This is a genomic window from Ammoniphilus resinae (assembly GCF_017873965.1).
In the GTDB taxonomy this organism is placed as follows: Bacteria; Bacillota; Bacilli; order Aneurinibacillales; family RAOX-1; genus Ammoniphilus_A; species Ammoniphilus_A resinae.
In genome coordinates this window covers 576,131-795,644 of sequence record NZ_JAGGKT010000001.1, presented here as the reverse complement: position 1 = coordinate 795,644, position 219,514 = coordinate 576,131, and the positions used below count along the sequence as shown (strand labels likewise).

General features: G+C 42.6%; 228 protein-coding genes. 37 read left to right on the top strand and 191 right to left on the bottom strand.

Going from position 1 to position 219,514, the window contains the following annotated elements:
* Positions 1-120: 120 nt before the first annotated feature.
* The 30 genes from J2Z37_RS03920 to J2Z37_RS03775 all read right to left on the bottom strand — a co-directional run bounded on the left by J2Z37_RS03920 (position 121) and on the right by J2Z37_RS03775 (position 27,600).
* Positions 121-897 (bottom strand): FliA/WhiG family RNA polymerase sigma factor, encoded by a 777-nt coding sequence (locus tag J2Z37_RS03920; protein ID WP_342453775.1) that lies wholly within the window; start codon positions 895-897, stop codon positions 121-123.
* A 28-nt stretch (positions 898-925) separates the two neighbouring features.
* The gene (locus tag J2Z37_RS03915) at positions 926-1,246 is read right to left on the bottom strand and encodes a hypothetical protein (RefSeq protein WP_209808870.1); all 321 of its coding nucleotides are present in this window, start codon (positions 1,244-1,246) and stop codon (positions 926-928) included.
* A gap of 18 nt (positions 1,247-1,264) precedes the next feature.
* Complete coding sequence (locus J2Z37_RS03910) at positions 1,265-2,128, bottom strand: MinD/ParA family protein (protein WP_209808869.1); 864 nt, start codon at positions 2,126-2,128, stop codon at positions 1,265-1,267.
* A complete protein-coding gene (gene flhF, locus J2Z37_RS03905; RefSeq protein ID WP_209808868.1) occupies positions 2,115-3,260 on the bottom strand; it encodes a flagellar biosynthesis GTPase FlhF in 1,146 nt (381 codons plus the stop codon). Before flhF ends, J2Z37_RS03910 begins: the two co-directional genes overlap by 14 nt.
* Positions 3,257-5,290, bottom strand: a complete 2,034-nt coding sequence (flhA, locus tag J2Z37_RS03900) for a flagellar biosynthesis protein FlhA (RefSeq protein ID WP_209808867.1) — start codon at positions 5,288-5,290, stop codon at positions 3,257-3,259. The genes flhF and flhA overlap by 4 nt, the downstream gene beginning before the upstream one ends.
* A 19-nt stretch (positions 5,291-5,309) precedes the next feature.
* On the bottom strand, positions 5,310-6,398 hold the full coding sequence (flhB, locus tag J2Z37_RS03895) for a flagellar biosynthesis protein FlhB (protein WP_209808866.1): 1,089 nt from the start codon (positions 6,396-6,398) through the stop codon (positions 5,310-5,312).
* Positions 6,399-6,405: 7 nt separating this feature from the next.
* Entirely contained in the window at positions 6,406-7,179 is a 774-nt protein-coding gene (gene fliR / locus J2Z37_RS03890; RefSeq protein WP_209808865.1) for a flagellar biosynthetic protein FliR, read from the bottom strand.
* Positions 7,180-7,183: 4 nt separating this feature from the next.
* On the bottom strand, positions 7,184-7,453 hold the full coding sequence (gene fliQ / locus J2Z37_RS03885) for a flagellar biosynthesis protein FliQ (protein ID WP_209808864.1): 270 nt from the start codon (positions 7,451-7,453) through the stop codon (positions 7,184-7,186).
* A 16-nt stretch (positions 7,454-7,469) separates the two neighbouring features.
* Positions 7,470-8,222, bottom strand: coding sequence for a flagellar type III secretion system pore protein FliP (gene fliP, locus J2Z37_RS03880; protein WP_209808863.1), 753 nt, complete (start codon positions 8,220-8,222; stop codon positions 7,470-7,472).
* Entirely contained in the window at positions 8,215-8,850 is a 636-nt protein-coding gene (locus J2Z37_RS03875) for a flagellar biosynthetic protein FliO (RefSeq protein ID WP_209808862.1), read from the bottom strand. The genes fliP and J2Z37_RS03875 overlap by 8 nt, the downstream gene beginning before the upstream one ends.
* A 21-nt stretch (positions 8,851-8,871) precedes the next feature.
* On the bottom strand, positions 8,872-9,207 hold the full coding sequence (gene fliN / locus J2Z37_RS03870; RefSeq protein ID WP_245203506.1) for a flagellar motor switch protein FliN: 336 nt from the start codon (positions 9,205-9,207) through the stop codon (positions 8,872-8,874).
* On the bottom strand, positions 9,200-9,424 hold the full coding sequence (locus J2Z37_RS03865) for a flagellar FlbD family protein (RefSeq protein WP_209808860.1): 225 nt from the start codon (positions 9,422-9,424) through the stop codon (positions 9,200-9,202). Before J2Z37_RS03865 ends, fliN begins: the two co-directional genes overlap by 8 nt.
* 11 nt (positions 9,425-9,435) lie before the next feature.
* The gene (locus tag J2Z37_RS03860) at positions 9,436-10,047 is read right to left on the bottom strand and encodes a MotE family protein (protein WP_209808859.1); all 612 of its coding nucleotides are present in this window, start codon (positions 10,045-10,047) and stop codon (positions 9,436-9,438) included.
* Between the two features lie 15 nt (positions 10,048-10,062).
* Entirely contained in the window at positions 10,063-10,506 is a 444-nt protein-coding gene (fliJ, locus tag J2Z37_RS03855; protein ID WP_209808858.1) for a flagellar export protein FliJ, read from the bottom strand.
* Positions 10,503-11,828 carry a flagellar protein export ATPase FliI gene (fliI, locus tag J2Z37_RS03850; RefSeq protein ID WP_209808857.1) on the bottom strand — a complete coding sequence of 442 codons (1,326 nt, stop codon included), beginning with the start codon at positions 11,826-11,828 and terminating at the stop codon, positions 10,503-10,505. The genes fliJ and fliI overlap by 4 nt, the downstream gene beginning before the upstream one ends.
* 2 nt (positions 11,829-11,830) lie before the next feature.
* A complete protein-coding gene (locus tag J2Z37_RS03845; protein ID WP_209808856.1) occupies positions 11,831-12,628 on the bottom strand; it encodes a FliH/SctL family protein in 798 nt (265 codons plus the stop codon).
* Positions 12,621-13,613 carry a flagellar motor switch protein FliG gene (gene fliG, locus J2Z37_RS03840; protein ID WP_209808927.1) on the bottom strand — a complete coding sequence of 331 codons (993 nt, stop codon included), beginning with the start codon at positions 13,611-13,613 and terminating at the stop codon, positions 12,621-12,623. Before fliG ends, J2Z37_RS03845 begins: the two co-directional genes overlap by 8 nt.
* 13 nt (positions 13,614-13,626) lie before the next feature.
* Positions 13,627-15,225, bottom strand: coding sequence for a flagellar basal-body MS-ring/collar protein FliF (fliF, locus tag J2Z37_RS03835; RefSeq protein ID WP_209808855.1), 1,599 nt, complete (start codon positions 15,223-15,225; stop codon positions 13,627-13,629).
* A 39-nt stretch (positions 15,226-15,264) separates the two neighbouring features.
* Positions 15,265-15,567, bottom strand: coding sequence for a flagellar hook-basal body complex protein FliE (gene fliE / locus J2Z37_RS03830; protein WP_209808854.1), 303 nt, complete (start codon positions 15,565-15,567; stop codon positions 15,265-15,267).
* 15 nt (positions 15,568-15,582) lie between these two features.
* A complete protein-coding gene (flgC, locus tag J2Z37_RS03825) occupies positions 15,583-16,032 on the bottom strand; it encodes a flagellar basal body rod protein FlgC (protein ID WP_209808853.1) in 450 nt (149 codons plus the stop codon).
* A 6-nt stretch (positions 16,033-16,038) separates the two neighbouring features.
* Complete coding sequence (flgB, locus tag J2Z37_RS03820; protein WP_209808852.1) at positions 16,039-16,437, bottom strand: flagellar basal body rod protein FlgB; 399 nt, start codon at positions 16,435-16,437, stop codon at positions 16,039-16,041.
* Positions 16,438-16,648: 211 nt separating this feature from the next.
* On the bottom strand, positions 16,649-17,428 hold the full coding sequence (gene codY, locus J2Z37_RS03815) for a GTP-sensing pleiotropic transcriptional regulator CodY (RefSeq protein WP_209808851.1): 780 nt from the start codon (positions 17,426-17,428) through the stop codon (positions 16,649-16,651).
* A gap of 33 nt (positions 17,429-17,461) precedes the next feature.
* Positions 17,462-18,874 (bottom strand): ATP-dependent protease ATPase subunit HslU, encoded by a 1,413-nt coding sequence (hslU, locus tag J2Z37_RS03810; protein WP_209808850.1) that lies wholly within the window; start codon positions 18,872-18,874, stop codon positions 17,462-17,464.
* Positions 18,875-18,889: 15 nt separating this feature from the next.
* Positions 18,890-19,432: an ATP-dependent protease subunit HslV gene (gene hslV, locus J2Z37_RS03805; protein WP_209808926.1), complete on the bottom strand. Its 543-nt coding sequence runs from the start codon at positions 19,430-19,432 to the stop codon at positions 18,890-18,892.
* A 149-nt stretch (positions 19,433-19,581) separates the two neighbouring features.
* A complete protein-coding gene (gene trmFO / locus J2Z37_RS03800) occupies positions 19,582-20,892 on the bottom strand; it encodes an FADH(2)-oxidizing methylenetetrahydrofolate--tRNA-(uracil(54)-C(5))-methyltransferase TrmFO (protein WP_209808849.1) in 1,311 nt (436 codons plus the stop codon).
* The gene (gene topA, locus J2Z37_RS03795) at positions 20,893-22,968 is read right to left on the bottom strand and encodes a type I DNA topoisomerase (protein WP_209808848.1); all 2,076 of its coding nucleotides are present in this window, start codon (positions 22,966-22,968) and stop codon (positions 20,893-20,895) included. It lies immediately after the preceding gene.
* A gap of 57 nt (positions 22,969-23,025) precedes the next feature.
* Entirely contained in the window at positions 23,026-24,168 is a 1,143-nt protein-coding gene (gene dprA / locus J2Z37_RS03790) for a DNA-processing protein DprA (protein ID WP_209808847.1), read from the bottom strand.
* Between the two features lie 61 nt (positions 24,169-24,229).
* A complete protein-coding gene (gene sucD / locus J2Z37_RS03785; RefSeq protein WP_209808846.1) occupies positions 24,230-25,135 on the bottom strand; it encodes a succinate--CoA ligase subunit alpha in 906 nt (301 codons plus the stop codon).
* A 16-nt stretch (positions 25,136-25,151) separates the two neighbouring features.
* A complete protein-coding gene (gene sucC / locus J2Z37_RS03780; RefSeq protein ID WP_209808845.1) occupies positions 25,152-26,312 on the bottom strand; it encodes an ADP-forming succinate--CoA ligase subunit beta in 1,161 nt (386 codons plus the stop codon).
* 166 nt (positions 26,313-26,478) lie between these two features.
* Positions 26,479-27,600 (bottom strand): hypothetical protein, encoded by a 1,122-nt coding sequence (locus tag J2Z37_RS03775; RefSeq protein ID WP_209808844.1) that lies wholly within the window; start codon positions 27,598-27,600, stop codon positions 26,479-26,481.
* Between the two features lie 260 nt (positions 27,601-27,860).
* Here J2Z37_RS03775 and J2Z37_RS03770 point away from each other — a divergent pair, with 260 nt between their 5' ends.
* Together J2Z37_RS03770 and sda are read left to right on the top strand one after the other, a co-directional pair.
* The gene (locus J2Z37_RS03770; protein ID WP_209808843.1) at positions 27,861-29,378 is read left to right on the top strand and encodes a YifB family Mg chelatase-like AAA ATPase; all 1,518 of its coding nucleotides are present in this window, start codon (positions 27,861-27,863) and stop codon (positions 29,376-29,378) included.
* 174 nt (positions 29,379-29,552) lie between these two features.
* Positions 29,553-29,684 (top strand): sporulation histidine kinase inhibitor Sda, encoded by a 132-nt coding sequence (gene sda, locus J2Z37_RS03765; protein WP_209808842.1) that lies wholly within the window; start codon positions 29,553-29,555, stop codon positions 29,682-29,684.
* Positions 29,685-30,638: 954 nt separating this feature from the next.
* On the opposite strand, the gene J2Z37_RS03760 is transcribed toward sda, so the two are convergent.
* The 27 genes from J2Z37_RS03760 to J2Z37_RS03630 all read right to left on the bottom strand — a co-directional run bounded on the left by J2Z37_RS03760 (position 30,639) and on the right by J2Z37_RS03630 (position 53,172).
* Positions 30,639-30,989, bottom strand: coding sequence for a YraN family protein (locus J2Z37_RS03760; RefSeq protein WP_209808841.1), 351 nt, complete (start codon positions 30,987-30,989; stop codon positions 30,639-30,641).
* A gap of 14 nt (positions 30,990-31,003) precedes the next feature.
* Complete coding sequence (locus tag J2Z37_RS03755) at positions 31,004-31,282, bottom strand: EscU/YscU/HrcU family type III secretion system export apparatus switch protein (RefSeq protein ID WP_209808840.1); 279 nt, start codon at positions 31,280-31,282, stop codon at positions 31,004-31,006.
* The gene (locus tag J2Z37_RS03750) at positions 31,279-32,526 is read right to left on the bottom strand and encodes a DotU family type IV/VI secretion system protein (protein WP_209808839.1); all 1,248 of its coding nucleotides are present in this window, start codon (positions 32,524-32,526) and stop codon (positions 31,279-31,281) included. Before J2Z37_RS03750 ends, J2Z37_RS03755 begins: the two co-directional genes overlap by 4 nt.
* Positions 32,527-32,547: 21 nt before the next feature.
* The gene (locus tag J2Z37_RS03745; protein ID WP_209808838.1) at positions 32,548-33,327 is read right to left on the bottom strand and encodes a ribonuclease HII; all 780 of its coding nucleotides are present in this window, start codon (positions 33,325-33,327) and stop codon (positions 32,548-32,550) included.
* Positions 33,328-33,406: 79 nt separating this feature from the next.
* The gene (ylqF, locus tag J2Z37_RS03740; RefSeq protein ID WP_209808837.1) at positions 33,407-34,294 is read right to left on the bottom strand and encodes a ribosome biogenesis GTPase YlqF; all 888 of its coding nucleotides are present in this window, start codon (positions 34,292-34,294) and stop codon (positions 33,407-33,409) included.
* Between the two features lie 14 nt (positions 34,295-34,308).
* On the bottom strand, positions 34,309-34,899 hold the full coding sequence (gene lepB / locus J2Z37_RS03735) for a signal peptidase I (RefSeq protein ID WP_209808836.1): 591 nt from the start codon (positions 34,897-34,899) through the stop codon (positions 34,309-34,311).
* 135 nt (positions 34,900-35,034) lie between these two features.
* Positions 35,035-35,382 (bottom strand): 50S ribosomal protein L19, encoded by a 348-nt coding sequence (gene rplS / locus J2Z37_RS03730; protein ID WP_209808925.1) that lies wholly within the window; start codon positions 35,380-35,382, stop codon positions 35,035-35,037.
* Between the two features lie 161 nt (positions 35,383-35,543).
* Complete coding sequence (gene trmD, locus J2Z37_RS03725; RefSeq protein WP_209808835.1) at positions 35,544-36,296, bottom strand: tRNA (guanosine(37)-N1)-methyltransferase TrmD; 753 nt, start codon at positions 36,294-36,296, stop codon at positions 35,544-35,546.
* The gene (gene rimM, locus J2Z37_RS03720) at positions 36,293-36,808 is read right to left on the bottom strand and encodes a ribosome maturation factor RimM (protein ID WP_209808834.1); all 516 of its coding nucleotides are present in this window, start codon (positions 36,806-36,808) and stop codon (positions 36,293-36,295) included. Before rimM ends, trmD begins: the two co-directional genes overlap by 4 nt.
* Positions 36,805-37,224, bottom strand: coding sequence for a YlqD family protein (locus J2Z37_RS03715; RefSeq protein WP_209808833.1), 420 nt, complete (start codon positions 37,222-37,224; stop codon positions 36,805-36,807). Before J2Z37_RS03715 ends, rimM begins: the two co-directional genes overlap by 4 nt.
* A gap of 56 nt (positions 37,225-37,280) precedes the next feature.
* The gene (locus J2Z37_RS03710) at positions 37,281-37,511 is read right to left on the bottom strand and encodes a KH domain-containing protein (protein ID WP_209808832.1); all 231 of its coding nucleotides are present in this window, start codon (positions 37,509-37,511) and stop codon (positions 37,281-37,283) included.
* A gap of 37 nt (positions 37,512-37,548) precedes the next feature.
* Positions 37,549-37,821 carry a 30S ribosomal protein S16 gene (gene rpsP, locus J2Z37_RS03705; RefSeq protein WP_209808831.1) on the bottom strand — a complete coding sequence of 91 codons (273 nt, stop codon included), beginning with the start codon at positions 37,819-37,821 and terminating at the stop codon, positions 37,549-37,551.
* Positions 37,822-37,941: 120 nt separating this feature from the next.
* Entirely contained in the window at positions 37,942-39,303 is a 1,362-nt protein-coding gene (gene ffh, locus J2Z37_RS03700; RefSeq protein ID WP_209808830.1) for a signal recognition particle protein, read from the bottom strand.
* A 12-nt stretch (positions 39,304-39,315) separates the two neighbouring features.
* Positions 39,316-39,663, bottom strand: a complete 348-nt coding sequence (locus J2Z37_RS03695; RefSeq protein ID WP_209808829.1) for a putative DNA-binding protein — start codon at positions 39,661-39,663, stop codon at positions 39,316-39,318.
* 85 nt (positions 39,664-39,748) lie between these two features.
* Positions 39,749-40,756, bottom strand: a complete 1,008-nt coding sequence (gene ftsY, locus J2Z37_RS03690; protein WP_209808828.1) for a signal recognition particle-docking protein FtsY — start codon at positions 40,754-40,756, stop codon at positions 39,749-39,751.
* A gap of 35 nt (positions 40,757-40,791) precedes the next feature.
* Positions 40,792-44,361 carry a chromosome segregation protein SMC gene (smc, locus tag J2Z37_RS03685; protein WP_209808827.1) on the bottom strand — a complete coding sequence of 1,190 codons (3,570 nt, stop codon included), beginning with the start codon at positions 44,359-44,361 and terminating at the stop codon, positions 40,792-40,794.
* A 67-nt stretch (positions 44,362-44,428) separates the two neighbouring features.
* A complete protein-coding gene (locus tag J2Z37_RS03680) occupies positions 44,429-45,502 on the bottom strand; it encodes an elongator complex protein 3 (RefSeq protein WP_209808826.1) in 1,074 nt (357 codons plus the stop codon).
* A 5-nt stretch (positions 45,503-45,507) separates the two neighbouring features.
* Positions 45,508-46,200 (bottom strand): ribonuclease III, encoded by a 693-nt coding sequence (gene rnc, locus J2Z37_RS03675; protein ID WP_209808825.1) that lies wholly within the window; start codon positions 46,198-46,200, stop codon positions 45,508-45,510.
* 31 nt (positions 46,201-46,231) lie between these two features.
* Positions 46,232-47,473 carry a beta-ketoacyl-ACP synthase II gene (gene fabF / locus J2Z37_RS03670; protein ID WP_209808824.1) on the bottom strand — a complete coding sequence of 414 codons (1,242 nt, stop codon included), beginning with the start codon at positions 47,471-47,473 and terminating at the stop codon, positions 46,232-46,234.
* 125 nt (positions 47,474-47,598) lie between these two features.
* Positions 47,599-47,835, bottom strand: coding sequence for an acyl carrier protein (acpP, locus tag J2Z37_RS03665; protein WP_209808823.1), 237 nt, complete (start codon positions 47,833-47,835; stop codon positions 47,599-47,601).
* Positions 47,836-47,920: 85 nt separating this feature from the next.
* Complete coding sequence (gene fabG / locus J2Z37_RS03660; RefSeq protein WP_209808822.1) at positions 47,921-48,664, bottom strand: 3-oxoacyl-[acyl-carrier-protein] reductase; 744 nt, start codon at positions 48,662-48,664, stop codon at positions 47,921-47,923.
* 12 nt (positions 48,665-48,676) lie between these two features.
* Complete coding sequence (gene fabD, locus J2Z37_RS03655) at positions 48,677-49,615, bottom strand: ACP S-malonyltransferase (RefSeq protein ID WP_209808821.1); 939 nt, start codon at positions 49,613-49,615, stop codon at positions 48,677-48,679.
* Complete coding sequence (locus J2Z37_RS03650) at positions 49,608-50,621, bottom strand: beta-ketoacyl-ACP synthase III (protein ID WP_209808820.1); 1,014 nt, start codon at positions 50,619-50,621, stop codon at positions 49,608-49,610. Before J2Z37_RS03650 ends, fabD begins: the two co-directional genes overlap by 8 nt.
* Positions 50,614-51,627 (bottom strand): phosphate acyltransferase PlsX, encoded by a 1,014-nt coding sequence (gene plsX, locus J2Z37_RS03645; protein ID WP_209808819.1) that lies wholly within the window; start codon positions 51,625-51,627, stop codon positions 50,614-50,616. The genes J2Z37_RS03650 and plsX overlap by 8 nt, the downstream gene beginning before the upstream one ends.
* Positions 51,624-52,211, bottom strand: coding sequence for a transcription factor FapR (gene fapR, locus J2Z37_RS03640; protein WP_245203505.1), 588 nt, complete (start codon positions 52,209-52,211; stop codon positions 51,624-51,626). Before fapR ends, plsX begins: the two co-directional genes overlap by 4 nt.
* A 139-nt stretch (positions 52,212-52,350) precedes the next feature.
* A complete protein-coding gene (gene rpmF, locus J2Z37_RS03635) occupies positions 52,351-52,524 on the bottom strand; it encodes a 50S ribosomal protein L32 (protein ID WP_209808817.1) in 174 nt (57 codons plus the stop codon).
* A 135-nt stretch (positions 52,525-52,659) separates the two neighbouring features.
* On the bottom strand, positions 52,660-53,172 hold the full coding sequence (locus J2Z37_RS03630; protein ID WP_209808816.1) for a YceD family protein: 513 nt from the start codon (positions 53,170-53,172) through the stop codon (positions 52,660-52,662).
* 118 nt (positions 53,173-53,290) lie between these two features.
* Here J2Z37_RS03630 and J2Z37_RS03625 point away from each other — a divergent pair, with 118 nt between their 5' ends.
* Positions 53,291-54,493 carry a nucleotidyltransferase gene (locus J2Z37_RS03625; RefSeq protein ID WP_209808815.1) on the top strand — a complete coding sequence of 401 codons (1,203 nt, stop codon included), beginning with the start codon at positions 53,291-53,293 and terminating at the stop codon, positions 54,491-54,493.
* A gap of 138 nt (positions 54,494-54,631) precedes the next feature.
* Here the strand turns inward: J2Z37_RS03625 and J2Z37_RS03620 are convergent, their stop codons facing one another.
* Positions 54,632-55,675 carry a SepM family pheromone-processing serine protease gene (locus J2Z37_RS03620; RefSeq protein ID WP_209808814.1) on the bottom strand — a complete coding sequence of 348 codons (1,044 nt, stop codon included), beginning with the start codon at positions 55,673-55,675 and terminating at the stop codon, positions 54,632-54,634.
* Complete coding sequence (locus tag J2Z37_RS03615) at positions 55,665-56,459, bottom strand: patatin-like phospholipase family protein (protein WP_209808813.1); 795 nt, start codon at positions 56,457-56,459, stop codon at positions 55,665-55,667. The genes J2Z37_RS03620 and J2Z37_RS03615 overlap by 11 nt, the downstream gene beginning before the upstream one ends.
* Positions 56,460-56,690: 231 nt before the next feature.
* On the opposite strand from J2Z37_RS03615, the gene ylbJ reads away from it, so the two are divergent.
* The gene (ylbJ, locus tag J2Z37_RS03610) at positions 56,691-57,926 is read left to right on the top strand and encodes a sporulation integral membrane protein YlbJ (protein WP_209808812.1); all 1,236 of its coding nucleotides are present in this window, start codon (positions 56,691-56,693) and stop codon (positions 57,924-57,926) included.
* Between the two features lie 39 nt (positions 57,927-57,965).
* Here ylbJ and coaD read toward each other — a convergent pair whose 3' ends face one another.
* Both coaD and rsmD read right to left on the bottom strand, forming a co-directional pair.
* Entirely contained in the window at positions 57,966-58,451 is a 486-nt protein-coding gene (coaD, locus tag J2Z37_RS03605) for a pantetheine-phosphate adenylyltransferase (protein WP_209808924.1), read from the bottom strand.
* Positions 58,445-59,026 (bottom strand): 16S rRNA (guanine(966)-N(2))-methyltransferase RsmD, encoded by a 582-nt coding sequence (gene rsmD, locus J2Z37_RS03600; protein WP_209808811.1) that lies wholly within the window; start codon positions 59,024-59,026, stop codon positions 58,445-58,447. The genes coaD and rsmD overlap by 7 nt, the downstream gene beginning before the upstream one ends.
* A gap of 462 nt (positions 59,027-59,488) precedes the next feature.
* On the opposite strand from rsmD, the gene pdhA reads away from it, so the two are divergent.
* The 4 genes from pdhA to lpdA are packed head-to-tail and all read left to right on the top strand — an operon-like array spanning position 59,489 to position 64,312.
* A complete protein-coding gene (pdhA, locus tag J2Z37_RS03595; RefSeq protein ID WP_425340301.1) occupies positions 59,489-60,571 on the top strand; it encodes a pyruvate dehydrogenase (acetyl-transferring) E1 component subunit alpha in 1,083 nt (360 codons plus the stop codon).
* A gap of 1 nt (position 60,572) precedes the next feature.
* Positions 60,573-61,553, top strand: a complete 981-nt coding sequence (locus J2Z37_RS03590; protein WP_209808810.1) for an alpha-ketoacid dehydrogenase subunit beta — start codon at positions 60,573-60,575, stop codon at positions 61,551-61,553.
* A 19-nt stretch (positions 61,554-61,572) separates the two neighbouring features.
* The gene (locus J2Z37_RS03585) at positions 61,573-62,895 is read left to right on the top strand and encodes a dihydrolipoamide acetyltransferase family protein (protein ID WP_209808809.1); all 1,323 of its coding nucleotides are present in this window, start codon (positions 61,573-61,575) and stop codon (positions 62,893-62,895) included.
* Positions 62,896-62,899: 4 nt separating this feature from the next.
* Positions 62,900-64,312: a dihydrolipoyl dehydrogenase gene (gene lpdA / locus J2Z37_RS03580; RefSeq protein WP_209808808.1), complete on the top strand. Its 1,413-nt coding sequence runs from the start codon at positions 62,900-62,902 to the stop codon at positions 64,310-64,312.
* A gap of 94 nt (positions 64,313-64,406) precedes the next feature.
* Here lpdA and recG read toward each other — a convergent pair whose 3' ends face one another.
* Genes recG through J2Z37_RS03560 form a run of 4 tightly spaced genes read right to left on the bottom strand, consistent with a single transcriptional unit; the run spans position 64,407 to position 69,415 of the window.
* Positions 64,407-66,470: an ATP-dependent DNA helicase RecG gene (gene recG, locus J2Z37_RS03575; protein WP_209808807.1), complete on the bottom strand. Its 2,064-nt coding sequence runs from the start codon at positions 66,468-66,470 to the stop codon at positions 64,407-64,409.
* 59 nt (positions 66,471-66,529) lie between these two features.
* The gene (locus J2Z37_RS03570) at positions 66,530-67,390 is read right to left on the bottom strand and encodes a DegV family protein (protein ID WP_245203570.1); all 861 of its coding nucleotides are present in this window, start codon (positions 67,388-67,390) and stop codon (positions 66,530-66,532) included.
* A gap of 10 nt (positions 67,391-67,400) precedes the next feature.
* Positions 67,401-69,035, bottom strand: coding sequence for a DAK2 domain-containing protein (locus J2Z37_RS03565; protein WP_342453774.1), 1,635 nt, complete (start codon positions 69,033-69,035; stop codon positions 67,401-67,403).
* A 17-nt stretch (positions 69,036-69,052) separates the two neighbouring features.
* Positions 69,053-69,415: an Asp23/Gls24 family envelope stress response protein gene (locus J2Z37_RS03560; RefSeq protein ID WP_209808806.1), complete on the bottom strand. Its 363-nt coding sequence runs from the start codon at positions 69,413-69,415 to the stop codon at positions 69,053-69,055.
* 237 nt (positions 69,416-69,652) lie between these two features.
* Here J2Z37_RS03560 and rpmB point away from each other — a divergent pair, with 237 nt between their 5' ends.
* A complete protein-coding gene (gene rpmB / locus J2Z37_RS03555; protein ID WP_209808805.1) occupies positions 69,653-69,841 on the top strand; it encodes a 50S ribosomal protein L28 in 189 nt (62 codons plus the stop codon).
* 227 nt (positions 69,842-70,068) lie between these two features.
* Here rpmB and spoVM read toward each other — a convergent pair whose 3' ends face one another.
* Positions 70,069-70,149: a stage V sporulation protein SpoVM gene (gene spoVM, locus J2Z37_RS03550; protein WP_209808920.1), complete on the bottom strand. Its 81-nt coding sequence runs from the start codon at positions 70,147-70,149 to the stop codon at positions 70,069-70,071.
* 266 nt (positions 70,150-70,415) lie between these two features.
* On the opposite strand from spoVM, the gene J2Z37_RS03545 reads away from it, so the two are divergent.
* Positions 70,416-70,841, top strand: a complete 426-nt coding sequence (locus J2Z37_RS03545; protein ID WP_209808804.1) for a hypothetical protein — start codon at positions 70,416-70,418, stop codon at positions 70,839-70,841.
* A gap of 87 nt (positions 70,842-70,928) precedes the next feature.
* Here the strand turns inward: J2Z37_RS03545 and rpe are convergent, their stop codons facing one another.
* The 15 genes from rpe to J2Z37_RS03470 all read right to left on the bottom strand — a co-directional run bounded on the left by rpe (position 70,929) and on the right by J2Z37_RS03470 (position 87,882).
* Entirely contained in the window at positions 70,929-71,591 is a 663-nt protein-coding gene (gene rpe, locus J2Z37_RS03540; RefSeq protein ID WP_209808803.1) for a ribulose-phosphate 3-epimerase, read from the bottom strand.
* 4 nt (positions 71,592-71,595) lie between these two features.
* Entirely contained in the window at positions 71,596-72,468 is an 873-nt protein-coding gene (rsgA, locus tag J2Z37_RS03535; RefSeq protein ID WP_209808802.1) for a ribosome small subunit-dependent GTPase A, read from the bottom strand.
* A gap of 31 nt (positions 72,469-72,499) precedes the next feature.
* Complete coding sequence (gene pknB / locus J2Z37_RS03530; protein WP_209808801.1) at positions 72,500-74,422, bottom strand: Stk1 family PASTA domain-containing Ser/Thr kinase; 1,923 nt, start codon at positions 74,420-74,422, stop codon at positions 72,500-72,502.
* Complete coding sequence (locus J2Z37_RS03525; RefSeq protein WP_209808800.1) at positions 74,419-75,186, bottom strand: Stp1/IreP family PP2C-type Ser/Thr phosphatase; 768 nt, start codon at positions 75,184-75,186, stop codon at positions 74,419-74,421. The genes pknB and J2Z37_RS03525 overlap by 4 nt, the downstream gene beginning before the upstream one ends.
* A 7-nt stretch (positions 75,187-75,193) precedes the next feature.
* Positions 75,194-76,252, bottom strand: coding sequence for a dual-specificity RNA methyltransferase RlmN (gene rlmN, locus J2Z37_RS03520; RefSeq protein ID WP_209808799.1), 1,059 nt, complete (start codon positions 76,250-76,252; stop codon positions 75,194-75,196).
* A gap of 12 nt (positions 76,253-76,264) precedes the next feature.
* Positions 76,265-77,632 (bottom strand): 16S rRNA (cytosine(967)-C(5))-methyltransferase RsmB, encoded by a 1,368-nt coding sequence (rsmB, locus tag J2Z37_RS03515; RefSeq protein WP_209808798.1) that lies wholly within the window; start codon positions 77,630-77,632, stop codon positions 76,265-76,267.
* Positions 77,633-77,656: 24 nt separating this feature from the next.
* Positions 77,657-78,598, bottom strand: coding sequence for a methionyl-tRNA formyltransferase (fmt, locus tag J2Z37_RS03510; RefSeq protein ID WP_209808797.1), 942 nt, complete (start codon positions 78,596-78,598; stop codon positions 77,657-77,659).
* 281 nt (positions 78,599-78,879) lie between these two features.
* A complete protein-coding gene (gene def / locus J2Z37_RS03505; protein ID WP_209808796.1) occupies positions 78,880-79,353 on the bottom strand; it encodes a peptide deformylase in 474 nt (157 codons plus the stop codon).
* Positions 79,354-79,369: 16 nt separating this feature from the next.
* Positions 79,370-81,820: a primosomal protein N' gene (priA, locus tag J2Z37_RS03500; RefSeq protein ID WP_209808795.1), complete on the bottom strand. Its 2,451-nt coding sequence runs from the start codon at positions 81,818-81,820 to the stop codon at positions 79,370-79,372.
* Positions 81,787-83,007 carry a bifunctional phosphopantothenoylcysteine decarboxylase/phosphopantothenate--cysteine ligase CoaBC gene (gene coaBC, locus J2Z37_RS03495; protein WP_209808794.1) on the bottom strand — a complete coding sequence of 407 codons (1,221 nt, stop codon included), beginning with the start codon at positions 83,005-83,007 and terminating at the stop codon, positions 81,787-81,789. Before coaBC ends, priA begins: the two co-directional genes overlap by 34 nt.
* Positions 83,008-83,067: 60 nt before the next feature.
* Positions 83,068-83,280: a DNA-directed RNA polymerase subunit omega gene (gene rpoZ / locus J2Z37_RS03490; RefSeq protein ID WP_209808793.1), complete on the bottom strand. Its 213-nt coding sequence runs from the start codon at positions 83,278-83,280 to the stop codon at positions 83,068-83,070.
* A 2-nt stretch (positions 83,281-83,282) separates the two neighbouring features.
* On the bottom strand, positions 83,283-83,900 hold the full coding sequence (gene gmk, locus J2Z37_RS03485) for a guanylate kinase (RefSeq protein WP_209808792.1): 618 nt from the start codon (positions 83,898-83,900) through the stop codon (positions 83,283-83,285).
* An 8-nt stretch (positions 83,901-83,908) separates the two neighbouring features.
* Positions 83,909-84,169 (bottom strand): extracellular matrix/biofilm regulator RemA, encoded by a 261-nt coding sequence (gene remA / locus J2Z37_RS03480; RefSeq protein WP_209808791.1) that lies wholly within the window; start codon positions 84,167-84,169, stop codon positions 83,909-83,911.
* 14 nt (positions 84,170-84,183) lie between these two features.
* The gene (locus J2Z37_RS03475; protein WP_209808790.1) at positions 84,184-85,059 is read right to left on the bottom strand and encodes a YicC/YloC family endoribonuclease; all 876 of its coding nucleotides are present in this window, start codon (positions 85,057-85,059) and stop codon (positions 84,184-84,186) included.
* Between the two features lie 93 nt (positions 85,060-85,152).
* Positions 85,153-87,882, bottom strand: a complete 2,730-nt coding sequence (locus J2Z37_RS03470) for a calcium-translocating P-type ATPase, SERCA-type (RefSeq protein ID WP_209808789.1) — start codon at positions 87,880-87,882, stop codon at positions 85,153-85,155.
* Between the two features lie 267 nt (positions 87,883-88,149).
* Between J2Z37_RS03470 and J2Z37_RS03465 the strand changes: the two genes are divergently transcribed.
* Positions 88,150-89,862 carry an Rqc2 family fibronectin-binding protein gene (locus J2Z37_RS03465; RefSeq protein WP_209808788.1) on the top strand — a complete coding sequence of 571 codons (1,713 nt, stop codon included), beginning with the start codon at positions 88,150-88,152 and terminating at the stop codon, positions 89,860-89,862.
* A 557-nt stretch (positions 89,863-90,419) separates the two neighbouring features.
* Here the strand turns inward: J2Z37_RS03465 and J2Z37_RS03460 are convergent.
* A complete protein-coding gene (locus J2Z37_RS03460) occupies positions 90,420-90,920 on the bottom strand; it encodes a DinB family protein (RefSeq protein WP_209808787.1) in 501 nt (166 codons plus the stop codon).
* Positions 90,921-91,174: 254 nt separating this feature from the next.
* Here J2Z37_RS03460 and J2Z37_RS03455 point away from each other — a divergent pair, with 254 nt between their 5' ends.
* Together J2Z37_RS03455 and J2Z37_RS03450 are read left to right on the top strand one after the other, a co-directional pair.
* The gene (locus tag J2Z37_RS03455; RefSeq protein ID WP_209808786.1) at positions 91,175-92,221 is read left to right on the top strand and encodes an NAD(P)-dependent oxidoreductase; all 1,047 of its coding nucleotides are present in this window, start codon (positions 91,175-91,177) and stop codon (positions 92,219-92,221) included.
* Positions 92,221-92,988: an HpcH/HpaI aldolase family protein gene (locus tag J2Z37_RS03450; RefSeq protein WP_209808785.1), complete on the top strand. Its 768-nt coding sequence runs from the start codon at positions 92,221-92,223 to the stop codon at positions 92,986-92,988. Before J2Z37_RS03455 ends, J2Z37_RS03450 begins: the two co-directional genes overlap by 1 nt.
* A 35-nt stretch (positions 92,989-93,023) precedes the next feature.
* On the opposite strand, the gene J2Z37_RS03445 is transcribed toward J2Z37_RS03450, so the two are convergent.
* Genes J2Z37_RS03445 through J2Z37_RS03435 form a run of 3 tightly spaced genes read right to left on the bottom strand, consistent with a single transcriptional unit; the run spans position 93,024 to position 95,749 of the window.
* Complete coding sequence (locus J2Z37_RS03445; protein WP_209808784.1) at positions 93,024-94,004, bottom strand: ABC transporter permease; 981 nt, start codon at positions 94,002-94,004, stop codon at positions 93,024-93,026.
* Complete coding sequence (locus J2Z37_RS03440) at positions 93,997-94,911, bottom strand: ABC transporter ATP-binding protein (protein WP_209808783.1); 915 nt, start codon at positions 94,909-94,911, stop codon at positions 93,997-93,999. The genes J2Z37_RS03445 and J2Z37_RS03440 overlap by 8 nt, the downstream gene beginning before the upstream one ends.
* 16 nt (positions 94,912-94,927) lie before the next feature.
* Positions 94,928-95,749, bottom strand: coding sequence for an SGNH/GDSL hydrolase family protein (locus tag J2Z37_RS03435; protein ID WP_209808782.1), 822 nt, complete (start codon positions 95,747-95,749; stop codon positions 94,928-94,930).
* A 79-nt stretch (positions 95,750-95,828) separates the two neighbouring features.
* Between J2Z37_RS03435 and J2Z37_RS03430 the strand changes: the two genes are divergently transcribed.
* Both J2Z37_RS03430 and J2Z37_RS03425 read left to right on the top strand, forming a co-directional pair.
* A complete protein-coding gene (locus tag J2Z37_RS03430; RefSeq protein WP_209808781.1) occupies positions 95,829-96,494 on the top strand; it encodes a TVP38/TMEM64 family protein in 666 nt (221 codons plus the stop codon).
* A 24-nt stretch (positions 96,495-96,518) separates the two neighbouring features.
* The gene (locus tag J2Z37_RS03425) at positions 96,519-97,895 is read left to right on the top strand and encodes a dipeptidase (protein WP_209808780.1); all 1,377 of its coding nucleotides are present in this window, start codon (positions 96,519-96,521) and stop codon (positions 97,893-97,895) included.
* A 38-nt stretch (positions 97,896-97,933) separates the two neighbouring features.
* On the opposite strand, the gene J2Z37_RS03420 is transcribed toward J2Z37_RS03425, so the two are convergent.
* The 61 genes from J2Z37_RS03420 to J2Z37_RS03120 all read right to left on the bottom strand — a co-directional run bounded on the left by J2Z37_RS03420 (position 97,934) and on the right by J2Z37_RS03120 (position 164,701).
* Positions 97,934-99,052 carry a mandelate racemase/muconate lactonizing enzyme family protein gene (locus J2Z37_RS03420; protein ID WP_209808779.1) on the bottom strand — a complete coding sequence of 373 codons (1,119 nt, stop codon included), beginning with the start codon at positions 99,050-99,052 and terminating at the stop codon, positions 97,934-97,936.
* Positions 99,053-99,312: 260 nt separating this feature from the next.
* Positions 99,313-99,852, bottom strand: a complete 540-nt coding sequence (locus J2Z37_RS03415; protein ID WP_209808778.1) for an NADPH-dependent FMN reductase — start codon at positions 99,850-99,852, stop codon at positions 99,313-99,315.
* Between the two features lie 142 nt (positions 99,853-99,994).
* A complete protein-coding gene (locus J2Z37_RS03410) occupies positions 99,995-100,141 on the bottom strand; it encodes a hypothetical protein (RefSeq protein WP_209808777.1) in 147 nt (48 codons plus the stop codon).
* Between the two features lie 65 nt (positions 100,142-100,206).
* Positions 100,207-100,911, bottom strand: coding sequence for a pilus assembly protein TadG-related protein (locus J2Z37_RS03405; protein ID WP_209808776.1), 705 nt, complete (start codon positions 100,909-100,911; stop codon positions 100,207-100,209).
* Positions 100,912-100,926: 15 nt separating this feature from the next.
* Positions 100,927-102,309: an S-layer homology domain-containing protein gene (locus tag J2Z37_RS03400; protein ID WP_209808775.1), complete on the bottom strand. Its 1,383-nt coding sequence runs from the start codon at positions 102,307-102,309 to the stop codon at positions 100,927-100,929.
* A 13-nt stretch (positions 102,310-102,322) separates the two neighbouring features.
* Positions 102,323-102,589 carry a hypothetical protein gene (locus J2Z37_RS03395; RefSeq protein ID WP_209808774.1) on the bottom strand — a complete coding sequence of 89 codons (267 nt, stop codon included), beginning with the start codon at positions 102,587-102,589 and terminating at the stop codon, positions 102,323-102,325.
* Positions 102,590-102,613: 24 nt separating this feature from the next.
* A complete protein-coding gene (locus tag J2Z37_RS03390; protein ID WP_209808773.1) occupies positions 102,614-104,350 on the bottom strand; it encodes a hypothetical protein in 1,737 nt (578 codons plus the stop codon).
* Positions 104,351-104,578: 228 nt separating this feature from the next.
* On the bottom strand, positions 104,579-104,938 hold the full coding sequence (locus J2Z37_RS03385) for a TadE/TadG family type IV pilus assembly protein (RefSeq protein WP_209808772.1): 360 nt from the start codon (positions 104,936-104,938) through the stop codon (positions 104,579-104,581).
* Positions 104,939-104,941: 3 nt separating this feature from the next.
* A complete protein-coding gene (locus tag J2Z37_RS03380; RefSeq protein WP_209808771.1) occupies positions 104,942-105,127 on the bottom strand; it encodes a hypothetical protein in 186 nt (61 codons plus the stop codon).
* Positions 105,128-105,161: 34 nt separating this feature from the next.
* Positions 105,162-106,082 (bottom strand): type II secretion system F family protein, encoded by a 921-nt coding sequence (locus J2Z37_RS03375; RefSeq protein ID WP_209808770.1) that lies wholly within the window; start codon positions 106,080-106,082, stop codon positions 105,162-105,164.
* A 4-nt stretch (positions 106,083-106,086) separates the two neighbouring features.
* Entirely contained in the window at positions 106,087-107,031 is a 945-nt protein-coding gene (locus tag J2Z37_RS03370) for a type II secretion system F family protein (RefSeq protein WP_209808769.1), read from the bottom strand.
* Complete coding sequence (locus tag J2Z37_RS03365; RefSeq protein WP_209808768.1) at positions 107,028-108,362, bottom strand: TadA family conjugal transfer-associated ATPase; 1,335 nt, start codon at positions 108,360-108,362, stop codon at positions 107,028-107,030. Before J2Z37_RS03365 ends, J2Z37_RS03370 begins: the two co-directional genes overlap by 4 nt.
* A 1-nt stretch (position 108,363) precedes the next feature.
* On the bottom strand, positions 108,364-109,527 hold the full coding sequence (locus J2Z37_RS03360; RefSeq protein WP_209808767.1) for a CpaE/TadZ family protein: 1,164 nt from the start codon (positions 109,525-109,527) through the stop codon (positions 108,364-108,366).
* A complete protein-coding gene (gene cpaB / locus J2Z37_RS03355) occupies positions 109,524-110,183 on the bottom strand; it encodes a Flp pilus assembly protein CpaB (RefSeq protein ID WP_209808766.1) in 660 nt (219 codons plus the stop codon). Before cpaB ends, J2Z37_RS03360 begins: the two co-directional genes overlap by 4 nt.
* Positions 110,184-110,549: 366 nt before the next feature.
* The gene (gene pyrE / locus J2Z37_RS03350; RefSeq protein ID WP_209808765.1) at positions 110,550-111,203 is read right to left on the bottom strand and encodes an orotate phosphoribosyltransferase; all 654 of its coding nucleotides are present in this window, start codon (positions 111,201-111,203) and stop codon (positions 110,550-110,552) included.
* A complete protein-coding gene (gene pyrF, locus J2Z37_RS03345; protein WP_209808764.1) occupies positions 111,196-111,912 on the bottom strand; it encodes an orotidine-5'-phosphate decarboxylase in 717 nt (238 codons plus the stop codon). Before pyrF ends, pyrE begins: the two co-directional genes overlap by 8 nt.
* Complete coding sequence (locus J2Z37_RS03340) at positions 111,909-112,832, bottom strand: dihydroorotate dehydrogenase (protein WP_209808763.1); 924 nt, start codon at positions 112,830-112,832, stop codon at positions 111,909-111,911. The genes pyrF and J2Z37_RS03340 overlap by 4 nt, the downstream gene beginning before the upstream one ends.
* The gene (locus J2Z37_RS03335) at positions 112,832-113,623 is read right to left on the bottom strand and encodes a dihydroorotate dehydrogenase electron transfer subunit (RefSeq protein ID WP_209808762.1); all 792 of its coding nucleotides are present in this window, start codon (positions 113,621-113,623) and stop codon (positions 112,832-112,834) included. Before J2Z37_RS03335 ends, J2Z37_RS03340 begins: the two co-directional genes overlap by 1 nt.
* Positions 113,616-116,834 (bottom strand): carbamoyl-phosphate synthase large subunit, encoded by a 3,219-nt coding sequence (carB, locus tag J2Z37_RS03330; RefSeq protein WP_209808761.1) that lies wholly within the window; start codon positions 116,832-116,834, stop codon positions 113,616-113,618. The genes J2Z37_RS03335 and carB overlap by 8 nt, the downstream gene beginning before the upstream one ends.
* On the bottom strand, positions 116,818-117,918 hold the full coding sequence (locus J2Z37_RS03325) for a carbamoyl phosphate synthase small subunit (protein ID WP_209808760.1): 1,101 nt from the start codon (positions 117,916-117,918) through the stop codon (positions 116,818-116,820). The genes carB and J2Z37_RS03325 overlap by 17 nt, the downstream gene beginning before the upstream one ends.
* A 258-nt stretch (positions 117,919-118,176) precedes the next feature.
* Positions 118,177-119,112 (bottom strand): RluA family pseudouridine synthase, encoded by a 936-nt coding sequence (locus J2Z37_RS03320; protein ID WP_209808759.1) that lies wholly within the window; start codon positions 119,110-119,112, stop codon positions 118,177-118,179.
* 1 nt (position 119,113) lies between these two features.
* Complete coding sequence (gene lspA / locus J2Z37_RS03315) at positions 119,114-119,569, bottom strand: signal peptidase II (protein ID WP_209808758.1); 456 nt, start codon at positions 119,567-119,569, stop codon at positions 119,114-119,116.
* Between the two features lie 393 nt (positions 119,570-119,962).
* A complete protein-coding gene (locus J2Z37_RS03310) occupies positions 119,963-121,933 on the bottom strand; it encodes a glycoside hydrolase family 15 protein (RefSeq protein ID WP_209808757.1) in 1,971 nt (656 codons plus the stop codon).
* Between the two features lie 11 nt (positions 121,934-121,944).
* Positions 121,945-124,365: a sugar phosphate nucleotidyltransferase gene (locus J2Z37_RS03305; protein ID WP_209808756.1), complete on the bottom strand. Its 2,421-nt coding sequence runs from the start codon at positions 124,363-124,365 to the stop codon at positions 121,945-121,947.
* Positions 124,366-124,379: 14 nt separating this feature from the next.
* A complete protein-coding gene (locus tag J2Z37_RS03300; RefSeq protein ID WP_342453773.1) occupies positions 124,380-127,232 on the bottom strand; it encodes a 1,4-alpha-glucan branching protein domain-containing protein in 2,853 nt (950 codons plus the stop codon).
* A 2-nt stretch (positions 127,233-127,234) separates the two neighbouring features.
* Positions 127,235-127,906, bottom strand: coding sequence for a DUF4912 domain-containing protein (locus tag J2Z37_RS03295; RefSeq protein WP_209808755.1), 672 nt, complete (start codon positions 127,904-127,906; stop codon positions 127,235-127,237).
* Between the two features lie 332 nt (positions 127,907-128,238).
* Positions 128,239-130,989, bottom strand: a complete 2,751-nt coding sequence (gene ileS / locus J2Z37_RS03290; protein ID WP_209808754.1) for an isoleucine--tRNA ligase — start codon at positions 130,987-130,989, stop codon at positions 128,239-128,241.
* A gap of 148 nt (positions 130,990-131,137) precedes the next feature.
* Positions 131,138-131,626 carry a DivIVA domain-containing protein gene (locus tag J2Z37_RS03285; protein ID WP_209808753.1) on the bottom strand — a complete coding sequence of 163 codons (489 nt, stop codon included), beginning with the start codon at positions 131,624-131,626 and terminating at the stop codon, positions 131,138-131,140.
* A 31-nt stretch (positions 131,627-131,657) separates the two neighbouring features.
* Positions 131,658-132,437, bottom strand: coding sequence for a YlmH family RNA-binding protein (locus J2Z37_RS03280; RefSeq protein ID WP_209808752.1), 780 nt, complete (start codon positions 132,435-132,437; stop codon positions 131,658-131,660).
* 9 nt (positions 132,438-132,446) lie between these two features.
* Complete coding sequence (locus J2Z37_RS03275; protein ID WP_209808751.1) at positions 132,447-132,713, bottom strand: YggT family protein; 267 nt, start codon at positions 132,711-132,713, stop codon at positions 132,447-132,449.
* Positions 132,714-132,732: 19 nt separating this feature from the next.
* Positions 132,733-133,167 carry a cell division protein SepF gene (locus J2Z37_RS03270; protein ID WP_342453772.1) on the bottom strand — a complete coding sequence of 145 codons (435 nt, stop codon included), beginning with the start codon at positions 133,165-133,167 and terminating at the stop codon, positions 132,733-132,735.
* A gap of 96 nt (positions 133,168-133,263) precedes the next feature.
* Positions 133,264-133,968: a YggS family pyridoxal phosphate-dependent enzyme gene (locus J2Z37_RS03265; RefSeq protein WP_209808750.1), complete on the bottom strand. Its 705-nt coding sequence runs from the start codon at positions 133,966-133,968 to the stop codon at positions 133,264-133,266.
* Positions 133,969-133,991: 23 nt separating this feature from the next.
* Positions 133,992-134,819 carry a peptidoglycan editing factor PgeF gene (gene pgeF / locus J2Z37_RS03260; protein ID WP_209808749.1) on the bottom strand — a complete coding sequence of 276 codons (828 nt, stop codon included), beginning with the start codon at positions 134,817-134,819 and terminating at the stop codon, positions 133,992-133,994.
* 208 nt (positions 134,820-135,027) lie between these two features.
* A complete protein-coding gene (locus J2Z37_RS03255; RefSeq protein WP_209808748.1) occupies positions 135,028-135,318 on the bottom strand; it encodes a YlmC/YmxH family sporulation protein in 291 nt (96 codons plus the stop codon).
* Between the two features lie 240 nt (positions 135,319-135,558).
* A complete protein-coding gene (gene sigG, locus J2Z37_RS03250; RefSeq protein WP_209808747.1) occupies positions 135,559-136,335 on the bottom strand; it encodes an RNA polymerase sporulation sigma factor SigG in 777 nt (258 codons plus the stop codon).
* A gap of 90 nt (positions 136,336-136,425) precedes the next feature.
* Entirely contained in the window at positions 136,426-137,148 is a 723-nt protein-coding gene (gene sigE / locus J2Z37_RS03245; protein WP_209808746.1) for an RNA polymerase sporulation sigma factor SigE, read from the bottom strand.
* A gap of 39 nt (positions 137,149-137,187) precedes the next feature.
* Entirely contained in the window at positions 137,188-138,144 is a 957-nt protein-coding gene (gene spoIIGA, locus J2Z37_RS03240; protein WP_209808745.1) for a sigma-E processing peptidase SpoIIGA, read from the bottom strand.
* Positions 138,145-138,352: 208 nt separating this feature from the next.
* Positions 138,353-139,492, bottom strand: a complete 1,140-nt coding sequence (gene ftsZ, locus J2Z37_RS03235; protein ID WP_209808744.1) for a cell division protein FtsZ — start codon at positions 139,490-139,492, stop codon at positions 138,353-138,355.
* A 50-nt stretch (positions 139,493-139,542) separates the two neighbouring features.
* Complete coding sequence (gene ftsA / locus J2Z37_RS03230; protein ID WP_425340304.1) at positions 139,543-140,823, bottom strand: cell division protein FtsA; 1,281 nt, start codon at positions 140,821-140,823, stop codon at positions 139,543-139,545.
* A gap of 211 nt (positions 140,824-141,034) precedes the next feature.
* The gene (locus J2Z37_RS03225) at positions 141,035-141,391 is read right to left on the bottom strand and encodes a small basic family protein (protein ID WP_209808742.1); all 357 of its coding nucleotides are present in this window, start codon (positions 141,389-141,391) and stop codon (positions 141,035-141,037) included.
* A 3-nt stretch (positions 141,392-141,394) separates the two neighbouring features.
* Positions 141,395-142,105: a DUF881 domain-containing protein gene (locus J2Z37_RS03220; RefSeq protein ID WP_209808741.1), complete on the bottom strand. Its 711-nt coding sequence runs from the start codon at positions 142,103-142,105 to the stop codon at positions 141,395-141,397.
* Positions 142,106-142,837, bottom strand: coding sequence for a DUF881 domain-containing protein (locus tag J2Z37_RS03215; protein WP_209808740.1), 732 nt, complete (start codon positions 142,835-142,837; stop codon positions 142,106-142,108).
* Positions 142,824-143,603 (bottom strand): cell division protein FtsQ/DivIB, encoded by a 780-nt coding sequence (locus J2Z37_RS03210; protein ID WP_209808739.1) that lies wholly within the window; start codon positions 143,601-143,603, stop codon positions 142,824-142,826. The genes J2Z37_RS03215 and J2Z37_RS03210 overlap by 14 nt, the downstream gene beginning before the upstream one ends.
* A 121-nt stretch (positions 143,604-143,724) precedes the next feature.
* Positions 143,725-144,981 carry a UDP-N-acetylglucosamine 1-carboxyvinyltransferase gene (murA, locus tag J2Z37_RS03205; protein WP_209808738.1) on the bottom strand — a complete coding sequence of 419 codons (1,257 nt, stop codon included), beginning with the start codon at positions 144,979-144,981 and terminating at the stop codon, positions 143,725-143,727.
* Positions 144,982-144,996: 15 nt separating this feature from the next.
* Entirely contained in the window at positions 144,997-145,902 is a 906-nt protein-coding gene (gene murB, locus J2Z37_RS03200) for a UDP-N-acetylmuramate dehydrogenase (RefSeq protein ID WP_209808737.1), read from the bottom strand.
* 95 nt (positions 145,903-145,997) lie between these two features.
* Positions 145,998-147,098, bottom strand: a complete 1,101-nt coding sequence (murG, locus tag J2Z37_RS03195; RefSeq protein WP_209808736.1) for an undecaprenyldiphospho-muramoylpentapeptide beta-N-acetylglucosaminyltransferase — start codon at positions 147,096-147,098, stop codon at positions 145,998-146,000.
* Between the two features lie 26 nt (positions 147,099-147,124).
* Entirely contained in the window at positions 147,125-148,213 is a 1,089-nt protein-coding gene (spoVE, locus tag J2Z37_RS03190; RefSeq protein WP_209808735.1) for a stage V sporulation protein E, read from the bottom strand.
* A gap of 68 nt (positions 148,214-148,281) precedes the next feature.
* Entirely contained in the window at positions 148,282-149,667 is a 1,386-nt protein-coding gene (gene murD / locus J2Z37_RS03185) for a UDP-N-acetylmuramoyl-L-alanine--D-glutamate ligase (protein ID WP_209808734.1), read from the bottom strand.
* Positions 149,667-150,629, bottom strand: a complete 963-nt coding sequence (gene mraY / locus J2Z37_RS03180) for a phospho-N-acetylmuramoyl-pentapeptide-transferase (protein WP_209808733.1) — start codon at positions 150,627-150,629, stop codon at positions 149,667-149,669. Before mraY ends, murD begins: the two co-directional genes overlap by 1 nt.
* Positions 150,630-150,695: 66 nt before the next feature.
* Positions 150,696-152,171 (bottom strand): UDP-N-acetylmuramoyl-L-alanyl-D-glutamate--2,6-diaminopimelate ligase, encoded by a 1,476-nt coding sequence (locus J2Z37_RS03175; RefSeq protein WP_209808732.1) that lies wholly within the window; start codon positions 152,169-152,171, stop codon positions 150,696-150,698.
* Between the two features lie 41 nt (positions 152,172-152,212).
* Positions 152,213-154,144, bottom strand: a complete 1,932-nt coding sequence (locus tag J2Z37_RS03170; RefSeq protein ID WP_209808731.1) for a stage V sporulation protein D — start codon at positions 154,142-154,144, stop codon at positions 152,213-152,215.
* 131 nt (positions 154,145-154,275) lie between these two features.
* Entirely contained in the window at positions 154,276-156,456 is a 2,181-nt protein-coding gene (locus J2Z37_RS03165) for a PASTA domain-containing penicillin-binding protein (protein ID WP_209808730.1), read from the bottom strand.
* 26 nt (positions 156,457-156,482) lie between these two features.
* A complete protein-coding gene (ftsL, locus tag J2Z37_RS03160; RefSeq protein WP_209808729.1) occupies positions 156,483-156,857 on the bottom strand; it encodes a cell division protein FtsL in 375 nt (124 codons plus the stop codon).
* Positions 156,858-156,888: 31 nt separating this feature from the next.
* Positions 156,889-157,821, bottom strand: a complete 933-nt coding sequence (gene rsmH, locus J2Z37_RS03155; protein WP_209808728.1) for a 16S rRNA (cytosine(1402)-N(4))-methyltransferase RsmH — start codon at positions 157,819-157,821, stop codon at positions 156,889-156,891.
* Between the two features lie 47 nt (positions 157,822-157,868).
* Complete coding sequence (gene mraZ / locus J2Z37_RS03150; RefSeq protein WP_209808727.1) at positions 157,869-158,300, bottom strand: division/cell wall cluster transcriptional repressor MraZ; 432 nt, start codon at positions 158,298-158,300, stop codon at positions 157,869-157,871.
* A 272-nt stretch (positions 158,301-158,572) separates the two neighbouring features.
* Positions 158,573-159,832 (bottom strand): adenosylhomocysteinase, encoded by a 1,260-nt coding sequence (locus tag J2Z37_RS03145; protein ID WP_209808726.1) that lies wholly within the window; start codon positions 159,830-159,832, stop codon positions 158,573-158,575.
* Between the two features lie 13 nt (positions 159,833-159,845).
* Entirely contained in the window at positions 159,846-161,465 is a 1,620-nt protein-coding gene (gene bshC / locus J2Z37_RS03140) for a bacillithiol biosynthesis cysteine-adding enzyme BshC (RefSeq protein ID WP_209808725.1), read from the bottom strand.
* A 153-nt stretch (positions 161,466-161,618) separates the two neighbouring features.
* Complete coding sequence (locus J2Z37_RS03135; protein WP_209808724.1) at positions 161,619-162,176, bottom strand: helix-turn-helix domain-containing protein; 558 nt, start codon at positions 162,174-162,176, stop codon at positions 161,619-161,621.
* Between the two features lie 176 nt (positions 162,177-162,352).
* On the bottom strand, positions 162,353-162,754 hold the full coding sequence (locus J2Z37_RS03130) for a DUF3397 domain-containing protein (protein ID WP_209808723.1): 402 nt from the start codon (positions 162,752-162,754) through the stop codon (positions 162,353-162,355).
* A gap of 81 nt (positions 162,755-162,835) precedes the next feature.
* Complete coding sequence (locus J2Z37_RS03125) at positions 162,836-163,777, bottom strand: ketopantoate reductase family protein (RefSeq protein ID WP_209808722.1); 942 nt, start codon at positions 163,775-163,777, stop codon at positions 162,836-162,838.
* 258 nt (positions 163,778-164,035) lie between these two features.
* A complete protein-coding gene (locus tag J2Z37_RS03120) occupies positions 164,036-164,701 on the bottom strand; it encodes an RsfA family transcriptional regulator (protein ID WP_209808721.1) in 666 nt (221 codons plus the stop codon).
* A gap of 245 nt (positions 164,702-164,946) precedes the next feature.
* Between J2Z37_RS03120 and J2Z37_RS03115 the strand changes: the two genes are divergently transcribed.
* Complete coding sequence (locus tag J2Z37_RS03115; RefSeq protein WP_209808720.1) at positions 164,947-165,828, top strand: 5'-3' exonuclease; 882 nt, start codon at positions 164,947-164,949, stop codon at positions 165,826-165,828.
* Between the two features lie 44 nt (positions 165,829-165,872).
* Here J2Z37_RS03115 and J2Z37_RS03110 read toward each other — a convergent pair whose 3' ends face one another.
* Positions 165,873-166,229: a Spx/MgsR family RNA polymerase-binding regulatory protein gene (locus tag J2Z37_RS03110; RefSeq protein WP_209808719.1), complete on the bottom strand. Its 357-nt coding sequence runs from the start codon at positions 166,227-166,229 to the stop codon at positions 165,873-165,875.
* A gap of 238 nt (positions 166,230-166,467) precedes the next feature.
* Here J2Z37_RS03110 and J2Z37_RS03105 point away from each other — a divergent pair, with 238 nt between their 5' ends.
* Both J2Z37_RS03105 and J2Z37_RS03100 read left to right on the top strand, forming a co-directional pair.
* Entirely contained in the window at positions 166,468-167,175 is a 708-nt protein-coding gene (locus J2Z37_RS03105; protein WP_209808718.1) for a helix-turn-helix transcriptional regulator, read from the top strand.
* Between the two features lie 127 nt (positions 167,176-167,302).
* Complete coding sequence (locus J2Z37_RS03100; RefSeq protein ID WP_209808717.1) at positions 167,303-167,575, top strand: DUF2626 domain-containing protein; 273 nt, start codon at positions 167,303-167,305, stop codon at positions 167,573-167,575.
* Between the two features lie 279 nt (positions 167,576-167,854).
* On the opposite strand, the gene J2Z37_RS03095 is transcribed toward J2Z37_RS03100, so the two are convergent.
* From J2Z37_RS03095 to J2Z37_RS03085, 3 genes are all read right to left on the bottom strand, one after another.
* Positions 167,855-169,006: a class I SAM-dependent methyltransferase gene (locus tag J2Z37_RS03095; protein ID WP_209808716.1), complete on the bottom strand. Its 1,152-nt coding sequence runs from the start codon at positions 169,004-169,006 to the stop codon at positions 167,855-167,857.
* A gap of 228 nt (positions 169,007-169,234) precedes the next feature.
* Complete coding sequence (locus J2Z37_RS03090) at positions 169,235-169,870, bottom strand: MBL fold metallo-hydrolase (protein ID WP_209808715.1); 636 nt, start codon at positions 169,868-169,870, stop codon at positions 169,235-169,237.
* A gap of 341 nt (positions 169,871-170,211) precedes the next feature.
* Positions 170,212-171,546 (bottom strand): PhoH family protein, encoded by a 1,335-nt coding sequence (locus J2Z37_RS03085; RefSeq protein ID WP_209808714.1) that lies wholly within the window; start codon positions 171,544-171,546, stop codon positions 170,212-170,214.
* Between the two features lie 242 nt (positions 171,547-171,788).
* Here J2Z37_RS03085 and J2Z37_RS03080 point away from each other — a divergent pair, with 242 nt between their 5' ends.
* Positions 171,789-172,325: a YhcN/YlaJ family sporulation lipoprotein gene (locus J2Z37_RS03080; RefSeq protein ID WP_342453770.1), complete on the top strand. Its 537-nt coding sequence runs from the start codon at positions 171,789-171,791 to the stop codon at positions 172,323-172,325.
* Positions 172,326-172,358: 33 nt separating this feature from the next.
* Here the strand turns inward: J2Z37_RS03080 and J2Z37_RS03075 are convergent, their stop codons facing one another.
* From J2Z37_RS03075 to J2Z37_RS03045, 7 genes are all read right to left on the bottom strand, one after another.
* Positions 172,359-172,814 carry a pyridoxamine 5'-phosphate oxidase family protein gene (locus tag J2Z37_RS03075; RefSeq protein ID WP_209808713.1) on the bottom strand — a complete coding sequence of 152 codons (456 nt, stop codon included), beginning with the start codon at positions 172,812-172,814 and terminating at the stop codon, positions 172,359-172,361.
* A gap of 41 nt (positions 172,815-172,855) precedes the next feature.
* Positions 172,856-173,206, bottom strand: a complete 351-nt coding sequence (locus J2Z37_RS03070) for a c-type cytochrome (protein ID WP_209808712.1) — start codon at positions 173,204-173,206, stop codon at positions 172,856-172,858.
* A 69-nt stretch (positions 173,207-173,275) separates the two neighbouring features.
* Positions 173,276-173,554, bottom strand: coding sequence for a hypothetical protein (locus tag J2Z37_RS03065; protein ID WP_209808711.1), 279 nt, complete (start codon positions 173,552-173,554; stop codon positions 173,276-173,278).
* Positions 173,555-173,642: 88 nt separating this feature from the next.
* Entirely contained in the window at positions 173,643-173,897 is a 255-nt protein-coding gene (locus tag J2Z37_RS03060) for a YlaH-like family protein (RefSeq protein WP_209808710.1), read from the bottom strand.
* A 311-nt stretch (positions 173,898-174,208) separates the two neighbouring features.
* Positions 174,209-174,982 carry an HAD family hydrolase gene (locus J2Z37_RS03055; protein ID WP_209808709.1) on the bottom strand — a complete coding sequence of 258 codons (774 nt, stop codon included), beginning with the start codon at positions 174,980-174,982 and terminating at the stop codon, positions 174,209-174,211.
* Positions 174,983-175,120: 138 nt separating this feature from the next.
* A complete protein-coding gene (locus tag J2Z37_RS03050) occupies positions 175,121-175,633 on the bottom strand; it encodes a DUF4446 family protein (RefSeq protein WP_209808708.1) in 513 nt (170 codons plus the stop codon).
* Between the two features lie 107 nt (positions 175,634-175,740).
* Entirely contained in the window at positions 175,741-176,340 is a 600-nt protein-coding gene (locus tag J2Z37_RS03045; protein WP_209808707.1) for a hypothetical protein, read from the bottom strand.
* Between the two features lie 177 nt (positions 176,341-176,517).
* On the opposite strand from J2Z37_RS03045, the gene J2Z37_RS03040 reads away from it, so the two are divergent.
* Both J2Z37_RS03040 and J2Z37_RS03035 read left to right on the top strand, forming a co-directional pair.
* Entirely contained in the window at positions 176,518-177,147 is a 630-nt protein-coding gene (locus J2Z37_RS03040) for a DUF1054 domain-containing protein (protein ID WP_209808706.1), read from the top strand.
* Positions 177,148-177,287: 140 nt separating this feature from the next.
* Complete coding sequence (locus tag J2Z37_RS03035; protein WP_209808705.1) at positions 177,288-178,757, top strand: aminotransferase class I/II-fold pyridoxal phosphate-dependent enzyme; 1,470 nt, start codon at positions 177,288-177,290, stop codon at positions 178,755-178,757.
* Positions 178,758-179,265: 508 nt separating this feature from the next.
* Here the strand turns inward: J2Z37_RS03035 and J2Z37_RS03030 are convergent.
* Together J2Z37_RS03030 and J2Z37_RS03025 are read right to left on the bottom strand one after the other, a co-directional pair.
* Positions 179,266-179,388: a GapA-binding peptide SR1P gene (locus J2Z37_RS03030; protein ID WP_209808704.1), complete on the bottom strand. Its 123-nt coding sequence runs from the start codon at positions 179,386-179,388 to the stop codon at positions 179,266-179,268.
* A 151-nt stretch (positions 179,389-179,539) separates the two neighbouring features.
* Positions 179,540-180,058 (bottom strand): MarR family winged helix-turn-helix transcriptional regulator, encoded by a 519-nt coding sequence (locus J2Z37_RS03025; protein WP_209808703.1) that lies wholly within the window; start codon positions 180,056-180,058, stop codon positions 179,540-179,542.
* A gap of 192 nt (positions 180,059-180,250) precedes the next feature.
* Between J2Z37_RS03025 and J2Z37_RS03020 the strand changes: the two genes are divergently transcribed.
* On the top strand, positions 180,251-180,685 hold the full coding sequence (locus tag J2Z37_RS03020) for a DUF1885 family protein (RefSeq protein ID WP_245203500.1): 435 nt from the start codon (positions 180,251-180,253) through the stop codon (positions 180,683-180,685).
* Between the two features lie 37 nt (positions 180,686-180,722).
* On the opposite strand, the gene J2Z37_RS03015 is transcribed toward J2Z37_RS03020, so the two are convergent.
* Both J2Z37_RS03015 and J2Z37_RS03010 read right to left on the bottom strand, forming a co-directional pair.
* The gene (locus tag J2Z37_RS03015; protein WP_245203499.1) at positions 180,723-181,103 is read right to left on the bottom strand and encodes a DUF4912 domain-containing protein; all 381 of its coding nucleotides are present in this window, start codon (positions 181,101-181,103) and stop codon (positions 180,723-180,725) included.
* Between the two features lie 87 nt (positions 181,104-181,190).
* A complete protein-coding gene (locus tag J2Z37_RS03010) occupies positions 181,191-181,820 on the bottom strand; it encodes a hypothetical protein (protein WP_209808701.1) in 630 nt (209 codons plus the stop codon).
* Between the two features lie 356 nt (positions 181,821-182,176).
* Here J2Z37_RS03010 and J2Z37_RS03005 point away from each other — a divergent pair, with 356 nt between their 5' ends.
* A complete protein-coding gene (locus tag J2Z37_RS03005; protein WP_209808700.1) occupies positions 182,177-182,650 on the top strand; it encodes a hypothetical protein in 474 nt (157 codons plus the stop codon).
* A 26-nt stretch (positions 182,651-182,676) separates the two neighbouring features.
* Here the strand turns inward: J2Z37_RS03005 and J2Z37_RS03000 are convergent, their stop codons facing one another.
* Together J2Z37_RS03000 and J2Z37_RS02995 are read right to left on the bottom strand one after the other, a co-directional pair.
* Positions 182,677-183,240, bottom strand: a complete 564-nt coding sequence (locus J2Z37_RS03000) for a phosphatidylglycerophosphatase A family protein (protein WP_209808699.1) — start codon at positions 183,238-183,240, stop codon at positions 182,677-182,679.
* Positions 183,241-183,347: 107 nt separating this feature from the next.
* The gene (locus J2Z37_RS02995) at positions 183,348-184,202 is read right to left on the bottom strand and encodes a PHP domain-containing protein (RefSeq protein ID WP_209808698.1); all 855 of its coding nucleotides are present in this window, start codon (positions 184,200-184,202) and stop codon (positions 183,348-183,350) included.
* Between the two features lie 117 nt (positions 184,203-184,319).
* Here J2Z37_RS02995 and J2Z37_RS02990 point away from each other — a divergent pair, with 117 nt between their 5' ends.
* Entirely contained in the window at positions 184,320-184,661 is a 342-nt protein-coding gene (locus J2Z37_RS02990; RefSeq protein ID WP_209808697.1) for a hypothetical protein, read from the top strand.
* Between the two features lie 124 nt (positions 184,662-184,785).
* Here J2Z37_RS02990 and fabI read toward each other — a convergent pair whose 3' ends face one another.
* From fabI to J2Z37_RS02950, 8 genes are all read right to left on the bottom strand, one after another.
* Positions 184,786-185,565, bottom strand: a complete 780-nt coding sequence (fabI, locus tag J2Z37_RS02985) for an enoyl-ACP reductase FabI (RefSeq protein WP_209808696.1) — start codon at positions 185,563-185,565, stop codon at positions 184,786-184,788.
* A 97-nt stretch (positions 185,566-185,662) separates the two neighbouring features.
* On the bottom strand, positions 185,663-186,004 hold the full coding sequence (locus tag J2Z37_RS02980) for a hypothetical protein (RefSeq protein ID WP_209808695.1): 342 nt from the start codon (positions 186,002-186,004) through the stop codon (positions 185,663-185,665).
* 101 nt (positions 186,005-186,105) lie between these two features.
* The gene (locus J2Z37_RS02975; protein WP_209808694.1) at positions 186,106-186,363 is read right to left on the bottom strand and encodes a hypothetical protein; all 258 of its coding nucleotides are present in this window, start codon (positions 186,361-186,363) and stop codon (positions 186,106-186,108) included.
* A 56-nt stretch (positions 186,364-186,419) separates the two neighbouring features.
* Positions 186,420-186,947 carry a TetR/AcrR family transcriptional regulator gene (locus J2Z37_RS02970; protein WP_209808693.1) on the bottom strand — a complete coding sequence of 176 codons (528 nt, stop codon included), beginning with the start codon at positions 186,945-186,947 and terminating at the stop codon, positions 186,420-186,422.
* Between the two features lie 15 nt (positions 186,948-186,962).
* Positions 186,963-187,979, bottom strand: a complete 1,017-nt coding sequence (locus tag J2Z37_RS02965) for a hypothetical protein (RefSeq protein ID WP_209808692.1) — start codon at positions 187,977-187,979, stop codon at positions 186,963-186,965.
* Between the two features lie 151 nt (positions 187,980-188,130).
* Positions 188,131-188,565: a S1 RNA-binding domain-containing protein gene (locus J2Z37_RS02960; protein ID WP_209808691.1), complete on the bottom strand. Its 435-nt coding sequence runs from the start codon at positions 188,563-188,565 to the stop codon at positions 188,131-188,133.
* Positions 188,566-188,652: 87 nt separating this feature from the next.
* The gene (locus J2Z37_RS02955; protein ID WP_209808690.1) at positions 188,653-189,723 is read right to left on the bottom strand and encodes a hypothetical protein; all 1,071 of its coding nucleotides are present in this window, start codon (positions 189,721-189,723) and stop codon (positions 188,653-188,655) included.
* A 39-nt stretch (positions 189,724-189,762) separates the two neighbouring features.
* Positions 189,763-190,182, bottom strand: a complete 420-nt coding sequence (locus J2Z37_RS02950) for a hypothetical protein (RefSeq protein ID WP_209808689.1) — start codon at positions 190,180-190,182, stop codon at positions 189,763-189,765.
* A 130-nt stretch (positions 190,183-190,312) separates the two neighbouring features.
* Between J2Z37_RS02950 and J2Z37_RS02945 the strand changes: the two genes are divergently transcribed.
* On the top strand, positions 190,313-190,666 hold the full coding sequence (locus J2Z37_RS02945) for a heavy-metal-associated domain-containing protein (protein WP_209808688.1): 354 nt from the start codon (positions 190,313-190,315) through the stop codon (positions 190,664-190,666).
* A 171-nt stretch (positions 190,667-190,837) separates the two neighbouring features.
* Positions 190,838-191,194 carry a response regulator gene (locus J2Z37_RS02940; protein ID WP_209808687.1) on the top strand — a complete coding sequence of 119 codons (357 nt, stop codon included), beginning with the start codon at positions 190,838-190,840 and terminating at the stop codon, positions 191,192-191,194.
* Positions 191,195-191,219: 25 nt separating this feature from the next.
* Here the strand turns inward: J2Z37_RS02940 and J2Z37_RS02935 are convergent, their stop codons facing one another.
* The 3 genes from J2Z37_RS02935 to J2Z37_RS02925 are packed head-to-tail and all read right to left on the bottom strand — an operon-like array spanning position 191,220 to position 196,620.
* Positions 191,220-192,998 (bottom strand): acyl-CoA dehydrogenase family protein, encoded by a 1,779-nt coding sequence (locus J2Z37_RS02935; RefSeq protein WP_209808686.1) that lies wholly within the window; start codon positions 192,996-192,998, stop codon positions 191,220-191,222.
* A gap of 52 nt (positions 192,999-193,050) precedes the next feature.
* Entirely contained in the window at positions 193,051-194,226 is a 1,176-nt protein-coding gene (locus J2Z37_RS02930) for an acetyl-CoA C-acyltransferase (protein ID WP_209808685.1), read from the bottom strand.
* A 12-nt stretch (positions 194,227-194,238) separates the two neighbouring features.
* Positions 194,239-196,620 (bottom strand): 3-hydroxyacyl-CoA dehydrogenase/enoyl-CoA hydratase family protein, encoded by a 2,382-nt coding sequence (locus J2Z37_RS02925; RefSeq protein ID WP_209808915.1) that lies wholly within the window; start codon positions 196,618-196,620, stop codon positions 194,239-194,241.
* Between the two features lie 179 nt (positions 196,621-196,799).
* Between J2Z37_RS02925 and J2Z37_RS02920 the strand changes: the two genes are divergently transcribed.
* Complete coding sequence (locus J2Z37_RS02920) at positions 196,800-197,276, top strand: CarD family transcriptional regulator (RefSeq protein WP_209808684.1); 477 nt, start codon at positions 196,800-196,802, stop codon at positions 197,274-197,276.
* Positions 197,277-197,395: 119 nt separating this feature from the next.
* On the opposite strand, the gene rnjA is transcribed toward J2Z37_RS02920, so the two are convergent.
* On the bottom strand, positions 197,396-199,060 hold the full coding sequence (rnjA, locus tag J2Z37_RS02915; protein ID WP_280922141.1) for a ribonuclease J1: 1,665 nt from the start codon (positions 199,058-199,060) through the stop codon (positions 197,396-197,398).
* Positions 199,061-199,195: 135 nt separating this feature from the next.
* Entirely contained in the window at positions 199,196-199,807 is a 612-nt protein-coding gene (locus tag J2Z37_RS02910; protein WP_245203555.1) for a competence protein ComK, read from the bottom strand.
* 150 nt (positions 199,808-199,957) lie between these two features.
* Between J2Z37_RS02910 and J2Z37_RS02905 the strand changes: the two genes are divergently transcribed.
* Together J2Z37_RS02905 and J2Z37_RS02900 are read left to right on the top strand one after the other, a co-directional pair.
* Positions 199,958-200,743, top strand: coding sequence for an undecaprenyl-diphosphate phosphatase (locus J2Z37_RS02905; protein ID WP_209808681.1), 786 nt, complete (start codon positions 199,958-199,960; stop codon positions 200,741-200,743).
* 108 nt (positions 200,744-200,851) lie between these two features.
* A complete protein-coding gene (locus J2Z37_RS02900) occupies positions 200,852-201,373 on the top strand; it encodes a hypothetical protein (RefSeq protein ID WP_209808680.1) in 522 nt (173 codons plus the stop codon).
* A 187-nt stretch (positions 201,374-201,560) separates the two neighbouring features.
* Here J2Z37_RS02900 and J2Z37_RS02895 read toward each other — a convergent pair whose 3' ends face one another.
* From J2Z37_RS02895 to J2Z37_RS02875, 5 genes are all read right to left on the bottom strand, one after another.
* Positions 201,561-201,836 (bottom strand): hypothetical protein, encoded by a 276-nt coding sequence (locus tag J2Z37_RS02895; protein WP_209808678.1) that lies wholly within the window; start codon positions 201,834-201,836, stop codon positions 201,561-201,563.
* A 92-nt stretch (positions 201,837-201,928) separates the two neighbouring features.
* Positions 201,929-202,165 (bottom strand): group-specific protein, encoded by a 237-nt coding sequence (locus J2Z37_RS02890; protein ID WP_209808676.1) that lies wholly within the window; start codon positions 202,163-202,165, stop codon positions 201,929-201,931.
* A gap of 20 nt (positions 202,166-202,185) precedes the next feature.
* Entirely contained in the window at positions 202,186-202,677 is a 492-nt protein-coding gene (gene pssA / locus J2Z37_RS02885; RefSeq protein ID WP_209808674.1) for a CDP-diacylglycerol--serine O-phosphatidyltransferase, read from the bottom strand.
* A 19-nt stretch (positions 202,678-202,696) separates the two neighbouring features.
* On the bottom strand, positions 202,697-203,668 hold the full coding sequence (locus tag J2Z37_RS02880) for a VanW family protein (protein WP_245203498.1): 972 nt from the start codon (positions 203,666-203,668) through the stop codon (positions 202,697-202,699).
* Between the two features lie 106 nt (positions 203,669-203,774).
* Complete coding sequence (locus tag J2Z37_RS02875) at positions 203,775-204,071, bottom strand: hypothetical protein (RefSeq protein ID WP_209808672.1); 297 nt, start codon at positions 204,069-204,071, stop codon at positions 203,775-203,777.
* 170 nt (positions 204,072-204,241) lie between these two features.
* Between J2Z37_RS02875 and J2Z37_RS02870 the strand changes: the two genes are divergently transcribed.
* Together J2Z37_RS02870 and J2Z37_RS02865 are read left to right on the top strand one after the other, a co-directional pair.
* Positions 204,242-205,729: a long-chain-fatty-acid--CoA ligase gene (locus J2Z37_RS02870; protein WP_209808671.1), complete on the top strand. Its 1,488-nt coding sequence runs from the start codon at positions 204,242-204,244 to the stop codon at positions 205,727-205,729.
* A 170-nt stretch (positions 205,730-205,899) separates the two neighbouring features.
* Positions 205,900-206,964, top strand: coding sequence for an NAD(P)/FAD-dependent oxidoreductase (locus tag J2Z37_RS02865; RefSeq protein ID WP_209808670.1), 1,065 nt, complete (start codon positions 205,900-205,902; stop codon positions 206,962-206,964).
* A gap of 68 nt (positions 206,965-207,032) precedes the next feature.
* Here the strand turns inward: J2Z37_RS02865 and J2Z37_RS02860 are convergent, their stop codons facing one another.
* The 3 genes from J2Z37_RS02860 to J2Z37_RS02850 form a co-directional block, all read right to left on the bottom strand.
* Positions 207,033-207,926, bottom strand: coding sequence for a selenium metabolism-associated LysR family transcriptional regulator (locus J2Z37_RS02860; RefSeq protein ID WP_209808669.1), 894 nt, complete (start codon positions 207,924-207,926; stop codon positions 207,033-207,035).
* Positions 207,927-208,037: 111 nt separating this feature from the next.
* The gene (locus J2Z37_RS02855; protein ID WP_209808668.1) at positions 208,038-208,550 is read right to left on the bottom strand and encodes a GerMN domain-containing protein; all 513 of its coding nucleotides are present in this window, start codon (positions 208,548-208,550) and stop codon (positions 208,038-208,040) included.
* Positions 208,551-208,639: 89 nt separating this feature from the next.
* Positions 208,640-210,289 carry an N-acetylmuramoyl-L-alanine amidase family protein gene (locus J2Z37_RS02850; RefSeq protein WP_209808667.1) on the bottom strand — a complete coding sequence of 550 codons (1,650 nt, stop codon included), beginning with the start codon at positions 210,287-210,289 and terminating at the stop codon, positions 208,640-208,642.
* Positions 210,290-210,469: 180 nt separating this feature from the next.
* On the opposite strand from J2Z37_RS02850, the gene J2Z37_RS02845 reads away from it, so the two are divergent.
* The 4 genes from J2Z37_RS02845 to J2Z37_RS02830 all read left to right on the top strand — a co-directional run bounded on the left by J2Z37_RS02845 (position 210,470) and on the right by J2Z37_RS02830 (position 213,423).
* A complete protein-coding gene (locus tag J2Z37_RS02845; protein WP_209808665.1) occupies positions 210,470-210,997 on the top strand; it encodes a gamma carbonic anhydrase in 528 nt (175 codons plus the stop codon).
* 97 nt (positions 210,998-211,094) lie between these two features.
* Positions 211,095-211,292, top strand: a complete 198-nt coding sequence (locus J2Z37_RS02840; protein WP_209808663.1) for a hypothetical protein — start codon at positions 211,095-211,097, stop codon at positions 211,290-211,292.
* A 153-nt stretch (positions 211,293-211,445) separates the two neighbouring features.
* Positions 211,446-211,775, top strand: coding sequence for a protein YmzB (gene ymzB / locus J2Z37_RS02835; protein WP_209808661.1), 330 nt, complete (start codon positions 211,446-211,448; stop codon positions 211,773-211,775).
* 151 nt (positions 211,776-211,926) lie between these two features.
* The gene (locus tag J2Z37_RS02830) at positions 211,927-213,423 is read left to right on the top strand and encodes a gluconokinase (protein ID WP_209808660.1); all 1,497 of its coding nucleotides are present in this window, start codon (positions 211,927-211,929) and stop codon (positions 213,421-213,423) included.
* 14 nt (positions 213,424-213,437) lie between these two features.
* Here J2Z37_RS02830 and J2Z37_RS02825 read toward each other — a convergent pair whose 3' ends face one another.
* Both J2Z37_RS02825 and J2Z37_RS02820 read right to left on the bottom strand, forming a co-directional pair.
* Positions 213,438-213,686 (bottom strand): GIY-YIG nuclease family protein, encoded by a 249-nt coding sequence (locus tag J2Z37_RS02825; RefSeq protein ID WP_209808658.1) that lies wholly within the window; start codon positions 213,684-213,686, stop codon positions 213,438-213,440.
* 408 nt (positions 213,687-214,094) lie between these two features.
* Positions 214,095-214,601 (bottom strand): hypothetical protein, encoded by a 507-nt coding sequence (locus J2Z37_RS02820; RefSeq protein WP_209808656.1) that lies wholly within the window; start codon positions 214,599-214,601, stop codon positions 214,095-214,097.
* 216 nt (positions 214,602-214,817) lie between these two features.
* Here J2Z37_RS02820 and J2Z37_RS02815 point away from each other — a divergent pair, with 216 nt between their 5' ends.
* Positions 214,818-216,026 (top strand): MFS transporter, encoded by a 1,209-nt coding sequence (locus J2Z37_RS02815; RefSeq protein WP_209808913.1) that lies wholly within the window; start codon positions 214,818-214,820, stop codon positions 216,024-216,026.
* Positions 216,027-216,053: 27 nt separating this feature from the next.
* Here the strand turns inward: J2Z37_RS02815 and J2Z37_RS02810 are convergent, their stop codons facing one another.
* From J2Z37_RS02810 to J2Z37_RS02795, 4 genes are all read right to left on the bottom strand, one after another.
* Complete coding sequence (locus J2Z37_RS02810) at positions 216,054-216,494, bottom strand: CBS domain-containing protein (protein WP_209808654.1); 441 nt, start codon at positions 216,492-216,494, stop codon at positions 216,054-216,056.
* Positions 216,495-216,674: 180 nt separating this feature from the next.
* Entirely contained in the window at positions 216,675-216,914 is a 240-nt protein-coding gene (locus tag J2Z37_RS02805; RefSeq protein WP_209808652.1) for a hypothetical protein, read from the bottom strand.
* Between the two features lie 27 nt (positions 216,915-216,941).
* Positions 216,942-217,376 carry a glycine/sarcosine/betaine reductase selenoprotein B family protein gene (locus J2Z37_RS02800; protein ID WP_209808650.1) on the bottom strand — a complete coding sequence of 145 codons (435 nt, stop codon included), beginning with the start codon at positions 217,374-217,376 and terminating at the stop codon, positions 216,942-216,944.
* 16 nt (positions 217,377-217,392) lie between these two features.
* Positions 217,393-217,893 (bottom strand): peroxiredoxin, encoded by a 501-nt coding sequence (locus J2Z37_RS02795; RefSeq protein WP_245203496.1) that lies wholly within the window; start codon positions 217,891-217,893, stop codon positions 217,393-217,395.
* Between the two features lie 214 nt (positions 217,894-218,107).
* On the opposite strand from J2Z37_RS02795, the gene J2Z37_RS02785 reads away from it, so the two are divergent.
* Positions 218,108-218,842, top strand: coding sequence for a glycerophosphodiester phosphodiesterase (locus J2Z37_RS02785; protein WP_209808644.1), 735 nt, complete (start codon positions 218,108-218,110; stop codon positions 218,840-218,842).
* A gap of 49 nt (positions 218,843-218,891) precedes the next feature.
* Here the strand turns inward: J2Z37_RS02785 and J2Z37_RS02780 are convergent, their stop codons facing one another.
* Positions 218,892-219,338 (bottom strand): C40 family peptidase, encoded by a 447-nt coding sequence (locus J2Z37_RS02780; protein ID WP_209808641.1) that lies wholly within the window; start codon positions 219,336-219,338, stop codon positions 218,892-218,894.
* Between the last annotated feature and the right edge of the window lie 176 nt (positions 219,339-219,514).

Here is a 219,514-nt window from a genome sequence, read left to right as displayed (position 1 = left end):
TTTTTTTTTTTCGTGCAAAAAAAAGAGCGGGTTATCTATTCGATAACCTGCTCTTTACTAGATTTTTGATCTTGCATCTTAACTTAATGACATTGTCCCTTGGGAACCTCTTTTTCTCAATTAATTCAATAGACTCGCATATTGTTGACGCAAGCGACCCATCGCTTTCGAATGGAGCTGGGAAATCCGTCCCGTCGTAAGCCCCATTACTTCCGCTGTTTCCGAAAAGGTTAATTCTTCATAATAAATCATCGAAACGACTAGTTTTTCTTTCTCTGGTAATTGATCAATACATTGGGCCAAGAATCGCTTTTCTTCTTCCTCCTCGATAAGTTGCTGCTGATTTAGAGCCTGTTCATCCACTACTTTGGCCAGTAAATTTTGCTGTTCTTCATCTTGCGAAGCTGGCTGATCCAAGGATACGATCTGACTGGCGTGCAATTGAGAAGAGAATTGAACGATTTCTTTGCTGGAAAGACCTAAGTAATGGCCAATTTCCTTTTGGTTTGGCGGACGTTGCTGTTGTTGTTCTATGTCGCGGTAGGCACTCTCCCATTTTTTAATTTTCTCCCGAACAGAACGTGGAACCCAGTCCACATCACGCATCCCATCGATCATCGCGCCGCGAATCCGCGTCGTGGCATAGGTTTCAAAGGCTAAACCGCGTGCGTGCTCATACTTGTTTAGCGCATCTAATAACCCTAGTGATCCCCAACTCACCAGGTCATCCTTGTCTATCATCTGCGGAAGATTCATCTTCAAGTTCTGAGCGGTTCGATAGACCAACGGCAGATACCGTTCAACCAATTGTTCCCGAGCGTTGGGATCTTTCCATTCCTGCCAGGCCTGCCATAGAGAATCTAGTCGTATTTTCATTTCTCTTTTTTGATCGTTCACACCCATCCCCACCCTTTTTTAAGACGTTTTATGACTCGTTCGTCCATTGTCGAATGACTTGGCTCGCCTTATTGATGTCTGTAGCATTCATGGGTTGAAATTCATCCGCTGGATTTTCTTCTTCTACCCTCTTTTCTTCAATCATTGGTTCCTCTATTTCAGGTTCCTGCGGTGAACCGAACCGGGCGAACAAAAATCGTGGAAGGTATCCTAGCAGGAAAAAGAAAATAAAGGAGTAGCAGGAGCGCATAACAGAAACAAAATACGTATTGTGTTCAAGAGAAAAGAAGAAAGATAGGATGAAGGCGAGGGCCCCTAATCCGGTATTCCATTTCCAACTGCCAATCATCTTCATCACCCCTTCCCTCTACTGTTTAACCATGCGAACCAATCTCTGGATGAAGCCTTTCATCCCTTTGTCGTCGGACTGGACCGCTTCTGCACCCGATAAGTAGCTCTGCGCGATTTCCTTTATTCCTTTAGAAGCTGCACTGTTCGGATAAGCCACATAAAAAGGGGTTTGATTTTTTACTGCCTGCATCACTTGGCTGTCCTCCATTAAGTACCCCAGTGTTCCGATCTCTAATTGAAGGAATTTTTTTGATACGAGTTGGATTTTCTCGGCAACGGTTCTTCCTTCCTGATAGGATTGAACCCTGTTCACCATCAGACGAATTTGAACGGATGGATTTCTTCCATGGAGGATCTTCACCATGGAATAAGCATCTGTAATCGCGGTGGGCTCGGGTGTCGTCACCAACAACACCTCATCTGCCGCCAGGATAAATCGTAAGGACTCTTGTGAAATTCCTGCCCCTGTATCCAACAAAATAAAGTCGGCATACCCTTGCAGCCGTTCTAACTGTTGAAAAAATTGGTTCATTCCTTGTTCTTCTAGCTTCAGAACATCCTGAAAGCCTGATCCGCCTGCGATATATTCCAGACCAAAGGGACCTTTTTCAATCACATTCCAGATCGAGTAATTCCGATGAATGATATCTAGTAAGTTTGACTTAGGGGACAAGCCCATCAGAATATCAATGTTCGCCATGCCGATATCCAGGTCGATAATCACGACTTTTTGTCCCTGGGCCATCAGTGTCAACGCAAGGTTCACACTAAAATTAGATTTCCCTACTCCGCCTTTTCCACTAGTTACCGCAATCACTCGAGTTGGCTTGGGTTGTTTTTTCTGCTGCAAAAATTCTCTCAGACGCTCAGCTTGATCCATGGTTGTCTGCAACTCCTAACATCATTCTCGCTATTTTCTCAGACTCTATCTTGCTGATGTCTTCAGGCACATTTTGGCCTGTCGTTACATAAGCCAATGGATAAGGATAATGAAAGGCTAGATTTAATACCGCCCCGTAAGATAAAGTCTCATCCAGTTTGGTCAGGATTAACTTGTCGATTGGAAATGTTGCAAAATGATCAACGATGGTTTTCATGTCGCTGTATTTAGAGGTTAGGCTTAAAACCAAATAGTTTTCCTGGACAACCTGCTCGGCCAAGTATTTTCCAATCTGCTGCACATATTGCTCATCCTGATAATTCCTGCCGGTTGTATCCATAAAGATCAGATCACAATTTTGCATATTCTTCATCGCCTTATTCAATCCATCCGGTGAGAATACCGTTTCTATAGGGACATTGAGAATATTGGCATAGGTTTTTAATTGCTCGACAGCGGCAATCCGGTACGTATCCGTCGTGATCATACCGACACGACGGTCATGATGAAGCATCTGATGTGCCGCCATTTTGGCAATCGTCGTCGTTTTCCCTACTCCTGTTGGTCCCACAAAACTGACCATATTGACAGACTTCTCAATTTTAGGCTCTAGCAAGATGCCTTCCTTCATGATCTTTTCGATTTGGGTAAGCAGATTGTCACGAATCGCATCTGGTTCCGCCTGTTCAATCGATGGGAATGACCGTAATGTCTGTTCCACCAGATAGTCAATGACCTTCTGGTCAACTTCTTGCTCTTTTAATCGCTGCATCCATTTGCCTAGTGGTTTAGGAACCTTTTCTTGGCCACCACTGCCAGATGCTATCCCGATTAGCAGTTCTTTCATTCCCTGAATTTCTTTCAAGACTTCTGGTTGTGGTTCTACCCGCGACAAAACAGGAGATTTTTTCTCCGGTACAAGAGAAGGCTTCTCGGGCACTGCTTTAGGTTGAGAAGCTTGTTCCGCGGGGACCGCTGCGATCACTTCAATTTGCCTCTTGCCAAAGATCCCTAAAAATCCACTCTTCCGAATTTCCTTTGTATTCAAGATGACTGCTTGGTCCCCCAGCTCCACCCGTATTTTCTGTAAAGCGGAAGGCATGGAATCAACGACATATCTTTTTACCTTCACAGATTCACCACTCCAATGTTTTGAACTTCTACATCAGGCTCGAGTTCGTTATAGGATAAAACAGGGACATCCGGCATAATTCTTTCTACTAATTGGCGAATATGCATACGGATAGCCGGTGTCGTCAGGAGGATCGGCTGGGCGCCTAACTGCAGGCTTCGTTGAAACTGTTCACTTAGTGCTTCATGGATTCGATGCACACTTTCCGGATCCAAGGTTAAATATTGTCCCTGTTCCGTTTGTTGCAGTCCGTCAGTAATCCGTTTCTCCAAACTTGAACCTGCCGTTAACACCTGAATCGGCTCACCCGGCTTTGCATATTGCTGTGTAATCTGTCTCGATAGAGCTTGTCTCACATACTCCGTTAAAACTTGGATGTTCTTGGTATAACTTGCATAATCGGCCAAGGTTTCAAAGATCGTAATCAAATCACGGATGGAGATTTTTTCTCTTAACAAGTTCTGTAGCACGCGCTGAACGTCTCCAACGGATAACATCGATGGGATGAGTTCGTCCACCAGCGCAGGATGCGTTTCCTTCAAGTGATCGATGAGTTGTTTGGTTAATTGACGGCTTAATACCTCATGCGCATATTTTTTAATGACTTCTGTCAGATGTGTGGCAACCGCAGATGGCGGATCCACCACGGTATACCCGTATAATTCCGCTCTTTCCTTCATTTCCTCATTCACCCAGAGGGCCGGCATCCCAAAGGCGGGTTCAATGGTTTCAATCCCCACGATCTCCTCATCATCCATCCCATGGCTCATCGCCAAGTAATGATCCAAGAGAATTTCCCCTTTGGCCACTTGGTTGCCTTTCAGTTTAATGACATATTCATTTGGTTTGAGCTGGATATTGTCACGAATTCGGATGACCGGAACGAGAAAACCCATTTCCAAGGCAAATTGTCTGCGGATCATGACCACCCGGTCCAGTAGATCCCCGCCCTGCTTGGCATCTGCCAAGGGAATCAAGCCATAGCCAAATTCGAATTCAATAGGATCCACTTGCAGCAAGCTCATCACGTTTTCCGTTCGGCTTAGACCCTCTGTTTCTTCCCCTTCTGTCTCTACAACCGCTTCTTCTTGGTTCTTCTGCTGTGCCCGCTGCATCTGATATCCGCCAAAGGCAATTATCGCGGCCAAAGGCCATGAAGTAAAAATTCCAATCGGTGTAAACAATCCCAGCAAACCGATAGTTCCCGCAACGATATACAATAGTTTGGGGTAGGAGAAGATCTGGCTGGTAATGTCCTCGCCTAGATTCCCATCAGAAGCCGCTCTTGTTACGACAATACCTGTGGCAGTAGAGATTAGTAGTGCAGGTATTTGGCTGACCAACCCGTCACCGACAGATAGAAGAGTAAAGGTACTGGCGGATTCCGCAAAGCCCATATCGTGGATCGTCGTTCCAATTACGAAGCCGCCTAAAACGTTAATAATAAAGATAATAATCCCGGCAATCGCATCACCCTTGACGAATTTGCTGGCTCCGTCCATCGCTCCGTAGAAATCAGCTTCACGTTCCACATTTCTTCTGCGCTCTCTTGCCTCTTGATCACTGATCATCCCTGTATTCAAGTCCGCATCAATACTCATCTGTTTTCCTGGCATCGCATCGAGGGTGAAGCGTGCTGCAACCTCCGCTACGCGTTCAGACCCTTTGGTAATCACAACGAATTGGATGATAATAAGAATGAGGAAGACGACAAATCCAACAACATAATTCCCTCCGACCACGAATGAACCGAAGGCCTCGATGACCTTTCCTCCATCGGCACTCGAAAGAATAGATCGGGTAGTAGACACGTTCAAGGCCAAGCGAAACAAGGTCGTTAATAACAGTAAGGAAGGAAAAATGGAAAATTCCAACGGTTCCTTCGTATTCATGGCGACTAATAGAATCGTTAGGGACAATGACAGATTGATGATTAAAAGAAAATCCAACAGCATCGTCGGCAATGGGATGACCATCATGACCACGATCATAATCACGGCTGCCAAGACGGCAAAATCTTTTAACTTCATTACCTCACCCCCTCCTTCATCACACGATTCCTTTCAAGCGATAGACGTAAGCTAACACTTCCGCGACCGCTTTAAATAGGTCTTCTGGGATCTGTTCCCCCATTTCGGCATTGGCATACAATGCGCGAGCCAACGGTTTATTTTCCATCATAATAACCTGATGTTCCTTCGCTATTTCTTTAATCTTCAAGGCAACGAAATCCTTCCCTTTGGCTACCACCATGGGCGCCTGCATTTCCTCTGCCCGGTAGGCAATCGCTACGGCAAAGTGGGTCGGGTTGGTAATGACCACGTCCGCGTTTGGGATCTCACTCATCATTCGGCTCATCGCCATCTGACGCTGTTTCTCCTTAATCTTTCCCTTGATCAGCGGGTCCCCTTCCGTCTTTTTATATTCATCTTTAATGTCCTGTTTAGACATCCGAAGTTGCTTTCCATGATCATATTTCTGATACATATAGTCGAATATGGCCAACACTACTAGCAAGAGGGCAATCACCACCCCGAGTTTCATGGCCGTCGTATTGATGAACTGGGCCGCTTGACCAATTCCCTTATCATAGAGCTGAACCAATTCTCCTTTTGCCCCCCATAAAAGATAGAAAGCAACCGAAGAAGTTAATAGAATCTTTAAAATCGATTTGAACAACTCGACGAGTGAACGCATGGAAACAATCCGCTTGGCTCCTTCGATCGGGTTCAATTTTTCTAGTTTCATCTTCAGCGGCTCACCCGTGAAGAGAAACCCAATTTGCACGTAATTAGCAAGAATCCCGGCAACGAATGTAATCGCAAAGATGGGTGCGATCATCTTCACTGCTTCCCATGATAATTGTTTAAAAAGAATATCTGCCGTGTCCGCGGTCACATCCCATAGAAGATATTCCGAAAAGCTGCGCAGAAAAATTCCGCGGAAATGTGTCCCGAGATATCCTCCAAGAAGCCAAATTAAAAGGAAGACGAACAGTAAAATAAAGGCGGATGGCAGTTCAGCGCTTTTCGCTACCTGCCCTTTTTTCCTTGCATCTTGTAATTTTCGCGGGGTTGCTTTTTCCGTTTTTTCTCCGGAAAAGAACTGGAGTTGAAGTTGAACGTAATTACGCTCCATATCGATCCTAGGCTCCTAAAATGTGAATGATGGCTTGCATGGATTCCATCATGTCCTTGAATAACTTCTGCAGAATGAGAAAGAATCCGGGCAACACCAAAAGAAAGATGATGAAGTTGACCATCACTTTTAACGGCATCCCGACAACAAAAACATTCATCTGCGGGACCGTTTTAGCCACAATGCCCAGAGCAACATCCACCAAGAATAAGGCACCCGCTACGGGTATAGCCATTAGAAAGGCCACTTCAAACATGCGGCTGAACGATTCAACAAGATAGGTAGAAACCCTGCCATCGCTTAGGGCTGGAGTCCACTGATTCACCGCGATCCAATCAAAACTGTAAAAAATCCCTTTGATCAGTAAGTGGTGTCCGTTCAAAGCCAGTAAGAAAAGCGTTGCTAACACATAATTCAGCCGTCCCGTTAAAGGTGTCTGAATGCCGGTTTGTGGATCAAAAATATTCGCCATCGCAAAGCCGATTTGCGTATCGATGAAGATCCCGGCCACCTGGACAGCATAAAACAGCACGGAAGCAACAAAACCGATCACAATGCCGACGAGAGCTTCTTTGATGATCAACGTCCAATAGAAACTATCCAACACCAATTGTTCCTGGCTATTTACTTGTGGGAATACCAGAATGGTCAAGAAAAATGAAAGTCCGATTTTGTAGTGAATGGGAATACTACGGCTTATAAAAATAGGAGCCGTCATAAAAAATGAGCTAATGCGAATGAAAATCAATAAAAATAGCGGCAAATCATTCAACCAGTTCATATCACTATCCTATATACCGGTGTAATTGATTGAAATAACTGGTAGCAAAATCGATTAAATGGTTCAGCATCCAGGGACCAAAAAATAGGATTGCCAAAAACGTTGCAATGATCTTTGGGATAAAAGCCAACGTTTGTTCCTGAATTTGGGTAGTCGCCTGAAAAATACTAACCAATAACCCAACGATAAGGGCTATCGCAAGTACGGGAGTACATAGAATGAGAATCATATAAACGGTATTTTCTGCGATACGAACCACGACGTCCGGACTCATTGCTAATGTACCTCCTTTAGAAGCTTAGCAGCAAAGATTTGACTACGAGATACCATCCATCTACTAAAACAAATAATAGAATTTTGAAAGGTAATGAGATCATCACTGGGGGAAGCATCATCATCCCCATTGCCATTAAAATACTAGCTACGACCATATCAATGACCAAGAATGGAAGAAACAGAAGGAATCCCATCTGAAATCCTGTTTTTAATTCACTGATCGCATAAGCAGGAACAAGCGTTGTTAGCGGGATCTCCTGGATACTGCTGTACCTCTTCTTTTCATCATATTGGGCAAAGAGGGCAAGGTCCTTCTCCCGAGTATGTTTGGCCATAAATTCCTTGATCGGAATCGTTGCTTTGTCATAAGCTTCTTGTTGCGAAAGCTCCCCCTTCACATACGGTTGAAAAGCCGTTTCATTGATCTGTGAAATGGTGGGGCCCATAATAAACAACGTCATGAAAAAGGCTAGTCCGATTAACACCTGATTGGGCGGCATCTGCTGGGTTGCCAAGGCATTCCGTAAAAAGGAAAGAACGATAATAATTCGCGTAAAACAAGTCATCATGATCAGGATGGCTGGTGCAATCGATAAGACCGTCAGGAGCAGCAAGATGCGAATCGTCAAAGCAACATCCTGGGGTTCACCGGATGCTCCGATATTCAAATTCATCCCTGGGATGATCACCTGATCCGGTGCAGCATAAGCCGTGCTGCCAGTTAAAACGAAGACAAACAAAACGGTAAACAGGAGGACTCTATTCATGTTTCTTAGGCCCCTCTTCCGTTTGCTTTTCCCATCGCTGAAGATTGGACGCTCCACCCGAACCCATTTCCCTTAATTGGTCTTGCAAAAGATCTTCCCAGCTTTTCTGTGCTGGTTCGCCCTTGCTAAACCATCGTTTTGTATTCAACAAGGAAGGGGTTTCTGCCATTGATTCAAAACTATCCAAAATGAGATTGTATTCCTCTCCCTTTTCAATCGTACGAAGAAGTTGGACATTCTCCCCAATGCCTAAAATATAGATGGTCTGTCCAATAAGCACTGCCTGAATCGAGCGATTTGCACCGACCACACATCCCCCCAAAACATGGAAGGGTCCCCGTGATTGCATTTGCCTTGTTTTGGTTCCCCAGAATTTAAATAACAGAAAAATAAGAGCGATAATAAAAACAAGGGAAAAGACCAATTTTACAAGGAATGGGAAGAGGGATAATGATGTATCTTCCTCTGTAAGCGTTGTTTGTTCCTTCTGATTTGATGGTTGTTCTGTGATGTTCCCTTTTCCACTTTCGATGGCATCATATACTGAAGTAGGTTGTGCAGCCTCCATCGTCCCCGGAAAGCTAATCGATAAGAACAAAAACAAAGGAATTAGGATGCGTATTAACATAGCAATTCGTGACCTTCTTATCTATTTTAATTGATTTAACCGGGTCTTCTGATTCACGATATCCATAATTCGGACACCAAAATTTTCGTCAAGAACGACCACTTCCCCCATCGCCATGCGATGATTGTTGATGATCACATCTACCCGTTCCCCCGCCAGTTTATTAATTACAAAAACAGATCCCGGCTCCAAAGCTAGAATATCCTCAACCCGCATCATGGTACGGCCTAATTCCACTTTCAACTCCAACGGAATATCCAATAATAATTCTAATGGATTTTTCTTCCTTTCCGGTTGATTCCCGTCAGGAAATGGGGAGAACTGGACGGCTTGAATCTTATTTGGATTATCATTCATCACCCTGGTTTCCTTTCTGAAAAGATATCGCTGTTCGAAGGGTTGTATCCTTATAAAATTGTTTTGATTTGCCAACCACTTCATCTACCCGTTCTTTCACGGCTATTTTTTTTCCATTAGCTAAAGTAATAATTGTATCCGGGGTTTCTTCCATCTGTTCAATATGCCACGCATTGAGAATGAAGGACTTTCCGTTTAATTTCGTTAGTTTAATCATGATTGACCCCACTAAGGTGTTTTAAGCAGTTCGGATGTGATCTTTGCTGCCAAATCCGGTTCCATCTTGGCTAGAATTTCACCACGCTGATCCTGCTTCATCCCTTTCATTAAGGATGCGGCCTGTTCCAACGGCATTTCTGCGATGATTGGTGCGGCTTTCCCCGCAGACATGGAGGCATAGACTCCAGATGTTTCACGCTGCGCTTTCTGTTTCTGTTCGGTCTGTTGCTCTGTGGTCTTCTGTTGCAGCTGCGCTACTTGCTGTTGCAGTTCTTTAATTTTTTGATCTTTTTCCGCAACCTCTTCTTTCAAAGAAGCCTGTTTATTCATTTCCTCTTGCAGTTTTTGCTTCATCTCCTGCAGCTGCTTACTGGTTTCCTCAGCTTTTGCTGTTCCTGAAGATTGCTCCACCTGTTTTATCTCACTTGGAGGAGGGTCGCCCGGTATGGCCTTTTCCACATAAGGGATGGTATTTCCCCATTCGAAAAGTTTCCCCTTGAGATCATAGCCCAGAAACTGAAGAAGGATCCCCGTGAGAATGGCGGTGAAAAGAAGCGGAAGAAGAATCATGTAAAAAAACCATTCCAATCGGGTATGGTATTTTTCTTCTGTATTCTCCACAAACATTCTCCTTACCTATTGCATTTTTTGCTGTCGAAAATACCGGGTGGTCGCCAATTCATCCAGCATTTCTTGCTCTTGCTTCAGTTGCTGTTGCCGAAATTCTACAAATTGATTTTGCTTCCATTGCTGCCAGACTTTTTCATCTTTCGATTTCTCCATCAAAACCGTCTGTCTTTTCTCTACTTCCTTTGAACTAAGATGCAGCCGTCTTTGCAAACGAAGAATCTGCTGTTCAAGAAATTCCATATATCTTTGATGTTCATGCAGTTCCGCCACCTTAAATTCCTTCCGCTCTTGGTGGTTTTGTTGGACAGCTTCCCGCTTCTGCAACCAACCGTTTATTTCTAACTCAATGTCTTGCTGTTTCTTCAGGCTCAACCCTAATTCTTGCTGGGCTTGCTGCTTTTCTTTCTCCTTCAGGTCCAATACTTTTTGCAAGGGAAACCGATACGTCAATTTGCCATCACCCCAAACTGTTCAATTAATGCATCTATCGTCTCGTGAAAAGGGGCCGATTCCCGAACATCTTGCTTTAAGAACTGATCAATCACACCTTTATACTGAATCGATCGATCGATATCTTGATTGCTCCCTCTTTTGTAAGCACCTATATTAATTAAATCTTCTGCATCCTGATAGATCGCGGCCAGCCTTTTAAGTTGCTCTGCTGCCTGCTGATGTTCCCGCGGAACAATATCCTTCATCACCCGGCTGACACTGCTTAGAACATTAATCGCGGGGAAAAGTCCTTTATGAGCGATTTTTCGATCGAGCACGATATGTCCATCTAAAATCCCGCGCACCGCATCGGCAATCGGTTCATTCATGTCGTCCCCATCAACAAGTACGGTATAAAAGGCCGTGATGGACCCTCTTGGACCTGTGCCTGTTCTTTCCAAAAGCTTAGGCAGCATGGCAAAAACAGAAGGTGTATATCCTTTTGTTGTAGGTGGTTCGCCAATCGCCAACCCAATTTCCCGCTGTGCCATGGCAAACCGTGTTACAGAATCCATCATGAGATTCACATTTAATCCAGAATCACGGAAGTATTCAGCAATCGCGGTCGCAATCATTGCCCCTTTGATTCGAATCAATGCCGGTTGATCTGACGTAGCCACGATGACAACTGACTTGGCCAAACCATCCTCTCCAAGGTCCCGCTCGATGAAATCGAGCACTTCCCTTCCTCGTTCCCCAATTAAGGCAATCACATTGACATCTGCATCCGAATTGCGAGCAATCATCCCAAGCAGCGTACTCTTCCCTACACCGCTTCCTGCGAAAATTCCAATCCGCTGTCCTTTTCCAATCGTCAGCAAGCCGTCGATTGAGCGAACCCCAACCCCCATTGGTTCAGCAATTCGTGGACGGGTAAGCGGATTAGGCGGGGCATTATCCGTAGGAACTTCAATCAGTCCATAAGGAAGTTTAGTGCCATCCAATGGCTTTCCTAACCCATCCAACACCTTGCCAAGTAATTCCATTCCTGCTCGAACCATCAAAGGCTTTCGCGTGGCGATGACATCACAGCCCGGTCCAATCGCCCCTACTTCTCCCAAGGGCATGAGAAGTACGTTTTCCCCTCGGAAGCCAACGACCTCAGCCTCAATCGGTGGGCGGGAGGCGGCAGGTGAAATGAAACAAAGATCCCCAAGCTTTACATCCGGACCTCGGGATTCGATCGTTAATCCGATCATCTGTGTTACTTTCCCATTCGTTCGGATCGGATCAATCAAAGAGAGCTGATGAATATATTTCTCAACGGTGAATCTTTCCATTTCTATTCATCCCCCGTTAAGCGAATCAGCGCCTCGCGAATCTCAGAAAGTTGCGTTTCGATACGTGCATCAAGGCTTCCCTGGGAAGTTCGAATAATGCATCCGCTTGTGGTCACTGTTGGATCCGGCACAATTTTCAATTCTGCTCGTTCATCAACAATGGCGCGTAATTGCTGACGCTGATCCTGTACATAGGCAAACTGTTCAGGATTCACATGCACCGAAATCTGTTCTCTTTCCTTTGTCCGGGTAATCATTTGCCTTACCATTTCGACAATGGTCTCGGGGTGTGTTTGCAGTTCCTGGCCAATGACTTTCCGTGCAATTTCCATGCTCAACCGCAGTAAAAAGGGCTCCGCTTCCTCGATAATTTGCTCTTTTTGTTCAAACGCCTGTTCTAGCAATCCTGTGATTTGCGTAAGCTTTCCTTGATATTCCTGTTCAGCAGCGGTATATCCCTCTTGCTTGCCTTCTTCAAATCCTATTTTGTATCCTTGTCTTTGCGCTTCATCCTCGATTTTCTGAACTTCTTGCTGTTTTTCATTCCACCATCGGGCGATTTCTTCTTCTGCCTTTTTCTTTTCAAAATGTGTCTCAGCTTTCGCTTTTTCAATCAGGTCTCGGGCGATCTCCTCTGCGTCAGAAATAATACGATCCGCCAGACCTCTTACCTGCTGCAATTCATCTACCGCAGTTTCAACTGGATCATCCGTCCCAAGGGAATCCGATAAATGAGGAATTTGGTAAACCCTTAACTCGCTTATGGGTGGAACCGCTCCCGATTTATATACCCTAGACAATGATGTCATCTCCTCCACTGCGTGAAATAATAATCTCGCCATTCTCCTCTAATCGACGAATCGTCGCGACGATGCGGCCTTGTGCTTCTTCCACATCACGCAAACGCACAGGTCCCATATATTCCATTTCCTCCCGGAAGGTTTCCGCCATCCGATTGGACATATTGCGGAAGATAGCCGCTTTTACATCTTCGCTTGATGCCTTCAAGGCTAACTGCAAATCCTGATTTTCCACATCGCGGATCACGCGCTGAATCGAACGATTGTCAAGGCCAACGATGTCTTCAAAGACAAACATTCGTTTCTTAATCTCTTCAGCCAATTCTGCATCTTGAATTTCTAATGTATCGAGGATCGTTTTTTCTGTTCCACGGTCCACACCATTCAAAATTTTTACAATTGATTCTACTCCACCCGTCGAAGTGTAATCATCGGTGACAGTGCTTGATAACTTCTGCTCCAACACTCGTTCTACTTGGGTAATCACTTCCGGCGAAGTCTGATCCATCAAGGCGATTCTTCTTGCCACATCCGTTTGCCGCTCAGCAGGAAGTGAGGATAGAATTAATGAAGCCTTGTCGGGATCTAAATAAGATAGAACAAGGGCGATCATCTGCGAATTTTCATTTTGGATAAAGTTAAGAATTTGACTTGGATCTGCCTTACGCGCGAAATCAAATGGACGTAGATGTAAGGTAGATGTTAAACGTCCGATCACATCTGCTGCCTTTTGTTTTCCTAAAGCTTTTTCCAACACTTCCCTAGCATAGAGGAGTCCGCCTTGACTGATATAATCATTCGCCAAAGCCATTTGATGAAACTCCTCCATCACTATTTCCTTATCCTCAGGACTAACTCTCCTTACCCGGGCTAATTCAAGCGTCAACTTTTCCACTTCATCTTCACGAAGATGTTTAAATACCTGGGCTGATACCTCAGGCCCCAGGGCAATCAGGAGCATGGCCGCTTTTTGCTTTCCCGTCATTCCCACTTGCTTCTCACTCCCGTTCCTCGATCATCCACGTCCGAAGTAATTGAACAAATTCTTCAGGTTTTTGTTTCGCCATATTTTCCAAATTTTTCCGGAGGATGTCCTCTTGCGATGGTTCCATCTGCACTGGTGGCGGAACAAAGTCCTGAGCTTCGATTCTCATCTCTTCTGCCCGTTTTTTCTCTTTTCGCGAACGAAGGACAATAAACAATACCGCTGCGACGCCTAACAAGATCGCTCCGGCAATCGCCCCATAGATCCATAGCGGGGTCGGTTCCGAAGGTTCAGCAACGGGTTCTTTGCCAGCGAAGGCACGCGGGAATACGGAAATTCGATTATTGATATCCTGGTCTGTTAGCCCTGGTCGATTACCCAATGCTGTTCGCACTACGTTCGTCAAGATGTTTTTAATATTGTTCTGTGTTTCTGGTGTCAATGAAGCAGGATCGTTCGCATTTGGCGGCTCCACGCCGACATTAATGGTAAGGTCCTCAATTTTATAGGGACTTTGGGTTATATCTCGGGAAATCCGATTGACTTCATAATTGACACGGTTTTGTAGTTCTTCATATTCGCTTTGTCCATCGGTCGTCGCAACGTTTTGAACAACATCCGCTTCGCCTGTTCCATCAATCCCCCCGGGGCCTTTCCCATCCCCTTTAAACGTCTTGGAAATCTTCTCCACACTAATCGCGATTCCGTCCTCGTTTTCCGGATTGACCGGTTCAACCAGATTTTCCTGTGATTTGATCTGGTCAAAATTCAGCGAAACGAATGTATGCACAAGAACCTTATCCTGTCCCATAATCGTGCCTAGCAACTGCTGCAGTTGACGTTGAATATCTCGTTCAACATTCTGCTTAATCTTTCGCTGTTGCTCAAATTCCGCCAATTGTTGGGTCCCATTATTGGTATCCCCCAGTTCAAGCAGTTCACTATATTGATCCATGATCACGATATTTTCAATGGGCAGGTTTGGCACACTGCGTGAAACAAGATAATAAAGAGCACGAATCTGCTGCTGATTCAGATCTTGTCCAGGTTCTGTCTCGACAACGATCGAAGCGGTCGCTGCTTCTTTATCCCCTTCTTGTATGAAGATGCTCTCTTGGGGAAGGGTGATCATCACTTCTGCATTCTTAATCCCCGACACTCGTTTGATCAATCCCGCCAGTTCATTTTGCATCGCGTCCCGCTCGATTACATCTAACTGACGGTCTGTTGCCCCGAAGGTCATATTTTGACTAAATACCTCATAGCTGATCGACCCATTCTTCGGTAAGCCCTGGGAAGCTAAAAAAACCAACATGTCCGGCGCATCCTTTTGGGGAACCAGAAGTTGGGTGCCCGTGGGTGACAACTTGTAATCGGTATACCCTTTCCCATCTAACGCAGCCTTGATATCCCCGACTTCTCTCTGACTTAATTCACTAGAGTAAAGAGGGATATAATGTGGCCTGGAAACAAAAAAGATAAAGACTGATAAGGTTATAAGTACAAAAAGAAAAGTACCAATGATAATCCATTTATTTTTGCGGCCTAACTCCCGCCAGTAATTAATGAATTTATCTTTTGTTTCCTGCAAATTTAATAATATCTGGTTCATCCTCTACCCCGTCACTTTCCTGTCTCATGATGTTGAAGACTAAACCTGCATCCGCATAATCTCTTGATATGCTTCAAGCGCCTTATCTCTCACTTGAACAGTTAACTGCAAAGCTATCGAGGCCTTCTGAGCAGCAATCGTCACTTCATGAAGATTGTTGACTTCTCCCGTTGCCAGTTTGGCAGTAAGATTTTCCGATTCTAGCATTTGCTTATTGGCATCGTTTAAATATTGACTTAATACTTCCGAGAACGATTCTTTCGTTTGCGGAGTTGGAGTTTTATGTATAGCACTGCCCGAATTCGTGATCGGAAACTCAAGTCCAATTCGATTCAAATTCATTTAAAAACCCACCTCTTACCTTCCTATTTCCAATGCTTTTAAATCCATATTTTTTCCTGCGTTAAACGCCGTAACATTTGCCTCATAGGCTCTTGTGGTGCTTAATAGATCTACCATTTCTTTCGTCATGTCGACGTTCGGCAGCATAACGTACCCATCTTGATTCGCATCCGGGTGTTCCGGATCATAGACCTGCTTAAAAGGGGTTTGATCCTCGACAATTCGCGTAACTCGGACACCTCGGCTTTCATTTCCCTGCTGCATAGCAGTCTGCAGGAAGTTCGCGAATGGACCGCCTCTTGGTTCAACTTCTACCATTTTTCGACGGTAGGGAACCCATTCTCCGTTCACCATCTGGCCTCTCGTCGTTGTGGCATTGGCAATATTGGAGGAAATAATGTCCATCTTTAGTCGCTGTGTAGTTAACGCTGATCCACTAATGTTTAGCTGTTGAAACAAAGACATCTTTGATTATCCCCTTCCCTTAATCGCCGTTTTCAAAAGATTGAATTCGTGGTTTATCTGTTGGGCCATGGCGTTATACCATAAGGAATTTTTCGAAAGAGAAGCCATTTCATAATCGACATCTACGCCATTACCGTCATTGTTCATTACAATATCCTCAGTTTTTAGAGTCGGTGTCGGTAGCACGGACGATTTCCCAATCGGGATATGTCGTGTATCTGTACGGCGTCCAACAAAATCTGAAGAGTTTTGATCAAGTGCCATCTTAAGTTGCTCTTCAAAGGCCACTCTCTGCGGTTGATAGTCAGGTGTTCCGGAATTTGCAAGATTATTAGAAATCGCCCTTTGACGCATTGAAGAGGCATCCAACGATCGTTCCAAAATATTTAGCAAAGGTATACTCATTCTGTTCCCACTCACTCCTTGATCCCATAAATGTCATTTAACACATAGATGTTCCATAATGGATTATAACAGAGAAATGACATTTATCGACAGTTTATTGCAAAATTTACGTAAAAAAATCCATTTATAGAACTTTAGTAATAAATTGTACCAAAAGTATAACAAAGGTCCTACCCGAGTGGATAGGACCTTGTTTTTCCATCTATTCAACTTAAGATGACTTCAATTTTGCAAGCTCTGGCAAAAGCTTATCATTTAATACTTTAATGTAGGTACCTTTCATCCCTAGTGAACGGGATTCGATTACACCGGCACTTTCCAATTTCCGCAGAGCATTAACAATTACAGAACGGGTAATTCCTACACGATCGGCAATCTTGCTGGCAACCAACAATCCTTCCTTGCCGTCCAATTCCTCAAAAATATGTTCTACTGCTTCTAGTTCACTATAGGATAGGGAACCAACAGCCATTTGTACAACAGCCTTGCTTCTAGCTTCCTGCTCAATTTCCTCAGCACGTTCGCGGAGAATTTCCATCCCTACAACCGTTGCTCCAACTTCTGCAAGAATTAAATCATCATCATTGAAGGTACCATTGACACGTGCCAATACAAGGGTTCCAAGGCGATCCCCACCACCGATAACTGGAACAAGTGTAGTTAAACCATTGCTGAACATATCTTTCATTTCTACTGGAAAAGCTGTGTATGGACTATTGATATCCAAGTTTGCAGAAGTTTCTTCTACCTTAAGCAATTGATTGCTGTAGTCACCAGGAAATCTTCTTTCTTGAAGCATTTCTTCCAGGCGGTCATTATGAATCTCTTGAACATTGGCGTAGCCCAAGATTTTCCCTTTTCTGCTTAATACAAAAATGTTTGCTTCGATCACTGTGCTTAATACCTCTGCCATTTCCATAAAATTAACAGGGTGTCCAGCCGTTTTCTGAAGCAACCGGTTGATTCTGCGAATTTTTGCTAATAAATCCATTTCATTTCCTCCTAATTCATTTCTTTTTTCATTTTATAAGATGTATTGAGACAAATCCTTATTTTTTACAATTCCCTGCAGTCTTTCTTCAACATATTGCGGAGTGATGAGAATTTTCTCCATCGTAATATCCGATGCATTAAATGAAAGATCTTCGAGTAATTTTTCTAGGATCGTATGTAAACGTCTTGCCCCAATATTATCTGTTGAATCATTGACTTCTTTTGCCATTTCTGCGATTTCCTTAATAGCTTCGTCAGAAAATTCGATTTTTATTCCTTCGGTTTCTAAAAGTGCTGCATATTGTTTTAATAACGCATTTTTTGGCTCTGTTAAAATACGTATAAAATCATCTGCCGTAAGACTTTTCAATTCCACGCGAATCGGAAATCTCCCTTGAAGCTCTGGAATTAAATCAGAAGGCTTAGAAATATGAAAAGCACCTGCAGCGATAAACAGGACATGGTCAGTTTTGACCGGCCCATATTTTGTATTCACTGTAGATCCTTCCACAATCGGGAGAATATCCCGTTGTACGCCTTCCCTTGAAACATCGGGAGAACCGCTTTCCTTGCCAGCAATTTTATCGATCTCATCAATAAAGATAATCCCGGTTTCCTCGGCGCGATGCACAGCTTCCTGGTGGACCTCATCCATATCAATTAGTTTCTGAGCTTCTTCCTGTGTAAGATACTTCCGGGCTTCCTTAACCGTCAGCTTCCGCTTTTTGGTCTTTTTCGGCAAAATATTCCCCAGCATTTCCTGCATATTCATTCCCATTTGCTCTGTACCTGGAGCCTGGAAGAAATCAAACATGGCAGGCATGGAATCTTCTACTTCTACCTCTACCATATGATCTTCCAGTTCACCTAACGCTAACTTGTGGGCAACCTGACGACGTTTTTGGTCCAGTTCCTTGTCATCCAAGGCAGCCGAAGAATTTCCGTTGGTACTATCCGTCTGTTGGTTCTGGTTCTGAAAGAACATTTCAAAAGGATTTTTAAAAGACTTGCTATTTTTGGGTGACGGCACGAGAAGGTGGACCAATCTTTCTTCAGCTTGTTTCTCTGCTCGGTCCTGGACCTTTTCGATCTTCTCCTGTTTGACAATGCGGACCGCGGTTTCTAATAAATCGCGTACCATCGATTCCACATCTCTGCCAACATACCCTACTTCTGTGAATTTTGTTGCCTCAACCTTGATAAACGGGGCGCCAACTACCTTTGCCATTCTGCGTGCGATCTCTGTTTTCCCGACACCTGTAGGTCCAATCATGAGAATGTTTTTGGGTACAATCTCTTCTCGTAGTTCCTCAGGGAGAAGACTGCGTCGATAGCGATTTCGCAAAGCGATGGCAACGGATTTTTTGGCTTCTGATTGACCGACAATATAACGATCTAGCAAATCAACTATTTGTCTTGGAGTATAACTGTCCGTCTTGTTCATCCCTTCCACCCCTTCTTATTCAAGTTCTTCGACAACCAAATTGTGATTCGTATACACACAAATATCTGCTGCGATATGGAGGGCGGCTTCGGCCATCTCCTTCGCGTTCATCGTCTCTGCAGCGAAGCTTTTCAGTGCACGACCAGCAGACAAGGCATAGTTGCCACCTGATCCAATGGCTAATAGGCCGTCATCTGGCTCAATGATTTCTCCATTGCCAGAGAGCAAAAGCAAGTGTTCCTTATTCATCACAATCATCATTGCTTCTAGTCTGCGTAATACCCGGTCTGATCTCCATTCCTTGGCTAATTCAACGGAGGCACGCGGAAGGTTCCCATGGAATTCTTCCAATTTTCCTTCGAATTTTTCAAATAAGGTAATGGCATCGGCAACAGAACCGGCAAAACCAGCAAGCACTTGACCACGGTATAATCGTCGAACCTTTTTGGCTTTACTCTTCATCACTACACTATTCCCAAATGTCACTTGGCCATCTCCAGCCATTGCAGCTTGGCCTTTATGATGAACAGCAAAAATCGTTGTAGCATGAAATGTCATATCCAACCTTCGACAAGCCCCTTTCTATTAGAGGTGAGAAGTGAAAGGTGAGCTGAGCCTGCACTTTCCCAGAATGCCAATGGGAGCTGCCTTTCACAGCTCCCATCAAGCATATTAAATATTAACACAATAGGGACATCATTGGCAACTTAATTGTGGAGGTTTCCGGTAAAATTCTGAATAATCGTCAATGCCCGGTCTGCCATCGCCTTAATTCGCTCCTGCTTGTTCTTTATCCTCTTTTCCAAAGGAGGCAATAAGCCAAAATTAGCATTCATTGGCTGAAAGTTGCTCGCACTGGTGGATGTAATATAGTGAGCCATACTTCCAATTACAGTTTCTACAGGGAAGACGAATGAATCCTCACCTCTCACCAAACGAGAAGCATTGATCCCGGCAATTAAGCCTGCCGCCGCTGATTCGACATACCCCTCAACACCAGTCATTTGACCGGCAAAAAACAAATTGTCTCTGCCCTGATACTGATAAGTTGCCCTCAATAGTTTAGGACTGTTGATAAAAGTATTCCGATGCATCACGCCATAACGAACAATTTCTGCATTCTCCAAACCAGGAATCATTCGAAATACCCGTTTTTGATCTGGCCATTTTAAATGGGTTTGAAAACCAACAATGTTAAACAATGTACCCGCGCTGTTGTCCTGCCTTAATTGGATCACGGCATAGGGTTGTTTTCCTGTTCGCGGATCGACAAGACCGACGGGTTTCATCGGGCCAAATAAAAGAGTTTGCTTCCCGCGCCGGGCGATTTCTTCGATCGGCATACACCCTTCAAAAAAGATCTCTTTTTCAAATTCTTTTAGAGGAGCAACTTCGGCTGTAATTAATGCCTGGTAGAATTGTTCGAATTCATCCTCATTCAAAGGACAATTAAGGTATGCTGCATCTCCTTTGTCGTAACGGGAGGCAAGAAACACCTTGTCCATATTAATCGATTCCTTTTCAATAATCGGTGCTGCAGCATCATAAAAATACAGATACTCTTCACCTGTTAAGCTTTTTAATTGACTGGATAGCGCTTCAGATGTAAGCGGTCCAGTTGCAATGACGCAAATCCCATCGGGGATTTGCTCGATTTCTTCGTTGACCACGGTAATATTCGGATGGTTGCGCAGGGCGTCCGTTACAGCCGCTGCAAACTCATGCCGGTCAACCGCCAAGGCTCCGCCTGCCGGAACAGAACAAAAGTCTGCTGATTTGATGATGACGGAATTTAAATGGCGCATTTCTTCTTTCAAAATCCCTACGGCATTGGTTAAAGAGTTGGCTCGCAGGGAATTGCTGCAAACCAACTCAGCAAATTTATCGGTATGGTGCGCAGGGGTTTGCTTGACCGGACGCATTTCATAAAGTCTTACCTTGACCCCATTCTCGGCGATTTGCCACGCTGCCTCACTTCCAGCCAACCCTGCCCCGACAACCGTTACCCAATCATTCATTTAATCGCTGACCTCCATATAATCACAAGCTATACACTGCACGTTGGCCTGTTTCTTCTTACCCTTCTTTTCAACCAGCATGGATGAGCATTTTGGGCATTTTCGCTCAATTGGTTTATCCCAGGAAACAAAATCACACGCTGGATAATGACTGCATCCATAAAAGATCCGTTTCTTTTGGCTCCTTCGTTCAACAATCATTCCTTCACATTTCGGACAATGGACACCGGTTTCTTTCAAAATCGCTTTTGTATTGCGACATTCCGGAAATCCTGAACAAGCTAAGAACTTTCCAAACCGCCCCATCTTATAAACCATGGGTTTGCCGCATTTTTCACAGACTTCATCGGAAACTTCGTCTTCGATTTCTATTTCCTGCATGTGTTGTTCAGCAACTTCTAACCGCTTTTCAAATCCTTCGTAAAACCTTTCCAACACTTTGACCCAATCAATTTGACCTTCTTCAACAAAGTCCAAATCCTCTTCCATCTTCGCAGTAAATTTCGGGTTCAGTATTTCCGGAAAGAATTCAACCATAAGTTCTGTGACAATCTCACCGAGCTCCGTTGGGACAAATCTTTTCTCCTCCAAAGCCACATAGCCACGCTTTTGGATGGTTTCTAACGTTGGCGCATAGGTACTGGGTCTGCCTATCCCTAATTCCTCAAGCGTTCTAACTAATCTGGCTTCAGAATATCTTGGAGGCGGCTGTGTAAAATGCTGCTTCGGGTCGATTTTATTCAAGGAAAGGATTTGGCCTTCCTCAAGAGGTGGCAGAATATTATCCTTCTCTTCTTTTCCGTCATCGTTTCCTTCTACATACACCTTCATAAACCCAGGAAAGTTTACTTTCGAACCATTGGCACGGAAGGTCGCTTCTCCAACTGCAATCGTTACCGTCATCGTATCGAGAATCGCCGATGCCATTTGACTGGCAACTAAGCGTTCCCAGATCAAACGATAAAGCCTGAGCTGATCCCTTGATAAATACTCCTTTACCGAATCAGGTGTACGATAAATGGAGGTTGGTCTGATCGCCTCATGTGCATCTTGCGCATTTTCTTTTTGTGCATGGGTTCGCGCCTCTTCTAGCGAATATTGTTTCCCAAATGTTTCCGTTATAAAGCTTTTAGCCTCATCAATAGCTGTTTGGCTAATCCGTGTTGAATCCGTTCTCATATAAGTAATTAAACCAACGGAACCCTCTTTCCCCAATTCGATCCCTTCATACAATTGCTGGGCGACCATCATCGTTTTAGCGGCACGGAAGTTTAATTTTCTTGCCGCTTCCTGCTGTAAAGTACTCGTTATAAAAGGAGGAGCGGGATTGCGTTTGCGTTCACGTTTTTTAATTTCCTTAACGACAAAGGGAGCATTCCCCATTCTTTTCAATAAATCTTGAACATCTTGTTCATTTTTTAGCTCTGCCTTTTTCTCTTCAAATCCATAAAATTTAGATTCAAAAATTTCTTTACTATCTCCTTCTAAAAATGCCGTGACGGACCAATATTCTTCCGGAACAAATGCTTTAATCTCATTCTCCCGATCGATAATTAATTTAACGGCAACCGATTGAACCCGTCCTGCACTCAAACCCTTCTTGACTTTCTTCCAAAGTAATGGACTAATCTTATATCCAACCATCCGGTCTAAAATTCTTCGTGCCTGCTGGGCATTCACAAGATCCATGTTGATTTGACGCGGCTGTTTGAAAGCCTCTTTCACAGCCTGTTTCGTGATCTCATTAAACACAACCCGGCAAGGTTCACTCTGGTCCATGTTTAAGCTGTGCGACAAATGCCAAGCAATAGCTTCCCCTTCACGATCAGGGTCAGCTGCAAGATATATTTTCTTTACTTTTTTTGCAGCATCCCGCAATTCTTTGAGTACATCTCCCTTTCCCCGAATGGTTATGTATTTCGGTGAAAAATGGTCCTTGAAATCCACACCCATTTGGCTTTTAGGGAGATCACGAACATGCCCCATCGATGCTTTAACAATATATTTTTTTCCAAGATATTTTCCAATTGTTTTTGCTTTTGCGGGAGACTCCACAATAACTAGGGCTTCGGCCAATTTGTCCTCCCCCTTTCCCACGGATTAAAAATCTTCCATACATTTCTCTGTTCATGGTTAATCTTCCCTATTATTAATGATGCACTTCGCATTTGTCAAACCTTCTTTTTGCACCTGCATAAAGAAACCTCCTGGCAATTGCTTAACTTTACCTCTTAACTGGAGCCTAAGAATAGCGTCCGCGACCTCTCTGGCGGGTAGTCCAGATGCATTGGCCAGTTGATGAAAAGTTGACTGTGTATTCTCTATAATATCCAATAATTTACTTTCATTACCAGTTATTTCTGAATCATTTTTTAACCCGTCCCTTTTAGATAGAGCGTGAAGGGGGTATTCATCAATTACATCTTTTATTTGTGTAATCAATTTTGCACCATCTTTAATTAATTTGTTCGTCCCCATGCTTTGTGGAGACAGAATGGAACCAGGAACGGCGAACACATCACGCCCTTGTTCCAGGGCACTATCCACCGTGAGAGAAGAACCACTTCGTGCCGACGCTTCAACAACAATAACTCCTAAAGAGAAGCCACTGACAATTCGATTTCGTTCAGGGAAATAAATTTTTTGTGGTTTCGTTCCGGGAGAATACTCAGAGACAATCAGCCCATGTACTGCGATTTCTTTGTATAACCAGCTGTGTTCGGCCGGATATACAACATCTATTCCGCAGCCTAAAACGGCCAGTGTCCCACCACAGGTTTGCAGTGCACCTTTATGTGCTTCAGCGTCAATTCCCTTGGCCATGCCGGAGACAATGCAAAAGCCTTCATTGCCAAGTTCCCTGCCAAAGTGAAAGGTAATTTGTTTGCCATAATTGGTTGGGATTCTTGTCCCCACGATGGAGAGCATCGGTTTTCTCAACAGTTGTAAATTTCCAAGGGTATAAAGGACTAATGGGGGGTCTGGTATGTTGCGCAGATTTTTGGGGTAGATGGGATCAAAAATACTGATGGCTCCAATTCCTTTTTCTTTTAACATTTCCTTTACCGATATGACTTGTTGTCGATTCAACTGTAATAATTGTTGTCTTTTGTTTCGGGAAATCTCGACTTCTTCAGGGAGGTTCTGTCTCAAGGAGGTTAGGTCTGGGGGAATAGCTTGGATATTGGGCAAAATTTTCCGCAAGGTTTGCCGGCCTATCCCTTTCATTTGGCTTGCCGCAATCAACCAATCAGTTGGTTTTAATTCTCTGCTCATTCAATCATCCTTTCTTTTATAAGGTAAAAAGGGGCCAAATCTTTGACCCCTTTCTGTTCATTTATTTTACTGTCTTACAGATTTCTAGTAAACCTCTTTCTTCAAGAACACTGATTAAGGTTTGTCCCATTTCGGCTGGGGATTTCGCTACCTTAATTCCGCAGCTTTCCATTGTCTTAATTTTTTCTGCAGCTGTTCCCTTACCGCCAGAAATAATCGCACCAGCATGTCCCATTCTCTTTCCGGGAGGTGCCGTTTGACCACCAATGAAGCCTACTACTGGCTTTTTCATGTTGGCTTTTACCCATTCTGCCGCTTCTTCTTCTGCAGTTCCACCAATTTCACCGATCATGATAACAGCCTCAGTATCTGGGTCCTCATTAAACATCTTTAAGACGTCAATAAAGTTGGTACCATTCACTGGGTCGCCACCAATCCCTACTGCTGTAGATTGTCCGATTCCATTTGTTGTTAATTGATGTACTGCTTCATAGGTTAAGGTTCCACTACGGGAAACAATTCCAACTTTACCAGGGGCATGAATATACCCAGGCATAATCCCAATTTTACATTCTCCTGGCGTAATGACACCTGGACAATTTGGTCCAATCAGGCGAGTTTTCTTGCCTTCCATATAGCGCTGTACCTTCACCATGTCAAGGACTGGAATTCCTTCAGTAATACAAATGACAAGATCAAGTTCAGCATCTACCGCTTCCATAATTGCATCAGCAGCAAATGGTGGTGCAACATAGATAACTGATGCATTCGCACCTGTTGCCTTGACAGCTTCTTCTACTGTATCGTAAACTGGGAATCCTTCGATTTCTGTGCCACCCTTACCTGGTGTTACACCGCCAACCATTTGTGTCCCGTACTCGGCACAGCCTTTGGCATGGAACAGACCAGTTGCTCCTGTGATACCCTGTGTAATAACCTTCGTATCTTTATTTACAAGTATACTCATGTCGCTCAAGCCCCCCTTATTTCACCAAAGAAACGATTTTATCTGCGCCGTCTGCCATCGACCCAGCCGCAACGATATTCAGACCAGATTCTTTTAAAATTTTCTTTCCTAGATCTACGTTAGTTCCTTCCAAACGAACGACAAGCGGGATGTTTAATTGTACTTGCTTTGCTGCTTCAACTACCCCAGAAGCAATAACATCACACTTCATAATACCGCCGAAAATATTGATAAAGACGCCCTTCACATTCTTGTCGGATAAAATCAGCTTAAATGCTTCAGTAACGCGCTCTGCTGTAGCACCGCCCCCAACATCCAAGAAGTTTGCGGGCTCACCGCCATGAAACTTAATAATGTCCATGGTTGCCATTGCAAGTCCAGCCCCATTAACCATACATCCAATATTTCCGTCTAATGCCACGTAGTTCAAATCAAACTTAGACGCTTGAATTTCTTTTGGATCTTCTTCATCCAAATCGCGTAAAGCTACGACATCTTTATGTCTGAATAGAGCATTGGAGTCAAAGTTCAACTTTGCATCTAAGGCCATAACATCGCCGCCACCTGTTACAACAAGCGGATTGATTTCTGCAATGGAACAATCCTTATCAATAAACACTTGGTATAAGCCCATCATGAACTTAACCGCTTTGTTCACAAGCTCTTTTGGAATATTAATATTAAGCGCTAATCTACGAGCTTGGAAAACCTGTAAGCCAACAGCCGGGTCAACAACTTCCTTGAAAATCTTTTCAGGAGTCTTTTCGGCTACTTCTTCGATTTCCGTACCGCCTTCTTCAGAAGCCATTAGGGTGACACGTCCGGTTTTACGGTCAATAACAACCCCAACATAGTATTCTTTCTTAATATCGCATCCTTCTTCAATTAAAAGACGCTTCACTTCTTTTCCTTCTGGTCCAGTTTGGTGTGTCACCAACACTTTTCCTAATAATTCGTTCGCATATGTACGGACTTCATCAAGGCTCTTCGCAATTTTTACACCGCCGGCTTTTCCTCTTCCACCTGCGTGAATTTGCGCCTTAACAACATAAACCTTTGAGTTTAATGTTTTTGCAGCCTCAACTGCTTCCTCTGCAGTAAAAGCTACCTTCCCATATGATACAGCTACACCATACTGTCTTAGTATCTCTTTACCTTGATACTCATGGATATTCATTCTCCATCCTCCTATCAGCGGTCACTTTCATAAAATTACCTTATGAAGCTATTCTGCAAATACAAATATACACTATTCGACAATCGTACGCAAAACTCTTTTTTCCTTTTTTTGCAGAAAAACTCTCTGCACTGTCGGAAAAACGGAAGGATGGATACCTTATTTTTTATGGTTTCTTCTGGAATATCCCTTCGTTTCCCAACATTTGATTAATCCCATTTATAACGTTCGACTTTTTGTAAAACTGCCCTTGGTAAATAAATCCATCCTCATATACATCAATAAGGATCTTTTCTTTTTCAACTGCAAATACCAACTTGTAAACAGGTGAATTCGGCTTCGAAGAAACAGCTCTTTCTCCGCCCTTCAAGGTACGAACCACTTGATGGATCGTAGATTGAACCTCTAGCTCGGTCATCTCTTCCAATTTCAAATCATAAACTTGAGCTATCTCTCTGGTATAATCATGAACCTGTAAAGCAGTTGCTTTGAAAAGATGGTTGAAACTGTGTTCAGAGTAATTCGTTATTGGCATCTCGGTCATTAAAGGAGTATACAATGAATCTACCGTTTGATAGTACATTTTTTCATTCCCCTGCCCAACGGATATCAAAGTAGGTGAAAGTACTTCAACCTGAATGATGTCCTTGCCAGCCATGTCCATTTCCAAAACATAATAAGGAAAAAGGGGATAGGGAATTCTCGGTCCGCCTTTTAAATACTGTGCTTGTTGCAGCATACTAAACAGTTCCTCAATTCCTTGGTCTGAGAACTGTTTGGTTTGATCCAGATCTTTGGAAATCACCGTGATTCGATTTGCATTTACCTGTTTAAAAAATTCTTTTGCAACATTTACTTCAATATAATCGGAAAACTTCGTCGCCCCATCACCTCGGTAAAATATATTTTCCCATTTCACCCCTTGTTTTGTGAGCGACACCACAGCAGGTTCATCTGTTTGTGACCAAAACAGGACCATATAATCATAAGCATATTGATCCTCCTTAGCTTCTTCCACAAAGGGCAGTTGATGAAATTTCTCTAGAAACTCCTGCTTGTCTAAATTAATTTCCGTTCCTTCCTTCGTAATGACAGAAATATTTTTCAAATCACCTAATAAGGTATTCCATTTTTCTTGAGGGGTAGGGTCTGTCTGCGTTGCTGTATAGGTTTGATGTTCATTTCCCTTGTTTGTTATGTGCTGTTCTGGCTGCAATTCCTTACTACAGCCTGCAATAAGAATGATGAGAAGGGATATGAACAACATCCTCCAATAAGAAAGGGCCAAGAAATCTCCTCCTTAGGACCGATATTTCCCACAACACAAAATAGGACTTTATTACTTCGTTTTCTCCATACTTACGACAGATTCCTTTTTTTCATGTAAAAAAATACAAAATTTCATCACTTTTGAAGAGAAAAATTAATTTTTAATTTGTTGAAGGGATTTTAATAGATAAAGAGAATTATATTTTTGTATTAAGAAAAGCTACTTTTGAGGAAGATTTATACATTCCTATGTGGATAAAATTAGGAGGTGGTCGATTCTTGTTTTACAAAACTTATAGTGCTGGAATCATAGGAATTGATGGATTTATTGTCGAGGTTGAAACAGACCTAACGAAAGGGCTCCCTCAATATTCCCTTGTTGGGCTCCCGGATTCTGCAGTGAAGGAATCAAAAGAAAGAGTTCGCTCTGCCATTCGGAATAGCGGCTTTGCCTTCCCACTTGGACGAATCACGATTAATTTAGCCCCTGCCAGTTTGAAGAAAATTGGTGCGGCATATGATCTGGCTGTTGCAGTTGGAATCCTAAGCGCCTCGCGGCAAGCACCTATTCAATTAGACGATAGAACACTATTGATTGGCGAATTATCTTTAGACGGTCAGATTAAACCGATTCGCGGCATTCTTCCCATGGCCCTTACAGCAAAGAAAAGAGGGTTTACAAGAATTATCGTCCCCCTAGAAAATGCTCCTGAAGCTAGCCTCTCCGGACTTCTCACATATCCCTTGGAATATCTTAAAGATCTACCAGTTGTTTTTAAACATCCCCCGTATTCAGCAAGAAAACTACCTTTCCATTCGCATTCACATTCATTCAATACAAACGATTACTCGGCAATCATTGGACAGCAACAAGCAAAAAGAGCATTGGAAATTGCAGCTTCCGGCTCTCATCATATTTTAATGGTTGGTCCCCCAGGAAGCGGAAAGACTCTTCTTGCTTCTTCTTTACCATCAATCCTTCCGCCATTAACCGTCGAACAAATGATAGAGGTTATGAAGATCTATAGTGCCTATGGAAAAACAAATCATCCTATGGTCAATGTACGTCCCTTTCGTGCACCACATCATTCAATTACATCTGTTGGGCTAATCGGGGGCGGCGCCTTGTTAAAACCTGGTGAAATTACTCTTGCCCATCATGGGGTCCTGTATTTGGACGAGATCTGCGAGTTCCCTCGACAGGTCTTGAATCTTCTGCGGCAGCCTCTGGAGGAGCGGAGGATAGAATTGCATCGCAATCGACAAATTGTAAGCTTTCCTGCTAATTTTATGCTTATCGGAAACATGAACCCTTGTCCATGCGGGTATTTTGGTTTTCCAGATGGCATCCATCAATGTCGCTGTGGCAGCCCTGCAATTGAAAGATACCAAAACCGAATTTCCGGGCCTTTGTTAGATCGCTTCGATATCCGCGTGGAAGTGCCCAGGCAAGAAATTGACCCCTTTCATACACAAGTTGAAGAAAACCCGCTTCAAGCCATACAAAAACGGGTTCTATCTGCAATCAAATGGCAAGAAGATAGATTTAGTTCAGGTAAACGCAATAGTGAGATGGATTTGGCCGAGATCAAACGATTTTGCATTATGTCCCCCAAGGCCAAATCGATGCTCCGCCAGGTCTATCAACATTTTTGCCTTTCCCACCGTGGACTCCACCGGATTCTAAAGTTAGCTCGAACCATCGCTGATCTAGATTCAAGCGAAACTATTATCGAACAGCATATTGCAGAAGCCGTACAGTTCCGTACCCAAGAAAAAAATATTTTTTCCATTTAAATGGTTGTGGATAACTTGAACTCACATTATCCTAGTTGTTCTCATGCGGATTCGACAAGTTTCTCCACATGCCATCCCCAAACTATCCACAGTTTCTTGTGGATATCGGAACGCTTGTTCCATTTTATGGAGGATGATATACTATGGTTAATTATATGAAAACGAGGTGAAAATATGAAACTTTTAACTGATGAAGCTCTTATTGACGCCTATCGTAAATCTCTGAACCTCGAACTTGAACAAGATTTTATCAACTTGCTTTTAGAAGAAATTTATCAGCGAAATATTGATCTAGAACTTATATAATCCAGCTTCTTGCTGGATTTTTATTTTTTTGGGGGATTCTTTGAATACTTTAATCCGCGCAGATGGTAGGTTAGATATTTTAGAAGCGATCTCAGGACTTTTTGGGAGTTTCTGTGGAAACTTTCCTCGTTTCCTGACTACTAGCTAAGGTTTCACCCCAATCGTGTCAGGAATAGCGTTGTTTCCTGACTACTAGCTAAGGTTTCACCCCAATCGTGTCAGGAATAGCGTTGTTTCCTGACTACTAGCTAAGGTTTCACCCCAATCGTGTCAGGAATAGCGTTGTTTCCTGACTACTAGCTAAGGTTTCACCTCAATCGTGTCAGGAATAGCGTTGTTTCCTGACTGCTTGCATGGTTTTCACCTCAATCGTGTCAGGAATAGCGTTGTTTCCTGACTGCTTGCTTGGTTTTCACCCCAATCGTGTCAGGAATAGCGTTGTTTACTGACTACTAGCTAAGGTTTCACCCCAATCGTGTCAGGAATAGCGTTGTTTCCTGACTACTAGCTAAGGTTTCACCTCAATCGTGTCAGGAATAGCGTTGTTTCCTGACACTTGCATACAATCTTATCACTTAACACCCTTTACCCTGCTCTCCACTGACTTTTCCCTTTTATGTCCCTGGTCCCTCCTTCCCTCCACCCATAAGGCCAATAAAGAGAAACAAGGATATCGCGGCTACAAGGCCCATCTGCACCTGGAGAGGACACAGCCGAGCACCGAACACATATAAGTTGAGCAAAATCCCCCTTGCCTTTATAGTTACAAATAAACTTAACCTCTGTACCCAAAAAACAAAACTTATGTATTCTTATCCTCAATAAAAAAAAGACCAACCTATACATTTAGGTCAGCCTTTAATGGAGGAGTCTTTCGCGTCGAGTACACTATACTATACGTCATATGGAACATAATTGAAGTGAGGCAAATCCCCATTTTTAAGCCTATTTTTTCTAGAAAGCATTTTTAAAGTGGAGAATATTTGCCGGACTCTCCCCCATTGAATTATATCCAACCGAGATCACATCAAACCGAACCTCCAACAGGGGTAACCGCGATTGCATGAGATAGAGAGTGGCTGCCTTGCGAATTCTAGCTTGCTTAGCATGATTAACAGACTCGTACCCCTTGGCAAATTCCTCCTTGGTTCTAGTCTTTACTTCTACAAAAACAATAGTATCCTCTTTCATCACAATCAAATCAATCTCGTAGCGTTTCATACGCACATTTTTCCCTAAGATCCGATACCCTCTTAATCTTAAGAATCGTTCTGCCTCTTCTTCCCCTAGTTTACCGAGTTCCAATTTGCTAAATTGGCTCAGGTTGATCCCTCCGATTTCTTCTCCATTTTATAGACCATAGCTAAAATTTCTGCTACCACTTGATACAGCTCAGGTGGAATCTGGGTATTCAAATCTATAGCAGCCAACACTTCAACTAAGCTTTGATCCTCTTGGACTGGTACCCCATGTTCTCTTGCCTTCTCTAAAATCCGCTCAGCAACCGCCCCTGCTCCCTTTGCGGTAACCGTTGGTGCATCATATAAATCAGGGTTGTAACTAATGGCAACTGCTTTTTTTCGTTTTTCGCCGCTCATATTCGGAAGTCCACCCCTTTATAAGGTTGGAGAAACCCCTTTGCTTCCACCCCTTTACTAACCCCTACTTTTCTAACTCTTGCGGACAAAAGCTGGTATCCTGTTTCCTTTAAGGCTTTCGATAAATCATTCCGAAAGAATTCGATCAATGGCTGCAAGCTTGGATCTTCCCCGGTAAAATCAACCGAAACCATCCGCTCCCTTATTTGTACATCAATCAGTAATTCTCCCATTTTCGCTAACTGAAGAAAAAATAAAAGCCGACAATGGTTGGGGTCAACTTGGCCCAATGGATCCCTTCTCGATTCAATCTGCACAAAAGAGGACTCAAACAGAGGGATGGAAAGCAACAGCTGCTGCAGTGGAAATTGTCCTGGGGTAAGAAAAAGTTGTTGACCTGTGATATAGCGAATTACTTGATCCGTGACCTCAGCAAGGGGAGACAACGAAGGGGTGTCTGCTAAATTCCCTCTTATCTGAAGAAGCAATGGTTTTAATTGCTCAACGTAAGCATCGATGTCATTTGACCCGACAAGTCTCTTTTCCCACCCAAGGCCAAGATCCAGCAGAAAATCCCTTAACATTTCAGCACTTGCGGGGGATCCCTGCCTAAGCCTGGCAAGAAGCGAAAGCACCTTATCACCCCATGGGAAGGACCATTTATCGCCATCGATACTCCTATATTCTTTCTCCCATAACGCCAACAACTCACCTAAATGTGGTCCACTGACAAATTGGTCAACCGATTTCACCGTCTCCTCTGTCACCGGATACCCTCTTTTTAATGACAGAACAATGGCGTCAGAGAGGTCCCGCTCACCGGTCTTGTTAATCGCAAAAATATTATTTAACATCGATTGTGGAACAGGAATTTGCTCACTTACCAGTTTTGATAAAAGTCCTTTACTCTCTTCATCTTCAAAACCTAGCGCGGAAGCCAGATCATTGATCCTCCCTCCCACTGCCCTCGGCTTTCCCGTTTGCTTATCAAATTGCTTAATCACTTGCAGCATGACAGGCTGCCCTGTTGACTGCACCTGCAGCCATACACGTTCACCGGCATTAAGATTCACTTCCATTTTGCCAATGATTTGTCTTCCGTCAACGGACAGCAAAGACTGGCTATTAGGCAGATTTCGCAAGACCGTGCCTTTGACTATTTGTCCGGCAGTAAACTCAAGCTTTGGTCCAGAATATACAGGCAAACTTCTAATTAGATTTTGCAATAGTGTTCCCGTGACCACATGAATCCCCCTTCAACAGCGCTAACCAATCCATTCCTTCACACCAGCAAACGTTTTTCTATGTAATGGACAAGGACTATGTTCTGCAATCGCCTGCAAATGCTCAGGTGTACCATAGCCGGCATGCCGTTCAAAGCCGTATTCTGGATAGGTATTCGCTGCTTCTGTCATCCAGCGATCCCTGGTTACTTTGGCGATAATTGAGGCTGCTGCGATGGTTACACTTAGATGGTCTCCCCCTACAATCGCCAACTGTTCCGTGCTAAGTCCGGAAACTTTAAGTCCATCAATTAGACAGATCTCTGGTTGAATATCGAGTTGCCTAACAGACTCTCGCATAACTTGTAATGTAGCTTGATAGATATTTATCTGATCAATTACGTCTTGATCAGCAAAGGCAACCGAGTAAGCTATTGCTTCATTTACAATAACCTGGTAGAATTCTGCCCTCATCTGTGGGGATAATTTTTTGGAGTCATCCAATCCTGGTAAATAAAAATCATCAGGTAAGATGACGGCTGCAGCTACGACAGGACCGGCAATGGGTCCTCTGCCGACCTCATCTGCCCCGGCTATTTTCTTATATCCCTGCTGCCTTAATTGATTCTCATAGGCATTCATGCGGGTCCACTGTTCTTCCTTTTGCCGCTGCTTTTCACGAATCCTTTCGTATTGCCTAAGCAGCAGTTGCACCCCAGATCGTTTATCCTGTTTCAGAGCTTGAACCATTTGATCATCCAAGGTGTGATCATGTAACAATTCCTTTATTTCTCGAATTTTCAATTTGTCTAATTCAACCATTCGTTAATTCCCCTTGAAAAAAAATGAACGCACAGGCCCTCGCCTGTACGTTCATTGTATCACACTGAAAAGTTTGTGGTTAGCTTTCGGAAAACTGCGGTTGAAGGATTTCCATCGTAAATTGATCGTTTGGTCTCTCAAGAGAAATCGCGCCAATTTTTCCTGAACGGAGCTCTCGTAAAAGAAGCTCTGCTACTTTATCGTAATCAATCATTCCTCTGCCCATCAAACAGCCTCTTTTTTTCCCGATCTCTTCTAATAAAACAATCCGATCATCTGGTAGTTCCTCTAGCTTAAAGCGTTCCATCAGCAACGCAGGGTAATACATCTTCAGGTATTCTACAACAAAAAGGGCAACTTCCCCGAAGTCCAGGATTTCATCTTTAATTGCGCCGCTTGCAGCTAACCTTAAACCGACTAACGGATCTTCAAACTTGGGCCAAAGGATTCCTGGTGTATCTAATAAATCAAGTTCTCCCATTTTAACCCATTGCTGTGACTTGGTAACCGCAGGCCGATCACCTGTTTGCGCTACCTTTTTTCCGGATAACCGGTTAATTAGAGACGATTTCCCCACGTTTGGTATCCCTAGAATCATCGTGCGTACAGCCCGCTCATTCATTCCCCTTGCTCTGCGTTTTTCCATAATAGGCTCAACTAGTTTTCGGCAATTCTCTGCAATTTTATGAACCCCTCTGCCTGATAAGGCATCAATGGGCAATGCAGTTATCTCCCGCTCACGGAAATAGCGAATCCAATGTTCAGTCACTTCTTGATCCGCCAAATCAATTTTATTTAATAAAACGAGTCGCGGTTTATCTTTCACAATTTCATCGATCATTGGATTTTGGCTGGCCATCGGAAGTCTGGCATCCAATAATTCAATCACGACGTCAATCAATTTCAGTTTTTCCGTCACTTGTCTGCGTGCTTTGGCCATATGGCCCGGAAACCACTGAATCGTCATCTTTCTTCACCTGCTTATTTTACTGTTTTGTTTGGGAAGCGAAATTCATCCAAAGGCCAGAATACGACATCCGCTCTTCCTACAACGCGATCTAAGGAGATAGTCCCAATAGCACGACTGTCCTTGCTGTTCCGCCGGTTATCCCCCATCACGAATAATTCACCCTTTGGCACGTTAATTGGACCAAAATCTGCCGTTAAGGGAACACCTTCGGCATGGGCCTTCTCTTTATATTGTGCTAAATAAGGTTCTTCAACCGGCTTATCATTAATGTACAATTGGTCATCACGAACCTCAACCTTGTCGCCGCCCACACCAATGACACGTTTGATATAATCTCGGTCTTCGGTTGCATGAAAAACAATAATTTCTTCCCTTGTTGGCTGTTCAAAGAAGTAAATCAACTTGGTTACAATTAGTCTTTCACGATCGTGCAAATTCGGCATCATCGATGTACCATCTACAACAAAGGGGGCAAAAAGGAAGGAGCGTATGACAAAGGCTAGGATGATCGCAATCGCTAATGCTTTTAGCCATTCCCAGAGCTCGTTTTTTTTCTTTGGATTCCTTTCTTCCTCTTCCTGGACAGGTTCATGATTTTCCATAGCCCACTCCTCCTCACACCATCTCTCATTCATTATATGTACAAAAAAGGGACTACATAAGAAATTCTCTTCAAAACCACATATTTCCTTGTAACGCCAAAAAAGGAGCTTGTTCCCAAGCTCCTTTTTTTGCAACTATCTGCGGATTTCTTTAATACGAGCTGCCTTACCAACACGGCTGCGTAGGTAGTACAACTTAGCACGACGTACCTTACCATAACGAACTACTTCGATCTTGTCGATCTTTGGTGAGTTCAATGGCAATGTCCGTTCAACACCAACCCCGTAAGAGATCTTACGTACGGTGAATGTTTCACTGACTCCAGAACCGCGGCGCTTAATAACTACACCTTCAAAAACCTGAATTCTTTCGCGTTGTCCCTCGATAACCTTCAAGTGAACCTTCACAGTATCACCAGGGCGAAATGCAGGAATATCAGCTTTAAGATGTTCTTTTGTAATTTCACGAATGATCTGATTCATATCATTCCCTCCTTCCATGACAGTGTTCGTATTGCGAGGCCGAGTTAGAGTTTGGAGGTTTGTCTAACATCTATTTCTCATCCTCAGACAAAAGAGGACCACCGAAATCACTGGGTTTAAAAATCCCACAAGAAATAGTTTAACATAGGAAAAATATGAATTCAACTTAAATCTTGTCCAATCTTTATTTTTTCTAGCAGCTTTATGATCTGAGGATTATCTTTAAATTGATTTAGTAATTCCGGTCTTCTTGTCAGTGTTCGGCGTAAGGACTCCATCTTTCTCCATTCCTCAATTTTACCATGATGTCCAGACAGCAAAACATCGGGAACCTTCCACCCGCGATATTCCGCTGGCCGTGTATAGTGAGGGTGTTCAAGCAGTCCAGTGCTGAAGGAATCCGTCATGGCTGATGTTTCATTCCCCAGTGCCCCTGGAAGCAATCGAACAACGCTGTCAATTAGAGTCATAGCCGGAAGTTCCCCACCAGTCAGAACAAAATCGCCGATCGAGATCTCATCTGTGACGAGATGCTGTCTAATTCTCTCATCATAGCCTTCATAATGACCACAAAGTAAGATAAGATGTTCTTGCTTTGCCAGTTCTTCTGCCTTTTTCTGGCTATAGCGTTCCCCTTGGGGACAAAGCAAAATGATCCTCGGTTTTTGTTCCTCAGGATTAGACCCATCAAGCAAACTTTCCACAGCCTCAAAAAGCGGTTCAGGCCGCAAAATCATTCCCGCACCGCCGCCATAAGGATAATCGTCTACCTGCCCGTGCTTATTGACTGCATAGTCGCGAAAATTAACGACCCGAAAGGAAACTAATCCTTTTTCCTGGGATTTTCCAATGATACTACTCTCCAAGACACCCGGAAACATTTCCGGGAATAATGTTAATACATCGATTTTCATGGAATTAATCCTTCCATAATATGTGCCGTGATCCTCTTTTGATCAAGATCAACCGCTAAAATACAATCGTCTATATAAGGCAACAAAATTTCTTTTTCCCCGTCTACAACCCAAACGTCATTGGCGCCAGTGGTAAGAATTTCTTTGATTACACCCAATTTCTCACCTTGGTCCGACCATACTTCACAGCCTATAATATCTTGATAATAGAATTCATCTTCTTCCAGTTCGACACGGTCTTCCTCACGAATTTGCAATTTACCACCTTTATATTTCTCAACATCATTAATTGAGGAAAATTCTTCAAAGCTGACTATGTATGTATTTTTATGTTCTCGTGCCGATTCAATGGTTACTGTAATAGGCTCTTTCAGAGATGGGTGGGATAGATATAATTTACTGCCCTTTTTGTACCTTTTCTCTGGAAAATCGGTTACAGAAATAATCTTTAATTCTCCTCGGATCCCGTGTGTATTAACAATTTTCCCTACGTCATACAGCTTTTCAATCATCTTCTTTCACCTTCATTCCTTATTTCCACAATGATGCCGTCCTTCACGACAATTTCAGCACTTCCGATTAGTTTATCCCAATCATCACCTACATTAACCTCCACTTCTCCTTCCAACTGGGCGTATTCAATTTCACTCCCGTCAGGTACCAAAGCCAGTTGAGATATCAAATCTTTATACTCAACGATTTTTTCCTTTCGCACTCTCTCTTCTTTCGTTAGTCTATCCTGAACTAAGCGTTGCGCCTCTACTCCCTTTCTTGAAGCTTCTTGGAGCAGCTTTTTGCTTTGAAATTGAAGCTGTTCGAGCTCCATCTCATATTTTCTGATCGTTTGCTTATACTCCTTTTCTAACTGCAAACGCACTTGTCCCGTTAAAACCATCTTTACGATAATTGGTCTTTTGATTTTCACCATGTCATCCTCTCCTTTGAAGGAAAAAAGCCGGGATTGCCGTTGTGGCAATTCCCAGCTTATTGGACAATATCAATAGCGATACGTTTATTCTCCTTGATTGCTGCTGCGTTGACTACAGTCCTTAAGGCTTTGGCAATCCGCCCTTGCTTGCCGATAATTTTACCCATATCACTAGCATGAACAGATATCTCATAAACTGTCAGTCGATCTTTCTCAATTTCACGAATATGAAGCTCTTCTGGATGATCTACTAATGCTTTAGCAATGCCTTCAATTAACGGTTTCATTGCAAGCTATGCCACCCTTCGTTTTTTCGTTTCTTAATTATTTCTGGTTTTTAGCTTCGTGAACTTTTTGCAGAATACCAGCTTTGCTAAATAGGTTACGAACAGTATCTGTAGGTTGAGCACCTGTTAGCATCCATTTTGCTGCCTTTTCTTCATCAATTTTTACTTCAGCAGGATTTGATACTGGATTGTAATATCCGATCTCTTCGATGAAACGGCCATCTCTTGGAGAACGAGAATCAGCTACTACTACACGGTAGAACGGAGATTTCTTTGCACCCATACGCTTTAAACGAATTTTTACTGCCATCTTAATATTCCTCCTAAAAGTTTAGATTTATTGTTGTAATATATATAATAAGGTCTTCTATCTTCACACTTTAATGAACTTCCATATTCCTAAAAGATGAAAGACTCCTATCAACCTGATTTACTGCATAAAAGGAAACTTACCAAACAACCCTTTTCCTTTTTTCTTTTTCGCCTGGTCTGTCATTTTTGTAAATTGCTTCATCATTTTGCGCATTTCTTCAAATTGTTTAATGAAACGATTGACTTCCTGAATACTCGTCCCGCTCCCGTGGGCAATCCTCCGCTTGCGGCTGGTTGTTTTTAATAACTCAGGATTTTGCTTTTCTTCCTTCGTCATCGACTTCACAATCGCTTCTACGCGATTTAATGCTTTTTCGTCGACTTTCAGATCTTTCATCCCTTTAACCTTATTCATTCCAGGAAGCATACCAAGCAGGTCATCTAATGGGCCGAGTTTTCGCACTTGGGCCATCTGTTCCAAGAAGTCCTCAAACGTAAATTCTGCTTTGCGCATTTTACGTTCTAATTCTTTGGCTTTATCTTGGTCAACATTTGCTTGGGCTTTCTCAATGAGAGTCAGCACATCCCCCATCCCTAGGATTCGGGATGCCATGCGTTCCGGATGGAAAGGTTCAAGTGCATCCATTTTTTCACCCATCCCCGCAAACTTGATGGGTTTACCCGTTACAGCTTTTACTGATAAGGCGGCACCACCGCGGGTATCCCCGTCCAGCTTAGTCAGTACAACCCCTGATAGTTCCAGCTGCTGATTAAAACTCTCCGCAACGTTTACGGCATCCTGCCCTGTCATTGCATCGACAACGAGTAAAATTTCATGTGGATTCACGGTAGCACGAATATCTTTCAATTCATCCATTAATTTTTCATCAATATGCAGCCTACCCGCTGTATCGATTAACACATAATCATTATGTTCTGCTTTAGCTTGTTCAATTGCCTGATTGGCTATTTCCACTGGACTTACTTGATCGCCAAGTGAAAAGACAGGGACTTTCAATTGTTCACCGAGCACTTGCAACTGCTTTATTGCTGCAGGCCGATAAATATCACAAGCTACCAAAAGTGGTCTACGGTTTTGTTTTTGCAAGTATTTCGCAAGTTTTCCAGTTGTCGTCGTTTTTCCGGCACCCTGCAACCCCACCATCATTACGACCGTAGGAGCCTTACTGGCAAGAGCAATTTTGCTTTGTTCGCCACCCATAAGTTGGGTTAATTCATCATTGACGACTTTAATTACCTGTTGACCAGGTGTTAAGCTCTTTAGGACTTCCTGTCCAATTGCTCTTTCCTTTACCTTGGCGATAAACTCTTTAACGACTTTAAAATTGACATCAGCCTCTAGTAACGCGAGACGAACCTCCCGCATCATTTCGTTGACATCATCCTCTGTTACTTTTCCCTTGCCACGCAACCGATCGAAGGTTGCCTGCAAGCGATTGGCTAAACTTTCAAAGGCCATGCTTATGCCTCCTCACCCTTGTTCCAACTCAAATCTGGCTAACTCCTTCACTAGAGCCTTGATCCTGTCTTGATTATATTCATCTGTCTGTTCTACAGCAGCCAAGAGCTCTGATAACCGACGCTTACGCTCTTGGTACCGTGCTAATAAATGCAGCCCTTCTTCATACTGCTCTAAAACAGCTTCCGTACGTTTCAATTGATCAAATACAGCCTGTCGGCTGACATCCGTTATCTCTGCGATTTCACTCAAAGAAAGGTCCTCGCGATAATACATCTCCAAGAACTGTACCTGCCTTTCTTTAAGTAAAGGAGCATAAAAATCGAATAGCAGGTTTATTCGGTTCGTTTTCTCCAGCATTGGTTTCCCCTAAAGAATGAGATTGGTTTAGCCAGTTAGTATAGTCAAGAAAAAATCTTTACAGGAAATTATAATACGGATTTTTCTATGGATTGTCAAGCGAATTCCCTTCGTCGTATTCTTCCATTAACCCGGCAAACAGAGCGTGCACGAATTGTTCAGGGTCAAAGGGTTGCAAATCATCCATTTTTTCGCCCAAACCGACGTATTTCACTGGAGTATTCAGTTCACCCGCAATAGCGATGACAATCCCACCTTTGGCTGTTCCATCCAGTTTTGTTAATACAATGCCAGAGACCTTCGTGACCTCACCGAATGCCTTCGCTTGACTCATTGCATTTTGCCCGGTGGTCGCATCCAATACCAGCAAGGTTTCATGGGGAGCGTCTGGCACTTCACGGGAAATGACCCGGTAGACCTTATTCAGCTCTTCCATTAAGTTAACTTTATTCTGTAGCCTTCCTGCTGTATCACAAAGTAAAATATCTGCGCCCCTGGAACGAGCTGCAGAAATGGCATCGTATATCACAGCCGCAGGGTCTGCACCCGCTTGGTGCTTAATCACTTCAACGCCTACCCGCTGGCCCCAAACCTCCAATTGTTCAATAGCCCCCGCGCGGAATGTATCGCCTGCAGCCAGAACAACTTTTTTGCCTTGTTGTTTTAACATATGAGCCATTTTTCCAATGGTCGTAGTTTTTCCTACTCCGTTTACACCTACAAACATAATTACATTTAAACGGCCTTCTTCTATATTTAAGCCACTTTGTAATTGTTGGTTATGAAAAAGTCCTACCAATTTTTCGGAGAGCAGCGGTTTTAATTGCTGCGGGTCTTCGATTTTTTGTTTTTTAACCTCAGAACGCAAACCATCAACCAATTCCATGACTGTACTCACACCAACATCGGCGGAGATTAAAATTTCTTCCAGTTCCTCAAAAAAAGACTCGTCAATTTTCTTGTACCGATGAAGGAGATCATCAACCCTGCCAACGAAGACATCTCTCGTTTTGGTTAATCCATCTTTAAACTTGGCGGTAACTGCATCTGTTTTTTGGGAGATTTTCTCTTTCAGCTTCTTAAAAAAACTCATGTCATCCTCCATTCTCTATCCGAAACATCTGAACTTTATGCCAGTGCCGGCAGTGCTGCTTTATCCTCCAGTTTTACCGAAACTAAATTGGACACCCCTTGTTCCTGCATGGTTACCCCATAGAGTACATCTGCGCCTTCCATGGTACCTTTTCGATGTGTCACACAAATAAATTGCGTTTGACCGCTGAATTCACGCAAATACTCGGCAAAACGGTAAACATTTGCATCATCGAGCGCTGCCTCAACCTCGTCAAGGACACAGAAAGGAACAGGTCTTACACGCAATATGGCAAATAGCAAAGCAATGGCTGTCAGTGCCTTCTCGCCGCCCGATAACAAGGCAAGGTTCTGCAATTTTTTCCCTGGGGGTTGGGCAACAATATCTATCCCTGTTTGAAATATATTTTCCGGATCCGATAACAACAGATCGGCACGGCCACCTACAAACAAATGGGAAAATACTTCCTGAAACTGCTTGCGAATCAGCTCAAAGGTCTCCAAAAAACGCCTGGACATCTCTTCTTCGATTTCCTGAATAACTTGAAGAAGGGTGCGTTTGGCTTCTTCAAGATCTCTGCTTTGAGATAGCAAGAAATCCAATCGTTCGGATTGTCGCTCATATTCTTCTATTGCCGCAACGTTAATTGAACCTAATTCAAGTATACGCTTTTTCAGACTGCTTACTTCTTCCTCTGTCTGTTTTGGATTTTCCGGTTTATCAAATCCTTCTTTAGCAACATCATAGGAAAGTTCATATTCCTCGCGTAATTTGTGAAGTTGGTTATCCAATTCCAATTCAAAACGATTGGCTTTTAGCTCTTCCTGATGTAGTTTATCCTCTAATTCCTTTACTTTTTTTCTGGCTAACCTAGAATCTCCTTCAAGCCCCTCTATTTTCTCCATCGTCTGCAAACGAGCCTGTTTAATCGACTCCATTCCCTGCAGTGTTTTATCTTTATCTTTACGAAGCTGAATGATGCGGCTTTCGATCTCATCCTCATTCTCGACATTGCCCTCCATCAATTCAAACAGTGTTTGCAGATACGTTTGAACAGATTCCCACTCAGTCTGAACGGTAGATAAGTCTTCATTAACCCGGGCAATGATCGATAGAACTGCCTCCTTTTGTTTGGCAATCTCAGCGGCTCTTACCCGAAGTTCCGTAATCTCATTCGTATAAATCTCTTTATTCCCTAGCAACTCATTTCGATAAGCTTCAAAGTTCGAGATTCTTTGTTTTAATTTACTCTCTTCTGCTTCCCATTGTTGAAGGAGTGCCAAATAATGATTCTTTTTATCTTCATTTTTTTTCCATTCCTCTTCAGTAGAAGCTAACTCTTGCTCTAGAATCCGATAGCGATCTAGATAATTATTAAATTCTGTTTGCGATTGATTTAAACGCCCTTTTATTTCCTGTTCCTTTACACGCAGTTCTTCCCCTTTAAGACGCAATCGGTCTTGTTCAATGAGAATTTCTTCTACTTCCTTTTCAAGTAATTTCCATTGTTGAACTGCTTCATCCTGTTTTTCTTTTGCTAACTGGATTTGTTCTTCCAATTGTTCAATTTGACGTGATCGACCTAGTAAATTTGTATTTTTTTGTTGGACAGACCCCCCAGTCATCGAACCTCCAGGGTTGACTACGTCGCCATCGCGCGTCACAAAACGATAACGATACCCTGTTTTTCCCGCGGCACGATTGGCTTGTTCCAAAGAGTCCATCACTACTACTGATCCCAACAGGTTTTCAATAATCTTTTGATACTTTGTTTCCGTTTTGACCAGATCGGAGGCAATTCCAACGAAACCTTCAACTTGCTGCAAGGTCTCCTCATCCCGAGTTCCTATCTTTCTAGAACGGATGACATCGAGCGGGAGAAAAGTTGCCCGACCGTATTTATTTACCTTTAACCATTGGATCGCTTTGCGTGCAGAACTTTCCTGATCCACAACGACATGCTGCATAGCACCACCCAAGGCAACCTCGATCGCTGTTTCCAATTCCGACGGGGCTTCGATGAGTTCTGCAACCGCCCCTTGGATCTCAGTAAACCCCTTATCCCTGGCCTTTAAAATTTCTTTAACACCTTGCATGAATCCAGTAAACTCATGTTGCATTTCCACAAGTAGCTCTTTACGAGAAACGAGCGATTCCGCCCGCTGTTCTAATTTACGGACAATCCCGGTTAATTCGTCTTTACGCTGAGTTTTCTCCCGACTATTTGTTGCGAGTTCTTTATAAGCTTCAACACACTGGTTCAAATCCTGTGTAATCTGATTTAACTCCTGCTGGATCTGGGTGCGATGCCGATCGATATTCTCTTTTGATTCTGTTTGCTGTGCTAACTGTTTGGACAGTTGTTGTTTTTTCAATAATGCGGTTTCCATCGCCGCAGTACAATAACGGAGGTCGTTTTTAGCTGAAGAAATTTGGTTCAGCAAATCAATATACTCACTTTTTAACTGTTCACCATCCGTGGCAAGTCCAATGCTAACTTGCCCTAACAGTTGTTCTTGCTGTTTTAGTTGCTTCTTCACAACGGCCAATTCGTGATCATACTTGGCCCCTTTTGTTTCTTCAAGATCAAGCTGAGCTTGCAAATCCTTGATACGCGCCTCTAGCTGACTCTTTTTTTCCAATGTTTGGAGGTGATTTTCGTGGGCATTTTTCTTTCGTTCGCGGAGAACTTCTCGCTTTCCCTCTGCCTTTTCTACATCTTCGCTCACCCGAAGCAGTTTTATTTGAAAGTTTTCTAGTTCCTGGTCTTGCTCGCTTAACTTCCAACGCCAACTGGATAAGTTCGCATCGATTGCACTCAATTCAGAAGTCTGTGAGACATGTTGGCTTTTGTACTGAAACAACTGCTCTTTGGATAGATTCCAAGCTGTATGGAGCCGTTCGATATGATAAAGGAACAAACCTACTTCCTGTTGTTTTAAATCCTCTTTCAACACCAGGTATAGGCTTGCCTTCTCTGCCTGTTCTTGGAGGGGTTTTAGTTGTCCGGTAATCTCTGAAATGATATCAGCGATTCTCACTAAATTGGCTTCGGTTTCATCAATTTTCTTTTCTGCCTCTTTTTTCCTTGCCTTATACTTAACAATTCCAGACGCCTCTTCAAATATTCCTCTTCGATCATCCGATTTTGTACTGAGAATTTCTTCAATTCGTCCTTGGCCAATGATCGAATAGGCTTCTTTCCCAACCCCAGTATCCATAAATAATTCAATGATATCTCGCAGTCGACAAGTTCGTTTGTTAATAAAATATTCACTTTCCCCTGAACGATACACTCTTCTGGCAATGGTCACTTCGGTATAATCGATTTTTAATGTATGGTCAGAGTTATCTAGCGTTAAGGCCACTTCGCAGTAATTTACGGGCTTGCGCGTATCACTTCCGGCAAAAATAATATCTTCCATCTTGCTTCCCCGCAGTGTTTTTGCACTTTGTTCCCCCAGAACCCAGCGAATGGAATCGGAGATATTGCTTTTTCCGCTGCCATTTGGTCCAACCACTGCGGTCACCCCCGGAACAAACTCTAATTCCGTACGGTTGGCAAACGATTTAAAGCCCATTAATTCCAGTCGCTTTAAGTACATTTTCCTTCCTCCTTATGTGTGAAAAGCTTCAATCATAACCCATTCGAAGAAAAAAAAATCCAGCCGTTCAACTGGATTCCAATTCTGCCAAGGCATGTTTATGAACAGCTCCGTCACTTGTCATGAGCCATAATTGATGTCGCGGAATCTCACGATTAAAAAGCAATTTGGGCTGTGCAGGTCCACATGCCTGTTGAAAGGCACGCCAATGCCCGCCTTGGATACCCCGCAGGGAGGTTTCATCTGCCGGGTGAATTTGCAGAAATTCCACTCCGTTTGCAGCGTACAACCGGACCAATTTCTGCAAAAGTTTTTGGTAAAGATGCATTTCAACAAGTTGTCGGAATGAAGGGTGAAAAGGTCCAGCTACAATCGTCCCTTGTGCACGTAAATCATCGGAAGAATGCAGCCCTAGACGAATCACTGGGATTCCAGCGCGCATAAATTCTCTCCACATCTCCGCACATAATCCAACCGCTTCATCTAATGATAACGGGATATACTGTTTGGTTCGATACATCCATTCTAATTCTGTCCCCGCAATAACTAAAGCCGGATAGATACGTACAAAATCAGGTTTCATCTGGATCGCCTGGCGGACGGTTTCCATTACCAACTCCCGACTGTCTCCGGGTAATCCCGGCAGCAGCTGCAGTCCAACCTGAATCGACGGATACTCACGGATAATTTGCACTGCCTGGTGTACTTGGGCAGCAGTATGCCCCCGTTGAGACAAGCGCAATACGTTATCATCCAACGATTGCGTTCCCAACTCTATGGCTGTTACCCCATAGGAGATAAGGAACTCCATGATCGGTTTGGTAATATAATCAGGGCGAGTGGAAAAACGAATTCCCTGAACAGCCCCAAGATCTACATATTCTTTAGCAATTTCGAGTAACATTTTCTGATAAGATCTTGGCAAGCCCGTAAAACTCCCGCCAAAAAAAGCAATCTCAACATAAACATCCTTCTCCAAAGTTTGCAGGTGCTCTTCTATTGTCCGGCGAACTTGCTCAGGAGTTAAACGTTCTTCTCTACTCTTACCTGTAATTCTAGATTGGTCACAGAAAACACAGTCCTTCGGGCAGCCCTGATGGGGGACAAACAAAGCAATTCTACGATGTTTTTGATTTTTCAAGCCGATTACCCTCTTTTTGGTCCAAGCTGTTGCAGCGCAACAGCAGCTGCCAGTTGCTCCGCTTCTTTCTTAGATCTTCCCCTGCCCGTTCCCATCGGCTTGCCTCCAAGGAGTACTTCGGAAACAAATTCACGATTATGTGCAGGTCCTTTCTCCTCAATTACTCTATATATAATTTCACCCAAATTGTCATGTTGGACATGTTCCTGAAGTTGACTTTTGTAATCCGTTAACCTTGTATATTCTCCATTATTGATGTAAGGAAATACAAATTTCTCCATAAATTCCAACACGGTAGGCAGCCCCTTGTCCAAATATAAGGCCCCAATAAAGGCTTCAAATACATCAGCTAATAATGCTGGTCTTTGTCTTCCGCCTGTCAGTTCTTCCCCTTTCCCTAATAAAACCATTTTCCCAAACTTTAGGGATTCAGCAAAACGAACCAGGGAGGGTTCACAGACGACAGCTGCCCGTAGCTTGGTCATTTCCCCTTCCGACATTCTGGGAAAATGAGTAAAGAGAAATTGGGAAACCGTTAACTCCAACACGGCGTCGCCCAAAAATTCCAATCGTTCGTTGTCCTGGAATGGTCTCCCCCGATGTTCATTGACATACGAAGAATGGGTGAATGCTTGCCGTAAGAGTTTCTCATTCGTAAATTTGACTCCAATTTCATTCTGCAGTTGTTGAAAATCCACCGTGTTTTCACCGCCATAAACCTTTAATCAATTAAGCCTCGAATTTTTTAATAATAATCGTAGCGTTATGACCACCAAATCCCAAAGAATTTGACAGTGCAACATCTATTTTCGCTTCCCGAGCCTCGTTAGGAACATAATCTAAATCACAATCAGGATCAGGTGTCTCGTAATTAATTGTTGGGGGAATAACCTGATCTCGAATTGCCAATGCACATGCAACTGCCTCGACTGCACCTGCTGCCCCCAATAAATGGCCTGTCATCGATTTGGTTGAGCTGACTGGCACTTCATAAGCATGCTTACCTAAAGATGTTTTTATCGCCATCGTCTCATATCGATCATTATAATTTGTAGATGTTCCGTGTGCATTAATGTAATCAATATCTTCTGGAGATATACCAGCGTCACGAATGGCCATCTTCATGCAGCGAGCTGCCCCTTCGCCTTCAGGCGCAGGCTGTGTCATATGATAGGCATCACCACTCATGCCATAACCAATGATTTCAGCATAGATCTTTGCTCCACGTTTTTGTGCATGTTCTAGTGATTCTAATACTAGAACGCCAGCTCCTTCACCCATCACAAACCCGTCGCGATCTTTGTCAAAAGGACGGCTAGCTTTTTGCGGTTCATCATTTCGGGTAGATAGTGCTTTCGCCGAACAAAATCCAGCAAGCCCAGTCGGACGGATCGTTGCTTCAGCCCCTCCCGCAAACATAACATCAGCGTCACCGCGCTGGATGATTTTAAAGGCATCTCCGATGGAATTAGTTCCGGATGCACATGCTGTTACTGCAAGACTATTGGGTCCTTTTGCCCCCAATGCAATAGAGACCTGTCCAGCGCCCATATTGGCAATCATCATTGGAATAAAAAACGGACTCACACGACGAGCACCTTTTTCCAAAAGCAATTTGTGCTGATCTTCAAATGTTCCAAGTCCACCAATCCCAGAACCAATATAGACACCGATCCGTTCACGATCTTCTTCATCCATGTTAAGCCCAGAATGTTCGAGCGCTTCTTTCGCTGCACCCAGGGCAAATTGAACGAAACGATCCGTACGTTTCACTTCTTTTTTATCCATATAATCTTCTGGGTTAAAGTCCTTAACCTCTGCTGCAATTTTTGTTGGATAATCCGAAACATCAAATGCCGTAATATAATCAACGCCGGACTTTCCGGCAAGTAAATTTCTCCAAAATTCTTCTACTTTATTTCCCAGTGGAGTAACGACTCCCATTCCGGTAATGACAACGCGATTTTTCATAATTTCACCTCTACAAACGATTCTTGGATACTGTTATTTATGGAAGAGACTGAGAAGTAGTACTGGGTGTATTTAATACCCACCTAAGAGTGGAATGAAGTCCCGTTGCAAACGGGACTCCATGATTATTTGCGGGATTTTATGTATTCCACTACATCGCCCACAGTTGTGATCTTTTCAGCATCTTCATCAGAGATTTCCATATCGAACTCGTCCTCAAGTTCCATAACCAATTCCACTACGTCCAAGGAATCAGCTCCTAAATCCTCTTTAAAAGAAGCGGTTTCTACGATCGCTGCTTCATCAACCCCTAGGCGGTCAATAATAATCTTTTTTACTCTTTCCAAGATGTCGTCTGCCATTACCTTCACCTCCTCTCAGGTATTATACTGAAACTTACGGCGGAAAACTAGTCCATGGCTGGAAAAAGTCCGAAACAATTGGGGATTACCCCATGTACATTCCACCATCTACATGCATGGTTTGCCCGGTAATATAGGCAGCTTGGTCTGAAGCTAGAAAACGAACCATATAGGCAATATCTTCGGGTTTCCCTAAACGCTGCAGTGGTATTTGTGCCTGCAGATTGCTTTGAATTTCCTCGGAAAGCTGGGCGGTCATATCCGTATCGATAAAACCTGGAGCAACCGCATTAACCGTAATTCCTCTGCTTGCCATTTCTTTGGCAACGGATTTAGTAAGGCCGATCACCCCTGCTTTGGCAGCAACATAATTGGCTTGCCCTGGATTGCCAATCGCACCGACGATTGAAGTGATATTAATAATTCTGCCAGCGCGTTGCTTCATCATCGGTCTTGTCACCGCTTTGATACAGTTGTACACCCCTTTTAGGTTTGTAGCAATGACCTGGTCCCATTCATCTTCTTTCATTCTCATCAATAAGTTATCTCGGGTAATCCCCGCATTATTGACAAGAATGTCGACCTTACCGAACGTGTCTAAAGTTTGCTGAACCATTTGACCTACTTGTTCTGCATTGGACACATCTGCCTTAATGATTAGCGCTTTTCGTCCTCGTTTTTCGATTTCTTCAGCTACTTCTCTTGCCGCCGTTTCATTCCCGGCATAGTTGACAACAATGTCTGCACCGGCTTCAGCCATTGCTAAGGCAATCGCTCGGCCAATCCCTCTAGAAGCACCTGTAACCACTGCTACTTTATTTGTTAACAAATAATCCACCTCCTATATCCACTCTGCTTTAAACTTTTCAAGTGTTGACATATCCTGAATGGAATACACCTTCGCACTTCTCTCAATTTTCTTAATTAGACCGGCAAGTACGTTGCCGGGGCCAATCTCGATAAAGGTGTCTACGCCCTGTGATAACATATAACGAATGGAATCTTCCCATAAAACAGAGGAATATACCTGCTCTACTAGTGAACGGAAAATATCTTCTGCATCGCTAATTGGTTCTGCTGTCACATTGGTTACTACCGGCACCTCGGCATGACCAATTGATAATGTCTTTAATTTTTCAGCTAACTTATCTGCTGCAGGTTTTAGCAGGCTGGAGTGAAACGGTCCGCTCACATTTAATGGAATAACCCGTTTTGCACCTGCTTCCTTAGCAAGTTGACCCGCTTCTGTGACTCCCTCTGCTGATCCGGAAATAACTATTTGTCCAGGACTGTTTAGGTTTGCCAGTTGTACAGGTTTTCCGCTTTCTGTAACGGCCGCGCAAATGTCAGCAAGAGGCCCTCGTTCCATCCCGAGAATTGCGGACATTCCACCTTGTCCAGCTGGTACCTCTTGTTCCATAAACAACCCTCTTGCCCGTACAGCAACAACAGCGTCCTTAAAGGACATAGCTCCCGCAGAAACAAGTGCAGAATATTCCCCGAGACTATGTCCCGCCACAAAAGCTGGGGTGAGATCCATCTCCCCACGCAGCGTTTCCAGCACAGCAATGCTCGTCGTCAAAATGGCCGGCTGCGCATTGGCAGTAAGTCGTAATTCATCCTCTGGACCTTCAAAACAAAGCCCCGACAAAGAATAGCCTAAAGCCTCGTTTGCTTGTGAAAAAATTTCCGCAGCTTTGGCATTTTGATCATTTAATTCTTTTCCCATCCCTACATATTGCGAACCTTGTCCCGGAAAGACAAAAGCAATCTTACTCATGAGATTCTCTCCTCTCCTTTGCAGCCCATTTCATAACAGTAGCCCCCCACGTCAAACCACCGCCAAATCCTACAAGCACTAAATGATCTCCTTTGTTGACCCGGCCAGTCCGGACCGCTTCATCCAAAGCAATAGGAATCGAAGCTGAAGACATATTTCCATAGCGATCTAAATTGACGACTACTTTATCCATCGAAAGCCCGAATCTTTTTACAGCGGCATCAATAATTCTCATGTTGGCCTGATGTGGTACAAGCAGGTCAATGTCCTCTTTTGATAGCCCTGCTTTTTGAATTGCAGCCTCTGCTGAATTCCCCATCACGCGTACAGCGAACTTAAACACTTCAGAACCCGCCATTGACACATAGTGAAGATCATTTGCGATCGTGTGCTCTGTTGCTGGTAGCCTGGAACCGCCAGCTGGGACTTTCAATAAATCTCCGCCAGAACCATCGGAACCCAAGTCAAATGAAAGGAATCCGTATCCCTCTTCCACTTGTCCTAGAACGGCTGCGCCCGCACCATCACCAAACAAAACACAGGTATTCCGGTCACTCCAATTCACAACTTTCGACAAGCATTCAGCGCCAATAACCAATACATATCGGTACAACCCATTTTGGATAAACTGAGTTGCCGTTGCCAGTCCATACAAAAATCCAGTACAAGCTGCAGCTAAATCAAAAGCAGCTGCCTTCTTTGCCCCTAGACGATCCTGCAAGATATTTGCTGTGGAAGGAAAGGATGTGTCAGGCGTTACCGTTGCGACAATAATCAAATCCAACTGATCAGCTGTGATCCCTGCTGCCTCTAATGCTTTCTGGGCAGCTTGATAAGCCAAATCAGATGTCGCTTCTTCATCTGTTGTTATTCTTCTTTCGCGAATTCCTGTACGGGATACAATCCACTCGTCCGATGTATCTACAATTTTTTCCAAATCAAAATTTGTTAGAACCTTATTAGGCACACATGCCCCGGTCCCGAGAATCCCCACCGCTTTACTCATTATCGTTCCCTCTTTTCTGTTCTAAGACTTCTTTAGAAATTTGACCTATTACATCGCTTTGCACAAAACGCAAGGCTTGACCAATAGCATTCTTGATCGCATAGGCATTGGAAGAACCGTGGGCCTTGATACATGGACTTTGAAGCCCCAATAAAGGGGTACCTCCGTATTCTGCATAGTCCATTTTTTGCTTTAGACGCCGAAAGCCCGGTTTTAAAAGCAAAGCACCAAATTTTGTAGTAACGGAACTCGTGAATTCTTGTTTTAGGACTTGAAAGATAGCAGCCGCCATTCCTTCATAAGATTTCAACAAAATATTACCGGAAAAGCCATCACAGACCACAACATCACAAACACTAAAAGGGATGTCCCTTGCTTCTACATTCCCGATAAAATTCGGGAGCTTGTCTTCAAGGAGTACAAAGGCTTCCTTTGTTAGTTCATTGCCTTTCTTTTCCTCTGTTCCAACGTTTAACAACCCTACCCGTGGGGATTCTACCCCCATCACCTTACGGGCATAAACGGTTCCCATCATCGCATATTGTAAAAGGTTTTCCGGCTTGGCATCCATGTTTGCTCCAACGTCAAGGACAAGCGTCCCTTTCCCCGCAATAGACGGAATGATAGGCGACAGAGCAGGGCGCTCAATCCCTTCAATTCTTTTCGTAATAAAGACGCCCCCAGCCATAAAGGCTCCCGTGTTTCCTGCAGAAATCACCGCATCCGCCTTCTGTTCGTGAACTAGTTCAAGCGCGATTACCATCGATGAATCCCGTTTACGGCGAATTGCCTTGGCAGGCTCCTTCTCATCTGATTCAATCACTTCTGTAGTATGTATGATTTCAATATTATCTGGGCAATCGCCAACAATATGATGGCGAATTTGTTTTTCGTCTCCAACTAAAATCAGATGTACATCTGCAAAAGCCCCAGCAGCTTGCAATGCACCTTCAACAATGGCCCCAGGGGCATGGTCCCCCCCCATTGCATCAACAGCAATTTTCAAGGTCTTCCCCCCTCTGCTTTATGCAGGTTCGATGCCTTAAACACGCGAAATATCCCGCTGAAAACCAATTCTCCAGCAACCCTTGTTTCGACTTTCACTTTTGTTTGGTCTTTATCCCTTGACCTAACCACTGCCTTGGCTACCAACTTCTCCCCAAGCATTACTGGCTTTACATAGCGAACCCTTGCAGCACCGGTTAATACCACCTCAGCATCAACCACAGCGACTGCCAGAGAGTTTGCCTGGGCAAAGATATAATGACCCCTAGCGACGTGCGTCCGGGAAAAAACATGCTCTTCTTTTACTTCAAAAATGGAAGTCGCGTTCTCATTTAATTGTAAATCAACCAATTCACCAATAACCTCATCGGCAGATAGCGACTTGAGTGGATCCAACTTCTCTTCAGCTACCGTCTTAATGCGTTCCCTTAATTCGGGTATACCAAGTTCCATTCGATCGAGGCGAATCGTCTGGATACTGACAAAAAATACCTGTGCCAAATCTTCATCTGTTAGAAAGGGGTTGGACTGCAAGGCAGTCATTAACTCCTTCTGTCTTATTTTCTTTTTTAGACGTGGTATCATGCCCACCACCAGTGACAAATTTCTACAAAATTAATACCTGGTACTAATATCAGTATATAGAAAATCAAAAAGTCCCGCAAGCATTTATATGAATAACGACAAAAAAGCAAAGCACAATCGGCTTTGCTTTTTAACCAGCTTATTTATTTACTACTTCTTCTCCCTTATAAGAGCCGCAAGCTTTGCAAACTCGATGTGCTAATTTATATTCACCGCAGTTTGGGCACTTAACCATTCCTGGTACTTCAAGCTTGAAGTGAGTACGACGCATTCTTTTGCGAGTTTTGGAAGTTCTTCTTTGAGGTACTGCCATTTCTTCCACCCCCTTCGGTTTAGTTGATAATGATTGTATAAGTCCTCTTACCGATTACCAACCTTGGGTTGTTCCAGTAGAAGCTATATTATTTACTGATGTTACCACCAAGATGATCAGCATCAGAAAATAACCTTACTTATTATCACTTTTGTTTTTTTCAAAAAACAAGGCAAGATCTGCTAGACGCGGATCAATCCGCTCATTTTTGCACTCGCATTGTTTTTCATTTCGATTCGTTCCACACGTCGGACATAGTCCAAGGCAATCTTCTTTACACACATACACATATGGTAATTCCAATACTATAGCCTCTACTAAGTACGGGGAAAGATCAATCATGCCTGAATGAAAGAAATGAATATCACTTTCTTCATCAACTGGTGCTTCGGAGAACTTCTCGTCAAACAAAACATTTAGCGAATACTCAGTTGGCGTAAGACACTTTGCACATTTCGCCTGGATAATACCAGTGATGGTACCTGTTACTATGACAAGATCAGCCTCTTTGTGGCATTCTCCAGAAAAACGCACATCTGTCAAAGTCTCCGTCCCATCAAGGCGAACTGATTTCACATCAACGAACCCTTCTAAAGGTAATGCTTGTCCTTTAGCCTTCTCCAGCTCGTGAAGCAATATTTTCATCATTCCATCACTCCTAAGACAACAAAAATTATTATATAGATCCGTTTTTCGTTTGTCAATATAACAAAGCTTTGATTATAATTAATTTGCCCTATTAAAGCAGAAGGAGACCTTATTAGATATGAACGTTGTTGGACTTGTCGTAGAATACAATCCACTGCATAACGGCCATCTATACCACTTCCAACAGGCAAAAAAGGCCAGCGGTTCTGACGCTACTGTTGCTGTAATGAGCGGCAATTTTTTGCAGCGGGGAGAACCGGCTGTAGTCGATAAGAGGGCTCGGGCCGAAATGGCTCTTTCCATCGGAATCGATCTGGTCATAGAGCTGCCAACAGCTTACTGTACACAAAATGCGGAGATGTTTGCTTTCGGTGCTATTTCCACCCTACATTCCTTTGGAGTTGTCGATTGTGTCTGTTTCGGAAGTGAAAGCGGTGACATTCACTGGATTGATCTTTTGGCGGAAAGATTGATTGATGAACCTGCCGATTTCAAGAAACGGCTGCGAGGCTTGTTGGACAAAGGACTACCTTATCCTAGGGCTTATGCAGCAGCCGCTTCAGCCTTAGTTGGGGTCCCCCCCGAATTGTTGGAGCAGCCCAATAATATTCTGGGATTAAATTATGTGTTGGCTTTAAAACGGTTGGGGAGTCGCATACAGCCCGTTACCATTCAACGAATTAAAGCGGGTTATCATCAAGAGGATATTTCCGACGTTTCGATTGCAAGTGCTACAGCAATCCGGAAACGGATATTTGAACAGAGTGATGTTCAGGATATTGCACCATTTGTACCGAATTCAACAGCGACTATTATTTCCCGCGAAAAAAACAATGACAGGTTTCCAGTAAGTTGGAATCAATTCTTTCCTTTTGTCCTTCATAGCCTTCTTACTAAAAAGCCAGAAGAGCTTGGTCAAATCCATGAAATGGGAGAAGGAATAGAGAACAGGTTGCAGAAATTCGCAATGCTCTATTCATCCTATGATCTGTTCATGGAAAATTTGAAAACTAAACGCTACACTTGGAACCGATTGCAACGGCTACTGCTTTATCTTCTGTTGAATCTAAAGAAAAGTGAGATGCAATCTTTTTCTTTGTCTGAGGGGGTTCCTTACATACGTGTTCTAGGATTTAACGAAAAAGGAAAACAGTTAATAAAGAAGGCCAAAGAAGTCTGTCCCTTGCCAATCATCACCAAGATCCCGCGGGACCCGCATCCGATGCTTGCGCTGGATATTCGTGCCACCTCTGTTTATGAGCTGGGGCTGCGTGGTGGGCGGGCTAGAGCTGAGTACGAGTATGTACCGGTGATAAAATAAGTAAATTATTTTCAAATGATAACCAATTCCATTGGAGTCGGCTCGGGAAAATGGTCTTCTTCAGCCTCATGAAGACCATTTCCGTTGGAGTCGGCTCAGGAAATGTCCTTCATCGGCTGAAAGATTCAGTTAAGCCCCTTACAACGGTTTCAATTTTCCCAAAAAACGCAAAGCGTCATCCACGGTTTCCACCGGGACAATTTGCATTTTCAAATCCAAGTCCTTAGCCCGCTCCACAGCTTCATCATAGTTTGACTTTTCTCCTGGCTCTGTCGTCAATGAAGGGGCAAAAAAGTATTTCATCCCTTCGCGCTCTGCTGCAACCACTTTATGTTCAATTCCGCCAATGGGCCCGACAGATCCATCTTCCTGAATCGTTCCTGTCCCCGCGATGGGATACCCTTTTGTGATATCATCTGGACTTAACTGGTTGATCATTTCTAAAGTAAACATTAAACCTGCAGATGGTCCACCGATTTCTTCCGATTTAATGGTGACCTCCTTTGGAAGGGTAAAAGTGCGACTAGTGATCGGTGAAGCAATTCCAATTCCGGCTTTTTTCTTCCCGTCTTCGGTTGCAACCGGCAATGGCTTTAATTCCAGGTTCACTGTTTGTTCTTTCCCGTCCCGTAAATATGTAATCTTAACTAGGTCCCCATTTTCTTTTCCTTTCAACGCTTCAATCAAACCGGTAGCTGTGTCCACCTTGGCTTCGTTCACCCCGATGATTACATCGCCAATCTGCAGCACGTTTTCCGCAGCAAATCCGGGCAAGAGCTGCATCACGATGGCCCCGCTGTTTTTAATTTTCACATCATAACCAGCTCTCTGAAAGGCAACAATTTTTGCCGTGTCTTGGGAGAACTTCATAATCTCCAATTGTCTCTGCGAATACTGCTCATCCGTTTCATGCGGGCTATGGATCATCCCTACATTTACAACATCGGCATAAGGGCTTACTAGGGCATAAAGGTACCCGCCAATATTTGTCGGGCCCATCCTTACCGTTGTTAGACTAAGACTACCTTTTTTATCGTGAAACCCGTCCTGCACCTGGACCATCGGTTCCAATGGAATGGCAGATCCGGGTTTTTCTATATAATAAGGAATTGGTATATTAATGGCAAAGAAAGTAATAAAAAATATAGCAATATAGCCCCATAATCGTTTGTTAAGTTTCATTTGATCCTCCAGCTTGAATCGCTTCTTTAATAGTATCTAGCATTTGTTTTGCTGCCTGTTCACCTGCTTCGATTAATTCTTCAATTTGCGTGAACGCCGTTGCGCTGTATTGATCAACGACCGGCCGAATCATTATATCCGCGTCCACCACCCGATGCCTAAAAATTTCCCGTTCCATAATATCAATCGAGCGTGATATCACATCAAAAATTGTGGTCGGCTTTTCGTCAGAGGACATCCCCCCTACATCAACACCAATCACAATATCCGCCCCCATATCTCTTGCCACACGGATTGGAACTCGATCAATGACCCCACCGTCTACAAGAATCCGTCCATCTACTTCTTGAGGCACAAAAATTCCTGGGATGGAAATACTTGCCCGTACAGCATCATAAACCGGACCCTTATTAAAAATAACGCGCTCACCCTTCAATAAATCAGTGGCAACAATAGACAATGGAATATTTAATTGTTCAATATCTTTTCCATGTGTGAGGATTTTTACCATTTCCTTAATTTTATCACCTGAAACAAAACCCATTTTAGGAACAGTTAAATCCATCCAGTATTTCCTTTTTAAATTGATAGCCAATTTAACCAACATTTCTGTCCCGATTCCCGAGGCATATAGCGCACCAACGAGGCTTCCCATGCTGCTTCCAGCTATATAATCTACGAATATTCCTTCTTCTTCAAGCATTTTGATAACCCCAACATGGGCTATTCCCCGTGCTCCGCCAGAACCTAGGGCTAAACCAATTTTCGGTGATTTCAAGCCCATCTCCCCCCTCAAACCCTTGAACCTCTATATTCCTTTTGCCGGTTGCTACTTTATTTATATGCTTGAAATCCCGGATTCGGTTTATGGCAATTCGTTCCTGTCATCAAAAAATACTAAAGTTCTTGTAAACTACCAACCTTCAACCACAGTATGCTTGGTCTAAACTATCCAACCTTCGCGTAGATTTTAATTGTATAAGCCTAGATCATTGCGATAACATTGGAGGATTCTATGCGACTAAAACCTTATTTTTTGACCATCCTTTTCGCGCTGGTTACCCTATTCATGGTAGTCTCCATGATCCGGTATCCTCAAGCCGCATTTGACTCCGCACTGCGGGGATTAAAAATATGGTGGGATGTATTATTCCCTTCCCTGCTGCCCTTTCTCGTTCTCTCCGAGTTGATGATTGGATTTGGTGTTGTTCATTTTATGGGGGTTTTATTGGAACCGTTCATGCGACCATTTTTTAATGTTCCAGGAACCGGCGGGTTTGTCATGGCCATGGGGCTGTCTTCCGGGTATCCTGTAGGACCAAAGCTTGCCACCAAATTACGGGAGCAAAAATTGGTAACGCGTGCCGAAGGGGAAAGGCTGGTTTGTTTTTCAAGCACCTCTGATCCTTTATTCATTTTTGGTGCAGTCGCTGTTGGTTTTTTTCATGACGCGACCCTTGGTATTTTCATTGCTTCAGCTAATTACTTAGGGGCCATTATCCTAGGCATTCTCATTCGTTTTCACGATCGAAAAGCACCAGCTACCACTTATAAAAGGGACAAAGACCTCTCTATTTTACTGCGGGCTTTTCGAGCGATGCACAGGGCAAGAGTTCAGGATAAACGTCCTTTAGGAAAGCTCATGGGAGATGCTGTTCTCAGTTCTTTCCAAACGATGTTTGTGATTGGGGGCTTTGTTATCCTATTTTCTGTGATGATGACTTTTTTTACCATGGGCGTTTTCGCTGACGTGCTTACTGTTCCGCTTGCCCTTTTCTTATCCTTCTTTCAACTTCCCGCAGAGTTGTCACAGGCTTTCATCATCGGTTTTTTTGAAGTCACACAAAGCATGAAAAGTATAGGTGAGATGACTGGCTGGACGGACCTGCAAATGAAGTTGACCATTGCTTCTGCATTTGTGGCCTGGGGCGGAATTTCAGTACACGCGCAAGTTGCCAGTATTATTGGTTCAACAGATATTAGATACAAGCCCTATTTTTTCTATAAACTGCTACATGCCTTTTTAGCCGGCGCAATTACTTTTGTTCTTTGGAAACCACTAAACAAACTTGTATTCCATGAGGAAACGATCCCAACTTTTCTTCGCACGGTACCAAATGGGAATTTAGAATACACTATACAAGCCATTCCAACTCTTGGCTTCTATACTTTAATTATTTTATGCATCCTATTTGTTTGTTCCGCTTTGTTTATTACGATGAAAAAATTCTCCCCCTTTTTCAGGGGATAGAAAGGGGAGGTTGGACGGGCACTCCGACCAACCTCCTATCTATTTTGCGGCAAATTTGCGTTGCAAAGCCTCTTCCACGATAGGAGGGACCAAACTGCTGACATCTGCCTGATATTTCGCAATTTCTTTGACAATACTTGAACTCAAAAATGAATATTGATTATTTGTCATCATAAAAAAGGTTTCGATTTCTTCATCTAATAAACGGTTAATCGAAGCCATTTGCATCTCGTATTCAAAATCTGAAACAGCCCGTAGACCTTTTATGATCGCATTAGCCTTGTTTACTTTCATATAATCCACAAGCAGCCCATTGAAGGCATCAACCTCAACATTTGGCAAATGGTTTGTCACTTGTTTTAACAGATCTATTCTTTCTTCCGTTGTAAACAGCGGTTGTTTTGTGTGATTGATCAAGACCGCGACAATTACTTTATCAAAAACTTTGGCACCTCTTGTAATAATATCTAAATGCCCTTTGGTAACAGGGTCAAAACTTCCCGGACAGACAGCAATACTCATAATTCTTCAGCACCTTCTTCCCACTCATCCCTCATCTGGTATACCGTAATCTTGGTATTACCATATTCTGTTTCTTTTACCTTCTCTATCCGACCTACTCTTTCCACCAACTCCACGGATGCATCTGTTTCTACAACGATGGAAGCATTGGGGTTTAGCAATTGGTAATCATAAAGCACGGCGAGTTCTGTTTCGACCTTCTGCTCAGCATAAGGAGGATCAAGGAAAATAAAATCGAACTTCAAACCTCTTTTAATCAAAGCTTTTAATGCCCGGTGAGAGTCATTTTTGTAGACTTCCGCTTTATCACCGAACCCCGTCGATTGAAGATTTTGCTTAATAATATCGATCGCCTTGCGGTTTATATCAACAAAAATCACCTTATCGATGCCTCTGCTCAACGCCTCAATCCCTAAGCCTCCCGTTCCAGCATAAAGATCAAGGGCAGTCCCCCCCTCAAAATAAGGACCGATCATATTAAAGATGGATTCTTTCACTTTATCCACTGTAGGCCGGGTTCCTTTTCCAGGAACGGCCAACAAAGGCCTTCCCTTACACGTACCTGAGATGACTCGCATTTTCTCTGCCCACCTGCCATTCATTCCAAGCTTTCCCAACATTGATAACTATACCAGTTTAGCATAAAGCGATAGAAGGGGTAAATGTTTGCTTATCTTAAGGATGCAACAAAAAGTTTAATTTAAGTATGTATAGTTCTTCTTCACGATGTCCATAATATGGTTAGTAACATCTTGTGTGTTACTGACAACCGCGGAGAAGACTTACGTTTCCCCATAAGCTCTTCCTCCGGTTTCTCCTCTCCCATTGACTAAATACACGTAAGTGTGTTTAGTCTTTTTTTGTGTATTCTCCTGGACTATCCCTACTCACTTTTGACAACAACACCAATAAGGCATGGTTAAAAGCTTTTTTTATATTTTTCTCCATTCCTGTATGAATGCCCGAAAACAAGAAAACCTAATTATGATTTGGAAACTCATTTTAGGCAATTACATTTTTATACTATTGAGGTGAATTTGTTGAATACTAGTCTTTTTGTCCAAGAGGAGGCTATTCAGACGTTCCACGTATTAGATCAGGATGGTTCTTTATTGGCCCCTGAATTGATGCCCTCCCTTTCAGATGGCCAGTTAAAAGAATTAATGGAAAAAATGGTCTATACGAGAATTTGGGACCAACGCGCCATCAGCTTGAACCGCCAAGGCCGCCTAGGTTTCTACGCACCTGTTGCTGGACAGGAGGCCTCGATGATTGGGAGTCAATCTGCACTTAACAAGGAAGATTTCATTCTTCCCAGCTATCGTGATATCCCACAAATGGTATGGCATGGGTTACCACTTTATCAGGCCTTTTTATATTCCCGAGGGCATCAGCAAGGGGGCAGGATTCCCGAGGATGTACATGTTCTCATGCCGCAAATTATCATTGCCGCGCAAATTATTCAATGTTCAGGCGTCGCCATGGGGATGAAATTAAATAAGAAAAAAAATATTGCTCTCACTTATATCGGGGATGGCGGAACTTCGCAGGGGGATTTCTATGAAGGAATCAATTATGCGGGTGCTTTTAAATTGCCTGCAGTTTTTGTTGTCCAAAACAACCGCTATGCGATCTCCGTCCCAGTTGCCAAACAAACAGCCGCCACTACATTAGCCCACAAAGCAGTGGCAGCTGGTATTAAAGGAATTCAAGTCGACGGGATGGATGTTCTCGCTGTCTATAAGGCCGTACAGGATGCCCGTCAACGGGCAATCGAAGGCCAAGGTCCAACCTTGATCGAAACGCTTACCTACCGTTATGGGCCACATACAATGGCCGGGGATGATCCAACACGCTATCGAACCAGTGACGAAACATCAGATTGGGAGAAAAAAGATCCGTTAGTGCGTTTTCGAAATTTTTTACAGAGTAAAAAGCTATGGTCTCAAGAAGAAGAAGAAAAGTTGATTGAGCGTGCCAAGCAGGAAATCGCTGAAGCGATTAAAAAAGCCGATGAAACAGAAAAAATGACAATACCTTCGCTGATTGACAGCATGTTTGAAACCCTCCCAAAAGATTTACAAGAACAAAAGGAATTTTACCTTAGGGAAGGAGGAAAATAACATGGCACAGATGACCATGATTCAGGCCATTACCGACGCAATGAGAGTAGAACTGAAACGTGACCCTTCTGTCCTTGTTTTTGGGGAAGACGTCGGGAAAAATGGAGGGGTATTTCGAGCAACGGAAGGTCTGCAAAAGGAATTTGGCGAAGAGCGCGTATTTGATACGCCGTTGGCAGAATCCGGGATTGGTGGACTGGCTATCGGGCTTGGTTTGCAAGGTTTCCGCCCTGTAGCGGAAATTCAATTTTTCGGTTTTGTTTTCGAAGTTTTTGATTCTGTAGCTGCCCAATCCTCCAGGATGAGATATCGGTCTGGCGGAAGATATCATAGTCCGATTGTTTTCCGATCTCCTTTCGGCGGCGGAGTAAAAACACCGGAACTGCATGCTGACAGCCTGGAAGGATTGATGATGCAGATACCCGGCTTAAAGGTAGTTATCCCTTCTAATCCGTATGATGCAAAGGGACTCTTGATCTCAGCGATCCGTGATAATGATCCGGTAGTGTTCCTAGAACATATGAAGCTTTACCGCTCTTTCCGTGGGGAAGTTCCTGAGGGAGAATACACAATTCCATTAGGACAAGCCAATGTGGTAAGAGAGGGCACAGATGTGACGGTTATTGCTTACGGAGCGATGGTACATACCTCCTTGAAGGCTGCAGACGAATTAGAAAAAACGAAAGGAATCAAGGCTGAAGTGATTGACTTGCGTACGATCAGTCCATTGGATATTGATACGATCATCACTTCCGTAAAAAAGACAAACCGGGCAGTAGTCGTTCAGGAGGCGCAAAAAACGGCAGGCGCTGCCGCAGAAATCATTGCCCAAATCAATGAAAAGGCCATTCTTCACTTAGAAGCACCCGTTGCTCGCGTGACGTCACCAGACACCGTTTTCCCTTTTGCCATGATCGAAGATACCTGGTTACCAAACCCCAAAAGGGTCCAAGACGGAATTGAATATGTATTAAATTTCTAAACAAGTGGGGTGAATAAAAATGGGTTTGTTTACTTTTACCCTGCCGGATATCGGAGAGGGTATTCATGAAGGAGAAATCGTCAAATGGCATATTAAGCCAGGGGATCAGGTAGAGGAAGACCAAACCATCGTTGAAGTACAGAACGATAAAGCGGTTGTAGAGATCCCTTCCCCAGTCAATGGGGTTGTGAAGGAAATCTCGGTTACCGAAGGAACGGTTGCCATAGTTGGTGACCTGCTCGTCACATTTGAAGTTGCAGGTGAAGGGAACCAATCAACCGTAAGCCCAGCAGAAAAAGTGGAAGAAATGGGCGGCATCAGCACGGATGAAAAACATGGTGTGACTGCGCCTGCAAAAGAGGCACCTGCACCCAAATCCGCCTCTGAGACTCGGCAGGAGCCTATGGATAAGACCCTTGTATTGGCTACACCAAGTATCCGCCGGCTTGCTCGTGAGCAAGGCGTAGATTTGACACGGATTGAAGGAACTGGGCCGAATGGCCGAATCACGAGAGAAGATGTTCTGAACTACAACCAAACACAGGTTGAACAAACAGTTGCTCCAACCGTCACGGAAGCTGCTACAAATCAACCTGTACAACCACTAACCCCACCTGCTGTCGTTACTGATTATGGTCAGGGAAGCGTGGAAATAGTGCCTTTAAAAGGAATTCGTAAGGTAATTGCTGAAGCCATGGTTCGCTCCAAATATACGGCACCACATGTCACTTTAATCGATGAGGTCGATGTCACCAAATTAGTAGATTTCCGCAAACGGGTTAAACCAATGATGGAACAAAAGCAGATAAAAGTAACCTACTTGCCGTTTATTGTCAAAGCAGTTGTAGGTGCATTACGTCAATTTCCTGTTCTTAACGCGTCGATCGACGATGCAAAAGGTGAAATTCTTTATAAGAAATTTTACAATATCGGAATAGCCACGGACACAGATCAAGGCCTAATGGTTCCTGTCATTGCTGATGCCGATCGCAAGAGCATCTGGCGCATTGCCAGTGAAATTAATGAACTTGCAGTGAAAGCAAGGGATGGAAAATTAAGCCCAGGAGAAATGAAAAATGGAACCTTTACGATCACCAATATCGGATCCGCAGGAGGGCAATACTTTACACCTGTTATTAATTATCCAGAAGTAGCTATTCTTGGCACGGGAAGAATTACCGAAAAACCCGTTGTCAAAAACGGGTTAGTCCAAGCGGCACCAGTGATGGGCTTATCGTTAAGTTTTGATCATCGCTTAATCGATGGCGCATCTGCACAGCATTTTATCAACTATCTTAAAGAGGTCCTCTCAGAGCCGGATTTCTTGCTGATGGAGGTGTAAACAAGTGGTTGTAGGTGAATTTACGACTGAGGTCGACGTTCTTGTCATTGGAGCAGGGCCTGGCGGTTATGTTGCTGCAATTCGCGCAGCCCAACTAGGTAAAACTGTGACTATTGTCGATAAAGATGAAGTTGGAGGAGTCTGTCTCAACCGTGGATGTATTCCTTCCAAAGCGTTGATCTCTGCATCCCATCGATATGAGGAAATAGAGGCTTCCGGAGAAATGGGAATTACGGCTGGTGAAGCAAAAATTGATTTTCCGAAAACCCAAGAATGGAAAGAAAGCGTCGTAAAAAAGTTGACCGGCGGTGTACAGTCCCTATTAAAAGGGAATAAGGTGGAGATTTTATCAGGGGAAGCCCTTTTTGTAGAGCCCGACCAAGTAAGGGTAATCAGTGGCTATGATGTCAATCGGTACAAGTTCAATCACTGTATCATCGCCACAGGTTCACGCCCAATCGAGTTGCCCGCGTTTCCTTTTGGCAATCGAATCCTTTCTTCCACCGAAGCGTTAAATCTAAAGGAAATTCCCAAGCGGCTGATTGTGATTGGCGGGGGATATATTGGTGTCGAACTGGGACAGACCTATGCAAAATTCGGTTCCCAGGTGACGATCATTGAAGGGGCTGGACAAATTCTCCCTGGTTTTGAAAAATCAACTGCCCAACTAGTGGTCAGGAATTTAAAGAAGAATAATGTAGAAATTTTCACCAAAGCCATGGCCCAAAAAGCTGAGCAAACGGAGCAAGAAGTCACTGTAACGTTCCAGGTTGGCGAGGAAACGAAAACTGTCACTGGAGACTATTTGTTGGTTACGGTGGGCCGCAAACCGAATACAGAAGAATTAGGGTTAGAGGGAATTGGCTTAGCTAAAGATCAACGTGGATATATTCAAATTGATAATCAATGCCGGACCAACATCCCTAACGTCTATGCCATTGGCGACATCGTGCCTGGCCCAGCCCTTGCCCATAAGGCTTCCTATGAAGGAAAGGTAGCTGCAGAAGTAATTGCTGGCCAAAACAGTGCGATCGATTATAAAGCGATCCCTGCCGTTGTCTTTTCTGACCCAGAAATTGCCAGTGTTGGTTTAAGTGAGGCGGAAGCTAAGGAAAAAGGAATAGAGGTTGTGACCGGAAGATTCTCCTATGGTGCAAATGGTCGAGCTCTTGGAGCGAATAAGACGGAAGGGGTCGTAAAAATTATCGCCGAAAAAGACAGCGGGATCATCCTTGGCGGCCAAATCGCCGGCTATGAAGCCTCTAATCTCATTGCCGAGGTGGCATTGGCCATTGAAATGGGAGCAACCTTAGAAGATATTTCGTTGACCATCCACGCCCATCCAACTTTAGCGGAAATGGTGATGGAGGCTGCGGAAGCTGCAGCTGGGCACGGGATACATTCGTTGAATAAGTAGGCGAAACCGGGCATAGCCCGGTTTTTTCATATCTCAAGGACTAATCCTCCCAACATTCTTTGTCGAAACGTCCTTGAATTTTGCTAACTGCCTGTTAATCGAGCACACCTACTTCAAATACCCCTTGTTGTTCCAAATACTGACGAAAGAAGGCAAACTCTGGGCTCTGCCAAAAGTCCTCGTGTTTTAAAAGAGCAACAGCCTCCTGTCGGGCTTGCTCTAAGCTTTGAAAATCCTGAGAGATATCGGCGATCCGAAATTCAGGAAGCCCGCTTTGCTTTGTGCCAAAGAAATCCCCTGGTCCACGAAGTTGCAGATCTCGGCGTGCTACTTCAAAACCATCATTTGTTTCTTTCATGGTGCGCATGCGTTCGCGCCCGGTATCTGTTTTGGGATCGGCAATTAAAACACAGTAGGATTGTTCCGCACCTCTTCCGACCCTTCCTCTTAGCTGGTGCAATTGCGCCAATCCAAATCTTTCCGCGTCATAGACTGCCATAACCGTGGCATTTGGAACGTTGACCCCTACCTCAACAACCGTAGTAGAAACTAGAACTTGAATCTTGTTTTCACTAAATGCCTGCATAACTTCGTCTTTTTCCTTTGGACTTAATCGTCCGTGCATTAGCCCAACGGAAAATTCCCCTTGAAAATAGTCTGCTAGCTGTTGATATAAATCAACTGCATTTTGTACATCCAGCTTCTCAGACTCCTCAATTAAGGGGCAAATAACGTAGGCCTGATGTCCCTCCAGTAGTTCTTTACGAATAAACGCTAACACACGTTCCAGCTTTTCCCCTTTCACCCAATAGGTTTCAATCGGTTTTCTTCCCGCGGGAAGTTCGTCAATCGTAGAGACATCCATATCTCCAAAAACGGATATTGCCAATGTCCGCGGGATTGGGGTTGCAGTCATAAACAACACATTAGGCTGAAGCCCTTTTTCTCTTAATATCTTTCGCTGTTCCACCCCAAAGCGATGCTGCTCGTCAGTAATGACCAGTCCCAACCGTCCAAAATACACATCATCCTGGATCAAGGCATGTGTCCCAACCACGACATCAACCATTCCCATTTGCAGACCCGCTAATAGATCCCTCCGGGCCTTGACTCCTAAACTACCAGTCAATAGTGCTACTTGAATTCCATATGGAGACAAAAGCTCTTCAAGAGATTTGAGATGCTGATCGGCAAGAATTTCCGTTGGGACCATCAGTGCCCCCTGATAACCCGCTCTTACGGCTGCAAAGAGAGCGATCGCGGCCACAATGGTTTTCCCTGACCCAACATCCCCTTGTAGAAGTCTATTCATCGCATATGGGCTTTGTAAGTCATCAAGGATCTCCTTTAACACCAGCTTCTGGGCCTTTGTTAAGGTAAAAGGCAGGGAGCGAATAAATTGTCGAACTTCTTCGAGAGGGATAGGAATCCCTTTGCCTTTTGTTTGTTTTTTCTGTACAAGCTGTAAGGCTTGCATTTTAAGTTGGTAGAAAAACAACTCTTCGAAGGCAAGGCGTTTCCTAGCCTGTCCTCCTTCCTTCGTGGAACTGGGGAAATGAATCGCCCGAATCGCTTCTTTCCGAGAGATAAACTCGTGTTTTCTCAGAATTTCTTGCGGTAGGATCTCCTTGATTTCTTGCTGAAATTGCTTTAATGCCTGTTCCATCCATTTTCTCAGCTGTTTGACTGTAATTGCCGCTGTTACGGAATAAATGGGTTGAATTAGCTGTTCTGAAGAAAGTTCTTGTTTTTTCCCAGAGAACTGCAGCTTGGTTTCACTGACCGTAATCTGCAAACGGCTTCTCTCCCATTTTCCAGTGATCTGAATTTCCTTTCCCGGAACGAGCTTGTTTTTCAAGAAATGTTGATTAAACCACACAGCAGAAATGACGATCCCTTCACATACCATTTTTACTGTCATTCTCGATTTCGTACGCCCGTAAAATCGCACAGAAGGCTCTCCATATACTGTTCCTCTGACAGTAATCCGTTCCCCTTCACCTACTTCACTTATATCCCGAATCGAGTAATCCTCATACCTTGTGGGAAAATACATCAATAAATCATGGACCGAAAAGATACCCAAGTCTGCCAAGTCCTTCGCAGTTTCTTGTCCTATTCCTTTGACAACAGTGACCGGTGACAGTAGTGGCTCCATCGTTGACTCCCCTCCCAAAATAGAAAGAAGGAAGGATATAATAACTCCCTTCCCTCCGCTTATTTTTTCATCATTGAGACGGCAATGGCCTGTGGGCCCGCATGTGCACCTATCACTGGACCAAGCACGACCAGATGAATCTCATTGACATTAAATTGCCCGGAAATCTTCTCCGCCAATTCCTTCGCTTCATCGTGATTTTTTCCATAAAGAACGGAACATAAAACCTCTTCATCCCCCGCATACTCATGAAAATACTCAAGCATTTTGGAGATGGCTTTTTTCTTTCCTCTTACCTTATCCAGGGGATAAACCTCACCTTCCTCATTAAGAGATAAAATGGGTTTAACACTAAGCAGGTTGCCCAATAAAGCTTGTGCTTTTCCGATTCGCCCCCCTTTTTGCAAGTAGGTCAGATCATCAATCATAAACAGGTCACGTTGCCCATCAATCATTCGCTTGATTAATGCTAAGCAGTCTTCCTTGGATTTCCCCGATTTGGCTGCTTTCGCTGCTTCTACAACGATCTGTCCAAGGAAAAATGCTGCTTTTTTCGAATCGATTACGCTAACATCTATTTTTCCATCCAAAAAAGATCTCGCCAAGTTTGCAGACTGATAGGTACCGCTTAACGCACTGGATAGATGAATGGATAGGATTTGAACATCTTCACCGTAGACCCCTGCAAGTTCTCTATATTTTTTTTCAAAATGAGTGGGTGAGGGCTGCGAGGTTGTCGGGAAGTTATTGGCCTTCACCAATTTCTCAAAAAACTCGAGTGGAGTTATTGTCACCCCGTCCAAAAAGGTTTCATGATCGATATGAACATGTAGAGGGACCACATGAATATCCCACTGTTCCGCTACTTCCTTCGGAATATCCGCGGTACTATCTGTTACAACACAAATCCTTGGCACCATGCTCACCAGCCTATTCTACAGAAAATATATAGGGGTAAATTGGCTGTCCACCAAAATGGACATCAATCTCCAATTGCGGGTAGGCTTCTTCAACTTGATTGGCAAGTTCATCCGCCTGTTCCTTCTCAACATCTTGGCCAAACAAAATCGTCAACACCTCATCATCCTCACCGATCAGCGATGCTAGCAGACGAAGCGCCGTTTGCGGAAGTCCTTGTCCATTGACCACGATATCCCCTTCAAGCATTCCTAAGAAATCCCCTTCATGGATATCCAGTTCATCCCATTTTGAATCTCTTACCGCCTTCGTCACCTGACCAGATTTTACATGGGAAAGGGCCTCTGTCATATGCTGCAGATTTTGTACAATGGCTGTATCCGCATGATAGGCGAGCATAGCGGCAATTCCTTGTGGAATCGTACGACTAGGAATCACAAATGCGGGTGTATCCAACATGGATGCAGCCTGTTCAGCTGCCATCACAATGTTTTTATTGTTCGGTAAAAAAATAATGTTTTCAGCAGAGATGCGCTGGGCAGCTTTCAACAAATCCTCTGTACTTGGGTTCATCGATTGCCCTCCACTAACGACCTCCTGCACACCTAGCCCTTTTAAAATACGTGAAATTCCTTCTCCCGCGGAAACAGCAACGATTCCAAACGGTTGTTTTTTCTGGGAAGCAATCGTTGGAGCGGAGGAGAGAATCTGAGCATGTTGCTGCCTCATATTTTCAATTTTAATCCCTTTTAACTCCCCAAATTTTTGGCCAAAATTCAGGATATCTCCAGGTTTTTCCGTATGTATATGAATTTTCACCAACTCATCGTCCGCAACCGCTACAATGGAATCTCCCCACTTTTGCAACTGACCTCTTACCACAGCTAAATCAAAGTTAGACTCTTGTTCAAGATGAATTAAAAATTCAGTGCAATAACCAAAAGTAATATCGTCAGTTTTTAAATGAAGCTGTGCCGGGTCCAAATGGAGCTCATTAGAAATGGTTGGAACCAGCTCTTCAACTACAGCATTTCCCTGCAACGCCTGGAGAAAGCCAATGTATATGTACACAAGTCCTTGTCCACCGGAGTCGACAACACCCACTTCCTTAAGAATAGGAAGCAAATCAGGGGTCTTTGCTAGAGATTTTTCTGCACTGTCAATAGTCGCTTTCATGACTTCCAATAGATCATCGTTTATTTCGGCTGATTTTTGTGCACCTAGGGCAGCATCTTTGGCAACCGTTAAAATCGTACCTTCCACAGGTTTAATCACTGCCGAATAAGCAGCAGATACACCCTGAGAGAGGGCAGTTGCCAATGACACTGCATTTAATTCATCAGCGTCTGCCAATGCTTTTGAAAACCCGCGGAACAATTGAGATAAAATAACGCCTGAATTACCCCTGGCTCCCATCAATAGGCCCTTGGAAAACGCTTGGGCGGTTTTTCCGACGTGCGAGAAAGACTGCTTCGATAGCTCATTTACTCCAGATGACATGGTAAGATTCATATTCGTGCCTGTATCGCCATCCGGAACTGGGAACACGTTTAAGGCGTTAACCTTTTCTATATGCCTTGTAAGGTTTGCTGCCCCAGCTTTCAGCATGTCTTTAAATTGCTCCCCGTTTAACTGCCTAATCCCCACTATGAATGTCCTCCTTGCTAGGACTCAGTCACCCTGACTCCTTGAACATAAACGTTTATAGCTCCAACTTGCAGCCCTAAACTTTGCTCTAATGTATATTTCACCGTTGATTGAACATTGTGGGCTACCTCAGAGATCTTCACCCCATAGTTCACAATCACATACAAATCTATTTCCACTAGCTCACCATTCTCACGAACGGTTACCCCTCTGCCAAGGTTTTCTTTACCGAGAAGCTCTGCGACCCCATCTTTCAATGAATTCCGTGAAGCCATTCCGACCAAACCATAACAGTCCTCTGCAGCTCCTCCAGCAATCATCGCGATCACTTCATTTTCTACATCAATCTTCCCTAGAGGTGTTTTCAATTCTACTGACATCGCAGTACCTCCTCCTTCTGTTGCTTCTTGACTACGTCGATGACGCACACGATGTGCGAGAAGCTATTTCCCATCAATTTTACTATACATCCCCATTATTTGAAAGTTTTTCGCTAAATAGAGAGGATGAAGGCATCGATAGGAGCTTTTCTAATTATCTTATTGCAGAGCTTTACCCAATATGTTATTATATCTTAGTATCTGTAATGTGCAAGGCTGTATCAGGGAGGTGGAAATATGGCTCGCGTATGTTTTGTAACTGGTAAGAAAGCCGGTTCTGGAAATAAAAGAAGTCACTCCATGCGTGCTTCTAAGCGCTCTTGGGGAGTTAACGTTCAAAAAGTACGGATCTTGGTTGATGGAAAGCCAAAGCGTGTTTATGTAAGTGCAAAGGCTCTTAAATCCGGAAAAGTAACTCGTGTATAATGTGTAGATGTAAAAAGAAGGGGGATTGTTCCCCCTTGATGAAACCCGGTCATATTGACCGGGTTTTTAAAATAACGGAAAATTATTCCGCCAACTATAGAAACACAAAAAAAAGCACCTTTCACTAAGGTGTTTTTTCTTTCTCCTCGGGTTCAGACTGAAGAGCCATCAAGTCTTACCCCGAAGGATTTTTAAGAAACAAGATGGAGTAAGACTGAACTGATTTTTTATTTTTTTCTAAAGGCTCCCAAGACAGCCTTCACCATCCCACCGATAAATCTTGGTAGCTTAATTGTATAAAATTTCATGTCTGCCCCTCCTTACCCCATTTTTGTCGCCGTTTTTTAACTCATCGCTAAACCACAGGATTATATGTACCCGGGTAGATGACCAACTCGCATTTAGTAAAGTATATTCACCTTCCACCTAGAAATGTTCCTAAAAATTTTGATTTAGGTTTTTCACCAGAATGCCCTTGAAAAAGTTCTAGTTCGAGAGCTTGTTTCATATGCTTTAATAACCAACGGCTTGTTTATATCAAGCAAAAGTAATCTATTAGAAGGAGGCATACACTATGGGACAAGCGGCATTATTTACCCCACCAACAATTCATAAATCTAACGTTGTTCTATTTCCAAACTATTTAACGCGAAGCAGGCTAAAGGGGTTCGCCAAAACCTTGAAGGGAAGTTATACCACAAACAGTGAAGGACTTGTGACGATCGTCAATGATCTCATTGAATTTCATTATAAAAGCTACAACAAGCATATCGAACTAGTAGATTTGACAGCCACCCCGGCTGCTATTCCAGATGCCGTTCGTTGTCTCGAGTTCTTGCGCTATGAATCCTATCTTTTACAGAAGCCGATTTTCTGCCACCTTCAGGACCCTTCGCTCCTCCCCTTATTGCGTGAACAGGGTTTTCGGATTATCGATGATGAAGAAGAACAATCTGAGGTATACAGTAATTTCTGGGATTACGAGCTGCAAAAAGTTTAGGAAAAGCTTCCATGGTATGGAAACCTATTAAAAGGGGTCAGACCTCAGTCGAAAATTTGCCGAATCGACTGGGGTCTGACCCCTTGATTATAAGCCTTTCTTTATGGCCCGAATCGCAGCTCCACGGTCCGCCTCGCCATATACTGCACTTCCTGCAACCAACACGCTCGCACCTGCTTCCACTACCTGAGGTGCTGTCTCTGCATTGATCCCACCGTCGACTTCGATTTCGATTTGCTGCATTCCTCGTTCATCAAGCATCTTTCGCAGAGCCCGAATCTTGGGCAGAACCGAGGAAATAAAACTCTGACCGCCGAAGCCTGGGTTTACCGTCATCAATAATACCATATCCAAATCAGACAAAATGGGCTCGAGCATCTGAATCGGTGTTGCTGGATTCAGTGCAACAGATGCTTTTGCCCCAAGGTCCTTAATTAAAGAAATGGTTCGGTGTAGGTGAATACAAGCTTCCTGATGAACAGAAATAATGTCAGCCCCTTGTTTAATAAAATCTGGTATGTATTGGTCTGGATTATCGATCATCAAGTGAACATCTAGTGGAAGCTCGGTGTAGGGTCGTATCGCCTTCACAATTAAAGGTCCAATGGTGATATTGGGAACAAAATGTCCATCCATCACATCCACATGGATTAATTCCGCGCCCCCTTGTTCGACATCCTTTATTTCCTCTCCAAGTTTGGCAAAATCTGCGGAAAGAATAGAAGGGGCAACTTTCGTTTGGTGTCTCATACCGTTAATACCTCCGCTTTTTCTCTTTCATCTCTTTTAAAAATTGCAAATAATGATTATACCTCGATTCGGCAATTTCCCCTCTCTGCAATGCGGAAACGATCGCACATTGAGGTTCAGAAACATGCAAGCATCCGCGATATTTGCAATCCGGAAGATACTGCCGGAGCTCTACGAAGTAATGGCTAAGATGTTCTGGTTCAATATCAAAAAAATCCAATTGGCTGAAGCCTGGTGTATCTGCAACAAACCCCCCTTGATAAGGTATTAACTCAACGTGGCGGGTCGTATGCTTCCCCCGGCCAAGGCGTTCACTGATGTTTCCAGTTAGGAGGTTAGCCCCGGGAATAATAGAGTTGAGCAAAGTAGATTTCCCAACCCCTGATTGACCGGCAAAAACCGAAATATGTCCCGGCAATAACTGGCGAATCTGCGCAGATGGATCTGTCTTCAACTGATGGGTAACCAAAACATCGTATCCCAACTTTTCATATAAAGAAACAATCGGCTGGAACTTCTCGGTGGACACCAAATCAGATTTCGATAGACATATAATCGATTTCACACCAGCCGATTCTGTGTGTACAAGAAATTTATCCAACAAAAGAAGGCTGATTTGTGGCTCTGCTAAGGAAAAAACAAGCACAGCTTGGTCTACATTGGCAATCGGTGGTCTAACTAGCTCTGTGTTTCGCTCAAAGATCTGTTGAATAAACCCTTCCTGGTTGCGTTCCTGATCATACTCCACAAGGTCGCCAACCAGTGGGGATATCTTTTTCTTTTTAAATACCCCTCTTGCCCTGCATTGCCAGACTGTCTCGCCATCCAGCACGTAATAGTAGCCACTCAATGCCTTAATGATCCTACCTTCAGGCATGATCTTCCTCCTTTGTTTACTGCTTAAATATTTAAGGAATGGTAGAATAACGGATATTCCTCTTTTCCATTATTTTTCCGTTATTATAAATGGTGATCGTAGCATCTTGAGAAGGTGACAAGACCACCTTGACGTCAAAGGTTTCGGATTGCGTGATAGTTTTGTTCACAATCTCTCGGTCTTTCCCTCTTGCATCAGTAACCATGATGGCAATGTTGGCAGATTCCTGATCGCCCAGCAGAACCAAAACTGGTTCCGTTATTTCTTTTGCATCCTTTGGATAGCCGCTGCTAATCATCAATTCAATTTCAGTTCCGGATGGAGCCCTGCTACCAGCCTGAAAAGGATATTGACGAAAAACCGTCCCCTTAGGGGAATAACTAGGTTCATTTTTAACCGTACCCTTTTTCAACCCATTCTTCAAAAGAACAGATTCAGCTTCTTCTACAGTAAGTCCAATCAGGTTCGGCATGACAACAGTCTGTCTTCCCATACTAACTGTCACTACCACCTTATCTTTGGATGGCGTAACCAACGTTCCAGCCGCAGGGGTTTGTCCCATTACTGTTCCACTTGCATATTCATCGCTTGGCTTGCGTTCAATTTCGTAATTCAATTTCGCCAACTGAACCTCAACTAGCCTTTCGGGAAGCCCCACTAAGTCTGGCACTTCAATCTGCTCTTCACCTTTGCTGACATATACAGTTACTTCGCTGTTTTCCTTCACCCGCATTCCCGGAGAAGGCTCCTGCTTAATAATCATATTCTGCGGCACTTCATCGCTAAATCGTTCTTTAATGAGTACCTTTAAATCTTTTTCTGCCAAAGCTTTTTGAGCTTCTTGCAACGTCATATTCTCCACCCGAGGGGTGTTCACCTCAGGGACATAAAAAATACTCAGGATAAAATTAAACCCGTAAAGAGCAACAACAAAGAACAAACTAAGAAAGACAAGCCATGCAATCCCCTTCAGCCATACTTTGGACTTCCCTTGTGGCGGTTGATACTCCTGCCTGTTCCCTGTAGCCGTATTCTGTCCATTCAGCCTTTCCATCAATTCGGGAGTAATCGCGGGAATCACCCTTGTCGATTCCTCATCATCAATTTTCGGCATAAATTTCGGTTCATTCAGCCGCTCCGTGTCGAGACAGGTCTTCAGATCCCGCTGCATTTCCTTGACTGATTGGTAACGATAGAGCGGGTCCTTGACCAACGATTTTAGAATAACATTCTCTACACTTTGCGGAAGTTTAGGATTAATTTCCTTAGGTGGGACAATTTCCTCCTGTAGATGCTTCAGCGCAACACTGATTGGAGAGTCACCAGAAAAAGGAACATTCCCTGTAACCATCTCATAAAGAACAATCCCTAAAGAATAGATATCTGATTTTTCACCGCTAATTCCTCCCCGTGCCTGTTCAGGAGAAAAGTAATGAACAGAACCAATCACAGAACCCGTGTGCGTAATTGTAGCAGAGGTCACGGCTCGAGCGATACCAAAATCCGTAACTTTAACCCTTCCACCTTTACCGATCAATATGTTATGTGGCTTAATATCTCGATGAATAATATGATTGTGGTGGGCATGATCCAAGGCATCACAAATTTCCATGGCAATCGGAACGGCCTCTTCTACCTCGATCAACCCTTTTTTCGTAATCAATTCTTTCAGGGTTGAACCTTCAACATACTCCATGACAATATATTGTATGTCATCTTCTTCTCCAACATCGTAGACATTCACAATATTAGGATGGGATAAACTGGCTGCAGCCTGTGCTTCCCTGCGAAAACGAACAATAAAATCGTCATCATGTCCAAACTGCGACCGAAGAATTTTTAGTGCAACGGTTCGATTTAAAAGATTGTCGTGGGCTTTATATACAATCGCCATTCCCCCGCCGCCAATTCGCTGCTCGACTTCGTAACGCCCTCCTAGGCTCTTGCCAATCATTCGGGCACCCCGCTTCCAGAATCCTCCTTAGAGGATGGGGTATTGATTACAACAGCGGTAATATTGTCTTCCCCTCCGGCGTCTAGGGCCAACTTGATGAGAGCAGTAACAGCCATATCAGGCGTTGGGGATGAAGCCAGCGTGTACTGGATCTGCTGCGAAGAAATTTTATTGGATAATCCGTCCGTGCAAATCAGAAATTGGTCCTGCGGCTCCCATTCAAAAACCTTTAAATCCACTTCGACATCCAAGTCCGTTCCCAAAGCACGGGTCAGCACATTTTTTTGCGGGTGTTTCTTGGCCTCTTCTTCTGATATCTGACCATTCTTCAGGAGCTCATTAACCAAAGAATGATCATCTGTGAGCTGTGTTAGTTTCCCCATGGATAAACGATAAATCCGGCTATCGCCAATATGACCAGTAACTATCCAATCATTAGATAGAATACAGACAGCAATGGTCGTTCCCATCCCCTTACAATCATCATGGCCCATCGCATAACGATAGATCTCATCATTCGCTTTGAGAATCGCTTGATCAAGGAGATCAATGGCCTCATCAGGCTTGAGATCATCCGGTAAGGTGGAAATATTCATTCTTATAATATCAACCGCCATTAAGCTGGCAACATCCCCTGCTTGATGGCCTCCCATTCCGTCAGCGACGATCGCTATTAAATAACCATTTTCCAGCTGTACAACCGCTCCCGTATCCTCGTTAAACGCTCTCACACAGCCAATATGTGTTTGGTAGGCTGCCTCCATGATTTCGTCACCTCGCAGCTTCTTTAGCATGTTGCGCCCTTAGCTGACCGCAGGCGGCGGCAATATCGCTTCCATGCTCACGACGAATCGTAGCATTGATCCCTCTTTTTTGTAAAGTCCTGTGAAATTCAAAAATATCTTCTCTTGGCGTACGGACATAATCTCGTTCTGGAACATAGTTAACAGGGATTAAATTCACATGGCAATTGATATCCCCAATTAAATCAGCTAATTCATTGGCGTGTGCTACACTGTCATTCACTCCGCCAAACAAGCCGTACTCAAAGGTAATTCTTCGCCCCGTTTTGTTTACGTAATAACGGCAAGCCTCCAGTAGATCTTTAAGCGGGAATCCCCGGTTGATCGGCATTAAACGAGACCGAAGCTCCGTATTAGGGGCGTGAAGGGAAATAGCCAAATTAAACTGATTCATATCATCTGCCCATTGATAAATTTTTGGCACGATCCCACTAGTGGAAACCGTAATATGCCGTTGTCCGATATTTAAGCCTTTATCATTATTAATAATATATAAGAAATCAAGCAGAGCCTCAAAGTTTTCAAAAGGTTCCCCGATCCCCATCACCACCACGTGGCTGACTCGCTCATCATCTTCATCCAAAGCCTTTTGAGCCATTAGAACCTGAGAAACGATTTCCCCGGCTGTTAAATTTCTTTTCAGGCCCCCAAGCGTAGAAGCGCAAAACGTACAGCCAATTCTGCAACCTACCTGAGTCGTAACACAAACACTGTTTCCATAATTATGGCGCATAATCACAGTTTCGATCGCATGTCCATCGTGTAGAGAGAATAGAAACTTAATCGTACCATCTGCGGAGACCTGTTTCGTGATCAGATCCAATCCACGGATTTCAAAACTAGCCGCCAATTTTTCTCGGAAGGCCTTCGATAAATTGCTCATCTCCTCGAAGCTGCTAACCCGTTTTACATACAGCCAATCATAAATTTGACCAGCACGGAACGATTTTTCTCCGTTTTCTTCCAACCACTTTTTTAATGCTTCTAAGCGTATATCATAAATTAATGGTTTCAATTTTATCACCATTACTTTCCTAATTTATTGAGTTCTTACCAGACGGGAAATAAAGAATCCATCACTCCCAAAGTAATGGGGAAGGATTTGCACATAACTTCCCGAACGGTGGAAATAGCTGTGTAGTACTTCCGGCATGTCCTCTTGCAACGTATCATCCAATTTGACAAAGGGATGTTCTTTCACAAATCTTTGCACAAGCTTGCTGTTCTCCTCTGGATCAACCGTACAGGTGCTGTAAACCAACCTTCCTCCCGGTTTAAGACACTGCACCGCTTGTTCTAAAATTTGGTACTGGATCTCTGCAATCTCCTGGATATCCTTGTCGCTCTTTTGCCATTTTAGATCCGGTTTTCGTCGGATTACCCCAAATCCGGAACAAGGGGCGTCAACAAGGATACGATCAAATTTTCCAGATTTCATATCATCTGGCAATGCTGTTGCATCTGCTAATCGTGTTTCGATGATGGTCGTACCAAGGCGGTTAGCGTTTTGGCGGATCAGATCTAATTTATGAGGATGAATGTCCAATGCCACAATTCTTCCTTCATTAGCCATTCGTTCTGCCAGATGTGTGGTTTTTCCCCCGGGTGCAGCACAGGTATCCAAAACAGCCATACCTGGCTGAGGGTTGAGCGCGTAAGCCACGAGCATCGAACTTTCATCCTGAATCGTGCAATATCCGTCGGTGAAAATCGATGAGTGGACTACTTGTCCTCCATGGGAAAGCAAGATTCCATCCGGTGCAAGCTTTGATCTCTCCCACTCAGCTTCCGGCAGCTGTTGTTCGATCATCTTAATCAATTGTTCACGATCTGTTTTTAAAAGATTGGTACGGATGCTCATCATCGGCGCTGTATTGTTAATTTCACACATTGAAACTGTATCCTGTTCCCCAAAAAAGCTGAGCCAACGTTTGACCATCCATTCTGGATGGGAACTGCCAAGGGCAATCCGTTTAAACTTGGGGCCCTGTTTTGGAATTTGCAGTTGTTCTTTGCTGCGCCCAACATTTCGTAATACGCCGTTTATAAAACCAGCAATTTTTTCATTTCCCCGTTTTTTCGCCTCTTCTACCGCCTCATGAACCACTGCCCGATCCGGAATCCGCTCTAAGTATTGCAGCTGATAAATAGAAACCCTCAGCAAATTTCTTACCCACGGCTCTAGGGTATGTATCGGTTTTTTTAATAGTTGATTAGCCATCCAATCTAATGTATTGAGCCGAGAGATGGTCCCATAAACCAGCTCAGTGACTAATCCAGATTCCCTACGATCTAACGACAGCTTGTTTAATGCGGCATTTAACTCTAGATTGCTATATGCCTGTTTCAGTTCAACCTGAAGCAAAATTTGCAAGGCAACGGAACGTGCAGATGGCGTGAGAGCCATGCTTTTTCCTCCTCCGTTTTACGCTTAAGAAAAGTGCATTCCACTGGTCAGCCCGGCACCAGCTCCGCGGACAAAATCAGAAGCAGACAGCTTTTTTTTTCCTGCGGGCTGAACCTCTAGCAAACGCAAAATCCCTTTTCCACAGGCCACTTCAATTCCGTCCGAGGAAACTTCAAGAATCGTCCCCGGACGATCCTCTGACTTTTTTTCAAGATCTATGATATCGGCCCACCATACTTTGAAAACATCTTCATTCAAAAGAGTGTAAGCCACTGGCCATGGATTTAATCCGCGAATTTGGTTATAGATTTCCCAAGCAGGTTTGTTCCAATTAATTTTTTCATCTTCCCGCTTAATATTCCAGGCAAAACTGACTTTTGTCTCATCCTGCTTGATCGGGTTTAGTTCCCCTTTAATCAGCCTCGGAATGGTTTCCAGTAGTAAGCCTGAACCGACCTCAGCCAATTTATCATGAACAGTTCCCACCGTATCAGTAGATTCTATCGGTACTTTCACTTGGGTGAGGATATCGCCTGCATCCAGTTTCTCCACCATGTACATGATAGTTACACCTGTTTCTGTTTCACCATCTATAATTGACTTATGTATGGGGGCTCCTCCACGATATTTAGGAAGAAGGGAAGCATGTACATTTATACAACCATATTTCGGAAGCTGAATAATTTCCTTCGGCAGGATTTGTCCATATGCCGCTGTTACTATAAGATCTGGTTTCAACGATAGGATATGTTCAACCGCTTCCTGATCCCGCAGTTTTTCTGGTTGAAAGACCGGAATTTGATACTTGAGGGCTGCCACCTTCACCGGGGGCGGGGTCATCTCTTTTTTTCTTCCTTTTGGCCGATCAGGTTGAGTAACAACCTCTGTGACCGAGTACCCATTCGATATTAATTGCTCCAAACAGGGAACCGCAAAATCAGGCGTTCCCATAAACACAATTTGCATCTATTACAGCTCCTTTGAACAATTCGGGTTAGACTAGAAGAAACTGGCTTTAAGGCCAGTTTCTGTATCAGCTATCTTGAGGCTTGCGTTTCATAGCGGAAAAATTTCCCGCTATGAATCATTTTTAGCATAATATTGCTCCAATAACGGAAAAAATTTCAACTATCATAGGAAAATACCATTAATACGAGGTTAATTATATTCAATAACGTGAACTTTTTCCGCTATTGAACCATTTTTTCTCTGATTCTTAATAATAACGGAAAATAATTCCGCTATCTCTATCCCTCTGCTTGATCAGGATCCTTTTCATACATTTTTTCCGCAAGATCAATAAATAAAACACCATTCAGGTGGTCAATCTCATGTTGGATACATCTTGCTAGTAATTCTTCACCCTCAACAATAATCGGTTTGCCAAAACGGTCTTGGCCTTTGGCTTTTACCTTCATCGCCCGACGAACATCGCCCATCAATCCGGGGATACTTAAACAACCTTCGGGACCGAATTGCTCGCCTTCTCTTTCAATAATTTCTGGATTAATCATTTCGATTAGCCCATCCCCACAATCCATTACAATGACTCGTTTTAAGATGCCGACTTGTGGAGCTGCTAAACCGACCCCGTCTGCCTCATACATTGTTTCCGCCATATCATCTAATAACTTATGAAGATTGGCATTAAAATTTTTCACTTGAACAGCCTTATCCCTTAACACAGGATCGGGATTTTTTACGATCATACGGATTCCCATGGCAACTCCTCCTTATTTACATTAAAACCTGTGGATTCACATCAACCGCTAATTCTACCTCGTCTTTCTTATTCTGGCTGACAAAGGCATCCGACAGCTTTTTGACAATTGGTAGAACTTCTTTTTCATTCCTATATTTTAACACGCATTGAAATCGATATCTATCTTTCACTCGTGGGATCGGTGAAGCAATCGGTCCCAAGATAAATACGCTGCTAGGTAACGTTTGCCGCAGCTTTTTTGCCCAATCATTGGCCTTTTTAATCGCCAAGGGTACCTGTGGTGAAGAGAAGGTAAAGAGAATAAGCCTTGAAAAAGGGGGATAGCCTTTTTCAAACCGATGCTTTGCTTCCATTGAAAAAAAACCTTGATAATCGTGTGTTTTGGCATATTGAATACTGTAATGCTCCGGGTTATACGTCTGAATAATTGTTTCTCCCGGTAGCTCATGACGTCCGGCTCTCCCGGCAACTTGTGTCAGTAACTGAAAGGTCTTTTCTGCCGCCCGAAAGTCTGGCATCCCAAGGATGGTATCAGCCGCAATTACACCAACCAAGGTGACCTTAGGAAAATCCAGCCCTTTGGCAATCATTTGGGTGCCGAGCAGCACATCGCCCTGATGTTCCCTGAACTGCTGCAGTAGCTTCTCGTGTGATCCCTTCTTGGTTGTGGTATCGATATCCATCCGAATAACACGAATACCTGGGAAATACTTGCTTAACTCTTCCTCTACCTTTTGCGTACCCGTACCAAAAAAGCGGATATGATTACTTCCACATGACGGACAGCTGTCAGGCTCTACCTCGGCATGGCCGCAGTAGTGGCAGCGAACCGTTCGATTATTCCGATGGTAAGTTAGAGAAATGTCACAGTGCGGACATTGCAATGAATGGCCGCATGAACGGCACATGACAAAAGTAGAAAAGCCTCGACGATTAAGGAAGATGACGATCTGCTCTTTTCTTTGCAAACGTTCTTGAATCGCTTGAGAAAGCTGCCTGCTAAACATCGTACGGTTACCCTCTCTTAACTCTTCCCTCATGTCCACAATCGCGGTCGAAGGCAGGGGTCTTTCACCAACCCGTTTTACCATCGTGAGAAGTCCGAGTTTCCCTCGCTGGGCCAGATCATACGACTCCATGGCAGGTGTAGCACTTCCAAGCACGACCACGCCCTTGTGATATTGGGCTCGTTTCATTGCTATATCGCGCGCATGATAGCGGGGCGTCTCTTCTTGCTTATAAGAGCTTTCATGTTCTTCATCAATAATGATCAATCCAAGGTTTGTAAAAGGAGCAAAGATGGCCGAACGTGCCCCGACGACTACACTAACTTTACCATCTCGAATCATCCGCCACTCATCGTATCTTTCTCCTTGGGAAAGCCTGCTGTGCATCACAGCTACTCGGTCCCCAAACCGGGCTTTAAAGCGATTTACCATCTGAGGTGTGAGGGAAATTTCTGGTACCAATACGATCGCTTCACGCCCCTGCGCAAGACAATGGGAAATAGTCTCTAAATACACCTCCGTCTTTCCGCTTCCTGTTACGCCATGAAGCAAGAAACCAGCGTGTTCTCCTGCATTTAATGCTGTATCAATCTCGAGAATGACCTCTTGCTGTTCAGGAGTATATTCGACTTGTTGATCCTTTTCCAATTTTTTGTTAGCATAAGGATCCCTTCTCTCTTCAACCTCTACAAGCTCCAACCAATCTTTTGCAACCAGGCTCTTGACCGCGGATGAGGAAATTCCTAGTTCAGAAAGAAGGTCCCTCAGAGCGAGCGGATGCTCATGATCCTGCAGATACAGCATAACTTCCTTTTGTCGTTCTGCTTGTTTCGACAGCTGTTCAACAAGTCCTGGAATCTGCTCATCTTTCACCTTCTTTTTGACATACAAAAGCGTTTTACGGGTAATCTTGTCCTTAACAACCTGGGAGGTTTCCACCCATCCTTCCCGTTCCGCTTTCAATAGAAAGGCCGTTTGTTCCGGAAATTTGCGCACCAACAGATCTAGTTCAACACCATCCGGATGTACCCCAAGGTAATTAAATATTTCACGTTCTCCGGGTAGTAAGAGGGGTTGATTTTGTCCTTCAGATGTCACTCTGACTTTTTTCTTATACTGCGAACGCAGCGATGCAGGCAACATGACCTGCATCGCTGAATACAGCCGACATATATAAGTATTGCTTAACCAATGCCCTAATGCCACCAATTCCCCAGTAAGCGGTGGGGTGATATCCAGAATCTCTTTGATATCCTTTACCTTTGCGAGCTCGGTCTGTTCTTTGAATTGCACAACATAGCCTTGCAGCAGGCGATTTCCGAAAGGAACTGAAACTCGGCTGCCAATTTGAATCCAGGGTGCAAGTTCGTCTGGAACTATATAATCAAACGCCCTATCTGTATCCACATGCGGGACATCGACAACTATTCCAGCGTACACGTTTGCTTTTCCCTCCATTTTTTCGCAGCTTCTGTTAATATGCGATCTGCAACTTCCCGTTTGCTAAGCATAGGCAGAGCCGCAAGAACCCCTTTTTGCTCAATCAAGGTGACAATATTGGTATCTGTGCCAAAGCCAGCGCCTTCCATAGACACATTATTTGCTACGATGAGATCCAAATTTTTTTCTCTAATCTTCTTCATCGCATTGCTCTCCACCGATTCTGTTTCTGCTGCAAAGCCAACCAACACTTGCTGTGGTCGCTTATGTTCACCAAGATACCTAAGAATATCTTTTGTTCGTACAAATTCAAGCGTTAAGTTGCCGTCCAGTTTTTTCATCTTTTGTTCATGAACCTGTGCCGGACGATAATCGGCAACAGCCGCCGCCTTGATAATCACATCCGCTTCATTACTCTTGCTTGCAACAGCCTGAAACATTTCCTCAGCGGATTCAATTGGGATGACATTGACCCCATTAGGAATCGGGAGCTGTGCCGGACCGCTTACGAGAGTCACCGTTGCTCCTCGTGCAATCGCTGCTTCAGCAACAGCATAACCCATTTTCCCTGTGGAGCGATTCGTAAAAAACCTTACGGGATCGACCTTTTCCCTTGTTGCACCGGCAGTAACGAGAATGTTGATTCCTTGCAGGTCCTGTCTTGGGGTGTGATAGCTTTCGACCCGTTCGATTATTTGTTCTGGCTCAGCCAACCGCCCTTTTCCCGTATAGCCGCAGGCAAGAAAACCCTCGTCTGAATCAATAAAGTGATACCCACGGCTTTGTAAAATCGAAATGTTTTGCTGGACAGCTGGGTGATGATACATATGCACGTTCATTGCAGGACAGATAAAAATCGGAGCTTGTGTCGCAAGAAGGGTCGTTGTCAGCATATCATCAGCAATCCCATATGCTGCCTTCGCCAAAAAGTTGGCTGTCGCAGGTGCAACGATAATCAAGTCCGCCCGGTCAGCTAATTCGATATGGGCAATCACGCTAGGATCCTTTTCTTCAAAGGTATCTACGACCACATGGTTTCTCGATAGAGCCTGAAAAGTAAGCGGCTGTATAAAATTTAAGGCCGATTTGCTCAGAATGACCCTCACATCCGCCCCCTTCTGAACGAGCCCGCTGCAAATACTTGCCGCCTTGAAGGCCGCAATTCCCCCCGTTACTCCCAGCACAATCGTCTTTCCTGTTAACATCGGGAGTTCCTCCTCTACAAAAATGGAAAAAACAACCTATAATAAGGTTGTCAGATTTGACTACTCTACAACTTTTTTGGGTCTTTCAAACTGAAGTTTGCCCTCCGCAATTTCCTCTAGAGCCCTTCCTACCGGCTTCTTTGAAATCGGTTTAACAATCTTTGAAGATTCTTCATCTTCACGAAGCTGGCGTGCTCTTTTTGCCGCTAGCGAAACAAGGATGTACTTACTTTCTACCTTTTTAACCAATGTATCTATCGAAGGATAAATCACGATTAAACCTCCCTTAACCATTTTCGATATTTAGCAATTTGTCGTTCCTTCTTTAAATGCTCTGCGGTTACAATAGCCCGGATCGATTCGCAAGCGTGTGCCACTTGATCATTGACAACAACGTAATTATAATTGTCCATCAATTCAATCTCTTCCTTGGCTACATCCATTCTATTATTAATGGTTTCTTCCGTCTCTGTACCGCGGCCAACAATTCGATTGCGTAACTCCTCAAGATCCGGCGGTGCAAGGAAGATAAAAATACCATGAGGGAATTTCTGCTTCACTTGCAGTGCCCCCTGAACCTCAATCTCAAGAATAATATCTTTTCCTTGATCAATGGTCGCCTCAACAAATCCCCTTGGGGTCCCATAGTAATTATCCACATATTCTGCCCATTCCAAGAGTTGATCTTGCTCGATCATCTGTTCAAATTCATCCTTGGTTTTAAAGAAGTAATTTATACCTTCCCGTTCACCTTCTCGTTTGTTTCTTGTGGTGGCGGAAACAGAATAGACCAACTCAGGCATGAAATTTCTCAGCGCAGCGCAGACGGTACCTTTTCCAACTCCGGAAGGTCCAGAAAGTACAATTAATAATCCCTTGTCAAACTCCAACATAATCTCTCCTATTCATCCGTCTCTTCATCCTTTGTCGATAAACGTTGGGCGACTGTTTCGGGCTGTACGGCAGACAGAATAACGTGATCACTATCCGTGATAATCACCGCCCTTGTCCTTCTTCCATAGGTTGCATCGATCAGCATTCCACGATCCCTTGCCTCCTGGATAATCCGTTTAATCGGTGCAGATTCAGGACTGACAATGGATATGATTCGATTCGCAGAAACAATATTGCCAAAACCGATATTAATTAATTTTATAGCCACGGACAGTACCCCCATTATTCAATATTTTGAATTTGTTCTCTGATCTTTTCCAATTCCGCTTTTATTTCTACGACACGTTGGCTAATTTCCACATCATTAGCCTTGGCGCCGATGGTATTGATCTCCCGGTTCATCTCCTGGACGAGAAAATCCAATTTCCGCCCTACAGGTTCAGTTAATTGAAGAATGCCCATAAATTGCCCACAATGGCTAGCCATTCGAACCAATTCTTCGTCAATATTTGCACGGTCTGCAAACAGGGCTGCTTCAGTCAGAATTCTGGTTTCTTCTATTTCTCCTGTAATAAATTCGGCCATTCGCTGAGACAGTCTCTCTCGATAATTCCGAACAACATTCGGTGCTCTTGCCTTAATTTCAAGGACGAGCTTGTCCAACTTTGCTAATCGCAAAGATAGGTCCTCCGTTAAAGTCTTTCCTTCCAATTTTCTCATATGTACAAGCTGATGACAAGCCGATTCCACTGTATTTAACAAGGGATTTACGAAGTCCTGTGAGAAATTTCCGGGTTCCTCCAACTCCACCACTTCCGGCATAGCCAATAAGTCCCCTAGCTTCACCTGATTTTGTACGGAAAACCGCTCATTTAAAGTATTGTAGGCCCCAATATATTGTTCTAGCAAATCCCAGTTAACCTTCAACACCTTTTTGGGTCCACCCTTCCTTTCCAAATTAATAAACAGGTCGACCCTTCCTCGTTTCATAAACTCGCCAACTTTTTTCTTGATCAATTCTTCGGCTGCCAAGTATTCACGCGGCATGCGCAAAGAAACATCCAAGAAACGATGGTTCACAGATTTCATTTCAACGGAGATTTTATAGTCGTCCGTTTCTGTAAAAGCTTGTCCATAACCTGTCATGCTTTGCACCATAATTCACTCACCACCCTCCGTGTCGTGGATTTGACGTCCAAATTTTGTTTGGAAAATAAGCAACGGCAATTAGCCGTTGCTTATCATAAAAATTTATCTGGTTTTTGCTCTTAAAGCATCATAGAATAGACGCATTACGCCAACTAATAACGTTGGAATCGCAGCTAATGTTAATACCAAGATCCATTGATTCATATCAAGTGGGACAGTCCGGAAAATTGGTTGAAGCGGCTCATAGTAGATGACCCCCAACAGTAAAAGAACCGAAACAATGACAGCGACTACCAAATATTTATTTTGAAACGGGTTTCTGTGGAAGATGGAATATTCACTGCGGCAATCAAAAACATGGATCAATTGAGCCATCACAAGCGTAGAGAAAGCAATCGTCTGGGCCTCTATTAAGTGGTTCGGATTCTCCTGCAAGGCAAGCCAGAACGCCGCTAGCGTACAGACGCCAATTAACACTCCACGGCTAATGATTTTCCAACCTAGGCCCCGTGAGAAAATACTTTCCTTGCTAGGCCGTGGCGGTCTGTTCATGGTATCTGCTTCCGCTTGATCAACCCCTAAAGCCATAGCTGGCAATCCATCAGTCACAAGATTGACCCAAAGAATTTGAATTGGAACCAGTGGCAGCGGCATTCCTGCCATCATCGCAAGGAACATTACCAAAATTTCACCTACGTTAGAGGCTAATAAGTAGCGAATAAACTTGCGGATGTTATCATAAATTGTACGTCCTTCTTCTATCGCAGCTTCAATCGTGGCAAAGTTGTCGTCAGCTAGCACGAGAGAAGATGCCTCTTTCGATACATCTGTCCCCGTAATTCCCATGGCAATTCCTATATTGGCCGCCTTGATTGCTGGTGCGTCATTGACCCCATCACCTGTCATGGCAACAACATGACCCTTTGCCTGCAGGGTTTGTACAATTTTTAATTTATGTTCCGGGGAAACCCTCGCATAAACGTAAATATCTTCGATTTTTCTTTCAAATTCTTCGTTGGACATATTATAAAGATCCTGTCCATTTATTGTCAACCCACCTTTTGGCAAGATTCCTAGTTTATGGGCAATGGCTTGTGCCGTGATCTGATGATCCCCGGTTATCATAACCGTCTTAATCCCAGCCATCCGGCATTCCTTTATTGCCTGCTTCACTCCATCGCGCGGTGGATCGATCATACCGCTCAATCCAACAAAGATTAAATCCCTTTCAGCTTGGTTCTCATCAATGACTCGCTCACCTGACTTCGGTTCCCGATAAGCAACTGCAAGGACACGCAAAGCCTGTTCGGCCATCTCCATATTTTGCTGGAGAATTTGCTTTTTTAAGGCGGGCGTCAATGGGCTGATACTGCCATTCCAATACACCTTACTGCAGCGGTTTAAAAGAATATCTGGCGCCCCTTTGACAGATATCATTTGTGCACCATGCGCATCCCTGACAAGGACGGACATCATCTTCCGACTTGAATCAAACGGAAATTCCTTGACTCTCTGCCACGTCTTCGCATGCGCCGGGATTCCAGCCTTTTCTGAACAAACGAGCAAGGCCCCTTCCGTCGGGTCACCAATGATTTCCCATTGCTTTTTCTCTTTCCGAAGTAGAGATTTTTTCTCTATCTTTTCTTCGACGAGCTTCGCATTATTACATAAATAATTGAGTAGAAGTAGCCTTGATAGGGCACTGTTTCGAGTGGGATGGATTTCTCCGCCCTGTAATCTGAATTTCCCTTCGGGTACATAGCCGGTACCTGATACCTCTACGTTCTTGCCTTCCACCCAAATTTGCGTGACGGTCATTTTATTTTGCGTTAGGGTTCCTGTCTTATCTGAACAGATCACGGTTGCACAACCAAGCGTTTCTACAGATGGAAGCTTCCGCACAATCGCTTTTCGCTTAATCATCCGCTGGACTCCTAAGGCGAGGGCAATGGTCACAATCGCTGGCAATCCCTCTGGAATTGCTGCAACAGCTAAACTAACACCGGCCAAAAACATTTGATAAGGATCATGCTGGTGCATAATTCCTGCCACTACCACCATCGCTGTTAAAGCTAGAGCTACTACAATTAAAATTTTACCCAGCTGTTCTAATCTTTGCTGCAAAGGGGTTTGCAAGGTTTCAGTAGACTGAATCAATGCGGCAATTTTTCCGATTTCGGTTTGCATCCCGGTTCCAACCACAATTCCTTGACCTGTCCCTCTTGTCACTAAAGTTCCCTTAAAGGCCATATTCGTTTGGTCTCCGAGTGGCATATCCGTTTGCGTAATGACACCCTCTTGTTTTAGAACGGGCATGGATTCTCCGGTTAAAGCTGATTCTTCAACATGCAGTCCACTACTAGCTATGATCCGTACATCTGCCGGGATTCGATCTCCCCCTTCAAAGTAAACCAGATCACCCGGTACAACATCTTTTGCTGGGATTTGTTGCAATTCTCCGTCGCGGATGACATGTGCAGTTGGTGCTGTTAATTCCTTTAAGGCCCCAAGAGACTTTTCCGCACGGTACTCCTGAACAAATCCGAGGATCCCATTAATTAAAACGATCGCAATAATCGTCAAGGCATCCATATATTCTCCTAGCAAACCGGATATTAAGGTTGCCGCAAGCAGGACAAGAACCATAAAATCCTTAAATTGCCCTAATAAAATCACCCAGGGGGAGATTTTCTGTTTTTCTTCTAAAATATTTTCTCCTACCTGCTCCAATCTCTCTTTTGCACTTTTTGCGGAAAGTCCCTTTTCCACATGGGTTTGCATCATTTCCACACATTCACTTGTAGATGAGTTGTACCATTGATTTCTACTCACGTTTTCTGTCCCTCCTAGTCCATAAAGTACATATGGGCTTATCCTCCTTTCCAAGATATTCAGACAAGCGTTAAAAAATGATTTGATTTTACCTCTGTTGGCGTTTTGGTTTATACTTACCTCATAACGGGGTCAGACCCTAGTCGAAATTTGTCGGATTCACCCTAACTCTATGATGATTCAAAGTGTAGATACCTTACTTATTACTTCGACAAATTTCGACTAGGGTCTGACCCCCCTTCGCGGAATGGAAATGGAGTGGGAAATATGGCATTTGATGGATTTGTAACAAAAGCAATAGTAGATGAATGTGATTCCTTACTGAAAACAGGGAGGATATCGAAAATCTATCAGTCAACTGATTCAGATATCCTCATGCAAATCCGGGCAAATGGGGAAAATAGACGGCTTCTAATCTCGGCAAATTTTTCCTTTCCTCGCTTCCATCTCACGGACTATCAATGGGAAAACCCTTTGGAACCTCCCATGTTTTGTATGCTTCTTCGCAAGCATTGTGAAGGGGCGATCATCGAGAAGATCAGTCAAGTCGGAATGGAACGGATCATTCATGTAGATATGAGAATCCGGGATGAACTGGGAGATTTCAATTTGCGTCGCCTTGTCGTAGAGATCATGGGAAGGCACAGCAATATTTTATTAATCGATCCTGAGAAAAATATGATCCTCGATGGGATTCATCATGTTACGCCAGGCGTCAGTCGTCACCGAATCGTTCTTCCCGGAAGAACATATGTCGCACCACCTGAACAAAATAAAAAAAATCCCTTACTAGTTAATAAGGAAGAGTTTATACACAGTCTTGATTTTAATCGCGGCAAAATTGATAAACAGCTGGTTGAACAGTTTACTGGATTGAGTCCTTTAATTGCGAGAGAAATTGTCCATCGTGCGGGGTTAGGTGGACGTGATCCGTTATGGTCGTCTTTCGAACAGATTATGGAACAGATTCGCAATGGTGAATACCATCCCCAAATCGTCAAAGGCGATGAGAAGAATGTTTTTTCCGTAGTTGATCTTACTCATGTTTCAGGGGAGACTGCTGCTTTTTCTATGATTAGTGAATGTATTGATCGCTTTTATTCAGGGAAAGCAGAGCGCGATGCGGTAAGGCAAAAAGCCCTTGATCTAATCCGCTTCACGACCAATGAAATCGATAAAAATAAAAATAAAATTCAAAAGCTAAAAGATGAAAGATCCGCTGCACTTGAGGCTGATCGTTATCGTTTATTTGGCGAGTTGTTGACTGCTTACATGCATCAATTGAAAAAAGGGGATACGGTTGCTATTGTTCAGAATTATTATGATGAGGAATCTCAGTTGATGGAAATTCCTATGGACCCAGCAAAGTCCCCTTCAGAAAACGCCCAACAGTATTACAAAAGGTATAATAAAGCTCGTACTAGTCTAGAGTTTATTGAACAGCAGATTGGATTGGCAAACGAGGAGATCAAGTATTTTGAGACGATTGCTCAACAGTTGGAGTCTGCCTCGTTATCTGATTTAGAAGAAATCCGGGAGGAACTTGTTGAAGGGGGGTATCTCCGTCAGCGCGGAAGAAAGAACCTGAAGAAGAAGAAAAATGTGAAGCCAGTGCTTGACCGATACGTATCCTCCGAAGGAATCGATCTATTGGTCGGCAAAAACAACACCCAGAACGAATATTTAACAAACCGACTTGCTACTTCCACAGATACCTGGCTGCATACGAAGGATATTCCTGGATCGCATGTCGTCATTCGGGCGCGAGAGTTTAGTGAGCAAACTCTACGGGAGGCCGCCTCGTTAGCTGCCTACTTTAGTAAAGCGCGTGGCTCCAACCAAATTCCGGTGGACTACACTTTAGTTAAGCACGTACGAAAACCAGCTGGGGCAAAACCAGGGTTTGTAATCTATGATCACCAGAAAACCATTTTTGTGAATAGTGATGAAGGGATTTCGCAGGCGTTGGGGAGGAAGTAGGTTCCCACTAAGATCGATTAGGGCTGGATTCGGACTGTATTCATCGGGTTGCGCCCCACTGAGTCTGAATCAGGCTTGGATTCGGACTCAAATCATCAGGGGGCTCTCCACTGAGTCCGAATCACGGCTAGATTCGGACTCAAATCATCAGGGGGTGCCCCACTGGGTCCGAATAAGAGCTGAATTCGGACTCAAATCATCGAGGGGCGCTCCGTTGAGTCCGAATAAGGCTTGGATTCGGACTCAAATCATTAGGTGGTGCCACACTGAGTCCGAATAAGGCCTGGATTCGGACTCAAATCATCGGGTGGTGCCACACTGAGTCCGAATAAGGCCTGGATTCGGACTCAAATCATCGGGGGGCGCTCCACTGTGTCCGAATCACGGCTAGATTCGGACTCAAATCATCGGGAGGCGCTCCACCGAGTCCGAATCAGGCTTGGATTCGGACTCAAATCATTAGGTGGTGCCACACTGAGTCCGAATAAGGCCTGGATTCGGACTCAAATCATCAGGTGGTGCCCGACTGAGTCCGAATCAGTGTAGCAGGCCCCCCTTTACATCGTAAACATATAAAAAGCATAATCCGTTGCCACACCGGGATGACCAGACTGGCGGAGCATGGCTGTTAGGTTGCCACGATGATATGTTCCATGATTCACGACGTGCTGTATGACTCCAGACAATGGAGTATTGACCGAACCATACTGGGGATGCGCAAGGGTAAGTATCTTTTCTGGATGACACTCAGACAAAAAATCCTGATATTCTTTCGCTGCTTTCTCAAATCTCTTTTCCATATTTTCCAGACTTTCCGTTTTCGTTTCCTCGAGCAGTTGCATCAACAACGCCCTCACCTCATGAAACGGACGTTCCTGCAAGACGCCGAGCCACATCAGATCCATAGAATAAATATGAGACATCAACGAGCACACAGAAGGAAACACGGTAGTCAACTCCTTGTCCCATACATCCTCTGGCAGCTTTCGCAAATGCTCAAAAACAAGTCGATTAGCCCATACATGATACTCAAATAGTTGCATTACATCATTTTCCACAGACATTCCTCCAATTTTTGAAATTCCTGTTCCCTACCCAATAGTTAGACGCCAATTGTTACAAAGTGGTTGCATCTCCATATTAACAAGGTCCTAGTTAATTAAAGTCCATTTTACTTTATTCATAAAGTTTCCCGGGAAATCAACAAAAAATCTATCATTTACAACTTGTATATTTATATCAATTTAATCTCTATTCTATTTGTTTAAATAAATGTTATAATTTGATTAAAAACAACCTAGGAGGTTATTTAATGGCAAAATTCCGTGTGGGCCTAACCCGAGATTTTCTAAATGAAAATGGAGAGATCAATGTAATAGGCTTTGAATTACTAGATCAGATCGAGGACCTAGAATACGAATTCTTGAGTGAATATACCGATGTCGTTCAACCTGACCAAATTAAAGATTTTGATGCCGTTATTTCGTTATTGCCTAAATTCACGAAAGAAAGCTTTGTCGGGGTTGAACGACTAGCAGCGATTGGGCGTTGGGGTGTAGGTTATGAGATGATTGACCTGGAAGCATGCACAGAGGCTAATATTGCTCTTTACATAGCACCCGACGGGGTTCGTAGACCGATGGCACAAGCGATTATGACAATGCTTTATGCTCTAAGTGGACAACTGCTCATTAAGGATCGGTTGACCCGCGAGGGCCGCTGGGACGATAAATATAATCATCCGGGAATAGGGCTCCAGGGAAAGGTTTTGGGTTCCATTGGAATGGGCAATATTGCCAAAGAAATGTTTAAGTTGGCGAGTCCTATCGGAATGATTCAGTTAGCATTTGATCCTTATGCTTCCGAAAAAGATGCGGAGGATTTGGGAGTTCGGTTAGTTGACTTCGATACATTACTTGAACAAGCTGACTTTTTAGCGGTGAATTGCCCTTTAACACCTCAGACAAGGCACTTTATCAGTGAGAAAGAACTAAAAAAGATGAAACCAACTGCTTACCTCATTAATACGGCACGCGGTCCAATTGTCGATCAAAAGGCACTTACCGAAGCCTTAATTAATAAAGAAATTGCCGGAGCTGGCTTAGATGTATTTACAGTCGAACCTGTTGATCCTCAGGATCCATTGCTTCAAATGGAAAATGTGATTGTCAGCCCGCATGGATTAGGATTCACAGATGAACTTTATCGCGGACTTGGTGAGTCTGATGTGAGGGGAGTATTGAAATTAATCCAGGGAGATATTCCAGATCACGTGGTAAACAAAGAGGTTCTGGAAAAGCCAGAATTCCAACGCAAACTGAATCAATTTAAAGAACAATCTCAAAAGGAGAAATGTTAATGGGCGCCTTAGAAACCAAAAAACGAATCATGGAAAAGGAAACCGTTCTCGGTACCTTTTTAATTGAGATTGACACCCCAGGAATTGCTCAAATCTTAAAAAGTGCCGGCTTAGATTTTGCTGTATTAGATATGGAGCATAGTGGCTTTGGGATTGACACGATCAAGCGACTAGCCCGTTATTGTGATGGAGCAGACCTGTTTTCAATCGTACGCGTTCCCGTTGGACAATACCAGTATGTCGCCCGGGTGTTGGATGCTGGTGCTAAAGGGGTTATGATCCCGATGGTAGAATCGGCAGAACAAATCGCGGAAATTGTCCAATTTGCCAAATACCACCCAGAAGGAAAAAGAGGAACGGCATTTGGAATTGCCCATGATAATTACAAAGTGACAGACATGTCCGAAGCGATGAAGAAGGCCAATGCACAAACTTTAATCGTTTCCCAGGCAGAAACGGCCAAAGGGGTAGAAAATTTAGAGGAGATTATCCAAGTCGAACATGTAGATATGGTTTGGATCGGACAATTTGATTTATCCCAATCTTTAGGCGTCCCAGGAAAATTTGAACATCCTATCTTTGTGGATGCGATGGATCATGTAATTAACATGTGTAACAAATACAATAAACCCTGCGCAATGATTGTGCCTAATGTTGAACAGGCGATCTATTGGAGAGATAAGGGAATTAACTGTTTATCCTACGGAACGGATATTTCGATCATATCCCAAACGATTCAGCAGGCTGTTACGCAAATTATGAAATAGGGAAAGGCTGCCATCAAGTGGCAGCCTTTATTTTGCTAATAAACATCCCGCTTTGTAAACACCAGAAACGAGGTCAATAACCCCGCAAGCCCCCACACGCTCAACACAGAAAGCGAAAAACCTAAAGTCATTCCCTCTACTGGCGGAGCCATTCCCGCAAGGTAGTCTGTCAACTGAAGGTTCAACATAAATAGGTATTTTGCCGATTCCCATGATGAAGCCATATTAGTCAGGATGGCTCCAGCTATCAGGGTGGCAAGCATCACACCCATCCCCGCTGCTGTACTGCGAAGCAAAATCGAAAGCATAAAAGACAAGGTACCGATCACCAAACAGACAAACCAAACGAGACCCAGTTCCATCAATAAATATTCCCATTGTGGAAGCAAGGATACCTGTGATGTAACCAACTCCCCACCCTCGACTGTAAACCCAGTTATAACGGGCATTGTCCACCCGCCATAGCCAAAAACAAGTCCGGAAATCACACTCGATAAAACACTAACGACAAGCAGCATGAAGGAAACAGCAAAGATCATTGTAATGTATTTACTCAATAGGATCTTCCACCTATTGATAGGCCTTGTCAGTAACAGTTTGATGGTCCCTCCGCTAAATTCAGAAGATACCAAATCCGCTGCAATGACCATCACCATTAGCGGAAGAAACAGGGTGATTGCCTGATCGAGGAAGCTTCGAGTAAAAGAAGGTGCCCCAGGAACTGCCGGGTTAATATCATGATCCAGATAGTATTGTTGCTGTGCAAGGCGAATTTCAATTTGTTTACGCCATTCATCGGATATTCTGCTACTTGACAACCGGTTCTGTGTATCGATAATTTGCTGTTGCAAGGTAGCTCGCCAATCTGTGGTTCCTAGTTTTTCCTCCACAGTTTGAGCCACTTTATATTGGGCATAGGTAAACAGCGGAATCAGCGCCGCAACAATGAGAATAATAACAAGAATCCTTTTTTTGCGGACAAGTTTTAACATCTCATTATAAATCAATTTAATCAATGGATTGCCCTCCTGTCCATTCCATAAACATATCCTCTAAAGTTGGAAGCCGTCTATGCATTTCTAAGATTTCTACCCCTCCCTCAATTAGTACTCGATTCCACAAAGAGACTTTTTCTTCCTCATAGGGTGTGATAATCAACCCGTCAGAAGATTCCCCTTTTATCTCGGTATACCCTTGAAGAATCTGCAAGGCTAAATGGGCAGGTCTCACCCTCCAAATCAATCTTTCCTGCTCAGAAAGCAATTGCTCTACAGAAGCAACGTGAAGAAGCTCACCTTTGGAAATAATCCCTACCCGATCACATAACAGCTGAACTTCGCTTAATAAATGACTGGACACCAGAACGCTCAAGCCATTTGTCTTCGCTAACTGCCGGATAAATTCTCTCATTTCACGTATTCCTGCCGGATCGAGCCCATTTGTCGGTTCGTCTAAAATTAGCAGCTTGGGATTTCCCAACAAGGCCTGCGCGATCCCCAAACGCTGCCTCATTCCAAGTGAGTAGGTCTTGACCAAGTCATGAACTCGATTCTCTAATCCAACCATCTCTACCACTTCCAAGATTCTTTCTTTCGTCACATGATCAAGCATCCGCGCAAAATGCTGCAAATTCTCCATTCCGCTTAAATAGGGATACAGCTCTGGGTTCTCAACAATACAGCCTAGACAGTTCAGCGCTTCCTTAAAATGAGTGGCTAAATTATAGCCACAGATCTTGATCGATCCGGAGGTAGGTTTAATTAACCCAACCAACATACGAATCGTGGTTGTCTTTCCCGCCCCATTTGGTCCAAGAAAGCCGAATACCTCTCCTGCACGAAGGGAAAAGCTTAGTTCTTTGACAATTTCTTTCCTCTTTATGGTCTTACTTAAATTTTCAACGACTAAAATTTCCTCACTCAAGCTGATTCCCCCGCTTTCACCAGTTAATTAATGAAGCTACGCGTTCAGCAATTAGCCGGTATCCTTCTCCATTTGGATGAAACTTATCAGAGTACAAGTAGTCCTCTGCTTTTAATTGAAACAAGTCAAAGGTCGGTACATAGACAATCAAAGGGAATTCGGCACAAACCTCAGAACTTTGATAGTTCCACTCCCGGACAATCTGTGAAGTATGCAGCGTATCATCTAGATAGCTAAATGGATTATACAAGCCAATCATAAAAATTGTCGCATCTTTGTTCAACGTTCGAAGCTGTTGCAAAATTTCTCGCAAATTTTTGAGATAAGCTTTTTGCAATGGTTCAATCATCGTAGGACTTGGATCAACCAAGGTCTGTCCTTGCTGGAATAAATCATTTCCGCCGATCGTTAACAAAATATAGTCAGCTTCAGCCATTTGCCGCTGTATTTCTTTCTCCTTAATCTGGGATAATAGCTGTGCAGAAGTTTGTCCTTTGATTCCCATATTGGATAAAGTGATTTTCTCTTTTGATTTGCTTTGCAGCTCATCAATTAATTGTCCAATATATCCCTTACCGGTTGGATCCCCCGTGCCACGTGTTAAGGAATCACCTAGTGCGAGAATAAACTTCCCCTCTTTTTGGGTATTCTTCTCGCCTGGTTGTTCCTCCACCAGTTGCTTTGGCAGTTCAACCACCTTTTGCGATTCAAAAAGATAACTCTTTAGCGCCCAACTAAGGCCACCCAAAAGGACCAAAGTAAATAGAATAGAAATACTTAATAGGATGGAAATCCCTTTATCTTTCACAGCTTCTCTCCCCGGAACATTTTTTGACATTAAAAGAGTGGAAGGAGAAAAATAGTTTCCTTTCACATAGGATAATGGTACCCTTTTATAAGAGTGTTAAATTTAGGATGTGGTCATCATTTTCAAAAAAATATCCATACTCGTTATCGTTCTCGTTGTTGCCTTCCTATTATATCATTCAAAGGTAGGCCAACTTCTCCTCAGTGGAGATGTCGATCTAATTGCCAGGCACGTGGAATCCTATGGTTGGAAGGCCATAATCCTCATGTTTTTGGCCATTTTTATACAAGCTTTCTTTCCTTATTTGCCATTTATTATTCTTGCTGGAGTGAGCGTTCTCCTCTTTGGCTTTTATTTTGGTTTTATCATTAGCTGGATCGCAACCAGTTTAGGGGCCATTGCCGCGTTCTTAACGGCGAGATATATAGCCCGGGAATGGGCTGAAAACAAGGTAGGGGCCTCTCCCTATTTTAAAAAGTTTAACACATTTACATCCAATCATGGCTTTAAAACGATTCTAGTTTCACGAATTATTGCCGTTGTGCCTTCTAGTCTAATTAATCTTGCAGCTGGTATTTCCCGTTTAAAAGGGAGATCCTTTATTTTAGCTACGTGGATTGGTAATCTTTGGGTCGCTTTTATCGAATCGCTTCTTGGTCATTATTTGATCCATTTCGAAAAACACAGTGGCAAACTGCTGATTATCCTTGTCATCTTGCTTGCCATTTATTTATTTGTGAAAAGAAAGGGGATTTTTGGTAAAAATGGAGATTAGGCCTTAAGAAAGGATGGTTCATTAATGAATTTAAAATCTTATTTTACTGAACATCGTTCAGAACATTTAAAGCAGCTGCAAGAGTTTCTGTCAATTCCAAGTATCAGTGCCTTGTCCGAACATAAAACCGATATCCAAAAAGCGGCAGAGTGGCTGGCGGATCAACTTAAATCATTCGGCATGAAGCGCGTCGAGTTATTACCAACGAAAGGTAATCCAGTAGTGTACGGGGAATGGTTGCATGCTCCCGGAAAACCCACAGTGTTAATTTACGGTCATTATGATGTACAGCCGGTCGATCCCCTTCATCTTTGGGATTCACCGCCTTTCGAGCCAGCCATTCGCGATGAGAAAATTTATGCCAGAGGGGCCACGGACGACAAAGGTCAGGTCTTTATGCATTTAAAATCTGCTGAGGCCTTTATGAAAAGTGAGGGGAAACTACCTGTAAACATAAAGTTTTGCCTCGAAGGGGAAGAGGAAGTCGGCAGTCCAAACCTGGATGAATTCGTCGAACAGCATAAAGAGTTGTTGGCTGCAGATATGCTCGTTATTTCCGACACGACTATGCTTGGAAAAGGAAAACCTGCAATCTGCTACGGACTTCGCGGACTCTGCGGGCTGCAAATCAACCTAAAAGGCCCCAAAGGAGACCTTCATTCCGGTTTATATGGCGGGGCTGTGCAAAACCCCATTCATGCCTTGGCAGAACTACTTGCATCAATGCATGATGACTCAGGGAAAGTAACGGTAGACGGCTTTTATGACCAGGTGGTCCCGCTCTCTATAGAAGAAAGGGAAGCTTTCACGGCGTTGGGCCAAACGGATAAAGATCTGCAAAAAGAATTAGGAGTGCCTGCCTTATTCGGTGAACAAGGGTACACTGCCCTTGAACGAAGCTGGGCAAGACCGACCTTAGAGGTTAATGGGATTTGGGGAGGCTTCCAGGGAGAAGGGACAAAGACCATTATCCCCTCCGAGGCCCATGCCAAAATCACCTGCCGCCTCGTGCCTGATCAGGATCCTGAACAAATTCTTGATTTGATTGAAAAGCATGTACATAACCACTTGCCTGCGGGTGTGACGGCAGAAGTAATTCGCTTTGATAAAGGAAAACCGTTCGTGACCCCTTTTGACGATGAAGCCATCCAAGCCGCCGCTCGAGCTTATGAACAGGCTTACGGTGTTGCCCCAGCATTTACCCGGATGGGAGGATCGATTCCCATTGTGGAAACATTCGGGCGCTTGCTAGAGCTTCCAGTTGTCATGATGGGCTTTGGCTTGCCTGAAGAAAACTTCCACGCACCGAATGAACATTTTCATCTGGAGAACTTTGATACGGGGCTTCTCACAATCAGTTACTTTTTGCAGGAAATTGAGAAATTAGGAGAAAAAAAATAATAAGAGGGGGACGTTGGTTTTGGCGTCCCCCTTGCCCCTTAATCTACGCGGTATTTAGATACGATCTCATCATTTATATCTATTCCCAAACCGGGCTTGTCCGGCAGTGTGATGATAGCATTTTGTTCCGGCAGCAACGAATCATTGATCAGAAGATCTCTCAAAGGATTCGGATTCCGATCGAGTTCTACTAAACTTCCATTTGGAATGGATGCAATAAAATGTAAATTTGCCGCTAAACAAACCCCAGAGGAAAAGACATGAGGGATACAAGGCAGATGGTTCACAGCTGCTAATGCGGCGATCTTTTTGCTTTCCGTTATTCCACCGGACCAAATCACATCGGGCTGAACAATATGTACCGCTTTTTGCTCAATGAGGGTTTTAAACCCGTACCGGGTGACCTCTTGTTCATAACCGGCAATAGGGATGATCGTGTTTCTTGCTACCTCCGCAGAACCTCCCACATCATCCGGAAGAACAGGCTCCTCGATCCATTTAATATTTAATTCTTCCAAGCGTCTACTCATCCATTTTGCTGTAGGAACATCCCAATTGCTGTTTGCGTCAACCGCGAGATCAATATCCTCCCCAATATTTTTCCGAACATCAATTACTCTTTGCAGGTCTTCCTTAGGACTCATTCCCCCGACTTTCATTTTTATCGTCTTAAATCCAGATTCAACATAGCTCTCCATGTCTTCGCATAGTTTGGCATTCGTTCTTCCCTCACTGTAAAAACCTGAACTAGCATACGCTTGCACCTGATCGCGATACCCGCCCAGTAATTTATACAAAGGTTGATTCGCTGCTTTCCCGATGATATCCCAAAGAGCAATGTCGATGCCACTTAATGCTGCGATGACAATTCCTTTTCTTCCATGCTGAATCGTCCCATGAAACACCTGGTCCCATAGGAGTTCCACCCGAAAAGGATCCTTTCCCACAAAATAAGGTTTTAGCTCCTCTTCAATCATCGTTTTCGTCGTTATCATTGGGCCGCCAAAACTTGCGGCCTCACCATATCCAATAATTCCCTCATCGGTATATACTTTAACTAGCAGCGTCTGCCTAAACGGGATAAAATGCTGCGCATCCCAGATCGGATTATCCATCGTGTATCTTAAGGGGATTGCTTCGATATCTAGAATTTTCACGACTCCACCTCCACTATTATCAAAGATATTACTATTCTTTTAAATTTTAGTCAATTATTAACATTAGGCGTTTTAAGAGTGGACGCGAAATAGCGAAGAATAACATGAACAGCCTTTTTGTCACACATAACGGAACTGGTGAGCCTGTCGATTTATTGTGAATGAACCGGAGTTTCTCCACTTATTGAAACCGTCCCATTCACTTTCCACAATAAATTGACAGGCTCCTAGTGTCCGTCAAGACTACCAAGTAGAGCCGATCATCCTTTAACCGCATCAATCAGTGCGTCCTTTAACTGCACCAATAAATCCTTGGTCACAAGATCCGTCAGATTTCCTTCCTCATCAAACTTGGTGCGGCTATTTCCAACATGCACGATGGGGCGACCCAGGACTTTCATATTTAAGGCGAACATCACATCACGCAGGTGGCTTTGTGAGACATTGACACTTATCGCTGCTGCTCCGATAAGAGCCACAGGCTTCCCTGCCAGTTTTGCTTGCAAGGTCCGGCGAGATAACCATTCTAATGCATTTTTAAGGAAACCAGGATATGAAAGGTTATACTCAGGTGTGCTGATGATCAAGGCATCGGCAGAATTGACTAGCTCTTTTAGTTTTAACACGGCGTCTGGATAGGGATTTTCTTGGTCTTGATTAAAAAATGGAATCTCCGAAAGATCCGCCAGTGTAAACTTCACATGATCAGGCAGTTCCTGCTCAAAAGCGCGCAATAATCCACGGTTTTGGGAATTTTTCCGCAGACTCCCACATATTCCAACAATATGAATTTTTGACATTGTCATTCCCCTTTGTAAATTAGTCTTTTAAAAAAAATCCAGAACTCAACGTTGTCCCGCAAAAATTATTTTATAAAAATTCTCCTGATAACAAAACCCTACTAAACATTTATATTTTAGTAGGGTCTCTTTAACATGTGGGTTACTTTTTCTCCTCGGGCACCTCGACCTCGATGTTTGCAGCACCTTCAACGACATCTATTGCGCCTTCAATCGTATTTTTCTCTAGGTCTGTCACTTGAGACATATCTTCGTACGAACCCTTGGTTTTAACTTTCTTTTGCTCCAACTTGACCCATCCTTTCGCTTAAATTCCTTATTAATCTATCCAGCAAGAAAGGAATTTATTTGAATTTAAAAGGTAAATGGGGTCTTGTGCGATACATCGATATCGAAATCTGCACTAATTCCTGCTGCGGAAGCAGATGGAATATCGCCACTAAATTGCACGATGGTGTCCACCTCCAATTTTTTGGAACCTTCCACAAGCAGCTTTGGCTCTCCTTCCACTGGAAAAGTTAGGCTTAATTGATTTTCACCTTGGTTCTTACTAGCTAAATCCACGGAAACGGAGTGGATGAGACTGGCCTCGCGGCGACAAACATCATATAGTACGTCCCCGTTTTTTCGTGCGGTAAATTCCCCTGCAAAATAAGGTTCTTTCATAACGAGAAGCCAATCTATCTCACCTGCTGGATAAAGCAAATAGGCAAGTAACTTCGCTTCTAAGTCGGGATTTTGAATTTTATCCTGAACAAGCTCCTCTTTCGTCAGACAAGGTGTCAATCCGGTTGCCAAACAATCAGCCAATTCAAAATTGATCTCATTCCAAAAGTCTAGGAGCTCGAGCTCTACTCTTTGTTTCATTTCCTCTTCGTACTTTTCTTTTAAAACTTGAACCGCTGCAAGGGCTGCACTGTCTGCGACATTTTGTGATTGCCGTTTGACGACATAGCCATGGAAAAAGTGTGAAATAAGGAAGGTTGCCGCAACCACGAGGAGTACAGTGTATATGGCAAGGATTGAGATGCTGCCGTTTTCATCGCGTAGTTTTGTCATTCCAATTCCCCTTCACTAATTCGATGTTTCGGTAATCCAAAGTGCCGCTTCTGCCCGGGTGACTTCCCCCTGTGGGTTGATAATCGGTGTATTCCCAAAAACCTCATCAAAATAGGGGTAATACGCTCCAACAGCATATTGAAAATACTCATCCACCTGGTCGCCATCCTTTGCATAGTTTAAGGGATTTTTGACAAATTCAGCATGGTCAATAACTGCTTGGTGCTGCTTATAGATCCCCCACAAGAGGGCCAGTTCTTCCCTTGTCAGAGTCTTATCCAGTTGAAGCGTACCATCCGGCTGCCCTATGATTCGATTTTTCGCGATCAATCCCTCAACCACCTCATAAAGCGGGTCACTTATGGAAACATCAGGAAACGAAGATTGACTAGGGTTAACTTGTTCGATACCTTTAGGGTCATGTTCATACATCCACTCAATAAATTCACGTCGAGTAATCATATCGTCAGGATGAACGTGTTGATCATTTTCTACCTTAATAACTCCTGCTTCAATGAGGGAAACAATCTGTTTTTGCACAGGATGATTAGCCAAATCAACCACTTCCACCACCTGTGCATTTTCCAAACTTTCATTTTCATTTAAGGGCTCTTCCTGAATCTGATTCAACTTCGTTACATTTTCCGGAGCTTGAACAATCCAACTGGCTGCTTGCGCCCTTGTAACCTCTTTTTGCGGTTCAAATTGAGTCAGCTTGCCGAAAATTTCCTGATATACATTGAGGTAGCTAGCCACAGCGTAAATAAACTCTTCCCCAATTTCATCCTTGTCTGCAAATCGAACGAGCATTTTCGTATTTTCGATTGGATTTAGGACATTCCCATGCAATTGATATCTACCCCAGATTTGCCCGATTTCCTGCCTGGTCAACATCCGATCCAGTCCAATAGTTCCATCCGGATAACCCATAACAATTCCGGCTGCTGTAATCCCCTCTACAATCGGGTAAAAGGGATGATCCTTGTTCAAATCTGAATAGCTGCTTCGCTTAGGAATATGGGGTTTAATCCTTTTGGAATCATACCCGTACATCCAGGAAATAAACTCTCCTCTAGTAATCGGTTCATCCGGCTTGAACTGCCCAATCTCTTTCAACTTCACGGCACCCGATTGAAGCAGAACCTGAATGTTTCCTTCAGCGGGATGTCCGGAAATATCTTTTGCTTCCACAGGTCCCTCTTCTATTTGAGATGGGGGAAAGATAACTTTAATCTTGACAGCAGTCGTTTCATCCTCGGAATCCACCGGTTTCATAGTTGTTGTAGAAGGAGATGGAATGGAGGCATCAGGCACTAGTTTATCTGGGTCACTTGAACATCCTGACATTAACAAAACCAATAATAGAAAAAGAATTAATCCCTGCCTTACCATGCGCATCTCCACTCCTTGTCTAAGACAACCAAATCTTTATCATCCAAAAAACAGACGTCAAGGCTAATCCAATTAGAACTGTTCTTCTCTGTTCACGGTCCATCACAATTACCCAAGGAACCCCTGATAAGAGCATGATTACGGTCAAAATCCCAACAATATTCCAGTACATCTCAGATGAAATTTGGCCCAGGTCACCGCCTAGATAGCTGAGTACAGCAACCAAAAAAATATATATCCCCAGTGTCCACAAGTAGATTTTTTTCGCCAACTTTTCCTTTTGCACATTGATCACCTTTTCATCTAAGACTTACTTCCCAGTCGTTCCCGTCTTTTTCAACGTTTCTTCTGGCGAATTTACGTCCAGCCAATCTTTCACCTGTTGATCTACCCTATCTGTTCCATTGTCAATCCATTCATTGATTTGGGTATCAGCCTGGTTTAGGATTTGACCTGCCTGTTCCTTCAGTTCGGCAGCTTGCTGTAACCCCTGCTCAATACCCGGCTTAATCGCATGTTTGCTAAGTTCGTATTTTGCTGCTTTTTCCCCAAGTCCAAAGATCTCTTTTCGTTGTAGCAGTTGTTCTTGGGCCTTTGTATTTTTCAGCAATTGGTCATATTGCCTTTGGGAAATCTGTCCTTTTAACCGATCTGTCAGCTGTTTGGCTTGATCCCCTTCCAGCTTCCACAGTTGGTTTAGTTTCTTGTTGGTTAATGTCTTTTTGCCGACCTCCACCTTAATTCCTTTTTGGCTTAATTCTGTTAAGGTAGTGCCAATTTGTTTCTTTTCTCGTAATTTCTTAAAATAGTTGGATACCGGCTTCGGCAGAAAAGCTCCCACCAAACCAGATAGGTAACCAGCAGCAGTGTGCGGATAGCCCTTTAAGGTGTTAGTAAAGACGGATTCAATCATTCCGACTCCACCTTCGCTCAAGCGCTTCGTAAACCAGCTCTTTCGCTTCGCTGAAGCAAAGGTAGCCAACTTTCCGAAAACAACTGCAGATAACGCACTGCTAGCTACAATCCCACCGAATTCTTTTAATCCTGGGGGACTGCCTTTTCTCATAAAATGATCAGCCATATTCCAAGCGAAAGATGCACCGAAATTGAGATAAACACCTGTGTTAAAAATATGCCCTTTTAAAAAAGTCAATGGTGCCTGTTTAAACAGCTGAAATCCATTTCTCACCGCGCTAAAACCGGCGCGTGCGACTCCGCCAAGCGCTCCGATCTTTGCCAAGCCCATCCCGGCCAAGGCTCCAATCCCACCGATGGCGACCCCTTTGAAAAAGCTAAAATCATCCCCAGAGGCAAAGGAATACACAACACCTGCTGCCACGCCAACGACTAACCCGGCGATAATCACCGGAGCAGCAACGGTCACACCGATCAGCGCCGCTACACCAACGACTGCCCCCACAACCAGGGCAGCACCTAAACCACCCGAGGCAACGCCGCGAACGACTTTTTTCCCTACATCTTTTACGGTATCCCAAGCATCGGCTGCCTTACTTTTAATCCCCTCAAGGAGTCTATCTTTCCATGATTTCTTTTCATCATTATTGCTATCGTTTTTCCCATCGGGTGAATCCCCGTTTACCTTCCCGGCATCGATCTCGTTTTCTCCGCGATTTCCGGAATCTATCTTTCCACCATTGGGGTTCTCTCCATCTACATTACCCGGGTCAAGGCTCCCATCGTTAATCTTTCCTGGATTACGGGGATCTCCATGGTCCCCGTTTTCGCTATTAATTCCACCAGGGCGATGAGGATCATCAGCGTTGATCCCACCTGGATGATTAGGATCATCAGGATGAATCCCATCTGGATTTGACGGATCCGGGTTATGGCTATCTCTTCCCGTAGGAGATCCATCTCCTGGATTTCGCACCGGGGCATCTTCGATCACAATAGGTGCTTGACTTTCCTGCTGTACAACATGAGGTTGAAGTAAGACCTTCATTTCTTCCTCTTCTGCGGAAACTATGCCAGTTCCACCAGCAAACAAGAGGAAGGCCATCACTAAAGTAAACCACCTTCGATTCATCGACAACTCTCCTAATTAAAAGTAGGGGGGCTGCCCCCAATTTTATAACGGAAAAGTTTTCCGCTATCTCTCCTTTTCTCCCAGATTTTATTTGAATAGCGGAATTTTCCGTTAAGGTAGCTAAAATACGGTTCCACCTATATAAAAACAATCAATAGCGGAAAAATTTTCCGCTATTGAGCCAAGTTATCTCAAAATTCTAGGTATAAAAGAAAATTTTTCCGCTATTTAACTCTCTTTTCTTAGCGTTACTTCAGAGGATACCGGAAGGGAAAGTCCTGTTGTGCGAAAAAAACCGTGATTAATGAGTGGAACTTGAAGTTGAACGCGTACCTTAACGTAATTTCCCATATCTGATTTTGATACCTGGACTCCTTGGTATCCGCTCGCCACATTTGTCGCTGCACTCACATAATCCCCATCCACAATGGCCATCCTCGCCCCATCCATCGCTGCTGCCTCAACTGTCATTTTGGCGCCAGCAGCGATGGTAAACTGCCATACGATTGCAATCATGAGGAAGAATAAAGGAAGCACAGCAACAAATTCAATCGCTTGGGACCCTCTTTCATTCTTTAACCAACGCATCTATTACCACCTGCTGACGAAGTTTTGAAGCTTGCTAATCACTGTTTGCGCGATCGATTGGTCTTGACCTACAAGACTAATAATCGTCCCAAGCAATGCAACAACCAATGCCGCAACAGCTACATATTCAATAGCCTGTGCCCCCCGCTCATTGCGAACGTACCCATATACCTTCCAAAATTTATTCATCACCGTTCACCCCCTTTCAATATTCGCTTAAATCTTAAAATGGCCAGCCGGTGATTCCCATTCCTTCGTGATTATAAATAAAGTTCAAGATAAGCAATCCCATAATGCACAGGATGACGCCTGGCAGGATACAAAACGACGTAATCAAGGTGATTTTTGGACCTGCTTTTCCAGCCTTTTCCTTGATTTTTCCTATTCTTGATTCCCTCATATCCTGCGCCATCACCTGAAAGGTTTTGGCAATCGGAACACCCAGCTTACTTCCTTGCAAGAGCGACAGTACAAGGGTTTCTAACTCTGGACAATCGTTACGCCTCATCAAGCGTTGATAAGCTTCATCCCTCGGCACACCAAAATCCAGCTCCTGTTCAAACCGCATTAGTTCTTCATACAATGGCCCTTCCATTTGGGAAGTAATTTGCTTAATCGATGCATCCAAGGGTGCGCCGGCTGCCAATGTTACGCTCATCGTATCCAAAAAATCGGGGAGTTCAAGACCGATTTGCTCCTGTCTTCTCTTCGCCAGAAGGCGGATCCATAAGTTGGGGCCGAACAAACCTGCGGCGATGAGAATTAGTAGTACAATCCCTCCGAAGCCAAGCCAGGTGAAAACATTCCCTATCAATAAAGCGGCCAACAGACTTACAAAACGTAGTCCAAGAAAAGCAGAAACGGTTAATCCTTCTGGAAATCCCGCCAACAGCAGTTGTCTTTCTAACTCTTGTTCATTAACGAACAGACTCAGTCGACGCCCTACCGGTGAAAATCGATCCGCAGACTTCAAGAGATAATGTTTTAATTCTGCAGACCATTTCTGCTTTTTTTTCTTTGCAGAAATTAAAGATAAATTTTTCAGTAATCTAATTCGCTGCAGGTGATATCGCAAGAAAAAATACATGGCAATCCCCCAACAGAGGACAGAAAGCCAAACCCACATGTAAACCCATTCCATCATTCCATCACACCTTTATATTCGCCACTTGCCGGATTAGAAGAAGACCGATCCCAATGAGGAGAATGACAACCCCAAATAAAATCATCCCGGGAAGTGTAAATAAGGGCATTAAAAACCCTTCAAAAACCATGTTGAAGATCATAATGATAAAGACCGGCATCAGACTTAATGTGAGTGCTATATACCTGGACTCCGTGGTGTTATTCTTTAGCTCCTGATTAATCCGTTCGCGTTCTTCAAGCGTCTTTGCCAGATGGTCAAGCGCTTGGCTGAGCTGTCCGCCTGCCCGTTGTTGAATTAAAATTGTATGATTCATCAAATGAACATCCTTACTGTTCACTCGTTCATTCATCCTCTCAAGTACGATGCTTAGAGGAGTTCCGATCTTTAACTCACTTGACATCGTCTTGTACAGATCGCCAGCTGGCTTTTTCATTTCTTTCGCAATCATCTCAATGCTTTGTTGAATGCTTAACCCCGCCCGAATACTGCTTCCAAATAATCGGCAAACTTCTGGGAGTTGATGGTTCACGGATTGAGCAAGTTTACTTTGCCTTGCTTTCAACCATTGTTTAAGCGAAAATTTTAGCACACCGTAGGCAATAAGAAATTGGTAAGGGAACTTTAGTCCTAGCAATTGAAGAGCCAAGTAGCTTAACACTAGCCATGCCAAAATATAAAGCAGCATCCAATGGAAAGGGGAAATATTTAAATTTGATGCCTTTAATGTATTTTCCAATTCCTTCCCATAGTCTGATTTATTAAATCGCTCACCAAGGCGACCGACCAATCCCTTTTGTTTGTCAGAATCATCTCGGTATAAGGGTTTCATCTGTTTATTTAATTGCTTTAAAAATTTCCTTGTAGCAAATGCTTCAAAAACCCCAAGCAGTCCAAATAGGACGGTTAAAAACAAAAGTACTAATAACGACCATTCCAATGTTGTCATACTTCCTCCCTCTCCTCCCGGAAGAATTCATCGGACAAGTCATGGCCAAAAGCACGGATTTTTGAAGTGCATTGCGGCGGAACACGGGTTAGCTTAAATTGCCCAACCACCGTACCATCCTCCCGAACTCCAGAGCGATCATAGCGAAAAATGTCTTCTAAAACGAGATCTGTTCCTTTTTCCCTTAGTTCAGAAATGGAAACTACCTTTCTTGTACCGTCAGAAAGTCGAGTGGTTTGCACGATTAAATCGACTGCGGCGGATATATAGGGCTTTAGCACATCCACCGTCAACGCCGGGTTGCTCATGATAATCATCGCTTCCAAACGGGATAAAGCATCTTGTGCTGAGTTGGCGTGAACGGTAGTAAGCGAACCTTCATGCCCGGTATTCATCGCCTGTAGCATATCCAACGCTTCCCCGCCTCGAACTTCCCCTACGATGATCCGGTCCGGGCGCATCCGCAAGGCATTTCGCACCAATTGGCGGATGGTAATTTCACCGCTTCCCTCCATATTCATCGGACGTGCCTCAAGGGCGACCACATTCCTCCGATTCAGTCGAAGCTCAGCCATGTCCTCAATCGTGATCACCCGTTCTCCCCCTGGAATCGCCGCCGATAGAACATTCAAAAGGGTCGTTTTCCCGCTTCCCGTTCCTCCAGAAATAATCATGTTCAACTTAGAAGCCACTGCCATTTGCAAAAACCTAGCCATCTTCTCCGACATACTGCCAAATTGAATAAGATCTTCAATGGAATATGGATCTTTCTTAAATTTCCGAATCGTAATCACCGGACTATTCAAGGATACCGGTGGGATGGCAGCATTCACCCTGCTGCCATCCTCGAGCCTCCCATCTACCAATGGGGAGCTTTCATCAATCCGTCTGCCAATTGGGGCAATAATGCGGTCAATGATGTTACGAATATGCTCCTGGCTTTTAAAGCTAACATTGGTAAGTGAAATCTTTCCGTTTTTTTCGATATACACTTCTGTTGGGGAGTTCACCATGATTTCTGTAATCTCTTCATCATGGAGGAGCGGCTCAAGCGGTCCATAACCGACGGAATCATCCAAAATCATTTGTAGCAGGCGATCCTTTTCTTCCTGCGGAATGATTACTTTCTCCTCATCGATCATGGCATGAATAATCTTGTCAATCGTTTTTCGCTTTTGATAGTCCGGAAGGCCGATCAGTTGGTCAAGATTGGATTCTTTAAGAAGCCTCTCTTTAAAATGTTTAAATAGCTGATCCAATGGATCTGTCGAGATTTTTTCGGTGATGGCTGGGTCCGCCAACCTGGAATGAAGTTTATTAAAAATGGACATCCTACACCCCACCTATTAGGGTCTGCAAAGAACCCTCCAAATCAAGCAAGTCTTTTACAGGTCCCTTTTTGATTTTTAGCTTCGGATCGGTATACCACGGAATCCCAAGATTTATGTAGGGCTGAATCGTCTGATAATCATCCACAATAGTACCGAGAACCGGGATGCGGATCATGCGTTTCAGTTCCTGGAGGGTAATGTCATTCTTTTTGCTGAACTTATTGACGATAAGAAAAACATTGTTATCGCGAACCAGGTGATACCGCTCCAATAGGTCTAAAACACTTTGCATATTGACGATTGCAGGTCGTTCGGCCTCAACGACGTATAAAATATAGTCTGATTGCCCCAGTGCTGTGATGGAGATTTCATTTAACTCTTTTGGAATATCCAACACGACCACATCAAAATGAAGTCTGCTCGCGGCAATTAGCATCTCGATATCTTCTGTTGTAAATTGTTCCGCCTCCTCCGGACTATTCGGAGAGAGCAGAACATGCAACCCTGATTCCATACGGAAGACAACATTCATCAATTGAGACGCGGTAAGCTCACGAATAACCGGTTTCAAATCCCCCAAATTGCGGTTATGTTCAATATTAAAGAGTGACTGAACAACCCCAAATTGAAGATTTAAATCAATTAAGAGAATTTTCTTCTCTGGATTCATGCCCATCACATGGGCCAGATTAGCTCCAAGCAAACTCGTTCCCGTTCCGCCTTTCCCACTGTAGAGAGAGATTACTGAACCGGTTCCAGACTGTTGGTTTACCTTTTCCTGTTCTGCCAGGTGAAGCTTTTTCTTAATCTCCTCTTGCGCTTTTTCCAAGGATTTTTCTAATTCATCTAATTCATCCGGAACTTGCAATAGATCAAAAATACCGGCCCGAAACTTCCCTCTTACCTTGTACAGATCTTCCGATTTATTCAAGAAAATAAGTACCGACTTTTCATTAACCTTCTTAATCTGCCGGATAATTTGCTCCACAGCAAGGTCTTCTGCTGGTTCCACAAAAACGACAATTCGTGGTTCAGTTGTATTGATTTTCAGGTAAGCCTCCCTTGGTTTCTCCACCACTTCCCCAAGCCGAATTTCGAGGGAATCAATGACTTGCACCACCTTTTGCGTTAATCTCTGGTCATCACTAATGATGGCTACCTTCATTGTCCTTCTCCCTTTCCACCCTGTTCTATTGAGCTGTTGCTTTTTACAACACGCAATTCCTTGCCATAATTCAGAATCCAAATAATTCGTTTTGCCTGTTCCGGTTTCAGCGCAACACCAATCGAGATGATTTTGCTATCCTGCTTGCTTACCTGAAGAACCTCGACATTTTTCAGCGTTAACTCAGTAATTCGTCTGTCTTTAGGCTGCTTCGGATTATTGTCCGCTTCTGTTTCATAGGAAGAAAAGAGATCGACTCGATCTAATGGATTGATTTGGTCATCAAAAACCGCCAGCGGTGCACGAAGTTGAACCATCCGATGATCGGTTGGAACATTAGAAATATCCCGCAGCATTGCCACTGTAAGGACTTCGCCCTTTGGGATGGGAACAAGGGAAATTTTGTCTTTGTACTGTTCGGCACTTTTAATGAATGATTCTGAAGCATATTTGATCGGCATTTCAATCGTTGACAAAAATTCAGAAGTAATCGGACTGCCCGCAGGAATATCTTTTTCGGCCACATGAATGGAGACCATATTACCCAAACTTTGCTTCGTTTGTTTGATATAGTTAGAAAAAAGAAACGCCGCGGCCATCGCAAAAGCGATGGATAGTATAGTAAAAATAAAAACTCGTTTTCTAGATTCAAACAAATATTTCACCGTCCTATGAAGCTGTTATTCTTTTTGAGAGGAGATGTTCATCCTGCTAACTATGGGCGATTATTCCTATCAGATAAATGATTATGTGTAGGTTCTCACCGTCTTGTTAGTGCTAATTACATTGTATAGAGCCCACCAAAATATGGGTATAGGACCGCACACCCTTAATTTTAGCTACTCTAGTACACCCTAGTTCCTAAAATTGGGTGTCGGATGCACTCTTTGGGTATAGGGGCATAGGACATTTGGAACAAATTGCGTTAAAGCTTCTGATTTGAATGGGGAGAGTGAATTGTTGAGGAAATTTGGGGGCTTACTCCAAAGAAAAAAGATGGCATTTGCCATCCTTTTCATCATCTATTCTTTATTCCAACGCAAGGTATATGCTTCGGGATCCACTCGCCATTGTGACAGTTCTTCCATTTGCTCCTCTCGAACAGTCCCTTGCCCAAGCGCTAGTTCAAGTAGGACGGAGTAATTACTTAATGTCTCCACCGGGAATCCTGCATCACTAAATGCCTTTTCCGCTTTTTCAAACTGGTAGCTGAAAATAGCGGCAACGCCAAGCACTTCGCCCCCTGCTTCCTCTACCGCCTGCGCTGCCTTGATCGAACTTCCTCCAGTGGAGATCAAATCCTCAATAACTACGACCTTTTGCCCTTTCCGCAATTCGCCTTCGATTTGATTTTCGCGTCCGTGACCTTTGGCTTTATCGCGGATATAGATCATCGGTAAATTCAACAGATCTGCGACCCAAGCGGCGTGAGGGATGCCCGCTGTTGCGGTGCCGGCTACAACCTCGGCCCCCGGATACGAATCTCGAATCAATTCCGCAAAAGACTGGGCAATCAGTCGACGGACCTCCGGGTAGGACATGGTCATCCGATTATCACAATAGATCGGAGAACGAAGTCCCGAGGTCCAGCGAAAGGGATTTTCCGGCTTCAGATGAACTGCCCCAATGGCCAGAAGCTTTTCCGCGATTTCCTTTGCCCGTTGTTGTCTATCCATTCTCCACACTCCCTATTAATTCTTCTAAGGCTGCGGCAGGGTTCGCTGCACCTGTAACCGGTCTGCCGACAACGATATAGTCCGTTCCTAAGTCAAAAGCCATTTTCGGAGTTGTCACGCGTTTTTGATCACCAACCGCACTCCCCGCCGGGCGAATTCCTGGCGTTACTGTGAAGAAGTCAGCTCCAGCAGCTTCCTTGATTAATCCCACTTCCAGCGGTGAAGCCACTACACCATCCAATCCAGCTTCCCGAGCTAACAAGGCATAATTCCGTACACAGTCTTCGATTGACCCATGAATACCGATCTCCCGATTCATCACATCCAGAGTGGTACTTGTCAATTGAGTAACAGCAATTAAAAGCGGTTCCCGGCCAGAAGCCATAGTCCCCTTCTGTAACCCTTCCTTTGCTGCGATCATCATTTCCTTCCCGCCAGCTGCGTGTACATTGACCATATCTGCACCCAAGGAAGCTAAGCTTTCCATCGCACCTTTAGCCGTATTCGGGATATCATGAACTTTCAGATCGACAAAAACCTTAAACCCCTGCTCCTTAAACGCAGCAACAATCTGCGGGCCAGCAGCATAATACAGCTGCATTCCAACCTTTAAATATCTGGCGGTTCCCTTAAGCTTCCTCGCACATTCCAGGGCACTCTCCGCCGAGGCAAAATCCATCGCAATAATCGTTCTTTCCCGTACACTCATGATTTCCACCCCGCACCGATCAACTCCGAAATATGGTTCACACCCATTTTATCAAGCCATGATTCCAGATCATCAATAATCGTTGGACAAATGTAGGGATCTACGAAGTTCGCTGTTCCAACCGCTACCGCAGAAGCTCCTGCGAGGAAAAACTCAATCACATCTTCCGCACTTTGAATACCACCCATGCCGATAATCGGGATATTCACCTGCTGGCTAACCTGCCAGATCATCCGAATCGCGACTGGCTTGACAGCTGGTCCAGATAATCCCCCAACTTGGTTGGCCAAGATCGGCTTTCTTGTCTTCAGATCAATCCGCATACCAAGCAATGTATTAATCATGCTTAAACCGTCTGCCCCAGCTTCTTCAACTGCCTTGGCAATCGAAACAATATCCGTAACATTAGGGGAAAGCTTAACAAACACAGGCACCTTACTCACTTTTTTAATCTCTTTGGTAAGCTCCGCAGCAACGATAGGATCTGTCCCAAAGGTGATTCCGCCGCATTTCACATTTGGGCAGGAAATATTTAATTCGAGAGCTGAAACATTCGGAGCCGCTGAGACTTGTCTGGCTACTTCCACATAATCTTCTGTAGTAGTACCCGCAATATTAACAATTACAGGCAAATCACGAAATTGCTTTAACCAGACCAATTCCTCTGACATGACCTTTTCTACACCTGGGTTTTGCAGTCCGATGGCATTCAACATTCCCCCGGGGGTTTCGGCAACCCGCGGTGTCGGATTCCCCATACGCACTTCTAAAGTCGTTGCTTTTACTGCAATCGCACCAAGTCGATTTAAATCATAAAATTGGGAATATTCTCTACCAAAACCAAAACATCCCGATGCCGGCATTACTGGATTTTTCAACTGCAGGCCAGCCAAATTTACCGCTAAACGAGAAGCAGTCATTATAACACCACCTCTCTTAATGGAAATACAGGCCCATCAGAACAGATTTTATAATAGGATTTTTCAGAGCCCTCAGCTGCTGAGCAGACGCACGCCAAACATGCCCCTACCCCACATCCCATACGCTGTTCAAGCGATAGATAGGCCTCTTTATCCGTTTCCTGAAACTTTACCTGCAAGGCCTTTAACATCGGGAGTGGACCGCAGGAATATAACACATCCCATTCAGACGGAGAAAGACCAAACTGTTCATTTAAAATATCGGTAACAACACCTTGAATCCCTTTGCTTCCATCGATCGTAGCCACATGAACTTTCCCATACTGCCCGAGTTCCTTCTCCAAAAACACCTGGTTTGCTGTACCAAAGCCGATGACGCTTGTTACCTTGACCCCTTTATCCACCAACTGCTTGGCTAGATAAAGCAGTGGCGGCACGCCGACTCCACCACCGACGAGAACTGCATGATCCCCGGTTTTTCTTCCCTCTACAGGAAATCCCTGACCGAGGGGACCTAATACATCCACAAGGGCACCTGGGACAGCCTCACTTAAAATCTTTGTCCCCGATCCTTCCGCCCGATAAATCATATCGAGAATACCTTCCTCCAGGTTTACATCACTAATACTGATCGGGCGTCGCAGCAACGGATCAATTCCCGGGCCGCATTTCACATGCACAAACTGCCCTGGGTTTTCCATTTGCTGAACCAAGTCACCTTGTAGGCGGATGCGAAAAACGCGATCCGCCACAGGTTCATTTTCCAGCACCTTCAAATGGCCTTTATCCATGAAGCAAAACCTCCCGCTTCGGCGTGATAAATTGAGGCATCGCCTCTGTTCCGAAGGTGATTGTTTCAATAACGCGAAGTAGTGCTTTTGCAGTATCTAGAGATGTGAGACAAGGAACTCCGTTTTCAACCGCTTCACGGCGAATTCGGAAACCGTCACGTTCCGGTGTTTTCCCTTTTGTTAGGGTATTAATGACAATACTTGCTTCTCCATTTCGGATCATATCCAGCAAATTCGGTGAACCTTCCGTTACTTTATTAACCACGTTCACGCTCATTCCATTTTCCTGCAGCATTTTTGCTGTTCCAGCTGTGGCGAGCAAACGGAAGCCCAAATCATAGAATCCGCGAATGATATCAAGCGCTTCTTCTTTGTCTTTATCGGCAACAGTGACTAAAACAGAACCATATACAGGGATCTTCATGCCGGAAGCCACAAGCCCTTTATAAATTGCCTTGGAAAGGTTTTTATCCCGTCCCATGACTTCACCTGTTGATTTCATTTCTGGTCCAAGTGTAATGTCTACACGGCGCAGCTTTGCAAAAGAGAACACAGGCACCTTCACAGAGATATGGTCTGCTTCGGGGTGATAGCCTGGCGTAAATCCTTCTTCCTTGATCGTGTGACCAAGAATCACTTTAGTAGCTAAGTTTGCCATCGGAATTCCAGTTACCTTGCTTAAGAAAGGAACGGTCCGTGAAGATCTTGGGTTTACCTCGATAACATATACCTTGTTGTCATGGATAACAAATTGAATATTGAGCAAGCCTTTGACGTGCAAACCTTTGGCAATCTTCGTTGTAATTCTGATAATTTCTTCCTTTAATTCCTCGCTGACGCTTTGTGGTGGATAGACTGCAATCGAGTCCCCGGAGTGAACACCCGCACGTTCAATGTGTTCCATAATCCCTGGAATTAACACATCTTCCCCATCGCAAATTGCATCCACTTCCACTTCCCGGCCCAACATGTAACGATCAATTAAAACAGGGTGCTGCGGGTTGATCTTCACCGCTTGTTCCATATAGCCAAGAAGTTCTTTTTCGTTATAGACGATTTCCATCGCTCTACCACCTAGTACATAGGAAGGCCTTACCAAGACTGGGTAACCCAGCTTTTGGGCTGTTTCTACAGCCGCCGCCACATTTGTTACTGTTTTTCCTAGTGGTTGGGCAATCGAGAGGTCACGAAGCAGCTTTTCAAACTTTTCTCTGTCTTCGGCTGTATCGATGCTCTCTAAATCAGAACCAAGGATTTGAACACCGTTCTCTACTAGGCTATCTGCCAAGTTAATGGCTGTTTGACCGCCAAACTGAACGATTACACCCTCCGGTTTTTCTGCCTGAATTATGTTCAACACATCTTCAAAAAAGAGGGGTTCGAAGTATAAACGATCCGATGTGCTAAAGTCTGTCGATACGGTTTCTGGATTGTTATTAATAATCACAGCCTCATAGCCTGCCTCTTTAATGGCCCAAACAGCATGAACGGTTGCATAGTCGAACTCAATCCCTTGACCTATACGGATAGGACCAGAACCTAAAACGATAATTTTCTTTTTCTCGGTTTCTTCTCGTTCATCCTCATCCTCGTACGTAGAGTAGTAGTACGGCGTTTCCGCTTCAAATTCGGCTGCACAAGTATCTACCATTTTATAAACAGGAGTTAATCCTTGAGACGTTCTAAGCTTACGGATCTCCATTTCGGTTTTTCCTGTCAATTCGCCGATCTTGCGATCTGTAAAACCTAAACGCTTCACTTCACGGAGTAATTCATCCGTTGCCCCATCTGTTTGCAATTTCTTTTCATAGCTTATTATCCGTTCTAGTTTGACTAAGAAGAACAAGTCAATTTTCGTCAATTCATGAATCTCATCAATGGTTATTCCTCTGCGTAAGGCTTCCATAAGTAGGAAGATACGCTCATCGTCAGCCAAGACCAATCGTTTCTCTAATTCCTCTTTGGAAAGGTCTGCAGCCTCTTTTAATTCAATATGATAAGTCCCGATCTCCAGCGAACGGACGGCCTTTAACATCGATTCTTCGAAGGTTCTTCCGATCGCCATGACCTCACCGGTTGCCTTCATTTGCGTACCAAGCTTTCGGTTGGCGGAAACAAATTTATCGAATGGCCATCTTGGGATTTTTGTAACTATATAGTCTAATGCAGGTTCAAAACTTGCATAGGTTCTCTTCGTAACCGGATTTTCAAGCTCATCCAGATTATATCCAACGGCAATCTTAGCTGCCATTTTGGCAATCGGATATCCTGTTGCTTTGGAAGCTAGGGCACTGGAACGGCTAACCCTTGGATTTACTTCAATGACATAGTAGTCAAAGCTGTAAGGATCCAAAGCAAGCTGAACGTTACAGCCCCCTTTAATGTTTAGCGCATTAATAATCTTTAGAGAAGCTGAGCGAAGCATCTGATATTCCCGATCAGATAGTGTTTGGCTAGGTGCGACAACAATGCTGTCACCTGTATGGATGCCCACAGGATCAATGTTCTCCATATTACAAACCACGATGGAATTGCCAAGATTGTCTCGCATCACTTCGTATTCTATTTCCTTAAAGCCGGCAATACTCTTTTCCACCAAACATTGCGTAATCGGACTGTATTTTAATCCACTAGCAACTACCTCACGCAGGTTTTCTTCGTCCTGCACAATTCCTCCGCCGGTTCCCCCAAGTGTGTAAGCAGGGCGGACAATAATAGGGTAGCCGATCCGATCGGCGAAAGCGATCGCTTCTTCCACCGTATGGATAATATCACTTTCTGGAACAGGCTCGTTAATTTCATACATTAACCCGCGGAAAAGATCCCGGTCCTCTGCCTTTTGGATCGCTTCTAAATCCGTTCCGAGCAAGGTGACCCCTTCTTCTTTAAGTACACCCGATTCATCAAGATCCTTCGCTAAGTTCAGTCCCGTCTGTCCGCCTAATGTAGCCAACAAGCCGTCTGGTTTTTCTTGACGAATAATGCGAGAAACAAATTCAACAGTCAGCGGTTCAATATACACCTTGTCGGCGATATTGGTATCCGTCATAATCGTAGCTGGATTACTGTTGATGAGTACAACTTCTAAACCTTCTTCTTTCAGTGCTTGACAAGCCTGTGTGCCTGCATAATCAAACTCAGCAGCTTGTCCGATGATAATGGGTCCAGATCCGATAACTAAAACTTTCTTTAAATTAGCGAGTAATGGCATAGGGATTAACCTCCTTCTTGTGTTCAGCAACCATATCTAGAAAACGATCAAATAAATATCCGGAATCGTAAGGCCCAGGTGCTGCCTCTGGATGGTATTGTACAGAGAATGCATCGAACTTTTTATGTCTTAGTCCTTCAATTGTCCCATCATTCACAGCTGAGTGCGAAACTTCCAAATCCGTTTCTGTAAGCGATTCTTCCTTTACGGCAAATCCGTGGTTTTGCGAAGTAATAAAGGTGCGATTTGTTGCCCATTCTTTTACTGGATGGTTACCTCCACGGTGACCAAATTTCATCTTTTCTGTGTCCGCCCCGCAGGCTAAAGCAAATAATTGGTGTCCCATACAAATCCCAAATAATGGGAAGCGCCCTAAGATCCCTTGAATCATTTCGATGGCTTCAGGGACATCCTTTGGATCCCCAGGTCCATTGGATAGGACAATTCCATCTGGACGAAGCCGAAGGATTTCTGCGGCAGTAGTATTGTAAGGAACGACGATCACATCACAGTGCCGATTGGCTAATTCGCGAAGAATTCCATGTTTCGAGCCGAAATCAACGAGAACAATTCTTGGTCCACGGCCTGGGGAGCTAAACACACTTTTCGTTGAAACCAAGGAAATTTGGTTGGTCATATTTGGCGTGCTTTTTAATTGCTCTAAAAAGCTTTCTACCGATTCGGAAGATGTGGTAATCATCCCTTTCATCGTTCCAAACTGGCGAATTTTTCGGGTTAGTTTTCTTGTATCTACATCGTAAATCCCAGGAATTTCATATTCCTTCAATAGAGAATCGAGGGTTTGCTGATTTCGAAAGTTACTCGGCACCTCGCAATGTTCCCGAACCACAAAACCATGGACAAAAGGGCGAATGGATTCAAAGTCGTCACGGTTAACGCCATAGTTACCGATCAGTGGATAGGTCATAGTGACGATTTGACCGCAGTAAGAAGGATCGGATAATACCTCTTGATACCCCGTCATACTTGTATTAAAAACAACTTCCCCAAAGGAATGTTTAGCCGCCCCAAAAGATTTTCCTTCGAATACTGTTCCATCTTCCAAGATTAATCTAGCTTGCACAGATTCCACCTTCTTTTCTGATTTTCTACATTTTATTTTGCCCTGATTGTACCAAAAGCGGTACGCAAAAAAAGGCTTCCTGAAATTGACAGGAAGCCTTTTGATATAGCATACGTATTAGGCGCAACGATATACACCCTATATCCGTATACAGAGCTACATAATCCGACAACCTTATCAACCTCGCGGGATTGAATTTAAAGGTTTTACTTATGAAATTATCCAAAGTATGACATGAATCTACCTATCTGTCAATGCTCACAAGATATGACGCAATTGTTGAACAACTTGCTCCATATCGTTTGGCAGGGGTGCGGAGAATTCCATGTATTCCCCAGTGCTAGGATGCGAGAATCCCAGCACAGCAGCATGAAGTGCCTGTCCATCAAGATGAGCCGGTCCCTTGGGCTTGGTTGGTCCATATTTAGGATCCCCTACTAACGGATGACCGATGTACTTCATATGCACCCTTATTTGATGGGTTCTCCCTGTCTCCAGCTTTAATTCCACCAAGGAATATTCAGCAAATCGTTCCACGACAACAAAGTGTGTGACTGCATGCTTTCCCGTTGCGGGAACGATCGCCATTTGCTGTCGATTCTTTGGGTCACGACCAATTGCCGCTTCAATCGTTCCCGTTTGATGGGAAATAACCCCATGGACCAAAGCCATGTATTTGCGTGTAACGGAATGATTCTTCAACTGTTCAGCTAATGAAAGGTGGGCTTTGTCATTTTTGGCGGCCATAATTAGTCCAGACGTGTCTTTGTCAATCCGATGGACAATCCCTGGACGCATAACCCCATTAATTCCAGAAAGAGAATCTTTACAATGATAGAGAAGTCCATTCACAAGTGTTGCCGTATAATGCCCGGCTCCCGGATGAACAACCAAGCCCCTCGGTTTATTGATTACAATGACATCTCCGTCTTCATAAGCAATATCCAAATCCATGGGTTCAGGGGAGACATTTAATTCCTTTGGAGGGGGAATTTTAAGACTGATCTCATCATCTGCTGTCAGGCGATAATTCCCCTTCACAATTTGACCGTTGGCCTCTACATGACCGTCCTTAATCCATTTTTGCACCTGTGACCGCGACCAATCGGCGCTTGCCTCAGCCAGAAACTTGTCAATCCGTTCACCTTCTAGTTCGGGTTCAATGACCCAGTCGAAAAGCTCAAAAGCGGACATATTACCCCTTTCTCTCTGCCATCATTTCTTTCAGTGTGTCAAAGATATATAATCCAACACCGACTACAATCGCAGAGTCTGCTACATTAAAAATTGGATAGTGAATCAAGGTGAAATCTAAAAAATCCACGACTTCTCCCATTAATAGGCGATCGATAAAATTGCCAATCGCCCCACCTAAGATAAGGGCTAAAGAGAATGAAACCAAAGGTTTGTTCTTTCCTACCTTGCGCATGTAAAAGATAATCCCTGCAACAACCGCAACAGTAATTAGGATAAAAAACCATCTTTGATTCTGTAGAATCCCAAATGCAGCCCCACGGTTTCGATGGGAGGTAAAATGAAAAACACCTTCAATTATGGGTATAGACTGCCCTAGTTCCATATATTTAACAACAAGCCATTTTGTTAATTGGTCCAAGGCGAAAACAAGTAATGCAATAAAATAATAAAACATAAGTCCCTCCACTTTTTTCCTAGAAAATCGAATAATTGAATTGTAGCATAGCCCACTGATAAAGAAAACTTCCATAAGAAAAGCTTCTATTGAAGCCCATTCGAAGAAGAGGTATCCCTCTTTAGAGGAAGCTTCTCATGCCGTTAGAAAAGTTTCGTTCACTTTAACACTTTAGCGAACTTAAACTTTCCTAAGCGGTCAGAAAGGGATTTTCTGTAATCCCCCTCTGATGGTTAGTTGCACTTATCGGCATTTACGGGCAGCTACCCCACTTATCCTATTTCATTTCGAAGAGTTTGGAAATGGGGGTCTTACTGCCCGTTAATGCCGGATAAACAGAAATACCCCCACTTTCCTACTCCATTCATTGAAGGTAGGCAGCAGGGGGTCTCTTTAGTTACGGGCGGTTAATTGATTATATTTCTCTATATACTTTAAGACCGTTAAGACAAAGGTCGAGTGGGACCAGGTCAACGGGGCGACGGAGAGCGGCTTGCCCGTATAAGGGTCGAATTGTTCTGGCAAGACGCCACTTTCCAGGGTCAATCGTTCCACCCACTCTAGAGTTTTAATCGTTTCCTTCAATTCTTCCAACGTTTTTGCCTTTGCAATTTTCCATTCGGCCACCCACAGAGTGCAGATAACCCAAGGGTTGCCAGGAACATTGGAGATATCCTGTGATTTTTGAAAATAGTAATCGTTTTGGTAACGACTGATGCCCCCAACATCGGTCCTAACTGCCAATCCAGTTTCTACAGCCTCCATCGTTCGAACCACCCGTTCATCCGATGGATCAAAAACATGAAAAGCAAATAACCCGTATAAGCTGCTCTCTATCGTTAGATCTTTCGTAATCGAACCATCCTCATCAAGGTAGATCCCGCGAATGAATCGACCGATTTCTTCGTCATATAAGTGAGTCTCAATCCCCTGTTTAATCCGCTTTGCAGTATCCTCATACCTTCGGCATCTACGATCATCACCAAACAATCTGGCAAAGTTCGCTGCGGCCATAAGTCCGCCATAGACAGTGCAGGCTGTAAAGGTGAAAATCCCTCTTCTTTCTTCCCAGAGATCGTAACTGGCCTTGGGCAGGTCCACTGTTTCTTCTACATAGGTTATAAGGAATTTGGCCGCTGGTCGGATTAGTGTCTCATACAGATTTTGTGAAAACTCAATATGTTTGTGCTGACTGTAATGTTCCCACAGGGCAAATAATACAAGAGCCGTTTCGTCCTCCTGTATCGGCAATTGAGGCTTACCATTTTGTATGAACGGATGCCAGCTTGATCCAACCGAGCCGTCAGGATTGTATTTATGGGACAAATAGCCATCTTCGGAAAGCACCTTTGCACAAAATTCAAAGAATGGACTGACCATCCCCTCGTATCCAGCCTTTGTCATTGCGTAAGCGACCAGCGCCCCATCGCGGGGCCACATGTAACTATAATGGTCCCTGTTATACTGGAGAATATCGGAGTCATTGGCTGCAAGGATGGCCCCGTGCTGATCAGTTTGCGTACGAACAATTAATAAGCTCTTTTTATATAAGTGAATAATGTTCTCTGGCAAATTTTTAAAATCCAAATTAGACTTGTTAACCCATCTTTGCCAGTATACCTTCACACGTCCTAACAGCAGTTCTGGCTCGCCTTCTAAGACGTAGTGATGCAGTTTCTTCACTTCACTTAATTTGGTTCCTACTGCGATCCAATACCAAATTCTTTTCCCCTTTTTCCCATCGATGTGCAGCCGGAAACTAATTGTACTATCGACTGAACCTTGTGCGATGGGATTGCCGGACAAATTTCCATCCTCCGCGTCCCGCCAAGTTCCTTCAGCATGATTAAACCGTTTAACCCCCGTGCTATACTCGAAAATCCCTTCTTGTTCCGTTTTTCCATTCATTAAAAGATAAACGTTTTGTTTATAGTGATAGACAGATCGGGTGATCGGCTCAAAAACAGCGGTATCTCCTACTTCGGTTTCATTGATGCTGAAGTCATGATTAAAAAAGACACGAATTTCCCTTGGCTTTTCGCTCAGATTTTCTACATTCACCTTTTTAAGGTAGATCGTCTCTCTCTGGTGTACAGCATCGTTGATTCTAAGCCGCAATTGCAATCCCTGATGTTCCAATTGAATATCCGTGACCAGACTTTCTGGAAAATAACCTAATCGAATGTCCCAACCGGATTCATGGCACCAGCTGAACTTGCCATCCACCCACACGCCAAGCCGAGAAAAGTACCCACCTATGTGGTTTCGTTGACCAACAAAGGGATAGTAGAGATCTCTCATGTTTAGAGATTGGTCAAAGTTAATTAGAAGCTTTCCATTTCCTATGACCAGCGGTCGGGGCATTCTCTCACATCCTAAACCATTTGGTATTTTTGAATCTTCTCCACATAATTTTGCGCCAACAAGGATGCAATTTCTTTTGAAGCACCTTGTGTAATCACACGAAAATGTGGCAATTCGATATCTGGCATAATTAAAACCCAACCATCCTGATCATACACCTTGATTCCATCCAGCAATTCCACTTGTTTTCCTTTTGTTTCTTCCATCATCATTCGCATAACTTTGCCCTTGTTTTTCCAGTCACAAAAGACAGCCTGCCTAGCCATGTGGAAAGAGGGCAGCCCTCGAAGGGTTTGTGATAAAACTAGACCGTTTTCTGCTAGAAAACCAATTACCTTGACCATACTGTACAATCCATCAAATAGAGGCTGGAATTTCTGCTCTCTTGCCACTTCCATCATTTCCCTCGGACTTTCTTTTGTGCGAATCACTTTTGTACTTAATTTTTGTGCTAAAAACTCAATTTCCTTTGGTGCACTGACAGGAATCCCTAACTGAAAGGGAACCGTTTTAGATGATCGGCTATGAATAAGCAAATGTAAAGCAATAGTTAGGTCATTGCTGATTACTTTTCCTTCATCAGTGACAAATGTGTAATTTCTAGCATCTTTATCTAGTCTGATCCCAAGGTCTGCTCGATTTTTCTTAACAGTTTCGATCAATTCCGAAAAATCTCCTTGATCCGTTGATCTAATTTGAATAATCTTGCAACCCAAGCTAGAAAGAAGCGACATGGCCGTGGTCCCCAAAACCATTGAATTATAATCCAAAACAAGTGTGAACCTACTGGACGATACCTTATCGACAATGATTTCCCGTTTTAGTGCAGCAATATAATCTTCGGCAACCGTTGGGTTAAAGCGATTATTGCCCAGTTTATTCACAGTTTCACGTACAAAGTCCTCTTGCCAGTATGAATTTTCAATCTTTCTTTCCACCGATTTACTAATAGGAATTCCCAGATGATCCAAAACCTCAATGGTCGCAAAGCCATCTTTTCCTTCATCAGTGGATATATGAATGCCCCCATCCGCCTGATTGACACGAACTCCAAAACGCGTTGCTGCGGAAATTGTTGTTCCAAAATCAATCGTATGAACGCCTGATGCCTGCAACCCCGTCATCATGGCCAGTTTGATTAACTGGGAAAAAGGGTGTGAGCAAGCACTTAAACCTACCGTTCCTCCCGTTTTAAAAACGGTAGCCATTGCTGAAGCAAGACGTGTAGCAAAGTCAGGGGTAATATCAATATTGGGAATTCCCTTAATACTGTGTGCTCCAAACAAACTCTTGGCAGCGCGGGCACCCCAAATAAGGGAAGTATGGACCGTTGAATTGGCGTCAACGTCCTTATCAGGCCAAATTTTAACCCCCGGTTTAATATGCGAATTAGCTCCAATCCGACAATCATCCCCCATAATGACCCCTTCGAAAAGCTGAGAACCTTCCTCGATGAAAGACCTCCGGCATACAGTTACCCCATTGAACTCGGATTTCAGTCCAAGATAATTATGATCCCAGAAAATGGAGCGACATAGAATGGCACCTTCTTTCACCATATTATGTCTGCCTAAAATCGTATAACCACCCAATTGTGAACCCTTTTCTACATACGTTCCACGACCAATAAAAGTAGGGGGTTGAATCGAACTAAGATCCTCAATCTTTACATCTTCTTCTACAAAGAGACCGGGAGTGAGCTGATGGGCCTTGATATCAATCTCTACCTTTCCATCCAGCATATCAAATTGGGTCTGCCGATAAACTTCCAAACTGCCGATATCGGACCAATAGCCTTCAGCAATATACCCCGCCATTTTGCTTCCTTCCGAAAGCAGCATAGGGAAGAGATCTTTGCTAAAATCAAACTCAACATTTCTTTCAAACTTGGTTAGAACAGAAGGCTCTAGAATGTAGATTCCCGTGTTCACCGTATCACTAAAAACCTCGCTCCATGTAGGCTTTTCTAAAAAGCGGACAATTCTCCCATTCTCATCTGTCATGACGACCCCATATTCCAAGGGGTTCTCCACCTGGTGTAAAACAATGGTTGAAGAAGCTTTACTTATTTCATGAAAGTCCATGGCCCTTTGCAGATTAAAATCGGTCAAGGCATCTCCGCTTATCACGATAAACCGTTCATCCAAGAATTCCTCACAGTTTTTTACACTTCCAGCTGTGCCAAGAGGGGTCGTTTCATCGAAATATACGATATTCACCCCAAATTCTGACCCATCCCCAAAATAGTTTTTAATAGCCTTGGGCAAATATTGTAAAGTTACAGCGATTTCGGTAATCCCATGTTTCTTCAATAAATCAATGATATATTCCATACATGGGCGCCCGAGCAACGGCACCATGGGTTTGGGTAAATTAGATGTTAAAGGACGCAGTCTTGTTCCTTTTCCACCTGCCATAATTACTGCTTTCATCCGACTTTTCCCCCTTAGATCGTTTCCTTGGTGAACGGCAGATTCATCGTTAAAGAATCATAGGCAGCCCTGGTAATTGAGGCCAAATCTTGCCAATTATATTGGGTAGCAATCATTTCCGATGCCCTTTGGACCATCGAGTCTAAATGTTCTGGATGGTTTAGTGCATATATCAATTGATCCCTAAGGGAAGAAACATTCCCGCTATAAATGCTTAAACCATTCTCTCCATGTTGAACAATTTCTCCAAGACCTCCCGTATCAGAAACGATCACAGGGGTTTGTGCGGCCATCGCCTCTAATGCAACTATGCCAAAAGGCTCATATAAACTTGGATATGCAGCTAAAGTCGCATGCTGTAGAAGACCATTTCGCGTTTGATCTTCAATAAAACCTGTAAATAAAACCTTTTGTCCTAGGCCTAATTCATTTGCCAACTTTTGTAGGATTGTATCCATTGGCCCCTTTCCAGCAATGATTAATTTTGCTTCAGGATGGAAAGCCAAAACTTCAGGAAATGCCTCCAAAAGAAGTTGTGCACCTTTTTCTGGAACTAACCTTCCTACGAAAAGAATGATCTTTTCATTCGTCAGCGCATATTGTGAACGATCAAACCATGGTGTCGGCTGTTTCACCTTTTGCGGATCGACACCATTTGGAATGACCCATACCTTTTCCCTTGGAAGTTCAAAGAGTCGACTGATTTCCTTCGCCATGTAATGGCTGCAGGAAATGACAAGCCCTGCCTCTCTGGTTAATAAACCTTCTTCCGCATGTATTCTTTTTTGCAGCTCTGTAAAAATCCCTTGATTTCTTCCGAATTCCGTTGCATGAATCGTTGCAATAAGTGGAAGATGGTATCTTTCCTTAAGTCTTCTTGCCGCTAATGAAACTAACCAATCGTGAGCGTGGACTACATTCACGTGAAATCCCTGCTTAACAAGTGAGTCATAATAATTAAGCAAAGTAAGGTTAAATTGGAACACCCAATCCATGAAATTCTCATGATCGATGTCACGGTAACAAGAGATCCGATGAACATAGACTCCTTCCATCTGTTCAAACGCTGGATATCCTTCCACATGACTCGTGAAAACATGAACCTCCTCGCCTTGCCTTGCTAAAGCCCTTGACAAATCATATACAGCTCTGGATAGTCCACCGATTACCCTAGGCGGATATTCCCATGACAACATAAGAATTTTTCGTTTTGACCCGGTGTTATCCTGTTCCAAAGTTACTGCTACTGTATGCTCATCGGCAGGTAAATAGACTCGATAGGATATAGTGGGAAATATCGGATAATTCAGTTCCAACGAATCGATCCACTCTGCTTCAAGGCATTCTTTCATCAGCTTTTCGTAGAGTTGATGGAAGATCCCCGCATGTTCTTTAAAACGCCGAACGGCATAATCTGTCATCGTTTTGTTGTCCATAATAAAGGACCAATCACTGCTTTGCGCAAGCAATAATTGTTTAGCTGCCATGTTTAGCGCCCTTTCTTCCAAGGCTGTAGGGGCATCAAACTTTTTGGCTAATTCTGCCATTCTCTCCTCAGCCTTATGAAGATGACGATAAATCCATGCATTGTCTTCATTAATCCATACTTCGCTGTAGCCATTCCGTCCCCAACTGGAAAGTGGAAGCTCTGCAGTTGGGTGATTATTATTTTCCTCTAGATACTGGGACGGGGTCGTCAGTTTCATGGACGGATAATCAAAATGGATTTTTCTGCAAAGAAAATCAATAAATTGTGGTCCCTCATACCACCAATGTCCGAACAATTCTGCGTCAAAAGGAGCAACGATCAGGGGCTTATTAGCCCTGTGAATTCCTGCATCTTCCTCGATCCGTTGTCCGCATCTGTCAAGGAAGTGGCCTGCATGAACGGCAGCCTTGTCGATAGCAGTCTTAATGTCATAAGTCTCCTTATGATCGGTTGGACCTGTGACTCGGTAATATTTTAATCCCGTATGGACGCGAATTCCTGCGGGATGAATGTAAGATTGAATGTAGGATAAAGGTAGATCAAAGCCGATATCACGATAATATTCCCGATAGTCATAATCTCCGGGATAACCTACCTTCGAGCTCCATACTTGAGATGCTGCCTCCTGATCCCGGGCAAAGGCATTGACACCGTATCTCGTTGTCACAGGGCTATAACTTAATCCCCTGGGAGTTTCGCCGGCGGGTATGACTGCATGGCTATCACAAAAGAAATAACTAATTCCATATTCCCTTAGAATCCGATCCACCCCAGGTGTATAGCCGCATTCAGGGACCCATACCCCCTTTGGTTTTGCATTAAAATGCTGTTCAAATAGTTGAAGCCCTGTATCCCATTGGGCACGTATCGCTTCTTCTGTTTCCATGGCAGGCATATAACCGTGGGTTGCTGCCGTAGTGATCAGTTCCAGATATCCGTGCTCGGCTAGCGTCTTAAACTGGGGAATCAGTTTATAGCCTATTCCTTGCATATAACTTCGAATATTCAGGAATTTTTTGAAGTACATGACCGCCAGTCGATTCATTTTGGGGTCCCTTCGCGTTCTTGCTGTTTCTTTCCCCGCTAATTCTATTAACTTGTCCAAATGATCTGCATATCTTTTTAGGATCAATTCATCATCTAGCATCGATAAAAGAGTTGGGGACAAGGAAAACGTTAAACAGAATTCAACACCTTCTAATGATAGCTGTTCAAACGTTTGTAGTAATGGGATGTATGATTCATTGATGGCCTCAAACAGCCAACGTTCTTCCAGTAGATCTTTTTCAAGATGCCGAACATAAGGAAGATGCGCATGGAGAACGAGTGCCAGATATCCTAATTCATCCTTTTGAGCGGGCAAATCTATCAACCTCACAATCAGTAAATGGTGTATGCCGAAAAATTTTCAAATCCTCTAGGTTTAATCCGGTTTTCTTCTTGATCAATTAAATGCTGCACAAGCTCTTTGCTATGATTCGCGATTTCAGTAAACGGCGTGGATATTGCTTTGGAACGAAGGAGCGGGATCATTCTCCCCTCATATTGAATGCCAAAATCTACAATATAAGTTCGCCCCGGTATTAAATCATGAATAAACTGATTATCCTTCATCGGTTGAACGAGGACATCCCGATGCCAATGGGCATTCACTCCGTTAAACCAGATATCTGTCACATCAAAAATGCGTAAAAGCTTATTCAAGTCTTCATAAGGGGTATTCAGATATTCAGCTAGAATTCTCATTAGCGGCCATGTTACTTCCCAATATATAAAGACGGAAGTAGGTCCTTGGACCATGATCCTCAGCTCATTTTCACCGTAATAAAGAGGGATGGCTAGGGATATGTCGTTTATAGATTTCGTTGTCTGTTCTCCGGTCTCAGATGCCGTCACCATTTTCATTGATTCCTCTTCGTCTGATCTGCTCTTTTCTGCAGATTTTTTGTAAAGGCGATAACGAACTTGGCCCGTAGTAATCCCTAGTTCATCTGCGATTTGTTCAATCGTATACTTCTTTTCCCGAAGCTCTTTAATTTTAGTCTCGACCAAGTATCTCCCTCCAATGTTTTTCTAATAAAGAAACCTTTTCATTAAAAGGGGCAGAGGCATTCTACTTCTCTCCTGACAGGAAGTTGCCCTTTTTGGCTCTTTTACGGGCAGTTGCCCCTTTTAATATCCAAATTTCTGAAAGTATTGATGTTAAAGGTTTACTGCCCCTTGTTGCCTGATAAAATAATTCCCAATCATTTAGTATTATAGTTTTAAACAATTGGGAAAGTCTGTCAAATCCTCGGGTCTTTTTTACACTAGTTTTGTCGAAATAAAAAAGGTGGCTATAGAAGACTGCGATAATCGCAATCCTCTATGCCACCCTTTTCAAATTATAGGTTTACCACAACTGAGGCGCAACGTGGACAAATGGTTGGATGTTCTGGGGCCACACCTACTTCTGGAGTGACGATCCAGCACCGTTCACACTTCTCACCAGTTGCTGGGCTTACTTTTACTGCAACATGTTCAAAGGCAAGTGCATCTGCAGGGGCATCTCCCTGTTTTACTGCAACCTGGGAAACGATAAATATTTCTTTCAGGTTATCAAACTTCTCAAGCAACTTTACTGTTTCCTCTGTTGGATAGAGTTCAAGGGAAGCCGCCAAGGATTGTCCTATAACCTTCTCCTTACGAGCTTCTTCGAGGGCCTTCAAAACTTCATCGCGGACAACGAGAAGCTGATCCCATTTTTCTTCCAGTTCAACATTGAGAAGGTTTTGGTTGGCAGAAGGCATGTCTGTCATTTGTACACTGACGGTATCAACGCCTGGTACATACTGCCAAACTTCATCTGCTGTATGTGGAAGAATTGGAGTCATAATCTTTACTAAACTAACTAACACATCATACATAACCGTTTGAGCTGCGCGGCGTGCTTTCGAATCTGGTGCTTCGGTGTACAAACGATCCTTGGAAACATCCAGGTAGAACTGACTTAGGTCGATCGTACAGAAATTATGCACCGCATGGAACACGGTATGGAATTGGAAAGAATCATACCCTTTATGAGCTTTTTCCAATACTCTTTGCAATTTGATCATAACATACTGATCCAGTTCAGGCAGGTCTTCAAAAGCCACCCGTTCTTTCAAATCAAAACCATCAAGGTTTCCAAGCAGAAAACGGAAGGTGTTGCGAATTTTACGATAGACTTCAGCGATTTGCGTCATGATCTTATCAGAAATCCGAACGTCTGCTGTATAGTCGACTGAGGCAACCCACAAACGAAGGATATCCGCACCTAATTTTTTCATCACGTCAGCTGGAACTACCGTGTTGCCTAGGGATTTTGACATCTTTCTGCCTTCCCCGTCCAAAACGAAACCATGACTTAATACATTTCGGTACGGTGCCTGTCCAAATACAGCAACAGATGTTGAGAGCGATGAGTTAAACCAACCACGGTATTGGTCAGATCCTTCCAGATAAAGATCGGCTGGCCAAGACAATGCATCACGTTCTTGAAGAACTGCCGCATGGCTGGATCCAGAATCAAACCAAACATCCATGATATCTGTTTCCTTGCGGAAATCATGTCCACCGCACTTTGGACAGACCGTCCCTTCTGGCATTAATTCAGCAATGTCTTTTGTAAACCAGGCTTGTGATCCCTCTTCGCGGAAGAGATTTGCGATATGATCAATCGTCTCATCGTTAATAATCTCAGTATTACAGTCACGACAGAAGAAAATTGGGATCGGCACACCCCATACTCGCTGTCTAGAAATGCACCAATCATTTCGGTCAGCAATCATATTATGAAGGCGTTGTTCACCCCACTCAGGAGTCCATTTCACCTCTTTAATTGCCTTTAACATATCTTCCCGGAACCCATCAATGGAAGCAAACCATTGTTCAGTTGCCCGGTAAATAACGGGTTGCTTACTGCGCCAATCATGTGGATATTGATGGCTGATGAAGTTCATATGAAGTAAGGCACCGACTTCTTTTAATTTTTCAGTGACCAGTTTGTTTCCATCATCATAAAAAACACCTTCAAATCCTGGAGCTTCCTTCGTAAACTTTCCTTTGTCATCGACCGGACAAAGAATGGGGAGGCCGTATTTTTGACCAAGATTAAAGTCTTCTTCCCCATGTCCAGGGGCTGTATGTACACAACCAGTACCTGCATCAAGAGTGACATGATCCCCTAATAGTAGCGTAGAGTTTCGTTCATAGAATGGGTGCTTACAGACTATCCCTTCTAGCTCTTCGCCTTGGAAGGTTTGTAGTACTTCAAATTGATCAAATCCGACAGTAGAAGAAACGGACTGAATGAGTCCAGATGCCATCAATAATTTTTCATCGTTAACCTTAACAAGGGAATACTCCAATTCAGGATTTACAGCAATGGCAAGGTTTGCTGGGATTGTCCAAGGGGTAGTCGTCCAAATAAGTACCTTGGCATCGGAATCGAGCTTCCCTTTCCCATCGATTACATTAAATTTCACGTAGATGGAAGCAGATCTTTTATCCTTATACTCTATTTCAGCTTCTGCTAGGGCTGTTTCCGATGATGGAGACCAATAAACGGCTTTTAAACCTTTATAAATATATCCCTTTTTGGCCATCTCTCCAAACACACGAATCTGTCTAGCTTCATACTCGGGCTTTAAGGTGATATAGGGATTCTCCCAGTCTCCTCTTACTCCTAGACGTTTAAACTGCTGACGTTGGCGGTCTACGTACGAATAGGCATACTCCGTGCAACGCTCTCTAAATTCAGCTGCTCCAACTTTATGGCGGTCAATCTTTTCATTCTTAATAATTGCGTGTTCAATTGGCAAACCGTGGGTATCCCAGCCAGGAACATAAGGTGCATCATAACCGCTCATCGACTTGTAACGAACGATCATATCTTTAAGTACTTTGTTTAAAGCGTGTCCAATATGAATATCTCCATTAGCATAAGGAGGGCCATCATGCAAAATATATTTGGGACGGCCTGATGTACGCTCCTGCACCTTTTTGTAGATGTCCATCTCTTCCCACTGTTTCTGCATTTCGGGTTCTCTTTGAGGCAGATTTCCTCGCATGGGGAAATCTGTCTTGGGCAAGTTCAATGTTTTACTATAATCCATGAAAATTCACTCCCAGACCTTTTTTGAACAAAGAAATATAATATAACAATAAAAGCCTTCCCAGTTCCGCTTCGAACGAGAAGGCTCCTGTTTTACCAGGAGAAATGATTAAGAAATTATACCGCTAAAATCCTTGTAGATCAAGCCATTAGTCATGCTTGGCCAATTCTTCTTCCAGACGTTCCATCTCATCCCAATCCCCATTACTCAGCATTTCCAATTGCGCTTCCAATAAACTACGGAACCGAACCCGATAAACCGATGCTCTCTTCTTCAATTCTTCAATTTCTAAAGCGATTTTTCTAGATTTAGACAGGGATTCATTAATAATACGGTCGGCATTTTTTTCCGCTTCTTTTAAGATGAGTTGTGCTTCCTTCCGTGCATTGTTTTTCACTTCTTCTGCCGTCTCTTGAGCAACCAGGATTGATTTGCTTAGCGTTTCTTCAATTGCGGAAAAGTGGTTTAGGCGTTCTGACATCCCTGCAAGCTTTTCTTCTAATTCTCTTTTTTCTTTAATTAGAATTTCCATATCTTTAATAATTTGGTCTAAAAACTCGTTTACTTCATCCTCGTTATATCCTCGAAATGCCTTACTAAATTCTTTATTGTGAATATCCAAAGGGGTTAAAGCCATAACACGCACCTCCAAAGTTATCTAATGAATTTTATGATTGAAGTACTCCTATATCTAAGCGGATATTACCTTTCTTGGTTATACCATCTTCCTTAAACACTTTAAATCGACCGTAGCCCCGCAGCGAAACCATATCGCCTTCGCGAATAGAAAAGGAGGGAGAGTCTACAGGCATCCAATTAATTTTTAAGTGTCCTGCCTTAATTGGAATCAAGGCTTTTGCCCTAGAAAGCCGAAAAACATCGCCAACGACAACATCGGCCCGTGACGAAGGAACGGTAATGGTAACACGTTTCCAATCTTCGCGGATAGGTACAATTTGCGATAATGGAATTTCTTCAGGAATAACTTGAACTCGATGAATTTGCCCAAAATGAATGCGCATATAATCAGCAATTTCTTTTGCTAGAATAATTTGTCCAGACTCCTGATGAACAAGGATATCGCCAAACTTGCTTCTTTTTAAGCCAGCACCAAGCAGTGCCCCAAGATAATCTTTATGTTTTAATTTTTGAAATTGAGCCTGAGGGCTTGTTACTTGAATAACTGATAAGGCGAAATCATCTGGTTCAGGAATATAGTAAGACTGATGCAAGATCACCCGGCATCTTTCAGCCTCTTCATACCCTCCGAACACGGAACAAGACAGATGAGGATTCTTTGCAATCAGTGAATTTAATATATAAACTTGTCTAGGATCAAGAAAATCGGTTAGTCGTTCCCGATGTGTCTGGTCGACCTGGCTGATCCATTCCAAGGCTCTCTCTATAAATGGGTATTCTTCTTGTCTAAAATGTTGATATAAGCTCATAATCATTCCTCAGAAAATTAAATAAATTAAATAAATAAGTCCTTCTTCCGCATAATACAGTGTCAAAAGCGCAACAATCGGCGATATGTCAAGGATTCCAATAGAAGGAATAACCTGCCTAAATGGTTTAAGAAAAGGCTCAACTATCCTTCCCAGAAATTCACCAATCGCTGAATATTGAAGCTGTGGAATCCAAGACATGATAATATAGCCAAATATTATAAAAGTATAGATTTGCAAAGCGAAACGTACGATCGTTTCAATCGTAGCCCCCATTTACTTCACCCCTCTGCTTTTATTCTTGAGTGAGTAAATCAGAAATCGTCCCCTGAATATCCACATTATCTGGAGCACACATAAAGATACTTGTCCCCACCTTGTGAATATCCCCATTAAGGGCATACACGGTTCCACTGATAAAATCAATAATCCGTTTAGCCTGATCCTGGTTTACACGTTGCAAATTGATAATTACAGCCCTTCGGGAACGCAGGTGATCTGCAATATCCTGAACCTCCTCATAAGATCGGGGCTCAACCAAGACCACTTTCACATTTTCTTTGGCATGCTGAAGACTAACTACATTATTTCTATGCTTTTTGTTTACAGCGGCCGATTCTTGCTCCATTTCCTGCTTTCCGTATGTATCCTCTAGATCTTCATAATCATCCTCGAGCATCTCCTCACCGGAGAGCCCTAAGTACCCCATGATTTTCCGCATAACTCCCACGTCTTCTCTCCCCCTTCATCTATTGGCTTTTTCACTACGTCGATTTACTTCTTGCTAAAAAGCCATAAGTCATAAGTCATAGGTCATTTGTTGATTTTAGTGTGTTGGTTTCAATTCCTGTCCAACTAAAATCGTTCCCAGCCGAATAAAAGTAGCCCCTTCCTCAATTGCCACTTCAAAATCATTGGACATGCCCATCGATAAATCTTGTGCAGGTGCATGTGGCAGTTGCAGAGACTTCACCTCTTCTTGGAGTTCTCTCAGTTTTTGAAAGATTGGTCGAGTATCTTCAGGATTTGATTCAAAGGGAGCCATTGTCATTAGCCCACATATTGTTATATATTCCATCTTACTTGTTTCTTTGACAAATTCCAACACTTCTTTAGGTTTTAGGCCAAATTTTGACTCTTCTCCAGAAACATTCACCTGCACGAAACAATTCGTTTTGACTTCTTTCTTTTTCCCCCACTTTTCAATTTCTTTAGCAAGAGAAATACGATCCAAAGAATGGATATAACGGAAATGTCCCACCACATCTTTCACTTTATTTGTCTGCAAATGCCCAATAAAATGCCATATTCCCCGATCACCCAACATATTCAACTTTGGAATAACATCTTGAACCTTGCTTTCTCCAATATGAATGAGCCCCTCATCTAGAACTGCTTTTGTGGTTTCTAGTGTAGAGTATTTTGTAACTGCTACAATTTTTATTTCGGAAGGGTTTCGATTAGAACGTAAAGATGCCTGTTCAATTCTTTTTTGAATTTCTGCGATGGATTCTCTAATTTTCTGTTGCATGAATAGCCCTCCTCCTTAGTAGTTTATCTCCATCCAATAAATGCCGTCATCCGACCGGTTTTTCCATCTTCCTTACGATGGGAATAGAACAAATCTGTGTGACAACTTGTACACCATTGACTTACCAGAATATTTTCCGATGGGATACCGCTCTTCATGAGTAAATATCGATTGGCTTCTTTTAAATCGAGTTGATATTTGCCCGCATTTATTCCGTTGGGGGTGATCCAGTCGGGAAGCTCTGTCGCGCTCCATATTTTTAGAAATGGACCTACCACTCTTTCATCCACTTCATAGCAACATCTTCCGATCGAAGGCCCAATCGCCACTTTCACCGAGTCTATTTTTATTTGATACTCCGATGTTAGGGTATGTAGCATTTTCTGGGAAATGTTAGCCGCCGTTCCCTTCCACCCAGCATGTGCTATCCCAATAATCTGCTCCTCTGGTGCAAGAAAAAACAAGGGAACACAATCCGCATAAAAAGCAGTAAGTAAAATATTTTTCTCAGCAGTGATAAGACCGTCTGTTTTGTTTATACAGTCCACCATGGAAGTGTTGCCACTCCCTCTTTGGTGCCTTGTGACAATTTCTACCTGATTCCCATGCACCTGGTCAGCACAAGTCCATGCTTCAAATGGAAAGCCTACCTTTTCACAGATTGATTTCCGATTCTGTATGACCTTTTCATCCAGATCCCCTACATGTAACCCACAATTAAGGCCTTCATAGTGTGCTTCACTTTGACCACCAATTCGTGTCGTAAAGCCCGCTGTAAGACCCTCCACCGCATTCTCCCATGAAATCAAATGTAGAATAGAAGCATCTTCTCCCTTAACAAACGGTTCCAACTGTTAAATCCTCCATTATAAAAATTTTTTATCATCATACCATATTCTAGAACTTACCGACAATTTACAAGTGCTGGTGTGAGGTCAACCACCTTAATTCAGACCTGTTTTCGCCTATTCCTCTATCTCAGTCCGAATAACACCCAACATGCGGTAAAATAAAAAGACTGTCCCTCAGTATTCGTTCATACTGGCGGGCAGCCATTCATCAGTAGGGACGATAATCATCTTGACTATCCTCACTTTTCGCTTCTCTATAGAGTTGTTCCTCCAAACGGACCAAAACAACATCTTTTCCAATCTTTACAATGTTTCTCCATGGAATGACCAAGTCATTTTCCTTCCCAAAAAAACCAAGGAATTTTCCTTGCCCAGGTACTACGATTGCATCAATTTGACCTAGTTTTAAATTGATCTCCAAATCGGATACTTGACCTAAGCGACTTCCATCCAATACATTTACAACATCTTTGGTTTGGAATTCTGAAATCTTCATCATTTTTTCTCACCCTTAGCTCATTGCCATCTGTATATTCCATATATATGTTGAATTAGGGCAAAGATGTGCTATTTTGGTGGTTGGAAGTTAGAAAGGAAGTCCTAATTCGGACTGGGCAGGTGGAAACGGCGGTCCCCTGGCCGATTAAAAGTCCACAAAAAAAGAAGAGCTTCTTCATCATGTTCATAGCTGGAAGAAGCTCTTCTTTTCGGCTAAGCATAGCCTGTCTATACTACTATTCTATTGTACATGCTTTTGCATTTGGGCAATGGCTGCTTTCTCCAACCTTGATACCTGTGCTTGCGATATGCCGATTTCTTCGGCAACCTCCATTTGGGTTTTTCCTTCAAAAAAACGCATGGACAAAATCAATTTTTCCCGATCATTTAAGCGATACATCGCTTCACGTAGGGCAATTTCTTCGACCCATTGAATATCCTTATTTCGCTCATCGCTAATTTGGTCCATTACATAAATAGGATCCCCGCCATCCTGATAGATCGGCTCAAACAAGGAAACAGGGTCCTGAATCGCATCTAGCGCAAAGACAACATCCTCTTTTGGAACGTTAAGCGCTTCTGATATTTCATAGATGGTCGGTTCCCGGGAGTTTTTGTTTGTTAAGGAATCTCTGATCTGTAAAGCTTTATAAGCAATGTCCCGCAATGATCTTGATACTCGTATCGGGTTGTTGTCCCGTAAATACCTTCTAATTTCTCCGATAATCATGGGAACGGCATATGTAGAAAATTTAACATTCTGTCCTAGGTCAAAATTATCAATGGCTTTCATCAGCCCTATACATCCTACTTGGAACAGATCGTCTACATACTCTCCACGATTGTTAAAACGCTGAATCACACTCAATACCAACCGCAAATTGCCGTTAACCAACTTTTCGCGAGCTGAGTAATCTCCGGATTGCAGTTGTACAAAAAACTCCCGCATCTCCTTGTTGGTCAATACAGGTAATTTCGAAGTATCTACGCCACAAATTTCAACTTTGTTTCGTGTCACCTTTCTCCCTCCTAGGAGCAGCGTTAAAGTTAATTATCTCCTAAGGGGGGAAATTTATGCATAAAGAAAAAAGGGGAGGTTCCCCCTTTTTTACACCATCTTGTTGAACTCCTTCCTCAGCCGCTTTATTATCCTTTTCTCCAGACGTGAGATGTAGGACTGAGAAATTCCTAGCATATCAGCTACATCCTTTTGTGTCTTTTCTTCTTGGCCATTCAAACCAAAACGCAACTCCATAATGGTTTTTTCTCGATCCGATAATTTATCGAGTGCCTTATACAACAACTTGCGATCCACTTGATCTTCCAGGTCGCGATAAATTGTGTCATTTTCCGTTCCAAGAACATCGGATAATAAAAGCTCGTTTCCATCCCAATCAATATTCAGTGGTTCATCAAATGAAACCTCTGATTTAATTTTGCTGTTCCTTCTTAGAAACATCAAAATCTCATTTTCGATACATCGGGAAGCATATGTAGCCAATTTAATCTTCTTTTCCGGATCAAAGGTATTGACTGCTTTAATCAGTCCAATAGTTCCAATACTGACAAGATCCTCTATGTTAATTCCTGTGTTTTCAAATTTCCTCGCAATGTACACTACAAGCCGTAAATTCCTCTCGATTAACATTGCTTTTACCGCTGCGTCACCTTTTGGCAACTTGCCTAATAAATATTCTTCCTCTTCCCTGCTTAATGGCGGGGGTAAAGCTTCACTTCCACCAATATAATAGATCTCCTCAGCCTTCATTCCAAGCAACATAAGTAAACGGTACCAAAACAACTGGCTCACTAGCCTCATTCTTGTAAACATGGGGAACCTCCTTTAGGGCTTCATCTGTCGATTCATATGCTATATAGCTTTTTTATTGGCATTCGTATCAAGTTGAACTTCTTCGTTTTCAATTAAAACAGGATGAACAATGGCTTGATAACTTCCGTCAGAGGATAAAGCAACTGGATTCAGTCCTATGAGCACCTTAGTCGTCTCCATCGTTTGACCCTGGGATTGAATTCTAACCAGATCAGGGCGCACAGCCAGTAACAAATCCATCCCTCTAGACACACTACGAAATGGAATTAAGCGGACCCTTGGCAGCCATTTGTCATCCAATTCTAGAAAAGAGGAATCTGTACTGAAGTCTGTTTTCTCTTTTATCGCTTGAAAAAGCCTGTTTGGCAAGCACTGTTCAAAAAGATTCAGGTCAGCAATCATGACTGGTGTTCTGGTGATAGGCTCATATAACTGATTCCCGGTATCGACCAATCCATTACAGGTTATAACCACTTGCTCCATTAGTAGAATTTCCACTTTTACGCGAAGGGCCAACTTTCTGTTATTTTCTTTCATATGTCGGATTCCTTTACCCGAAAGCCACCAGATTAGAGGGAACCCTATACAAATAAATAACCACGTTATCGGTGTTCCGAACCCGCCTGAATTGGTCATGACGATTCCGGATATAATTTGGCTTTCTGTGCGGAGCAGATAGTGTAGTCCGAGCAACCCCCCACCCATTACAAATGAAACTAAATAAAAGATTAATAGACGCTGCAGAAAGACACGTATACGGTGATAGCCAAAGGTTGAAAAAACCATCACAGCCGCCAATAATAATTTCGATAAAAAGGTATACAAGGCAGATAAGGACGGAAAAAAAAGAACGATTGTATACAAAGCACCTATCCCTGACCCAATGGTCAAACGGTACCATTTAACACGGTGCTTAAGGACAAAGGTCGTGGACCATAAAAGAATCCAATCAATTAAAAAGTTATATAAAAAGATGATATCTATATACACTGTCACAACATTTTCAGACCCCCTTTTGAAAGAAATGAGGCCAAACAATTTATTCTAACCGCTAGTGATAACTAGTATAGTATAAAGCCTATTCAAAGTCTGTCTAAACTTGCCACCCATGTGACACTATTTTCGTCGAAAAATATGGAAAACGAGCATATAAAAAAACCGCATGGTTTCAGCACCATACGGTTTGGTTTATTTTTACTTTACTTTACTTTTTTAAGTTATTGCGATTACGGCGATTACGGAGGAAAGTTGGAACATCCAAGTTATTACTGTTAAAGTTGGCGAAAGGGCGAGCTTCCGAACGTTCTTCTTCCTTCGTGCTGGCTACCTGATGCCTTGCAGATGAAATGGCACTTTGCGGCCGCTTATCTATTCCATTTGCCTTTTGCGGGGTTTCTTCGAAACCAGTGGCAATTACAGTAACAATAATTTCATCCTTTAGATTCTCATTTATTACCGCACCGAAAATCATGTTTACATCTTGATCTGATGCAGATGCAACGATATCTGCGGCCTCATTGACCTCATAAAGGCTAAGGTTAGAGCCACCTGTAATATTTAATAGAACACCGCGCGCTCCATCAATAGAGGTTTCAAGCAACGGGCTCATAATTGCACTCTTCGCCGCTTCGGCCGCTCTGTTTTCACCGGTTGCAACCCCAATTCCCATTAATGCGGACCCACGCTCTGTCATGATTGTCTTCACATCCGCGAAATCGAGGTTAATTAATCCGGGAACCGCAATTAAGTCAGAGATCCCTTGAACCCCTTGACGAAGAACATTATCCGCTTCACGGAAGGCTTCTAACATCGGCGTATTCTTATCTACAATCTCCAACAGTCGGTCATTTGGGATCACAATCAGTGTGTCTACCTTTTCTTTCAACGCGGCTACACCTGCAGAGGCTTGTCCGGAGCGCTTTCTTCCTTCAAATGAAAATGGCTTGGTTACAACTCCAACTGTTAATGCTCCCAATTGCTTGGCAATATCGGCAATTACAGGTGCAGCACCAGTTCCCGTGCCACCGCCCATTCCTGCGGTTACAAAAACAAGATCCGCGCCACGCAAAGCGTTCTCGATCTGCTCGCGGCTTTCTTCTGCAGCCTTGCGTCCAATGTCCGGATTTGCACCTGCTCCTAATCCTCTTGTTAACTTTTCACCAATTTTTAACTTTTGCTCAGCACGAGATAATTGAAGAGCTTGAGAATCCGTATTCACAGCAATAAACTCCACACCTTGAACACCCATCTCAATCATACGGTTTACTGCGTTACTTCCGCCGCCGCCCACACCAATTACTTTTATTTGAGCAAGTTGGTCCTGGTCTAAATCAAATTCCAACATTCTTGGTAGTCCCCCTCACTTGTTCCTAAAGCTAGTTTTAAAGGCATCGATTAGATAAATTCACTAAACCAGTTTTTCATCTTGTCGATCATGCCGTCCTTGTCTTTTCCTTTTGGTGGCTTTTTCGCGGCTTTCACTGGTATATGTACCTTCTCTTTTTCAACCATTTGGGTACGGGAATGAGCATGTTTTGATGCATACTTGATTAATCCAACTCCAATGGTAAAAGACGGATCTCGTACACCGATGTAATCTGGCATCGCCACTCGAACTGGTACCTGCAAATCTTCTCTTGCCAATTCGACAACTCCCGGCATTCCTGCAACTCCACCAGTTAAGACATACCCTGCGGGAATTTCACTATCATATCCCATATTGCACACTTCTTCTTCAACAAGTCCCATAATTTCTGCTATACGGGGTTCTATGACATGTGCCAGATCTAGCTGCGTACATTCCATGTCGGCATTACTGCCGATTCTCTTTACTTTTATCATTTCATTTGGCGATGCATCTGAAATCAAAGCACAGCCGTGTTTTACCTGCAATCTTTTAGCTTCTTCAGTCGTTGTTCGCAGGGCATACGCAATGTCGCTTGTGATGTAATCCCCACCTATAGGGATCGTCGATATAGCGGCAAGGGTGCCTTGTTCAAAAATGGTAATCGACGTGGAGCCAGCTCCCATATCAACCAATACAACACCTAGATTTTTCTCATCTTTAGACAATGCAATGTCACTTGCAGCTAATGATTGAAGATAAAATCCAGCAATTCTTAAACCGGCTTTTTCTACGCAACGATATAAATTATGGATGATTGTTTTTGACCCCGTAATGATTGTTCCTTCCATTTCCAAGCGAATCCCAATCATTCCAAAAGGATCACTCACACCGGATAAACCATCGATCGTATATTCGATAGGGACAACATCAATAATTTCCTTTTCTGGGGGAATTGATATAACCTTCGCAGCGTCGATTACCCGTCGCTTATCTTCTTCGCCAATTTCCTTATTTTCACTTGAAACAGCTACAACGCCATGACTCATAACCAGTTCGATATGGTTACCAGATATTCCGACAAAAACGTCTTTGATGGACACATCTACCATCCGTTCTGCCTGATCCGCGGCTTCACGAATAGCGAGAACCGTCTGGTCTATGTCTACGATGGCTCCCTTTTTTATTCCTTGGGATTCAGCCGTACCCACCCCTATAATATTAATGGATCCATTATTGACTTCACCAATGATGACTCTCACTTTGGATGTACCGATGTCTAAGCTTACGTATAAATCATGGTTGTTCAATCCTTGGCACCTCCCCTGCATGAACTTCATCTACTAGAAAACTATAAATACTTTGCACCAATTTTGGGTTGATCCAACAAAAAGTATTTAGCCTATTAACATAATTCAACATCTATTATGGATTCCCTTTTTTTTTATGGTTTTTTTTCTCAAAAATGTCATAGCAATAACTAACAAATTTGGCAAGTATTGGACACCATCTGACAGACATTTTTTCCAAAATCGCCTTTTTTTACTTACGATAAGTATCGTCGTTAAACCAACGTCCAATCATAATTCTTCGAATAACGGCGAGATTGTTAAAAAGCCTTACGCCAAAGGCAAAGATAGCTGCCAAATACAAGTCGATTCCCATATAGACCCCCAAAAAGGCTAGGCCTGCGGCAAGTAATGTGTTAAAGAAGAATCCTGACATAAAGACCTTGATATCAAATACATTTTCTAAGTAAGAGCGAATACCACCAAATATTGTATCAAGGGCCGCCAAAACAGCAATCGATAAATAGCTTCGATATTCAACAGGGACTGTAATTTCAGAGGAAAACCCTAAAAATACTCCAATAATTAGTCCGATGATAGGCAACCACATAGTTTATGATCCTTCCTTTACCGGTTTCATATAGCGGATCATACCTTTTCCATCATAGGCAGGAATCACTATTTTGTCTAGTTTTTTCATAATAATTTTTTTATTGACAATCGCAAAATATTCTTCGAATCCTCGTAGCTTCATTGCAGATTCTAGCACATTGGGATCACCAACCACTTTAATCTCATAAGGAAGTCGGATTATTTTTGTATCCATTTGAATTTCATCACCAACATTACGGATCGCAGTAGTTGGGGTAACTCTATTTCCATTAATAGAAATACCATGTGCCCCTGCCCCAAATAGTTCATTCACGACATAACGAAGATCGTCATCAAAAATGGTGCTTAAATAACCTCCATCTTCCTCATCCACCGGGGTATTCTGGATGGTAATAATCAATCCCGATCCTTCCATCTCAGCTAATCCTCCAAGTGCTTTAATTCGGCTTAGTTCTTCTTTCATTACCTTCAACGAGTCAGAATGGTTGAGGGGATTTTCATACTCATAAAGGAGTTGATCGTATTTGGAAATATCCGTAAGGATTCTCCGATGCCTCTCCATTTCCTTCTGAAGATCTTGACGAATTTGAGAGATATCCTTAGAGTCCGTTTTTGCGTGGGCATTATAGGACTTAAATTGAACAGCTAACATAAAGCCAATAATGACACTAATTGCGATGATAATTAAAGGGATTTGTTTTTTTGATTTCATCTATAAATCCTCTTTCACAACTAATTTCTGTGTATCCCCTGTGTAAGCCGGAAGGTTTAACTTATCCTTTTTCTCCAATTTAATTTCAATATTGGTAAAATCCTTTAAGTTTTGCAGCACACCCTGCGGCATACTCAATGCCGTTGAGAGAGTATCCGGATTTCCGATGGCTGAAATTTCGAAAGGTGGTACAACTTTCACTTCATTGACAAGAACTGTTGGTCCGACACATCGGATGGAGGAAATGGTGGTCAAACGCTGCCCATTAATGCTAATTGCTTCCGCGCCGGAAGCAAATAATTCATTAACTACCTGGCGAATATTTTCTTCGTGTACGATAAAGTCGTTCACATTCCCTAGATCGGGAACTTCCTTGCTGTCATTGAGTATCACCATAACCCCTGAACCTGTTACAGGTACCAATCCGACCCACATTCTGACTTCTTCAAGTTCGCTAAGTAATTCTTTCCCTTCAGCCTGTCTTTCCCCCATCTTTTCCTCAAATTCAGAGACCTTATGTTTGATGCTTTGCAGTTGATTTTCAAGTTCTTGAATTTGTGCCTGTTCTTCAATAAGCTTCTCCTGTAGTTCCTGTTTTTTCTCCCATTGATCATCTGAATAGGGAAGGGTACCTGACGTGGTTTGCTTCGTAAATTGAACACTGTACGAAACAATAAATCCAAATGAAAGAAGGACCAGTGCAAGATAAATATGGATCCTATGAATTTTCATTTACCTTTTCTTCATCCTCTCCAACTGAATTTTCATACGGAATAAACCATTTGCCATCAAACAACATGATCACTCCTTTAGGGTTCCCCTCCTGCATTAAATTTGCTACAAATGCAGGATACCAATTCATATTTTTAGCAAAGTTACGAATCGAAGTTTGTACTTCATAGCCGTCCTTCATAAAAAGGACAAGGCGAAGAGGATCTTCAATGGAAGCAGGCTTTATTTCTGAAATGAGACTTAATACAGACGGGTCTACCTTTTTCAATTCAAGGGCCAACTTTGTCAGCATTGATTCATCTTCCCACTCACGGATGAGCGGCTTATCTATAAATCTATCATTCCAACTCCTATTTTCCAACTGTGTACCGTTTTCCAAAACTGGTGTGATATTTCCTTCCGGTCCAATCATGTAAGCAATTCGTTTATTTTCTTCAATTTTAATGGATATTTTCCCTGGGAAATGTGATTCAACTGTGGCGATTTTTATTTCTGGCAGGGAGACTAAGGCTGCCTCGATCTTTTTGTGGTGTACTGTGAAAAAAGAGTTGCCCTTGCTTAGTTCTGAAACTTGAATGATCTGAGAAGTAGTTACCATATCATTTCCCTTGACTTCAATGGAATCAATTTTACTTAAAGGGGATCGAAAAAACAGGACTGCACATAAGCCTACCAAGAAGATCCAGCCGAGCCAAAGAATAAAACGATTGACTTTCTTCTTCCTCTGTTTCTTTGTAAGTGCCGGTACACGTTCCATATCTTGCATAAAGTTTGTCCCCTTTTTTCGATCGAAAAGCGGCATATTAATATATGCCGCTTTTTACCATCTGAAAATTATAAGTTTGCTAGGATGCAGCTGCAGAAACTTCAACCTACACTTTCCGGATCTATCCTGGGATTCGGCAAATCTGTGCACCGATAGACCGGAGTTGTTCATCTATACGATCATAGCCTCTATCAATATGATGAATTTGATTAATATAGGTCGTTCCTTCGCAAGCCAAGCCAGCTAAAATAAGCGCCGCGCCTGCACGTAAATCTGTGGCCTTCACCTCAGATCCGACAAGCCTAGTACCGCCAATGATTCTTGCCTCATTCTGTTTAATTTCAATCCGTGCGCCCATTTTACGGAGTTCTGCCGCATGCTTGAAACGATTTTCAAATACATTCTCACGGATTATACTTGTTCCGTTCACAGCTGTAAGAAAGACCATCAATTGGGCTTGCATATCCGTTGGAAAACCCGGATAGGGACCTGTTTCAATTAGTTGCACAGGTTTCAGATGGCTCCCTGAAGATACTTTTATTATATCATGTGCCATCTCTATTTCAACACCGCATTGTCTTAGAACACTTACAAGTGATTCCATATGTTCATCATAAATATTTTCAATCGTTACATCTCCCTCTGTCATACAGCCAGCAAGGAGCATCGTTCCGGCAACAATGCGGTCTGGAATAACCTTGTACTTTACAGCTTCAAGTTGGTCAGTCCCCTCAATCACAATGATTGGTGTCCCGGCTCCCCGAATTTTGGCTCCCATCTTATTTAAAAAGTTTTGCAGATCCGTGATCTCTGGTTCTCTTGCCGCGTTCCGAATGATTGTTTTCCCCTTGGCTCTAGTTGCCGCCATCATAATATTTTCTGTCGCTCCGACACTCGGATAGTCAAGAAAGAGGTCAGCTCCAATGAGGCGACTTGCTGTACAATGAATATAATCATTATATTCCTCTATACTTGCTCCTAAAGCCTGAAGCCCTTTTAAATGAAGATCAATTTTTCTTTCTCCGATTGCACAGCCCCCTGGGGGATAGACAATCACTTCACCAAAGCGAGCCAATAAAGGACCCATAAGGAAGATAGAGGATCTCATGAGGCCCATTAAATCCCTTGGAATATGTGGAACTATCAATGAACCAGTGTCAATCAAAACGTTGGATTCCTTATGCTTTGTCTTTGCTCCCAATGCAGTTAAAATATCTAACATAACCGAAATATCGGATAGGTGGGGAACATCCTGAATAGAATACTGGCCTTCCGCCAACACCGTGGCAGCCAGAATCGGGAGGGCGGCATTTTTTGCGCCGTGAATGCGAAGGTTTCCATGTAGCTGTCTTCCACCTTCGACAGCTATTTTTCCCATTGTTTCACCTCCGAATTACCCTTCACCCACCACCTCAACTTCTGGAATTAATTGAACTTGATACCTTTCAGCTATTTCCTTTTGTATATGTTGGATCAGCGCGAGGACATCTGCTGCAGTAGCCTTGCCACGATTCACAATAAAATTTGCGTGCTTCTCCGATACTTGCGCATCACCGATTCGATACCCCTTCAACCCAGACTCTTCAATTAATCGACCGGAGTGGTCATGGGGAGGGTTTCGAAATACACTGCCACAGCACGGTAGCTGCAACGGTTGTGTCAATCTTCGGCGATCCTTATACTTGGCCATTGCATCAGCTATTTCTTTACGATTGCCATGTGCAAGTTGGAAAACGGCAGCAAGCACAATTCCACCTTTATCCTGCAAAATCGAATGACGATAGCGATATTGCATGTCGTGATTCGTGTAGGTTTTTATTTCACCGGCTTCTGACAAAACTTCCGCTGATTTTAAAATTCGTGATATATCAGACCCATGGGCACCTGCATTCATATATACTGCGCCCCCGACGGAACCGGGAATTCCGCCTGCAAACTCCAATCCCGTAAGCCCTTCTTTTCCTGCCATTACGGCAAGCCGGATAAATGAATATCCCGCTCCGACATGCACCACATCATCCTTAAATTCCAGATGATCCAATCCATCAGCCAACTTAAACACAACACCACGGATTCCTTTGTCCCGTACAAGTAAATTGGATCCCTTGCCAATTACCCGCCAGGGCAGTTGATGTTTATGAACGATTCTCATTGCTTTAACCAACCCACTTAGATCCTTTGGCTGAATAAAAACATCCGCCGGTCCACCTATTTTCCAAGTCGTATGGTTGGCTAGGGGTTCATCTTTTAGTACGATCCCTACTTTTTCTAAGCTTAGTTCCTCGATTAATTTATTCATAGCCTTCCCCCCCCAATGAAGATGCCCTTGGGATCTTTTTTATCACGTCTTTATACTGTAATTTATGCCAATGGCATCTTTATTGTGACAATAGCCTATTTGTTTATTAGGGCTTGCATCTCATTGTATACTTTTTCTGCAGCCAATGGTTCACCTAGCTTCTTTGCCGCTTCTTTCATCTGCATCCAACTTTGATTATCACCTATCAGCGTATCAATCGCACGCAATAGCGTATTTTCATCCAATTCATGCTCTAGCAATACGCAAGCAGCACCATTCTGTTCCAACCAACGAGCATTTTTTTCCTGATGATTGTTAGTGACATAAGGTGACGGAATCAAGATTGAAGGAATACCAAGGGATGTGATTTCTGCCAGGAAAGAGGCACCCGCCCGATTAATAATTAAGTCCGTTGTAGCCAGCACCTCGGGCATGTTGTATAAGAATGGATATACTGAAAGGTTGTCTGGTATAGTCTCTAGTTCTTTCAACCTCTCGGTCACTGTTTTATAATGAACATCCCCAGTAACATAAACAAAATGCAGTTGTTTTCGTTCCTCCAAATAAGGAACGGCATTGAGAAAAGCTTGGTTAATCGCTTTTGCTCCACGACTGCCACCTACTACCAGAACAATCTTTCGGCCTGGAAAGACTTTTAATGAAGCACGACCTCGGATTCCGTCAGCATTATAAACCTCTGTTGCTCTTGGATTTCCTGTTACAACAACCTTTCTTTTCGGAAAGTATCCGGCAGATCCCGTGAAAGAAACCGCTATACGAGTTGCATAGCGGGATAGAAACTTATTAGTTAATCCAGGAATGACATTTTGCTCGTGAATTAAAGTAGGGATTTTCATCTTATGGGCAGCATAAACAACAGGACCACAGACATATCCGCCTGTACCAACCACAATATCTGCCTGAAACTCTGAAATCAATCTTTTGGAACGTGATACCGCTTTAAGGAAGCGGTAAATGGTTTTCACATTATCAAATGAAATTTTCCGTCTAAACCCGGATATTTCAATCGCCTGAAATTCGATCCCTGCTTTTTGAACAATATCTGCTTCTAAACCGTTTTTACTTCCGATGTAAAGAATCTGCGACGCAGGATTATGTTCTTTAATTTGTTTCGCAAGGGCTAAAGCGGGATAGATGTGTCCACCTGTCCCGCCACCAGTTAATATTACTCGCATGTTATCACCACTAGACGCTTTTTTCTTTATCTTGCAAATCGAGAAATATTCAACAGCACCCCAACACCGGTCAGCATCAAGGTTAGTGACGAACCACCATAGCTTAGAAAAGGAAGGGTAATCCCAGTAACTGGAAACATCCCAGTAACAACCCCGACATTAATAATCACCTGAATGGCAATCATCCCGACAATTCCTGTAGCAAGCAAACTCCCAAATTGATCTGGGGCGGAAATAGCAACACGCATTCCCCTCCATAAGATCAATAGGAAGAGCAGTAAAACCATGGTGCCCCCAATAAAACCAAGTTCTTCAGCTAATATGGAAAAAATAAAGTCGTTATAAGGTTCGGGAAGGTAATTGAATTTTTGGCGGCTCATTCCGAGGCCAAGACCCATAACACCTCCCGGGCCAATTGCATATAACGACTGAATTAATTGATATCCTGAACCTAGGGGATCTTGCCAAGGATCAATGAAACCTGTGATTCGCTTGATCCGGTAAGGCGCTGCCAAAATTAGTCCGGCAAATCCAATAACTCCAAGCATCCCCAAACCAATCAGATGCTTGATCTGGCAACCGGAAACAAAGATTAATAATACCGCTGTTCCCATTAAAACAGCTCCCGTACCAAGGTCAGGCTGAAGCATAATAAGTCCAAATGCGGCACCTGAAATCCCGAGGGTCGGCACAAGCCCTTTGGTAAAGGATACTATATTTTTCTGGTTTTCCGAAAGCCATTTGGCTAAAAAAACGACCATGCCAAGCTTGGTAAATTCCGCCGGCTGAATCCCAAAGGCTCCAACACCCAACCAGCTTTTGGCACCATTAACTTCTTTACCAATGATCAGGACAACTACCAAGAGAACAAAACAAGTAACCAATCCAACTTTTGCCCATTTTTTCCATACCCAATAATCAATATTCATCATGAAAAACATCGCAGCAATGCCTAACAGCGCAAAAATCAGCTGTCTTTTTGTAAAAAAGAATGGATCTCCTTTAGCAATCGCTACAACCGCACTCGAACTGTAAACCATGATTACACCAACTGTAAGCAGCAGTATAGTTGAAAGAATAATGATGAAATCAGGTGTTGATCTTGCTTTTGTCACAGCCGCCCCACCCCAATATCGCCTAAAAATTTGCCCCAATGGAGGTGAAGACTAATGCAGGATCACCTCTATTTGTTAGGGCTTGTTTTAAGCATATGCACGGACTCTTTAAAAATGCTTCCTCTCTCTTCGAATGAAGCATGCATATCCCAGCTTGCACAGGCGGGTGACAACAATACGATATCTCCAGCGTTAGCTACTTTTCTGGCTTCTAGTACGGCTTGCTCTACAGTATCCACGATTACAAGATACTTTAACCCTGCTAGTTCACCAATATGACGAAACCTTTCCTTAGTTTGGCCATACGCCACTAAGCCTTTGACACGTTCTTTCAGCATCGGGATCAGTTCCATAAAATCATACCCTCGATCCAATCCACCCGCAATCAGCACGATCGGGTTTTGAAAAGATTGGAGAGCCTTCATCGTCGCTGAGGAATTTGTAGCTTTAGAATCGTTATAATATTTCACCATGTCAATTTCTGAAACAAATTCCAGACGATGCTCTACCCCTTGAAAAGAAGCTAGCACTTCTGCAATGATTTTCCCTTCCACGCCAAGTGACTTACAGATCGCGGTAGCAGCCAGTGCATTTTCTAGATTATGGGTTCCTGGAATAGCAATCTGGCTAATAGCTATGATCTCTTCCTTCCCTTGTTCCGACCGAAAGACAATAGCCTCATTCTCCACATAGGCGCCAAAATCAACGGACTGAAGTCTACTAAACCACATTACCTGACAAGGTGCAGTGGATGCCACGTCTCGTGCTCCTTCATTGTCCGCATTGAATACACCAATCTGATCGGCGGTCATATTGGAAAATAATTTACCTTTAGATGTTATGTAATCCTCCCACGTTTTGTGATAGTCCAGGTGAGCAGGAATAACATTCAACAAACAAGCAACCTGTGGCTGAAATAGAAGAGTGCCCTTTAATTGAAAACTACTCAGCTCAGCTACAAGAACTTGATCCTCTTTCACAGTTTCCGCCTGCTCGCATAAGACTGTTCCAATATTTCCGGCAACGATGGGCGCTCTATTTGCTTTTGCGAGGATCTCCCCGACCAAGGTGGTCGTTGTTGTTTTACCGTTTGAACCTGTTATGCCAACAATAGGTGACTTGGAAATCCAATAAGCTAATTCCACTTCTGTAATAATTGGGATCTCTGTTTTAATCCCTTCTTGAACAGGACCTGCCGTATATGGAATCCCTGGATTTTTCACAATCAAATCGATTCCTTTATGGATTAAACCTTCGGGATGTCCACCAAGGATTACTTTAACTCCAAGCGCCTTAAGTTCAGAAAGATGATTTTCCGGATGTTCCTCTTTTTGATCATTCACCGTAACATGAGCTCCTAAACGAATCAAAAGCTTGGACACAGCCAAGCCACTTTTAGCTAATCCGAGAACTAGCACATTCTTGTTTTTTATCCATTCCCGTCCGTATTCCATCAATTCAACACCTCTATATAAACAGCTAATCCTGCGAAAATCAAACCTAAAAGCCAAAAAGTCACCACGACCCGCCATTCCGACCATCCACCCAGTTCAAAGTGGTGGTGCAATGGACTCATTCGAAAAATTCTTTTCCCCCGCAATTTAAATGAAGCTACTTGGATCATGACAGACAAGGCCTCTAAAACAAAGACTCCACCAATCAAAGCCAAAAGAATTTCAGTTTTGGTTAAAATCGATACAGCGGCAAGGGCACCACCTAGTGCTAGAGATCCAGTATCCCCCATAAAAACCTTTGCAGGGTGCGCATTAAAAACTAAAAATCCTAAAACAGCTCCCACCACTGCAGCACAAAAAATCGCAACATTCATTTGACTGGACATCCAGGCAATAATCGCATACGCACTAAATGCAATAGCGCTGCATCCCGCAAGTAGCCCATCTAATCCATCTGTTAAATTTACAGCATTGGAAGAACCGACTGTAATAAAGATAAGAAAGGGTAAATACAGCCAATGAAGTTCAATCCCAGTCGCAAGTCCTGGAATGTATAGCGAGGTATCAAAATCATATTGTACAAGAACATAATACAGGATCAATGCTATCGCTAACTGGCCAAAAAGCTTTTGTTTAGCAGTGAGTCCCAAATTTCTTTTTAATGAAATTTTTATAAAGTCATCTAAAAACCCTAGCAATCCATAACCTAAAGTTAAAAACATCAAAAGAAAAAGCTCCATCGATGAATTGGCAAATTTAAGAACCGTAAAAGATAAGGCCAAAATAATTATGATTCCACCCATTGTAGGGGTTCCAGCTTTTTTTTGATGTGATTTAGGTCCTTCCTCCCGAATACTCTGCCCAAACTTTAGTCTTCGCAGGAAAGGGATAAAGAGGGGGCCAAGCAAAACGGCAATTAAAAAAGCTGCTGCTATAGCAAATAATAGTACTCGGATTGGCATCCCCAGCCTCAGCCTCCTTTACAATTTTGACAGACGTTGTGTTGTTTCACGGCCAACGGTTCTATGTTACTTTATTCTATTTTGTATGGCAACAGAAGCAACTTCTTTATCATCAAAGGTGAAAACTTGGTCTTTCACAATTTGATAGGTTTCATGGCCTTTCCCGGCAATTAGGATACAATCGCCTTTCTGTGCCCTGGCAATGGCATACTCAATTGCCTCCCTACGATTTGGGATCACCGTGAATTGATCCTTTGCATTCGGGACACCTGATACCATATCATCAAGAATCGCTTGAGGATCCTCAAACCTAGGATTATCAGATGTGAAGATTGCATGATCTGAATGTTCGACGGCGATAGCTGCCATCAGCGGACGCTTAGTCTTATCACGATTCCCACCACAGCCGACAATACAATATAGTTTCCCTATGGTAAATTCTTCTGCTGTCTTAAGGACATTTTCAAGGCTGTCAGGAGTATGCGCGTAATCAACAATGACCGAGTAATCCTGACCGACATCTACCCGCTCAAATCTCCCCCTTACTCCTTCAATAGACTCCAGACTGGAAATAATAGAACACAGGTCGATCCCCTCTGCCAAACAAGCCGCTGCTGCAGCAAGAGCATTATAAACACTGAAAAGCCCTACTAATTTCATTTGGACAGGAGAATCCCCTTTATAAGTTCTCAACATGAAGGATGTCCCTAAACTGCTAATCGATATATCAGTTGCCCGGACATCTGCATCAGTATGGATCCCATAACGAATAACTTGAGCGGAGGTTACCCTCTTAAAGTGATCAGACGCCGGGTCATCGGCATTAAGAATAGCAAATTTCTGATCTTTATGATTATAAGTATTCCCAAGCTGGGAAAAAAGAAGGGCTTTAGCATCCCGATATTTTTCCATTGTTTGATGATAATCAAGATGATCTTGGGTTAAATTCGTAAAGATCGCGGTTCGGAAATTACAGCCCCACACCCGACCTAATTCCAGCGCATGACTTGAGACTTCGATACAGGCATGTGTCGCACCTTTATCCGCCATGTAAGCAATCAATCTTTGTAATTCCAGTGATTCTGGGGTCGTATTTTTGACTTCCTGGATCTCCTCCCCGAAGCGCATCTGGATTGTCCCAATAATCCCTGCCCGAGATCCAGCATCTTGCAAAATCTTCTCTACGATATGAGTGATTGTCGTTTTCCCATTTGTTCCGGTGACACCCATAAGTTTTAGACGGTGTGTAGGATAATTGTAAAAGCGATCGGCTAAAATGGCGAGTGCTTTCTTCGTATCAGGAACTCGAATACAGGTTTCAGATAGAGTATCTTCCGATTCTACAAGTACTGCACAAGCCCCGTTGTCCAGGGCTTTCGATATGTACTGATGCCCATCTACGGTGAAACCTTTTAAAGCAACAAACAGGTATCCTGGCTTAATTTTTCTAGAATCGGTCTCGATCCCTGCGATTTCAATATCCGGGTTTCCTCTAGTAAGTTCGTATAAATGAAGAGAGGAAAGTAAATCACGTAATATCATCAGGCTGATCCCTCCATCCTAATCGTGTAACGTTTATCATTTTAATCATCTTTCTTCGTTTTGTCACCAAGATAAATTCGTACAACACTTCCTTCTTCGATATGACTTCCTGGTTTCGGCGATTGGTAAGTAACAATATCGCCGTTCCCCTCAACCTCCAAAGGTATCGAATAATACTGCAGATGCAATTTATCTTTTTCTAGACCAAGCAGATTGGGGACTTCCAACAATTTCTTATCCGGATACATATATTCTTTCGGCATCTGATCCTTTCTTTTGTCTACGTTTAGATATCTTAAAGAAGAATCAAGAACATTTCGTACAATCGGGGCAGCGATCGTTCCTCCGAATTGCCGCACTCCCTTCGGGTTATCTACAGCTGCATAGACAACAATCTGCGGATTATCCATCGGCGCTATACCAATAAAGGAGACGATATGCTTGCTTTTGGAGTAGACCCCATTTTCTACTTTTTGCGCTGTCCCGGTTTTCCCTCCTACACGGTAGCCGTCAATATAAGCATTGCGGCCCGTTCCGTTGGCAACGACAGACTCCAAGGCATATCTAACCTTCTTTGAAGTTTCTGGGGAAATAACAGTATCTACGATCTCCGGTTCCACTGTTGAAATGATATCTTCAGTAATTGGATGGTGCCACTCTTTTGCCAGATGCGGTTTCATCAATTTCCCCCCGTTAACGGCAGCAGAAACAGCGGCAATCTGTTGAATTGGGGTTACCGACACCCCTTGACCAAATGCGGTTGTAGCCAATTCCACCGGACCAACCCGATCCATTTTAAACATGACTCCGTTTTCTTCCCCGATTAAATCAATTCCTGTTTTCTTCCCAAAACCAAATTTTTTGATGTAAGCAAAAAGGCTTTCTTTTCCCAAGCGTTGACCCAGGGCAACAAATCCCGGGTTACAGGAATTCTCTACTACCTGCAAAAAAGTCTGATTCCCGTGCCCCCCTGCTTTCCAACAGCGGAGACGTGCTCCTGCTACATTTACAAAGCCTGGATCATTAAAATGTTCCTTGTCTAAATCCACCTTCCCCTCCTCTAATGCGGCCGCAAGAGTAATAATTTTAAAGGTAGAACCTGGCTCGTAGGTTTTCCAGATGGGAAGATTTCGATTGTAAATTTCCGATGGATAATCGCGAAAACTTTCCGGATCATAATTCGGTCTGCTTGCCATTCCCAGAATCTCCCCCGTTTTCGGGTCCATAGCTACCACCATGGCATCATCTGGGTCATACATGGCAAATGCCTGGTCCAGTTCTCTTTCAATGATTGCCTGAACATTGCTGTCGATAGTCAGGTATAGGTTAAGACCATCTTTGGGAGGAATAAATTTTTCCACTTCACCAGGAATCTCATTTCCCTTGGCATCCGAATAGAAGGAAATATGCCCCCTCTTTCCCTGTAGCATATCATCATAAACTTTCTCAATGCCCGAGAGTCCCTGATTGTCAATTCCCGTGAATCCTAGGATGTGGGAAGCAAACGCCCCCATCGGATAGTAGCGCTTGCTGTCTTCCGCAATTTGAACCCCAGGGATTTCCAATTCACGAATCTTGCGCGCCAATTCCTCAGGTATTTTCCTTCCGCCGGGAACACGGACAATCATTTCCCTTTGTGATATGGCACGAAAAATGTTTTTCTCATCTGCCTTTAATAAACTGGAAAGCTGCTTGGCGACTGCTGGTTTATCTTTAATCTGAATGGGGATTGCCCAGACAGATGGGACACTAATATTATATGCTAGGACTTCGCCATTCCGGTCATAAATCATTCCCCTTTTTGCTTCAAAAGGGATATCTCTACTCCACAAATTTTCCGCACGATCTAATAGTTCAGGACCTTGAATCACTTGAACATATCCTAGTCTTGCTATTAAAAGGGAATATAAAAACACACCGATCAATAATGCAATAAATATTCTGCGACGGACAGTTACGTTTGAAACTCTCACCCTCATCCCCCTCTTTTGCTGAAAGCCAGGCTGAAAAGTGTCCAGGCTTACCTTGTCTTACCTAAACCCTATTCAAAAATAAAGGGAGATAGAACGTTTAAGGCGTTCTATCTCCCGATTTTGTCCGACGTTTATTCTTGGATTTCTTCTTGCAAATCTTGCTCTTCCACATTCAATTCATCAACATCCGATTTCGTGTGCAGGGTAATGGTTAATTTTTCCCCTTTGGTAATAATGGTTCCTGCCGGTATACTTTGTCCCACGACGAACCCTTCTCCGAGAACATTGACTTTCACTCCTAACAAGGTACAAAATTCCATTACTTCCCTCAAGGTTTTCCCTGTAAAATCAGGTAAAGGCGCTTCTAAATGTTCCGATGTAATCAGATAAACCACACTATCCTTGGACAATGAGGTGCCGCTTGTTGGATATTGTTGAATGACACTTGTCCCATCCCCAAGCACTTTTCCTTGCAAGTTAGCTTTGCCTGACAGTTCCACAGCAACAGATGGTGGCTTACCTAGTAAATCAGGAACTTGAATTGACTCTGGCTTAGCGATCTTCATATTATCCACTTTCAGATCGGGACTTATTTTTAGGTACTGTAAACTATTCTGCATAACATGCTTGAAGATCGGTGAAACCACATCACGACCGCCAAAATTGGAATCAGGCACGTCAGGCTGGTCTACGACTACGGATACAAGCAATTCAGGTTTATCCTTGGGTGCAAAACCAATAAACGAATAGATGTATTTATTTGCTTTGTAACCCCCATCCATGGCAGCTACCTGGGCCGTTCCTGTTTTCCCTGCTACATGGTATCCGGGAATATTATAATATCTTCCCGTCCCCTCAGTAACAACAGTTTCAAGGATATCTCTAACCATTGTCGAGGTTTTTTCCGAAACAACTCTTCTTACCGTTTCCTTTTCGGTCCGTTGCAGAATTTCCCCGGTTTGTGAAGCACGGATTTCTTTAACAATATGCGGTTTTAACAGCTCACCGCCATTTGCCACGGCAGAAACAGCTGCCACTTGCTGAATTGCTGTTACAGCAACCCCCTGTCCAAAGGTCATGGAGGCAACATCACGAGGATACAACAGCCCCTTCGGTTTTAAACTTGCAGCTACTTCCCCAGGCAAACCAATGCCCGTCATTTGGCCAAAGCCGAATTTCTCCAGATAGTCATAAAACTTATCCTTGCCTAATCGTTCATAACCAAGGATGGCAAATAGTACATTACTTGACTCTTGAACTCCGCGAAGATAGGAAATCGTTCCCCAACCTTGCCCGCCATTATGGTCTTTAATTGGTGGTGTAACTTTGCGGTAGGTTCCGGAATGATAGGTTTCGTCATTGCTGTATACACCTTCTTCGATTGCGGCAGCCAAGGTCACAATTTTAAATGTTGAACCTGGCTCAAACGTACTTGAAATCGAAAAGTTCGTCCAGTTGCTGATATTCCGATAGGAATTCGGATTAAAATGAGGTCTGTTTGCCATGGCCAAAATATCGCCTGTATTCGGGTCAGCCACTATAACCGAAATCCCTTTTGTGTTAAATTCTTTGGTAATCGTATTTAGGGCATCTTCTACATAATTTTGAATCTGATAATCGATGGTTAAATAAATATCTTTACCATCTTTTGCCGGCTTGAAGGTTTCAATTCCGTCAGGGAGCTTGAATCCCTTCCGATCCTTCAACAGCTTATATTCCCCTATTTCCCCGCTTAATTCTTCATCAAATATTTTCTCTATTCCCATCACGGGATTTCCGTCAAGGTCGACGTATCCTAGAATATGCGATAAAAAAGAATCATTTGGGTAGTAACGTTTCTTTTCTTCATACAGGAATATGCCTGGCAGTTTCAAATCAACTACCCTTTGTGCAGTATCCTCATTGATCTTCCAGCCTCCCGGACGAAGTTCAACCTGTGTTCTGCTTGCATCGCGACCATTTTCAATTAGTCTAGCAATTCGTTCAGCTGGCATCCCCAAGACCGGAGCAAGTTTTTGGGCAGTGTCAAAGGCATTTTCTACATAGGATGTATCTGCCTTATCCCATGGTTTTAATTTTGCAATAACCGTATAGGCTTTGGCTGTATAAGCCAACACTTCTCCATTGCGGTCATAAATCGTACCACGCTTGGGTTGAATCGTCTCGTTTCTCTCCCATTGGGCCTGAGCATCACGTTTCAGCCATTCAGCACTGACCGTCTGAATCCAAAACAGACGGAATGCTAATAAAAAAAAGAGGAAGGTAAAAACTCCCCCTAGAAACCATGTACGAATTCTGATTCTCTTATTCATCGGTTTCTCCTCCACGTATGTTTTCGCTAGTGGGAAAGAACACGAACGGTACTGTTCTTCATTGTCATACCTAGTTCCCGCTGTGCGATATCTAAGATGCGCTCCCGTTTGCTTAGTTCATCAATCTTTAGTCTTAAACTTGAATTTTCTTCATGGGTTGTATTAATGACTTCCTTGGTATTTTCAATATCATAATTAAATTGTGAGATTAGGGCATACCTTGACAAAATAAATCCGGAAATACATACAACCATAATAACACTCAATAAATAAAGGAGTTTTTCTTCCACAGGTATACCGTATTTGACAGTAACCTTTTCAACTTTTGATTTCCTCTTTGCCCCAGAAGCATGTTCCTGCTTTAGTTGAACAGCTAAATTTCCATATTGATTCCCTCTCAAACTTTTCTTCCTCCTCCCGACGGACCCCTCTTTAAAGTTTTTCTGCAATTCTCAATTTAGCAGAGCGTGCGCGGTTATTCTCATCTAATTCCACATCGCTTGGTAAAATTGGCTTGCGATTAACAATCCGAATGACCGCCTGATTCGAACACACACATTGTGGAAAATCCGGCGGACAAGTACATCCACCTACGTACTTTTGAAAGACTTGCTTACAAATACGATCCTCTAAAGAATGAAAAGTAATAACACTGACTCTGCCACCTGGTTTTAGCACCTGGATTGCATCTTCTAAAGCCTCCCGAAAAGCGTTTAACTCATCATTCACAGCAATTCGTATGGCTTGAAAGGTTCGCTTCGCCGGATGTCCTCCCGTTCTTCTTGCCGGTGCAGGGATTCCCTTTTTTATCAGTTCAACCAACTCACCGGTTGTTTCAATTGGCTTTACTTCCCTTGCGTGTACGATTTCACGAGCTATTTGCCGAGAAAATTTTTCTTCCCCGTATCGATAGATCACATCAGCAAGTTCTTTCTCACTCCAATCATTGATTACATCCTTTGCGGTAAGCGGTCCGCTTGTATCCATTCGCATATCCAAGGGTGCGTCCTCATGATAGCTAAAGCCTCTTTCTCCTTCATCCAACTGGGGGGAGGAAACACCAAGGTCAAAAAGGACACCATCCACTTTTGGAAACCCTTTTTGTTCAATTAATTCCTGTAGATTTCGAAAATTACCTTTTACGAGAATCACGCGATCCTCATATTGTTTAAGTTTCTCTGTGGCATTGTTTAATGCCCAATCATCTTGGTCTATCGCGATTAATCGGCCTTCTGAAGAAAGCTCTGAGGCAATCACTAGACTATGCCCAGCTCCTCCTAGGGTACAATCCACATAAATCCCATCAGGTTGTACCATTAATCCATCGACAGCCTCTTTCTTCATTACGGTAATATGATGGAACACGTTTCCCTTCACCTCGCTGCATCATTCGGAGTCTTCCATCGACAATTTTATAGATCAAAGTCCACAATTTTTTCGGCAATTTCATTAAACGAATTCTCCGACTCCTCAAAATAGGATTCCCAATGCTGCATGCTCCAAATCTCGACCCGACTGGATACACCTATAACCACGCAATCTTTGTCTAGATTGGCATGCTGCCGTAGTGGACCTGGTATATTTACCCTGCCCTGTTTATCCAATTCACATTCGGTTGCACCGGAGAAGAAAAATCGGGTAAAGGCCCTGGCATCTGAACGAGTAAAAGGTAATGTTTTCAGCTTTGCTTCCAGCTGTTTCCATTCCTCCATTGGGTAGACGAAAAGGCATCGATCAAGTCCACGGGTGACAACAAACTTTTCTCCCAGTTCTTCACGAAACTTTGCAGGGACAGTAATTCTTCCCTTTTCGTCAATCGTGTGCTGGTATTCCCCCATGAACATGTATCCTACACCCCACTTTCACCCACTTTTCACCCACTTTATACCACTTTAACCCACTAACGTTTATTATTCGTGAACATAAAAAAAAATCCTGCCTACCGACAGGATTTTTAGTAATTTTTTTATCGGACATTAACGGGCAGTAACCTCCCACTTCAAAAATTTTCGGAAAGTAGAAATTGAGTTAGGGGATAACTGCCCGTAAATGTCGGATAAGTGCAACTAACCATCAGAGGGGGGAATGAAGCCCCTCTTTCTGATGGAAGTTTTCTTTATTCCGTCCAACTATCTAGGTATTCGCGCTGTTCTTCCGTTAAATGATCGATCTTGATCCCCAGAGCCTCAAGCTTAAAACGTGCAACCTGCTCATCCAATTCATAAGGAACATTGACCACTTTGTTCCCCAATTCCTTGTACTTCTCGTTCACATAGGCCAAGGATACCGCTTGAAGGGCAAAGGTCATATCCATAATTTCAGCTGGATGACCATCTCCTGCTGCAAGGTTTACTAACCGACCCTCTGCAAGCAAGTAAATTTTTCTGCCATCCTTTAGTTGATATTCCTCTATATCTTTACGAACGGTGCGCTTAGAAGTCGATAATTCAGCCAACTCAACCTTATTCACTTCCACATCGAAGTGTCCGGCATTGGAAAGAATGGCTCCGTCTTTCATCACAGCCATATGCTCCCCACGAATCACATCCTTGTTTCCAGTCACAGTTACAAAGTAGTCTCCTACCTTCGCTGCTTCTTCCATCGACATGACTTCAAATCCATCCATATAAGCCTCTACACCTTTGATAGCATCGATTTCAGTGACAACAACTTTCGCCCCTAATCCCTTGGCCCTCATCGCTACACCTTTTCCACACCAACCATAGCCCACTACAACAACGGTTTTACCAGCTACGACCAAATTCGTTGTGCGATTGATCCCATCCCAGACAGATTGACCTGTTCCGTAACGGTTATCAAAAAGGTATTTACAGAAGGCATCATTTACTGCTACCATCGGGAACTTCAGATTACCGGACTTCTCTAAAGCCTTCAGGCGCAAAATCCCTGTTGTCGTTTCTTCAGCACCACCGCGTACCTGCTCTAATAAATCCTGTCTTTCACTGTGCAGAATAGATACCAAATCACCACCATCGTCAATAATGAGATCTGGTCTGGTTTCTAACGTTTTAATGAAATGGGACTTGTATTCTGCCGGGTCTGGGTTATATTTGGCAAAAACCTGTATCCCATCTTCCACTAGCGCCGCACAAACGTCGTCCTGTGTAGATAAAGGATTGCTTCCTGTAATCGTTACCTGTGCTCCACCTGCTTGAACTACCTTTGCCAAATAGGCAGTTTTCGCCTCCAAGTGAAGGGAAATAGACACTTTCAACCCTGCAAACGGTTTTTCCTGCTCGAATTTTTCTCGGATTCGGTTTAGCACAGGCATATGTTCTTTTACCCAATCTATTTTCAGATGCCCTGATGGGGCCAGTGACATATCTTTTACAATACTTTCCCTTGTTGTATTCATCTTTTTCCTCCTATTATATGTATAAAAGTTTATGATTTGCGGTTAGCGGTATCCTCATCTCTACCAATTCGTCAATAAAACTTGTCCCGTATGTATTAAGATAACCAAAAACATTATAAACCCTCTCCTGCGGTTTTTCCAATGGAAAGAGAGAATTCCTTACTTTTTCCCATTGAATAAGGGCTGCCCTATGCCGTTGCACGGTCGCGTCCCAAGTCTTCTTTTCCAAAAAGTCGAGATGGGAGAGGATCCGACTCAGATTATCTTCCCCTAATTTTTCGACCCCCGGCTCTATTTGCACTAATTTTTCAAGAAAAGGAAGATATAGCGTCTTAACCTGACTTTTCAAAGACCGGAATTCCGATTCAAGGGGCAAAGGATTTTGTTGGTTAAGCCATTCTTTTTGAAGTTGCTCCCATCGATCGTGGACATCGAAAAAGGAGATCCCAAAACGCTTCATATATTTTTCGATACTTCTTTCCACAATGGTAAAAGTCATGCGCGGATAAACGATCGGCATTTGCATCGAAAACATTTCAAAAATCCCTTTCAATTGTGCCCAATAGGCTACCTCTCCAGGCCCTCCAACAAACGCAAGCACTGGAAATAAATGCTCCTGCATAATGGGGCGGGTAACGACATTTGCGCTAAAGGAAGAAGGGTTCTCTTCAAGCAATTGCTCAAGTTCATTTTGACTGAATGCATACCTGCCAGTCTTTGAAACAAATCCTCCCTCTTTTCTTACCATCAGCTCACGTTCCCCATTGCAATAAACAAAAAAGTGAGCATTTTCCGGCTCGACCTCTAACTGGGAGGGATAACCAATTTCCTGCAACTCCTTTTGGGTCGAAAGAAGTCTGGATGAGGGATCACTTTTCATTAACTGAGAAAAAACGTGTTTTTCTAGTTCCCTAATCTTCGGATCTGCCGAATCCACCAAGACTAATCCATGTTTTTCAAACAGCCATGCCATAATCCTAGCAAAGAAATCCGGAAGCCCCTTGCTTTGCTGTGAGAAATCCAGCAATGTTGCTAGAAGGTCTGGTTGATGTTGAGAGTCCGGAAGGTATGAGAAACATTGTTGTATCACATGGGCAAATTCTGCTGAATTAATTTCCAAATCACTAAGGGATTTTTTTTGCACCACTTTCTTGTGCAACTGAATTTTTTTAGGATTCTGTTCCTGTCCTGTTTCAACATAAGTATGATTAACTTCATCATAATCATGATCCTCACTAGCAATCCAAAAAACCGGCACTACTTTAATCCCTTTCCTTTGTTCAACGTCCCGGCAAAGTTGAAGGATCGTTACCGCTTTGTGAATGACATGTAATGGCCCTGTCAAAACACCGGCCTGCTGCCCTCCGATGATGACAAAAACATCCTCGTTTTTTAGCTTTTCAATATTACCGAGCGCACCATTATTTCCAACGCCTTGATTGTATTGCAAGAGTGCCTCTGTTAGTTGATCCCGATGCTTGATATTCGACGCAGCAAGCCAGTCTGCCCGCCCTTTCCAACTATTTCCTTCATAAGGATTATAGGTGAAAAAACGATCTATTCGTTCAAAATCCTGGCTATAATCCTTGGCCAGTTGATTACTTTTCAATGGTGAAACCTCTTCAATCCTCACCATAACCCTTCCTTCCCTTTGAAACTTCTCCCTTTTCCACCATTTTATCATAATTTATCTTAGGAAATAGAATTGGACAACTAGTTGATCTCAATAGACAAAAAGAAGCCCTCCTGACCGAAGTAATCCGATCATATTAGGAGGACCTCTTTTTTATATATGAGACGGTGTAAAGATAATATCAAATGTTGCTTTATCATTCGTTTGATTAGTGAATAGATATGAGTACTGACAATCAAAGAACAGGCTATCCCCCGCTGTCACGGAATAATGCTCTTCACCTATCTCAACATCCAATTGCCCATATTTGACGAGTATGCAAACTTCACCCTCTATCGGCAAATCGTTGTGGACCACCTTTTCCCCAGGGTGCAGCAGGATTTCCATCGCCCTCAAGCGCGCATTGCTGCTCTGTCCGAGCCACTCGCAGGAGCCTAGAATCCCCGGCATGATAATCTTTTTACGTTCACTCTCGCGAATTATTCGCACCCGCTGATCTGTCAAGTCATCAAAAAAATGTACGATCGGTGTGTCTAAAGCTATTGTTATTTTCCAAAGAGTTTCTAATGACGGCTGTGAGACACCGCGTTCCACCTGGCTTAACAGCCCTTTTGATAGTCCTGTGCTGTGCGATAAAGCCTCTAAGGTCTGTCCCTGCCTTTTGCGAACAGCCCTAATCTTTCCCCCAATCCTTTCTAAAGGTAATTCCATATACCCCAACTCCCCTAAACATTTAAATTCTCCCCACTAGTCATTTTCAACAAGGAAAAGTTTATCCCTGCTTAACAATGTGAACAAACTAAGAACAAAACGGAGTTATTATATGGAATTATTTTGATGGTGAAAAAGGGGATACGGCTAAAAGAATTATACTACGAAAAAACAGATTAAGTATGCTGAAGAAAGTAACTCACCCCGGAGAAGAGTAATACCACATAAGCAAGTGTGAAGAATACAAAGGCAAGCCTCCAGGATGCCCGTAAGATCTTTGGTAAATCCATTTGCCCACGGACTTTTATTTGCAGAAAAGCAAGGCCCCCTCCAATAATGAGGAAAAATACCAGTACCCACCAAAAAGCAGAGGCTGACCCTTCCTCTTTAATTATTCCATACATCATGATGACAGCAGTAATGAGAAAAAAGGTTGTAATATTTACAGCCATTGTTACTGCATCCCGCTTCGTTTTTCGCTTCCACCCCGAATAAAAATAAACCAAAATAAAGACCACAAAGGGTACGAAAATGGGTACTGTCATGATGCCGGCAAGAATTCGAGCAATTGCCTCCACTTCTCAACCTCCTTCTACTACTGTTTGTGACTACGTCAAATTAGCCCTCTTTCACAAACCATTAAGTTGTCCTATAGGGCCTTAGAATTTTTCCATTTGTTGGCGAGCTTGCACAAGTTGAATCATCATTGTATGGTATGGGACATTTATCCTATGTTTTTCGGCGATTTTTTTAATTGCACCATTAATATAATCAATTTCTGTACTCCTGCCAGCTTCTAGGTCTTGAAGCATAGATGATTTGTTATGGTAAGTATTTCTACAAACCATGACAATTTCCTGCAAAAATCTTCTTTCAATTTCTATTCCTTCTTTTTCCGCTACCTTCGCTGCTTCTTCGAACAAAGACTCCATTACATTTAGGGTATATTGAGATTCCAGCAACCAACCATTTTTCACCCGTAGAATTCCCGTTAAGGGATTAATGCAACTGTTAATGATTAGCTTCTTCCAGATCCGTTCTGCGATCTGATCCTCCAACCGAACGTCGAGTTGGCTGCCCGTAAATAAGTCGACCAATGGATAACTTTCTTTCCATTTTTCACCTTTCATTGATTTAGACGGACCAATCCATGTGGTACCATTCCCGGTATGTCTAATTCGGTCCAACTGTTCACGGTATGCTCCCTCTGTTGTCACCGCTAAAAATAGGGGGTTTTGTGAGAACCCCTGTTGTAAGAATTCCTCATGACCTAGACCATTTTGGAAGGCAATAAAGCAGGTATTGGCTTGTACGGGCAATTCTTTAAGCACGGGGAGGGCATCTGCCAAATGATGCTGTTTTACTGTAATGAAAAGATAATCTAGCGGCAAGTGACACTGTTGAGCGGTCACAGCATTGATTATCAACTTTTCTTCCGTACCATCTAACTGTGTGTAAGAGAGCCCGTTTTGTCGTAATAGATCTGCCTGTTTGGAAGTCCGACAAATTACTGTTGGGTTTTTCCCTGTAAGCAAAAGTTGTGCAGCTAAATGCAAACCAATCGATCCAGCACCAAAAATTCCAATGTTGTTCATCTTCATGTTCCTTTCTGCTTAACCATCGAAAAGATAACCCTTGATCCTTTCATCAAGGGTTTGAAATCCATCCATTCGAATGGAATTTACTAGGGTTTTCGCACATGTTGTATCTTCCTGATATTCCTTTCGCTTCAGATGAGAAATTTCCTGCCTCCTTTGTTAATCTTAAATCAACCCCCGATTAACAGGAACATATATTCGTTATATACACAAAAAAATCTTGCCGAAAAGCTCTTGAGAGCCTTACCAGCAAGATTGTTCTCAGGTATCAACCCGTTCCAGGTTTCCATTTGCATCCATTTTAAATCTTGGTTTCATTACTACTTCTTCATTTTCTGTTAAAAGAGCCATTTTTCGTGCTCGATCCATGATTTGGATGAGGGTTCGATAGTCTTCGTTGACAACCTGATAGTCGGTTTGTACATGGTTTAACTGTTTGCTCATTCTTTCATTCTCCAACCTGAGCCTGTTCAGTTCTTCTTCCTTTTCTTCCAATTCTTTTTCTACTTGTTTCAACTTTCTACCTAAATCCTTTTGATTCTTCAAAAAGCGAACAACAGCATCCAGTGAAATCTCATCATCAGCATTGTTCATACCAGCTGATACCGTTGGAACTGGGGATTCAGCTGTAGACGAAGCCATCGCACTTTCCTCATAACTTACATTTACAGGGATATTTGGTTTTACTCTCTGTGACTGTTTACGCTGCTTTCGTTGTGCCTTTGCGATTTGAATAGCTGCCTCGTATTTTTTACGAACAAAACTATTCCAACGAAATCCACAAGCTGCCGCCGTTCTTCCTAGCTTTTCTCCAACTTCCTCAAAGGCGGCTAATTGGGTACCCCCTTCACGAATATGTCTCAGGGTAACCTCCGCCAATAATAGGTCATCATCAGGAGTCCAAGCATCTTGTCTCGCTGCTGTCATAAGAATCCCTCCGTTTAAATTGGTGGTATTTTATTCTATGCAGGTAATAGAGTTCATAGAATGATTTTCTAGTAGAAAAGTATCCCCAAAATGGGCCTGATTTAAACCTCTCGATTCCTTTTAGGTTTATCCCACACTTTTTTACTTTAAAAAAGTTGTACTTTCCTGTAAGGTAAGAAGGACTAAGAAGACTGTACATTCCTAAGCGGTTAAAAAGACGCGTGGATTTAGAAAGGGGTTTTATGATGAAAAACAAAGAGACAAGCAAACTCTTAATCGTCGATAGTATGGCTTTGTTGTTCAGAGGCTTTTTTGCCACTTCCCAGTTTGGGAGTATCATGCAAACCAAGGACGGCCTCTATACTAATGCACTGTACCAATACACAAAATATTTGATGGACGCTATTAAAACTTTTTCACCTTCACATATTGTCTGTGCCATTGATATGGGGAAAGAGACTTTTCGAAATGGTCTTTACCCGGCATATAAAGCAAATCGTGGGGAACCCCCAATGGAACTGGTACCGCAATTCGATGTACTGCAGGAGCTAATTGCTGCCTTTGATATTCCGGTAATTGGGGTCCCAGGATATGAAGCAGATGATGTCATTGGAACATTGGCAAAAAAATACGCCAGCGATGACGTTCATGTCTACATCTTAACTGGTGATGGTGATACGCTACAGCTTTTAGACCGCTATATTTCAGTCATTATGATGAAAAAAGGGTTTGGAAATTATCAGACGATTAAACTTGAGGATCTGCCAACTGTCAAAGGAGTAGAATCACCTGAACAAATTATTGAATTAAAAGGTCTAATGGGAGATTCTTCCGATAACATCCCTGGTTGCCCAAGCGTCGGTCCGAAAACTGCACTGAAGCTGCTAGGCAGTCACAAAACAATTGACGGGGTTTATGACAATATCAATGAAGTTGCCGGTAAACTGAAACAAACCCTATTAGAATACAAACACCAAGTTTACCTCTCCAGGCAACTTGCAACGATCAATCTTTCTGTTCCAGTTGAATGCAATCTTGAAGAATGTAAATATCAGTTCAACGTCCAAAAGATTCATAGCATGTTCGATAAGTTGGAGTTTCAAAGTTTAAAAAAGTTGTTCGCATAAAAAAAGTAACGGGAATCTTTCCCGTTACCTCCACCAAATATTCCTCAGGCTAGCAAATCTTCCATAGCCACCCGATTATATCCAATAATCAGCTTTTCATCATCGATTAGGATAGGCCTTCTTAAAAGCCTTGGCTCTTCACTCAGCATCTCTAGAAGTTGAAAGACCGTCAACTCCTCAATTTGAACATCCAATTCCTTAAAGGTTCGGCTTCTGGTAGATAAAATATCGTCCAGACCGTTATCCGTCCTCTTAATAATATCCAATAGCTCCTCTTTCGTTGGTGGATCTCGAAACAGGTGCCTTTCTTCAAATTCAATCCCATTTTGCCTTAAAAATGACTTTGCTTTCCGACACGAAGTGCAGCTCGGGTATGTATAAAAACGAAGGTTAGACTTCACTCCTGATCCCACCTCTTCACATATTGAAAACAATTACCATTCTATTTCTAGATTGCTTTACTTAAAAAAGTATATTACTTAATTTATTACTATGTCAATAGTGTTAATAATCTTCCCGTTTTCCTTCCTAAAAAGGAAAAAAACATTGACAAAGTCATGAATTTTCGAAGGGAATCCCATATTTCTGTTAACAATATGTTAATATAGTGAATAATAAAATGAGGGGGTAGTCTGGCTCATGGAAAACGAAACCTTAAAAATAACAAGTGTTTTGTCAGATCCAACACGCTTTTCCATTTATCAATATATCATGAATGGCCACCGTCAAGTTACTGTACAGGAAATTGCAGATGAATTTGATATACACCCCAACGTTGCCCGACTCCATCTGACAAAATTGGAGGATGTCAATTTATTAACTAGCTGCTCTGAAAAAACCGGTAAAGGCGGAAGGCCAAGCAGACTCTATTCCATCTCTGAACAAATGGTCAATTTGCAATTCCCGCCTCGCGATTATCAGTTACTTTCCGAAATTGCTATTGATACCCTTTTATCTTTTGGTGAAACAGGACAAAAAGCTCTTCGCGATATGGGGAGACGATTTGGCAGGGAAGCAGCAAAAAGGGCAATCGAAGCAGAACGGATTAACTTACAGGCCATAGACAGGGACAGCAAATTGGATTACATTCGCAAAATCCTTTACGCCCAGGGCTTGAATCCGGAAATTGAGGTCATTGACGAACAAACTGTAAAGTTTCGGATCTTTAACTGCACTTTTAAAGAAACCGCAAAGAAAAGACCAGAAGCGATATGTCAAATGCATCAAACTTTCCTAAAGGGAATTTTTGAAACCTTCTTTGGGGATATTAACCTAATAGAAGATAACTCCATTATGGGTGGTTGTCACTCTTGTGACTATACCCTATTAAAGCTTGTTGAACTTTAGAATGGAAAGTTCAACGGACAAAATTTAGACAAAAATACCAGCTAAACCTTTACATTTACATCCATTCTTTTCTACATTATAATTGTAAAGGGATTAACATGGATTTGTTACAAAAGGAGGGAGTAGAATGGCTCGTATGTACCGCGTATTAGGGTTTTGGACCCTTATGATCGCACTTATGGCTGCGTGGGGTGGATTGACCAATATGGCACTAATCTTCTTCGCTGAAACAGCTATCTTCGTAGCGCTTAGCTATATTAACCTTTCTGAAAGAACATACATGTTGCTATTTGCAGCTTATATGGTATTTTCTTTCGTTGGCTTCTTCTATTATGCATTCTTTATCATGCCGTTGGGCGGAGAACAGCACGAAGCACTTGCAGCGCTTCTAACGCTCTAGATGACCTAAGCCTAATACATAGAAGGGCCACACCTTTTTTGGAAGTTAGAAGCTGGACTTTCGGTATTTGGCTCAGAGCCATTATACATTCTTATAAGAAAAGCCTCTATCGAAGACCATTCGAAGAAGATGTATCCATCTATAGAGGAAGCTTTCCCCCTACGGGGACAACAATCCCTTCTGAGCAAGAAGAAAATTCGACGTAGTTCAGAAGGAATCAGATGTTGTCATGCCGTTAGGAAATGAAAAAGAAGCTCATACATTGTACGAGCTTCTTTTTCATTTAAACCATCCTCTTGGCTGAAGCTTTTGCAATTTATTGCTAACTTTCCCTTTCATTTGCACCAATACTTTAAAGGTATCTCCCATCCCCCCAGGGAAAATCAATTGCCGAATGGCACGGTTTCGCCGACTGACTGCTGAAAATGGATTGGGGTCCTGATGATCGGCTAGTTTATCAAGAATGCCTGCATTGATCAGAAATTGACTTTGTGAAAACAGTCCTAGATTTTTCAATCCAAGTTTTTCACCTTCTGCAATGAGGGTGGAAAAATTGATATGTGTGGTCATATCCATTTCGCCCGGTTGTTCTAATGGATTTTCCAAAGCTAGATGCTCCTTATAGCACATTAAGGTTCCTCTCTGCCTTTCTGGCATATACAATTCTTCGTGGGCATAACCATAATCGATCGTAATCAAATACCCTTCTGCAAGCCCTAGTGACAATTTATTGATCAACTGAACCGCATCCAGATTCACTTCCACTCGGTATTGTTGGATATTTGGCAAGTTCAACTTTTGTTCTTCCAAAAAGTTGATAACCTCCTGATTCTTTAATTCCTGCTTGAATTCCGTTAAACATTCTCCTGCATCGTCCCAAGAAATCCGAACCTCTTTCCAGTCGTCCTTGACCCTTTCAATCATGTAGACAGGGAAGGCATCAAAAAGTTCATTCGAATACACAATCCCTTTAACATTCCCTTCAATCCGAACAAATTCTTCCCAATCCTCATACCACACCACTGGGTAATCTGCTAGCTTTTCTTTTTGGACGGAACGGTGATAAGAGCTTTTCTCGATCATAACAAGAGATATTTTCTTATCGAAATTCGGAAAAGTGGTTTTCCATTCTTCCAAAATTTGTTTCATTAATTCACCTGTACCCCCACCCATTTCCACTACAGTTACTCGTTTTAAATGAGAAAATTCCTTTGCCATTTCTGCGATAACAGCAGCTAGGGTCTCCCCAAATATGCTACCTACTGAGGAATTGGTGTAAAAATCACCCTGTTTTCCGACCTTTTTCTTTTCTTTGCTGTAATATCCCCACTCAGGGTGATATAAAGCAAGGGCCATAAAGTCGTAAAAGGAGATCGAATGTCTCTCTGAACTTTTAATTTTTTCCTTGATAATCGTAAATAATGAACTCAATCTACTCCACTCCAAAATCATAGTTATGTTTATTAACACTATTGACACGCTAAAAATATTCAGATAAGATAAAAGAGAATCATTCCTCATTACCATGGTAACGAGGAAGGGGAATTCCCCCCACCCTAATTTATATTTTGGAATTAAACCTCCCCCAAACACAGCCTTCTACCCCGAAGGCTGTGTTTATTTTGTGCAGAGGGATCGGACTAATTTAACCAAGAATAGTTATCTTAAAATTCCTGTGATATAAGGATTCGCCATCTTCTCTCTGCCAATCGTCGTTTTGGGTCCGTGACCTGGGTAACAAGTTGTCTCATCAGGCAAATCCATCAATTGGTCTTGAATGCTTTCAATCAGTTGTTCATAATTTCCTCCAGGAAGGTCCGTTCTGCCAATAGACCCAGCAAATAAGGCGTCTCCGCAAAATAAATTTCCATTGTCAAATATAAAGGAAACACCTCCGGGAGAGTGGCCAGGTGTATATAGCACTTGAATTTGAAATCCTGCTAAAGTTAATTCCTGCTGGTCTTGAAGCTCAAAATCCGCTTTTTCGCAGATAACCTGTCCTACATTTGGCCAACGGATGGAGCCATTTAAAGCCGGATCCGACAACCAACTCTGTTCAAATGGATGGATATAAACTGGCGCATTTGTCGCTTTTCTAATTTCGTTTAATCCTGAAATATGATCAAAATGAGCATGTGTTAATAAGATGGCTTTTATCTTATAATTTTCTGCAACCTTCAATAGTTCATAGGGCTCGGAACTCGCATCGATGATAATGGCTTCTTTTGTTTCTTCGTTACAGATTAGGTATGTATTGGTTTGTACTAATCCCAAAGGATACATGTAAATCTTCATCAAACCCCTCCTTTTCTTTCTATTATTGTATATGAATTGCAGCCATTTTCCTAGTTGGGATAGCCGATAAGCTAATTAGCAAAAATTTTTCCCGTTATGACATTGAAGCACCCAAATGTTATTGTTATCACCTCTGCTCAGGAGGACACTGCCTATCCTCATCCATGTTGGAGGTTTGAGGTTGAACTGGAAGCCACCACGGTTTTTGAAAACAAAAAAATTGAAATCGGCTATTTCTGCCCTCTCCGAGGACTACAATCGCTTGGAAAAGTAAGCGATTCAGCGTAGTACCCAAGCGGGATGCCGATTTCCTCCATTGCAACCTCTAACATCCAACAAACTTATAAAATATCGGCCGCCAACTGGGCTAAAGTAGAACGTTCTCCTTTCTCCAATCGAACATGACCGGCTAATTTTTGATCTTTGAAGCTTTCCACCACATAGGTCAAACCGTTATTTGATTCATCTAAATAAGGATGATCAATTTGCTGAGGGTCGCCCATTAAAACAATTTTACTTCCTTCTCCTACCCTTGTGAGAATTGTCTTGACCTCGTGTTTCGTTAGATTTTGCGCTTCATCGATGATAATATATTGTTCAGGGATGCTCCTTCCGCGAATATAGGTGAGGGCTTCCACTTGAATACTGCCCATTCCTGCCAATATTTTATCTAAATCCCCTGATTTCTTCGTATTAAACAAGTACTCCAGATTATCAAAGATCGGTTGCATCCAGGGTCTAAGTTTTTCTTCCTTTTCCCCGGGAAGAAATCCGATGTCCTTTCCTAACGGAACAATCGGCCGAGCCACCAATAGCTTTTTGTAAACTCTTTCATCCTCAATTAAATGAAGTCCGGCTGCCAACGATAATAATGTTTTTCCAGTTCCAGCCTTTCCTGTCAGGGTAACTAACGGAATCTGGTTATTTAGCAAGAGCTCCATAGCCATTCGTTGTTGGGCATTTCTTGCTTTGATTCCCCATACCTGATCCTCGTCCCTACGCAGAGTTTCAAGCCATTTCCCATCTGCACTAACCTTCCCGATGGCGGACCCAGATCCCCCTAACTCGTCTCGCATGATGACAAATTGGTGAGGATAAAATCCCGTTTTTGGAAACCCTTTTGTTAACTCCAGCCTTCCATTCTCATAAAACGCTTGAATATAAGCACTTGCAACAGGCAGCTTTAGATGACCAGAGTACAGATTTGTATATTCATGAACCACTCGATCGGATAGAAAATCTTCCGCATGGAGTCCGAGTGCATCTGCTTTCACTCTTACTAAGGCATCCTTGCTTACTAAAATTACGGGTCTTCCATTCCCCATCTCCTGTTGTTCTGTTTGAATATTTAAAGCGACTGCCAGGATGCGATTATCATTTGTGGCTTCACCAAAATGTTCTTGCATTTTTACAAATGATTTATGATTTAATTCAACTTTTAAAGTTCCCCCAGTTTCTAATACGACCCCCTGGTGCAATTTGCTTTTTAGCCTGAAACTGTCTAAAAACCTTGACACCTGACGGGCATTCCTTCCGATTTCATCCATATTTCTTTTTTTCGAATCAATCTCTTCCAGCACAACCGCCGGAATGATGATTTCATTGTCTTGAAAAGCATAGATTGCATTTGGATCTTGAAGTAAAACATTTGTATCCAAGACGTAGATTTTGCTCAATATCTCGCCTCCTAAAATTCTTCTCGACACATTCGTAAAGATTTTACAGCTTTTCAGGCTTATTAATATTTTATGCAGATAAGGAAAAGAATGGTCTGAAATTAGGGGAGTTTGCTTTTAGTTTATGATGCAAAAATCAATATAGACGAGTTAATTTGTTGAAAGAGTGGAAAATATATATGCATGATTCCCCTCAACATTCGAGAGAATAAAACTATAAAGGCCAAGAAAGGGGTTATTACGTGAAACATCTTCTTTACACTGCACTAGTATTATCTCTGGCCCTTGCAGGTTGTCAAATGGGAAAGAATCAACAAGCCGAACCGAATACAAAAAATGGCGCAACCGTTCAAAAAACAGAACGAGTTCCGCAAACGGCTAAACCACAGTCAAAAGACCAAAGCCCTGATGCCACTGCAAAAAGATTAGTAAAGGTTGCAACTGATGTGCCTAATGTTAATGGAGCAACGGCGATTGTCTTTTCCAAAATTGCAATTGTTGGTATTGATGTGAATGCCAAATTAGATCGCCCACGGGTTGGTACGATAAAGTACACAGTTGCAGAAGCATTAAAAAAAGACCCACAAGGGGCCAACGCAATCGTAACTGCTGATCCAGATATTGTTCAGCGTCTTCGGGAAATTAACCAGGACATTAAAAGGGGGCGCCCAATTGCCGGGTTTGCTGAGGAATTAGCAGATATTGCTGGAAGAATTATGCCGCAGCTTCCTCGCGATGTATTGGAGAAAACTCCACAGCAATCCAATCAATCAAAATAGGAAAGAATCCCATTGAAAAAAGCCTAGTTTCGTCTAGGCTTTTTTCAATGCAGTCATCACTTGTTCGTCCAACTTAGCTGCAGCTTGTTTATTGTATGTTTTTTCATATTGTGGTTCAACAGAGATACGTGAACCGTAAAACATCACATCGCGAACTTCCTTAATTTGAACACTAATTTTCGCCAGTTTTAACGGTACATCCTCCATCTTCTCTACTTCCACAGTGGCTTCCCCGGCAATACTATATACAGACCCAGCACCAATCAAAGTCAGTGTCACAAACTGGTTATTTTTTATATTTTCAACAATCCTTGAGCGGTTATCAACGGCAAATGAAATGGTTAACTCATTCCGTGCGTAAATCCAAGAAATAGCGCTTGTATTGGGTCCGCCTGTAACCTTGTCAATCGTTGTTAATAAAACAAACCTTTCCTTTTGCAATAAAGGAAACAACTGTTCGTTTAATGAATTAGCAACGGTTTCCGCCACGTGAAAACCTCCTCTTTTTCAGTTCTTATCTTATCTAACGATTACTGTTTCAATGTTAAAAGATAATCAGCAACATATTCCTCATTGCCAGGCACAAGTCCTTTCGGCATACCGCCTTTACCATTGGCTAAAATATCAACAATCTCTTCTTTGCTGTATTTTTGATCCAAATTATGTAGATTTGGTCCTGCACTTCCGTTTAAGTCAGCACCGTGACATGCCGTACACGTAGATTGAACCGTGGATTGTATTTCTTCGGCTGTTGGCGCTTGTGCAGCAGCTTCCTGTTGTTCCCCTTCTTTTGGTACACCTGCACCAGAGAAGGCTAGTCCAAGCCCAATTACCAATCCCCCTGCCAAGATTCCTACCAATGCCCTTACCGTTTTATCCATTTTCTCTTCATCTCCTTTGTAGAATCAATGTGTTTATTATAATATGATTTAATAGCAATTGCGATAATCCTACTTAAATTCATAGCGATCAGGATTCTCGTTGATAAATTGGAGTAACGTCTCAGCAACCTGAGCAGGAAAAGTCTGTGTTTTCTCAACCCCTTTCTCGTTAAACGTCACCAAGTAAAGGGCCTCGACCTTTTCCAAAGAAGTTGGAACAATTTCAAACTCTTCCTTGAGAATATCTGCTACGTGGTCTAAGGATATAATAGCAGCCTCATCATTTGGGCGAGAGTTAACTACTAATTTCAACTGGGTCCAGTTCGACAATGCATCAATAAGGGTCATCGCTTATGCTCCTTCCTCTAAAGGTTTGTGTACCTCGTCGAATCGCTCACATTCACAAACCATAAGTTGTCCTATAGGGCTTTAAAGATTATTCATGGCTCGATGGCTCATCCCTCAGATTCATAGGCCGACGAAGACGAGCAAGGAATAGGATGACAGCTGCAACAATCATTGCTCCAATAATCGGAAGACCTAATACTTTTAGTATTGTCAACGGAATACATCCTATAGCCAATAAAACATATGTCGCCAACTTTTTTAAAATAGGAAGCTTCCTTGAAAAACCTAATTCATAAAGGATTATTGCCAGAACCAAAATGAAATAAAACGGATATGTATCCATCCATTGCTGTATGATGGTCAAGTTCTTCACCTCACAATCACTACTTTAACCTTTCTTTATCCTTAGGACAAGTATATATCTAATTTTTTGAAGGAAGAAGGTCTATTTTCAGCACAAAAAACTAGCCCTATTCAGCAGGGCTAGTAACAAAATAGTTGAAACAACCTTCTTGAATCAGAGGGTTTGTCATCGAAATTTGCCTAGCAATATCATACCACAATTAAAGCTAAAATAACGGTTGAAGTTTTATCCATTCTGTCAACACACAACCATATTTAGCGTTTATCAAATCTTGATTTGATCTTAAATTACTACAGTACATGTTTCCGTAAATAACGGTAAATCCCGTCCTGATTATTAGAGGCTGTAACATAATGCGCAGACTTCTTTACCGCCTCTGGAGCATTCCCCATAGCTACTGCAGTTCCCACTACTTCAAACATATCCAGATCGTTGAAATTATCACCAAATGCTGTAAATCGCTTAAGTGGAATACCAATTTGGTTGCTTAAGGTTTTCAGTGCAGTAGCCTTGTTATCCACACCAGAGAGTACTTCCCAGAAATCTGAAAGAGGACTTAGCTTCACTTCAGGGTCTAACGTTTCCAATTTATTTCGAATATACGTTCTTTCTTTGTAAGGAACCCTATCAATATTAAAGGCAAGCAGATTCTTGGCATGAATACGTTCATGGAAAAGTTCAGTATCGAATAGCTTCATACAGTGATCCACATCATTATAGGGAGTATCCGTAGAAGTACTGATGACCATTCGATTGGTAGCAATTAAGAAATCTGTCACCCCAAATACCAGCTCGAAAAAACCTTTAATAAAATTTGGTGGTAGGTTATTATCGTATAAAATCTGACCTTGGTTCGTACGAATATGGGAACCATTGCCACAAATAACAAAATCAACAAGGGAAGGGAGTTGGTTAATGATAGGTTTCGTGCAGGCCCAAGTTCTGCCGGTACAAATTGTGATTGGATTACCTGCTGCTTTTAATTTCTTCAAGGATTTGAAGGTACTTTGAGGAATTTGTTCATTACTTGTAAGAAGCGTTCCATCAATGTCAAATACAAACATCGCTGTTCAACTCCACTTTGTTTTTTACGCTATCATACTTTTTCCTCCTTGGCAATAGTCTAAATACCCATTATTTTTGAAAAATGGAATTCAAAAAGTAGTGATTAAATAACGAAAAGCTTAGTAAAAGAAAAGCCCTTAAGACAAGGACTTTTTGGCTCTTTCAATGGCTTCTATTTCTTCACTGGTAAGATGGTATACCGACTTCCCACGATCCAATGGTTTGGCATAGACACGAGATTCCTGCCTGCCAAAAATACTGGTTAGGACAAAGCCTGTCTCTATGTCGTCGATTACGGCAATAGAAAAACTCAGGTCACTTCCTTCATGGTCAAAAGCGTGGAAACGGTAAACCCCTACGTTCCCCTTCTTTCTACCGACAGCTTTTTTTAGATCTGTCATTTCTTGCTTAACTTCTTGGTGGCTTTCTCTAACTTCCTTTGTCTGATCCAAAAACTTCCTTAAAATGGCTTCCAAATTTTCTTTTGTTACACCGTTTGTTAACTCGCGGAATTGCTTTAGAATTTTTTTGGAACGAGAATTAATGATGAGCATCCATACCAGTACAATAATTAGCAATAGCCATTGCAAAAACATTAATCCGAACAACAAGATCCGTTCATCCTGCAACATCATTTTATCACCCTTCAATCCTTGCTGTTTGCATATTTGAGTATGGTGGCAGTATGAACTTTATAATTTCCTGAAGTGTGAAAAAAACACCGTTCCGAAAATAAAACGTTGTTGCCAATTTGTAATTAAATTTCCAGCATAACCATTTCCTGTCGAAGCCTTTCAATCGTTTCTTTACACGAATCAATCATCTTTTCGTCATCCTCATTCAGGGCTTCAAATAACTGTGCTAATACATAGTCCAATTCCAATCGAAGAACCGGGATGCGTACCTCAGCATCATCGCGTTCAAATGCCAAAATAACTTCTTCCATCGAAACGGTACATTCTTTTTCAAAAAGGACTTTCTTGCTTGAACCTTCGATTTGTGTAATTTTAACGGGCTCCCCGTAACGGATATTCTGGACTACCAACTGACCATTGGAAAAGAATTTAAGTACAGCATGCCCTTTAACCTCTTGAATAAATCTATGCAGGATGTTTGCGAATCGCTGATCTTTGATGTTATAGTTTCTTTTTCTTAATCGATATATTTTCCCATATTTATTAAAATTTAACCGTTGTGTTGTCCATGAAGTTTGCACTGATAACGTATAGAATTTTCTCGTTTCTTTCCAACTGACGGAAAGACCTGCTTGAACCAATTCTTCAATAAGTCTTTGTATTTGTGTATATTCAAATCGCAGGGACACGTTACTATATTCCATCTCTTCATAAGTTTTCATAAGCGCCCTCCATTTACTAAATTTTCGGAAATTGGTTTTTATATTTAAATAATATTACGAATAAATAAAAATATCAACCTCTTTTTATGTTGTGTGAAAACTTTCCAAAGTGTTTTTTACTGTTGTTATCCGTATGGTATATTTATGTTATCCAAAGGAAAAATAGGAGGATAAAAATTGGAATTTGAAGGATTTTCTACTAAAGATTTTGATGTTTTTGAGATAGCTGGTTTAGATGAACGTATGGAAGCATTAAAAGAGCGCATCCGCCCTAAATTTGAACAGCTTGGACAACATTTTACCCCCATTCTAAGTGTCAAAACTGGACAGGAAATGTTTTATCATGTAGCCAAACATGCCCGGCGAACCGTCAATCCCCCAAAAGATACATGGATTGCCTGGTCAGATAATAAACGAGGATACAAGATGGTGCCCCATTTTCAAGTTGGACTCTGGCCAACACATCTTTTTGTTTGGTTTGCTGTGATTTATGAAGCTCCATCCAAAGGGGTTCTTGGAACAAAGTTTGCAGAAAATGTGCAAGAAATAAAAAGAATGATCCCGGAAGACTTTGTCTGGAGCTTTGACCATATGAAACCGGAAAGTTACCCAAATCACCTGTTAAGTGAAGAAGACTTATTACATGCCTTTGTTAACCTCACAAATAAGAAGAAATCAGAAATTTTATGCGGAATAACGATTGATCGCGAAGATCCAATTTTAAAAAGTCCTTCTGACTTACTAGAAAAAATAGAAAATACTTTCCATACTGTTCTACCACTTTATACTATGGACATTGAAATTTAGATCCGCACCAACTTGTGCGGATTTTTTTCGTTAAATTCTTAAATATAGGCTAATCCTAAGAGCAAAACCTATTGTTGAATGGTCTTGTATTTTGCTATACTCAATTTTGTTGTCATTTTAAGGTATGGGGGGAACACGTCATGGATCAAAATAAAACTCCGCTTTTTACAGGACTCTTAGAACATATAAAAAGGGATCCCGTTCAATTTCATATTCCCGGCCATAAAAAGGGCCAAGGGATGAATCCGGATTTCCGTGATTTTATAGGAAAAAACGCACTTGCCATTGACTTGATAAATATCGCGCCTTTAGACGACCTCCATCATCCTAAGGGTATGATTATGGAAGCAGAAAAATTGGCTGCGGATGCTTTTGGTGCCGACTATACATTTTTCTCCATTCAAGGAACTAGCGGTGCGATCATGTCCATGATTATGTCTGTTTGCGCGCCAGGGGATAAAATTATCGTTCCACGAAACATTCATAAATCCGTTATGTCGGCGATTATCTTTGCAGGCGCTACACCAGTTTTTGTTCATCCCGTAATGGACCCTAAACTCGGAATTTCGCACGGCATAACAACTGAAGCCGTACAACATGCCCTGGCTCAGCACCCCGATGCAAAGGCAGTGTTGGTCATTAATCCAACCTATTTTGGAATCTCTGCAAATTTAAAGGAAATCGTCAAAGTTGCCCATCACTATGGTGTTCCGGTACTCGTTGACGAAGCACATGGTGTTCATATTCATTTCCACGAGGATTTACCGGTTTCAGCCATGCAAGCAGGCGCAGATATGGCAGCAACAAGCGTTCATAAATTGGGCGGCTCCTTAACGCAAACTTCTGTATTAAATGTTCGCGAGGGACTTGTATCGGCCAATCGAGTAAAATCAGTCATTAGTATGCTGACAACTACTTCTACTTCGTACATTCTTCTCGCTTCACTGGATACTGCTCGTAAGCAACTGGCGACATATGGACATGATATGATCGATGAAGCGATCCGTTTGGCGAAAATTGCCCGGAGAGAGATTAATCGAATTCCTGGGATGTACTGTGTAGGTGAAGAAATCTTGGGCGGCCCAGCTACTTATGGAATGGATCCAACCAAGCTGATCATTCATGTAAAGGATTTAGGGATTAGCGGCTATGATGTTGAAAAATGGCTACGTGAAGCCCATAACATCGAAGTTGAACTTAGCGACCTGTATAATATTCTTTGCATCGTGACACCTGGTGACACAGACGAAACAATATCCATTTTGATCGAAGCATTAAAGGAGCTTTCAGAACAATTCTATCAAAAGAATGAATTGCATTCCGTAGAAGTCACCCTGCCAAAAATCCCTTCCCTCGCCTTAACACCGAGAGATGCCTTTTATTCAGAAACGGAGATAGTCCCCCTGAAAGAGGCCCAGGGATTGATTATTGCTGAATTTATTATGATTTACCCGCCGGGAATCCCAATTTTCCTCCCAGGGGAAATCATCACCGAGGACAATATCCAATATATCCTACAAAACCTTGAAGCCGGATTGCCGGTACAGGGACCCGAGGATGAAAGTATTAGAACTGTTCGAGTAATTAAGAGGCATACACCGATTAGATAAAAGTTATGCAGTGAGAGACCTGGTGGAGAGAATCACCAGGTCTCTTTTTGTTTGTTGGTTCCGTGGACTATTTACAGTCACCTAGCCTCAATTCAAGCTGATTCGCGACAACTTTTGGTCTATTTACTCGCACCCTGTCCCGATTCCCTCTGATTCGCGACAACTTCTGGTCTGTTTACTCTCACTCTGTACCGATTTCCCCTGATTCGTGACAACTTTTGGTCTATTACTCGCACCCTGTCCCGATTCCCTCTGATTCGCGACAACTTCTGGTCTATTTACCCGCACCTAGTCCCGATTCCCCCTGATTCGTGACAACTTCTGGTCTATCTACTCGCACCCTGTCCCGATTCCCTTCGATTCGAGACAACTTCTAGTCTGTTTACTTGCACCCTGTCCCTTATAGCATTTGAAAACTAACCTTGGACTACACCGGAAGATTTGGGACTTAATACGTCCCTTACACTAAAGTTAGGATAACACAAAAAAAACCTTCCATCCGGAAGGTTTAGTTTTTACTTCTTTCTTCTTTATGTTCACAGCAGTGGCAAACCCCATAGAGCACGCCGCATTTTTCCGATTCAAAATGATCAATGATAGCTTCACAGTCTTGGCATACGATTGTCCCCATGATTCCACGCTCCCTAAATTTCAAAGTATATTTAAACTGAATTTGAACTTTAATGTTATGCTATTATAATAATATGTTATACTAATTGAGTCAATAGGTTATTTTCAACAAAAAAATCCCCGCTCTTCTCAAAGAACAGGGATTTTTCTCACTACGAAATCTCTCTTACCTTCTCTTCGCCCTCTTTAATCCACTTAATTTTTTCCTCACCATGTAACTGCTCTGCCAGGAAGGTCAAGCATTCGAAAAAGAGATTGGTCACATTGGGGCCGAATTTTTCCTTAAAGCTCTCCAAGGCCTTGGTGAATTGGAAGTTATCAAGAGCTTGTACACGGCTATCTTCGACTACTTTCTTACCTCGCTCGGTTAAGAAAACATTCACTACACGGCCGTCTTTATCACTTTTCTCAATCGTAATAAGATCCTTTTCCATCATTTTCTTAACATGAATAACAACGGATGACGGATGCCAAAAAGTCCATTCTGCGATTTGGGTAACGCGTACTCCTTCGTAACAATAAACAATCCATAAAATATTCAATTGTACAGCTGAATCTAGGTCCATTTTTTTTGCTGTTGCTTCCCAATCGTCCTTGTTCACTACGGAAATGGCACGAAACATATTTAATGCCTCGTGAAGCTGCTGGATTCGGTCCTGCGTTTCATTCATTCTTCTTCTCACCTTATTCCAATTAGAATCAATTTAACCTGTGCGTCCTTTTGTATATAAACTATTATGTTTATTGTATATTTTTCTAAAAATTTAGTCAACCCTTTTTGTTATATGTATTTCGGTTGTAAAACACATCGGGGAATGCTAATATTGTGGTGTGCAAATGCTTTGCAAAAGGGGGAGTATGAATTGGGTCAAAGCGCATTTATCAAGTTGGTTCCAGAATCAACAGTACAGCAGATCACTTTAAAGGATCTCAAAGATAAAATCCATCATTACATAGACATGACCTCAAAAACCGGAAAACAGTTAAGTTGGGGATATGCGGATATGGCTTTTCCATACACAATCGTAGAAAAGACAGAATCCGAGGGAACATGGTTTTATCTTAAAGGAAATGATCCTAAGCTTTATAAATATATTATTTTTGGTGTTGGTGCCCAGGAGTTGGAAGAAGCAGGAGAAAAGAAACAGCAGCACTTTATCCAGGTTGTCCTTCCGGAAGATGGTACCCATGGAGACAAAGGAAAAGCAAATGAGTTTTGTAAATACTTGGCTAAAGAGTACAAAGGTGAACTCCATCTATTTAACGGACGGGTTATGTACTATTATCCAAGAAAATGAAAAAAGGCTATCTGCTACAGATAGCCTTTCGCCCTGTTTAAAGACGACTTGATCGAATTAACGAATAGTAGCGTCCATCAATCATTCGAACCCCTAATTCAACACAATAAGATCTTCCTTCTTCAATCCCGTAGAGAATCCATTCCGGTGCCTGATAGTTTATATGGAAATCAACGTAACGATCGAGTCCATCCTGTTTAATTTCCCGTTCTGTTACATCGTAAAGTCTAAGAACAAATGGCAATTCAACAATTGGAATATGAAACCTTTCTTCAATACTTAATTTGGTTTGTTCGGTAACCTCCCATTCCGCAAGTAATGAAGAACTATCCTTCCATGAAATTTGGATACTTGGTCCATCAACATCAAGCGAAGGCTCGGGCTTCGATTTCATTCTTACACTCAATTCCTTTCTCATGCCAAAATAATATTTAATAAACTATATTAAAATAATTATATCATTATGCCGAAAGAAAGGAAATGCGAAAAAAAGACATTTCATTCCTTAGTTAGATTTTATCAAGGTTTGTCCTACTTTGATGTAGTTCCCCTTTACCTTCATAAGAAACTGAACCGTGTAATTCCCGGACTTATCGAATGATATTTTGTCGAGGGTTACGATCCCGACAAGATCTGTCCCTTTTTTCTCGGTATTGATCACATTTAATTGGGTCATCGACACCTCTTCCTTAGACGGGTCCAATACAACGATCCGCGAATACAGTTCCTTTGTTAAAGGGGCATTATCAATCGCAAAATAAATGTGTGGAGTTTTGGTTTGTCCTTTAGCAACAGCAGAAAAAGGAGTGATAGAAAATCTATCATTGGTTTTGTTAATTTCCTTGTTTTCAGAAACAATTAAGTTTACGTTCGGTTTGACTATTTTCACCGTACTCGATCCTAAATCTTGAATAAAGGCACCTAATGTCTCCGCAAATGCTTTTAGGGGAACATAGGTGTAACTGTTAAACATTAAGTTAGGTGCACCTAGCTCATTAAAATATTGATTGTCCATAACAATATTGACCTTGGATTGATTACCGTCATCCTCACCGCTTCCATCGGTTTGGGCAAAAACAGAAGGGGATCCAATAAGTGCAAAAGCTGTAAGTAGTGCCAAAACCTTCTTTTTCATGTAAATACCTCCGAATAAGTTCTTATATCTTATACGCATAGGTAAGCCATTTGTTTTGTTTGATTTCCACAAATTTTCATTTTCCCGGAAACAAAAAAAAGAGGCATCCCTCACCTCCCTTACCAAACGTATCGCACCCCGTATTTACCATTCTTGAGACGAATAATTTCGACCTCTTGAGGACTACGGTATCCGTAGACCCACCAGTCCTCCTCCATACGTTTGGCAAGACATCCTGCCTGGAATTTGGACTCAAATGTTCTTGACCAATATATCCATTTCATTCTAAAAAATTCCCTTCATTGATTTTACCTAACCTGAGAAAACTAACTATAAAATGTATAAGGGTGGTTAGGATGCTGAAAAATTGGATGAAAAGGGTATTGATTAACCGGACATTTCAGGAACATTTCCAGATTGAACACCATTTTCACGGCATTGTCCAGTTTCATATAAAAGAAACCTATATTATTCGACCAATTAGTCATTTAGGGATACAGATGTTATTAGACGGCTTTCACATTAGTGATCACGCTTTGCACTTAAAAGCCAAAATCACTGTAGAAGCAGATAAAATCAGGGTCTTCCTTGTTGTCCTTGATCCGATGGACTCGCAAACGATTTTGGAGGAATTGAAGAAAACCCTAATTAGACAGCTATTAGAATTTGAGAAAAGGTTTTACTCCAATCCCGTTGTTCAATATGTGGAACAGTTTTGCAGTGGGTGTCGGCACTATAAGTCCAAACCCTTTAATCAATGTATTAATTCATGTCACTTCCAATCGAAAACAACAGAAAAGAAACTGGAAATGACCCAAAAAACCGACTAATTATATCCTATCCATTTTAGGAATTCCTATCCAGCTTGCCCTGGGTCTGATTCCTTATTCTGTTCAAGGATTTGTCTTTCTCTTTCTTCCTCTTCTTCGTCCCGTAAACGGTGTGCAATCCGGCTTGACGCGGAGGAAGCAATACTTGCGACCAGATCATCAAGGAAGGTATGAATCCCATTGCCTCGTTTGGTATCCAACCGCTTTATAATCCCTACTTTTTGTTTGTCTAGATGTCCGAAAGTAGTGACTGCGATGCTGCCATAGCCGAAAACGGAGCCTAATGCTAATGTTTCATCACAACCGAAGAGTCCTTCGTCGCTTTCCACAATGGATAATAAAGGCTCTGTTAGCATTTTCTTTTCTGCTAAAATATCAAGTTCTGTACCGACAAGAAGAGCATGTTGGATCTCCCTTTTCTCCAGAACTGCATTGACACTATCGATACAAGTTTCTATTTTTAAGCCCACATGATAAGGGGCCTGCATGAGGTAGACAACCTCTGCAATATCTTCGATGGTTACCCCTCGGTCCGCTAGACGCTTTAACGCAGCTGCTTTTACCTCTTTGCTATGCACTTGTCTCCTCATTTTCTCTATTCTCCTTTCCCATGTAAAGGTAGAATAATTATACGCTATCCTATGTGAACGCGTACACCGTTATCACCATCTTTTTTTACCCACAAGCAAAAAAGCTTCTATCGAAGCTTTTTTGTCCGCGCCTCAATCGAAGCTTTTCTTAATTTATCCACTGCATCATAGTGGGTCGTAGCATCACCTATATCCCCGTGAAAAATGACCCCGTTTCGTTCCCCGTGGAAATCGGATCCAGCCGTCCCAATTAAACCATTTTCGGTAGCTAATTCAGCAAAATAAGCTGCTTCTTCAGCAGAATGATCCGGATGAAAAACCTCAATTCCATCCAGGCCATAATGAATCAAACGAATAACCAACTCCCTATTGGCATACAAGCCTGGATGCGCAAGGACTGCTACACCCTGTGCCTCCTTAATTAGATCGATGGCTTCTTCCGGTGTAATTCTTGGGGGATTGGCATAGGCCTTACCATTTTTACCCAGATACAGTTCAAACGCTTCCTGTACAGATTGTACAACTCCTTTCTCCATCAACACTTCAGCAATATGCGGTCTACCTATATTCCCTTCCTTCATTTTCTTTCGTTTAACCACTTCCTCCATAGTGATCGGAATCTTTAACTGCTGCAAGTTGTGAATCAGCATTTCATTTCTGACATTCCGAACATTTCGCAATGATTCCAGCTGTTGCAAGAATTGGGGCTGCATATAATCCATGTAATAACCTAAAACATGGATATCCTGACCGGCATCTACTGTACTAATTTCAATCCCAGGCACAATCTCAATTCCGCATTTTTTTCCCATTTCCACGGCTTCCTGAATTCCAGCTACAGTATCATGATCTGTAATAGCAAAAGCTCTCAGTCCTTTACTCTTTGCACGTTGCACACTCTCAGAGGGGGTATACGTCCCATCGGATGCCGTTGTATGTGAGTGAAGATCCACTAATTCCATCTTATCCCTCATTTCCATTTAACAGAATAATTGGCTAATTAAATCATAGATATGAATTATCTTAGTTTTTATCTCCCAATCGCGGGTATTAAAATAATTTTCCAGGGAGGAACTGCAGTGCAATTAAAAGACAAATGGATAGTTGGGTTGGTAAAACCATACTCTTCCGTCGAAGAGATTCTAATCCAGCAAGGATTCAAACGGTGTGGGCGAATGGAGGTGCCCACGTTTCAATTGACTATCCAGGACTCGGCTACAAGAAGTACATATTTATTGAAAATCCCTATTTCCCTAAGTCCTTCTTACCAAGATGAACTCTTATCAAAAATAGGTTATCCCTACTTAGAAAAATTAAGCTACATGGAGAAATTAAGACCCTCGTTAACTATTCCCGAGCCAATTAAACGAGCTGCAGAAAGCAAATTGGCAGAGATTGCCGATTATTTGCTTTCAAATTAGGAGAAGTTTCATTCACTTCTACACTTTAACTAACTTAAACTGGGAAAATGGGTGCTAGGCACCCTTTTTTCCCATAAGAAAAGCTTCAATCGAGGTTCCGATGAAGCTTTTGGCGTTAACTTTATTATGATAATCCTAATATATTATAACCCGCATCCACATGAATAATTTCGCCAGTAATTCCACGAGACATATTGCTCATTAGGAATGCTGCTGTATCACCGACATCAGAAGTATCGACACTTCTGCGAAGTGGTGCCTTTTCTTCAATGACTTTAAAGATGGAATTGAAATCCCCGATCCCTTTTGCTGCTAGCGTTCGAATTGGACCAGCGGAGATCGCATTCACGCGGATATTGTACTTCCCTAGGTCTGCTGCAAGATAGCGAACAGATGCATCGAGGGCTGCTTTAGCAACACCCATGACATTATAGTTAGTCACTACTCGTTCCCCGCCAAGATAAGTCATCGTAAGGATCGAGCCACCCTCTGTCATCAACGGCTTAGCCGCCTTAGAAACAGCAACCAAGGAATAGGCACTAATGTCATGTGCAAGGGCATACCCTTCACGGGAAGTGTTCACATACTCCCCTTCCAATTCCTCCTTCTTTGCAAAGGCAATACAATGGGCTAACCCGTGAATCGTTCCAACTTGTTCTTTAATTTGGTTAAAGGCTTGTTCGATATCCTCATCGTTTGTTACATCACAGGAAATCAGATAATTGGTCTCTTGTCCTAGTGTTTCTACTAGTTCTTCAACACTTTTTTTGAATCTTTCACCCTGATATGTAAAAATTAAAGTAGCGCCTGCATTATGTAGAGATTGAGCGATTCCCCAGGCAATGCTTCTCTTATTTGCAACGCCCATGATAACAAATTTTTTCCCTGCTAATAAATCCTTCATGAAAAGCCTCCTTCACTATTAAAAAAACCACGATAGTAGTGTGATTATTATACCACTTCGTGGAAAAAAAGAAAATCTATTATCCTTGTGTTAAATTTTAAACCACTTTTTTTCCTGATTTACGTGATGATAAAAGCATCGTTTGGTAGAGTTTTGAGGCTTTTATATTCTTATTTATCGCTTTGACATTACCAGCTATTTGATCCGCGCGTTGCAGTAATGTATTCAGTTCATTAAATTGGTTAATCATATGACGATAACTCGCTTCAATCCGTTCAAGCTGCTCTTTCTGCGTTTGTTGTTTTTTCCACTGTTCAAACATTCCTTGGATTACAGTTGGATTTTCCCTTACCTTTGTCACTTCCTCAGGTTTTTCCTTCAACCATGCTTCAAATCCCGGATTTGCTTTAAGTAAACGTTTGGCCTGTTTCCTGCTCATATCCAAACCACCTCCATCCTAGATTGCTTTTATATACTACGTAATTCTGGATAAAGGGTGGTAGTCCCATAGACAAATTGCCTGCCTATTTTCTAAAGGAATTAAGCCATAATCATTTCATCAATCAGTTGGGTGACCTGTTCCCCGCAGCTAAGGCAAAGAAATATATGTGGACACTGATGATCGTAAGAATCTTCGGGATAACCGTCAGCTTTTTTCATCCCTTCAATATCCAAATAAGGGCTGTAATCATCGAAGGTATCCATTAACCTTCCTTGGTCAACCATAGGTTGGCTGCATTTTGGACAATTCGGTGAAGAAGCCGTCAAACAATTACATAATGGACAAACGTATGTCAAGGAATTCACTCCTTTTCAAGGATCGCTTCCCTTATTTTTCTATTGCAAATGTTTTCTTATTCATCATTTCCAAGTAAATCAAGAAGCTTCTTTTTTGCCGCGTCATAAACCTCTCTTTCATCAAAGGTGGGATCAAAGATAGCCTGCATAGCTAAACCATCCAACATGGCGGTAATCAATCGGGCAGATGTAGGATCAGCTCCTGCCCATTCCTCCGTATTGCGAATCTTTTGCCTCAACGCTTGCCCTAACGTATTTTTCATTTCCTTTTGATGAAGAGAGAGGGAAATTAATTCGAATAACAGGGCCATCTCTCCTGACGAGATTTGAGCCTTATACATCTCATCTGCCAACCAACTTTTTAACGTTCTTTTTTCTTCTACTTTCAATTTTTCTAGATAATCCTCTAGAAGGGACAACAAAAGCTGATCTTTCGTTTTAAAATGGTAATAAACTACCCCTTGGGTAACACCTGCCGCCTGAGCGACATTTTTTAATGTGACCTGGGTTTGTCCTTTCTGCAATAGCTGTTTTCTCGCTGAAGAAATCAAGTCCTGTTTTTTTATATTCTTTGGTTTCCCCATCTTCATTCCCCTTTTTTACTTTGTATGATACGGATTTCTCCCTCCAAAGGAATACAACTTTTCCAAACGGTCCTGAACATCTTCGTCTAGTTCAAGATGGTAAAAACTTCCTTGTTCATATAGGATCAGTGGGAATGCCCCATGCTTTAAAGGATTATCTTCCAGCGTCATTAAAAATTCAGGAAAAGCTAAGAGGACGGTGCTCAACGGGTTTTCAAATTCTTGCATTTCACTTACAATATCAAGCCATTGCTGAAGGTTAGGGGTCACAAAGAGTGAAATCAATCTGGATTCCTTCTCCTCATTGGTAGTTTCTGCCCGTTCTGCAACCCAAATTAACAATCGGGATTGTCTTACCTCTTCTCTCGGGTGCCTTTGAATCATCTGCATCGCCTGTAGAAGACTTTCCATTAATTTTACCTTTGCTTCTTCCTCCCCCCATTTTTGAATCAGAGATGAAAAATCAAGTAAATATCCAATACCCTCTTGTGTTAAATCGGAATCGTGCAGGTGATCCGCCTCTTTTATTTGAAACGGAATAATTTCTGACTCGGTGTGTGGTTGGTCTTTTTGGGATAGCGCCTGGATGAAGAGTTTTTTTGATTGTTCCCATTCTCCCTCGGGAAGGTCATAGGCTTCTGAGAAGACATGAATGAGTTCCTCATTTTCCGTTGCCAGATAATGAATCCAGATTTTATCTTGGTTAAAGATTTGCTCAAGTTTCTCTACATCCGCATCCTCAGTAAGTTGAAACTTGATGGGAAAGCCAAGCGGTTTCGTTGGATCTGTTTGCGTCCAAACGGTGAGGAAAAAACGATCTTTATAGCTTTGAAAATCAATCATTACATTAGAGTGCGTGGAGTTGCTAAAGTCATCAATATCATCAAAAGCAATAATGAGCTCCACTTCACCATTGGAGTTTCTACGTGAAAAATAACGATTATTTTCCTCAGCTATATCTTTATATAAATCATGATAAAGATCTCTTGCCAAGATGTTTCCTACGGTGGAGGCGGATAAAGCACCTTGCATATGCTCACTCCTAGGTCGTTTTCTTTTATTTTACCTCATTTGGGAGACAAATACAGGAGCGGGAATTACAAGGCTTAGACAATAGGAGGGAAATTTCTTGTTTATTAGCGCAAAAAAAAAGGCCTAGCGGGGTCTGACCCCGTTTCTAGCCCTATTTCCTCTTTTGTTTTGATTGCAAATCTTGGATTCGCTCTTCACTTGTCTTTAGCCACTTCTTGAGTTTCTCTTCAAGGGAATTCATTTTGTCCTCTGGCTGTTTTTTTCCTTGTATGGATGGCCCCCTAGAAAAATCAGTTGATCTTTTTCGTGGACTGGGATCTGGTGTTTTTCCATCTTTTCGTTGCAGTGGAGCGACTTGTTTAATTGACAAAGAAATTTTCCCGTCGTCGGATATATCAATAACTTTAACTTGGACCGTATCTCCAACTGATAAATAATCTTCTACTTGTTTGACATATTCACTAGCAATTTGTGAAATGTGAACAAGTCCCGAGCGATTTGAAACAAGCCCTACAAATGCACCATATTCCTTTATAGCTGTTACTTTTCCTTCTAGAATCTCACCAATAGTAATATCTTTGGCCATAAAATCGCTCCCTCTGCCCCTTGCCTCCGGTGAGGGTAGAGGCCCAGTATTATTAATACTATATGCCCCGAAACGATAAAATGTGCCCTATTCGAAGTTTTTATTAAATTTTTGCTGAACTTCTTCCAGGTCCTCTCCTAACCATTGTGCCAGTTCAACCAAGGCATTGGAAACAAAGCTTCTAAAATCGGACAATTCCATTTCATTGTAATAAATGGCATGATCTTCTTCTTCTGTAGTCACCACTAAAGAAGTTAAGAAACGTGTCATCGGGTATTCCTCATCGTTAAGGAAATAAACAATGTACGGGTGTTTCTCCAACAACAAACTGGCCCACTCCTTGATTTCCTTACGATTCATTAACTTTACAAGGTCTTCATCTTTGGCATAGCCATAAAAAGAGAAAAGAAGATCACCTTTTTGACTTTTTGCCTTTTCTGGCGTTTCTAATGCCCTTTTTAAATATTGTTCCAATTGGGCAATATTTTCATTTTCTATTTCCTCTTTTGAAATCTCAATCATGGTTGGAGAAGAATCGCATCTTCCTGACTGTGGTAAATCTACGTGAGATTCAAAACTTTGATTTTCTCCTTCCGCTTGATGCATCGTTAGAATCTGTGATCTCCATGCCTCAAATTGAACAAAGAATTGCTCATCATATGGAAAATTCAATGAGAAAAGGTACTTTTCCATCTCCTCACGCGGATCTAGTTCCCGATCCACACATGCCTCATAGATCATCAAACACCTTTCACGAACAAAGGCATCCCGATGATCTATTGATTCAGGCAGCAAGTAATTTCTATATATTTCCATGGTTATTTCATCAGTCTTGTCTATGAAAAGCGTTAAATCAACGACTTCTTGTTCACAATAATCCAGGTAGTTCCTTACTGAAATCAAATGTTCCTGCTCATGAATATCCGGCTCTAAGCGAATTCTTATCTTGGGAAGCGTGCGATGTACTCCCTTTTCCTCAAGTTTTTCTATCGCTGCTTCTATTTCTTTTACATCTAAACTTTCAATCCAATCTTTTTTAAGTGTAACTTGGGCACAATCCTTCTCACTGGTCAAGTCCTCTAAAGTCGCCGTAACTCCCCCTTCTTCTTCGGACTTTGCTGGTGATGAGAACACCTTTTTGAAAAGACTTTTTAACATCCTCTACCCCCTAAAACCTATTCCTTTTCTCTCTATCAATCAAAAGCTGCCATCCTTGGCCAATGTTAACTCCCCAATAAAAAAAACGAGATCCTCATGAAAGTCTGCTAATTCATCCTCTGGGCTCTCTTCTTCACTCAATAAATTATTTAATCGATTAAGCAACACATTGGCAAAATCATGGTAACTAATCGGTTCCGCTTCCGGCTGGACATGATCGAGCACCGTTATTTTCTGCAAATCCTCAATTTGCGTTAAAATGGTAAACCCAGCTAGTTCACCAAGAATTTCTTTTGTATTCAATTTTGACCGCTGCAAACGAAGCATTAACGGGACAAAGTCCCCTGCAGCTTCTGCAGGAAAATAAACCTGATAGAAGGCTTTTCCCTCATTTGCATCCTTCTCTAGCTTTAGGATGAGAAGATGGTATGATTGATTCTTTTTTCGAAAACCGAACACGTTTCTCCCCCTTATTACGTTCTCCCTACTTCTTCACTTATCCATATTATACATGATTTTCATATAAAATTAGTTCTTTTTTAGGGCCAAAGCATAGATCCACTTCTTTCATCCAATACTATGGTAAATCATGTTAAAATTGGAGGAAAAAGAAATGAAAAGAAAAGGATTGTTCATCACAGGTTTACTTTTTGCTGCTGCTGTTGGAATTTTCCTGCCCCAATTTATTGTTGGAACTGTAGAAAGTTCGCCAAGTGAAGCAACCTATACATTCACCAATCTAGGAATGACAACCGAGGAAGAAAAAGAGCGCGTACAAGAAATTCTTGATCATATCGTAGGGATCTATGAGGTTTCGATTGACCCTACTTCAGATCAGGTGACAATTACCCTAGATGAAGAGACAATGAGGCCGGAATGGATTGTGAAATCCCTCGACGCACATGGCTTCACACCCGATAATTTCAAACCGGTTAAGAAATAAGAAAAGCTTCTATTAAAGCCTATTCTCCTAGAAATTTTCCTTCATTGTTTGTCCAACTCTTGATATTATAACTTTAGGGAATATGAAGCCCTAAAAGACAAGTAAATTGCTTCTGAGAATAAAGATGATCTTCTGCTTAGCTCAGAGGCGACAGATGAAGGAGGCTTTCATATGTCAAAAGTTCTCGTTGTGGATGATGCACTATTCATGCGAACCATGTTAAAGAAGATACTGGAGGAAAATGGGTTTACCATTGTTGGTGAAGCTGGAACTGGTGAAGAGGCTGTACTAAAATACAAAACACTCTCCCCTGATATTGTCACCATGGACATTACCATGCCAGATATGAACGGAATCGATGCAGTGGAACAGATCATTGCTTATGATCCGAATGCAAAAATTATTATGTGTTCAGCCATGGGCCATCAAAACATGGTATTAGACGCAATTAAAAAAGGGGCAAAAGACTTTATCGTTAAGCCCTTCCAACCTGATCGAGTCGTGGAAGCGATGAAGCGAATCCAATAAAAAGGGGTACAACCAGTACCCCTTTTTAAGCTAAATATTTTTCTGTCTCCAAAATTTTCCGTGCAATGCTTCGCTTCAGTTGAACGGTATTACAAGGTGTAAACCGGGTCAACTTTTTCAGTATAGATAACTGGGTTTGCAGACGGTCTCCTTCCTCCAAGGAAGCTAATGCTGTTCTTGCCGTCTGTTCAAGTTGGTGGAACGCATCATAAATAAATACCTGCGTCATCTCCTCTTTAAGCCTCGTTGGGTCATTCCTCTCCAAACATTTTTTCGTTCGCAACAGACAACTTTCCATTGCAAAAATGGTAATGATTGTATTGGCAATGGACTCCAAAAGCTCTTGTTCATCCTCCAAACCCTGCTGATGCTTTACGAGTGCAGTTCCACTAATTAAAAGAAAAATCTTCTTAGCGGCATCCACCATGGCTTCTTCTTTAGCAAGGGGACCATCATATTCTAATAATGATGGCATATATGCAACCAATTCCTTTTGCAATCCCTGAACGGCTGCCATTAAGGGTAATTTCCCTTTCATCGCACGCTTAATAAGAGTAGCAGGAATTAGCAATCGATTAATTTCATTCGTTCCTTCAAAAATACGATTCACCCTAGAATCACGATAAATCCGTTCAATTTTGTAGTCTTGGATATACCCGTAACCCCCGTGGATTTGAACGCCTTCATCGGAAATGAAATCTAATGCTTCGGAGGCAAAAACCTTGTTAATCGAACATTCCAAAGCATATTCTTCAATGGCCTCAGCAATCTGTTTGCCAAAATCTTGGTTGCTCTGATTAATAGATGCCAAAGCTTCTTCCATTAATCCCGCCGTTCGATAGACCATACTTTCTGTAGCGAAGGTGAGCACAGCCATTTCAGCCAGTTTTTTTTGAATTAAAGGGAAATCAGCAATTGATTTTCCGAACTGTTTACGTTCCTTAGCGTATTTGGCAGATAGCTCAATTACCCACTTACTCGTTCCTACACATCCTATCGCAAGCTTATAGCGTCCAATATTGAGAATATTAAAAGCAATTACGTGACCATTGCCTACCTCACCCAGTACATTCTCCACAGGTACCATGCAATTTTCCAAGATTAAAGGCCTTGTGGAAGAACCTTTAATTCCCATCTTTTTCTCTTCAGGACCTGTGTCAAGGCCCGGAAATTCCCGTTCGACGATGAAAGCCGTAAATTTTTCTCCTTTAACCTTGGCATAGACAATAAACACATCAGCAAATCCTGCATTTGTAATATACTGCTTGCTTCCATTTAGGATATAATGGGTGCCCGCCTCATTTAATTCAGCTACCGTTTTTGCCCCTAGTGCGTCTGAGCCGGAGGACGGTTCTGTAAGACAATAGGCTGCAAATTTTTTGCCAGTGGCTAGATATGGTAGGTATTTTTGCTTCTGATCTTCTGTTCCGAATAATACGATGGGCAAGGTCCCGATCCCTACATGAGCACCCAGTGTTAGCGCAAAAGACGATCCCCTGACCATGGACTCGGTAATCACTGCCGAACTGATCTTATCGAGCCCAGCCCCGCCATATCGCTCAGGAACATCTGCGCCAAGCAATCCCAATTCTCCTGCTTGCCTCAATAATTCAACTGTGACTTCAAAATGTTGTCTCTCAATTTCCTGATCGTTTGGAACCACTTCTCCCTCGATAAAATCTGACGTCATCCTCCCTATCATGCGATGTTCATCAGTCAAATCTTCGGGAATAAAGAGATGATCTAGGCTGACAGAAGACAACAAAAAGCTTCCCCCACGAATTCGTTCATTTTTCAGCCTCATATTCATCCTCCTTCTTTAGTGGGTTTGTTTACTGCGCCGAATCCTCCTTTCGTTAGAACTCCAATACTGCTGCGGCTCCCATTCCCCCACCGACACACATCGACACGATTCCATATCGGCTGTTTCGCCTTCTTGCTTCATACAACATGGAAACAGTTAATTTCGCTCCTGTACAACCTAGAGGATGGCCTAAAGCAATGGCCCCGCCATTGACATTTACCTTCTCATTATCCAATTCAAGCTGATCAATAACCGACTTACATTGGGAAGCAAAGGCTTCGTTGATCTCAAACAGATCCACTTGATTCTTTTCAATCCCAGCCAATTGAAGTGCTCGGGGAATTGCTGTTACAGGCCCTAACCCCATCAACTCCGGATCAACACCCGTTACAGCAAAGGAACGAAACACTGCCATTGCATGCAAACCCATCTGATCGGCCTTTTCCTTTGACATGACAACGACAGCAGCAGCTCCATCACTCGTTTGTGAAGCATTCCCAGCGGTTACAGTTCCGTTTAGATGAAAAGCTGGTTTTAATTTGGCTAATATTTCGGGTGTTGTATTTGCCCTTATTCCCTCATCTGTATCGAAGATGGTTTTAATTATCTCTAGCTTCCCATTGTCCCCAACGGATTTGTGGACTACCTCTACAGGAACAATTTCATTTTTAAAATTTCCTCTTTGAATTGCCCGTGCGGCTTTTTGATGGCTGGCAGCGGCAAAGAAATCCTGTTCCTCCCTCGATATTCCGTATTTCCTTGCAACCTGCTCAGCCGTGTGCCCCATACTGCAATATATCTGCGGATAATGTTCCACCAAATACGGGTTAGGTAACGGTTTGTAGCCTGTCATTGGAACATGACTCATGCTTTCCACTCCCCCAGCAACAATCACCTTGGCGGAACCGCAGATAATCCTTTCTGCTGCGAAAGCAATAGCTTGTAATCCTGAGGCACAGAACCGATTGACAACCAAGCCTGGCACAGTTGCCGGGAGTCCTGCTCGAATCGCAACGATCCGCCCCAAGTTAAGGCCCTGCTCCCCTTCTGGCATAGCACAGCCAATGATCACATCATCAATTTGTCCTGCACTTAACCCTTTCACCCGCTTTATACTTTCCTTTACCACCAGGCCCCCTAAGTCTTCGGGGCGAACATGGCATAAGGAGCCCTTTGCAGATTTCCCTACAGCTGTCCTGACTCCTGAAACAATGACTGCTTCCTTCAACTTGTTTCCCCCCTAGTTTCGAAGCGGTTTCCCTTGTACAAGCAAATGCTGCATTCTTTGTCTTGTTTTTGGTTCACCGCAAAGACTTAGGAATGCCTCTCGTTCCAAATCTAATAAATAACTCTCCGTTACATAAGAGTTCGCTTGAATGTCTCCTCCACATAATACATGCGCGAGCTTTTTAGCAATTTTCTCATCATGTTCACTAATATAGCCACTACACTTCATTTGATAAATCCCAAGTTTTAAAGCAGCCAATCCAGGCTCCCCGACAACACGTATTTTTTTGGCCTGTCGTGGTTGATAGCCTGCCTGCAGCATTGCAAGCACCGCCTGTTTGGCCTGATAGATTTGAAAATCGCGATTCATGGATATTCCATCACATGTTCTGAGGTATCCCATATTGACAGCATCTTTCGCACTTGTTGACACTTTGGCTAAGGCAATGGTTTCGAAAGTTCTTTGTACGAAAGGCTGCAGATCAATCTTGCCATCCTTATCTACTTCTTCAATATGGCGTAAAAGCAGCTCTTTGCATCCTCCTCCAGCGGGTATTAAACCTGCACCTACTTCTACTAATCCCATATAACTTTCCGCGGACGCTTGGATTCTGCTAGCCGGCAGACAAATTTCCGTTCCCCCACCCAGAGTCATACCAAAGGGGGCAGCAACAATTGGTTTTTCATAATATTTCATGGCCGTCGACAAGCCTTGAAAAGCGCCAACCAATTGCTCAATTTGCGCCCAATTTTCGTCTTGCGCTTCCATTAATATCATCATCAGATTCGCACCCACACAGAAATTACGGCTCTCACTGGCGATGACCAATCCCTGATAATTCCGCGATACTTCATCAAGAGCCAGATTCATCATCCGGATAATATCAGGACCAATGGCATCATGCGGTGAATGCAGTTCTACACAGGCAACATCGTCCCCTAGATCAAGTAAAGTTGCCCCACTGTTACTTTTAATAACCTTCTGATCAGACTTCAGTTTCTGCAGATTGATCCTCTCTCCGGTCTGCTGAGCAGGAAGATACTTCCCGGATATTGAGAAATATACATTTTGTTTGTCTTCATAAAAAGAGGTTTTCCCGCTTTCCAATAGAAGTGAGACGAGCTTGGGAATTCTCTCACCCTCTTCTTTCATTTTCGCGACAGATTGCTCAACTCCGATGCTATCCCACATTTCAAACGGTCCCAGTTCCCAGTTGAACCCCCACTTCATCGCCTGATCAACAGCAACAATGTCATCAGCGATCTCAGGGATGCAGTTTGCCGAATATAGCAAAGTTCTCTTTATGGTTTGCCAGAGAAATTGGTCTGCATCATTTGAAGAGTTCATTAGGGATTGAAGACGTTCTTTCAAATTTTTCCCTTGAGTCATTGTGGAGAAAAACGGTTTCTTTCTTTCCCTGTATTGCAAGGTTTGATAATCTAGCGTGTAGATTTGTTTGCTCTTCCGATCTTTCATGTAAAACCCTTTTCCTGTCTTCGTGCCAAGAAGCTGTTTTGCACACATCTCCTGCAAAAAGTCAGGAAGATCGAAGGTTTTCTTTTCCATTGGATCGCTCAATTTCCCCTTCACATTGGCCGCCACACTAGCAAAGGTATCAAGCCCGACCATATCTAACGTGCGAAACGTTGCACTCTTCGGACGCCCAATGATAGGCCCCGTTAACTCATCTACTTCTTCAATTGTCATCTTTCTTTTTAACATTTCCTGCATGGTAATAAGAAGGCCATACACCCCTATCCGATTAGCAATAAAATTAGGAGTATCCTTGGCAAGAACAACACCTTTTCCTAGTCTCTTTGTCGCAAATTCCTGTAAAAAGGACACGATCTGGGGATCGGTTTTTTCTCCCGGAATAATTTCGAGGAGCTTCATATATCTTGGTGGGTTAAAAAAATGGGTACCCAAAAAGTGACGCTTAAATTCGGTAGAACATTCCTCTGCCATCTCATCAATAGAAATTCCTGAAGTATTGGTACTAACGATAGTCCCAACCTTCCAACAAGCTTGGAGTTTGGAAAACAGTTTTCTTTTCACTTCCAGATTTTCTGCAACTGCCTCAATAATCCAATCCACCTCGGCTAGTTTAGGCAGGTGATCTTCTATATTTCCTGGAGTAATCCATTGTTGATCTTCTATACTAAAAAATGGGCAGGGCTTCTTCTTCACCATTTCATTCACAGCAGATACTGCAAGTTTATTACGCACCTTTGGTGAATCAAGTGTTAGTCCTTGTTTTTTTTCATCGTCTGATAAAGTTGAAGGAACGATATCTAATAGAAAGGTGGGAATGCCTGCGCTTGCAAGGTATGCTGCAATTCCTGATCCCATGATTCCGGAACCAATCACTGCTGCTTTTCTAATTTTTCTTTGCATTAGCATAGTACCCTCTCCCATATGAATCGTAGATAGTATAAGTGTATAAAAAGAAAGCGATTTCCATGATAAGAAAAACTTTCTATGCAGAATATATCCCTCAAGTTAAATTTTGTCATATTTTGAAATTTACCATCATATTATAAAGATGAATCTTAAAATGGTGTGGGGGTGTCATTTTGTTCCAAATTGGTACAAAGGTTTTTTATCCGATGCACGGCGCTGGAATTATAAAAGATATTCAGGATAAGGAAATTTTTGGTGTTCGCAAAAAATACTACATTGTACAATTTCCTTTAAACAGCATGACTGTTATGCTGCCTGTAGAACATGTAGAAAAGGTTGGTCTACGAGAGATTGTGGATAAAAACACGATATCCCAATTGGAATTCCTCCTACGATCGGGGGAAGACCCCACCGAGAAAAGCTGGAATCAGCGCTTTCGAGAAAACGCTAACATGCTTAAAAGCGGGGATATTTTTGGCTTAGCCCAAGTTGTGAAAAGTCTAACCCAGCGTGACCGAGAAAAGGGATTATCAACAGGTGAAAAGAAAATGCTTGAAGACGCCAGATTATATTTAACAAGTGAGATTGCACTCGCTAAAAACATAAAACAAGAACAAGCAATCCAGTTTTTAGAGGATGCAATTCCATGATTAAAGGGCTGTTGGCGCCCTTCTTTTGGGGGATGTGGGGGACTCATACCAGATTTTTTTGATCCTTAGTTGCTCAACCAAAAAAAGCTCGTCCAACCGGACGAGCTTCCTCTATAAGCCTAGACCTCCATAATTACCGGGAGGATCATAGGTTTACGTTGTGTTTTTTCATAAAAATACGGTTCCAACACATCGATAACCTTCGATTTTAGTTGCGACCATTCCTTCACATTGCGCTCTGTCAATCTTTGTAAAGATTGCTGAACCAATTTGGTTGCCTCGTTTAACATTTCTTCTGATTCCCTGACGTAAACGAAACCTCTTGTAACAAGATCAGGGCCACTGACAACCTTCCATTGCTCTTTATTAATCGTAACAACCACTACGATTAAACCATCCTCAGACAGTTTCCGGCGATCGCGTAGAACAATGTTTCCGATGTCACCGACTCCTTTCCCATCGATCAGGATCATACCAGCTTGAACTTTCCCCACTTTCGATGCTTGTCCATTTTGGAATTCAACCGGCTCCCCATTGTCCAAGATAAATATATTTTCTGATGGGACTCCTGTTGCTTCTGCCAATTTTTTATGCATCATCAACATCCGATATTCCCCATGGATTGGAATAAAGTATTTAGGACGGAACAAATTTAGCATAAGCTTAAGCTCTTCCTGACTTCCGTGTCCTGATACATGAAAACCGGATACGGAACCAAACACCACATCTGCCCCTGCCCGCATCAAGAGATCGATTGTTCTCCCTACAAAACGTGCATTACCCGGGATGGGTTGTGCCGCAATAATGACCGTATCACCAGGATAAATTTTCACTGTGCGATGGGAGCCGGTAGCAATTCTTGTCAAGGCAGCCATTGGTTCCCCTTGGCTTCCTGTACATACAATTACGACCTGATGCGCAGAGAATCGATCAATTTCATTGACTTCGATCAGCATTCCTTTAGGAATATTTAAGTAACCTAATTCTGCACCGATTTTAAACACGTTTTCCATGCTGCGACCAATCACTGCAATTTTTCTGCCATATAAATCGGCTGCTTCAATCACCTGCTGAAGACGATATACATTGGACGCAAAGGTGGCAAAAATAATCCTTCCATCCGATTTATGAAACACTTCTTTAATGGTTTCCCCGACCGTTCTTTCAGATAATGTATGGCCAGGGCGCTCACTATTTGTACTATCCGAGAGCAGACAAAGAACTCCCTTATCTCCCCACCCTGCCATTTTAGCGATATCTGCCTTTTCCCCGACAGGCGTGTAGTCAAATTTAAAGTCACCTGTATGAACAATTATGCCTTGTGGCGACTCGATGGCTATCCCTACCGCATCAGGTATACTATGGTTCACACGGAAGAAGCTAGCCCTCAATTGTCCTAATTTTAGAACGGTAGAATCCTGAATTTCATGAATTTGAACACGGTTCATCAACCCATGCTCCTGTAGTTTCACCTTGGCCAACCCGAGGGTTAATTTGGTTCCATACAATGGAACATTTAATTCTTTTAACACAAATGGCAAAGCACCGATATGGTCTTCATGACCATGTGTCAATAGGATACCTCTAACCCTATCCACATTTTCAACTAGGTAAGAAATATCAGGAATAACCAAATCAATTCCCAGCATATCTTCTTCCGGAAATTTAAGACCGGAATCGATGACAATAATGTCTTCCCCGTATTCTACTACATACATGTTTTTCCCAATTTCGCCTAAACCACCTAAGGCAAATACTCTTAATGGACTTAGATTATCTTTCAAAACTTTCACTCCTTTATATCCACAGTCACCTTCTTCATTCCTCTATTTAGTATCCGCCACGGAAGAAGGTGAACATACATTAAAGATGATTTAATCACATTCAATTAGCAAAAGCAAAAACGCTTGAAGTTCCAATTATGGGGTTGGATAATTCCGAATCGCTTCAGCGATTTGTATGAGCTGTTGGTGTAAATCATCCCGTAGCCCTTTTTCATTGATAAGTGTGGGGCGCTGCATGCGAGGGCTTGTAAAGTGTAGTTCCTGGAACATATAGTCAAGAAGTGATGCATCTCGAAACTGCTGCTGAACAAATTGAATGGTATAAGGGACGGTAATTTGGTACCCATTATGTAAAACGATCACACTGTTGTTTTTATGATGGGATGAAGGAAAAAGATCTTTTAACTGCCTATGAACAATCCAGAGAAATCCGCGGGTTTTTATTTCATTGCTCTGTTTGATGCGAAGCGGTACGAGCACCATTTGAAAGGATAAAGGGATAGGTAAAAGCTGTTTCTTGCAAAGTTTGACCTTTACACATGATTGGAGCTGCCCCAGGTCGATAAACAAGTGATGGCACAATTCCTTAACAAAACGCTGAGTTGTAAAAGGGATTATCACCTGTTCGGAATCGTAAATGACTTTTGTCATTTCCCCTTGATTTTTCACCAGAACGGGTTCAATTGCAAGACCGCTGAGTAAAAATTCTTTAGCGTTTGCTCGCAATTTTTTATATTCTTCATTCATTTTCAAATAGCGATCCCCCCTAGTATATAGTACAGTACAGGAATATTTTAACAAAAGAAAAAGACTTGTCAAGTCTTGTCTTCTATAAATGGACATATTCCTCCCCACCCCATCATAAATCTAGGAAGAAACCAATTATGGAGGTATACCGTGGAAGAACTACTAAAATCATGGATTCTTGGTATTGTACAAGGATTGACTGAATTTCTGCCAATCAGCAGTACAGGCCATCTGGTACTTTTCCGAAAATGGTTTGGTCTACAGGAAGCGGGGCTATTTTTGGATACAATGCTGCATTTTGGAACGTTTGTGGCTGTGCTTGCTGTCTTTTGGGATGATGTTATCCGTTTGATCAAAAAACCCTGGAGCCGTCTAGGGCTGCTGATTTTGACCGGAACGATTCCTACGGCGTTTATCGGTCTAACCTTTGAAGACTTTTTTGAGGATATATCTCGAACTGGGGAGACGATTGGCGTTGAATTTTTAGCCACGGGACTGATTCTATGGTTTGCCGACAATTTAAAAAAATCAAGAGGCAAAGATTTAGATAGCATATCCTTTAAAGATGCCATTTTTATCGGCACTCTACAAGGTGCAGCCATCCTACCAGCTATTTCTAGATCGGGACTAACCATTGCAGGCTCCTTATGGCGAGGAATCAAACGAGAAGATGCAGCCAAATTTTCATTTTTATTATCGTTACCTGCTATTTTAGGGGGAGTTATCCTACAAGGTCAAAAATTATTTGAAGAACAAACGGTTTCCATTGGATTGCCTTCTTTGCTAGTTGGCACATTTGCTGCAGCAGTAGCAGGTTATATCGCCGTAAGATGGATGCTAAAAATTCTGAGGGAGGGATCATTAAAAATATTTGCTGTCTATGTCTGGATACTTGGAATAATCATTATTGGGTTGCAAATGACGAGTAACTGGTAACTCTATGTCGGCATTCGTCACAATATGTAGAAACATTCATATAGGAAAGATGAAACTTTTGTAGAATAAATAAATTAGAGCATGAGCAAGCACAGAGGGAGGATCTTGATGGGAATTGGTATGAATTTTGTTTGTGGGCAATGTGGTTACGATACCGGATTATTGATGATGAACCAAGGTTCCAATCATTCCGTAAAGAAAATGATTGAAAACTATGTGTATACATATTCCCATGAATTAGATTCAAAAATGCTTCCAAGTCGAGCAAGTGAATATCATGTGATTATCAATACCATTCTAGAGCAAAAGGTAACTAATTTGACATACAATTTTTATGGTTGCGTTTGTTATGGCTGTAGGAGAACCTATGAAATGCTCGATATTTTACAGCAGAAGGAAAAAGAGGTTTATGCGGGCAATAATGATGTTGACTTACCGATTCCTTTTCAAGAAGTATTTGAATACCCTAAGGAACGTTGGAAAAGTCTAATCGGTGAACAGCCTCTATGTGTATTTTGTCATGACCGTATAATGAAACTTTCAGATGAAACCCTGAGAGATGGGGTGCTCTGCCCAAAATGTTGTAAAGGTCACCTTAAAGTTGGAGAGGACCTTCAACTTTGGGATTAAGATAAAGTGAACAGTTTCCTTTATCATTTTGCTTGTCGTCTGATGAGGAGGAATAGACCACCTCCTCCTTCAGGCTAAAATGATGCTTATTTTTTAAACAAAATAACAAAGAAGGCATGGGACATGCCTTCGAAGTGAGATCGACAGAAGAGAAGAAAAGGTTCTCGCCGATACATTGGCAAAATTTTTATGCTGTGTACAATATCGCTTTATCATCAATGGTATACAGATCTTTGATTTCTGATGCTAGGGTAAGACGCTTAAGCAGCTCATTCCGGTCCAAATCTGAGCGCAAGAAGCAGCGAGATAAACGACCGTCTAAATTGAGGATGAGATGAAAATATTCGCCCTTCAGATCAATCTCTCTTTTTACGGAAAGGACGGAGATTCGCCCCATATAAACCATCCTTTCTTGGAAAAGATATTCATGATCATTTTTTACTAAAGTGGATAAATTATACATAAATAAGTCCAACGGCTAAACAGAAAAAAGTATGAGGCTATTTCGATACCTCATACTTCACTATATTCATCTTCTAATTTTTTATGCCTTCCTTAGCAATAACTGGAGAGACCCTCAACAATCTGTACCCTTTCTTCACTGGTTAATTTTTTCAGCAGTTTTTTCAATAAATGGAATAAGTCGTTTAACTCGGCCTGGGTCCATTTATTTATCTCTAAATTTTCTTTGATAGCTTGGATAGTGTTGTCATTCAACAATGAATCTTCTTCAATCTCCGCTAATTTCTCCCTAATATCATCTGGTGTGTGGTCTTTCATACAGATTCCCATTTACTTCTCTCCTTTTTTTGTCATAGCTTGAACATCCGAAATGGACTGACCATTAGAATGGCAAGAATAATGGTTATGAATGGATTCGTATATAAAAAGATCCCCATAAAGGCCATTACTAGTCCAGCAAAAGTAATTGGAATACCAATAAAATAACCGACAGTCGGACTGGCATTAAACCGTGCAAGGCGCAAGGCCCCCATCGTCGGATATAAAACAAAAGCAAGAGATGTCATCATCGAAGGTTCTGATAAGGTATGAAACAGGATCGCTGGAGCAACGCCAAAGCTTACCACATCCGCCAGTGAATCCAGTTCTACACCGATTTGATTACTCACTTTTAGCTTTCTGGCAATTCGTCCGTCAAACAGGTCTAGAAAAGCAGCTAAAAATAGAAGTAAACTAGCTGTCCGAAAGTATTCATTCATCGAAAAGGTGATGGAAAATACCCCGCAGATCAGATTTCCAAGTGTAAACAAATTGGGTATTGATTTTAATAAATAGGATAGCATGGTGCCCTCCCTCTGATTTCTAGTTCGAGCGGTCATGTACTTCCTTTGGCAGTTTTTTTGGAGCTTCAGGTGTTTCCCGAAGTTCAGCTGCCAGCCTGCGGCTGGAATAAATAGCAACGAAATTTTGTCCATTCCCAGCGTAGCACTTTATCATAATAGGATAATCATAATCATTGCGGAAAACAAAATCAGGTCCATACCAACTTACGGTTGCATCACGGCCAGAAGGAACGTAGCTAACCCTTTTACTATGGGAATACCGTTTTACAATTGTGAGTCCAGCCCGATCGGCTGCATTAAACAAAGTTGATGAAACCTGACAAATCCCTCCACCAATCCCTTCAGAAAGTTCCCCGCGAACAATGACAGGCGCCCTTTTGTACCCTCTTTCACTTGTTCTTTTCCCCACTACTCGATTAAAGGAAAAGGTTTCTCCTGGATTTAACACATAGTGATTAATGGAATTGGATGCTAATTTTATGTTATACGAGCGATTTTTGTTTCCTGAATTATAGTAGGTTGCAAAAGACGAAATCTGTTTCTCCATAGCTGTCTTTAATTGTTCAGTGGTAACTCTTGGAGGTGTAAACTTTACGGGAAGCGTCTCTACAAGTTCTGTTTCCTCAAAAAGAAAGGAATGTAGTTTTTTTTGAAAGGCCAATCGGTCAAGCGCAACCCCTGACAGATGTTCAACTACTTTCCCGTGTTCATCAATATAGGCGTCCTGCTCCTTCACTGAGACTTGGCTGTCAAGAATATCTGCCAATCTGGTTACTGCTGATGGATTAAGAAATGGTCCCCCTAATTCAGGAAGGATCAGCTCATTGATTTTAATTGTGAATTTTTTACCTAGGTGTTGGAAAATGATCGCTTCTCCTGCGTTTTCTCTTACCCCAAAAAATTCTTCAGAATTAGAAAGTGTTGAAGTGGCCCCTGCATTTCCACCCCACAAAAGGAAAATAATCATAACCAATGATAAAAAAGACTTCATAACATCCCCCGCCTTTAATTTTGCTTGTCCATATTGTTTCATACGGCAAGGGGTTTCATCCCACTCCTTGTTACTGGGAAAAGGATGGAAATTTACGACTCTTTCGTTATCTTTTCTTTCGATCCTTTCTAGTTTGCAGACGGCTTTTTGCTACATCATATGGAATTTCTATGCGAATTAAGTCGTATAAATGCGTTCCGCTTGGAATATGATCCCGAAGTTCATAATAAAGATGAGGATTTTCTTCTCTTAGAATAGTCACAAATTCAATCATAGGTGGGATGACATTCTTAGGTAATTTGCGGCCGACGTTTTTTAGGAAATTCGACATTTTGGTGTAGTTAGTGTCCTTCGATTGAATTAATTCCTCGAATTCCTCTATTAATTCCAGAAGGTCGCTCATGATTTAACTCCTCATAACAGTTTATTTTCCTCTATTTTATCAAACGTTTGAAATAGGGCAACAACTAATGGGCATTTTTTCCTTGCATCTCATTGGTCTGTTAAGATACATTTATTTAAATACTTGAACAAGTGCATTCCTAAAGTAAAAATAGGAGGACTACATTTAATATGGACGCCATTCATTTGGGTAATTTCTATCTAAAAAATTCAAGTCCGAGCGATTTCGCCTTAATTTATCACGACCAAAAGATTACATATAAGAAGCTTGATGAAAATATTAACCAATATGCCCATTACCTTACATCCCTAGGGATTGGCAAGGGTGATTCGGTTGCCCTTAGCTGTTACAATACCCCAGAATTTATTTACAGTTATTTGGCGATTACCAAAATCGGGGCAATGGTCGTTCCTTTAAATTTAATGTTAACTTTGGATGAACTGCAATATATCCTCATGAATGCAGAAACAAAAGCAATAATCATCCACCCTAAGATCGTTGAAAAACTTCAACTGAATCCAGACTCTTTAAAAGAAGGATTAGGAATAGAGGAAATTATTATTCTCGATGACACTGTAAAACAGAAGATTATGCAGTCTGCACAAACCAACTTGCCCCAACTTGACCCATCTTCAACGTCAACGCTGTTGTACACCTCTGGAACAACGGGAAAACCAAAGGGCGCAATGTTGTCCCACAGAAATTTACTGGAAAATGCAAAAAGCTGTGAATTTGCGTTAGAAGGAACTGGAAGCGACGTCTTTCTCTGTGTGCTTCCGATGTTCCACACCTTTGGATTTACGGTTTGTGTTCTACTCCCTTTATACGTCGGAAACACTATTGTTATACACGATTCCTTCCATCCTAAAGAAGTATTGGAATCCATACAAAAATATAAAATAACAGTATTTGCTGGGATACCTGCAATGTATATCGTCTTAAGTCAAGCGATGAAAGCTTCACCCCAACCTGTTCATTCCTTGCGTGCCGCGGTATCAGGCGGTGCACCATTGCCTTTGGAAATTTTCAAACTGTTTAATGAAGATTACCAAATCCCTCTTATTGAAGGATATGGATTAACAGAAGCCTCCCCTGTGGTCAGCTTCAATCCTTTAAGTGGTGTGAAAAAGGGGGGATCGGTCGGCCTGCCTCTGCTCCATAATGAGGTGAAAGTAGTCGATCCTGGTGGAAATGAAGTTGCCACTGGCGAGATAGGGGAAATCCTAGTGAAGGGCCCCAACGTTATGCAAGGGTATTATAAAGCGGAAGAAGAAACGGCAAGTACGATTGTGAATGGCTGGTTACACACCGGTGATTTGGGGTATATTGATCATGAAGGGTATCTTTTTATCGTAGACCGTAAAAAAGAACTAATTATCACGAGAGGTTTAAATGTTTACCCAAGAGAGATTGAAGAGGTTCTATATGCCCACCCCTCGATCTTGGAAGCCGCTGTCATTGGTGCACCCGATCCAACTAAAGGTGAAATTGTAAAAGCCTTCGTTGTACTAAAGCCTGGTGAGCAGTTGGAGCGAAAAGAACTAAGCATTTATCTGCAAAAACATTTAGCCAATTATAAGCTTCCTAGGCAAATTGAATTCGTTGAACAGTTACCTAAGAATGCAGCAGGTAAAATTCTTAAAAAGCAGCTTAAATGATGAAAGGATCAAGATTTCTTGATCCTTTCACTTATTGTCCTATTACTAGTTTTCTAAATTAAAGAACTTTGTTATTAAAGCGATTTCATACCAGTTTTTCCCTAATCCGGTTTGTACAATTGCATGGTTTGTCATAAAATAAGATCGGACCATAGTTACGAGGTGTACATATGAAAAAGAAAAAACTAGTCATCCTGGGCGGCGGCTATGCCGGGATGCGACTTATTCAAGGACTATTGCCAAAGATGGACGACAATCAAGAAATTATACTGATTGATCGTTTGCCTTATCACAGTTTCAAAGTGGAATTTTACGCCTTGGCCGCGGGTACAGAATCACTGACAGATATCACACATACCTTTCCAGAGGATCCACGCTTAACTAAGCTTTATGGAGAGATAACAAATATTGATACTGTGAAAAAACGGATTGAGATTCGCGAGAATGATCCACAAGAATACGATGAATTAGTTATTGCCCTAGGATGTACGGATGCTTACCAAGGGGTAAAAGGGGCAGAAGAAAACGCCTTTAGTATTCAAACATTAAAAAAATCCCAGATCGCCTCCCAAAGGCTAACAACATTGGATCCTTATGAAAGAGTCACGATTATTGGAGGGGGGTTAAGTGGTGTAGAATTAGCTGCTGAACTCCGGCAATCCCGTGAAGACCTTAATATTTCGATTGTAAACAGAGGAAAGAGCGTGCTTAGCCCCTTCCCAAGAAAAACACAAGAATATGTTTCTAGATGGTTTATAGAACACGATGTGAATCTCATCAATGAAGTGCAGCTAGAGGAAATTTATTCTAATTATGCTATATATGAAAATGGAACATTGGAGTATGATGCCGTCGTTTGGACGGCCGGGATTCGCCCCGCTGCCGTCACCGATTCCCTGGAAGGGGAGCGAGACCAACAGGGCAGATTTGTTGTTAACGAAGATTATTCTCTTCCTTCAGATCGGAATGTTTATATTATTGGGGACTGTGCATCTGCCTACTTCTCCCCCAGCGCTTATTTGGCAGAAATAATGGCAGACCGTCTTCGAGATATCCTGCTGGCTAAGTGGAGGAATCTGGATATTCAACTTCCGCCGATCAAACTAAAAGCTGTCTTTGGATCACTTGGGAAAAAAGAAGGCTTTGCTGTAATTGGGGATACACCTATACACGGAAGGGTTCCTCGCGTATTAAAATCTGGTGTGTTATGGCTGTATAAAAAACATTTGGGGTAAGAATAGAAAAATCGGCTTTCCTTATCTGGAAATAAAGCCGATTTTTTAGTGTACAGAAATTAGGTTGACTAGAGCCCACTCCCATCAGTCTTCCTATTCTTTACAAACGTTAGAAACGTTGATATGACAGATGAGTCTTTTTGATCTTCCAAACAAGAACAATAAAATTTTCGTTGGATGGAGAAGTCAACAAGATTGATAATTTTTACCCTTCCAAGTTTTAACGCTCTTTCCGCTGCAAGAGAAGATACCGCTGCAATCCCCAACCCCGCTTCTACAGCTGCAATTACTGCCTCTGTACTTTCCAATTGACCAGAAATTCGCAGCTGTTGAAGCAGGATGCCATTGCTGCAAAGATAAGATTCAAAGGTTCGGCGGGTATCTGATTCAGGCTCACGCATAATCCATTCCGTTTCCAATAGCTCTTCAAAATGAGAAACAGATTCGGTCCATTCTGTATCGGCTGGGGCAATCAAGCTCATTTGATCAGCCGCCACAGGAAAAGCTAAAATCCCCACAGTTTCAAAGGGTTCTCCCGTAAAAGCTAAATCGATGGAGCGATCGCGCAGCCAACGAAGAACTTCCTTAGTTCCGGAAATCCGCAGCTGAGGGCGCACTTCCGGATAGATGGAGCGATAAGATTTTAAAATCTTTGGCAGAATGTATTCAGAAGGGATTGTACTTGCTCCAAGAGTCAAACGGCCAGTTACCTTGGTTCCCCAAATCTCTCTCTCCACTTGTTCCCAAAGAGCCAAAATCTCCACAGATTGTTCATACAATGTCTTTCCATGACTCGTTAGCCCCTCTCCCTCTTTTGAAAAGAGCTTCGTCTTCAAATATTCTTCCAAGGTTTGGATCCTTTGCGTAATAGCTGGTTGCGAAACAGAAAGATGTTTCGCTGCCTCTTTAAAACTGTTGGTTTGAACAACTTTCACAAAGGCTTTGAGATGATTGAGATTCATTTTTCCCTCCTTAAAGGAAGTGTGAGATCTTCTTCTTTTTATATCATGTTTCTCGACTAACCTCCAGTTCTCCTTTTCCCCTGCTCGGTGTTATCCAAAAAATGGCAGATCTTAAAGATCTGCCATCATCTCCTTGGTAAATGGTTCACTAACATCCATATGCCCTAAAATGGTTTCTACAGGTTGATTATCGATTAAAAATTGAACTGAAGTTACTTCCTCAAATTGAAACATCGTTTGTAGAAGAGATAACACCATGAACCGTTCACCAGTACTGCCAAAATTAGGCCTTTCCTCTAAAGAGAGGTTAACGCTTAACTTACCTTCCGGGGATATTTGTATATCCTTAAGGTTTTGTTCTTTCCATAGAGGTGTTGTTTCTTTTTCAGGTTCGCACAAAGCTAAGAAGGCTTGTCCATACTTTGTGGTGCCTTCCCCCCAGGTGATCTTCTTCTCTTCCTCTACCAAATTCTCAAGCTGTAGGTCTGAGAAATAAACTTTGATATCTGCCTTCTCCACCTTTACCACTGGGGTATTAGGTTTAGGCTCTGGCTGTTTTACGTTTTCCACAGGTTGTGTAGTCTCAACCGGGTCGCTTTCCTGGTTCGGAGTTTTATCAGGCAACGACTCCTCACTGCATCCGCTAAAGAGCAATATGAGGAGGCATAGCAATGAAATCTTTATAAAATAAAATGGTTTCACCATCATCACCTCTAATTGTTGATAGTGTAGTATTCATAAATAGCTTGGCTCAATTTCTCGGCCAGATTCTGTTGAAAACCAGGATCCAACATTCTTTGATTTTCCTCTTTGTTCGTTAAGAAGCCGATTTCCAGGAGACTTGAAGGCATAGTTGTATTTTTAATGACATAAAAATTCTGTTTCTTCACTCCACGATCTGGAAAATTAGTGGCCTCAATTAAATACTTATGTAAAATGCTTGCAAAATCCTTGCTTTGTTCGGTGTAATAATAGGTTTCAGTTCCCCTAGTTTCCGGCTTAAAGGAATTTGCATGGATGGATAAAAACAAATCGGCCGCAACATCTTCCGCAAGCTGTACCCTGTCCTGTAAAGTCGGATAGGTATCTCCAGATCTCGTTTCCACAATTTGAATACCCTTCATTTGTTCTAATTGTTCTTTCAATAGGCGAGTCACAGCAAGGGTGAAATCTTTCTCATGATTCCCAATGGCACCTGCAGCTCCGGGATCACTACCACCATGTCCAGCGTCTAACACAATAAGGAATCCTTCTTTCTTGGGAAGCGCATTAAGATTTACTGCCCAACCTTTCTTGTTTGGCTGTATAGTATAATTCACCTTTCGTGAGAATTCAATGACTACCCGAACAGTTTCTGGGTCCCTTGAAAACTGACTGTAACGAATCTCGTTGATCAAATCCTGATCGAGGGCTACATCTAACTTCCCCATCCCAACAGCTGGATCTACTTTTTCATCTAGTCTATTACTTAGGGAGATATTTGGCAAATCAATGACTAACCGATTTGGACTGGTCATGGAAAAATGCTTAGGGGTATCATCCAGATTAGATGTTTCTAAGATAATTTCCTCATCTTCAATATCAATACCACGAAGCTGGTTGGAACTTGATTCTTCTATAGTATTTTCATCAGAATTACCATCGTTCTCAGTTTCCTCTTCGTCCTCGGTTGTCCCGATATAAATACCCTGATCTTCCATTTCAACAGGTACGCGGTAATGCTCCTTAAAAATACTAAGCGGAATGATCCAACCCGTATCCAATTTGCGAAGCTTAAGATTTGTTATCGTTTCCCCAGAGGGTTCCTGTTTCCCGCTGCCAAAATAACTCTCTAAGGGGTAGTAAGGGAGGTATAGTTCCTCCTGAATTTTGAAGACCTTGTATTTCTCTCGATCCACCGTATTGCCATCAATCATTAACGAATAAAATTTATTAATCAAAACCGTTTTAGTATTTGGCTCCCATCCCACGTTTGTTCCCAGCGATTCCCCGACGAAACGAAGCGGAACCAAAGTTCTTCCTTCCTTGACTATAGGCGGAACATCCATCTGCACTTCCTGACTATTGACCAAGGCCATTTTATCCCCGACTACCATGGTTATATGGTTAGCCGAGTCAGTAATTTCTATTTTCTTTTCCTTTTCAATCCATTGGACAGTTGCGTTCAAATTTGTGGCGACAACACGAATGGGTACAAACGTGCGGTTTTCCACTAGCGTCGGTGCAACATCTGTTTGAATCGACTTTCCTTCAACAACTAGTTGAATTGGCGATGGGGATGGTTGATCGGCGTAAACCTGGGCCAAAGGCAGAAGCAGCAGAGCTGTCATTAGCGCTCCTAACCAAAGGCAAAATCTTTTCATTCTCCTCTCTCCTCTCTCTTTTAAAACATGGGTTACGACAACCTTTGGCAAGATTCCCGAAAAATAGTCATTTATTAGACGCGTAGGGGGCCAGAATGTTTTGCTGTGCAGAAGGTTTTTCTTGTACTTTTATGATACAATTAAATTCTAACTAGACACATAATTTAAGGAGTGACTCCGATGACCATTCATCCTTTTCACGGAAAACATCCGCAAATTGACGAAACCGTATTTTTGGCAAGAGGTAGTGTTGTAACCGGTGATGTTGTCATCGGAAAGGAGTCTAATATTTGGTACAATACGGTAATCCGCGGAGATATTGCTCCTACTCGAATTGGGGAACGGGTAAGTATCCAAGATAATAGTACGCTGCATCAGAGTCCAAATAATACGCTCCTCATTGAGGATGATGTCATTATTGGCCATAATGCCGTTCTTCATAGCTGCATTGTTCGCAAAGGCGCATTGATTGGTATGGGAGCCATTATCCTGGATGGCGCGGAAATTGGCGAAGAAGCAATGATTGGCGCCGGCACTTTAGTTCCTCCCGGGAAGAAGATCCCACCACGTTCTTTGGCAGTTGGTTCCCCTGCAAAAGTCATTCGAGAAATTGGGGAAAAAGACGAGGCAGAAATGCTGCGGATTCGAAAAAGCTACGTGGAAAAAGGACAGTACTACAAAAAGATGGAAAGCCCTGCGAACAACTAAACGAGGGCTTTTCCCTTTTCATTTGAATAAAAATCTATTTACATTCATAATTATTCGTTATAGAATAAATTCATTATAATTAGAGGAGAGGCACGGGATGATCGCTTTTAAAAGCTTTTTAGACCCACATGTGAAAAATCACCCAACTGTTACGATTCAATTAAAGGATAGATCTATTACAGGAGACCTTTATAATACATCTGCCACCCAGGTAGTTTTATTAGTCCATAACAAGGATTACCATTTTGAAGTAATCCCTTTTGATGAAATAACACATATTGATTTTAAACAATAAATTAGAAAGAAGAGCCCTCATATTCCTTTCATTCTTTGGGAAAAGTAACGTTGGATGACCATTGCTTGCGTTAGTCCCCCAAAGGGAAAATAGATAATTTGCGAAAGAAATGTCTATTTCAACGTTGGACATAAACGTTAAGGAGGATGATTGATGGAGAGCCCTATTTCAGAAATACAAAAATGGATGGAATCAATGACTGGTCAAACCGTATTAATTAAAAAAGAAGAAGATGGAGATTTAGATCAAGTCCATCTACGACTAGACAAATTAACAGTCGGCAGACAGCAATCAGATGATCCTGACGGCTATGTTTTACCACAGGCCCTTTTGTTTCATGGACAAGGGACTATAAACAACGGGGAATCGTTGCCGCAAAACGTATACGAAATCCCGTTATCTAATTCCTGGTTAAGTGAAGAGCAGGGAAATCTGCTGCATATAAAAACAGAACGGGCCGTTTACACCATTCAACCCTTCTAATAAATTTTAAAGGCAAGATCTGGTATACAGGTATACCGGGTCTTTTTGTTTTGTATGAAGTCACAAAATGTATTTTGTATTACAGAAAAAATAGGTTAGAATCTTATTATATCCTTAGAAGTTTAACTGAAAAGACAGGAGAATCAACGGAATGTACGTGATTGGACTTGATTTTGGAACTACGAGTACGAAAGCAATTGTATTCGATAAACGGGGAAACGCTGTAAGCGAACATGGGGTAGAGTACCCCATTTTAACACCTAACCCAGGTTGGGCCGAACTTGACCCGGAAATCATTTATGTGGCTGCAATAACCTCCCTTCGAGTAGCTCTTTCTAGGGTGAAATCGAGTGAAGTAGTTGCTATTGGCCTAAGTACTGCAATGCATTCATTAATTTTAATGGACGAGCTGAATCAACCATTAACACGAGTCATAACATGGGCAGACAATCGGAGCGATGAACAGGCACATGTATTAAAACAATCAACTCTCGGAAAACAGATTTATTTGCGAACCGGAACCCCAATCCATCCCATGTCGCCACTATGTAAAATAATGTGGTTTAAAGAAAATGAGCCTGAGCTATTCAAACAGACACATAAATTTATTTCTATAAAAGAATACCTTTTATTCCGATGGTTCGGGCAATTTATCACTGATTTTTCAGTTGCATCAGCAACAGGGTTACTGAATTTACAATCGCTTGAATATGATTCTGATGCTTTACAAACAGCTGGAATTAAGAAAGAACAACTTTCCACATTGGTTCCCACTACTTATGTATTGCAAGGGCTGTCCGACGAGGTTGCAGAGGCAGTCCATATTCGCAGGGAAATTCCCGTTGTGATTGGAGCGAGTGACGGATGTTTAGCCAATCTTGGAATTGGAGCAATGAACCGTGGAGAAGTCGGTATTACGATTGGAACAAGCGGGGCTATCAGAACCGTCACCCCAAAACCGATCACAGATCCTTCCGAAAGGACATTCTGTTATGCACTCGCTGAAAACCATTGGGTCGTAGGAGGAGCCACCAATAACGGGGGGTTGTTGCTGCGCTGGTTTAAGGAACAATTCGCCCGTGAACTAAGTTATGAGAAGCTAACCGAGGAAGCAGGCAAAGTTGGGGTTGGGAGTGAAGGCTTGTTCTGCCTGCCATACTTATCCGGGGAACGAGCCCCCATTTGGAACGCACATGCCCGCGGTTGCTACGTTGGAATGGCACTACACCACAAACGTGAACATTTTGCTCGATCCGCCATGGAAGGGGTTATTTATGCGATTTTCGGCGTAGGAAAAGCCCTTCAACAGCTTGCTGGTGATTTTGGGTCGCTTCGAGCATCTGGTGGATTTGTTCAATCAAAGTTAGGCTGTCAAATCCTTGCCGACGTGTTCGGAACAGAAGTCATCGTTCCGGAAAATCCACAAAGTTCTGGCTGGGGTGCCGCGATTCTAGCCTTATTTGCCATTGGGGAGATTCCTCGAATTGATTATTACTGTGGGGAAGATAGCCATACCCATACCTATGCTCCTCATTCAGACAACCATATAAAATATCAGCAGTTCTATACAGTCTATGAGGAAATTTATAATCAACTTTCCAATACCTTTGAAAAGATTGCTGAGATTCAGGGAATTAAAAAAGAATAGCGGAAAACCTCTCGCTATTCTTTTTTTGAGGCCATGATTTCTTTCCTCTGTTTACTGTATTTTTTAATCTCATGTTCACGAATAAGTGCAGATGACTTATCCACGCATTCCTCCTGATAAACGAGTTGAACAGGGGTCCGCGCGCGTGTATATTTTGATGCTTTTCCTTTGTTATGCTGATCCAAACGTCTCTCTATGTCATTGGTAATCCCAGTATATAAGCTCTGATCGCTGCAGCGAAGCATATAAACGAAATATTTCATGGCAATTCCCCCTTCCACCATTTTAAAAACTCATCCTTTTCTTTACAAGCTGGAGTCTTATAAAAAAAATCTATTCAATTTTCAAAAAAAGTATTTGAAACCGCTTACTTTATGCTTTATAATAATCTTAACACCTTAACTAGCAGTTATTGTAAGTTATGGTTTCTCTCCACTCCTATCTTTTTCCACTGCTAATATTTAGCAGTGGAATTTTTTTTATGAAAGAAAACCCTTGGATATAAACTATACAGTAAAGTGGAAATTTCCGCTCTTTGTCATGCAACAAAAAAAGCGCCTACATGCGAAACCATGTAGGCGTAATCATTTTTACTCTCACCTATAACAAAAGCTACTTATTCACTTTTAAAAATACCACAGATCAAAGAAATAGGAAAGTTAAATACGGAATTAAAAGCTTTTCGTAAACTTCTCCACTTCTCCTTTTTCATCTAGCCGATATTCATTATATTCCTTCTGATCCGATGTAACTTCAAACATGGTGGCCGAGCCTACCTTCGCTTCCTCAGTCCAATCGACAAACAAAATTTTCTTTATCGATCCATTTTTTAAACCTTCTAAATCTACCTGGTCGATCCCTTGATCATCAAACTGATAATTTTCTTTGGTTCCAATGTCAAATCTCCACGATTTGGTCCCCGTCATAATATTTTTAACCATAACGAAGTATCCTCCAAACAACCCCCGAATTTCTGACTCTGACATTCCGATTTGAATTTGAAAATAAGGATCTGAAACTTCGGCCTGTTGCTCTGTTACTCCCCTCTCCTCAACAGTTGGGGCTGTGGAAATTCCCTCTTCAACTTTTTCCGTCATTTTCGTTTCTACAGCTGCCTTTGGCTGGCACCCGGTTAAAATTAGGCAAGTTACAATCGCCGTTGCCATCCACTTATTCATTTGAATCACTCCATTATGAATTCTAACTAAAAATCTTCATTTATTTTTAGACGAATAAACACACAAAAGGTTGTTGTATTGCTTCCAATTATTTACGGGGGAAAATAACTTAATAAGGTAATACTACTTAATGCCATTATATACGGGGAGTTGAACCAATTGTCGCAAGGAAGCAAAATTCTTGAACTACCTGTTATTGCTGCTATTCCTCTTGTTATGGTACTAGGTAACTCAATGATCGTTCCCGTTCTGCCAACCATGGAAGAAAAACTAAACTTAACCCAATTTCAAGTGAGCTTAATCATTACGGCTTTTTCCTTTGCTGCAGGTTTGATCATCCCATTGGTAGGATATCTATCCGACCGCTTCGGACGTAAAATCATTATTGTACCTGCACTTATTTTGTACGGGCTTGGAGGGGTTTCTGCAGGGGTAGCCGCGTGGCTCATGTCTGATGCCTATCCGATTATTCTAATCTCTCGTATTATCCAGGGCATCGGGGCTGCTGGAACTGCACCTATCGCCATGGCATTAATTGGAGACTTGTATTCAGGTGGAAAAGAATCAAAAGCCCTCGGCCTTATCGAGGCAACAAATGGTCTAGGAAAGGTCCTATCACCTATCCTCGGTTCCCTCATAGCCCTGTTGGTTTGGTACGCCGTGTTCTTTGCCTTCCCTGTCCTATGCTTTTTCACTGCACTTGCCGTGTGGTTTTTTGTTAAAGAATCAAAGCCTCCCAAACCCAAACCTTTAAAACAATATATCAACTCCATCAAAGAAATTTTCAAGAAACAGGGCAGTTGGTTAATCACAGCTTTTGTCGTTGGTGCCACTGGTTTATTTATTTTATTCGGAGTACTTTTTTACCTATCCGATGTTTTAGAAACAAACTACAAAGTGGATGGAATGCTTAAAGGTTTAATTCTTGCCATCCCACTTATGGGAACGGTGACAACATCCTATATCACAGGTGGACGCATTAAGCAAAATAAACCTTTGATGCGTAAATTAATGCTCATTGGTTTACTGCTTATGACAGGGTCCTTAGTTGCCGTTGCCTTTTTCAAACAAATCTATCTGATGATCGGCCTTCTAACCATTAGCAGTATTGGAAATGGATTAGTACTTCCCTGTTTAAACACATTGATCACCGGAGCCGTCGCCAAATCGGAAAGAGGAATGATTACTTCCTTATATAATAGCCTTCGTTTTTTGGGAGTAGCAGTTGGACCACCAGTCTTTGGTTGGTTGATGGAAATTTCTCACCGGTTTATGTTTTTATCCGTAGCAGGACTTGCTGCCTTAATCTGGGTTTTAACCTTCTTTTTAATCAAACCCGGTGCGGGGAACAAAACCAAAGGCAAAGAGACAAAAGCTTCTCCTTCTGTACCGTCTACTCTGTTTAAAAAGATACCGGCAAAATAAAAAAACTCCTGACACTCAGGAGTTTTTTTATTCGCTTAAATATTTTAAGATCACTTGCAGTACAGCTTGGCGGGTTAGAATTCCTAGAAAGATGTTCTTTTGATCTATAATTGGTACATAAGGTAAAGTGATCATTAACTCCAGAGCGAAAGAAAGTGGGGTATTCTCCCAAATCCCCATGTAATTCTTATTCATTGCTTGATGAACAGAATAATTTGGAAGATCATTGTATTTTATATGTTGGTTTTCTCTCATAAAATCTAGAATTAATGTTTTACTAATTAATCCCTCTACTTGATCACTTGAATTGATCACAGGTACGGATGAATATCCCGAACGAATTAGTTTTAACATTGCTCTTTCTAATGTCCAATCCGGTTGTACGGTAACAATTGATTCTTTTTTTAAATATAAGCTTTTAATATCTTGAGCCATAAATTCTTTTTTAGTTATGTTTTTGTTGCTCAAAAGGCACCCTCCTTACCTCCTGGCTTCCCCTTTAACTTTAACCTCGGCATACGTGGATGTCAACACTGTAAGAACAAAGAACGGCATGCATCGTAGTCAGACTACTATTTCACGGTTTAGATTATTAGCATAGAAAAGGACATAAAAAAGGCTGTCCATAGGACAGCCTTTCCACTTTTCTTAATAACCTGGAAAATCCATCAGATGAATTTGTCCTGGTTCTTGTTTTGTGACCAATTGCTCCAACGCGGCGGTGATAACTTTGGTTTGGGTTTCCTTATCGTTAGGTTTGCCTAGCGAATGGCCGAACGCAAAGCCTTTTGGATGAATCGCGCGCGGCGGGCGCATTAATCCTGATTGTTCCACATCAAGGGTAACCAAAACAGTCGGAATCCCCTGAGCCTCTATAGCACGCTGCACTGTAACTACAGTGCGATGGCAAAGTGGTCAGCCAGCTGTCAGAAGCACCGCATCCGCCTTAGAACGAACAACTTCTTTCGCTACAGCAGGAATCGTTACTTCATTAATCTGCTTAAGCCGCATCGCATAGCCCATCATGGTCACATGCTTTTCGGCGACCCCCTGGATGATTCCTTGATCAGCCAATTCTCTTAGCCGATCTATTGGAAAAACACAGTTAATGTCTTCCTTCGGAGCATCGGTGTTATAGTGCTCTTTTGGTGCTGCATGGGTAACAGTTAAGTCCTGCGCCCTTACATCACCAGGAATGACCCGAAATGTCGAATCCCCCTGAGCAGTGTCCGTGCTAAACGGCTCCTGATCCTTCAGGTGTACTCCCGAGGTCGAAACAATCATGATCGTCATATCTTTTAGCGATTTATCGTTTGGAGTATAAGGGATGGCTTTTCTGGACATCTCCATACTGAGCTGATCCCCTTTACAGCTTTCTTAACACTTCATACAATTCTTCGTTATCTGGTTGTTCACCGATTGGATGAACGTCAATGAACTGAACAACGCCTTCTTTGTCAATAATAAACAAAGCGCGTTCAGCAGCGCCATAAGCAGGTGCGCCTGCTTCTTTACGAAGCACACCAAACTTTTCTGCAATGGCTCCATGTGGATAAAAATCAGATACGAGTGGATATGTAATACCACCGATTGATTTCTGCCAAGCTTCATGACTTGGGATAGAATCTACGCTAATACCCAGAACCTGGGTATCATACTCTTCAAACTTGGACAAGTCGTCCTCGTAAGAAGGCATCTGCGCTCCTCAGACAGGGGTCCAATCTAAAGGATAAAATGCGATAAAGACATTTTTCTTACCAATGTAGTCGCTAAGGTTAATAGTGCGGCCACCATGTGCTGGTGCAGTAAAGTCAGGTGCTTTGTCCCCAACCTTTAAGGTAGCCGTTTCAGTTGCTCCTTTTGGCATCTGGTAATTCCCTCCTTTTATTCTTCAAATCAATTTCTAGTATACCAACTTGTCCCTATAAATATCAAACACCATTAGCACATTTGCCACATTTTTTTCATTCAAATCCTTTTCTATGAGTGAAAATCAAACTGACAGACATAGATAAAAGGAATAAACATAAAATGATTGAAGAACAATCCAAATGGTCTTTCGGAAACTGGTGGGATTTTCAATGAAACGTGACTTTCTGATCTTTGCTCACCGTGGTGCCGCACACCGCTACCCGGAAAATACCTTCCCGGCTTTTAAAGAGGCTCTCCGTTTAGGAGCGTCTGGTTTAGAACTGGATGTTCAACTAACCAAGGATGGGTACCCAGTTGTCATCCACGATTTTCGTGTCAATCGAACAACAAATGGTCGTGGGTTGGTGAAAAATTATACTTTGAAGGAAATTAAGGCCCTAAGTGCCGGTTCCTGGTTTCACCCCCGGTTCGCTCATTTAAAAATCCCGACGCTTGAGGAGGTCCTAATTAAGGCAAAAGAACTTCCGATACTTCTCAATATTGAGTTGAAAAATTTATTAATTAAAAATGAGAATTTAGAGTCTGAAGTCATTCGCTTGGTCTGTAAGTATGGAATGGAAAAACAAATTTACCTGTCCACTTTTAATCCGGAGAGTATCTCGCGTATTCGCCACCTTAACCCAAATATACAAACTTCTTTCCTTTATTTTGGAATACTCGAAGAACCATGGAAAATGGCTTATGAACTAGGTGCTGCCTGTATTCAACCCCCCATCATCTCTCTTACCCGAGACTTAGTCAGAGCTAGCCGGGAGCGTGGCCTTTTGGTTTTCCCCTATCATGTCAACCAATGGCGGGAAATCCAACGTTCCCTTGAATTGGGTGTGGATGGTGTAATTACGATGTACCCGGAACGTGTTGGAAAATTTTGTAGAATTGAGTAGAATAATATTGTTGCCCGTGAAACAAAAAAAGGTGCATCCGCACCTTTTTTTAAATAACTCTTTTCGCCCCTAAATAATGGCTCCGCCAATAACCATTAATCTTTGATACTTTAACTCCGCCTTTACCGTAAGTATGTATCATTCGATTTCCACCTGCGTAAATCCCCACGTGGCCAATCCCTCTTCCGGGAACTCTGAAAAATAGCAAGTCCCCTTTCTTCAAGCGAGATGTAGGTATGTACTTTCCTCTCTTTGATTGCGCACTAGCAGTCCGTGGCAGCTTAATTCCATTTCTTGCAAACACATACTTTGTAAATGAAGAACAGTCGAAAGCCCGTGGCGCGTATTTCATCGGTGCGCCAAACACATAAGGGGCCCCACGATATTTCAATGCAGTTTTAATAATATCATCTGACTTGGCAGCATATCCGGCACCTGGGATGAGCAGGGATAGCAGAAGGCTGCAAACCATAATCCAAGATATTTTTTGTTTCAATCTTCTTCCTCTCCTTTTCACTTTTACCATTTGCTTTCCTAAAAGTATAACAATCCCAATCCTGGCTTATCATCCCTAAAAACTTGGAATGAAAAGAAAGAACAGGAAATACAGTCTAAGTTTGGGGTCTACCCCTGTTCACCTTTTTGTCGTTTTTATCTTCATCCTTTTTATGG

Bases quoted from the DNA above. Each gene is read 5' to 3' on its own strand.
- J2Z37_RS03915 (WP_209808870.1), bottom strand. From the start codon at position 1,246: ATGATTGGCAGTTGGAAATGGAATACCGGATTAGGGGCCCTCGCCTTC.
- J2Z37_RS03910 (WP_209808869.1), bottom strand. From the start codon at position 2,128: ATGGATCAAGCTGAGCGTCTGAGAGAATTTTTGCAGCAGAAAAAACAA.
- flhA (WP_209808867.1), bottom strand. From the start codon at position 5,290: ATGAAGTTAAAAGATTTTGCCGTCTTGGCAGCCGTGATTATGATCGTG.
- flhB (WP_209808866.1), bottom strand. From the start codon at position 6,398: ATGGAGCGTAATTACGTTCAACTTCAACTCCAGTTCTTTTCCGGAGAA.
- fliR (WP_209808865.1), bottom strand. From the start codon at position 7,179: ATGAACTGGTTGAATGATTTGCCGCTATTTTTATTGATTTTCATTCGC.
- fliQ (WP_209808864.1), bottom strand. From the start codon at position 7,453: ATGAGTCCGGACGTCGTGGTTCGTATCGCAGAAAATACCGTTTATATG.
- fliP (WP_209808863.1), bottom strand. From the start codon at position 8,222: ATGAATAGAGTCCTCCTGTTTACCGTTTTGTTTGTCTTCGTTTTAACT.
- J2Z37_RS03875 (WP_209808862.1), bottom strand. From the start codon at position 8,850: ATGTTAATACGCATCCTAATTCCTTTGTTTTTGTTCTTATCGATTAGC.
- fliN (WP_245203506.1), bottom strand. From the start codon at position 9,207: ATGAATGATAATCCAAATAAGATTCAAGCCGTCCAGTTCTCCCCATTT.
- J2Z37_RS03865 (WP_209808860.1), bottom strand. From the start codon at position 9,424: ATGATTAAACTAACGAAATTAAACGGAAAGTCCTTCATTCTCAATGCG.
- fliI (WP_209808857.1), bottom strand. From the start codon at position 11,828: ATGGAAAGATTCACCGTTGAGAAATATATTCATCAGCTCTCTTTGATT.
- fliG (WP_209808927.1), bottom strand. From the start codon at position 13,613: ATGACGGGAAAGCAAAAAGCGGCCATGCTCCTGATTGCCCTGGGGCCT.
- fliF (WP_209808855.1), bottom strand. From the start codon at position 15,225: ATGAACCAGATATTATTAAATTTGCAGGAAACAAAAGATAAATTCATT.
- fliE (WP_209808854.1), bottom strand. From the start codon at position 15,567: ATGAATTTGAATCGAATTGGACTTGAGTTTCCGATCACGAATTCGGGC.
- flgC (WP_209808853.1), bottom strand. From the start codon at position 16,032: ATGTCTTTGTTTCAACAGCTAAACATTAGTGGATCAGCGTTAACTACA.
- flgB (WP_209808852.1), bottom strand. From the start codon at position 16,437: ATGAGTATACCTTTGCTAAATATTTTGGAACGATCGTTGGATGCCTCT.
- codY (WP_209808851.1), bottom strand. From the start codon at position 17,428: ATGGATTTATTAGCAAAAATTCGCAGAATCAACCGGTTGCTTCAGAAA.
- hslU (WP_209808850.1), bottom strand. From the start codon at position 18,874: ATGAACAAGACGGACAGTTATACTCCAAGACAAATAGTTGATTTGCTA.
- hslV (WP_209808926.1), bottom strand. From the start codon at position 19,432: ATGACATTTCATGCTACAACGATTTTTGCTGTTCATCATAAAGGCCAA.
- trmFO (WP_209808849.1), bottom strand. From the start codon at position 20,892: ATGAATGATTGGGTAACGGTTGTCGGGGCAGGGTTGGCTGGAAGTGAG.
- dprA (WP_209808847.1), bottom strand. From the start codon at position 24,168: ATGAGCAGAGAATTAAAACCAACTGATTGGTTGATTGCGGCAAGCCAA.
- sucD (WP_209808846.1), bottom strand. From the start codon at position 25,135: ATGAGTATACTTGTAAATAAAGATACGAAGGTTATTACACAGGGTATC.
- sucC (WP_209808845.1), bottom strand. From the start codon at position 26,312: ATGAATATCCATGAGTATCAAGGTAAAGAGATACTAAGACAGTATGGT.
- sda (WP_209808842.1), top strand. From the start codon at position 29,553: ATGAAACTTTTAACTGATGAAGCTCTTATTGACGCCTATCGTAAATCT.
- J2Z37_RS03755 (WP_209808840.1), bottom strand. From the start codon at position 31,282: ATGAGCGGCGAAAAACGAAAAAAAGCAGTTGCCATTAGTTACAACCCT.
- J2Z37_RS03745 (WP_209808838.1), bottom strand. From the start codon at position 33,327: ATGGTTGAATTAGACAAATTGAAAATTCGAGAAATAAAGGAATTGTTA.
- ylqF (WP_209808837.1), bottom strand. From the start codon at position 34,294: ATGACGATTCAGTGGTTTCCGGGCCATATGGCCAAAGCACGCAGACAA.
- lepB (WP_209808836.1), bottom strand. From the start codon at position 34,899: ATGGAAAATCATGAACCTGTCCAGGAAGAGGAAGAAAGGAATCCAAAG.
- rplS (WP_209808925.1), bottom strand. From the start codon at position 35,382: ATGAATCAGATCATTCGTGAAATTACAAAAGAACATCTTAAAGCTGAT.
- trmD (WP_209808835.1), bottom strand. From the start codon at position 36,296: ATGAAAATCGATGTATTAACATTATTCCCGGAAATGTTTCCGGGTGTC.
- rimM (WP_209808834.1), bottom strand. From the start codon at position 36,808: ATGATTGAAAAGCTGTATGACGTAGGGAAAATTGTTAATACACACGGG.
- J2Z37_RS03715 (WP_209808833.1), bottom strand. From the start codon at position 37,224: ATGGTGAAAATCAAAAGACCAATTATCGTAAAGATGGTTTTAACGGGA.
- J2Z37_RS03710 (WP_209808832.1), bottom strand. From the start codon at position 37,511: ATGAAACCGTTAATTGAAGGCATTGCTAAAGCATTAGTAGATCATCCA.
- rpsP (WP_209808831.1), bottom strand. From the start codon at position 37,821: ATGGCAGTAAAAATTCGTTTAAAGCGTATGGGTGCAAAGAAATCTCCG.
- ffh (WP_209808830.1), bottom strand. From the start codon at position 39,303: ATGGCCTTTGAAAGTTTAGCCAATCGCTTGCAGGCAACCTTCGATCGG.
- J2Z37_RS03695 (WP_209808829.1), bottom strand. From the start codon at position 39,663: ATGCTGGAGAAAACGAACCGAATAAACCTGCTATTCGATTTTTATGCT.
- ftsY (WP_209808828.1), bottom strand. From the start codon at position 40,756: ATGAGTTTTTTTAAGAAGCTGAAAGAGAAAATCTCCCAAAAAACAGAT.
- smc (WP_209808827.1), bottom strand. From the start codon at position 44,361: ATGTACTTAAAGCGACTGGAATTAATGGGCTTTAAATCGTTTGCCAAC.
- fabF (WP_209808824.1), bottom strand. From the start codon at position 47,473: ATGAAAAATCGCGTTGTCATTACCGGAATGGGAGTCGTTACTCCACTG.
- acpP (WP_209808823.1), bottom strand. From the start codon at position 47,835: ATGGCAGACGACATCTTGGAAAGAGTAAAAAAGATTATTATTGACCGC.
- fabD (WP_209808821.1), bottom strand. From the start codon at position 49,615: ATGAGTAAGATTGCTTTTGTCTTTCCGGGACAAGGTTCGCAATATGTA.
- J2Z37_RS03650 (WP_209808820.1), bottom strand. From the start codon at position 50,621: ATGAGTAAAGCGGTGGGGATTCTCGGGACCGGGGCATGTGTGCCTAAT.
- fapR (WP_245203505.1), bottom strand. From the start codon at position 52,211: ATGATACCACGTCTAAAAAAGAAAATAAGACAGAAGGAGTTAATGACT.
- rpmF (WP_209808817.1), bottom strand. From the start codon at position 52,524: ATGGCAGTACCTCAAAGAAGAACTTCCAAAACTCGCAAAAGAATGCGT.
- J2Z37_RS03630 (WP_209808816.1), bottom strand. From the start codon at position 53,172: ATGATGAAAATATTGCTTCACGAGCTGGAGAAGGCTAAAGGACAAGCA.
- J2Z37_RS03625 (WP_209808815.1), top strand. From the start codon at position 53,291: ATGAACGTTGTTGGACTTGTCGTAGAATACAATCCACTGCATAACGGC.
- J2Z37_RS03620 (WP_209808814.1), bottom strand. From the start codon at position 55,675: ATGAAACTTAACAAACGATTATGGGGCTATATTGCTATATTTTTTATT.
- J2Z37_RS03615 (WP_209808813.1), bottom strand. From the start codon at position 56,459: ATGGGCTTGAAATCACCGAAAATTGGTTTAGCCCTAGGTTCTGGCGGA.
- ylbJ (WP_209808812.1), top strand. From the start codon at position 56,691: ATGCGACTAAAACCTTATTTTTTGACCATCCTTTTCGCGCTGGTTACC.
- rsmD (WP_209808811.1), bottom strand. From the start codon at position 59,026: ATGCGAGTCATCTCAGGTACGTGTAAGGGAAGGCCTTTGTTGGCCGTT.
- J2Z37_RS03590 (WP_209808810.1), top strand. From the start codon at position 60,573: ATGGCACAGATGACCATGATTCAGGCCATTACCGACGCAATGAGAGTA.
- J2Z37_RS03585 (WP_209808809.1), top strand. From the start codon at position 61,573: ATGGGTTTGTTTACTTTTACCCTGCCGGATATCGGAGAGGGTATTCAT.
- recG (WP_209808807.1), bottom strand. From the start codon at position 66,470: ATGGAGCCACTACTGTCACCGGTCACTGTTGTCAAAGGAATAGGACAA.
- J2Z37_RS03570 (WP_245203570.1), bottom strand. From the start codon at position 67,390: ATGGTGCCAAGGATTTGTGTTGTAACAGATAGTACCGCGGATATTCCG.
- J2Z37_RS03560 (WP_209808806.1), bottom strand. From the start codon at position 69,415: ATGTCAGTAGAATTGAAAACACCTCTAGGGAAGATTGATGTAGAAAAT.
- rpmB (WP_209808805.1), top strand. From the start codon at position 69,653: ATGGCTCGCGTATGTTTTGTAACTGGTAAGAAAGCCGGTTCTGGAAAT.
- spoVM (WP_209808920.1), bottom strand. From the start codon at position 70,149: ATGAAATTTTATACAATTAAGCTACCAAGATTTATCGGTGGGATGGTG.
- J2Z37_RS03545 (WP_209808804.1), top strand. From the start codon at position 70,416: ATGGGACAAGCGGCATTATTTACCCCACCAACAATTCATAAATCTAAC.
- rpe (WP_209808803.1), bottom strand. From the start codon at position 71,591: ATGAGACACCAAACGAAAGTTGCCCCTTCTATTCTTTCCGCAGATTTT.
- rsgA (WP_209808802.1), bottom strand. From the start codon at position 72,468: ATGCCTGAAGGTAGGATCATTAAGGCATTGAGTGGCTACTATTACGTG.
- pknB (WP_209808801.1), bottom strand. From the start codon at position 74,422: ATGATTGGCAAGAGCCTAGGAGGGCGTTACGAAGTCGAGCAGCGAATT.
- J2Z37_RS03525 (WP_209808800.1), bottom strand. From the start codon at position 75,186: ATGGAGGCAGCCTACCAAACACATATTGGCTGTGTGAGAGCGTTTAAC.
- rlmN (WP_209808799.1), bottom strand. From the start codon at position 76,252: ATGGTGATAAAATTGAAACCATTAATTTATGATATACGCTTAGAAGCA.
- rsmB (WP_209808798.1), bottom strand. From the start codon at position 77,632: ATGGCTCTCACGCCATCTGCACGTTCCGTTGCCTTGCAAATTTTGCTT.
- fmt (WP_209808797.1), bottom strand. From the start codon at position 78,598: ATGCAAATTGTGTTTATGGGAACGCCTGATTTTGCGGTTCCCTGTTTG.
- def (WP_209808796.1), bottom strand. From the start codon at position 79,353: ATGGGAATCCGTATGATCGTAAAAAATCCCGATCCTGTGTTAAGGGAT.
- priA (WP_209808795.1), bottom strand. From the start codon at position 81,820: ATGGAGGGAAAAGCAAACGTGTACGCTGGAATAGTTGTCGATGTCCCG.
- coaBC (WP_209808794.1), bottom strand. From the start codon at position 83,007: ATGTTAACAGGAAAGACGATTGTGCTGGGAGTAACGGGGGGAATTGCG.
- gmk (WP_209808792.1), bottom strand. From the start codon at position 83,900: ATGTTGGAGTTTGACAAGGGATTATTAATTGTACTTTCTGGACCTTCC.
- J2Z37_RS03475 (WP_209808790.1), bottom strand. From the start codon at position 85,059: ATGGTGCAAAGCATGACAGGTTATGGACAAGCTTTTACAGAAACGGAC.
- J2Z37_RS03465 (WP_209808788.1), top strand. From the start codon at position 88,150: ATGGCATTTGATGGATTTGTAACAAAAGCAATAGTAGATGAATGTGAT.
- J2Z37_RS03455 (WP_209808786.1), top strand. From the start codon at position 91,175: ATGGCAAAATTCCGTGTGGGCCTAACCCGAGATTTTCTAAATGAAAAT.
- J2Z37_RS03450 (WP_209808785.1), top strand. From the start codon at position 92,221: ATGGGCGCCTTAGAAACCAAAAAACGAATCATGGAAAAGGAAACCGTT.
- J2Z37_RS03435 (WP_209808782.1), bottom strand. From the start codon at position 95,749: ATGTCAAAAAATGTTCCGGGGAGAGAAGCTGTGAAAGATAAAGGGATT.
- J2Z37_RS03425 (WP_209808780.1), top strand. From the start codon at position 96,519: ATGAATTTAAAATCTTATTTTACTGAACATCGTTCAGAACATTTAAAG.
- J2Z37_RS03415 (WP_209808778.1), bottom strand. From the start codon at position 99,852: ATGTCAAAAATTCATATTGTTGGAATATGTGGGAGTCTGCGGAAAAAT.
- J2Z37_RS03405 (WP_209808776.1), bottom strand. From the start codon at position 100,911: ATGACAAAACTACGCGATGAAAACGGCAGCATCTCAATCCTTGCCATA.
- J2Z37_RS03400 (WP_209808775.1), bottom strand. From the start codon at position 102,309: ATGCGCATGGTAAGGCAGGGATTAATTCTTTTTCTATTATTGGTTTTG.
- J2Z37_RS03390 (WP_209808773.1), bottom strand. From the start codon at position 104,350: ATGAATCGAAGGTGGTTTACTTTAGTGATGGCCTTCCTCTTGTTTGCT.
- J2Z37_RS03385 (WP_209808772.1), bottom strand. From the start codon at position 104,938: ATGCGTTGGTTAAAGAATGAAAGAGGGTCCCAAGCGATTGAATTTGTT.
- J2Z37_RS03380 (WP_209808771.1), bottom strand. From the start codon at position 105,127: ATGAATAAATTTTGGAAGGTATATGGGTACGTTCGCAATGAGCGGGGG.
- J2Z37_RS03375 (WP_209808770.1), bottom strand. From the start codon at position 106,082: ATGATGGAATGGGTTTACATGTGGGTTTGGCTTTCTGTCCTCTGTTGG.
- J2Z37_RS03370 (WP_209808769.1), bottom strand. From the start codon at position 107,031: ATGACAACATTGGAATGGTCGTTATTAGTACTTTTGTTTTTAACCGTC.
- J2Z37_RS03365 (WP_209808768.1), bottom strand. From the start codon at position 108,362: ATGTCCATTTTTAATAAACTTCATTCCAGGTTGGCGGACCCAGCCATC.
- J2Z37_RS03360 (WP_209808767.1), bottom strand. From the start codon at position 109,527: ATGAAGGTAGCCATCATTAGTGATGACCAGAGATTAACGCAAAAGGTG.
- pyrE (WP_209808765.1), bottom strand. From the start codon at position 111,203: ATGGATAGACAACAACGGGCAAAGGAAATCGCGGAAAAGCTTCTGGCC.
- pyrF (WP_209808764.1), bottom strand. From the start codon at position 111,912: ATGAGTGTACGGGAAAGAACGATTATTGCGATGGATTTTGCCTCGGCG.
- J2Z37_RS03340 (WP_209808763.1), bottom strand. From the start codon at position 112,832: ATGACTGCTTCTCGTTTAGCGGTAAATTTGGCTGGCCTGCAGTTGAAA.
- J2Z37_RS03335 (WP_209808762.1), bottom strand. From the start codon at position 113,623: ATGGATAAAGGCCATTTGAAGGTGCTGGAAAATGAACCTGTGGCGGAT.
- carB (WP_209808761.1), bottom strand. From the start codon at position 116,834: ATGCCATTACTCGCTAATTTAAAGAAAGTTTTAGTTATCGGATCTGGA.
- J2Z37_RS03320 (WP_209808759.1), bottom strand. From the start codon at position 119,112: ATGTCCGCTTTTGAGCTTTTCGACTGGGTCATTGAACCCGAACTAGAA.
- lspA (WP_209808758.1), bottom strand. From the start codon at position 119,569: ATGTTTTATTATTTTATTGCATTACTTGTTTTCGCCTTGGACCAATTA.
- J2Z37_RS03310 (WP_209808757.1), bottom strand. From the start codon at position 121,933: ATGCCCCGACCGCTGGTCATAGGAAATGGAAAGCTTCTAATTAACTTT.
- J2Z37_RS03305 (WP_209808756.1), bottom strand. From the start codon at position 124,365: ATGAAAGCAGTAATTATGGCAGGTGGAAAAGGAACAAGACTGCGTCCT.
- ileS (WP_209808754.1), bottom strand. From the start codon at position 130,989: ATGGATTATAGTAAAACATTGAACTTGCCCAAGACAGATTTCCCCATG.
- J2Z37_RS03285 (WP_209808753.1), bottom strand. From the start codon at position 131,626: ATGGCTTTAACCCCTTTGGATATTCACAATAAAGAATTTAGTAAGGCA.
- J2Z37_RS03280 (WP_209808752.1), bottom strand. From the start codon at position 132,437: ATGAGCTTATATCAACATTTTAGACAAGAAGAATACCCATTTATAGAG.
- J2Z37_RS03275 (WP_209808751.1), bottom strand. From the start codon at position 132,713: ATGGGGGCTACGATTGAAACGATCGTACGTTTCGCTTTGCAAATCTAT.
- J2Z37_RS03265 (WP_209808750.1), bottom strand. From the start codon at position 133,968: ATGCAACAGAAAATTAGAGAATCCATCGCAGAAATTCAAAAAAGAATT.
- J2Z37_RS03255 (WP_209808748.1), bottom strand. From the start codon at position 135,318: ATGATGAAGATTTCAGAATTCCAAACCAAAGATGTTGTAAATGTATTG.
- sigE (WP_209808746.1), bottom strand. From the start codon at position 137,148: ATGTTTACAAGAATGAGGCTAGTGAGCCAGTTGTTTTGGTACCGTTTA.
- ftsZ (WP_209808744.1), bottom strand. From the start codon at position 139,492: ATGTTGGAATTTGATTTAGACCAGGACCAACTTGCTCAAATAAAAGTA.
- ftsA (WP_425340304.1), bottom strand. From the start codon at position 140,823: ATGCAGGGGAGGTGCCAAGGATTGAACAACCATGATTTATACGTAAGC.
- J2Z37_RS03225 (WP_209808742.1), bottom strand. From the start codon at position 141,391: ATGTGGTTGCCTATCATCGGACTAATTATTGGAGTATTTTTAGGGTTT.
- J2Z37_RS03220 (WP_209808741.1), bottom strand. From the start codon at position 142,105: ATGAAATCAAAAAAACAAATCCCTTTAATTATCATCGCAATTAGTGTC.
- J2Z37_RS03215 (WP_209808740.1), bottom strand. From the start codon at position 142,837: ATGAAAATTCATAGGATCCATATTTATCTTGCACTGGTCCTTCTTTCA.
- J2Z37_RS03210 (WP_209808739.1), bottom strand. From the start codon at position 143,603: ATGCAAGATATGGAACGTGTACCGGCACTTACAAAGAAACAGAGGAAG.
- murA (WP_209808738.1), bottom strand. From the start codon at position 144,981: ATGGGAAAAATAGCTGTCGAAGGTGGAAGACAGCTACATGGAAACCTT.
- murB (WP_209808737.1), bottom strand. From the start codon at position 145,902: ATGAATAAATTAATCGAGGAACTAAGCTTAGAAAAAGTAGGGATCGTA.
- murG (WP_209808736.1), bottom strand. From the start codon at position 147,098: ATGCGAGTAATATTAACTGGTGGCGGGACAGGTGGACACATCTATCCC.
- murD (WP_209808734.1), bottom strand. From the start codon at position 149,667: ATGGAATACGGACGGGAATGGATAAAAAACAAGAATGTGCTAGTTCTC.
- mraY (WP_209808733.1), bottom strand. From the start codon at position 150,629: ATGCCAATCCGAGTACTATTATTTGCTATAGCAGCAGCTTTTTTAATT.
- J2Z37_RS03175 (WP_209808732.1), bottom strand. From the start codon at position 152,171: ATGATATTACGTGATTTACTTTCCTCTCTTCATTTATACGAACTTACT.
- J2Z37_RS03165 (WP_209808730.1), bottom strand. From the start codon at position 156,456: ATGAATAAGAGAATCAGAATTCGTACATGGTTTCTAGGGGGAGTTTTT.
- mraZ (WP_209808727.1), bottom strand. From the start codon at position 158,300: ATGTTCATGGGGGAATACCAGCACACGATTGACGAAAAGGGAAGAATT.
- J2Z37_RS03145 (WP_209808726.1), bottom strand. From the start codon at position 159,832: ATGAATACAACAAGGGAAAGTATTGTAAAAGATATGTCACTGGCCCCA.
- J2Z37_RS03135 (WP_209808724.1), bottom strand. From the start codon at position 162,176: ATGGAATTACCTTTAGAAAGGATTGGGGGAAAGATTAGGGCTGTTCGC.
- J2Z37_RS03125 (WP_209808722.1), bottom strand. From the start codon at position 163,777: ATGAAGATGAACAACATTGGAATTTTTGGTGCTGGATCGATTGGTTTG.
- J2Z37_RS03120 (WP_209808721.1), bottom strand. From the start codon at position 164,701: ATGACAGCAGCGAGACAAGATGCTTGGACTCCTGATGATGACCTATTA.
- J2Z37_RS03115 (WP_209808720.1), top strand. From the start codon at position 164,947: ATGAAAAACAAAGAGACAAGCAAACTCTTAATCGTCGATAGTATGGCT.
- J2Z37_RS03105 (WP_209808718.1), top strand. From the start codon at position 166,468: ATGGAAAACGAAACCTTAAAAATAACAAGTGTTTTGTCAGATCCAACA.
- J2Z37_RS03100 (WP_209808717.1), top strand. From the start codon at position 167,303: ATGGCTCGTATGTACCGCGTATTAGGGTTTTGGACCCTTATGATCGCA.
- J2Z37_RS03090 (WP_209808715.1), bottom strand. From the start codon at position 169,870: ATGAAGATTTACATGTATCCTTTGGGATTAGTACAAACCAATACATAC.
- J2Z37_RS03070 (WP_209808712.1), bottom strand. From the start codon at position 173,206: ATGGATAAAACGGTAAGGGCATTGGTAGGAATCTTGGCAGGGGGATTG.
- J2Z37_RS03065 (WP_209808711.1), bottom strand. From the start codon at position 173,554: ATGACCCTTATTGATGCATTGTCGAACTGGACCCAGTTGAAATTAGTA.
- J2Z37_RS03060 (WP_209808710.1), bottom strand. From the start codon at position 173,897: ATGGATACATATCCGTTTTATTTCATTTTGGTTCTGGCAATAATCCTT.
- J2Z37_RS03055 (WP_209808709.1), bottom strand. From the start codon at position 174,982: ATGTTTGTATTTGACATTGATGGAACGCTTCTTACAAGTAATGAACAA.
- J2Z37_RS03045 (WP_209808707.1), bottom strand. From the start codon at position 176,340: ATGAAAACTTATGAAGAGATGGAATATAGTAACGTGTCCCTGCGATTT.
- J2Z37_RS03035 (WP_209808705.1), top strand. From the start codon at position 177,288: ATGGATCAAAATAAAACTCCGCTTTTTACAGGACTCTTAGAACATATA.
- J2Z37_RS03030 (WP_209808704.1), bottom strand. From the start codon at position 179,388: ATGGGGACAATCGTATGCCAAGACTGTGAAGCTATCATTGATCATTTT.
- J2Z37_RS03025 (WP_209808703.1), bottom strand. From the start codon at position 180,058: ATGAATGAAACGCAGGACCGAATCCAGCAGCTTCACGAGGCATTAAAT.
- J2Z37_RS03015 (WP_245203499.1), bottom strand. From the start codon at position 181,103: ATGAGAAAGGAATTGAGTGTAAGAATGAAATCGAAGCCCGAGCCTTCG.
- J2Z37_RS03010 (WP_209808701.1), bottom strand. From the start codon at position 181,820: ATGAAAAAGAAGGTTTTGGCACTACTTACAGCTTTTGCACTTATTGGA.
- J2Z37_RS03005 (WP_209808700.1), top strand. From the start codon at position 182,177: ATGCTGAAAAATTGGATGAAAAGGGTATTGATTAACCGGACATTTCAG.
- J2Z37_RS03000 (WP_209808699.1), bottom strand. From the start codon at position 183,240: ATGAGGAGACAAGTGCATAGCAAAGAGGTAAAAGCAGCTGCGTTAAAG.
- J2Z37_RS02995 (WP_209808698.1), bottom strand. From the start codon at position 184,202: ATGGAATTAGTGGATCTTCACTCACATACAACGGCATCCGATGGGACG.
- fabI (WP_209808696.1), bottom strand. From the start codon at position 185,565: ATGAAGGATTTATTAGCAGGGAAAAAATTTGTTATCATGGGCGTTGCA.
- J2Z37_RS02980 (WP_209808695.1), bottom strand. From the start codon at position 186,004: ATGAGCAGGAAACAGGCCAAACGTTTACTTAAAGCAAATCCGGGATTT.
- J2Z37_RS02970 (WP_209808693.1), bottom strand. From the start codon at position 186,947: ATGGGGAAACCAAAGAATATAAAAAAACAGGACTTGATTTCTTCAGCG.
- J2Z37_RS02965 (WP_209808692.1), bottom strand. From the start codon at position 187,979: ATGCAAGGTGCTTTATCCGCCTCCACCGTAGGAAACATCTTGGCAAGA.
- J2Z37_RS02960 (WP_209808691.1), bottom strand. From the start codon at position 188,565: ATGGCCAAAGATATTACTATTGGTGAGATTCTAGAAGGAAAAGTAACA.
- J2Z37_RS02955 (WP_209808690.1), bottom strand. From the start codon at position 189,723: ATGTTAAAAAGTCTTTTCAAAAAGGTGTTCTCATCACCAGCAAAGTCC.
- J2Z37_RS02945 (WP_209808688.1), top strand. From the start codon at position 190,313: ATGTTAAAATTGGAGGAAAAAGAAATGAAAAGAAAAGGATTGTTCATC.
- J2Z37_RS02940 (WP_209808687.1), top strand. From the start codon at position 190,838: ATGTCAAAAGTTCTCGTTGTGGATGATGCACTATTCATGCGAACCATG.
- J2Z37_RS02935 (WP_209808686.1), bottom strand. From the start codon at position 192,998: ATGAGGCTGAAAAATGAACGAATTCGTGGGGGAAGCTTTTTGTTGTCT.
- J2Z37_RS02925 (WP_209808915.1), bottom strand. From the start codon at position 196,620: ATGCAAAGAAAAATTAGAAAAGCAGCAGTGATTGGTTCCGGAATCATG.
- J2Z37_RS02910 (WP_245203555.1), bottom strand. From the start codon at position 199,807: ATGAATGAAGAATATAAAAAATTGCGAGCAAACGCTAAAGAATTTTTA.
- J2Z37_RS02900 (WP_209808680.1), top strand. From the start codon at position 200,852: ATGGGAATTGGTATGAATTTTGTTTGTGGGCAATGTGGTTACGATACC.
- J2Z37_RS02895 (WP_209808678.1), bottom strand. From the start codon at position 201,836: ATGTATAATTTATCCACTTTAGTAAAAAATGATCATGAATATCTTTTC.
- J2Z37_RS02890 (WP_209808676.1), bottom strand. From the start codon at position 202,165: ATGGGAATCTGTATGAAAGACCACACACCAGATGATATTAGGGAGAAA.
- pssA (WP_209808674.1), bottom strand. From the start codon at position 202,677: ATGCTATCCTATTTATTAAAATCAATACCCAATTTGTTTACACTTGGA.
- J2Z37_RS02880 (WP_245203498.1), bottom strand. From the start codon at position 203,668: ATGAAGTCTTTTTTATCATTGGTTATGATTATTTTCCTTTTGTGGGGT.
- J2Z37_RS02875 (WP_209808672.1), bottom strand. From the start codon at position 204,071: ATGAGCGACCTTCTGGAATTAATAGAGGAATTCGAGGAATTAATTCAA.
- J2Z37_RS02870 (WP_209808671.1), top strand. From the start codon at position 204,242: ATGGACGCCATTCATTTGGGTAATTTCTATCTAAAAAATTCAAGTCCG.
- J2Z37_RS02865 (WP_209808670.1), top strand. From the start codon at position 205,900: ATGAAAAAGAAAAAACTAGTCATCCTGGGCGGCGGCTATGCCGGGATG.
- J2Z37_RS02860 (WP_209808669.1), bottom strand. From the start codon at position 207,926: ATGAATCTCAATCATCTCAAAGCCTTTGTGAAAGTTGTTCAAACCAAC.
- J2Z37_RS02850 (WP_209808667.1), bottom strand. From the start codon at position 210,289: ATGAAAAGATTTTGCCTTTGGTTAGGAGCGCTAATGACAGCTCTGCTG.
- J2Z37_RS02845 (WP_209808665.1), top strand. From the start codon at position 210,470: ATGACCATTCATCCTTTTCACGGAAAACATCCGCAAATTGACGAAACC.
- J2Z37_RS02840 (WP_209808663.1), top strand. From the start codon at position 211,095: ATGATCGCTTTTAAAAGCTTTTTAGACCCACATGTGAAAAATCACCCA.
- ymzB (WP_209808661.1), top strand. From the start codon at position 211,446: ATGGAGAGCCCTATTTCAGAAATACAAAAATGGATGGAATCAATGACT.
- J2Z37_RS02830 (WP_209808660.1), top strand. From the start codon at position 211,927: ATGTACGTGATTGGACTTGATTTTGGAACTACGAGTACGAAAGCAATT.
- J2Z37_RS02825 (WP_209808658.1), bottom strand. From the start codon at position 213,686: ATGAAATATTTCGTTTATATGCTTCGCTGCAGCGATCAGAGCTTATAT.
- J2Z37_RS02820 (WP_209808656.1), bottom strand. From the start codon at position 214,601: ATGAATAAGTGGATGGCAACGGCGATTGTAACTTGCCTAATTTTAACC.
- J2Z37_RS02815 (WP_209808913.1), top strand. From the start codon at position 214,818: ATGGTACTAGGTAACTCAATGATCGTTCCCGTTCTGCCAACCATGGAA.
- J2Z37_RS02800 (WP_209808650.1), bottom strand. From the start codon at position 217,376: ATGGAGATGTCCAGAAAAGCCATCCCTTATACTCCAAACGATAAATCG.
- J2Z37_RS02785 (WP_209808644.1), top strand. From the start codon at position 218,108: ATGAAACGTGACTTTCTGATCTTTGCTCACCGTGGTGCCGCACACCGC.